At 71.6% G+C, this 230686-nt stretch carries 170 protein-coding genes, 1 tRNA gene and 2 pseudogenes; 82 read left to right on the plus strand and 91 right to left on the minus strand.

Features of this window, described 5'->3' with window-relative positions; translation table 11 throughout:
- Positions 1-1222 precede the first annotated feature (1222 nt).
- From WME82_RS12800 to WME82_RS12810, 3 genes and pseudogenes are all read left to right on the plus strand, one after another.
- Complete coding sequence (locus tag WME82_RS12800; protein ID WP_438043076.1) at positions 1223-3076, plus strand: GMC family oxidoreductase; 1854 nt, start codon at positions 1223-1225, stop codon at positions 3074-3076.
- Between the two features lie 14 nt (positions 3077-3090).
- Positions 3091-4200, plus strand: a pseudogene (locus tag WME82_RS12805) (ferritin-like domain-containing protein); the annotation flags it as partial.
- A 649-nt stretch (positions 4201-4849) separates the two neighbouring features.
- Positions 4850-6856, plus strand: coding sequence for an amylo-alpha-1,6-glucosidase (locus tag WME82_RS12810; protein WP_438043077.1), 2007 nt, complete (start codon positions 4850-4852; stop codon positions 6854-6856).
- Positions 6857-6864: 8 nt separating this feature from the next.
- Here WME82_RS12810 and WME82_RS12815 read toward each other — a convergent pair whose 3' ends face one another.
- The 5 genes from WME82_RS12815 to WME82_RS12835 all read right to left on the minus strand — a co-directional run bounded on the left by WME82_RS12815 (position 6865) and on the right by WME82_RS12835 (position 12486).
- Positions 6865-7746: a hypothetical protein gene (locus tag WME82_RS12815; protein ID WP_438043078.1), complete on the minus strand. Its 882-nt coding sequence runs from the start codon at positions 7744-7746 to the stop codon at positions 6865-6867.
- A gap of 162 nt (positions 7747-7908) precedes the next feature.
- A complete protein-coding gene (locus WME82_RS12820; RefSeq protein WP_438043079.1) occupies positions 7909-9420 on the minus strand; it encodes a pyridoxal phosphate-dependent decarboxylase family protein in 1512 nt (503 codons plus the stop codon).
- 141 nt (positions 9421-9561) lie between these two features.
- The gene (smpB, locus tag WME82_RS12825) at positions 9562-10050 is read right to left on the minus strand and encodes an SsrA-binding protein SmpB (protein ID WP_012234932.1); all 489 of its coding nucleotides are present in this window, start codon (positions 10048-10050) and stop codon (positions 9562-9564) included.
- A gap of 935 nt (positions 10051-10985) precedes the next feature.
- Entirely contained in the window at positions 10986-11828 is an 843-nt protein-coding gene (locus WME82_RS12830; protein ID WP_438043080.1) for a BPTI/Kunitz domain-containing protein, read from the minus strand.
- A 286-nt stretch (positions 11829-12114) separates the two neighbouring features.
- Entirely contained in the window at positions 12115-12486 is a 372-nt protein-coding gene (locus WME82_RS12835) for a cupredoxin domain-containing protein (RefSeq protein ID WP_438043081.1), read from the minus strand.
- A 292-nt stretch (positions 12487-12778) separates the two neighbouring features.
- On the opposite strand from WME82_RS12835, the gene WME82_RS12840 reads away from it, so the two are divergent.
- The gene (locus WME82_RS12840) at positions 12779-13633 is read left to right on the plus strand and encodes a class I SAM-dependent methyltransferase (RefSeq protein ID WP_437915873.1); all 855 of its coding nucleotides are present in this window, start codon (positions 12779-12781) and stop codon (positions 13631-13633) included.
- A gap of 107 nt (positions 13634-13740) precedes the next feature.
- On the opposite strand, the gene WME82_RS12845 is transcribed toward WME82_RS12840, so the two are convergent.
- The 5 genes from WME82_RS12845 to WME82_RS12865 form a co-directional block, all read right to left on the minus strand.
- The gene (locus WME82_RS12845; protein WP_438043082.1) at positions 13741-14319 is read right to left on the minus strand and encodes a hypothetical protein; all 579 of its coding nucleotides are present in this window, start codon (positions 14317-14319) and stop codon (positions 13741-13743) included.
- Positions 14320-14609: 290 nt separating this feature from the next.
- Positions 14610-16142 (minus strand): hypothetical protein, encoded by a 1533-nt coding sequence (locus WME82_RS12850; protein WP_438043083.1) that lies wholly within the window; start codon positions 16140-16142, stop codon positions 14610-14612.
- Between the two features lie 48 nt (positions 16143-16190).
- Positions 16191-17084, minus strand: a complete 894-nt coding sequence (locus WME82_RS12855) for a hypothetical protein (RefSeq protein WP_438043084.1) — start codon at positions 17082-17084, stop codon at positions 16191-16193.
- Positions 17081-17755 (minus strand): RNA polymerase sigma factor, encoded by a 675-nt coding sequence (locus WME82_RS12860; RefSeq protein WP_438043085.1) that lies wholly within the window; start codon positions 17753-17755, stop codon positions 17081-17083. Before WME82_RS12860 ends, WME82_RS12855 begins: the two co-directional genes overlap by 4 nt.
- Complete coding sequence (locus WME82_RS12865) at positions 17752-18732, minus strand: hypothetical protein (protein WP_437745739.1); 981 nt, start codon at positions 18730-18732, stop codon at positions 17752-17754. Before WME82_RS12865 ends, WME82_RS12860 begins: the two co-directional genes overlap by 4 nt.
- 402 nt (positions 18733-19134) lie before the next feature.
- Here WME82_RS12865 and WME82_RS12870 point away from each other — a divergent pair, with 402 nt between their 5' ends.
- The 3 genes from WME82_RS12870 (at position 19135) to WME82_RS12880 (ending at position 23443) form a co-directional block, all read left to right on the plus strand.
- Entirely contained in the window at positions 19135-20034 is a 900-nt protein-coding gene (locus WME82_RS12870; protein WP_438043086.1) for a hypothetical protein, read from the plus strand.
- A gap of 55 nt (positions 20035-20089) precedes the next feature.
- Positions 20090-20791 carry a DUF4336 domain-containing protein gene (locus WME82_RS12875; RefSeq protein ID WP_437915877.1) on the plus strand — a complete coding sequence of 234 codons (702 nt, stop codon included), beginning with the start codon at positions 20090-20092 and terminating at the stop codon, positions 20789-20791.
- Between the two features lie 147 nt (positions 20792-20938).
- Positions 20939-23443 carry a substrate-binding domain-containing protein gene (locus WME82_RS12880; protein WP_438043087.1) on the plus strand — a complete coding sequence of 835 codons (2505 nt, stop codon included), beginning with the start codon at positions 20939-20941 and terminating at the stop codon, positions 23441-23443.
- A gap of 48 nt (positions 23444-23491) precedes the next feature.
- Here the strand turns inward: WME82_RS12880 and WME82_RS12885 are convergent, their stop codons facing one another.
- The 5 genes from WME82_RS12885 to WME82_RS12905 form a co-directional block, all read right to left on the minus strand.
- Positions 23492-24508, minus strand: coding sequence for a sugar-binding protein (locus WME82_RS12885; RefSeq protein ID WP_438043088.1), 1017 nt, complete (start codon positions 24506-24508; stop codon positions 23492-23494).
- Between the two features lie 441 nt (positions 24509-24949).
- Complete coding sequence (locus tag WME82_RS12890; RefSeq protein WP_438043089.1) at positions 24950-26044, minus strand: hypothetical protein; 1095 nt, start codon at positions 26042-26044, stop codon at positions 24950-24952.
- A gap of 198 nt (positions 26045-26242) precedes the next feature.
- Positions 26243-29536, minus strand: a complete 3294-nt coding sequence (locus WME82_RS12895) for a beta-propeller domain-containing protein (protein WP_438043090.1) — start codon at positions 29534-29536, stop codon at positions 26243-26245.
- Positions 29537-30031: 495 nt separating this feature from the next.
- A complete protein-coding gene (locus WME82_RS12900; protein WP_437870884.1) occupies positions 30032-31261 on the minus strand; it encodes an ATP-binding protein in 1230 nt (409 codons plus the stop codon).
- Positions 31262-31385: 124 nt separating this feature from the next.
- Positions 31386-32888 (minus strand): protein kinase domain-containing protein, encoded by a 1503-nt coding sequence (locus WME82_RS12905; RefSeq protein WP_438043091.1) that lies wholly within the window; start codon positions 32886-32888, stop codon positions 31386-31388.
- Positions 32889-33781: 893 nt separating this feature from the next.
- On the opposite strand from WME82_RS12905, the gene WME82_RS12910 reads away from it, so the two are divergent.
- Complete coding sequence (locus tag WME82_RS12910) at positions 33782-34153, plus strand: response regulator (RefSeq protein ID WP_438043092.1); 372 nt, start codon at positions 33782-33784, stop codon at positions 34151-34153.
- On the opposite strand, the gene WME82_RS12915 is transcribed toward WME82_RS12910, so the two are convergent.
- A complete protein-coding gene (locus WME82_RS12915) occupies positions 34122-39617 on the minus strand; it encodes an AAA family ATPase (protein ID WP_438043093.1) in 5496 nt (1831 codons plus the stop codon). The genes WME82_RS12910 and WME82_RS12915 overlap by 32 nt on opposite strands.
- 455 nt (positions 39618-40072) lie before the next feature.
- On the opposite strand from WME82_RS12915, the gene WME82_RS12920 reads away from it, so the two are divergent.
- Positions 40073-40270, plus strand: coding sequence for a hypothetical protein (locus WME82_RS12920; protein ID WP_438043094.1), 198 nt, complete (start codon positions 40073-40075; stop codon positions 40268-40270).
- 76 nt (positions 40271-40346) lie between these two features.
- Here WME82_RS12920 and WME82_RS12925 read toward each other — a convergent pair whose 3' ends face one another.
- The 4 genes from WME82_RS12925 to WME82_RS12940 all read right to left on the minus strand — a co-directional run bounded on the left by WME82_RS12925 (position 40347) and on the right by WME82_RS12940 (position 45922).
- On the minus strand, positions 40347-40739 hold the full coding sequence (locus WME82_RS12925) for a hypothetical protein (protein WP_438043095.1): 393 nt from the start codon (positions 40737-40739) through the stop codon (positions 40347-40349).
- 236 nt (positions 40740-40975) lie between these two features.
- Positions 40976-41479 (minus strand): hypothetical protein, encoded by a 504-nt coding sequence (locus WME82_RS12930; RefSeq protein WP_438043096.1) that lies wholly within the window; start codon positions 41477-41479, stop codon positions 40976-40978.
- An 8-nt stretch (positions 41480-41487) separates the two neighbouring features.
- Positions 41488-45537, minus strand: coding sequence for an RHS repeat-associated core domain-containing protein (locus WME82_RS12935; protein ID WP_438044886.1), 4050 nt, complete (start codon positions 45535-45537; stop codon positions 41488-41490).
- Positions 45497-45922: a hypothetical protein gene (locus WME82_RS12940; protein ID WP_438043097.1), complete on the minus strand. Its 426-nt coding sequence runs from the start codon at positions 45920-45922 to the stop codon at positions 45497-45499. Before WME82_RS12940 ends, WME82_RS12935 begins: the two co-directional genes overlap by 41 nt.
- 462 nt (positions 45923-46384) lie before the next feature.
- Between WME82_RS12940 and WME82_RS12945 the strand changes: the two genes are divergently transcribed.
- From WME82_RS12945 to WME82_RS12955, 3 genes are all read left to right on the plus strand, one after another.
- The gene (locus WME82_RS12945) at positions 46385-47008 is read left to right on the plus strand and encodes a hypothetical protein (protein WP_437740782.1); all 624 of its coding nucleotides are present in this window, start codon (positions 46385-46387) and stop codon (positions 47006-47008) included.
- 119 nt (positions 47009-47127) lie between these two features.
- The gene (locus tag WME82_RS12950) at positions 47128-48483 is read left to right on the plus strand and encodes a DDE-type integrase/transposase/recombinase (protein WP_437740783.1); all 1356 of its coding nucleotides are present in this window, start codon (positions 47128-47130) and stop codon (positions 48481-48483) included.
- Complete coding sequence (locus WME82_RS12955; RefSeq protein ID WP_437740784.1) at positions 48480-49295, plus strand: ExeA family protein; 816 nt, start codon at positions 48480-48482, stop codon at positions 49293-49295. The genes WME82_RS12950 and WME82_RS12955 overlap by 4 nt, the downstream gene beginning before the upstream one ends.
- 978 nt (positions 49296-50273) lie before the next feature.
- On the opposite strand, the gene WME82_RS12960 is transcribed toward WME82_RS12955, so the two are convergent.
- The 5 genes from WME82_RS12960 to WME82_RS12980 form a co-directional block, all read right to left on the minus strand.
- The gene (locus WME82_RS12960) at positions 50274-51386 is read right to left on the minus strand and encodes an IS1 family transposase (protein WP_438043098.1); all 1113 of its coding nucleotides are present in this window, start codon (positions 51384-51386) and stop codon (positions 50274-50276) included.
- A gap of 397 nt (positions 51387-51783) precedes the next feature.
- Complete coding sequence (locus tag WME82_RS12965; protein ID WP_438043099.1) at positions 51784-52317, minus strand: hypothetical protein; 534 nt, start codon at positions 52315-52317, stop codon at positions 51784-51786.
- A gap of 145 nt (positions 52318-52462) precedes the next feature.
- Positions 52463-52705 (minus strand): hypothetical protein, encoded by a 243-nt coding sequence (locus tag WME82_RS12970; RefSeq protein WP_438043100.1) that lies wholly within the window; start codon positions 52703-52705, stop codon positions 52463-52465.
- On the minus strand, positions 52702-53262 hold the full coding sequence (locus WME82_RS12975; RefSeq protein WP_438043101.1) for an RNA polymerase sigma factor: 561 nt from the start codon (positions 53260-53262) through the stop codon (positions 52702-52704). Before WME82_RS12975 ends, WME82_RS12970 begins: the two co-directional genes overlap by 4 nt.
- Positions 53259-53591 carry a transcriptional regulator gene (locus WME82_RS12980; protein ID WP_438043102.1) on the minus strand — a complete coding sequence of 111 codons (333 nt, stop codon included), beginning with the start codon at positions 53589-53591 and terminating at the stop codon, positions 53259-53261. The genes WME82_RS12975 and WME82_RS12980 overlap by 4 nt, the downstream gene beginning before the upstream one ends.
- 509 nt (positions 53592-54100) lie before the next feature.
- Between WME82_RS12980 and WME82_RS12985 the strand changes: the two genes are divergently transcribed.
- The 15 genes from WME82_RS12985 (at position 54101) to WME82_RS13055 (ending at position 69460) form a co-directional block, all read left to right on the plus strand.
- The gene (locus WME82_RS12985; protein ID WP_438043103.1) at positions 54101-56068 is read left to right on the plus strand and encodes a serine/threonine-protein kinase; all 1968 of its coding nucleotides are present in this window, start codon (positions 54101-54103) and stop codon (positions 56066-56068) included.
- Positions 56069-56251: 183 nt separating this feature from the next.
- Positions 56252-56545, plus strand: a complete 294-nt coding sequence (locus WME82_RS12990) for a hypothetical protein (protein ID WP_437329046.1) — start codon at positions 56252-56254, stop codon at positions 56543-56545.
- A complete protein-coding gene (locus WME82_RS12995) occupies positions 56542-57243 on the plus strand; it encodes a sigma-70 family RNA polymerase sigma factor (RefSeq protein WP_438043104.1) in 702 nt (233 codons plus the stop codon). Before WME82_RS12990 ends, WME82_RS12995 begins: the two co-directional genes overlap by 4 nt.
- Before the next feature lie 25 nt (positions 57244-57268).
- Positions 57269-58072 carry a hypothetical protein gene (locus WME82_RS13000; protein ID WP_438043105.1) on the plus strand — a complete coding sequence of 268 codons (804 nt, stop codon included), beginning with the start codon at positions 57269-57271 and terminating at the stop codon, positions 58070-58072.
- Position 58073: 1 nt separating this feature from the next.
- A complete protein-coding gene (locus WME82_RS13005) occupies positions 58074-59210 on the plus strand; it encodes a PEGA domain-containing protein (RefSeq protein WP_438043106.1) in 1137 nt (378 codons plus the stop codon).
- A 31-nt stretch (positions 59211-59241) separates the two neighbouring features.
- Positions 59242-60834, plus strand: a complete 1593-nt coding sequence (locus tag WME82_RS13010) for a hypothetical protein (RefSeq protein WP_438043107.1) — start codon at positions 59242-59244, stop codon at positions 60832-60834.
- A 140-nt stretch (positions 60835-60974) separates the two neighbouring features.
- Entirely contained in the window at positions 60975-61169 is a 195-nt protein-coding gene (locus WME82_RS13015) for a hypothetical protein (RefSeq protein ID WP_438043108.1), read from the plus strand.
- A gap of 227 nt (positions 61170-61396) precedes the next feature.
- Positions 61397-62173 carry a PP2C family protein-serine/threonine phosphatase gene (locus WME82_RS13020; protein WP_438043109.1) on the plus strand — a complete coding sequence of 259 codons (777 nt, stop codon included), beginning with the start codon at positions 61397-61399 and terminating at the stop codon, positions 62171-62173.
- A gap of 1 nt (position 62174) precedes the next feature.
- Complete coding sequence (tssI, locus tag WME82_RS13025) at positions 62175-64856, plus strand: type VI secretion system tip protein TssI/VgrG (RefSeq protein WP_438043110.1); 2682 nt, start codon at positions 62175-62177, stop codon at positions 64854-64856.
- Complete coding sequence (locus tag WME82_RS13030) at positions 64853-65848, plus strand: type VI immunity family protein (protein ID WP_438043111.1); 996 nt, start codon at positions 64853-64855, stop codon at positions 65846-65848. The genes tssI and WME82_RS13030 overlap by 4 nt, the downstream gene beginning before the upstream one ends.
- Positions 65849-66231: 383 nt before the next feature.
- The gene (locus WME82_RS13035; protein ID WP_438043112.1) at positions 66232-66588 is read left to right on the plus strand and encodes a hypothetical protein; all 357 of its coding nucleotides are present in this window, start codon (positions 66232-66234) and stop codon (positions 66586-66588) included.
- Between the two features lie 43 nt (positions 66589-66631).
- The gene (locus tag WME82_RS13040; protein ID WP_438043113.1) at positions 66632-67459 is read left to right on the plus strand and encodes a hypothetical protein; all 828 of its coding nucleotides are present in this window, start codon (positions 66632-66634) and stop codon (positions 67457-67459) included.
- Between the two features lie 324 nt (positions 67460-67783).
- Positions 67784-68140, plus strand: a complete 357-nt coding sequence (locus WME82_RS13045; RefSeq protein ID WP_438043114.1) for a hypothetical protein — start codon at positions 67784-67786, stop codon at positions 68138-68140.
- Between the two features lie 186 nt (positions 68141-68326).
- A complete protein-coding gene (locus tag WME82_RS13050) occupies positions 68327-69103 on the plus strand; it encodes a PP2C family protein-serine/threonine phosphatase (protein ID WP_438043115.1) in 777 nt (258 codons plus the stop codon).
- A 150-nt stretch (positions 69104-69253) separates the two neighbouring features.
- Positions 69254-69460 (plus strand): hypothetical protein, encoded by a 207-nt coding sequence (locus WME82_RS13055; protein ID WP_438043116.1) that lies wholly within the window; start codon positions 69254-69256, stop codon positions 69458-69460.
- 367 nt (positions 69461-69827) lie between these two features.
- On the opposite strand, the gene WME82_RS13060 is transcribed toward WME82_RS13055, so the two are convergent.
- A complete protein-coding gene (locus tag WME82_RS13060) occupies positions 69828-70265 on the minus strand; it encodes a nucleotide triphosphate diphosphatase NUDT15 (RefSeq protein WP_438043117.1) in 438 nt (145 codons plus the stop codon).
- Between the two features lie 178 nt (positions 70266-70443).
- On the opposite strand from WME82_RS13060, the gene WME82_RS13065 reads away from it, so the two are divergent.
- Positions 70444-71166, plus strand: coding sequence for a hypothetical protein (locus WME82_RS13065; RefSeq protein WP_438043118.1), 723 nt, complete (start codon positions 70444-70446; stop codon positions 71164-71166).
- A 118-nt stretch (positions 71167-71284) separates the two neighbouring features.
- Here WME82_RS13065 and WME82_RS13070 read toward each other — a convergent pair whose 3' ends face one another.
- The 4 genes from WME82_RS13070 to WME82_RS13085 all read right to left on the minus strand — a co-directional run bounded on the left by WME82_RS13070 (position 71285) and on the right by WME82_RS13085 (position 74187).
- Positions 71285-72166, minus strand: a complete 882-nt coding sequence (locus WME82_RS13070) for a tRNA1(Val) (adenine(37)-N6)-methyltransferase (RefSeq protein WP_438043119.1) — start codon at positions 72164-72166, stop codon at positions 71285-71287.
- Positions 72167-72238: 72 nt separating this feature from the next.
- Positions 72239-72925: a hypothetical protein gene (locus WME82_RS13075; RefSeq protein WP_438043120.1), complete on the minus strand. Its 687-nt coding sequence runs from the start codon at positions 72923-72925 to the stop codon at positions 72239-72241.
- A 149-nt stretch (positions 72926-73074) separates the two neighbouring features.
- Entirely contained in the window at positions 73075-73998 is a 924-nt protein-coding gene (locus WME82_RS13080; RefSeq protein ID WP_438043121.1) for an SIMPL domain-containing protein, read from the minus strand.
- Between the two features lie 30 nt (positions 73999-74028).
- Positions 74029-74187 (minus strand): hypothetical protein, encoded by a 159-nt coding sequence (locus WME82_RS13085; RefSeq protein WP_438043122.1) that lies wholly within the window; start codon positions 74185-74187, stop codon positions 74029-74031.
- Here WME82_RS13085 and WME82_RS13090 point away from each other — a divergent pair, their 5' ends adjacent.
- Positions 74188-76356: a serine/threonine protein kinase gene (locus WME82_RS13090; protein WP_438043123.1), complete on the plus strand. Its 2169-nt coding sequence runs from the start codon at positions 74188-74190 to the stop codon at positions 76354-76356.
- Positions 76357-76375: 19 nt separating this feature from the next.
- Here the strand turns inward: WME82_RS13090 and WME82_RS13095 are convergent, their stop codons facing one another.
- The 3 genes from WME82_RS13095 to WME82_RS13105 are packed head-to-tail and all read right to left on the minus strand — an operon-like array spanning position 76376 to position 79735.
- Positions 76376-78835: a SpoIIE family protein phosphatase gene (locus WME82_RS13095; protein ID WP_438043124.1), complete on the minus strand. Its 2460-nt coding sequence runs from the start codon at positions 78833-78835 to the stop codon at positions 76376-76378.
- Positions 78836-78852: 17 nt separating this feature from the next.
- Positions 78853-79230, minus strand: coding sequence for a hypothetical protein (locus WME82_RS13100; protein ID WP_012234954.1), 378 nt, complete (start codon positions 79228-79230; stop codon positions 78853-78855).
- Positions 79211-79735, minus strand: coding sequence for a hypothetical protein (locus tag WME82_RS13105; protein ID WP_437745763.1), 525 nt, complete (start codon positions 79733-79735; stop codon positions 79211-79213). The genes WME82_RS13100 and WME82_RS13105 overlap by 20 nt, the downstream gene beginning before the upstream one ends.
- 502 nt (positions 79736-80237) lie before the next feature.
- Between WME82_RS13105 and WME82_RS13110 the strand changes: the two genes are divergently transcribed.
- Positions 80238-83294 (plus strand): PQQ-dependent sugar dehydrogenase, encoded by a 3057-nt coding sequence (locus tag WME82_RS13110; RefSeq protein ID WP_438043125.1) that lies wholly within the window; start codon positions 80238-80240, stop codon positions 83292-83294.
- 21 nt (positions 83295-83315) lie between these two features.
- Here the strand turns inward: WME82_RS13110 and WME82_RS13115 are convergent, their stop codons facing one another.
- The gene (locus WME82_RS13115; protein WP_438043126.1) at positions 83316-87350 is read right to left on the minus strand and encodes a serine/threonine-protein kinase; all 4035 of its coding nucleotides are present in this window, start codon (positions 87348-87350) and stop codon (positions 83316-83318) included.
- A gap of 458 nt (positions 87351-87808) precedes the next feature.
- Between WME82_RS13115 and WME82_RS13120 the strand changes: the two genes are divergently transcribed.
- Complete coding sequence (locus WME82_RS13120; RefSeq protein ID WP_437745766.1) at positions 87809-88228, plus strand: hypothetical protein; 420 nt, start codon at positions 87809-87811, stop codon at positions 88226-88228.
- Between the two features lie 75 nt (positions 88229-88303).
- Here the strand turns inward: WME82_RS13120 and WME82_RS13125 are convergent, their stop codons facing one another.
- Positions 88304-88837, minus strand: a complete 534-nt coding sequence (locus WME82_RS13125) for an N-acetyltransferase family protein (RefSeq protein ID WP_437745767.1) — start codon at positions 88835-88837, stop codon at positions 88304-88306.
- 203 nt (positions 88838-89040) lie between these two features.
- Between WME82_RS13125 and WME82_RS13130 the strand changes: the two genes are divergently transcribed.
- Positions 89041-89481: a CBS domain-containing protein gene (locus WME82_RS13130; RefSeq protein ID WP_437870939.1), complete on the plus strand. Its 441-nt coding sequence runs from the start codon at positions 89041-89043 to the stop codon at positions 89479-89481.
- Between the two features lie 321 nt (positions 89482-89802).
- On the opposite strand, the gene WME82_RS13135 is transcribed toward WME82_RS13130, so the two are convergent.
- The 4 genes from WME82_RS13135 to WME82_RS13150 form a co-directional block, all read right to left on the minus strand.
- A complete protein-coding gene (locus WME82_RS13135) occupies positions 89803-90219 on the minus strand; it encodes a hypothetical protein (RefSeq protein ID WP_438043127.1) in 417 nt (138 codons plus the stop codon).
- A 28-nt stretch (positions 90220-90247) separates the two neighbouring features.
- Entirely contained in the window at positions 90248-91633 is a 1386-nt protein-coding gene (locus WME82_RS13140) for an IS4 family transposase (RefSeq protein WP_438043128.1), read from the minus strand.
- A gap of 12 nt (positions 91634-91645) precedes the next feature.
- On the minus strand, positions 91646-92608 hold the full coding sequence (locus WME82_RS13145) for a tyrosinase family protein (protein WP_438043129.1): 963 nt from the start codon (positions 92606-92608) through the stop codon (positions 91646-91648).
- An 86-nt stretch (positions 92609-92694) separates the two neighbouring features.
- Entirely contained in the window at positions 92695-93219 is a 525-nt protein-coding gene (locus tag WME82_RS13150) for a hypothetical protein (protein WP_438043130.1), read from the minus strand.
- Between the two features lie 375 nt (positions 93220-93594).
- On the opposite strand from WME82_RS13150, the gene WME82_RS13155 reads away from it, so the two are divergent.
- On the plus strand, positions 93595-93741 hold the full coding sequence (locus tag WME82_RS13155) for a hypothetical protein (RefSeq protein ID WP_438043131.1): 147 nt from the start codon (positions 93595-93597) through the stop codon (positions 93739-93741).
- A 90-nt stretch (positions 93742-93831) separates the two neighbouring features.
- Here the strand turns inward: WME82_RS13155 and WME82_RS13160 are convergent, their stop codons facing one another.
- A complete protein-coding gene (locus WME82_RS13160) occupies positions 93832-94479 on the minus strand; it encodes a class I SAM-dependent methyltransferase (protein ID WP_438043132.1) in 648 nt (215 codons plus the stop codon).
- Positions 94480-94514: 35 nt separating this feature from the next.
- Positions 94515-97130 carry an aminopeptidase N gene (gene pepN / locus WME82_RS13165; RefSeq protein ID WP_438043133.1) on the minus strand — a complete coding sequence of 872 codons (2616 nt, stop codon included), beginning with the start codon at positions 97128-97130 and terminating at the stop codon, positions 94515-94517.
- 530 nt (positions 97131-97660) lie between these two features.
- On the opposite strand from pepN, the gene WME82_RS13170 reads away from it, so the two are divergent.
- A complete protein-coding gene (locus WME82_RS13170; protein WP_438043134.1) occupies positions 97661-98500 on the plus strand; it encodes a Uma2 family endonuclease in 840 nt (279 codons plus the stop codon).
- Between the two features lie 49 nt (positions 98501-98549).
- Here WME82_RS13170 and WME82_RS13175 read toward each other — a convergent pair whose 3' ends face one another.
- The 3 genes and pseudogenes from WME82_RS13175 to rarD form a co-directional block, all read right to left on the minus strand.
- Entirely contained in the window at positions 98550-99713 is a 1164-nt protein-coding gene (locus WME82_RS13175; protein ID WP_438043135.1) for a lysylphosphatidylglycerol synthase domain-containing protein, read from the minus strand.
- A 301-nt stretch (positions 99714-100014) separates the two neighbouring features.
- A pseudogene (locus tag WME82_RS13180) lies at positions 100015-100077 on the minus strand (hypothetical protein); the annotation flags it as partial.
- A 185-nt stretch (positions 100078-100262) separates the two neighbouring features.
- Positions 100263-101285 carry an EamA family transporter RarD gene (gene rarD, locus WME82_RS13185; protein ID WP_438043136.1) on the minus strand — a complete coding sequence of 341 codons (1023 nt, stop codon included), beginning with the start codon at positions 101283-101285 and terminating at the stop codon, positions 100263-100265.
- Positions 101286-101525: 240 nt separating this feature from the next.
- Here rarD and WME82_RS13190 point away from each other — a divergent pair, with 240 nt between their 5' ends.
- Positions 101526-101873, plus strand: a complete 348-nt coding sequence (locus WME82_RS13190) for a hypothetical protein (protein WP_437745781.1) — start codon at positions 101526-101528, stop codon at positions 101871-101873.
- Between the two features lie 100 nt (positions 101874-101973).
- Here WME82_RS13190 and WME82_RS13195 read toward each other — a convergent pair whose 3' ends face one another.
- Positions 101974-102342, minus strand: coding sequence for a thioredoxin family protein (locus WME82_RS13195; RefSeq protein WP_438043137.1), 369 nt, complete (start codon positions 102340-102342; stop codon positions 101974-101976).
- 100 nt (positions 102343-102442) lie between these two features.
- On the opposite strand from WME82_RS13195, the gene WME82_RS13200 reads away from it, so the two are divergent.
- The 5 genes from WME82_RS13200 (at position 102443) to WME82_RS13220 (ending at position 106053) form a co-directional block, all read left to right on the plus strand.
- A complete protein-coding gene (locus WME82_RS13200) occupies positions 102443-102979 on the plus strand; it encodes an RNA polymerase sigma factor (protein ID WP_438043138.1) in 537 nt (178 codons plus the stop codon).
- A gap of 90 nt (positions 102980-103069) precedes the next feature.
- The gene (locus WME82_RS13205) at positions 103070-103888 is read left to right on the plus strand and encodes an N-formylglutamate amidohydrolase (protein ID WP_438043139.1); all 819 of its coding nucleotides are present in this window, start codon (positions 103070-103072) and stop codon (positions 103886-103888) included.
- 112 nt (positions 103889-104000) lie between these two features.
- Complete coding sequence (locus WME82_RS13210; protein ID WP_438043140.1) at positions 104001-104615, plus strand: ArsR/SmtB family transcription factor; 615 nt, start codon at positions 104001-104003, stop codon at positions 104613-104615.
- Positions 104606-105424, plus strand: coding sequence for an SRPBCC family protein (locus tag WME82_RS13215; RefSeq protein ID WP_438043141.1), 819 nt, complete (start codon positions 104606-104608; stop codon positions 105422-105424). The genes WME82_RS13210 and WME82_RS13215 overlap by 10 nt, the downstream gene beginning before the upstream one ends.
- Positions 105425-105648: 224 nt before the next feature.
- Complete coding sequence (locus WME82_RS13220) at positions 105649-106053, plus strand: hypothetical protein (RefSeq protein ID WP_438043142.1); 405 nt, start codon at positions 105649-105651, stop codon at positions 106051-106053.
- Positions 106054-106071: 18 nt separating this feature from the next.
- Here WME82_RS13220 and WME82_RS13225 read toward each other — a convergent pair whose 3' ends face one another.
- From WME82_RS13225 to WME82_RS13235, 3 genes are all read right to left on the minus strand, one after another.
- On the minus strand, positions 106072-107055 hold the full coding sequence (locus WME82_RS13225) for an STAS domain-containing protein (protein WP_438043143.1): 984 nt from the start codon (positions 107053-107055) through the stop codon (positions 106072-106074).
- Positions 107056-107061: 6 nt separating this feature from the next.
- The gene (locus tag WME82_RS13230) at positions 107062-108249 is read right to left on the minus strand and encodes an FIST signal transduction protein (RefSeq protein WP_438043144.1); all 1188 of its coding nucleotides are present in this window, start codon (positions 108247-108249) and stop codon (positions 107062-107064) included.
- A gap of 172 nt (positions 108250-108421) precedes the next feature.
- Positions 108422-109981: an SLC13 family permease gene (locus WME82_RS13235; protein WP_438043145.1), complete on the minus strand. Its 1560-nt coding sequence runs from the start codon at positions 109979-109981 to the stop codon at positions 108422-108424.
- Between the two features lie 134 nt (positions 109982-110115).
- Here WME82_RS13235 and arfB point away from each other — a divergent pair, with 134 nt between their 5' ends.
- The gene (gene arfB / locus WME82_RS13240; RefSeq protein WP_437745789.1) at positions 110116-110547 is read left to right on the plus strand and encodes an alternative ribosome rescue aminoacyl-tRNA hydrolase ArfB; all 432 of its coding nucleotides are present in this window, start codon (positions 110116-110118) and stop codon (positions 110545-110547) included.
- 53 nt (positions 110548-110600) lie between these two features.
- Here the strand turns inward: arfB and WME82_RS13245 are convergent, their stop codons facing one another.
- Positions 110601-111542, minus strand: a complete 942-nt coding sequence (locus WME82_RS13245) for a Uma2 family endonuclease (protein ID WP_437745790.1) — start codon at positions 111540-111542, stop codon at positions 110601-110603.
- A gap of 86 nt (positions 111543-111628) precedes the next feature.
- Complete coding sequence (locus tag WME82_RS13250) at positions 111629-112174, minus strand: NUDIX hydrolase (protein WP_438043146.1); 546 nt, start codon at positions 112172-112174, stop codon at positions 111629-111631.
- 97 nt (positions 112175-112271) lie between these two features.
- On the opposite strand from WME82_RS13250, the gene WME82_RS13255 reads away from it, so the two are divergent.
- Positions 112272-113240 (plus strand): hypothetical protein, encoded by a 969-nt coding sequence (locus tag WME82_RS13255; RefSeq protein WP_438043147.1) that lies wholly within the window; start codon positions 112272-112274, stop codon positions 113238-113240.
- A gap of 85 nt (positions 113241-113325) precedes the next feature.
- Here WME82_RS13255 and WME82_RS13260 read toward each other — a convergent pair whose 3' ends face one another.
- The 5 genes from WME82_RS13260 to WME82_RS13280 form a co-directional block, all read right to left on the minus strand.
- The gene (locus tag WME82_RS13260) at positions 113326-114150 is read right to left on the minus strand and encodes a hypothetical protein (RefSeq protein ID WP_437745793.1); all 825 of its coding nucleotides are present in this window, start codon (positions 114148-114150) and stop codon (positions 113326-113328) included.
- A 14-nt stretch (positions 114151-114164) separates the two neighbouring features.
- Positions 114165-115211, minus strand: coding sequence for a nicotinamidase (locus WME82_RS13265; protein WP_438043148.1), 1047 nt, complete (start codon positions 115209-115211; stop codon positions 114165-114167).
- Between the two features lie 54 nt (positions 115212-115265).
- On the minus strand, positions 115266-117227 hold the full coding sequence (locus WME82_RS13270) for a hypothetical protein (protein ID WP_438043149.1): 1962 nt from the start codon (positions 117225-117227) through the stop codon (positions 115266-115268).
- 93 nt (positions 117228-117320) lie between these two features.
- Positions 117321-118151, minus strand: coding sequence for a protein phosphatase 2C domain-containing protein (locus WME82_RS13275; protein ID WP_438044887.1), 831 nt, complete (start codon positions 118149-118151; stop codon positions 117321-117323).
- 528 nt (positions 118152-118679) lie between these two features.
- A complete protein-coding gene (locus WME82_RS13280; RefSeq protein WP_437299385.1) occupies positions 118680-119369 on the minus strand; it encodes an NUDIX hydrolase in 690 nt (229 codons plus the stop codon).
- A gap of 335 nt (positions 119370-119704) precedes the next feature.
- On the opposite strand from WME82_RS13280, the gene WME82_RS13285 reads away from it, so the two are divergent.
- Positions 119705-120580 (plus strand): STAS domain-containing protein, encoded by an 876-nt coding sequence (locus tag WME82_RS13285; RefSeq protein WP_438043150.1) that lies wholly within the window; start codon positions 119705-119707, stop codon positions 120578-120580.
- Between the two features lie 69 nt (positions 120581-120649).
- Here WME82_RS13285 and WME82_RS13290 read toward each other — a convergent pair whose 3' ends face one another.
- Positions 120650-122152 (minus strand): L,D-transpeptidase, encoded by a 1503-nt coding sequence (locus WME82_RS13290; RefSeq protein ID WP_438043151.1) that lies wholly within the window; start codon positions 122150-122152, stop codon positions 120650-120652.
- Between the two features lie 230 nt (positions 122153-122382).
- On the opposite strand from WME82_RS13290, the gene WME82_RS13295 reads away from it, so the two are divergent.
- The 5 genes from WME82_RS13295 (at position 122383) to WME82_RS13315 (ending at position 124685) form a co-directional block, all read left to right on the plus strand.
- A complete protein-coding gene (locus WME82_RS13295) occupies positions 122383-122514 on the plus strand; it encodes a hypothetical protein (protein ID WP_269454239.1) in 132 nt (43 codons plus the stop codon).
- Between the two features lie 49 nt (positions 122515-122563).
- Positions 122564-123070: an RNA polymerase sigma factor gene (locus WME82_RS13300; RefSeq protein WP_437870990.1), complete on the plus strand. Its 507-nt coding sequence runs from the start codon at positions 122564-122566 to the stop codon at positions 123068-123070.
- Entirely contained in the window at positions 123060-123608 is a 549-nt protein-coding gene (locus tag WME82_RS13305) for a hypothetical protein (protein WP_437745800.1), read from the plus strand. The genes WME82_RS13300 and WME82_RS13305 overlap by 11 nt, the downstream gene beginning before the upstream one ends.
- Positions 123609-123780: 172 nt before the next feature.
- On the plus strand, positions 123781-124173 hold the full coding sequence (locus tag WME82_RS13310; RefSeq protein WP_438043152.1) for a DUF2809 domain-containing protein: 393 nt from the start codon (positions 123781-123783) through the stop codon (positions 124171-124173).
- A 95-nt stretch (positions 124174-124268) separates the two neighbouring features.
- Positions 124269-124685: a GFA family protein gene (locus tag WME82_RS13315; RefSeq protein WP_438043153.1), complete on the plus strand. Its 417-nt coding sequence runs from the start codon at positions 124269-124271 to the stop codon at positions 124683-124685.
- A 110-nt stretch (positions 124686-124795) separates the two neighbouring features.
- Here WME82_RS13315 and trxA read toward each other — a convergent pair whose 3' ends face one another.
- The 8 genes from trxA to WME82_RS13355 form a co-directional block, all read right to left on the minus strand.
- Positions 124796-125197 (minus strand): thioredoxin, encoded by a 402-nt coding sequence (trxA, locus tag WME82_RS13320; RefSeq protein WP_437745803.1) that lies wholly within the window; start codon positions 125195-125197, stop codon positions 124796-124798.
- 63 nt (positions 125198-125260) lie between these two features.
- On the minus strand, positions 125261-125707 hold the full coding sequence (locus WME82_RS13325; RefSeq protein WP_437745804.1) for a hypothetical protein: 447 nt from the start codon (positions 125705-125707) through the stop codon (positions 125261-125263).
- Between the two features lie 7 nt (positions 125708-125714).
- Positions 125715-126104, minus strand: coding sequence for a DUF4150 domain-containing protein (locus WME82_RS13330; protein ID WP_437745805.1), 390 nt, complete (start codon positions 126102-126104; stop codon positions 125715-125717).
- Positions 126105-126116: 12 nt separating this feature from the next.
- On the minus strand, positions 126117-126767 hold the full coding sequence (locus tag WME82_RS13335) for a DUF3540 domain-containing protein (protein WP_438043154.1): 651 nt from the start codon (positions 126765-126767) through the stop codon (positions 126117-126119).
- Between the two features lie 33 nt (positions 126768-126800).
- Positions 126801-127844: a pentapeptide repeat-containing protein gene (locus WME82_RS13340; protein ID WP_438043155.1), complete on the minus strand. Its 1044-nt coding sequence runs from the start codon at positions 127842-127844 to the stop codon at positions 126801-126803.
- Complete coding sequence (locus tag WME82_RS13345) at positions 127841-130516, minus strand: DUF2169 domain-containing protein (RefSeq protein WP_438043156.1); 2676 nt, start codon at positions 130514-130516, stop codon at positions 127841-127843. The genes WME82_RS13340 and WME82_RS13345 overlap by 4 nt, the downstream gene beginning before the upstream one ends.
- Positions 130517-130626: 110 nt before the next feature.
- Positions 130627-133050, minus strand: a complete 2424-nt coding sequence (locus WME82_RS13350) for a type VI secretion system Vgr family protein (protein ID WP_438043157.1) — start codon at positions 133048-133050, stop codon at positions 130627-130629.
- 97 nt (positions 133051-133147) lie between these two features.
- Positions 133148-135460: a DUF2169 family type VI secretion system accessory protein gene (locus WME82_RS13355; RefSeq protein WP_438043158.1), complete on the minus strand. Its 2313-nt coding sequence runs from the start codon at positions 135458-135460 to the stop codon at positions 133148-133150.
- Between the two features lie 302 nt (positions 135461-135762).
- Between WME82_RS13355 and WME82_RS13360 the strand changes: the two genes are divergently transcribed.
- Positions 135763-136266, plus strand: a complete 504-nt coding sequence (locus WME82_RS13360) for a hypothetical protein (RefSeq protein WP_438043159.1) — start codon at positions 135763-135765, stop codon at positions 136264-136266.
- 49 nt (positions 136267-136315) lie between these two features.
- Here WME82_RS13360 and WME82_RS13365 read toward each other — a convergent pair whose 3' ends face one another.
- The 3 genes from WME82_RS13365 to WME82_RS13375 all read right to left on the minus strand — a co-directional run bounded on the left by WME82_RS13365 (position 136316) and on the right by WME82_RS13375 (position 139700).
- Complete coding sequence (locus tag WME82_RS13365) at positions 136316-136795, minus strand: hypothetical protein (protein ID WP_438043160.1); 480 nt, start codon at positions 136793-136795, stop codon at positions 136316-136318.
- 228 nt (positions 136796-137023) lie between these two features.
- Entirely contained in the window at positions 137024-137470 is a 447-nt protein-coding gene (locus WME82_RS13370; RefSeq protein WP_438043161.1) for a sigma 54-interacting transcriptional regulator, read from the minus strand.
- Positions 137471-137705: 235 nt separating this feature from the next.
- Entirely contained in the window at positions 137706-139700 is a 1995-nt protein-coding gene (locus WME82_RS13375) for a hypothetical protein (protein WP_438043162.1), read from the minus strand.
- A 31-nt stretch (positions 139701-139731) separates the two neighbouring features.
- On the opposite strand from WME82_RS13375, the gene WME82_RS13380 reads away from it, so the two are divergent.
- On the plus strand, positions 139732-139944 hold the full coding sequence (locus WME82_RS13380; protein ID WP_438043163.1) for a hypothetical protein: 213 nt from the start codon (positions 139732-139734) through the stop codon (positions 139942-139944).
- A 294-nt stretch (positions 139945-140238) separates the two neighbouring features.
- Here the strand turns inward: WME82_RS13380 and WME82_RS13385 are convergent, their stop codons facing one another.
- From WME82_RS13385 to WME82_RS13395, 3 genes are read right to left on the minus strand one after another with little or no spacing between them, the layout of a single operon-like run.
- Positions 140239-140985, minus strand: a complete 747-nt coding sequence (locus WME82_RS13385; RefSeq protein ID WP_438043164.1) for a hypothetical protein — start codon at positions 140983-140985, stop codon at positions 140239-140241.
- Positions 140982-141551: an RNA polymerase sigma factor gene (locus WME82_RS13390; protein WP_438043165.1), complete on the minus strand. Its 570-nt coding sequence runs from the start codon at positions 141549-141551 to the stop codon at positions 140982-140984. Before WME82_RS13390 ends, WME82_RS13385 begins: the two co-directional genes overlap by 4 nt.
- Before the next feature lie 35 nt (positions 141552-141586).
- Complete coding sequence (locus WME82_RS13395) at positions 141587-142678, minus strand: hypothetical protein (protein ID WP_438043166.1); 1092 nt, start codon at positions 142676-142678, stop codon at positions 141587-141589.
- A gap of 229 nt (positions 142679-142907) precedes the next feature.
- Between WME82_RS13395 and WME82_RS13400 the strand changes: the two genes are divergently transcribed.
- Complete coding sequence (locus WME82_RS13400; RefSeq protein WP_438043167.1) at positions 142908-145097, plus strand: substrate-binding domain-containing protein; 2190 nt, start codon at positions 142908-142910, stop codon at positions 145095-145097.
- 1194 nt (positions 145098-146291) lie between these two features.
- On the opposite strand, the gene WME82_RS13405 is transcribed toward WME82_RS13400, so the two are convergent.
- Positions 146292-147506, minus strand: a complete 1215-nt coding sequence (locus WME82_RS13405) for an FAD-dependent monooxygenase (RefSeq protein ID WP_438043168.1) — start codon at positions 147504-147506, stop codon at positions 146292-146294.
- Positions 147507-147597: 91 nt separating this feature from the next.
- Positions 147598-148359, minus strand: a complete 762-nt coding sequence (locus tag WME82_RS13410) for a helix-turn-helix domain-containing protein (protein ID WP_438043169.1) — start codon at positions 148357-148359, stop codon at positions 147598-147600.
- A gap of 993 nt (positions 148360-149352) precedes the next feature.
- Here WME82_RS13410 and WME82_RS13415 point away from each other — a divergent pair.
- Positions 149353-150063, plus strand: a complete 711-nt coding sequence (locus WME82_RS13415; RefSeq protein ID WP_438043170.1) for a hypothetical protein — start codon at positions 149353-149355, stop codon at positions 150061-150063.
- A gap of 102 nt (positions 150064-150165) precedes the next feature.
- Here WME82_RS13415 and WME82_RS13420 read toward each other — a convergent pair whose 3' ends face one another.
- Positions 150166-151473 (minus strand): ammonium transporter, encoded by a 1308-nt coding sequence (locus WME82_RS13420; RefSeq protein ID WP_437745847.1) that lies wholly within the window; start codon positions 151471-151473, stop codon positions 150166-150168.
- A gap of 230 nt (positions 151474-151703) precedes the next feature.
- Positions 151704-153356 carry a 4-alpha-glucanotransferase gene (locus tag WME82_RS13425; RefSeq protein ID WP_438043171.1) on the minus strand — a complete coding sequence of 551 codons (1653 nt, stop codon included), beginning with the start codon at positions 153354-153356 and terminating at the stop codon, positions 151704-151706.
- Positions 153357-153648: 292 nt separating this feature from the next.
- Between WME82_RS13425 and glgX the strand changes: the two genes are divergently transcribed.
- Positions 153649-155988 (plus strand): glycogen debranching protein GlgX, encoded by a 2340-nt coding sequence (gene glgX / locus WME82_RS13430; RefSeq protein ID WP_438043172.1) that lies wholly within the window; start codon positions 153649-153651, stop codon positions 155986-155988.
- Positions 155989-156352: 364 nt separating this feature from the next.
- Here the strand turns inward: glgX and WME82_RS13435 are convergent, their stop codons facing one another.
- Complete coding sequence (locus WME82_RS13435; protein WP_438043173.1) at positions 156353-158542, minus strand: peptidase M19; 2190 nt, start codon at positions 158540-158542, stop codon at positions 156353-156355.
- A 547-nt stretch (positions 158543-159089) separates the two neighbouring features.
- Between WME82_RS13435 and WME82_RS13440 the strand changes: the two genes are divergently transcribed.
- On the plus strand, positions 159090-160550 hold the full coding sequence (locus WME82_RS13440) for a serine/threonine-protein kinase (protein WP_438043174.1): 1461 nt from the start codon (positions 159090-159092) through the stop codon (positions 160548-160550).
- Between the two features lie 112 nt (positions 160551-160662).
- Positions 160663-162390, plus strand: a complete 1728-nt coding sequence (locus WME82_RS13445) for a GAF domain-containing protein (RefSeq protein WP_438043175.1) — start codon at positions 160663-160665, stop codon at positions 162388-162390.
- 180 nt (positions 162391-162570) lie between these two features.
- On the opposite strand, the gene WME82_RS13450 is transcribed toward WME82_RS13445, so the two are convergent.
- Positions 162571-163221 (minus strand): winged helix-turn-helix transcriptional regulator, encoded by a 651-nt coding sequence (locus WME82_RS13450; protein ID WP_438043176.1) that lies wholly within the window; start codon positions 163219-163221, stop codon positions 162571-162573.
- 88 nt (positions 163222-163309) lie between these two features.
- Between WME82_RS13450 and WME82_RS13455 the strand changes: the two genes are divergently transcribed.
- The gene (locus tag WME82_RS13455) at positions 163310-163870 is read left to right on the plus strand and encodes a dihydrofolate reductase family protein (RefSeq protein ID WP_437871046.1); all 561 of its coding nucleotides are present in this window, start codon (positions 163310-163312) and stop codon (positions 163868-163870) included.
- A gap of 306 nt (positions 163871-164176) precedes the next feature.
- On the opposite strand, the gene WME82_RS13460 is transcribed toward WME82_RS13455, so the two are convergent.
- The 7 genes from WME82_RS13460 to WME82_RS13490 form a co-directional block, all read right to left on the minus strand.
- Complete coding sequence (locus WME82_RS13460; RefSeq protein WP_438043177.1) at positions 164177-165361, minus strand: M20 aminoacylase family protein; 1185 nt, start codon at positions 165359-165361, stop codon at positions 164177-164179.
- 10 nt (positions 165362-165371) lie between these two features.
- Positions 165372-167666 carry a lantibiotic dehydratase gene (locus tag WME82_RS13465; RefSeq protein ID WP_438043178.1) on the minus strand — a complete coding sequence of 765 codons (2295 nt, stop codon included), beginning with the start codon at positions 167664-167666 and terminating at the stop codon, positions 165372-165374.
- Positions 167667-167851: 185 nt separating this feature from the next.
- A complete protein-coding gene (locus WME82_RS13470) occupies positions 167852-169129 on the minus strand; it encodes a peptidogalycan biosysnthesis protein (RefSeq protein ID WP_438043179.1) in 1278 nt (425 codons plus the stop codon).
- A gap of 98 nt (positions 169130-169227) precedes the next feature.
- Complete coding sequence (locus WME82_RS13475) at positions 169228-179571, minus strand: amino acid adenylation domain-containing protein (RefSeq protein WP_438043180.1); 10344 nt, start codon at positions 179569-179571, stop codon at positions 169228-169230.
- 110 nt (positions 179572-179681) lie between these two features.
- Complete coding sequence (gene sbnB, locus WME82_RS13480) at positions 179682-180689, minus strand: 2,3-diaminopropionate biosynthesis protein SbnB (protein ID WP_438043181.1); 1008 nt, start codon at positions 180687-180689, stop codon at positions 179682-179684.
- A 185-nt stretch (positions 180690-180874) separates the two neighbouring features.
- Positions 180875-181831, minus strand: coding sequence for a 2,3-diaminopropionate biosynthesis protein SbnA (sbnA, locus tag WME82_RS13485; RefSeq protein ID WP_438043182.1), 957 nt, complete (start codon positions 181829-181831; stop codon positions 180875-180877).
- A 180-nt stretch (positions 181832-182011) separates the two neighbouring features.
- Positions 182012-182986: a Gfo/Idh/MocA family protein gene (locus WME82_RS13490; protein WP_438043183.1), complete on the minus strand. Its 975-nt coding sequence runs from the start codon at positions 182984-182986 to the stop codon at positions 182012-182014.
- A gap of 707 nt (positions 182987-183693) precedes the next feature.
- Between WME82_RS13490 and treY the strand changes: the two genes are divergently transcribed.
- From treY to WME82_RS13535, 9 genes are all read left to right on the plus strand, one after another.
- Complete coding sequence (treY, locus tag WME82_RS13495; protein WP_438043184.1) at positions 183694-186873, plus strand: malto-oligosyltrehalose synthase; 3180 nt, start codon at positions 183694-183696, stop codon at positions 186871-186873.
- Position 186874: 1 nt separating this feature from the next.
- On the plus strand, positions 186875-188719 hold the full coding sequence (gene treZ, locus WME82_RS13500; RefSeq protein WP_438043185.1) for a malto-oligosyltrehalose trehalohydrolase: 1845 nt from the start codon (positions 186875-186877) through the stop codon (positions 188717-188719).
- Positions 188713-189522 carry a tRNA (N6-threonylcarbamoyladenosine(37)-N6)-methyltransferase TrmO gene (gene tsaA / locus WME82_RS13505; RefSeq protein WP_437745861.1) on the plus strand — a complete coding sequence of 270 codons (810 nt, stop codon included), beginning with the start codon at positions 188713-188715 and terminating at the stop codon, positions 189520-189522. The genes treZ and tsaA overlap by 7 nt, the downstream gene beginning before the upstream one ends.
- A 238-nt stretch (positions 189523-189760) precedes the next feature.
- A complete protein-coding gene (locus WME82_RS13510) occupies positions 189761-192157 on the plus strand; it encodes a PAS domain S-box protein (protein WP_438043186.1) in 2397 nt (798 codons plus the stop codon).
- Between the two features lie 114 nt (positions 192158-192271).
- Complete coding sequence (locus tag WME82_RS13515; RefSeq protein ID WP_438043187.1) at positions 192272-195763, plus strand: HAD-IC family P-type ATPase; 3492 nt, start codon at positions 192272-192274, stop codon at positions 195761-195763.
- Positions 195760-196044, plus strand: coding sequence for a hypothetical protein (locus WME82_RS13520; RefSeq protein ID WP_437745864.1), 285 nt, complete (start codon positions 195760-195762; stop codon positions 196042-196044). Before WME82_RS13515 ends, WME82_RS13520 begins: the two co-directional genes overlap by 4 nt.
- A complete protein-coding gene (locus WME82_RS13525) occupies positions 196041-196658 on the plus strand; it encodes an HMA2 domain-containing protein (protein WP_438043188.1) in 618 nt (205 codons plus the stop codon). The genes WME82_RS13520 and WME82_RS13525 overlap by 4 nt, the downstream gene beginning before the upstream one ends.
- 738 nt (positions 196659-197396) lie before the next feature.
- A complete protein-coding gene (locus tag WME82_RS13530; RefSeq protein ID WP_437299446.1) occupies positions 197397-197573 on the plus strand; it encodes a hypothetical protein in 177 nt (58 codons plus the stop codon).
- On the plus strand, positions 197570-198835 hold the full coding sequence (locus WME82_RS13535) for a collagen-like protein (RefSeq protein ID WP_438043189.1): 1266 nt from the start codon (positions 197570-197572) through the stop codon (positions 198833-198835). The genes WME82_RS13530 and WME82_RS13535 overlap by 4 nt, the downstream gene beginning before the upstream one ends.
- A gap of 221 nt (positions 198836-199056) precedes the next feature.
- Here the strand turns inward: WME82_RS13535 and carB are convergent, their stop codons facing one another.
- The 5 genes from carB to WME82_RS13560 form a co-directional block, all read right to left on the minus strand.
- Positions 199057-202329: a carbamoyl-phosphate synthase (glutamine-hydrolyzing) large subunit gene (carB, locus tag WME82_RS13540; protein WP_438043190.1), complete on the minus strand. Its 3273-nt coding sequence runs from the start codon at positions 202327-202329 to the stop codon at positions 199057-199059.
- A 3-nt stretch (positions 202330-202332) separates the two neighbouring features.
- Positions 202333-203499, minus strand: a complete 1167-nt coding sequence (carA, locus tag WME82_RS13545) for a glutamine-hydrolyzing carbamoyl-phosphate synthase small subunit (protein WP_438043191.1) — start codon at positions 203497-203499, stop codon at positions 202333-202335.
- Positions 203500-203856: 357 nt separating this feature from the next.
- Positions 203857-205575, minus strand: a complete 1719-nt coding sequence (locus tag WME82_RS13550; protein ID WP_437871094.1) for a carbamoyltransferase family protein — start codon at positions 205573-205575, stop codon at positions 203857-203859.
- Between the two features lie 162 nt (positions 205576-205737).
- The gene (locus WME82_RS13555) at positions 205738-206955 is read right to left on the minus strand and encodes a molybdopterin molybdotransferase MoeA (RefSeq protein WP_438043192.1); all 1218 of its coding nucleotides are present in this window, start codon (positions 206953-206955) and stop codon (positions 205738-205740) included.
- Positions 206952-207488 (minus strand): MogA/MoaB family molybdenum cofactor biosynthesis protein, encoded by a 537-nt coding sequence (locus WME82_RS13560; RefSeq protein ID WP_437745871.1) that lies wholly within the window; start codon positions 207486-207488, stop codon positions 206952-206954. The genes WME82_RS13555 and WME82_RS13560 overlap by 4 nt, the downstream gene beginning before the upstream one ends.
- Before the next feature lie 256 nt (positions 207489-207744).
- Here WME82_RS13560 and WME82_RS13565 point away from each other — a divergent pair, with 256 nt between their 5' ends.
- From WME82_RS13565 to rodA, 8 genes are all read left to right on the plus strand, one after another.
- Positions 207745-208698, plus strand: coding sequence for a prolipoprotein diacylglyceryl transferase (locus tag WME82_RS13565; RefSeq protein WP_012235037.1), 954 nt, complete (start codon positions 207745-207747; stop codon positions 208696-208698).
- A 507-nt stretch (positions 208699-209205) separates the two neighbouring features.
- Complete coding sequence (locus WME82_RS13570) at positions 209206-210138, plus strand: RNA recognition motif domain-containing protein (protein ID WP_438043193.1); 933 nt, start codon at positions 209206-209208, stop codon at positions 210136-210138.
- A 195-nt stretch (positions 210139-210333) separates the two neighbouring features.
- Complete coding sequence (gene rpmG, locus WME82_RS13575; RefSeq protein WP_012235039.1) at positions 210334-210495, plus strand: 50S ribosomal protein L33; 162 nt, start codon at positions 210334-210336, stop codon at positions 210493-210495.
- A 113-nt stretch (positions 210496-210608) separates the two neighbouring features.
- Positions 210609-211643, plus strand: coding sequence for a rod shape-determining protein (locus WME82_RS13580; RefSeq protein WP_276598056.1), 1035 nt, complete (start codon positions 210609-210611; stop codon positions 211641-211643).
- Between the two features lie 149 nt (positions 211644-211792).
- Positions 211793-212650 (plus strand): rod shape-determining protein MreC, encoded by an 858-nt coding sequence (gene mreC, locus WME82_RS13585; RefSeq protein WP_437535265.1) that lies wholly within the window; start codon positions 211793-211795, stop codon positions 212648-212650.
- A gap of 4 nt (positions 212651-212654) precedes the next feature.
- On the plus strand, positions 212655-213179 hold the full coding sequence (locus WME82_RS13590) for a hypothetical protein (RefSeq protein ID WP_272103239.1): 525 nt from the start codon (positions 212655-212657) through the stop codon (positions 213177-213179).
- Positions 213176-215131, plus strand: a complete 1956-nt coding sequence (gene mrdA / locus WME82_RS13595; protein ID WP_438043194.1) for a penicillin-binding protein 2 — start codon at positions 213176-213178, stop codon at positions 215129-215131. The genes WME82_RS13590 and mrdA overlap by 4 nt, the downstream gene beginning before the upstream one ends.
- A complete protein-coding gene (gene rodA / locus WME82_RS13600) occupies positions 215128-216264 on the plus strand; it encodes a rod shape-determining protein RodA (protein ID WP_438043195.1) in 1137 nt (378 codons plus the stop codon). The genes mrdA and rodA overlap by 4 nt, the downstream gene beginning before the upstream one ends.
- Positions 216265-216300: 36 nt before the next feature.
- Here the strand turns inward: rodA and WME82_RS13605 are convergent, their stop codons facing one another.
- From WME82_RS13605 to WME82_RS13615, 3 genes are all read right to left on the minus strand, one after another.
- Positions 216301-217602, minus strand: a complete 1302-nt coding sequence (locus WME82_RS13605; protein ID WP_438043196.1) for a GTP-binding protein — start codon at positions 217600-217602, stop codon at positions 216301-216303.
- A 129-nt stretch (positions 217603-217731) separates the two neighbouring features.
- Complete coding sequence (locus tag WME82_RS13610; RefSeq protein ID WP_438043197.1) at positions 217732-218433, minus strand: PA14 domain-containing protein; 702 nt, start codon at positions 218431-218433, stop codon at positions 217732-217734.
- Between the two features lie 93 nt (positions 218434-218526).
- Positions 218527-219531 carry a rhomboid family intramembrane serine protease gene (locus tag WME82_RS13615; protein ID WP_437871138.1) on the minus strand — a complete coding sequence of 335 codons (1005 nt, stop codon included), beginning with the start codon at positions 219529-219531 and terminating at the stop codon, positions 218527-218529.
- A gap of 319 nt (positions 219532-219850) precedes the next feature.
- On the opposite strand from WME82_RS13615, the gene WME82_RS13620 reads away from it, so the two are divergent.
- The 9 genes from WME82_RS13620 to WME82_RS13660 all read left to right on the plus strand — a co-directional run bounded on the left by WME82_RS13620 (position 219851) and on the right by WME82_RS13660 (position 230659).
- Positions 219851-220513 (plus strand): RNA polymerase sigma factor, encoded by a 663-nt coding sequence (locus WME82_RS13620; RefSeq protein ID WP_438043198.1) that lies wholly within the window; start codon positions 219851-219853, stop codon positions 220511-220513.
- Positions 220510-221364 carry a hypothetical protein gene (locus tag WME82_RS13625; RefSeq protein ID WP_438043199.1) on the plus strand — a complete coding sequence of 285 codons (855 nt, stop codon included), beginning with the start codon at positions 220510-220512 and terminating at the stop codon, positions 221362-221364. The genes WME82_RS13620 and WME82_RS13625 overlap by 4 nt, the downstream gene beginning before the upstream one ends.
- The gene (locus WME82_RS13630) at positions 221364-221966 is read left to right on the plus strand and encodes a hypothetical protein (protein WP_437745882.1); all 603 of its coding nucleotides are present in this window, start codon (positions 221364-221366) and stop codon (positions 221964-221966) included. Before WME82_RS13625 ends, WME82_RS13630 begins: the two co-directional genes overlap by 1 nt.
- An 84-nt stretch (positions 221967-222050) precedes the next feature.
- Complete coding sequence (locus WME82_RS13635) at positions 222051-223865, plus strand: DnaJ domain-containing protein (protein ID WP_438043200.1); 1815 nt, start codon at positions 222051-222053, stop codon at positions 223863-223865.
- 160 nt (positions 223866-224025) lie between these two features.
- Positions 224026-225855, plus strand: coding sequence for a molecular chaperone DnaK (gene dnaK, locus WME82_RS13640; RefSeq protein WP_272103249.1), 1830 nt, complete (start codon positions 224026-224028; stop codon positions 225853-225855).
- 34 nt (positions 225856-225889) lie between these two features.
- Positions 225890-227224, plus strand: a complete 1335-nt coding sequence (locus WME82_RS13645) for a hypothetical protein (RefSeq protein ID WP_438043201.1) — start codon at positions 225890-225892, stop codon at positions 227222-227224.
- 106 nt (positions 227225-227330) lie between these two features.
- Entirely contained in the window at positions 227331-229358 is a 2028-nt protein-coding gene (locus WME82_RS13650; protein WP_438043202.1) for a M1 family metallopeptidase, read from the plus strand.
- The gene (locus WME82_RS13655; protein ID WP_438043203.1) at positions 229355-230314 is read left to right on the plus strand and encodes a hypothetical protein; all 960 of its coding nucleotides are present in this window, start codon (positions 229355-229357) and stop codon (positions 230312-230314) included. Before WME82_RS13650 ends, WME82_RS13655 begins: the two co-directional genes overlap by 4 nt.
- 272 nt (positions 230315-230586) lie before the next feature.
- A tRNA-Phe gene (locus WME82_RS13660) sits at positions 230587-230659 on the plus strand.
- The last annotated feature ends 27 nt before the right edge of the window (positions 230660-230686 follow it).

The following is a 230686-nucleotide window of genomic DNA, read 5'->3' on the forward strand; positions in this document are numbered from 1 at the left end:
GCCGCAGTAAGGCACGTACCGACGATGAGCCAAGTAGAGGAGCGCGCGGATGGCCGCGGGTTGTCGAGGCGCGGACACCGGGCGGGGCTGCCGTGGTGAACCCGTGCGAGGGCGGGCTCCCGAGCGTCGGCGGCAAGGGCGGTGACGGATGCCCGGCCGCGCGGAGGACGGGCACGACGGCGAGCCGACCCCGACGCCGAACCCCAGCAACTACGGCGAGCGAGGACGCGGGGACGTGGCCGACGTGGGCTGCACGGACGGCGACTACGGGATCTACGGCGCGCGAGGCACGGTCGGCGCCCCCGGCCAGGGCATCGGGCGCATCAGCGAGGCGGGCTGGGAAGCGGACTGGGCCGGCGACGGCGGCGGGGGCACGCCGGGCCAGGGCGGCGGCGGAGGGGGCGGCCGCAGAGGCGGGCTCGGCGTGTGCGGCGTCCAAGGGGGGCGCCGGGGGAGGATCGGACGGGGCCGGCGGCTGCGGCGGACGAGGCGGCAAGAGGGGCGAAAACGGCTACCCGAGCATCGCCATTGTCGCGCTGCACGCCAAGGTGACCCTGCGCGACACCGAGATCGAGGCGTCCGACGGCGGCCAGGGCGGCTACGGCGGCGAGCCCCAGCAAGGCGGACGAGGCGGCCGGGGCGCACCGGGCGGCGTGCTGGAGGACCGCTCGGCCTATTCCTGCGACGGGGGCCCCGGGCGGTGCCGTCCGCGCTGCAGGAGAACTTCACGCCAATTCTCCGCCATCCTTTCAATAGCGTGAATGATCGCCGATGCCGGCCCCACGCCATAGAGCTCGCACAACGCGCTCGAAAGCGACCGGACGACCAGCTCGTTGACGCTCTTCCGACGACCAGTCACACGCGGATCGAAGTCACAACAGAACGCAATTTCCTCGGCGAAATCCTCGACGTGCCGGCCCTCCCCGCCAGCCGCCGTCCCTGCTGGGCATAGCCGCCAAGTCTTCAGAACTCCTCGTTATTGTATCCGCGAGTGGGCCTTGTTGTCCCCTGGCGGAGAGGCGGACTCAACGCGCTGCATCCACGCGCTGGCGCGGTCGTGAACGCCGCGGTGCGCCTGCGTCGTGCGTCGACCCGCTCTCATGACAGCGACAGGAGCGCCGAACCTGGTGTCACGTGACCGATACAATGAAGCGGTTGACAGCGACCGAACTCTTCTGATTTAGGACATCGGGGGGCATCATCCACATGGGGAGGGCGGGACGTGCTGTTGAAAATTGACACGGCGCTGCGGACGGACGCCAGCGCGGTGGCCGCCGATGACGGCTATGATGCCGTGATCGTGGGCACCGGGATCGCCGGCGCGATCGTGGCCAACGAGCTAAGCCGAGCCGGCAAGCGGGTGCTGCTGCTGGAGGCGGGGGCGGGGACGAACCGGTCGATCTCCGGCTATGAGTCCTATCTTGCCAACTTCTTCGCGGCGTCGTCGAAGGACAACCAGTCGCCGTTCCCGGAGAACCCGAACGCGCGGATGCCGCGCAGCCCGGAGCTCCGCAAGCTCCAGGCCGGCGAGACCGACCCGGCTCCCTACGTCGTGCAATCGGGACCCTACGTCACCGATACCAACTACACGCGCGTGTTCGGCGGGACGACCATGCACTGGGAGGCGAAGACCCCCCGCATGCTGCCGGACGACTTCAAGGTCCGCACGCTGTTCGGACAGGGGGTCGACTGGCCGCTGAGCTACGAGGACATCGAGCCCGACTACCAGGTGGCCGAGCGCGAGGTCGGTGTCTCCGCCGACGTCCGGGAGCAGACGTACCTGGGGCTCCGCTTCCCCGAAGGCTACGTGTACCCGATGAAGGGCCTGCCGCTGTCCTACCTGGACCAGAGGGTCGGCAAGGGCATCGACGGCACCGAGGTCAAGCTGCACGACCAGGCATATTCCATCCGGATCCGCGCGTACCCGCAGGCCCGCAACGGAGTTCCCAACCCCGCATACGACGGCGGCAAGGGATACGTGCCGGTGGGCGCCGTCAGCACCCATCAGGTGGAGGAGGGGGAGCGCTGCCAGGGCAACACCAACTGCGTGCCGCTCTGCCCGGTGCAGGCGCGGTATCATTCCGGCAAGACGCTGGCGAAGGCGCTCGAGACAGGGCGGGTCGACCTGATGGTCCAGGCGGTCGCCTCGAAGGTGGTGATCGATCCCGAGAGCGGGCGCGTCACCGCGCTGGAGGTCAAGGTCTACAAGGACCCGCAGTCGTCAGAGCACGAGACGGTGACCGTCAAAGGCAAGATCTTCGTGCTCGCCGCCGGCGCCATCGAGACCCCGCGGCTCCTGCTGGCTTCGGGCGTCCGGAGCAGCAGCGGGCTGATGGGCCGCAACCTGATGGACCACTCCTACCTGCTGAGCTGGGGGCTGATGCCCGAGGTCTGCGGGACCACGCGCGGCACGAGCTGCACCGGCGGCATCATCGACCTGCGCACGGGGCCATTCCGGCGGAGTCAGGCGGCCTTCAGCGTGGACATCCACAACGACGGCTGGGGGTGGGCGACGGGCTCGCCCTTCACGGATCTGGCGGAGCTCGTGGACCAGCACAACCACTTCGGGGACGAGCTGCGCCGCGGGCTCGTCGACCGCATCTCGCGCCAGCTCCTGTTCGCGTTCATGCTCGAGGTGCTGCCGAGCGAGAGCAACCGCGTCACCGTCGATCCGCGCTACACCGACCGCCTCGGCAACATGCGCCCGGTGGTCTCGTTCACGGTGCCGGAGTACACGATGCGCGGCGCCGCGTACGCGCGGCAGTTCGCCAGGACCATGTTCGCGCGCCTGGGCGTCGTGGATTTCTCCCGGTACGACCCCGGCGACTACGGCTATGTCGCCTACGAGGGCGAGGGGTACGCCATCCGGGGGGGCAACCACCTGGCCGGCACGCACATCATGGGATCGGACAAGCGCACTTCGGTCGTCGACACCGACCAGCGCTCCTGGGATCATGAAAACCTCTATCTGGTCGGCGCCGGCAGCATGCCTTCGGTCGGCACCGCCAACGTGACCCTCACCCTCGCCGCGCTCTGCTACCGGAGCACGCGCGCGATGCTCAAGCAGCTCCACTGACGGGAGGTACGCCCATGATCAACTCCAGACGCTCCGAACCTCCCGCGCCGCGGAACAAGATCGAGACCCTCGCCGAGCTGCACCATTACCTGCAGCACGCGCTCCAGCTGGAGCACGCCACGATCCCGCCGTACCTCGTGGCGCTCTACTCGATCAAGCCGGGGACCAACCCGGATGCCGTCCATATCCTGCGCGTGGTGGCGGTCGAGGAGATGCTCCACCTGACCCTCGCGGCGAACCTGCTGAACGCCGTCAAGGGCACGCCCGATCTGACGGCCAAGGGCTTCGTGCCCAGCTACCCCGCCTACCTGCCGGACGGCGAGACCGACTTCCAGGTCCACATCGCCCCCTTCGGCATCGAGGCCATCGAGACCTTCAAGAAGATCGAGCGGCCGAAGAAGGGAGGCGGGCGGCTCGTCCGCCGCGCCGCCCCGGCCGGCGCCACGGTGCTGGGCGTGAACCCCGACGACTGCGAGATGCAGTTCTATAGCATCGGCGAGTTCTACGCCGCCATCGAGGACGGCCTCGTGCGCCTGGAGGCGGAGGCGCAGGCCCGGGGCGAGACGATCTTCGTCGGCGATCGCGGGCGGCAGATCACCCCGGAGTACTACTATTCCGGCGGCGGCGAGCTGCTGCCCGTGATCGATCTGGCCAGCGCGCGCCGGGCCATCACCCTGATCATGGAGCAGGGCGAGGGCACCGAGTCCAGCATCTACGATCGGGAAAAGGAGCTGTCGCACTATTACCGCTTCGAACAGCTCACCCAGGGTCGCTACTACCAGCCGGGTGACCAGCCGGGCCAGCCGACAGGGCCGGCGTTCACCGTCGACTGGAAGGGCGCGTATCCCATCAAGACGGATGTCAAGCTGGCCGAGCTGCCGGCCGGCTCCGAGCTGTATGACATGGCGGTCGCCTTCAACCGCGCTTACGCGAAGTTCCTCGAGACGCTGACGCGGGCCTACAACGGCGAGCCGGCGCTGCTGATGAGCGCCGTGCCGCAGATGTTCGAGTTCCGCAACCTGATCACCCAGCTGATCCGCAACCCGCTGCCGAACAGCGAGTTCACCGCGGCGCCTACCTTCGAGCTCTACCCTGCCGCGGACGCCCCTGCCGCGGTCGCCGGCGCGAGCGCGGCGTCGAGCCGCCTCGATCGATTCCTCGCCTTCTCCGCGGAGGTGACCGCCTTTGCCGTGTTCGACCTGCATGGGACCGGGCAGGCCGAGGCGTATCTGAAGGCCGCCGATGATGTCGTCGGCGCCGCCGTGGTGGACGAGCTGCTCGCCATCCACGGCGGGGCGGGGCAGGGGAGCGACCGCCAGGCGCGTGACGCCTTCCTGCGCCGGGAGATCTTCGGCCACGAGAAGCTCGGGTCGATCGCCCGCAACATCATCAAGATGTGGTATTCCGGCGTCTGGTACGAGCTGCCCACGGCCTGGACCGAGGCCTACGGCCCCGCGCCGAAGGACGTGACGTTCGTTGTCTCGCCGTCCTCGTACGTGGAGGGGCTCCTGTGGACGGCGATCGGCGGTCACCCCGCCGGAGCCAAGCCGCAGGGGTTCGGGTCGTGGGCCGATCCGCCGCGCATCCCGTCCTCCGAGGACACGCCGGCGCGCCGGTCGCTGCCTGTCGTCGGCGAGCGATAGCGCGTTGCGGGGGGCGACGTGGTGTCGGGAGGGATGGGCCGATAGCGAGGCCGATCGAGGGCCCGTCGGCGAGTTCGAGGGTTGCGTCGAGCCGGTTCGGTAGGCGATAGAAGTCCCGGAGGAGGAGCGCATGGTCGGGATGGGGAGGGAGATCTGCGGCGACCTGAGGATCGCCGAAGACCGCGAGTGGCTCGTCACCAACGGCATCGGCGGCTATGGCTCCGGGACCGTGGCCGGCTCGATCACGCGCGGCTACCACGGGCTGCTCGTCGCCGCCCTCCGGCCGCCCGTCGATCGGCGGCTGATGCTCGTCAAGCTCGACGAGACCGTCACCTACCGCGGCGCGGCGTGGGACCTCGCGACCAACCGCTGGGCGAGCGGCGCGGTCGCGCCGAGCGGCTTCGTCAACATCGAGCACTTCGCGCTCGAGGGCTCGATCCCTTGCTGGCGCTACGCCTGCGCCGACGCGCTGCTCGAAAAGCGCGTCTGGATGGAGCACGGCCAGAACACGACCTACGTCGCTTACACCGCGCTCCAGGCGCGCGAGCCGTTGCGCCTCACCGCGCGCGCCATCGCCAACAACCGCGTCTTCCACAACACAGGCACCGTCGCGTGGCCGGCCGAGGTCAGCGCCGCTTCGGGCGGCGTCCGCGTCGTCACGGCCGGCGACGCGCTGCCGCTGTTCCTCAAGCTGGAAGGCGGCGCGGCCACCCCCGCGACGGAGCTCTACCGCGGCTTCGCGCTCCCGGCCGAGACGGCGCGCGGGCTCCTCGACCGCGACGACCACCTCCACGTCGCGACCTTCGAGGCGACCCTCCTGCCCGGCGAGACGGTGGTGTTCCTCGCCGCCGCCGGAGATGACACCACCGCTGTCGATCGGGAGGCCCTCCCGCGCCGCCGCGCGCGCGATCGGGCCCTCCTCTCGGCGTGGAGCGGGGCGCGGCCGTCGGGCGCGGCCGCCGCCCCCGGCTGGGTCTCGCAGCTCGTCCTCGCCGCCGACCAGTTCGTCGTGGACCGCGCGCAGACCCCCGGCGGCAGCCCCGGCAAGAGCGTCATCGCCGGTTATCCTTGGTTCGAGGACTGGGGCCGCGACACGATGATCAGCCTCCCCGGCCTCGCGCTCTCGACGGGACAGGCGAGCATCGCCGCGCCGATCCTCCGGACGTTCGCCGCCTTCGTGGATCAGGGGATGTTGCCCAACCGGTTCCCCGACGGCGCCGCGCACCCCGAATACAACACGATGGACGCCACGCTCTGGTACTTCCAGGCCATCCGCGCCTGTCACGAGGCGACCGGCGACGACGGGCTCCTGCGCGATCTGTTCCCGGTGCTGCGGGGCATCGTCGACTGGCATATCCAGGGCACGCGTTATGGGATCCAGGTTGACCCGGGCGATGGCCTGCTCCGCGGCGGGCAGGATGGCGTCCAGCTCACCTGGATGGATGCCAAGGTCGGCGATCGCGTGATCACGCCGCGCATCGGCAAGCCGGTCGAGATCAACGCCCTCTGGTACAACGCGCTGCGGGCGATGGTCGCCTTCGCCGCCCGCCTCGGAGAGCCCGCCGAGCCGTATCAGGGGATGGCGGCGAGGGCCCTCGCGTCCTTCGAGCGCTTCTGGAACGCCGCCGCGGGCTACTGCTACGATGTCCTCGACGGGCCCGCCGGCGCCGAGGCGGCGCTCCGGCCGAACCAGATCTTCGCCGTGTCGCTCCCCGAGAGCCTGCTCTCCCCCGAGCGACAGCGCGCCGTTGTCGACGCGTGTGCGCGGGCGCTCCTGACCTCGTATGGGCTGCGCTCGCTCGCCCCGTCGGATCCGGCGTATCAGGGGTTCTACGGCGGCGATCAGGAGCGCCGCGACGCCGCTTACCACCAGGGCATGGTGTGGGCCTGGCTCATCGGCCCGTTCGTCGAGGCGCACCTCCGTGTTTATGGCGATCCCGACGCAGCCCGCCGGCTGCTCGCGCCGATGGGCGACCACATCAACACCGCCGGCCTCGGCTCGATCAGCGAGATCTTCGATGGTGACGTCCCCTTCGCGCCGCGCGGCTGCATCGCTCAGGCGTGGAGCGTCGCCGAGGTGCTCCGCGCCTTCACGCTCCTCGACCAGGCGGCGTCGCCCGGATCTCTATCGCCGTGAGATCCTGATCAGTCACCCTTGCAGACGTCGGCGCAGGTGCCCGTCGCATCACTGCACGCGAAGGACGCGCAGTCCGAATCGGCGGAGCAGGGCGCGCCGGCGGCGCCGAGCGGCGCGCACGAATCGCCCTCGCACGCCGTGCCGGCCGCGCAGTCTTCGTCCGAAGCGCATGGACCGCCCGCCTGCTCGCGCGCCTGGCACGTCCCTTCTTGACTACAGCGAAGCTCTTCTTGGCAGTCGAGGCTTCCTTTGCACGGCTCCCCCATGGCGAGCCGTGGCGCGCACGTCCCCGCGTCGGGCGGTGAGGGCTGGTCGCACCGGAGCGCCTCGTCGCAGTCGAACCTCGACGAGCATGGCTCTCCGGCCGCTGCCCTCGCTTTGCACGCCGACGTCGACTGCCCGCTCGCGTCGACGGTGCGCACGCAGCGGTCCCGGGCGCAGTCCCAGTCGTTGCCGCACGTCCCGCCCTCGGGCACGGAGCCGTCCCACGCATCGCGGCAGGACGGCGTGAACTCGGCGTTCACCCCCAGAAGCACGCCCAGTACTTCAATTTCGGCACAGGGGGCGGCGTCCACCTCGGCGAGGCACGCCTCCGCCTTCTCCGGGACGAAGGTGCCCTTCACCTCGCCTCCGCTGCTGACGGCGACGAGGATCGCCTCGAGCTGCGAGGCGCACGCGTCGGCGGAGCTCGCGTCCAGGCCATGCGCGGCCCGGGTCGCCGCGTCGCAGCACGTGAATGTGCGGTCGCAGAGGGCCTTTGCATAGCTGGAGAGGAAATCGCTGCCTGTCCGCGCCCGCGCCTCGTCATCCCCGCATCCGGGCACGGCGGACATCGCGGCGGCGACGGCCGATAGGAGCGTCGCGAGCAAGACAGATCGATGCTTGTGCATGAAGAACCTCCTTGGCCCGATCGTAAAGGGATCGCCGGAGCCAGGCCAGCGTGAGTGCCATGACAAGCTTCGGAATCTTCTCGCCGGTGGGTGTCGAGATGGTTGGCTGTTACACGAGACCGAGCTGAGCCAGCGCCGGGCGAGCGCGTCTGTTGCGCCCCTTCAGTCGTCGTCCGCTCCTCCGCGCTGATCGCCCCCCCGCGCGGGCGAAAGCGGCCCGTCGCGGAGCTCTTCCAGCACCTCGGCGAGGCTCGACGCGACGTCGGCGAGCGCCGCGTTCACCCGGTCCGCGTGCGTCCTGAAGCTCAGGATGCACATCCGCAGCAGGAACCGCCCCCCGGCCACCACCCCCGTGAGCAGCACCCGCTGCTTCGCGTTCACCCGCGCGAGGAGGCGCCGGTTCAGCGCGTCGAGCGCCGGCCCGTCGTCGACGCCGGGCGGGCGCGCCCTGAAGGCGAGCAGCGACAGCTCGGGCTCCGCCACGACCTCGAGCTGCGCCATCTGCCGGAGCGCGTCGGCCGCGCCGCGCGCGAGCGTGAGCTTCTCGTCGAGCTCGGCCCGGAAGACGGAGGCCCCGTGCATCTTCAGCGGCAGCCACACCCGCAGCCCGCGCGCGTCGCGCGACAGCTCGGGGCTGACCGCGCAGAAATCCACGAGATCGTCCTCTGACTGCATCGGCGGCATGTACGACGCCGAGAGCGCGTGCGCGCGCCGCAGCGCCTCGCGATCGCGCACCGCGAGGCAGCCTGTCCCGTACGGCAAGAAGAGGCTCTTGTGCGGGTCCAGCGTCACCGAATCGGCGCGCTCGATCCCCCGCATCGCCGCGCGCCCTCGCTCGGTGAGCGCGAAGAAGCCGCCGTACGCCGCGTCGACGTGCAGCCAGAGGCGCTCGGCCTCGGCGAGGCCGGCGAGGGCGGGCAGATCGTCGATCGCGCCGGTGCCCGTCGTGCCCGCGGAGGCCACGAGCAGGAAAGGCGAGAGGCCGCGCGCCCGGTCGCGCGCAACCGCCTCCGCCGCCGCGTCGGTCCGCATGCGAAAGCGCCCGTCCACCGGGATCTCGCGCACGGCCTCCGGCGGAAAGCCGGCGAGGAGCGCGGCCTTCGTCACCGAGTGGTGCGCTTCCTCCGAGGCATAGAGGGTCCCTCGCAGGAAGTCCGGCGGGAGGCGCTCGCGGCGCGCGGTGATCACCGCGACGAGGTTCGCGAGCGAGCCGCCCGTCGTGAGGATCCCCCCGGAGCCCTCGGGCAGGCCGAGCATGGCGCAGAACCAGGCGATCACGTTCGCCTCGATCTGCACGAGCAGGGGGGCGGCCTGGAAGACGCCCACATACCTGTTCACCGCGTCCGCGATCAGATCGGCCACGGCCGCGTGAAAGAGCCCGCCGCCCGGGATGTACCCCATGTAACCGGGGGACGCCGTGTTCAGGCTCATCGGGATGAGCTTGCCGAAGAGCTTCCGGAGGAGCTTTTCATAAGGCACGCCGCGCTCCGGCAGCGGCTCGCGGAGCGAGCGCGCGACCCGCTTGCCTCCCCGCGTCGCGTGCATCGGCTGCTCCGGCAGGCTCTCGATGTGCTGTACGATGCGGTCCATCGCGAGCTCGACCATCTCGCGCATGGCGTCGCCCGGCAGCTCGAGCGGGTGGGGGCCTGACGGCGGGCGTTTCGGGCGGGCCAAGGCGCGCCATCCTACGTCATCGCGCGCTCCACGGCGGGCGGCGTTCGGGCGAAGATGTCCGGCGAGACGAGCCGGCTCGTCAGGAGGGCAACGGCCTGCGATCGACGCCCGAGCTGGGTCCTCCGCGAGCTCGCCGGAGCGTCACGCGCGTCCGTACCCTCGTTGTCCATGAACCACCACGGCGCGCATCTCGCGCTCGGCGTCTTGCTCCTTGATGGTCTCGCGCTTGTCGTGGCTCTTCTTCCCCCTCGCCAGCGCGATCTCGACCTTGGCCAGACCGCTCTTGAAGTAGAGCCGGGTGGCGACGGCGGTCATCCCCTCGCGGGCGATCGACAGGTCGATGCGCTCGATCTCGCGCCGGTGGAGGAGGAGCTTGCGCGCGCCCTTCGGCACGTGGCCGAAGGCGGCGCTGGCCATCGCGGCGATGCTCACGCCGTGCAAGAACACCTCGCCCCGGAGGACCGTGCAGAACGAGTCGGTCAGGTCGGCCTTGCCGGCGCGAAGCATCTTCACCTCGCTCCCTTTCAGGACGATCCCCGCCTCGAAGCGGTCGCCGAGGTCGTAATTGAAGCCTGCGCGCTTGTTGCGCGCGATGAGGGTCTCGCCAGGCCTGGCCTTTTCCTTCGGCACGAGGGCATCTTAACACGACACCGCCCGCGCCCCGGCGATCACGGAGCCGCGCACGCCACCCTGCGCGGCTGCCTCGAACAGCGCTGCGCGCACCGGAGCGCCCCCATTTCGCCGGCCCCTGTCAATCGCAGCGGCAGTAGAGGCACCCAGGGTGGTGCGGACCGGTTCCGCAATATCCAGCCCACCCGGTATTGCTGCACGTGCAGGGGTCATGAGGGCGGAGACAGTTGTCCAGCTTGCACGACTGGTCTGGCGCTTCGAACGGTGAATCAACGCTCGGGGTGTCCGCCGATGCGCCGTTCGCCGGAGCTTGGGCGGATGCCAGGTTGTTCGCCGCCGGCTCCTCCATGTGTGCTGCGCGGCCCGCGGCGCCCATCCCTATCGAGGAGAGAAGCGCCACAATTGAGATGATCCATCGATTGTTCATGGTCAAATCTCCTGCGCACGGCGTTTGTCGCTCATCGGTGCGCGCGATGGGAAACGTCGATAAATGCCGCATTTCTGCGACGAGCGCGCCTCGTCGACGCTTAGCAAATTGAGCGATGGCTCCCTGGCCGCAAGTGACCGCGCGAGCGCGGAGGGGGTCCGAGCGCGGATCGAGAGGGCAAAAGGGCTCCGCCGGGAAGACAGGGAGGAACCACGCGGACCATTTGTCGCAAATTGGCGATGCCACAGCGCAACCTCAGCGTCGCTCGCTTCCTCATTCGCGCAAAGCGAGGTGATCACGCCCGGCTCGGGCAGCTCGATGTCGAAGTTCAGAGCCGGCCGCCGAGCGCCGCGCCAGCGCCCTGGCACCAAGCGCCACGGCTCCCCGCTGAGCGTTCACCGACGACTTCCGCCTAGGGCATCGCAGCTCGGTCTCGCTGGCCAGCGCTCCGATCAGCCCCCGAAGAGCGCCTTTGCCTGCTCTCCCAGCACGTCCTCGCCCTTCGGGCTCAGGGCGCCTCGGAGAGCCGCGGCGTACACCTGCCCTCCGAGCACACCGCCGTCATTCCTTCCGGATACACGGGCGCGCAGGGAGGGCACGCGACGATCTCTTCGGGGCAAACGAGGGCGCCGAGATCCCCGCTCTGGTTGAGGGCGACGATGCCTTTCCCGTCGCACGACTCGCAGCACCCGACGCCGTCGCGCAGGGCGCAGTCCGCGTCTTTCGTGCATTCCGTCAGCGGGGATTCGCGCACGTCGACGACGACGCAGCGCCCGCTCTCGCATGTGGCGGCGAAGTACTGGGAGGTGCTCTCGGCCTCGCCGACCTCCGGGCATCGCTCGCACTGCGTGTCCCCGCACCCGCTGGCATTCCAGAAATCCGACACCGCGTCGCGGTGGAGGGCGACGAACGCGCTGGCGTCGACCGGGTCGCAGGAGGCGCAGCAGCGCGGCGGCGCGAGGACGCAATCGCCCGGCGCCGAGCACGCATCCATGTCCGTGGTGGTGCCCTGACAGGTCTCCAGGCACGCCGCGAGCGACTCGAAGCGGTTCGCGTTGCCCTCGCAGCCACCATAGGTGAACGGAACACACTCGCCGGTGCTGGGATCGTGCCAGTAGCTCGGGATCACCGCGTCGCAGGGGCCGGTCTCCTGCGGCAGCGTGCAACGGTCCGGCGATTCGCCGCCGGCGCCGCTGCTCGCGGCCGAGCCGCCGCCGCTGCCAGCGACCGAGCTGCTGGAGCCGCCGCCGCTGCCCGCGACCGGGCCCCCGCCGCCCGGGCCCCCGCCGCCCGATCCGCCGTCGTTCCCCGCGCCGCTGCAGGCCGCCGCGAGCATGAGAGAAGTGAGCAAGCCCAGGCCGAGGGACAAGCGCCGGTACATTCCAAGGACATCGCAATCGGCGCGCCGTCGGTCACCTGAGCATAAGACAATCGATCGTAGGAGTTGCATCCGGAGTCGATGGCATGTCAGGCGGTGGTGTGCCAGGCGACGCTGCGCGCCGTGACGACGTGATCGAGGTGTGGCGCGCCCCTCTCCGGAGCGCCGCCTACGTGGAGGTACCGTGTCCCACCTGTCGGCCGATCCGCCAGCCGGAGGGCTCGTTCGCGGTGAGCCAGAGATCGCTTCCCTCTGCTGCTCACTTCCTCGGCGCGACGGCGATGGTGCCCTTGATCATCCCCATGCCGCACTGGAATTGGAGCTCCCCTGCCTTCAGCTCGGGGAGGTCGATGGTCACCGGCTGTCCGGTCGGCAGCTCCTTGCGGATACCGAGGCTCGGGAAGACGACCTCCTTGGTGCAGCCGCCGCTGTCGTGGCGGACGAGCCTGAGCTGCAGCCGCTCCCCCTCGACCGCGGCGATCTTGTCGGGCACGAAGGCGCCGTGGACCATGATCTCGACCACGCGAGGGGCCTTCTGTGGCTCGGCGCTCGCGGGCTGAGAGCAGCCGAGCGCGGAGGCGACCGAGGTGATGCCCAGCGCGATCGAGAAGATTGCGTGCGTGACCTTCATGAGAAGCTCCTTTCAGGTGCCGCGGGAAGACGCGCGGGTCTCCGTCGCATTACAGTCGAGCGTGGGAGATCGGCTCGCCTGCCGGGACCGGCGACGTGCACCCCCGCGCCGCCTGAGCGCCTGCAGCGCCCCGGGCTCGTGGCTCACGAACGTCAGGTCACGAGCGGGGGCGGGGCGTAATGGCGGACCGGGGGGCGCGTCTGCTCGGCTCCGAGCCGGTTCCAAGGAACGCGGACCGGCCGCGAGGAGCGCACGCCGCGCGCGCTCCGACCCTCCAGATCCAGGGGACGCCATGACCCAGCTCGATCCCGACAAAGCACGCACCGCTGTCACGTACTCCGCCGCCGCGGATCACTTCGACGATCCGCCGCTCGCCTTCTGGGCCCGCATCGGGGAGCGCACCGTCGAGCGCGCCCGCCTGGAGCCCGGCCACCGCGTCCTCGACGTCTGCTCTGGCACCGGCGCGTCCGCCATCCCCGCGGCCCGGGCCGTCGGGCCCACGGGCTCCGTGCTCGCCGTGGATCTCGCCGAGCCATTGCTCGACCGCGGGCGCGCCAAGGCCCGCGCGCTGGGGCTATCGAACGTCGACTTCCGCTGCGCCGACGTGGAGGCGCTCGACCCGCCGCCCGGAAGCTTCGACGCCGTCATCTGCGTCTTTGGCATCTTCTTCATGCCTGACATGCCTGCCGCCGTGCGCCGGCTCTGGGGATGGCTGAAGCCCGGCGGCACGCTCGCCATCACCACATGGGGCGAACGCGTGCTCGAGCCCGGCAATACCGCGTTCTGGGACGCGATCCGGGCCCACCGCCCCGACGTCTACAAGACATTCCGGCCGTGGGAGCGCATCGACACCCCGGGCGCCCTCCGCGCCATGCTCGCGGAGGCCGGTGTTGCGGCCTGCGCCGTCGACGCCGAGCGCTCCAGCCAGGCCCTCGACTCGCCAGACGACTGGTGGATCATCGCCCTCGGGTCGGGCTACCGCGGCACGATCGACAAGCTCGATCCCGGCGCGCAGGAGGCCGTCAAGCGCGACACCCTCGCCCCGCTCCGCGAGCGCAACGCCCTCACCGCCGAGACCAACGCGCTGTACGCGATCGCCACGAAGCACCCTGGGCGTGGAGGGCCGCCTGCCCCGGTCGCCCAGTGAGCCCGGCAGCTTCTCGACGCCCGCCGGCACGGCTGACCTCGAGGGGGGCTGGGTGAGCAAGCGGCGGAGGGGGGGCCAAGCGCCCGCCCGCGGGCCGACGAATGGAATCACGGCGCTGCGACGTCGAGCTTCGTCACGATATTTCCGCCCCGGTTGGCCGAATTCGCGGCGCTGGCGTCTTGCCCGACAATGGCGACGTTTCCTTCAGGATCCACGGCGAGGCCATGCACTCTGCTGAACTCGGGGCTGAGGATGTGGGACCACGAAATATGCCCATCCCTGTCGAGCCGCACGACGAACTGCCGCTCAGCTCCGTCCTCTGCGCCGAGCGCCGTGCCGTCGGCGTCCAGGGTACCGGTGACGCTGCCCGCAACGATGGTGTTCCCGAGAGCGTAACAATTCGCGCCAACCAGCGGTCCGCCGCCGAAATCAAAGTCGCAGTGCGCGTTCCCGGCGAGGAACACGCTTCCGTCTCCATCCACCGCGATGCCAGCAAGGCCTTCCTGGGAGGCCGAGGCTGATCCATCATGGAGAGGAGCGTTCCAACTCTTCCACCAGAGATCGTTTCCCGAGGCGTCCAACCGCGCGAGTTCGAACCGCGCGAGTTTGCCCGTTCCCGTTCCGGGATCGCGGCTGTCCGAGTCGTCGGCCGCGAGCACAATTTGCCCTGAAGCGTCGACGGCCATGCTGCCGCCTACTCGCCAGTTGCCGAGCGCCGCCTTCAGGCCGAGCGCGTGAGCGGCACGCCCGTTCTACGTACCGAGGGCAGCGGCCGCTCGTAGGTTTCGCAGGAAAAGAGGGGGCCGATATAGATGAGGCAGAGGGCCAGCGTGCGAGATTTGCGTCACGGAATTCCGCAGCAGGTCCGACGCGTCGCTGGCGTCGAGGCAGACGCCGCAGGCTCGGCGCCCTGCCCTGGTTGCGGCGTGCAGCTTGCACTCACCGACAGCGCCGCCACCGGGGCCGAAGCATGGAATCACGGCGCCGCGACGTTGAGCTTCATGACGACATTTCCGGCCCCGAAGTGCGCATTCACGGCATCGACGTCTTGCCCCACAACGGCGACATTCCCTTCAGGATCCACGGCGAGCCCCAGCACGTCGATGACCTCGGAACCGAGGATTTGGACCCATGAAATATGCCCCTCGCTGTCGAACCGCATGACGAACGGCCGGGAATCTCCGTCTGGGCCGCCCGGCATGCCGTCGGCCTCCAGGCCCCCGCTGCCGACGCTGCCCGAAACGAAGGTGTTCCCGAGAGCGTCGACACCGAAGCTCACGGCGAAAGGAAAGTCGCCCCTGATGACTTGGCTCCAGAGGTGGGCTCCATCAGCGTCGAATTTCGCCACGAAGGGACTGTCGTTTGAACAATCCGTGCCATGCAGGGGTCCGCCGCCGAAATCAAAGTCGCATTGCGCGTTCCCGGCGAGGAACACGCTTCCGTCTCCGTCCACCGCGACGCCAGTAAGGCTGCGGTGGTAGCCCCAGGGTGCTCCACCCGCGAAAGGAGCGGCAAATTCCTTCCTCCAGAGTCGGTTTCCCGAGGCGTCCAACCGCGAGAGTCCGAGCCGCGTGTGTCTAGTTTGTCCGTCATCGAGGTACGAGTCGTCGGTCGCAATCACGATTTGCCCTGAGGCGTCGACGGCCAGGGTGCCGCCTGGCATGTACCTGCCGTCTGCGTACTTGCTCCAGACAAAATGTCCCATCGCATCGAACTTCGCCACGTAGGCCTTCGTCGGGTCCTCGGCAGCATCGGTTGGCGCCGTGAGCGGACCTCCCCCGAGATCGAGGAATTCGGCGAAATTTCCCGTGAACACCACGCCGCCCGTCGTCGGATCGACCGCGATGGATCGGATATCCCAATCTGTGTCATACGCGGCGTTGAGGTGCACGCTCCAGAGGGGATTGCCGGCGCTGTCGAGCTTGGCCAGGAACTTGGCGGCCCGGGGCGAGGTCATCGTCGCACCCTCGAGATCCATGGTTTGTGAGAAACTGCCTACGAGGAACATGTTGCAGTCCGCGTCGAAAACGATGTGCTCGCCGGCCTGCGGATTCGAATCATCGCCGAAGAGCTTGCTGAGGGTGTGGTTGCCCGCGGCATCGTACTTTGCCAAGAGGGCGTCGTCGGTTCCCCCGGACCGGAGCACGCCGCCGCCCATGTCGACGTCCGACGTCGTGTATCCTGTCATGCCGAGGTTGCCGGATGGATCAAAAGCGATGTCCGTGATCGCCAGCGGAAAGGTGCCGCTCGTCGCCGGCCAGTCGTCCAGGCTGAAGGGACGGGAAGCCACCGCCGCGCTGCACCTGCCCGACGAGCCGCCCGCGCCGCCGGAACCCGACGAGCCGCCCGCGCCGCCGGCGCCGCCCGCGCCCGCGCCATCGGGGTCGAGCGGCTGCTGGCCGGGGTCGAGATCACCGATCGGCACGCGATCGATGACGCACCCAAACGTGGTGGCTGAGAGAGCGACCGGGAACCACAACAAGGAGAGTGCTAGCCGCGAAAGTCGCATGATCGAGAATCCTCCACTGAGCGGCGATCTCTCTGCCCGCGCCTTTGATCACGGAATCGTATTTGAACAGCGACCCACCTTGATCATGCGCGGCGCCTGAGCGGAGCGCGGGCTCCGCGCGACGAAGGCGCACGCCTGCGACGCGGCTTCTGCGACGTGCCCTCCGGCCACGAGGGCGTCGACGCGGAGGACGTCGCGCTCGATGGCGAGGCTACCTCCTGGAAAGCGCGCCGCGTGCTCGGCGGTGAGGCGAAGGGCGAGCGGCGCGTCCCCCCGCGTGAGGGCCGCTCGCGCGGCGTCGATGAGCCGGAGCTCGTCCGATAGAACGGAGGTGGGTGTCGCAGGGGACTGCGCTACCTCCGCACTGCGGGGTTCTCGTGGAAGGGGGTCGATGGCGGGGGCGGCCGTCGCCGCAGGAACGGATGAGGGGACCTGGCGCGCGAGCCCGATCGCCTGGGGCGCGGGCGCCACGTTCTTGGTCGACGCCGCTGCGCGCGGGGCGGGCTCGGCGGCAGGGGCGGCAGCGGGCTCTGCCTTCGCAGGCAGGGCGGGCTCCTCCTGCGTGGCCTCCTGCGTGGATGAAGCGGCTGCCGGCGCCACCCCGTCGATCTCCGCCGCGCGAGGCGAGCGCATGGGGGCTGCGGGCGCGACGGCGTCCGCGTGATGGGTCGCCGCCACGTACGCGCCCCCGAGCACGAGGGCGACGGACGTGACGCCGATAGACGCGACGACCACCGCCTTCAGGCCGAGCGCGTGAGCGGCCTGCGCCGCGATCCCCCCGCTCGCCTTGGCCGCACCGACGCCGAGCTTCGTCGTTGCGACCGCGGTCGCGGTCCCCGCCGCGGCGGCCGCGAGGGCCTTCGCGCGGAGCGAGGAAGGCGCCTTCGCCGTCCTCCCGGCGCGCAGCAGCGCGCGGTCGAAGTCGTCGTACGAGTCGCTCACGGCCGCCTCCCGCCGCTCACCGGCAGACCCCTCTTCAATCGCTCCGTCGCTCGCTTCCACGCCTCACGGGCGCGGCGGAGTCGTGACGCCACGGTCCCTGGCGGCAAGTCCAGCAGATGAGCGATGTCCTCCATCGTCTCTTCTTCGATCTCATGGAGCACGAACACCGCGCGAAGCTGGTCGTCCAGCGCGTCGAGCGACGCGTCCAGCAGCCTGCGCGCGCGCGCGTCGTCGAGGCGGCTGTCCGGCTGCTCGCCCGCCGGCGCGGAGGGCTCTCCCTTGAGCTCTTCGTGACGTGCTCGCCGGGTTCGCTCGCGCCGGACCATGTGAACCACGACCGAGACGAGGTACGAGCGCTCTTTGCCGGGAAGGATCGCGTCGAGGCGCGACGCCGCCACCACGAACGCTTCCTGCGCGATGTCCTCGGCCGCCGCCTCGCCCACGCCCATCCGGCACGCGAACCGCCACAGGAACTCGAGGTGCGACGCGAGCTCTTCGAGGCGCGCCTCGCGCGCGACGTCGGTGGTGGACTCACAGGGGGAACGCGCCTGCGCGTCGACGAGTCCGCCCAGAGGGCGAGCGAGGCGGAAGGCGGTGGAACCGGGGGCGTCGTCGGTGCTGATCACGAGGGGCTCGTCCCAGGCGATCCACGAGGTCCCCGGTTTGATCACGGAAAATACGCCCCGATGGAGAGCGCGGCGTCCAGCCGGACGGCGGGGGCTTTATAGGCCGTCCCGCCGTGCACGTAGTAGAACTCGTCCCGAAGGAGGGGCAGCGCGGGCCCAACCTGCCAATCCATGAAGGACCATGCGCCGAGCAGCGCGCGCATCCGTGCGCCGGCGCCCGCCTCGAGCCACGGGCGCCATCGGCTGTAGACCGCCGGGGCTCCCTCCCCCGAGGCGAGCAACGCGCCCGCATCGAACATCATGTAAGCACTCACGAAGACGTGATCGCCGAGGGATGCGCCGAGCGGCGCCAGCGCGGCACGAGCGGTGAGCCAGGTGAGGCTCACCGACGCTCCCCCTCCGACCACGGTGCGCGGCATCGTCGCCCCCACGCCGAGCTCCGCCCATGGAAAGAACACCCGACCCGATGCGAGCCCGCCCGAGAGCCGCGCGCCTGTCGGCCCTACGTAGAGCGGTGTGGCCACGAGACCGAGCGCCGCATACAGCTTCGTCGCGGGCGTGGTCTCGCGAGCCGTGGCTCGCGACGGTCTCACCGGCGGCGCGGTGTGGGTTGGGCTGCTCTCGCGGGCTGTGCCTTGCGACGGTCTCGCCGGCGGCGTCAGGGAGGGAGGCTCGGCGCGGGAAGCTTCGACCGGGGCCTGCTCGTCCTCGCCGGCCATCGTGACGACCAGCCCGAGCGCCGAGGCGGCTTCCGCGCAGGAGTCTGCCACGATCGTGCGCGCTTCGATGGCGCCGTGAGCGCCTTCTCCGGTGATCACGAGCGTCACCGCGCTCGGCGGCTCCGCTTCGCGCACATGGACCCGGAGCCGTACTGGGGAGTCGGCGTCCACGTGCCCTCCGCGCAGCGCGGCCGCCGCCCGCACCGCGTCGAGCGTCACGCAGTGCTGCTCGTCGAGCTCCACCGCGACCCCGACGTTCGCGGCGTGGGCGGCCTCCGCTCGTATCAGAGCGAGCCATGCCACGACCGCGATCGCGCCCTGGCGGACGGCATGGCCCAGCGCGTGCACTCGACGAGGATCGCTCGACGGGGCGGAGACTTTCTGAGGTTGAGGTGCCACGGGCCGGCAGGATAAGACGAACCGCCCACCGCGCCCCCGCCTACGCCGACCGGCTCGCCAAGGGCCCTCGCCGCCGCCGGCCCGCGCGACCTGCACCTGCTCACCAGCAAGGGCGACCCGTTCCACGACGCGAACGCCGCCCTCGCCTCCGAGCTGAAACCGCGGCGACGGCTGCACGGCCTGCCGCCACCGCCGCTCGCGCAGCTGCGCCGGGCCCTCGTCGGGGAGATTGACTTTCGGATCGCGTTTGGATTTCCTGGCCCCATAGCCGGGCGACACTGTCCCGACCCAGGGGGAGGCGACGTCTTGCCGTACCGCGACAAGCTGGATGCTGCTTCGGGCACGGGGAAGCTGATCACGGTCCGCCGCTACCTCGATCCGGTCGCGGCCCAGATGGACCGCACGCTGCTCTCGGCCAACGGCATCGAGTCCCACGTGTTCGAGGCGGCGAGCTACAACCCGATGCTGAGCGGCGCCGCCGGCGGCACGCAGCTGCAGGTGCGCGAGGGCGATCTCCAGCGCGCGGAGGGGCTGCTCGAGGTCCACCCCGGGGAGGCGGCCAGCAACGACGACGAGGAGGCTGCCGGGGTCCGCTGCCCGCGCTGCGAGCTCCCCTACTGCTTCCACGAGCGCCTGCGCCTCGAGGGCTCGAGCGCCGCCGCCGCGCTCGCGATCCTCGCCGCGCCGCTCATGCTGTTCCTGCCGAGGCGCTGGCACTGCCACAAGTGCGGCCATGTCTGGGACGATCCGAAGGAGGGGCCCGCCGCGATGACGAAGCTCGAGGAGGGCGATCCGCGGCCGGTCTTCCGCCTGCGGCGCGCGCACGCGGGCATGGGCCTGTTCCTCGGCCTGCTCGCGGGCTTCTGCGGGGCGATCCTGGTCGCGGCCGCCCTGCCGCGCGGCGCCGGTGGGGAGCTCGCCTTCGCCGTGCTCGTCGGGGCGCCCTTCGTCGGCTGGGCCGTCGGTCACTGGTGGCAGTACGATCTCTGCTCCGAGCCGGGCTGCCGCACGGCGCTGACGTCCGATCGGAGGGAGTGCCCGCGCTGCGGCGGCGCCATCGCCGGCGTCGTTCGGTCGGCTGACGAGCACCACGCGGCGGCCGCGGATTTCCGGCGCGAGCTCAGCGCGCTGCGGGCGGCGGACCGGGCGCGCGAGGGCGAGAAGAAGAAGAGAAGGAAGAATCGGCCAGCCGGCGCCGCGGGTTGAGGACGAATGGCCCTTGCCCCTCGAACGCCTTGGCCGCTTGGAGGATGTCGCCCGCATGCCTGACAGCGCTCTCACCGCCGTCGTCGATGACACGATCTGGACCCTGGACCGCCCCGTGTGGTTCAGCGGGGTACGGATGCGCGCCCGCACAACGGTCGTACGCCTCGAGGACGGCAGTTTGCTCCTGCACACCCCGGCCCCTCCCACCGATGCGCTGGCAGAGCAGCTACGCGCCCTGGGCCCCGTGCGCTGGCTCTTGGTACCCAACTGCTGGCATCATCTCGGGACACCCGCGGCGGCGGCCCGTTTCCCCGAGGCGCGCGTGGTGGGACCGGCGTCGGCGCGGAGCAGGAACAAGGCGCTGAGACTCCACATGGATATCCACGACGCCAAGTTCGGCGAGCAGGTCCCCGAGCTCGAGGCCTTGCCGCTCCGGGGCGTGCCGTTCTGGGACGAGACAGTGCTCTACCATCGGCCGACGCAAACCCTGCTGGGCGCAGACATCGTCCTTTGCGCCTGCGCCAAGGACCACTGGACTTTGCGTTATGCCGCGCGCCTCACTGGCTTCTACGAGCGGGTGCGCGTTCCTCCCGACGCCAGAAAGAAGATCCCGGACAAGACCGCGGCCGCGCGCTCCATCCGCGCCATGCTGGAGCGACCGGCCCAGCGTCTCATCGTGGGGCATGCCGAGGTCATCGAAGAAGGTTGGCGCGACGGCCTCGCAGGAGCCTGGCGACTGGAGGGCGTGGAGGTGTAAGTCGGGCGGCAACGCTCCGTTAGCGAGCCCACGCGCGGGCGAGCGGCGTCCGAGGCGGCTCGGTCATCCCTTGACAAGGTGCCGTTCGATCACGCCCACTGGTATACGTCCGCGCCGTCATGGGGGTGTTGCGGGGACGTGAGGCGCATGGTCACCGGTCTCGATCTTCATGCAACGCTGCATCGCATCGTGACGGACGCCGTGGGCGCCGTGCCCTCCGCGCAGCGAGCGAGCCTCCTGGCCCGGGACGGGGAGCAGCTGGTCTACAAGGCCTCTGTCGGCCTCGCTGGCGTGCTGGCGAGCCCGCAGGAGGTCGCCGGCGGCGCGGTGCCGGCCACCGTGATCGCGACGCTCTCGACGCTCTCGACGCTCTCGACGCTCTCGACGCTCTCGACGCCTGATTCCGCGGACAGCGCTCGGGTCATGGCGGCCGCCGACTGGTACCGCGAGCACCTGCCGGGCGCGTCGGCGCTGCACCTCGTGCCCGCGGGCGCGGTCGTCCTCCTCACCCCGGTGCACGTGCAGGGACAGACGATCGGCGTGCTCGCCGTCGAGCAGCCGGGCGGGCAGGCGCCTTCCGGCGAGGGCTGGGCGCGGCTCCGCGCGCTGGCCGCGAGCGCCGGCGCGGCGCTGGAGCGGCGAGAGCTCTACAACGACAAGGCGCGGTCGGCCCAGGAGGTGCGCGTGCTCGAGGGGGTGCTGAACGCGGTGGCCGCGCGGACCAGCACGCACGAGCTCGTCGAGATGATCTCGAAAGGCATCAAGAGCGTGCAGCTCGGGCCGCAATGGCGCTCCGTGCACCTCGTCCTGCTGAGCGACGCTCCCTCCGGGGGCGCGCGCGGCGACGCCGCGGCCCGCGAGATCCGCGTCTACCACGTCCCGCACCGATCGCCGCTGGCGTTCTGGAACAACGTGCGTGACGGCGCCCTCATCGCTGGGCGCAGCGTCGGCATCCACGTGGACGTCCGCAACGCCCCCGCCCACAGCGCCGTCGAGCAGCGCGGCATCCTCGAGGACGCCATCGACCGGGGCGTGCACGGTATCGCCGTGGCGCCGATCACCCCGGAGGTCCTCGAGCCGGCGATCCGCCGGGCGGCGCAGGCCGGGGTCCCGGTGGTCACGATCGACACGCCGCCCGCCGAGGGCAGCTGCGCTCAGGCCTATATCGGCACCGACAACGTGGCGGCAGGGCGGCTCGCCGCGGAGATGATGGCCCGGCTGCTCCCGGGCGGGGGCAAGATCGGCGCGCTGACGTTCTGGCTCAGCGCCATGAACAGCCGCGAGCGCGTCGAGGCGTTCCGTGCGGCGGTTTCGGGCACGCGCGCGCCCTTCGACCTGCAGCCGCCGGCAGAGGACCGGTTCGACATCGAGCTCGGGATGCGGATCGCCCGGGAAGCCGTGCAGACCGGAGGAATCGCCGGCGCCTTCGGCGTCTGCGCCGAGAACGGCCTGTCGTGGGGCGCGGCCGCGAGGGCGCTGGGGCGGGCGGGGGAGCTCAAGATCGTCGCCTTCGATCTGCTCACGGACACGCTCGAGATGCTCCGGGAAGGGACCATCCACGCCGTCCTGGTCCAGCGCGAGCACGAGATGGGCTACCGCGCGGTGCGGGTGCTCCACGACATCCTATCGAAGGGCGTCGAGGCGGCCCTGGCCGGGCTGCCCACGCGCGCCGGCTCCGGGGGAGGGTCCGCGCTGCGCTTCATCGACACCGGCATCGACGTCGTGACCATCGAGCGCACGCCCTGGTCGCTCCCCCTCTCCGACTACCTGCCTCTCGACGCGAACCGCAAGGCGGCGAAGCGGAGGGAGCAGCTCCCCTTCGAGAGCCGCGCGAAGGAGCTCCTCCTCGTCACCGTGGACGCGGGGAACGAGGGGTACCGCGAGGAGCGCGCCCCCCTCGACGCGAGGTCGATGGTCGGGCGGGTGCTGAGCACCGCCCGGCCGATCCTCGTCGACACGCACTCGAGCGAGCTCCACGACGCGCCCGATGTCGTCGAGGCGCGCGGGAAGGGGGCGCATACCCTGGTCGGCGTCCCGCTGCTCGCCGGCGGGTCCGCCTTCGGCGCCCTGGTCCTGGAGAGCGGGCGCCGGGCGGCGTGCTCGCTCGACGATCTCACGATGATCGAGCGCATCGTCGACACGATGGCCGTGGCGATCGAGAACGCGCGGCTCGTCCACCGGATCACCGAGCGGACCCATGAGCTCGAGCGCGCGAACCGGCACCAGGAGTCGCTGCTCGACACGATCCGCGAGCTCTCGAGCCCGGTCGTGCCCATCGCGCGGAACATCCTCGTGATGCCGATCGTCGGGACGATGGACGCGCAGCGGTCGGGCCGCTTCATCGAGTCGATGCTGCAGGACATCACCGAGCACCACGCGCGCGTGGTGCTGGTCGACGTCACGGGGATGGCGGTCGTCGACGCCGCGTCGGTGGAGCACCTCCTGCGGGCGGCGCGGGCGGCGCGGCTGCTCGGCGCCGAGGTCGTGCTCGTCGGCGTCACGCCGGCGGCGGCGCGGCTGATGGTGGAGCAGGGGGTGGACCTCGGGAGCGTCATCACCCGCTCGACCCTGGAGCTCGGGTTCGCTTACGCGCTGTCGAAGACCGGCGGCCAGATCGTCTATCGCCGCTCACCGCACCCTCAGCCCTTCTGAGCCGAGCCGATACGGGGCGGCGAGGAGTCGGACCGCCGGGGGACCGGGCTACTTCTTCATCTCGGCGAGCGTGGCCCTGAACTGCGTGACGTTCTCCTTGTTGATCACGTCGACCCCGGTGTCGATCACCTTGCTCGGGGGGATGGCGGCGATGGCCGCGTCGCCCTCGGTCGCGAGGCGGTGGAGCCACTTGCTCCCCAGGTAACCGAACTGGAACGGCTTCTGCACGACGGTGCAGGCGACAGTGCCGTTCTCGATGCCGGCGAGCGTCGCGTCCTCCTCGTCGAACACGGCCGGCTTGACCTTGCCCTTCTTCCCGAGCGCCTCGACGGCGGCGACGATGGCCGGCCCATTGTACGACCAGAGGCCGGTCGCGACGTCGAGGTCCGGGTGGGCGTTGATGATGTCCTCCACGTTCGTGCGCGCCTTGGCGAGGTCGGTGTTGTCCTCGCGCTTGTCGACGAGCTGGATGTTGTGGGGTGTGACCACGTCCTGAATGCCCTTGAGGCGCTGGGCCGCGTTGTCGACAGCGAACATGCCGACGAAGGCGGCCATCTTCCCGCCGTTCGGCAAGAGCTTCACGATCTCGTTGCCGAGCACCTTGCCGGCCTCGTAGTTGTTCGTGCCGATGTAGAGCAGCCGGTTCGATTTCGGGGCGTCGGAGTCGAACGTGATCAGCTTGACCTTCTCCGCGACCTTGTTGAGCACGGTCACCTGATCGTCCGGCGCCAGGACGCTCACGCCGACGGCGTCGTAGCCCTGGCTGGCGAGGCTCTCGAGGATCTGGTTCTGCTCCGTGGGCGTGCTGACCTGCGGCACCTTGAGGTCAACTTGGATCTTGGCCTCTTGCTCGTACTTGTGCACACCGGCGAACGCGATCTTCCAGAAGTCGCTGGATCCGTTCGTCACGAACGCGACCTTGATTACCTTGGCCGTGGCTTCTTTGCCGTTGCTTTTGCTGCTGATCTCGCCCCCACCTCCCTGATCGCAGCCTGCGATCGACGCCATCGACAGCATGGTGAACGCCGCACATGCGAGCTTCCAGAGACCCTTCTGATGCTTCACGGCAGCTCTCCTCGGTTCGTCCGCGCGAAGCGTGCGTCGAGACGACGTCGCTGCTCCGCGACAGCGGTGATGCCCCGGAGCGATGTTAGCGACTCACCTCGCCGATGTCGCGCCTCGCGTGAACGACCCGGGCCGAGCACCGAGCTGACGCGCAGGTTCGTTGGTTCCGGCACGGTGCGAGCGTGTGCGAGACCACCAGATCTGGATAACGAGTGAGGCGAGGCACATTGTGCCTACAAACCAGGTGGATGCTTTTGCGGGCCGTCTGCTCGCGGGGGGATCCGGCCGCGGTGATGCTGAATCGATCGCTTTTGGGATGATTCGCTGTTCCCCGGCAGCGAGCCGACGCGAGCGGCGGGCTCGACGTTCGGCCTGAGCTTGCTCACCTCTCCGGTGCCGCCGGCAGCCCGAGCAGCCGACCGAGCGCCTCGTGAACCGGTGCTAGCCGGAGCGCCCGAACAGGCTCAGCAACCGCCTGAGCAGCCCCGGCTTCGCGGTCGGCGCGCTCGCCGCCGGCGCCGGCGCCGCCTGGTCGCGGCGTGTTGACCTCGGCGCCGCATCGCGGGGCTTCGCCACGGCGGCGTCACGGGGCTTTGCTGCAGCGGGAGGCGCTCCGGGCTCCTCACGGCCGGCCTCCACGCGCTGGTCCGCGGTGGGCTCGGCCGCGCGGCTCGGTGCCTGCTTCGCTGCCTTCTTTTCGGCCCGCGCCTGGACTCTGGCCTTCATTGCCTCCTTGGCGGTGAGCGCGGGCTTCTTCTTCCGCGGGAATGCGGCGCTCGGCGGAGGCACCCACACGGCGTCCCGGCGCGGCTCGGGGGTCGCCGTCGTCTCCGGCGCCGGCGCCACGCCGCGCGTCTCGGCGGGCTGCGGCTGCCGCGACGCCCTGGAGGCGTTGGCCTCTCCCGCGGCGGGCGCGCGCTTCGCCTCGGCGAGCGCGGCGTTGCGCTCCGCCTCGCTCTGCGCGGGGTCCGCGGCGGCGGCAGCACGCTGCTCTCGCGTGGCGGCGCCCGGCGCTGGATGGGCCGCGGGCGCGCGGGTCTGGGTAGCGCCCCCGGCGCCTGTCCGGCCGCGCGGCGTCGCCCCATCCCGCGCCCCCCTGGCCTTGTCCGGCGAGCGGCGCTCGGCCGCGTTGCCGTCGCGCGCCCCGCGCTCGGCCGGGCCGCTGTCGCGTCCTGCGCGCTCCGCCGGTCCGCGCTCGCGCGCTCCACGGTCGGCAGGTCCGCGCTCCGCTGGCCGCGCCGAGCGCCGCGGCGGCAGCTCCTGCGCGGGCGCTGGCGTGCGCGGCCGGCGCATGTCGATGACCCGCGGCGGCCGCGATCGAGCCGGCGCAGCGGCGGCGGGCGCAGCGGCGGCCGGCGCTGCCACGGCGTCTTCCGCGCTCGCTGCGCCCGCCGTCGTGGTCGTCGTCGTGCCGCCGGAAGAGGCCTCAGCGCCCGCCTCCGCCGGCTCTCCGGCGGCTTCCGTCGCGCGATCCTCGATGGGCTCCGGGCTCTCCGGTTGCCCCTCCCCGTTTTCCGCTGTGCTTTGCTCGACCATGGGGCTCCTCCATAGCGTTGTCGGGCGCTCCGCGAAACCGGATCTCACCGCCTCGCACGCGCGGCCTGCGCGGTGCGTGGCGTTCGAAGAGGGAAAAGAGGGATGAGGCGGCCGCGCCGCGCGAAGCTGCGCGCCGTGTGCCATTGCGGCAAGCCGGCCCGGTGCGCTCGGCCCCGGCCGGCTTGCCCAGCGGCCCGGCTACTCGCCCAGGTAGGGGACGAGGTTGACGGTCTCGCGATCGAGCTGGTGAATCCCGAAGCGGCCGGCGGCGAACAGGACCTCCTCGCCGCTGGTCACGAACCTCTCGGGCCAGCCCCAGAGCGGGAAGAACGCCTGTGCCTTCGGCGCCTCGGGCTCCTCGAGGGAGATCGCCAGGGCGCCGCCGGGCACCTCGAAGAGCGCCCGCATGTCGGCCGTGTGGCGCAGCGACGCCCACGAGGCGAGTCGGACGGTGGAGAGCACGTCGAACTCGGGGATCGCGGGGTCCTCGTTCTCGTTCTCCGGCTCGGGCGGCGGCGCCTCACCCGCCGGCGAGAGCGTGGTCAGCTTCTGGTTGGGATCCCAGCCAGCGTACCACCCGTTGCTCGGACGCCAGATCAGGCTGTGGGACAGGACGGGCAGCCCGCGGCCATCGATGGAGATCGCGTTGACCTGGCGGTCCGGGAACTTCTGGTACTCCTGCAGGTACGCGAGCCCCTCGTGCACCTCGAGCCGCGCGATCGCCGTCTCGATGAACTGCTGGCCCCACACCCTGTCGCTCGCGTAGATCGACGCGCCCTGGATCGCGAGCACCTCGCCGGGCACGTTGATCCCCGGATCGAGCGCCGGCTGCGACGGGTTGGTCAGGTCGAGGTGCGTGAGGAAGTACTGCGTGCGCGGGCGCGGATCGTCCGGCGCGCGGCCGCTGATCGAGCGCTTGATGTTGAAGTAGAGCTCCCCGTCGTCGTTGAGGACGTTCACGGTCTCGTTGTCGTCCGGCAGCGCGACGGCCGGCGCCACGGTCGGGTGGTCCGGGTCGGAGAGGTCGACCACGTGGATCTCGATCTGTGCCCAGCTGCGGCGCGGGACGTACTCATAACAATACGTCGACGTGATCCCCACGATGTCGTTCCGGTCGACCTCGACCGGCGTGCAGCTCGTGTCCGCGCCGGGGTGGTCCGTGCACTCGGCGAACCCGCCGTTGCAGTACTCCTCGCCGCCGATGTTGCGGCACGTCCGCTCTCCGGCCATGTACGTGCAGCCTTCCTGCCCGAAGCAGCCCGGATTCTCGACCGAGTTGGTCCGGCACGCCCAGCCGACCCCGAGGTCCTCGGAGTGGCCGATGACGCGCAGGAAGGCGAGGGCGTCGCGCGCGGGGTGCACGGTCGAGAACGAGCTCCCCCCGCCGTAGTAGCCGCCCGTGGCGGGGAGATCGCTCGTGTCGAGCGTGCCCGCCCGCCGCGGCGCGGTCGGGTCGGACAGGTCGATCACCTCGAGGTGGGTCACCTTGCCCACCCAGTTCTCGAAGGTGGTGGTCAGCGACACGAGCAGATCGCCCACCTGATGGAGCTCTGCGTCGGCCGGCAGATCGAAGGTGGCGATCGGCTGCGCGAGCTGGGTGAGCCCGGCGCTCGGCACGACCTCCGCCTTGACCTTCCGGTTCTCGGCGGGGGTCCAGTAGAGATCGTAAGGCATCTTCACGCGGACGCGGTGCTCGCCGAACGCGAAGACCTTCACATAATCCGGGGCGAGATCGAGGTGTCCGAGCTTCTCGGGCGTGTCGAGCTTGTCCTGCGCGTAGAGGGTGAGCTCCTCATCGGAGACGTTCGCGGTGGCGATGTCCTCGGCGCGGAACGTGCGGCGCGCGGGGGTCCCGTGCTCCATCACGCCGCGGCGGGTCAGCGTGGTGTCCGAGAAGGTGAAGATCTGCACGCCGGAGAACGGCCGCCGGGTGTTGTCCACGATCCTGCTCGCGGAGAACGGGAGCAGCACGAGGCCCGTCTCGGGCTCTCCGGTCGCCGCCACGGCGTCCACCGCGTCGTCGAGCACGGTGAACGCGCGGTGATCCCAGTCGGCCTCGGACCAGCTCCAGCCCTGGGCGCCGCCGTCGATCTCGGCGCGCGCCACCAGGGGATCCTGGCTCGTCATATCGGTGATGTCGTAGAGGCTGGCCGCGAGCTGCCGGCCGTTCTGGTCGTTCACGCCGATCCCGATCAGGCGGGTCGCGCCGAGGACCGGGCGGAAGAAGTTGTTCCACCCCGACACGATGAACTCGCTCTCCTCGGTGACGTTCCCGCTCGGATCGATGGAGAAGGCGTGGAAGGGATCCTGGCGCCGGTAGGTGACCGCGAACGCCCTGTCGTCCAGGAAGATGGCGCCGTAGAGCGACTGTTCGGCGCCGAACTCCTCGCTGTCGATCGGCACGATGTTGTCGGGATCGGCCGCGTTCCACGTCTCGAGGTAGCTGGGCGTCCCGTCGGCCCACTGCGGACCGGAGAAGACCCGCAGCATGTTGTCGCGGAAGTCCATGTGGAACTGGGAGCGCACGTAGCTGGCCGTGCTCACGCTGTCGCGCAGCACCATCGACCCGTCGCGGTTCGAGATGTCGATGATCGAGATCTCGCTGGGATCCTGCGACCAGCTGCCGCCGTTGCGCGCCACGAGGAGCACGTCCGCCTCCGCGTGGATGGCGGTCACGGTGTCGCCGAGCTCGATCTCGCTGCGCGGGGCGAGCGCGTCGGCGCCGACGTCGAAGCTCCGGACGAGGGTCTTGTTGACCCACTGGAACTGCCCGGGGTTGATCTCCTCGAGCTCCGAGCCGTTCGAGGCGATGTAGAGCGAGCTCGCGCTCTCGCCGCGCGCGAGGCGGCTCGTCATGATGGCGCCCGTGACCGGGTATTGCGACAAGAGCTTCGGCGCGGCGCGGTCGGCGATGTCGATGAACAGCACGGTCCCGCCGGTCCGCCGCTCCACGGTGAGGCCGTCGGCCTTGAGCTGATAGCCGGCCCAGTCGTTCAGGAGCACGACCGCGCGGTCGCCGACGACGTACATCTCGACCGGGGTGCCGGCGATCTGCATCTGGCCGAGGAACTTCGGGTCCGACGGGTCCTGGATGTCGATGACCTGCAGGCCGCGGAAGGTGTTGAGGTTGAGGATCTGCCCGCCGCCGAGGACGCGGTAGATGTCGCCTTCCTCGAGCTCGCGGCTCTCTTCCTCTTCCTCCTCCTCTTCTTCCTCCTCTTCTTCCTCCTCGCCGAGGTACCCCTCGGTGAACGGATCATCGGCCGACACGAAGTCGGTGGGCCCCTCCGGGGTCTCAGGCTCCTCGGGCTCCTCGGGCTCCTCGGGCTCTTCCTTGGGAGGATCCGGCTCCTCCTCCTCGGGCGGAGGGTTCTCGTTCTCTTCTTCGGGTGGGGTCTGCTCCTGGGGCTCGGGCTTGTTGTCGTCGCTCCCGCATCCCTGTCCGAGCAGCAAGAGCAGCGCGGCCATCACGCTGGCCTGCGCTGACAGCACACCTCTGAATAACGCTCTTCTCTTCGCCACAGCTACTCCTCCCTGGCACCTCGCATGAGGTGCGGAGACTGCGCACATCGATGTGTCCTACACGGTTCAACGTGGTCGGAACGTCGCGATCCGAGGGCGGCGGTGCGGCGAGTCTCCGGCGAGCGGTCGAGGGCGCGTCCGGCACGGCGCAGCCCGCGATCGAGCCGATCTTCGCGGCTTCGCGCTACCGCGGACCGTGAGCTTGCATCCAGCGGAGTATCCACCTTCTGGAGTGGCTCCTCAATGTGGAATGCTGTTACGGAACGGCGGCAGAGCGGATTGCTCTGCGTGGCGCAGGATGGGTTCTTGGTGGAGCGGAGCGCCGAAAGCTCACAGTTGGCGGCGTCTGCCCACACGACGGTTCGGACAGCGCTGGTTGCCGTCGGCTCTTGCCGGTCTGCGGGGCGCTCGACGCCTTCTATCGTGACGTCGAGCGGCGCGGGGCCCGCGCTCGTCGCGCGCCGGTCACGCGGCCTCTTCCTTCTCCTCCGCCCGCGCCACCGGCAGCGCCACGAAGAACGTCGACCCCTTCGAGACCACGCTCTCCACCCAGATCCGCCCGCCATGGCCCTCGACGACCCGCTGCGCGATCGCCAGCCCGAGGCCCGTCGAGCGCTCCCCCCCGGTGCTGACCGTCCTCGCCCGCCCGAACGGCCGGAAGAGCTTCCCGAGGTCCTCCGCCGCGATCCCGGGCCCCTCGTCCTTCACCGACAGGAGCACCTCGGCCCCCCCGCCGGCGTCCTCCCCCCGGCCGCCGTGGACCCGGACGCGGATGGTCGTGCCCGGAGGCGCGTAGTGGATGGCGTTGCTGATGAGGTTGTTGAGCACCTGCTCCAGCTTGTGGACGTCGACCTCGACCCGCGGGACGCCCTCGTCGCTCTCGACGACGAGCTTCATGTTCTTCTGCCCCGCCAGCACCATGTTGAGCGCGACGTTCGACTCGACGAGCTGGACGATATCCGTGCTCTTCCTGTCGAGGTTCAGCTTGCCGAGCTCGATCATCGACACGTCGAGCAGATCGTTGATGAGCGAGAGCATGAATTTGCTCGAGCTCCTGATCATGTTGACGATCTCGACGCCGCCCTCTTTGAGCAGCGACGACGGCTCCCCGCGCCGGTGGCTCATCAGCATGAAATCGCTGTAGCCCAGGATGACGCCGAGCGGGTTCCTGAGGTCGTGGGCCGCCATGCCGACGAAGCGGTTCTTCTCCTCGTTCAGCCGGACCAGCTCCGCGTTCTTCGCCGCGAGCTCCTCGTGCATCTGGACGAGCTGCCGGTTGCTCTCCTCCAGCGTGTCGGCGTACTGCTTGAGCTTGAGCTGGCACCTCTTGTGCTCGATCGCATAGCGGATCGTGCGCTCGAGGTTTTGCGCGTCGAACCTCCCCTTCACCAGGTAATCCGCGACGCCCGCGCTCATCGCGGCCATGTCGATCTCCTCGTCGCCGACCCCCGTCAGCATGATGATGGGGATCGCGCAGCCGAGGTGGTTGGCCTCACGCACGACGTCGAGGCCCGTCCGGGCGTCGAGCCGGAAGTCGAGGAGGCACACGTCGTAGCCGCCGGCGCGCAGCGCCTGGATCGCCTCGTCCGAGCTGCTCAGCCACGTCACGTCGTACCGGGTGCGGGGAACGTCGCGGAGGAGCCGCCGTGTGACGAGGTGGTCGACCTCGTCGTCATCCACAAGAAGGACCTTCATCGCGCTGTCGTTCATCGGGAGCCTCGACCACGCCGGACATCGGCGCTCTCCCGCCGGCAAGCTTCGCGCCACGCCGCCTGCTCCACCCCCGCCGCGGCGGAGGCCCGGGTCTTCGCCCCGCCCCTCATGGCCGGCGCTTCTGCTCTTCGGCGACGCCCACGAGCGCGCGCGCCAGGGTGATGAGCTGCCCCGCGTCGAACGGCTTGACGAGGAACGCCGACGCGCCGAGGCGCGACAGGCACTGCCAGTCGGCCGCGCCCCCGGTCCCGGTCGCCACGATGATCGGGAAATCCCCTTGTGGGAGCTTGCGCACCGCCGCCGTGAGCGCGATGCCGTCCAGCCCGGGCATGTCGAGGTCGAACACGCCGAGCGACGGGCGGTTCGCCTCGATGGCCAAAAGCGCCGCGGCGCCGTCGGGCGCTGTCTCGATGGCCGCGCCGGGCAGCGCCTCCGCGAGGACGCTGGCGAGGAAGCTGCGGAACGACGGGCTGTCGTCGGCGACCACGACGCGCGTCGTGCGCGCGTACGCCGGCAGGGCGCCGCGCGCGTCGAGCAGCGCCTCGCGCAGCGCCTCCGCGCTCGCCGTGCGCTGGTCGGGCTCCTTGGCCAGCGCCGCGAGCACCGGCGCGTCGAACGACGGCGGCAGATCAGGGCAGATCTCGCTCGGCGGGATCGGGGGCTGATACGCGTGCTGCATCACCAGATCCACCGTGCTCGTGCTCTGGAACGGCAGGCGGCCGGCGAGCAGGTAGTACGCGACCACCCCGAGGGCGTAGACGTCGATGCGCGGCAGCAGCGCGGGATCGAGCTGCCGGCCCAGCGCCACCTCCGGCGCCAGGTACGCCGGGGTGCCGGAGAAGGCGAGCTCGACCCGATCGCCGCGGGGGATCCGCTTCGCGAGCCCGAGATCGGCCACCACGACGCGGAGGGCCTGGCCGACGAGGATGTTGCTCGGCTTGACGTCGCGGTGGGCGATGCCCGAGGTGTGGATCGCCGAGACGCCGAGGCAGGCCTGGTCAAGGACGCTCAGCGCCTCGTCGAGGCCGAGCCGGCCCCCCTTGCTGTGGACATGCGTGTCGAGCGTGACCCCAGGCACGTACTGCATGACGAAATACGGCGCGTTTTCGTACTCGCCGAACGCATAGATCTCGACGACGTTCGGGTGGTGGACGCGCGCCATCGCCCGCGCCTCCGCCAGCAGGCGGGCCTGCATCTGCGCGTTGTCGAGCTGCTCCGGCCGGAGCAGCTTGATGGCGACGTCCCGCTGGAGCTGCTCGTCGCGCGCCAGGAGGATGACGCCCATGGCCCCCTCTCCGAGGCGACCGACGATGCGGTAGACCCCTCCGAGCAACGTGCCCTCGGGCGGCACCTGAACCGAGCTGCCTCCCTCGTGCAGGCTCGAGCGCGCCGCGGCCTGCCAGAGGTCCTCGTCGCTCAGCGTGGAGCCGTCGCCGTTCCGCTCGGCCGGCGGCTCCGCCCGCGCGGGGGGACGGTCGCGCACCACGGTGTCGACGCCCTGCAGCGTATCCGCGACGTCGGGCGCGAGCGGCGCGGGGGGATCGCCGCCGTTCGCGCTTCCAGAGCTGAAGCCGGGCGAGCCGTCCGCCGCGTCTGCCATGGTGCGCATGATACGTGTCCTGCGCATGCCTATCAACGGAGAGCGACACGCGCTCCAGCTGCGAAGCGCGGTGCACGCGGCGATCTGACGGCGTCTCGCGGGCGCGTCACGGTCGGGCGGGATGTCGCAGCTGTGGCAGGATGCCACGCTGCGCGGCGAGCGTGGCTTTGCGCCGCGCTCGCCGGCCGGCCAGGCCGTCGCGCGCTCAGAACCGCTGGTGCGCCTTCGCGTGCGCGGGGCCTGGGGAGCCCGTCCCGGGCGCGCGGCGGCGCGGCGCGGGGCACGGGCGCCGATCCGCATTCATACCAGAGCTATTGAACTGGGGTCAATCATGCCGCGGCGAGGCGCGGCGCCGCGCGGGGGGCCAGCCGGGCGGCTGGCTCACGCTGCTCGGGGCACGCCGAAGGAGCGATGGCCTTGACGCGTGTCGCCGGCCTCGATTGTTTCAGCCGTCCAGCGGCGATCCCTCTCGTCAATCCATGGCGAGCTTCGCCTTTTCCCCGTCGAGCATAGCGACGGGCGAGCCAGCAGGGCGGCGGGGTCGTCACGATCACCTCGGTCGTGGGCTTGCAGGCAGAGCCAGGCCGCATGCCTGCCGTCGGACCTGCCTGTCGGCGGAAAGGCGGTTGCCGACGGAGTAACCGTCCGGCGATGAGGGGTTTTCTGAAGGCCGACGTGAATCGGAATGGCTATACTCGAATGGCCACGAGGATGCTCTCGGTCGAGTCCGTCTGTGCCGGCGCGCCAGGAGCGAGGAACGGCTGTACAGTACAGTATAGGAAATGAGCGTTGATGGCTAACGGCTGACGGATCGATATTGAAGAGAGCTCGACGGAGTCATCGGGCTCCCGCGCTGAGTGAACGGAAAGGTGGCCTGAGCCCTATCGGTCACTCTGGGGGCCATGGAGATCGAGGTGACGATGAATATTCTCGTTGCGGAAGATGACGACGACCTGCGCGAGCTCGTGGCAATGACGCTCTCGGTGGAGGGATTCGATGTGCAGACAGCGCGGCACGGACAAGAGGCTCTGGAGAGGATAGGTGAACACATGCCCGACCTCATCCTGCTCGACATGAAGATGCCGGTCATGGACGGTCGGGCCTTCGCGCGGGAGTTTCAGAACCGATACGGCCGGTCGGTGCCCATCATGGTCCTGACCGCGGCCGAGCACGCCGCCCTTCGAGCCCAGGAGATCGGCGCCGCAGGGTGGATCGCGAAGCCCTTTCACTGCGACCAGCTGGTCAGGATGGTGCGGTCGCACCTTCACATGTAAGGGGCAGGCGGACGTGGAACGTGCTGCCACGGCCTTCCTCACTCTCGAACCACATCTCGCCTCCGTGGCGCACCACGATCGCGCGCGACAGGTACAGCCCCGTCCCCATCCCTCCGTAATCGTGGGGCGTATCGGTGTGGGCGCGATGGAAGCGCTCGAAGATCCGCGCCCGCTTCTCCACGGGGATCCCCACCCCCTGATCGCGCACGGACACCAGGGCGTCGAGCGCGTCCGCCATCCGCACGTCCAGCTCCACCTCGCCGCCGTCCGGTGAGTACCGCAGGGCGTTGTCGAGCAGGTGCGCCACGACCCGCTCCAAGAGCTCGCGGTCCCCTTGGAGCACCACGGGCTCGGCGCAGGTGACCCGGATGCGGCGCGACCGCGCCCCCTGCTCCAGGCGCGCCGCCATGCGGTCGACCAGCTCCCCGAGATCCACGCGCTCGAGCACCAGATCCAGCCGGCCGAGCTGGACTTGCGAAAGGAACAGCAGATCGGCCACGATCCGCTCGATTCGGTCGGCGCCCCGCAGCAGCCCGTCCAGGATCCGGCGCTGACCCGGCGGCAGCTCCGTCGCCGTGCGCAAGAGCATCTCGGCATAGCCCATGATCACCGTCACGGGCGTCTTGAGCTCGTGCGCGGCCACGCGGAGAAACTGGTCCTTGAGCCGGTCGAGCTCCACGAGCTCGGTGACGTCCCGCACGACCGCCACCGCGCCCACCACCTGCCCCTCCGCATCGCGCATGGGCGACGCGCTCGTGTGCACGTAGCGGGTCCGCTCCGCGCCGGGGAGCGAGATCGTCCCCTCATCCAGGGCCACCGTTTCGCCGCCGAGCGCGCGCACGAGCGGCGTTTGCTCCGCTTCGTAGGGCGTCCCGTTCGGGCGGTCGAAGCGGAGCCGCCGCACCAGGTCCGCGATGGGCCCGCGCGCCTCGTCCGGGCTCGCGAGCCCTGCGAGGCGCGCCGCCGCATGGTTGGCCAGGGTGACGCGCCCGTTCCGGTCGACGACGAAGACGCTGTCGACCATGTTGTCGAGCACCGCTTTGATCTCCATCTGGCTCCGTTCGAGGTCGGCGTAGAGCATGGCATTGTCGAGCGAAATGGCCGTCTGCGCGCCGAGCAGCTCGAGCACCCGGATCGTGCCGGCCGTGAACGCCCCCGTCGCGACGTTGTTCTCCAGGTAGACCAGGCCGCTCAGGCGCGCCTGCCGCACGATGGGGAGGCACAGCAGCGAGTGCGGCCGTCTCCGGGTGAGGTGCTCGTCCGAAGCGAACCGCGTCGCCACGGCGGCCTCGTCCAGGATGACGGGCTCACGCGTCCGCGCGACGTAGTGGAGGATCGACATCGGGAACGCCGCCGCCGACGCCGGGACGCCCTTGTGGCTCGCGACGCGGATCTCCGTCCCGTCGGTCGTGGCCTCGGCGTAGACGGCGAGCTCGCCGTCGCGGACGAGGATCAGCGCCCCTCTCTGCCCGCCCGCCTGCTGGAGCACGATCTGCAGCAGCGTCTCGCTGAGCTTCGGCAAGAGGATCTCGGACGAGATGCTCTGCAAGGCTTTGACAACCGAGAACAGGTCGAGCTGCTCGGGCGCGGCCACGAACGTGGCGGTGAGCGCGGCCGATGGTCGCTCGACGAGCTCGGGGTAGCATCGGTCGAGGCTCTGGACTTTGCCGTCGGCGCCCCAGCGGACATAGCAGGAGCGGGCCTCGCGCAAGTAGGTGTCGGCGAAGCGCGCGAACCCTCGCGCCCGGTAAAACCGAGATGCGAGCTCGTAGGCGAGCGCTTCAACGTGGACGAAGCCGCTGTCGCGCGCCGAGTGGACGGCCTCTTCATAGAAGCGCATGGCGTCGAGGTCCCGGCCCTCGATGCGGGCGACCTCGGCTGATACCAGGGCGTAGCGGGTCCGGAAGTTCTCGGGGCAGTTGTCGGCCCAGAGCTCCAGCTTCTGCAATTGCTTCTCGAGCGTCTGCGCGAACTGCCGCTGCTGCTCGGCAGGGGCCTGCGCATAGAGCGCCGTCAGCGTGAGCGCGTGGTAGAAGTGATGCATCGCCTCGATCGCCATGGATGCCACCTGGTGCAGCATCGACGTGGCGCTGGTCGCGAACTCCAGCGCTTCGGCATAGCGTTCATGGGTGAATGTCGCGATCTGCTTCATGACGTGGTAGTATGTAACTCCAAGGCCGAAGCCCGCCTTCTTGAGGGCCGCGATACAGCTCTCCTCGTCGAAGGTGTCGTCGCTGAAGCTCGTGGGCGCCTGCGTCGCTCCCCTCAGGCTCGCTGCAAACTGCTCTTCGAGCCGGAGGACATGGTACACCACGTCATTGTGGGTCTGCCGGGCGAACGCGATGTGCTTCCGCGCGACATCGATGACATGAACGAGCGGCTCTCCGCTCTCCAGGACGAGCCATGTCATGTTGTAGGTCAAGTAGCCGGCAAAGACGAGATCTCCGATGTCGAGGCAAGCGAGGAAGGCCTGCTCCATGAGCGGGAGGCTCGCCGCGAAGCGCCCGCACCAGACCCTGATGACGCTTGCATTCTGGAAGAGCAGCTTCCCTTTCAGTTTTGCCGTGGCGCTCTTGAATTTTTCATTCAGCCTGAGCGCCATCTCGGAGAACTGAAGCGCGCGCGGGATGTCGCGGTAGAACGAGACCAGCACCATGCCGTAATTGCTATAGATGAAGGAGGACTCTTCGGCGTGCCCGCGCTGCAGGGAGACGCTCACCCCCTTGGCGGTGAGCAGGACCCAGAGCGCTGGTCGCGAGGTGTACACGATGGGGAACGACTCGGCGATCAGGCCGATGAGCGCCCGCGCGCTCTCGTCGGTGGCTACAGGCGCGTCGACGAGGTCGGCGATGGGGCGCCCCTGCAGGTTGATCGAGACCTGCCGGATCTCGGCCTCCGCGGCCATCCGGATCTCCTCGTCGGACTCCGGGAGCATCACCCCGTAGAGCTGCAGGGCCTGGATCATGACCGCCACGGCGTCGCGGTGCCGTCCGGCGATCTGGTAGAGCCGCAGGCGCGATCGGTACGCCCTGGATCGGTCGGGCCTGGAGCGGGCGTTCTGGAGAATCAGGTCGAACAGCTCGTCGGCCTGCTGGAAGCGGCCGACGAGGTACTCGCATTCGGCGAGCTCCAGGTGGAGCGTGAACGCATCCTCGTTCCGTGCGCTCCAGGCGTCCGGCGGCAGCAGGGATGTCGCCTGGGCCAGGTAGCTGCGAGCCGACGCGTAGGCCACCGAGGCTTTTGCCTTGGTCCCCGCCAGGAAGTTGAGCCGGCAGAGCGCCTCCTTCTCGCGCGGATCGGTGAGGAGGTGGGCGCCGTGATTGAGCTGGTTTGCGACGTCGAAGACCCGCTCTGCGATCCCCTGCTCTGGCAACCGAGACAAGAGGAGCCGGCCGAGCTGAAGGTGCATCTCGGCGCGCAGCTCCTCCGGGATGAGCGAATAGGCCGCTTCCTGGATGCGGTCGTGGAGGAACTTGTATGTGCTGTCCACGCGGATGACGAGGCCCGCGCGGACGGCCTCCCAGAGGTCCGCGTGCACGTCGTGCTCCACACTGGCGCGAACCATCGCCAGGAGGGCGACCTCGGCGGTATTTCCCAGACAGGCGAGCTGCTTCAGCGCTTCCTGGGTCTTCGCGGGCAGCCGCCTGAGCTTGCCGACCATCAGGTCGACCACGTTGTCGGTGTAGCCCTTTTCGCGGATCTTCGCGACGTCCCACCGAAAGGCTTCGGTGCGCTCGTCGAACTCGATCAGGCGCTCTTCATGGAGCGAGAGGAGGAACTGAATGGCGAAGAAGGGGTTGCCGGCCGTCTTCTCGTAGGCGAGCTCGGAGAGCTGCGCGCCGTCTTCGAGGCGGCAGCGGAGCGCCTCGCCGACGAACGCGGCGAGGTGCTCGCGCGGTATCGGGCCGAGCACGATGTCCGAGACGCGCGCGCCGTCTCTCCGCACCTCGTCCAACGTCACCAGGAGCGGGTGGGTGGGGGACACCTCGTTGTCGCGGTAGGCGCCGATGATGAGGAGATAGCGCATCTCAGGGTGGGCCAAGAGGTCCTTGAGCAGCCCGAGGCTGGCCGCATCGACCCACTGGAGATCGTCGAGAAAGAGCGCGAGGGGGTGCTCCTTCTGGGCGAACACCCCGATGAAGTGCCGGAGCACCATGCGGAAGCGGTTCTGCGCCTCGGTCGGCGGCAGCTCGGGGACCGGCGGTTGCCGTCCGACGATCAGCTCGACCTGCGGGATCACCTCCACGATGAGCTGGGCGTTGACCCCGAGGACGTCGAGCAGCTGCCGTCTCCACGCCGCGATCCGCTCCTCGCTCTCGGCAAGGAGCTCGATCGCGAGCTCCTGGAAGGCCTGGACGAGCGTGGCGTAGGGGATATCGCGCTTGTATTGATCGAACTTGCCCGAAAGGAAGAAGGCCCGCTCCCGGATGATCGGCTTGTGCAGCTCATGGACGAGCGCGCTCTTGCCGATCCCGGGATATCCGGAGATGAGCAGGAGCTCCGGCGTCCCCGTGGCGACCACGCGGCCGAAGGCCTGCAGCAAGGTGGCGACCTCCGCCTCTCTGCCATAGAGCTTCTGCGGGATCTGGAGCCGGCCTGTCGTGTCTCGCTCGCCCAGCGCGAACGGCTCCACCCGCCCGCTCGCGCTCCACTCTGCGAGGCACCTCTCCAGGTCGCGCTGGAGGCCGCGAGCGCTCTGGTAGCGATGCTCGGGCATCTTGGAGAGGAGCTTCAGGGTGATGCGCGAGATCGTCTCGGGCACCTCGGGGACGAGCTCCGACGGCGACGTGGGGACGCGGGCCACGTGGCAATGGACCCATTCGACCGGGTCGCGCGCCTCGAAGGGGAGCCTGCCGGTGAGCATTTGATTGAACGTCACGCCGAGCGAGTAGAGATCGGTGCGGTTGTCGATGGCCCGGCTCGTCCGACCTGTCTGCTCCGGCGATAGATAGGGCAAGGAGCCCTCGATGAGCCGGGGGGGCTGCGCGCGCTGCTGCTCGCGGGGGAGGCGGGACGCGAACCCGAAGTCGGCGATCTTGACCTCGCCGGAGGCGGGGTTGACGAGGATGTTGCCGGGTTTCAGGTCCTTGTGGATGATGTCCTGCTGGTGAACGTCCGCGACCGCCGCCGCGATGCGGATCGCGAGGGGGAGGAAGCGCTCGATCCCCATGGGCGTCCCGAGCAGGTGATCGAGGGACTGGCCGCCGAAGTCCTCCAGGATGAGGGCCGGCATGCCCTGGTACGTCTCGAGGGCGAGCGGCTTGATGACGGCCCGGGCGTCGAGCAGCTGTCCGAGCTCATACTCGTGCTTCAGCCGCTCGCGGTCCTTCGGGCGGCTGCGCCGCGGATCGAGCACCTTGAGGATTACCGGGCAGCGATCGGCGCTCCTGACCGCACGATAGACGACGGCTCTGCCATCCAGGGAGAGAGGCATGGTGATCGTGTACGGGGAGGCGAGGGGCATGGAGGGGGTTCCTGAAGCGCGACACGCTCGGCGAGGACGATGAGGCCGCGTGCGCGGTGCTCCACGGGGCTCGGGCATCGTCGGCCGGGCCGCCGAGCCGGACCGAGAACGTGATTGAGCGCATCACGCGGGCTCGAATCCATACCAGCCGGCCTCAGCGCCCCGTGCCGGCAGGATCCTGTGAAGGCGTGACGGACCGTGATGCCATGCGCTCTCGACATGAGTGTGGATCTTGTGCCTCACGTCGCAGGCGTCATGAGTCTGCGTTCCAAAAAAGGAAATGCAGCCAACCAGGCGAGGCGGGTCCGGCCATGCTTGCCCGGACGGCGAGCCCACACCCCGCCCATACGCCCCGCTATCCGAATCCGGCGTCGCGATCGGCCATGGCGGAGCTGCAACAGGGTGAACGCGCGCGCCCGCCTGTCCGCGGCCTCGCTCGGGCCCGGGGCGGCGCCGTGCTCCCTCACGCCGAGGGCGGCGAGGAGCTCGGGCCCGAGCTCGCCGGCGCGCCTCACCTCTGCCTCCTCGAGGAGCTGCTTCAGCCCGTTCTGAGCTCCTCCGCTGGACAGCCACGCCAGGTGCGCATACCAGGCGGCGAGCGCGTAGGTCTCCAGCGGATCGACCAGCCCGACGGGGGGCAGGGCATTCAATGATGGAGTGCTCAGCCGGGAGCTGCTTACACCGACGATTCGGCCACGCAGTGCGCCGTCGTCGTGAGCGAGGCATGGCTCACTCCGCTCCAGGCACGCCTGCGAAGCGACGGCCCTGATGCGTGTCGCCGGCCTCGATCTCTTCGGCCGTCCAGAAGCGATCGCCCTCATCGTCTATGGCGACTCCGCCAAATTGACGAAGAATGGAGACAGCGAATTCCGCGGCCTCGCGCTCCGCCGAGTGATTGCGGGACACGTCGACGCAGACTCCATGCGGCCGCTCGCCATCAAAATGGGCGAGCAACGATCGCATCGTGTCGGGCTCCAGATCATCGCAAAGATCCTCCGCGAGCTCGATGTAGAGGGCCCTCTTGGCTGGGCTCGGGTAGATCCATTGAGCGGTGCCAGGCGTGCGCTGCGCCATCGAGTCGAGCCATGTCGACAGCTCGATCGCTGACGTCCGGGAGAACACGTAGAATGATCTCACGCTGCCCTTCCTCCTCCCAGGGGGATCTGGCGCAGTTGCATCGAGGACCTCGCCCCCGGCGCTATCCTGCCGGTGGTGCAAGGGCGGCGCGGCGTGGAGCAGCTCCTGGTGGAGATCGCCCGCTACTACGCACTTGGAAACCCGCCTGAGCCGCCTTGGCTTATTCACAAATTTTTTCTGCGGAGTCGTAACGTGCGTTCAGGGAGAGTTCGTTCCAGTGTTCATGAATTTTCGGCGGACCAGAAGATGCCACAGCGCGCGGGCGACACCGCGAGCACGCCAGCCTCACGATCGGTAAAGAACAGGCTGCGATTGAGATGATCAAAGTATTTGTGACGTGCTATCGACGTTGAGACGTTTCCATTGACCAAGAAGACCGTCCCCTCGCCAAACTGACCAAGCCATGTCGTCGCCAGTTCGGTGGCCACATCACGAGGCATCTGGCGGCCAGACATGACGACCTCGAACTCCGCCACGGTCATGCAGACATCCTCTGCAATGCTGCGAGACGTCTGGCAAAAGTACGAGAGCTGCTCTGTCTGCAACTGCAGGAAGGTTGCGTACTCGCAGGCGACGACATGAGCATCAAAATTTGCCTCGGTCGCCACTCGGTCATGCACGGAAACGTGAATGGCCTGCCAACGTCGAGGATGAACACGGGGCGCGAGAATTGCTTTGGCTGTCTCGAACTCGGCATTCAGCATGTAGAGCGCGCTCATCGTCATAGGCCCGATCATTTGGGGTAGGATGTCTGTATATGTATCCGATCTCCCGCTCCGGGGAGCCGGTATACTCTCGCGAACGTCTCTGCGGATGGTTGCTGTCGTGGCCCAGTGCCACCTGGCGAGGCAACACGCGCCTTTGACTGAGTCGGAGCGGTTATGTTGACCGCTGTCAGGCCGGGGTTGGAGTCCAGCTGCGCCAGCGCCGCTTGCCCCTGGGGTGAATTGAGGGCGTCGAATGTCGCTCGCGCTTGTTGCGCACAGGTGCGGTAGCCTGACCGGTTCGCAACGTCGGCATTAGCGCGAGCTTGCAGGCCAGCGTCGCTAATGCTTCCATGTAGGCCCTGTGCATGGCCTGGAGGCTTGCCGACTCCGGGGCTGCGCCCCTCGCTTTCCGCAAGGATTCGCCGTATCTCAGCACGGCTATAGTGTCGCGCAAAGATTAAGCCCAGTGGATCGAGCCAAACAATAGGATTCGTCGCGTAGAGGAACGCGTGAATCCCGCCGTCGAGTCCTATCGGATCCGCGCTGATGAACCTCCCCGCGTCCGGGTCGTAGTACCGGAACCGGTTGTAGCAAAGCCCCGTCTCCGGGTCCTCGTACTGCCCCTGGAACCTGATCGGCGTCGAGGTCCTCGCCCCCGGCGCCGCGTCCGTCCGCCCCCACGCCTCGCGCCGGAGCTCGCAGGCCACCTCGCCGCGCTCGTCGACGAGCCGCTCCGGTGTCCCGATCGGGTCGTTGACGTAGTGGAACCACCCGCCGCCGTCGCGGTGCGCGACGGGCGCGAACCCGTCGTCCTCGAAGCAGTAGGTCTTGAGCTCCACCACCGGATCGCCCTCAGCTCGCGCCCGGCGGGAGATCTCGTGGACGAGAACGTCGCCGTCCCAGACGAACCGCGTCACCGAGCGCGGCCTGAAGGCTTGTAGCGAGCTCGCCGGCGCCTTGCCCACCCGCTTCTCGACCCGCCGGCCGAACGGATCGTACCGGAACTCGACCCGCTCGCCCTCCGGCGTGGTCACGCTCTCCAGGAGGCCGGCGACGCTCCACGTGTAGCTCCAGGCCTGCCGCGCACCGGTCTCGGGGTCCTCCACCCACTTCTCCGCGAGCCGCCCCTCGGCATCCCACCGGTAGAGCGTGTTCCCCTTGCGGGCGAGCCGGTTGCCGCGCCCGTACTCCCTCGGCGCTGCGTCCTGGCCGGCCTCATGGCTATTCCCCGCTGGGTCATAGCGGAACACCTCGGCGCGCGTTTGCTCCGGCATGCGCGCGAGCAGCTGGCCGACAGGGTCGTACCGATACGACGTCCACCCCCGCCGCTGCTCCCACGAGGCGCCGAGCTCGCCCACGGGATCATAGCGATACGCCATGTCCACCGTGACGTTCTCCGGCCGCGGCCCGACCCACGCCGGCTCTCCAGGCCGCACGTGCACCTCGCGAGACAGGCCCACGGCGCGCCGCCGCTCGAGCCGGCCCAGGAGGTCATAAGCGCTCTCGACGCGCCCGCCGCCCGGCAGCGCCCGCGCGACCTCTCGCCCGAGCACGTCGCTCGCGTGGTCGACGACGACACGCCCGTCGAGCACCGTCCGCCGCCGCGCGCCGAACAGCCCCCGCTCGACCGCCTCGCTGTGCCCGAGCGACGTCTTGCGCAGGACGCGCTCGCCCTCCCGGTCATAGGCGCTCTCGACCCGGTGCTCCACGCCGTCGACGATCTGGATCTCCCGCACCACCCGTCCAGCCGCGTCGCGGTCGAGCCGGATCTCGCCCCCCGGCCACGTCACGCCGATCAGCGCGCCGAGCTCGTCGTATTCCAGGCGTTCTGCCGAGCCGCCCTCGTGCTCCCGGCGGATCGGCCTGCCAGCGAGGTCGTACTCGATGAGCACCTGATCCCGCTCGCCATGCCGCCGTCGGATCAGGTCGCCCGCCGCGTCGTAGTTGTCGCTGATCGTCCGCCCGTCGAACGTGACCTCCTCGAGCACCTTGCCGCTGCCATCGCGCCGGAGCGTGTGGACCTCGCCCTTCTCGTTGCGCACCTCGACCAGCTCGCCTTCGGGGTTGTAGCCGAGGCGCACCTCGTGGCCGTTCGCGTCGCGGCGCAGACAGAGCTTGTGGTAGCCACCCCAGACCAAGGAGGTGACGCCGCCGTTCGCGTCGACGATCTCGGTCACGTGCTGCTCGCCGTCGCAGGCATATCGCGTCATGGCGCCGGTCGGGTCGATCACCGCGACGAGGTCGCCCCGCGCCGACCACCGGTACCGCGTCTCCGCGCCGAAGGGGTCGATCTCGGCGGTACGCCGGCCGAGCCGGTCGTGCCGGAAGCGCCACGTCGCGCCGCTGGCCAGCGTCACCTCGGCGCAGTTGCTGTGCGCGTCGTAGGAGAACGCCGTGCGCTCGCCGTTCGGTGAGATCTCCTCGACCATGAGCCCCCGTGCGTCGTAGCGGCGGCAGGTCGCCGCGCCCGTGGGGTCGGCGTACAGCGCGACGTTTCCCCGCGCGTCGCGCTCGAACCGGTGGATGCCGCCCGCCGCGTCGACGATCTCGACCGGCAGGTCGTTCGCGTCGCGCTTGATCGCCGTGACGTGCCCGAGCGGGCCCGTATACCGGACGACGCTCCCCCGATCATTGCGTTCGAACACCTCGGTTCCGCCGCGCTCGTTGCGCCGGGAGGTCATCCAGCCGTCCTCGCGGTAGGTCGCCGCCACCACCGCGCCGCCGATCACCTGCTTGTCCAGCGTGCCGTGCTCGTTGCCGTGGAAGCGCCGCGCCTGGCTGAAGTCGACGACCTCGGTGAAGCCGATATCCGAGTAATTGACCTTGCAGTGGTGAATCCCCTTCCACCGCGTCTCCTGATCGTAAAGGTACTTCGGCCGCTCCCCGGCCAGGCTCGGATCCACCCGGCCGCCGTAGTCGCCCCAGGCCTCGACGCCGCGGCGCTGGCTGTCATAGACGAAGCGCCACGTAAGCCCGTTGCGGTCGGTGTCCTCGACGAGCAGATGCCCCTCGTTATAAGCATGTCGCCACCCATGGCCGTCCGCGTCGGTCGCCGCCACGAGGTCGCCGCCGCGATCACGGGTCAACGTGCCCAGCGCGAGCCACTCGCCGCCTCCCTCGTTGACCTGCACCTCGATCGTGGTGATCCGCAGCTCGCCCGAGCTCCTGTCACGGAGCCGTAGCCGCCGCCCGGCGCTGTCCGTCACCTCGACCAGCCGGCCATCCTTCTCGTCATAAGCCAGCGCGATGCGGTTGCCGTTGCGGTCCTCCACCCCCGTGAGCCGCGCGCTCCGGCCGCCGTCCTGCACGCACGCGAACCGCCGCTTCACCCCGTCGCCGACGTCGAGCAGCCACCCCTCCTCGTCACGCCGCAGCCGGTAACCCCACTTGCCGAGCACCTCCTCGCCCTCGGCGGGCTTCGGCAGGTCCACCGCCGTGCCCAGCCCGGTCCACACCCTGACCCGATGGCTCCGCACCTCGAGCTCCCAGCCCAGGCTGTGACCCCAGCCGTGACCGAGCCCGGCGTCGCGATCCGCCATTGTGGAGCTGTACGAGCGCTCCCAGACGAGCGGCAGCGGTCCCGGCAGCGTACAGATGGGGATCCCGTGCGTGAAGACCCGGCCGGTCACGACATCGATCGGGTGCGAGACCGTGCCGCACTCCGGATACCTGTTCGGATCCGGCGCGCTCTTGCCTCCACCGCCCGCGCTGCTGCCCCCGCCGGCCCCGCCAGCGCCCTGGCCGCCGCCCCCGTCGCCGCCGCCAGGACCGCCGCTGCCGCCGCCCCGCCGCCTCCTCCCAGGATGAAGACGCCGGGGTTCATGCCGGGGATTGCCGGGATGTTGGGCACGGGCGCAGTGCGGGCCATGGCGGTAGAGGTATCCGCGCCTCCAGGGCGCTTCAATCGCGTTTCGCGTCAGGGGGCACGCGAACTGGAGGCATGGTCCAATATCGTGGCCCGCGTCGTCGAGCGCAGACGGAGGCTCGCCGCTCGGCGGCGCAGGAGCGACGGGAGCGCGGAGCGGCGGTGGTGGCTCAGCCGGGCGGCGCAGCGGGCGGCGCCGGAGCCGCCGTATCGGGCGGCGCGGGCGCGGCCGTGCCGGGCTGCGCCGGCGGTGCCGCGTCCGTGTCGCTCGACGACGCCCCGCGACCGCCGCGACCCTTGTAGAGGGACGGCGCGATCGCCTCGACGTCGTCCTCTTTCCAGCGGAGATAGGTGACGGCGCGGCGGGTCTGGTCGTACGCGTCCACGAACAGGGTGAACGCGCGCGCCCGCCTGTCCGCGGCCTCGCTCGGGCCCGGGGCGCCGTGCTCCCTCACGCCGAGGGCGGCGAGGAGCTCAGGCCCGAGCTCGCCGGCGCGCCTCACCTCTGCCTCGGTCGCGGCGGTCTTCCCTGCGATCTCGGGCCAGCTGCCGCTGAACAGCGCCGAGAGCGCGACGAGGTCGTTGGCCGTGTCCATGTGGCCGTTCCCCGTCCGGATGTCCGCGACCGTCTCGGCGTCGACCAGGTATTACCGCGCCCTCTCATCGATGCGGCAGCGCACCGCATCGAGCGTGCTGCTTGATGGTGAGGGGTTCTGCCCAACGAGGCTGGCCATCAAGGAGGATGCTCGCTCCGCGTACGCAGCCCGGGACGACGACTCCGGAGCGCCGCGACACACGACGCATTACCTCCGGCCTCTCAAGATTCTCATCTCCGTTCCCTCTGAGCACGGTTGCGTCGGTTCAAACAAGCCCTTCCCTCGCGGGCGCCCGACTTCCGTCCATCGGTCAAAAATTACCACCCCTCGTCGCTCCCACGCCCGCCTCACGACGGGTTAGGCCGACCGCAGGAGCGGAGCAGCGGCGCGGTGCCGGCCACAAAATAGGCGACGAGGAGACCTGATCTTGGCGGACAGCCTCCTCGTCGTGCTCCGGTTCTTGTGCCCAGGAATCGAAGCGGTCGCAGTGTTATCCAGAGCGCCATCGACATCAAGCGCTGGCAGCAGCAGCCGCCCACGGTCGTCGAAGCGCGGCCTGCGCGTTGCCCCGTCTGCGGCGCTGCGAGCTGTCCGCTGGGCGGCGCCATCCGGCTCCAAGGCCACGGCAGGCGCGAGCGGCAGGTCTGGGGCCCCACCAGCCCGGACCAACGCCCCGAGGTGCTCTCGGTGACAGCTCGCCGCTACCGCTGCCTCAGTTGCCGCGCTGTGCTGCTCGTCGTTCCTCGCGGAGTGCTCGGCCTTCGCGTATACAGCGCCGCCGCGATCGGCTTCGCCCTCGCGCTCTGGGGCCTGGCGCTCGCGACGGCGGCCGAGGTCCGTCGGCGCGTGGGCCCAGCGAAGATCCTCGGCGACAGCGCCGTCGCCGGCTGGGCCACGCTGCGTCGGTGGGCGCGCGACGTCGCGCAGCGACGTCTGTTTTCGGACGCCCCCGACCCAGGCCCGTCCGCCTCGCTCCGAAAGAGGGCAGCCGCCGTCGCGACATCGCTCGCGGCAACCGCGGACCCGACGACCCGGGCGCTGCCGATCGAGCAGCGCGCCTTCTTCGGCGCCGCGCATGCGGCGTGAGGGCCTTTGCCCCCGAGGAGCCCCGATCGTACAGCCCACCTGAGAGGATCCCTGCCAAAAACGCCGCCGATCCCGGACAAGGACCGCGCGCCAGCAAGGCGCAGAAAGGACCTGTCCGAATGGCCCTCGGCCCCGCCGACCACGCCGAGACCGTCGCGATCTATCGCGCCACGGTCATCGGCCCTCTCATGCACCGCGTACTCACTCACGGCCAGCTCGCCGCAGCGCTGCGTGCGCTGAGCGAGCAGCGGTTTCGACCGCCGGGCGCGCACAGCACCCGCACCTACTCGGTGCCCACGCTCGAGCGCTGGCTGTACGCGTATCGCTCCGCTGGCCTCGACGGCCTGCGCCCACAGCCACGCAGCGATCGCGGCTTCGCGCAGGACCTGTCGGAGGAGCTGCGTACGCTGCTGCTCGACATTCGGCGCGAGCATCCCGACGCCTCGGTGCCGCTCATCCTCAAGACGCTTGTGGACGAGGGGCGACTCGAAGCCACCCAGATCTCCGAGCCCACCGTACGGCGACTGTACGCGGCGCACGGCCTTCGCCGCCGCGCCGCGCGCGCCGAGGGAGAGCCGAAGACGCGGCTGCGCTGGCAAGCCGAGCGCCCCGGCGCGCTCTGGCACGGCGATGTCTGCCACGTGACCGGCTGCACCGTCGGCGGCAAAGCCATGCCGCTCCGCATCCACGGGCTGCTCGACGACGCCTCTCGTTACGTCGTGGCCCTCGAGGCGCACACGACCGAGAAGGAGGTCGACATGCTCGCCATGACCGTCGACGCCCTGCGCCGCCACGGCAAGCCCGACGCGCTCTATCTCGACAACGGCTCCACCTACCGCGGCGACATCCTCAAAACCGCGTGCGCGCGGCTCGGCATCACGCTCCTGCACGCAAAGCCGTACGACCCAGAGGCGCGTGGCAAGATGGAGCGTTTCTGGCGCACGCTGCGCGAAGGGTGCCTTACCTATCTCGGCGCCTTGGCGTCGCTCGTGGACATCAACACGACGCTCCGCGCCTTCCTCGACAGGCGTTACCACCCGGCGCCGCACGGGGGCCTGCTCGGCCAGACCCCGGCGAAGGTCTACGCGGCCCGCCCCGCCGCCGAGGGCGGCGTCGACGAAAGGGCGCTGCGCGTCGCGCTCACCGAGCGCACCCGGCGCCGCGTCTCGGGCGACAACATCGTCTCTGTCGACGGCGTCGCCTGGCAGCTCGATCAAGGCTACCTCGCCGGCCAGATCGTCTCCGTCGCCCGATGCTTCGTCGCGCCCGACGAGCCGCCGTGGGTCGAGCACGAGGGCAAGCGCTTGGTGCTGCATCCGGTCGACCCGCAGCGCAACGCGCGCCGAAAGCGGCTGCCGTGCGGCGGGCCTGCGGTGAACAAGCCGACTCGCCCCGTGGACTTCAACCCCGCGCGGACGCTCGGCCGCTCGATAGGCACTGGCGCTGACACGAGCGAGCGCGGAGGAGAGACGTGAGCGAGTCCTACGTCCGCTTCTTCACCCTCTCCGCCGCACCCTTCTCCAAGGAGATCCAGGACGGCGAGCTGTGGCTGCCGCCCTCGAAGGAGCAGCTCGTCGAGGAGGTGTGCGAGGCCGTGCACGAGCACGCCCAAGTGCTGCTGGTCGGCGAGCCCGGTGCCGGCAAGACGTGTGTGCTACGGGCCGTGCGTCATCGATTGCCGCAGGCCGGCTTCCGGCTGACCTACTGCCACAACGCCACGCTGGGCCGCCGCGACTTCTATCGCCAGCTCTGCCATGCCCTCGGCCTCAACCCCGCTGCGACCGCGGCGGCCGTATTCTACGCTGTCAGCGCGCATATCGAGACCCTCGGCCGCGAGCGCATCCACCCGGTTTTCCTGCTGGACGAAGCGCACCTGCTCCACCAAGACACGCTCGATCATCTCCACATCTTGCTCAACTACGAATGGGACAGCCGCGCCCTGTTGTCGCTGATCCTGGTAGGGCTCTCTGACCTCCAAGACCGGCTTGAGCTGCGCAAAAACCGCTCGCTATATTCCCGCATCGAGCGGCGTCTGTCCATTGGTGCGATGGTCCCCGACGATACCGGAGAGTACGTGCGGCTCCGGATGAGCCGTGCCGGCGCCGATCGCGACGTCTTCACCGCGGACGCTCTGACGCTGCTCCACGAGGCGGCTGGCTCGAGCCTGCGCGAGATCGACCGCATGGCCACCGCCGCGCTGCGCGAGGCGGCGCGACGGAAGAAGAAACTCGTCGAGCGTGACGTGATGGCGCGCATCGTCGGCGACCTGGGGACGGACGGCAGCTGACGCTGACCCACACGACGGGCGCCACCTCGGCGCTGGTAAAGGGACACCTCGCCGGCGCCGACGGCCACCAACCATGATGGCCATTGCGAGCTGCCCTGCGGCGCGCGTCCGAGCGATGGCCATCGCTCTCCTTGACCGCAACCGTGCACGCCCGCGATGGCCATCAAGCAGCTTGCTCGGCGGACCATCAGCCAGCCTGAGCGTCAACACCAGGCCGCGGCGGGCCAGGGCCTCCGCGTCGCCGAGGAGGTTCGCGCGCAGCGGCACCGCCTCCTCGAGGAGCTGCTTCAGCCCGTTCTGAGCTCCTCCGCTGGATAGCCACGCCAGGTGCGCATACCAGGCGGCGAGCGCGTAGGTCTCCAGCCGATCGACCAGCCCGACATCGTGTGTCGGCAGCCGCTCGGCGATGAGGGGACGCAGCGCGAGCAGGCCGGGCAACACCCCGAGCACCTGGGAGACCGCGCGTGGGATATCGATGTTGATCGGGAGGAGCGCGTCACGCTCCAGCGCATCCATCTCGGGAGCGACCTTGTCGAACGCCGCCGCCGCCTGGGGAGGTGTCGCGGGTCTCTTGGGAGCTGGCTTTTTCTTGAGCGGAGCAGAAGGCTTGGCCATGAGGGGAACACCTCTCGTTGATGTCCGACGCGGAGAGGCGGAGAGCACCCCGTTGTGCTCTTGGTTCCCCGCACTGGATTCGATAAGAACGCCCGGCGCGCGCCGGGCGTTCAGCCTGGGATAATCATCCTGGTCAGGCCGTCAACGTCGCTGGCTTGCTCTCCTGAGCAGCCTTCCCTCCCACCCAGCTCGGGTATCGATGTCCCGGAGGCAGCCAGCTGCCTTCCCGGGGCCGGGATCGATGCGCCGGAGGCACCCAGCTGCCTCCCCGGGGCCGGGATCGATGCGCCGGAGGCAGCCAGCTGCCTCCCCGAGGCGGGTATCGGGTGGTGGCCCTCTTTGGGGTCTCCACAAAACTGGCCTTCATTCGGGCGGAGGCTCGGGGAAGAGGGAGAGCTGCACCGGGTCCCTCGACTTCGGTCGCCAGGACAGGAGATCCAACTGCGGCGAGCCGGCCGGAGGTGCGTCTTGAGCGGGCGTAACCGGTGCGGAGGGTGGCGGGTCCGGCTGGACGGTCGGACGGCGGAGTGCGGGCGTAGGTGCGGTGACGAGCCGCAGGAAGCCACGGCCGCCTGGCAACGCCCTGGCAGGCGCATCAGGCTGCCGGTGCTCCAAGGGCTGCCGCTGGGGCTTCTCCCCGGGCGGCTCGGTCAGGATGGCGTCGAGGAGTTCCTCCAGGCTCCACACGTGCCCGGTGAGACCCGCCTCCATGGCTGGGGTCACGCGGAGCGTGCGCACCGTCCAGCACAGGTTGAAGTAGGTGTAGTGCAGGGCCACGGCGGCACGGTGGTGCTCGGGGCTCTTGCTGAAGGCGTACGAGAGCCGACGCATGCGGCCGAGCAGATGGCGCGTGGTGCCGTTCAGTCGCTCCACGTACGCCGTCGAAGCCTTCTTGGGGTCCGGCGTGCCGAACACGGTGTGCTTCGTGATGAACGGGTCGCGCGGTGGCTCGTAGCGGTGGTCCGGTCCGCGGTAGGAGCCCGTGCGGTAGTTTTTGACAGTCTGCATGTAGTCGACGCTGAGCCCGAAGTGCGCCGCTACAGCGGCGATGTACGGCGCAAAGCCGTCCGTGGTGATCTGCGGCATCACCAGGAGTCGAGCCCGAAGGTCGGCGATGAAGGCGCTGCACGTGTCCATGTCGCGCTTGCCTACGCGCCAGGCGATGACGAGGCGCGAGGCGGTGTCCAAGGCCGTGAAGGAGTACGTCTCGCCGATGCCGGGCGCATCGGCGCCCGTCACCCGGGCCTGCTTCTTTCCGACGTAGGAGAACACCTCGTCGGCCTGGACCAGTTCGCATCGGAGCCCACGCACAAGCCGGTCGTGGAGCCGCTGCGCTCCTGCGCCGAGTGCAAGGCCGAAGCGGCCGATCGCCCCTCGGCTGACGTCGGTCATCCGGTTCACCGCGCGCTCGCTGTTGCCGTCCACCAAGGCCGCGAGCACACGCAGGCGTTTCTCCGCCGGGAGCACGTTCGCCACGGGACCCTTGCCTTTCCCCGGCGGAGGGCCCACGATCCGGTCTGCCAGGACGTCGGACGGGTCGCACCGCTCGGCTTCTGCCGCCTCGCTTCCAGTTCGCACCTGGGAGCGGGGCGTTTTCGTCTAAGGTCCTCTGATTATAGCGCTTTTGCCGCGGGAAACCGCTGGCAAGGACGCAGAAGAGGGGGCGCTAGGACAGCGGCTGTCATAGCCGAGGTGGCGCGATGAGCGATCCCTACGTGATCGAGGCGTACAAGGCCGCTCTTGATGTAATAGCAGCGTCTCCGTCTCTTCGTATGGTGAGAAGAGAGACAACTTCAGTGGACGCGGCCAATCTCCTTATTGATGCACTTCTCGGCAAGCGTCGCGACGACTCGCCCGATAGAAGCGCTGGCGACTAAGCGCGGGTTGGCAACGAGTTCAGAAGACGGAGAAAGGCTTCTTCCGTGGCTCGCGCGATGTCATCCGCAGCAGATGCGGAATTTGCATCAATCGAGCACACGAGTTCAACGGATCCAACGATCCCAAGACGCGCGTCGGTGGCCACGTATACGCCGATACTGGTCGCAGACTCATCTGCGACCAGGAACCGAACGGCCATCCACTGAGCATCACCACGAGGGACGCCATCGTGTCTGCGCGGCGTAAAGGAAATGGTGCCAAGACTAATGAGCTTCTGCTGCCCCAGGTTGACCTCATTCGCGACACTTGTCGCAGATGCCTCCAGAGACGCGCTCTTGAACATGCGCTCGTGTCCCTTGAGCACATCGGTGATATGGTCGCGAGCAGACTTGAGGGCTGGGCTCAATTCTACGGCCAGCACTCGTTCTGGTGTGAGTATCCTAGCATTGCTCATCGCTAGGCCATCGATCGTCGGCGCCTGCATGGCCTTCTCTATGATCTGTGCAGCCGCGCTTTTGTCGTCGTCCATGTCTGCTCCTTCCTTCGGAGCGGGATGGACTACAGCAAAAGCGCCATGCGGCGTAACCTGCCATACGCCCAGTTGCACATGTTCAGGACGCGGCTGTGGTGGGATGAGGGAGAGTCGGGCGAGACGGCGGCGGGAAGATGCGGGGCTACTTGCGGAGGAAGTGCCGCTCCAGCACGTCGAGCACGCGCAGGGCGCCGACGAGTTCCGCGAAGGCTTCGCGGTCGGCGCGGGTCTTGGCGGTCATGTGGAGGTCCATGACGGCGGCCCAGAGCTCGGCGCGGTTCCAGGGCACCACGCCGGGGTAGGCGTCGAAGATGCTCAGCTGCTCCACGATGAAGGTGAGGTCCTCCTCGGTGAGGACGCGGCGCTTCTCGGCTCGGTCGCTCATCGCCGCCACCTCTTGAGCCGCAGGGCCAGCGCCTCACGAGCGATGCGGAGCCTGGACGCCGCCGTGTGCGGGTTCATGCGGCGCCGTCGGGCGTATGCGGCGAGGCTCTCCGGGTCGTCCACGGAGAGCAGCGCGTCCCGCTGCCAGGGCGGCAGGCTGGCCATGGCGTCGAGCACCTCACGCGCCTCGATCTGGGCGTGCATGTCGATGCCGACGGGTTCACGCAGCAACCCGAGGGGGCTCGGATGGATCACGGCATGACGCACGTACGCGCTGTGGATGTAGTGCGAGGCGAGGCGCCAGGCGATGCCGTGGAGCCACTTCCGGAGCGCGTCCCTGGGCTTGTCCTTCGGATCGGGCCGGTACATCCCACGGCGGACGGCGTTCCAGGCGTTGAGCAACACCTCGGCCTCCACGTCGCGGCGGTCGCGTCGCGGGATGCCGGCGAGCGTCGCCAGGACGATGCCGCGCTCCGCGAGGATCGCCTCCATCGTCGGCTTCTTCCTGGGATGTCGTGCGGCAGGCGGGCGTCCGGCCCCCTTCCGCGGGTGCTTCACCCGGACCTCCCGCAGGTTGGGCAACGGTCAGCGGCGACGGGCCGACCGAGCAGGCGCTCGATGGTGGTTCCAGCGGCACGCGCGGCGCGCATGGCGGTGCCGGGCGACCCGGCGAACTGGCCCGAGGCGATCGCGCGGATCGAACGGGTCGGCATGCCCATCACCTCGGCAAGGCATGCCCATGTGCCGTACGCGGCGCGCAGGTTCTTCAGCGCCGCCCGGAGGCGCTTGCGCTCGGGTTCGGTGAGGGAACGGGTGACGAATGGGCGGCGCCGTGTGGGTACACGTCCGCCTTGCCCGCACTCTGGCGGGATCAGGTATAGCTGCACTGTCGGACTCCGTGGAAGCGGGGTTCGGCCACGCAGCCCGGTCGGTTGGCGCCGACGCGGGCTGCACTTCTTCCGGCCGAACTTAGCCGCTCACGCGACGGTCGGAGTCAAACAGGGCCAGTCTTCTTCAAAGAAGGCCACCACCGGGTATCGATGTCCCGGAGGCAGCCAGCTGCCTCCCCGGGCTCGGGATCGATGTCCCGGAGGCAGCCAGCTGCCTCCCCGGGGCCGGGATCGATGCGCCGGAGGCACCCAGCTGCCTCCCCGGGTTCGGGATCGGTGCGCCGGAGGCACCCCGAGGCCCATGGCCGCCCACGCCACGCCTGTGCCCGATGCCCGAACGCCCTGGAGCGCTGCCTCGGAGCCTCGCGCGGGCTCTCCGCGGCGTGAGCACCTCGCGAACCGTTTCCGGATAACCAGGCATGAAAGCGACGCGGGACCGTGGGAGGGCACGGCTCGCGGCGCCGGGCGGTCCTGGCGGCGTCCGGCGCGGGGCGCGGAGGGAGACGGTGAAGCGGAGGTCACGGGACAAGGACGACGAGGCGCGCGGGGGTGAGGCGCCCCCGGGCGTGGCCGGCCGGAGCCGTCCCCCGCTCCTCGCGCCGGGCACCTGGTTCCAGCGGCGCTTCCGCGTCGACCGGCTCCTCGGCCAGGGCGGCATGGGGGCGGTGTATGCCGTCAAGGACAAGGGGCAGACGTGGGCGCTCAAGATCGTGCGATCCGAGTTCCTCGACGACCCGGGCCAGCGCCGCAGGCTGCTACGGGAAGGAGAGGTGCTCGCGCGGATGCGGCACCCGAACGTGGTCCAGGTCCACGAGGTCGGCCTCGCCGACGATCTCACCGCCTGGTACCGGATGGAGCTGCTCGACGGCGTGACGCTCCGCGAGGAGCTCCGCCGGCGAGGGGCGCTCTCTCTTCCGCTCGCGTGCGCCACCGTGCGCGCCGCGGCGCTCGGCGCCGGCCACCTGCACGCGTTCGGCGGCGTCCACCGCGACATCAAGCCGGAGAACCTCTTCATCCTGCGCGAGCCGCGCGACGTGAAGCTCCTCGACTTCGGGCTCGCGCGGCTCAGCGGCACCCCGGACACGCTCGACGCGCAGACCCACGGCTCGCCGCTCTTCATGGCGCCCGAGCAGATCCGGGACGAGGTGCCGACGCCGGCGACCGACGTGTACGCGCTCGGCCTCATCGCCTACGAGGCCATCGCCGGGTTCCACCCGTTCGGCGATGCCCGCGCCGCCGGCCGGATCGACGCCCTGTTCGCCAGGCATCTCAACGACGTCCCGCCGCCGCTGTCGCGGATAGGCGTGCCGGAGCCGATCTCGGAGGTGATCGCGCGGGCGATCGCCAAGGTCCCGCGCGAGCGGCACCGGGACGGGGTGGCGTTCGCCGAGACGCTGTGGGGCGCGTTCCTCGCCACCCGCGGCGCGCCGAGCGCGCGCGACACCCACCCGGGCGAGCCCGAGATGTCCGAGGTCCTGCGGTGGGGCAACGAGAAGGTCGCCGCGACCACGGGGCCCTCGGCGGCGGAGCGACCTCGGGGGCGCGTCGAGGGGGCCGCCGTGGCGGCGGCCGCTCCGTCGGGACCGCCGGGCGGAGCGGGGCCGCGCGACCCGCTGGACGGAGGCCATCCAGCGGGCGGCGATGCCGACCCGGGCCAGGCGGGCGTCGGGTGGGCCATGACCGAGCGCCTGCCGGAGCGCTTGCGCGACCCCAGCTGCGTGGCCGCGCTCGCGCAGCGAGCGCCGGACCCGCCGCCGGAGCAGGCCGCGGCGGCGTGGGTCCCGGTGGAGAACACCGTGCCGCTCGCGCGCGCGGCGACGGGCGCCGGGACGCTTCGCGCCGGCGCGGGGCCGGCGGCCGAGGGCTCCCGCGCGGGCGCGGCGCTGCCTGCCGGGAGCTCTCGCGCCGGAGCGGGGCGGGCCGCCGCCGCGGCGGGGCCGGTGGTAGCGCGCCCGGAGGCGCCGAGCGCGCGCGGCGCGGCCGGAGCGCGGCCGCGGGCGTGGGTCACCCTGCGCACGGCGGCGATCGGGCTCTCTCTGGGGGCGCTGGTGAGCCTGCTCCTCCTCGACGTCATCCTCCGGCTCCAGGGCGCCCCGCCGGCGGTGCCGGCGCAGGTGGCCTCGGCGCCGGCGCCGGCGCCGCCGCCCGCGAGCGCCGCGGTGGCCGCGGGATCCGAGCCGCCCGCGGCCACGAGCGCCGCGGAGGCAGCGAGCGCCGGCCGTCCCCGCCGGGGCCTCCTCCGCGAGCGCGAGCGCGAGCGCCGAGGAGCCCCCGGTGGCAGGCGCCGCCGGAGCTCAGGGGAGCGAACGAGGGATGGCCACGGCGCCGGCGCCCGTCGCCGCGATGCCGGGTTCCGCCGCCGCAATGCCAGCGCCAGCCACCTCGACGATCGGTCCGGCCGTCGCGCCGGCCGCGGCGCCGCCTGCCGCCAAGCCGAGGCGGCGGCGCGTCGTTCGAGACCCCCATTTCTATGACGAGTTCCTGGAGTAGCGGCCTGGCCGAGCGCCGACGCCGGCCGGGGAACGCCGCGAGCGAGGCCCCCCGGCCGGGCGTTCATGAGCGATCCCGAGAGGCTCGGCGGATAACTGGAAGAGAGGCCGGGACGGCGCGTCCCGGCGGGGAGGCGGCCCGCGGGGCGGTCTCGAGAGAGGCTCACGATGAAGACGACGTCGCGCGAATTCGATCCCGTGCTGGTGGAGGCGGTGGAGCGCGCGCTCGCGCCGTACCGGGGCAAGCTGTCCCCGGAGCTGATCGAGCACATGCGCGAGGAGGCGCTGGCGCTCATGTCGGCGCACCCCTATCCGGTCGCGCTGCTCCGGGCCCTGCAGCAGCGGCCCCCGCCCGACGAGAGCCACGAGCTCGCGCGGGACGGCGCGCCTGCCGCGGCGGATGGCGCGGAGCGCGGCGATCCTCGGGGCAAGGGGCGGCGCCGCGCCGCGAGCAAGCGATGAGCCGGAGCGGCACGGCGCCTCCTGGGGGACCGCTGACCCCGGAGCAGCAGGCGCTGGTGGCGGAGGCGATCGGCCTGGTCCGAGCCAGGGTGGCGGTGTATGCGCCGCACGTGCGGCCCGAGCAGCAGGAGGAGCTCCTCGCGTACGCGTACACCGGGGCGGTGATGGCGGCGTCTCGATTCGACCCGGCGCACGGGGTCCGCTTCACCACCTATGCGTATGCATTCATCGACGGCGAGATCCGCGACGGTCTCCACCGGGAGCGGCAGCACCGCCGGCTGCACCGCGCGGCGAGCTGGGCGGCGCGCTCGTTCGTCGCGGAGACCTCCGATCGGTTCGACGTGGCCTGGGACGACGAGGCGACGAACGGCGGCCGGCTCGCGAGGTACGCGAGGCACCTCGTCAAGGCGATGGTCCTCGGCGTGGTCGAGGCGGGGGACACCCTCGACGACACGGCGGTGGACACCGAGGATCGGCGCCGGGCGATCGAGATCGTCCGCGGCGCTTACGACACCCTGGGCGAGGAGGATCGCCGGCTGTACGCGCTGCGCTACGTGGAGGGGCTGCCGATGCACGCCGTGGCGTCGGGGCTCGGCGTGTCGCTGTCCACGGCGAGGCGCCGCCACGACGCGCTGCTCGACCGCATGGCGGCGGCGCTCCTCGAGGGCGGCGTGACGGAGATGCCGCCGCGCGAATGAGCGCAGGGCGAGGGAAGCGATGCGTATGGACGACCCGAAGCGGCCGGTGGTGAAGCCCGGCGACGACCCCAGGCTCGACAGGATGATCGAGGACCTCCGGCACGACGGGCAGGGCGGCGATCCGTTCTATCCGGTCGCGCGGCGGTGGTTCGGCAGGGCGCCGCGCAAGGCGGCCCGGCCCGCGGCGGCCGCGGCGATCGCGGCGAGCGGGGAGGGGAGCGGCGGTGGCGCGGCGGCGCTGGCGCCATCGCGCGCGGCCGCGGGCCCGCCGCGCGGGCGGCTGCGGGGCGCGGCGCTTCTGCTCGCGGCCATCGTGGCCGTCGGCGGCGCGATCGCGCTGTGGTCGGCGGCGCGCGGGCCGCGCGGCGGTGCGCCTGCGTCGGGGCCGGCGCCGGACCGAGAGCCGTCCGCGGGCGCGGCGGCCGGCGCGCAGCCGGCGCCGCGGCAGACTGCGGCGAGCAGCGCGCCGAGCGCCGCCGCCGCTGCGATCGAGCCGATGGCCGCGGGGTCGGGGTCCGCGCCGAGGGCGGCGGGGAGCGAGGGGACCGAGCGGCGCGCGAGCGGCGAGGCGCCTGGCCCGTCGAGCGCGCCCGCGGTTGGCAGCGAGGGCAGAGGGCGCGGCGCGAGCGGCAGCGCGCCTGCGCCGTCGAGCGCGCCTGCGCCCGCGGCTCCGGCGCCCCCGAAGCGAACGGCGGACGCCGCCGCGCCTCGGCCGCCGGGCCATGTCGCCGTGCCCCAGGCCGCGCCCGCCGGAGTAAGCTCCGCGCCCGCAGGGGCGCCGCAGGACAGCAGCGCGGGCGCGGGTTCCTTGCCACCGGAGGTGTTCTGAGATGAAGGCGAGAGCGAGGAGAGCCCGCGCGGCGGGCTGGCTGGTGCTGGTCGCGGGCGCTGTGGTCGCGGCACCGCCGGCAGCGCGCGCGCAGGGAGCGCCGGCGGGGGCGCAGCCGGCGACGGCGAGCGCGCAGGGAGCGCCGGCGGGGGCGCAGCCAGCGATGGCGAGCGCGGACGCGGCGCAGGCCTCCCGCGACGCGGACGCGGCGTTCGCGCGGGGCAAGGAGCTGTACCGGCACGGGAAGCTCGACGCCGCGTACGAGGCGTACCGGACGGCGTGGTCGCTGAAGCAGAGCTACGACATCGCGGCGAACCTCGCGAACACGGAGCTCCAGCGCGGGATGAAGGTGGAGGCGGCGGAGCACCTCGCGTTCTGTCTGCGGAGCTTCCCGGCCACCGGCAACTCGGCGCAGCACGAGCAGATCCGGGCGCAATTCCGTGCCGTGCGCAAGGAGGTGGGGTCGATCGTCGTCCAGGCGAACGTGGAAGGGGCAGCGGTCTCCTTCGACGGGGCCGCGGTGGGGCGTACGCCGTTCCGGCACGAGGTGTTCGTGAAGCCGGGGTCGATCGTCGTGGAGGCGCGGCTTGCTGGGCACGAGCCGTCGCGGGTGACGCTGGACGTCCCCGCGGGGGAGACGAACACCGCGAACCTCGTCTTGCTGCCGCCGCGGGAGCCGCCCGCGCCGCCGGCGCCGCTGGTGCCGCGCGCCGAGGCCCCGGCACCGATCCCAGCGCCGGCCGGGGGCGACACGGGCGCGCCGCGCCCGGAGGTGCTGATCGCGGGCGGGGCGGTCGCGGGCGCGGGCGTGATCGCGGGGGTGGTGTTCACCGTGCTGGCGAACGCGAACGCCAGCGACGCGGAAGAGCAGCGAAGCCTGCTGCGCCAAGAGGGCGGCTTGGATGCGTGTAAGGCTCGCGGGGCACCTGCGCGATGCACGGAGCTGAAGGACGCCGTTGGGGCTCGCTACGACTTCAGCAATGCGGCGTTCTGGAGCTTCGTCGGTGCGGGGACGGTCGGGATCGGAACACTCGTCTATGGCCTCATCTCGCGCTCCCCGGTGAACGAGCGGCGCGTTCATGTAACGCCTCTCGTCGGGTCGAACGGCCTCGGGATTGGAGTACGCGGTGGCTTCTGAGCAGGGCGTAGGGGATCGGGGAGAGAGAAGCATGCGTCGGACTGCTCGCTATGTCTTGGCGCTCATTCTCGGGGTGATGATCGTGGGTAGCCAGCCGCTGGGATGCTTCCCGTATGCGATGCCGGACGACTGCACGCTCACGCTCGTGTGCGACGTAAGCAGCGGTGAGGGCGGCGGCGATGGCAGCGACGCCGCGTGCGAGGCGGATCCGACCGAGCACGCGAGCACCGTGACAGAGGAGTGTGCGGTGTTCGCGAGCGCAGGCGCTGAGCCTGGTGGGGATGGAACGAAGGCGAGGCCGTACGCGTCGCTGACGGAAGCGGTCGCTAACGCGAACGGCAAGCGGGTGCTTGCGTGCGCGAGCGGAGCGTTCGCGGAGAGCGTGACCATCGGCGCCGAGGTCGACGTGATCGGCGGCTTCGACTGTGCGGCGGATTGGACGTGGAGTGCCGAGGCACGCAGCGCGATCGAGGCGCCCGCGGACGAGATCGCGCTGGTGCTGTCGGAGGGTGCGAGCGGGGCGAAGGTGCGGAGCTTCGCGATCCGTGCGGCGAACGCGACGCAGGTGGGCGGGTCGTCGATCGGCGTCGTGGTGGCGGACGTGGAAGCGGAGCTCGCGGAGGTGGAGGTGACCGCCGGCGATGGGATGGACGGGGCCAAGGGGGCGACGCCGAGCGAGGCGCCGGTGGCGGGGGCGAGCGCGGAGGCCGGGAGCGCGTCGAACGCGTGCGTTGCGGACAACGCGGTGCTGGGCGGGGCCGGAGCGGTGACGAGCTGCGAGGACGGCGAGACGGTCGGCGGGAGCGGCGGGCCGGGCGGGATCATCGGAGCGAACGAGGGCAACGGGCAGGCGGGCGGGGATGGCGGGCCGGTGCCGGAGGAGAATCCGACAGGCAAAGGCCTCGGCGGCGTGGGGGAAACGGCGAGCCAGGATTGCGAGCGAGGGAACGATGGCAAGAGCGGCACCGCCGGTCCTGCCGGCGTCGGAGGGACGGGAGCGACGCTTGCGCTGAAGGGCCTGAGCGGCGGCGACGGCGCTCCCGGTTCAACGGGCGGCCGTGGTCAAGGCGGCGGTGGAGGCGGGGGAGCAAAGGCGGGGCTGTTCTGCCAGGTCGGACCGGACACCGTTGACGGCGTCGGGGCCAGCGGCGGAGGCGGCGGAGCCGGGGGCTGCGGAGGCAAGGGAGGCGGGGGCGGGCAGGCGGGCGGATCGAGCATCGGGATCGTGAGCCTGGGCAACCGCCTGAAGCTGACCGGGGTGACGGTCGCGGTGGGTAAGGCCGGTAACGGCGGCGCCGGAGTAGCGGGGCAAAGTGGAGCGGCTGGAGGCAATGGTGCCGTCGGCGGGACGGCTTCGGGGACGGCGCCCAGCAAAGCCGGCTGCGACGGCGGAAAGGGTGGTGCAGGCGGTCCAGGTGGCGCCGGAGGTGGCGGCCGGGGCGGCTATGCCGTAGGCGTTGCGTATGCGGTGACGCCAAGCGAAGCGCCGGCGGTGGACTTCACCGCCGGCACATCTGGCGCCGGCGGCAACGCCGGTCCTGGCGGAGCCCCGGAAAACGCCGGCGTGCCAGGGAGCGAAGGGAGCTGCTGGGACTTCGCAGGTCAGGCGTCGTGCGGAGGATGACGCGATGGCATCGCCGAAGGAGCTGTCCCCGGGGCTCGATCCGGTCTGGTGCTCGGACACGCCGGAGGCGAGAGAGGAGCAGATGCGGATGCTGGCAGGCGCGCGGCTCGCTGCTGTTTCGGATAGTGCGAGGCGAGGACGTGCGGAAGGAGCTCGCGCAGATCGAGGCGGAAGCGGAAGCGATGGAGGCCATGGAGCAAGAGGTCGCCGGGGTATGGATGAGCGCGGCGATGGTGGAGCGCGGAGCCGAGAAGCGCTGGTCGCGGATCGGCGCGGCGGTCTTGGCGCTGGCGGTCCTGTGCGGCGCGGTGATCGCGCTCGTGTGGCTGCGCTGACGCAGCGAAGCAGCGGCGCCGTGACGCAGCGGTGCCGCTGCAGCGAAGCAGCGGCGCCACAACGCGGCGGAGCCGCTGCTTCGCGGCGCCGCGCGGTTGACGAAGTAGCAACGTAGCGAGCAGGCCGCGCGCGGCGCGGCCTCACCAACCAGGGAAACGCGCGCCGTGGAGCGCGGCGCGCCTTTGGCTCGGCTCGTCTTGTCGACGAGCGTGCGAGGAGGACGATCGTGTATCCACAGCTCGCCATCGAGGCGGCGGCGCATTCGGACGTGGGCCGGCGGCGTAGTCACAACGAGGACAGCTTCGCGGCGCTGCCATGCCTGGGGCTTTTCATGGTGGCCGACGGCCTGGGGGGCAACGCGGGCGGCGAGGTGGCGTCGCGGATGGCCATCGAGGTGGTCAAGAGCTGCTTCGACGTGGCCGAGGATCTGGAGGAGACGTGGCCGTACGGCACGGGGAGCGCGCACGACCGGGACGAGGTGCGGCTGATCCTCAGCGTCCGGCGCGCGAACCGGGCGATCTACGAGGCGAGCCGGCGGAAGGAGGAGACGCGCGGGATGGCGACGACCTTCGCGGGGGTGCTGCTCGGGGCGGGGATGGCATACATCGCGCACGTGGGCGACTCGCGGGTCTACCGGATGCGCGAGGGGAAGCTGGAGCGGCTGACTCGGGATCACACGCTGCTGGAGGAGCTGCTGAGCGAGGGCGAAGGCGCGCTCGCGGCGCTGGAGGCGCTGAGCGGCCGAGCGGACGCGGTGACGCGGGCGCTGGGGTGCGACAAGAGCGTGGAGATCGAGTCGCGGGTGGAGGCGACGAAGCCGGGCGACGTGTTCCTCGTGTGCTCGGACGGGCTGTGGGGTCCTGTGCCGGAGGCGCGGATCGAGGGGGTGCTGGGGAGGCACAGGGACCTGAGCCTTGCGGCGAGCCTGCTTGTCGACATCGCGAACGAGCACGGGGGGCCGGACAACGTGACGTGTGTGCTGGCGCGGCTCGGAGGCGGGTGACGTGCGCGGCGACGAGGCGTTTCGGCTGGAGCTGTCGCTCGCGTGCGGTGAGGTGTTGCGCGTCGAGCGGGTGGCGATCCGCGAGGGCGTGTCGTCGCTCTTCGCGGTGGAGGTGGAGGCGGTATCGCCGGAGCCGTGCGTCGATCTCGAGGGGATCGTCGGCCAGCCGGCGGCACTGCGGATCGAGGCCGGCGAGGGGAGCGGGCTCTTCGGCGAGCGGGTGTGGTCCGGGGTGTGCAGCCAGATCCGCCAGGTACACGCGCTCGACCTGCGCGGGGGCGAACTCGGCGTTTCGACGTATGCGCTGACGATGGTGCCGGCGCTGTGGCGGATGGGCCTGCGCACCGACCACCGGATCTACCAGCACCTGTCGGTGCCCGAGATCGGGAGCGCGATGCTCGAAATGTGGGGGCTGGAGGCGGCGTGGCGGATCGACGCGGCCGAGCACCCGCGGCTTCCGTACAAGGTGCAGTACGGGGAGACCGATCTCGATTTCTTCCAGCGCCTGCTGGAGGAGGCGGGGATCGCGTACGCGCTGCTCGACGATGGGGAGCGCTCGCGGCTTGTGCTGTCCGACGCGCCGCGCCAGAGCGCGCCGCGGCGGGAAGCGTCGCTCCCATACGTCGACCAGCCGCTCGACGTGCGCGCGCACGCCTGGGTGACGCAGGTCGCGATGGAGCGGCACGCGCGCACGGGCGCGATCGTGATGCGCGATCACGATTTCGTACGCCCGACCTGGGCGCTGATCGGGCAGGCGCGGAGCGCCGCCTGCGGCGACGCGCGGACCGAGCGGTATCGGTACCAGCCGGGCGCCTGCGTCATCGAGCGCGACGGCGCGGCGTCGCACGACGACCGGCACGCGGCGAGGCTCGCGGCGCATGCCTTGGAAGCCGAGCATACAGGGGCGTGCTCGATTTCGTTTCGTACCAACGCGCTCGACGTGCGACCCGGCACGATTTTTTTCGTGGAGGGGCACCCGCGGGCGGAGCTCGACCCGCGGGTGGGGCTGCTGGCGACGTCGCTGTGGATCGAGGGCCGTGTGCGCGGCGGCTGGTCGGTGAGCGGGACGGCGGTGCCGGCGTCGGCGCCGTACCGGCCGGCGCGGCGCACGCCGAAGCCGGTCGTGCACGGGATGCAGAGCGGGGTAGTGGTCGGTCCTCCCGGCGAGGAGATCCACACCGACGCCCACGGCCGGGTGCGGGTGCAATTTCCGTGGGACCGGCTCGGCGGGCACGACGAGCACAGCTCGTGCTGGCTGCGCGTGGGCCAGGGCTGGGCGGGCGCGGGCTACGGGCTCTTCGCGCTGCCGCGCGTGGGGCAGGAGGTGCTGGTCGCCTTCTTGGCGGGCGACCCCGACCAGCCGGTGGTCGTGGGGCGACTCTCCAACGCCCTCAACCCGGTGCCGCTGAAGCTCCCAGAGGAGCGGACGCAAAGCCTGTGGCGCAGTGCGTCGTCGCCCGGCGGCGGAGGCTTCAATGAGCTGCGCTTCGAGGACCGCAAAGGAGCAGAGCTGGTGTTGCTGCGGGCCGAGCGGCAGTTGCGCACGGAGGTGGGGCGCGATGAGGCGCTGGTGGTCGGGGGGAGCCGCGCGAAGAACGTCGGCGGGAACGAGAGCGCGCGGACCGAGGGGCGCGCGGTGGCGTATGTGGGCAAAGACGCACACGTTACGGTCGAGGGGGAGCTGCGGGAGCGGGTAGGTGGCGCAAAGTCGCTGACGGTGGGAGGCGATCGGCACGAGCGGGTCGGCGGGATGGCGGTGCTGGAGGCGGGCGGCGCGATCCACCTGAAGGCCGGCGGGGCGATCGTGATCGAGGCGAGCGACGTGACGTTACGCGGCCCCGGGGGATTCGTCCGGATCGACGCGAGCGGGGTGTCGATCGACGGCGGCGCTGTGAAGATCCAGCAGGGCGGCGCGCCCGGCGGGGCGCCGGCGGCGCGGCCGGCGCTGCCGCTCTTGCCTGCGGGTGATCCAGTGAGGGCGGATCCTGTGAGGCTGCCGCTGCTGGGCTTTGCGGGCGGGTTGCCGCCGATGCAAGCCGGGGGTCTCGGCGGTGGGGGCGGGCCGCTCACGCCGGAGGAGGGGGCGGTGTGCGGCTTCATCTGCCGGTGCAAGGAGGAGAAGCTGCGGCAGCGGTGCGTGACCCAGCACATCCGGGCGCTCGAGGACGCATCTGCGCACACGAGCCCGTTCAAGGCCGAGGTGCCTTACGACATGAGCAAGGATCCACCTGAACCCATCATGAGCAAGAACGACCCGCGGCGAGCGACGCGGAGCAGCCCGGCGGGGAGCAGGATACCGGACGTGGTGGTGGTCAAGGACGGCACGAAGCCGCCGACTCAGGACAACATCAAGGAGGTGATCGAGATCAAGTTTCCTCCAGACGAGCTCGACGACGATCACCGAAGGGAATATTCCGAAATCGCCGGCAAGGCGACGTTCAAAGAGCTTGGACCCGATCGGTGTGGCTGTCCGCGCCAGAAGCCGCAGCCGCAACCGCAGCCGCAGGAGATGACGGCCGGTGACGTGGCGGAAGTGGCAGCGCTGACGTTGCTCGTGATCGCACTGGTGCTGGATGACGCCGTGCCAGGGGCGCAGGCCGATGATGTGGCGATTCCGCCCGCGGTTGCCCGGATCCTCAGCAAGCTCGCGCCGCTCCTCGGCGGCCCTGTGGTTGTTCCATGATGGAGGAGATGATGTCGGACGAAACGAACGAGATGATGGCGGTGCTCGATGAGCATCTAAGGGTCAAGGACGACGAGGGGCGCACAGTCCTCCAGGTCGCGCTCCTGGCGACCGTGTATTTCGAGGATGCGTACAAGACGGAGGTGCGCGAGGCGGTGGTCTCGTGCTGCGAGGACTACTTCCGGCGGTGCGGCCACCGGCTTCGCTGGGCGCGGCACCCAGAAAAGCGGCTGATGGAGCCGTACGGCAAGGGAAAGGCGTCGAACCCTCGCGCGTGGCTCTTGGGATTCGGGGAAGACGAGAGCTTTTCGCTCATCTATCACGGCGCGGAGTACGAGCGCGGCGCGAGCTCCTTCCTCGTGCACGCGCTGGGCGGCGAGAAGCGGCCCTTTGTCGATTTGGGATTCTTTCGGGCTGCATTCCCGCTGCTCTGGTTTGCGGATTCGGCGGAGTCGTTTCCGGAGGTGATGCTCGAGATGTGCCGGAAACTGAAGCCGTCGAGCGGTTATGGAGGCATCGGTGTGGTCGAGTCCCCTGATAGCTCGATTAGTAGCCTGTGTGAGCCCGTTGTTTACGATTGGGCCCAGAAGTTTCCCGGGCTGGAGGCGGATTATCCGATATCGCATTCCATCTGGCTGCGTAAAGGTAGAGGCGGTAATGGTGGCATCAAGGGGGTCAACTGGCTCACGGTGCTGGGGGAGCGGTGGGTCGAAGAGATGGGAGGGGCAGACAAGATCGAGGCTGACTTGCACGCGTTGGATGAGAGGTTTATTGCCCGCCGGTTCGACGGAGGGGTGATGATTCAAGCAGGAGCCCGCCCGCAGCTAGGTAACGCGGAGCGCAATGTCTGGCCGGAGCTGTACGTCAAGCTGTCGAAGTACCTGAAGCCGATCCGCATCACGGAGCACCGGCCCTTCCAGTATGGAGGTCCGGGCCTTCGCTTCGATCTGGAGCGGAGTGAAGCATGGCTCCGCCGATTCGACGACCGCTGAGCGCGAAGGAGAGAACGAGATGAGGAGCACGGGCAAGCAACGTTTGATTCTCTCGGGCACAACGCGAGGTGCCGGCGACGTGCGAACCCCTCCCGTCCGGCGCGGCGCGCCGGACTTGGGAGGGGCCGGCGGCGCGCAGGCGCGAAGCGCCGAGCACCGACGGGGGGTGGGCATCGGTCTTTTCTGCTGCATTCTCTCCGCGGGGCACGAGCCGTCGCGCGTCACGCTGGACGTCCCCGCGGGGGAGACGAACACCGCGAACCTCGTGTTGCTGCCGCCGCGGGAGCAGCCCGCGCCGCCGGCGCCGCTGACGCCGCGCGCCGAGGCCCCGGCGCCAGCGCTGCGCGGGGGGGGGGGCGGACGATGGCGGGCCGCGCCCGGAGGTGCTGATCGCGGGCGGGGCGGTCGCGGGCGCAGGCCTGGTCGCGGGGGTGGTCCTGACGGTGCTCGCGATCGGACGGGACGGCGACGCGGACACGCAGCGCGAGGCGCTCGTACGCGACGACGGACCGGCGGCGTGCGCGTCGGATTCGCCGAGGTGCGCGGCGCTGCGCGACGAGCTGGAGGGCGCGGCGGATCTGAAGAACGCCGCGCTGTGGACCTTCGTGGGCGCGGGGGCCGTGGGGCTCGCGACCGGGGCGTACGCGCTCTGGGCTCCCAGGGCGCCGCGCCCGGCGGTCATGGCGGCGCCCGTCGTGACGGCCGGCGGCGGCGCGCTCGTGATCCGGGGGGCGTGGTGAAGGACGGGGGAGGAAGAGCGGGATCGCGGGGCCGGCGGACGCGGTGGCGCTGACGATCGGCGAGGGCGCGGACGGGGCGCTGGTGGAAGGGTTCGCGATCCGTGCGGCGAACGCGACGCAGGCGGGCGGGTCGTCGATCGGGGTGGTGGTGGCGGACGTCGAGGCGGCGCTCGCGCAGGTGGAGGTGACCGCGGGCGACGGGAAGGACGGGGCCCGAGGGACGACGCCGAGCGAGGCGCCGGTGGCCGGGGCGAGCGCGGAGGCGGGGAGCGCGTCGGACGCGTGCGTTGCGGACAACGCGGTGCTGGGCGGTGCCGGAGCGGTGACGAGCTGCGAGGACGGCGAGACGGCCGGGGGGAGCGGCGGGCCGGGAGGCATCACGGCGACGGACGAGGGCAACGGGCAGGTTGGGACGGATGGCGGGCCGGTGCCGGAGGAGAATCCATTCGGCGATGGCCTGGGCGGCGTAGGACAGACCGACCTGTCGGATCCCAACGGGCGATGCAGACCAGGAAATGATGGACGGGACGGCACCGGCGGTCCTGCCGGCGCCGGAGGGACTGGCGCGACGCTTGCGCTGAAGGGCCTGAGCGGCGGCGACGGCGCTCCCGGTTCAACCGGCGGCCGTGGTCAAGGCGGAGGTGGAGGCGGCGGAGCGAAGGCGGGGCTGTTCTGCCAGGTCGGACCAGACACCGTCGACGGCGTCGGGGCCAGCGGCGGAGGCGGCGGGGCCGGGGGCTGTGGAGGCAAGGGAGGCGGAGGCGGGCAGGCGGGCGGATCGAGCGTGGGGATCGTGAGCCTGGGCAACCGCCTGAAGCTGACCGGGGTGACGATCGCGGTGGGAAGGCCGGCAACGGAGGCGCCGGGGTAGCGGGGCAAAATGGAGCCGCTGGAGGCAATGGCGCCGCTGGCGGGACGGCATCGACGACGCCGCCCAGCAAAGCCGGCTGCGACGGCGGAAAGGGTGGTGCAGGCGGTCCAGGTGGTGCTGGCGGTGGCGGCCGGGGCGGCTATGCCGTAGGCGTTGCGTATGCGGTGACGCCAAGCGAAGCGCCGGCGGTGGACTTCACGGCCGGCACACCCGGCGCCGGCGGCAAGGCCGGACCCGGAGGCGCCCCGGAAAACGCCGGCGCGCCAGGGAGCGAAGGGAGCTGCTGGGACTTCGCAGGTCAGTCGTCGTGCGGAGGATGACGCGATGGCATCGCCGAAGAAGCCGCCGGAGGGGCCGCCCCCGGGGCTCGATCCGGTTTGGTACTCGGACACGCCGGAGGCGAGAGAGGAGCAGCTCCGGATCCTGAAGAGCGCACGGGCGCGAGGCTCGCTGCTGTTTCGGATAGCGCGGGGCGAGGACGTGCGGAAGGAGCTCGCTCAGATCGAGGCCCAGGTGGGGGCGATGGAGGCCCTTGAGCAAGAGGTTGCCGGGGTATGGATGAGCGCGGCGATGGTGGAGGGCGGAGCCGAGAAGCGCTGGTCGGGCGCGCGGATCGGCGCGGTGGTCTTGGCGCTGGCGGTCCTGTGCGGCGCGGTGATCGCGCTCGCGTGGCTGTGCTGACGCAGCGAAGCAGCGGCGCCGCGACGCAGCGGTGCGCTGCTTCGTGGCGCCGCGCCGTGACGAAGTAGCAATGTAGCGAACAGGCCGCATAACGCGGCCTGATCACACCCAGGGAAATGCGCGCCGCCGTGTGCGGCGCGCCATGGCTCGGCTCGTCTTGTCGACGAGCGTGCGAGGAGGACGATCGTGTATCCACAGCTCGCCATCGAGGCGGCGGCGCAATCGGACGTGGGGCGGCGGCGGAGCCACAACGAGGACAGCTTCGCGGCGCTGCCGTGCGTGGGGCTGTTCATGGTGGCCGACGGCCTGGGCGGCAACGCGGGCGGCGAGGTGGCGTCGCGGATGGCCATCGAGGTGGTCAAGAGCTGCTTCGACGTGGCCGAGGATCTCGAGGAGACGTGGCCGTACGGCACGGGGAGCGCGCACGACCGGGACGAGGTGCGGCTGATCCTCAGCATCCGACGCGCGAACCGGGCGATCTACGAGGCGAGCCGGAGGAAGGAGGAGACGCGCGGGATGGCGACGACCTTCGCGGGGGTGCTGCTCGGGGCGGGGATGGCGTACATCGCGCACGTGGGCGACTCGCGCGTGTACCGGATGCGCGAGGGGAAGCTGGAGCGGCTGACGCGGGATCACACGCTGCTGGAGGAGCTGCTGAGCGAGGGCGAAGGCGCGCTCGCGGCGCTGGAGGCGCTGAGCGGTCGAGCGGACGCGGTGACGCGGGCGCTGGGGTGCGACAAGAGCGTGGAGATCGAGTCGCGGGTGGAGGCGACGAAGCCGGGCGACGTGTTCCTCGTGTGCTCGGACGGGCTGTGGGGCCCTGTGCCGGAGGCGCGGATCGAGGGGGTGCTGGGGAGGCACCGGGACCTGAGCCTTGCGGCGAGGCTGCTTGTCGACATCGCCAACGAGCATGGCGGACCGGACAACGTGACGTGTGTGCTGGCGCGGCTCGGAGGCGGGTGACGTGCGCGGCGATGGTGTGCATGGCGGTGATGCGCTGCAGATCGATCTGTCGCTCGCGTGCGGCGAGCGGCTGCGCGTCGAGCGGGTGGTGATCCGCGAGGCGGTCTCATCGCTCTTCACGGTGGAGGTGGAGGCGGTGTCGCCGGAGCCGTGCGTCGACCTGGAAGCGATCGCGGGGCAGCCGAGGGCGACGTGGTGGTGGTCAAGGACGGTACGAAGCCGCCCACGCGCGACAACATCAAGGAGGTAATCGAGATCAAGCTCCCTCCGGATGAGCTCGAACGAGAGCAACGGAAGACATACTCCGGCGTTGTGGTCATCGTCTCCGCTGGGCCCTTCACCCAGAGAAGCGGCTGATGGAGCCGCGGGGCAAGGGAAAAGGGGTCGAATCCTCGCGCATGGCTCTTGGGATTCGGTGAAGATGAGAGTTTTTCGCTCATCTACCACGGAGCGGAGTACGACCGAGGCGCGAGCGCCTTCTACGCCAATCACAGAGCACCGGCCGTTCCATGATGGCGGCCCCGGTCTTCGCTTCGATCTGGAGCGGAGTGAAGCATGGCTCCGCCGCTTCGACGACCGCCGACCACAGGTGGACGAGCGCGCTGACAACACACGGAGGCGAGATCGTGATGAGTCCCACGGCCAAGCCGTCGTCGCGCCTCTCCAGGACGAGGCCACGCACCGTCGCGGGGCGGCGCCGTCCTGCGCGCGCATGAGGCCGGGATCAGGGATTGTAGCGGCGGCCGCTGCGGTAGCTCGCGATGGCCAGCTCCACCGGGCGGAACAGCGGGGTGGGCAGCGCGTCGAGCGGGTACCAGCCCCAGCCGGCGATCTTGTGGGGCTCGCGCTCCTCGGGCTCGCCGTCGAACTCCTCCGCGAGGAGCTGGATGTCCACATAGTGCTTGCCGTAGGCGAGGATGTTGCTGAGGCACAGGAAGGAGAGCTTCCTGACGACAAGGCCGCTCTCCTCGCGCACCTCGCGGACGGCGCAGTCCTCGAACGACTCGCCGAGCTCGAGGTGGCCGCCGCACCACGAGTAGCTGCCGTCGCCGTGGCTCCCGCGGCGCCGCGCGAGCAGCACGCGCCCGTCGCGCACCAGCATCACGCCCACACCCACCAGCGGTCGCTCCGCGGCGTTCCCTCCGACGATCGCCTCTCCCAAGGACACCTCCCCGCACGCGACGCCGTCGTGCGTGGAGCGCCCTCTAGCACGGCGCGCAGCGGCGCCGCTCGGGAGGCGTCGGGTCGACCCGCCGCGCCCGCTGCGCCAGCCGCGCCGCCCGCGCGGCGCACGGAGCCACCTCGCGCACGTGCAAGCGCCGGTACCGATTGACTTTTCAGTGAACACGCGTACCGTGCCAGGCGCGATGGATGCGTCCTTGCCCTGGGAGCTGAACCCCGTCCTCCAGCAGAGCCGGCTCGTCCTCCTGGCGCAGACGGCCGTCGATGTCCGCAACAAGGCGTTCAGCGAGGCGAACCGCGACGAGGGCGACACCAGCTGGGGCATCGGCTGCAAGGCGCACGAGCGGTTCGGTCATTCCCTCTGCAAGCTGGCAGAGAGCGGAAAACACCCCTGGCTGTCCGTCCATCGAGACGGGCTGTACTTCATGCCGCACATCGAGGGCGTCGCCGTGCGCGTGTACCGCGGTCCGGCCGACAAACCCTCGCAGCGGCACCTCGAGGCCGCGCGCAGCGAGCACGGTCGCCGCTCGGAGTCGCGACAGATGGCCTTCTCGTTCATGGGGCAGGAAACCGAGCCGGATGGTCCGTGGTTCTGGATGATGGCCGTGGAGACGGACGTCGAGGGGAGGGCGCTCCGTGCCGTGTTCTTCCAGGCCAACGAGGCCGGCGGGACCCGACACGCATGGGAGGCCCCGGTCGAGACGGTGTCCGCCGAGCCTGCGCCTGCGCCTGTACCCGAGCCCGGAGACAAGCCGGCGCGCCCGGCGCGACCGCGCACGGCACAGGGCCAGCAAGCGAAGGATGCGCTCCTGTCACGCGACGGACGGCCGCTGCTCCGCGCGCAGACCATGACCCTTCCGCTCGTGTCACAGCCGAGCTGACGGCCGGCGAACGAGGCGGATCCGCCGGCAAGGAGGCTGTCCTATCGCGGAGTGCAGGTTCGTGCGCTCCGCGACAAGGCGGTGAGCCCCCGCCGACACACCCGCGCAGGAGCCCGGGTCATACCGGCATTCCCATCGTCCGGCGGAGCGCGTCGAACTCCTCGGTGAAGCGCCCGTTCCCGCCCCGCAACACGAGCGGCGGCTCGTCATGGCACGACGCCACGGCCTCGGCGTGGCGCAGGGCATAGACCGAGAACAAGGCCGCCTTGCCCTCCTTGGGCATGACGTCGCGCCACGCCTCGAGCGCGAGCCCGGCCGCCGCCGCCGCCGCCTCGACGCGAGGCCGCTGCCACGCCGCCGCGCAGGCCACGAACGGCGCGCCGGGAGCGAGCAGCCGCGCGGCCGCGAGGCAGTAGTCCTCCACGCCGCCGCGGTGCTCGAAGCGGCACGGCCCGCACTGGACCCGATAGGACTCGATGCCGGTGCCGACCGGCAGGTACGGCGGCGTCCCCGTCACGAGCTCCGCAGGCGCGAGCCCGTCGAGCACCGCCGGATCGCGCAGGTCCCCCCACCGGACCTCGCCGCGCGCGTCGACGCCGTTCCACGCGACCGAGCGCCCCGCCATCGAGGCGCTCACCTCCTGCGCCTCCACGCCCGCGCAGCGCGCGTCCGGGAAGCGCCACGCGGTGAACAGGAGCACCGTGCCGATGCCGCAGCCGAGGTCGACCGTGCGGCGCGGGGGCGTGCTCGCGACCCGCTCGGCCGCGAACCAGGCGGTCACGAGGTCGTCGGCCGACCAGCGGTGCCCGTCGAGCCGCTGCAGGATCCGGAAATCACCCGAGAGATAGCAGAGGTCCTCGCCGGGGCCGGGCCAGATCTCCGGGCGATCCGGCGTCGCCGGCGGCGGCCCAGGGGCGATCCACCCGGGCGGCCGGCGCGCAGGGCGCACGATCCCGCCGCGCGGCGCGAGAGAGGGCTGGACATCAGGGGGAGCGATCATCGACCCCCATGTACCACGCCCCCGCGGCGCCAGGGGCGCGCGCGATCCCTGCGAGCGCGCGGCCCCGCGGCGTCAGTGGTTCTTGCAGCCATCCTCGAGCGAGGGATCATCGCAGAAGAGGCACGGGGTGGTCTCGCAATCCAGCGGAGGGCATGACTTGGGGCAGGTCGGCTCGTTCGGATTGCAGTGGATGATCTGCCAGGTGAGCGAACTCACGTCGTCCGGGTCGGCCGCGCAACTGCACTTGTTGAAGGCGTGCGATGCAATCATGGTGATCGTGTGGCACTCCTTCTCCGGCGTCACCCCCTCTGCCGGGATTGGCGTCGTGAGATCCCACGTGAGCTCGAAGGGGCGCTGTCCGCCAGCCATGGTCCCGGCTGGGAACACTCGTGGGAACGTGACCCTCCGGAACGGGAGCGGGAACGGGGTATCTTCACTGCTGCGCCGCCCATAATCGATGTACAGGACGCCCTGCAGAGGGATGCCGTTGTCCTCGGACAGCACCGTCGCGCCGAAATTCTTGAAGCTGTCCTGTTGCTCGACGATGTACACGGGTACGTGCTGGGGAGGGAAGACCGCCGTGAGCACCGGCGCGGTCTGCTCGGGATGCTCGTACGTCGGCGGCTCGATCACGAGGCAGCCCGTGGTCGAGGCGGCGAGCGCTGCCGCTGCGAACGAGCGAGCGAGCGCGGCGGAGCAGCGCGGGCGCGCCGCGAGGACGGCGGCGCGGCGAAGGGAAGGGCGGGACGGAGCGATCATGGTGCGCTGTGCAGGGGCCGATGGGGGGTGGGGTCCGTGCTGGGTGCTGGGACTTTACCCACTGGGGCGACGCGCGGTGGATCTAGCTGGAATCCGACCGCCGCCGCGCGGGCAGGCGCGCCCGCGGCCCCGCCCTCCGCGCCGCGGCGTCACTTGCGCGGGCTCGCCGGCGCGCTCTCCAGCGCGTAGACGACCTTCACCTGCGTGCCGAACGGGACCTCGCCGGACGACACGGGCGTGCCCATGTCCGCGGAGTACCCGCCGGAGGCGAGCGCGGGGCGGGGGGCGTAGATCGGGCCGTGCTCGACGACCTCGCTGATCGAGACGACGCGGCCGAGCGAGACGCCCTGGAGCCTGGCGAGCGCCCCGGCGCGAGCCCGCGCGTCCGCGATCGCCTTCTCCCGCGCGCGCGCCTCGAGCGGGTCGGTCTCGTCGAGGCCGAACGAGACGCCCCAGACGTTGTTTGCGCCGGCGGCCACGGCGGCGTCGAGCACCGCCCCGACCTGATCGAGGTTGCGGATGACGACCATCACCGTGTTGCTCACCTGATAAACGTGCGACGGCGGAGGCGGCGCTGCCGGCGCCAGGTCGGCGGGCGGCGGCTTCGGCGCCGGCGGCTGAGGCGCCTTCGGTCCGCGCCCCGCGGGAGCCGCGGGCGCCGCGGCCGGGGCCGCCGGCGCCGGCGCGACCGCCGGGGCGGGCTGCGCGTAGCCCATGGCCATCCAGGGCGGCACGTCGGGCTGCCGCACGAGCTGGATGGAGTAGTTGCTGGTCTGGATATCCTTCTCGGCCAGGCCGGCGTTCTTGAGCGCGGCGAGGATCTCGGTCATGCGCGCTGCGGCGAGCTTCGTCGCCTCGTGCACCGTCGGCGCCATCACCTCGATGCCCATCTGGGCCCGGGCGATGTCAGGCCTCGCGCTGACGTCGCCGCGGCCGACGACCGTGATGGTGTTGACCTCCGGAGCGGCGGCCACGGGCGGCGTCGCCTGCGCCGCGCACGCGGCGAGCAGCGGTGTGACGGAAAGCATGAGCCCGGCGAGGTACGCGCGGGACAGGGAGCGCTGGTTCTTCATGCCCGTGCAACGCGCGCCGCCCAGGCCGGCTTACAGGGGGGCGCGCCCCTCGGCGCTCGCCGCCGCGAGCAGACCGACGGGCCGCTTCCCGAGCCGCTCCGGCGGCGCGCCGGCGATGCCCGAGGCGGCGGCGTTGCTCCCCCTCGGCAAGTTGTTCCACGCCGCGCCGGGTGCGCTATGGTCGTTCACGTGCTCACAATACCCAGCGATGAAGAGGCCCTCGGAGGTCTGCAGGGTGCCACGATCGCCAGCGACCTCTCGCCAAGCATCGGCTACCGGATCGTGTCGCGCGCCGGCTCCGGGACGATGTTCGTCTCGTTCTACGCGGTCCGCACCGCGCCCGAAGGCGAGACGCCCGTGGTCGTCAAGATCCTCCGGCCGTCGCTCTTCAGGCAGATGGGTCCGTCAGCGGCCGTCATCGTGAAGAAAGAGGCGGTGTCCCTCGGCCGCCTCAACGAGCAGGTCCCTCCGACGCCCTTCGTGGTCCGGCTCATCGACACCGGCACGTTCGAGGTCCGCCGCGGCACGAAGGCGCTCAATCTCCCCTGGATCACCATCGAGTACGTGCATGGCGGCGTCCAGGGCGTGACGCTCCGGCAGCGGGTCCAGGGGACCATCCAGGCCACGGGCCACGCGTTCGATCCGGCGCGCGCGACGCGCGCCATCGAGTGCATCGCGAGCGGGCTGTCGGCCGTGCACGACGTCGGCGTCGTCCACCGGCAGCTCACGCCGGAGAGCATCCTCTGCTGCGGCTCCGGCGACGACGAGCTGTTCAAGATCAGCGACTTCGGCATGGCGCGGCCGCGCGGCATCCGCGAGACGATCATGGCCGGCGTCGTGGGCAACGCCGGGGTCGCGCCGCCGGAGATGCTGTCCGCCGATCCGAGCACGATCGGCCCGTGGACCGACATCTTCAACCTCGCGTCCGTCATCTTCTTCCTGCTGACGGGCGAGGAGTACATCATCGCGGAGTCGCAGGCGCAGGCGCTCATGGCCGCCATGGCGCGCACGCGCCGGAGCATCGTCGAGACGCGGTGGCTCCACCCGGCGCTGCGCGGCAACGACCAGGCGTGCAAGTCGATCGACTTCGCGCTCCGCTGGGCGTCCACCGGCGAGGCGCAGGAGCGCCTCCAGGAGGCGGTGGCCGTGGCCGCGATGCTCTCGCCGTACCTCCGCCCCGCGTCGCCGATCTCCGCGCTGGAGCAGCGGATCGTGGCGAGCGCGGGGGAGCAGCGCGTGCGCGCCGCGGAGGAGGTCGGTCCGATGACCGTCCCGTCCACGCACCTGAAGGCGCCGGTCCTGCTCAGGGGGGAGCTCGGCCAGACGCTGCTGTCGCCGCGAAACGCCAAGGCCGCCGAGCGCCCGAGCCAGGACCGCCCGATCGAGGCCGAGATCATCAGCGCGCCCCCGCGCGCCTCGCGGGAGCCCGCGCCGCGCCTGTCGGCGGTCGTCGAGCGCTGGACGTGGAGCGTGCTCCACCACCCGAGCCTCGATTCGGTCATCCGGAGCGTGGCCTGGGACGGCTATGGCCGGTGCCTCGCGGCGGCCACGGGGGGGCTGCTCTTCTGGAACGGGACGAGCTGGAGCGAGGCGTCGTCCGGCGGCCTCCCGAGCCCGCAGGGCGTGCGCTTCGTGCACCGGATCGGGCCCGGCCGGTGGCTCATCGGCGGCGACGCCTCGACGCTCGCGGTGTACACGACGGGCGGCGTGACGGGCGTCTTCCAGCTGCCGGGAGAGCCGCAGAGCCACGTCGCGCTGAGCGGCGACCTCGAGGACATGGGCATCCTCGTCTCGACGACGCCGAACGATCCGCGGCCGCTCCTCCACGCGTTCATCGCCAAGCGCTGGCTGCGGCCGATGCCGGCCGACGGCGTCGCGCTGCTCGCCGCGGTCGCGCGCGTCGAGGACGAGCGGTGGCTGGTCGTCGGCCGGTCGACCAAGGGCGAGGGGCTGGTCGCGCTCTACGCGCCGCTCGACTGGCACCTGGAGCGCATCCCGGCGCCGCCGGCGCGGGCGTTCGTCGCGTGCGCCGGGCGGCCCGATCTCGGCGTGGGCATCGCCGTCGGCGCGGAGGGCAGCGTCGTCTGGCGGTACGGGCAGAGCGTCTTCACGGAGATCATCGAGCCGCGGCGCGCCCTGTCGGCCGCGACGATCGACGCGGAGGGGCGCGCCTGGGCGGGCAGCGCAGGGCGCATCTGGGTGCGGCGCGGCGGCATCCCGCCCATGGCCGGGGTGTGGGAGTGCGTCTGGGAGAACGACGCGTGGGTCGGCCCGGTCGTGTCGCTGTTCGTCGACGGCGAGGTGGTCGTCGCCATCACCGCGGACGGGGGCATCGTCGAGGGCCGCGTCACCGGCTGACGAGCCCGGTGAGCCGCCATCACCGCGGCGCGCGGTACCTGCCCACGACGATCGTGATGTCGTCGTCCGGGCTCGGGCACCAGCTGTCGACCTCCCGCAGGATCCGGTCGCGGATGTCGTCGACCGGCGCGTCCTGGGCGGCCTCGACGGTGGCGCAGAGCCGCGAGAGCCCGAACTGCTCCCGGTGCGCGTTGCGGGCCTCCGTCACCCCGTCGCTGTAGAGCACGAGCAGGTCGCCGTCCTCGAGGAGGAGCTCGGCGTCCGTGGTCAACGCGTCGATGGACGGCAGGACGCCGACCCACACGCCGGAGCTCGGGATGCACTCGCTCCTCCCCGTCCTCGCGCGGCACACGATGATGTCGTCGTGCGCGCCCGCGAACGTCACCCGCCCGCCGCGCTCGTAGCGCAGCAGCAGCAGGGTCGCGTGCTCGTCGCGCTTCAACCGGTCGCGGATGTTGTCGTAGATCGCCCGGTTGAGCGCCGAGACGACCTCGCCCGGGCGGGCGCCCGGATCCCTGCGCGTCATGGCGGCGACCATGCTCTGGATCATCAACATGACGAGGCCCGCCACGAGCCCGTGCCCCGCCACGTCGCCGATCCCGAGCCACCCGCCGTCCCGCGTGGGGAGCACGTCGTAGTAGTCGCCGCCGACCTCCGCGGCCGGCCGCATCATCGCGGAGAGATCGAGCCCCTCCACATGCAGGTGCGCCGGGACGAGCGTGGTCTGGATGTGCTTCGCGACGAGGGTCTCCTGGTGGACCCTCTCCTGCTCCAGCCGCTCGCGTACCTCCACGTGCCGGACGATCTCCCGGTGCATCGACACCGCCTTCATCGCAGAGCCGATCTGGAGGCGCGCCGCGTCGTAGACCATCTCGTTCGCGCCGCCGTTGACGAGCGCGATGCCGTAGTGCTCCGTCTCGCCGAACGTGAGCGGCATCGCGACGACGCTCCAGCGCTCCGACGAGCTCAGGAATCCGGGCGGCGCGAGGCACGAGGACGCGAAGCTCGCGGGCGGCGGCTCCACCTCGCGGCTGTTCTCCATCAGAAACAGCGACTGCAGGGTGGCGCGCTCGGGATCGTCGAAGAGCGATATGGCGACGTGCGTGAGATCCAGCTTCGGCAGCTCCGCCGCGAGCGTGCGCCGGAGGGTGGGCATGCCGAGGCAGGTCGAGAAGAACATGCCGGTCCAGCTGAGGTTGACCGACGCGCGCTCCAGGTACAGCCGCTTCTCGCCCTCGGCGCGGACGGAGGCGTGGCTGATCAGGATGCGGCACGTGTGCCAGAGCCGCTCGAGGCGGTCCTCGGAGGCGCCGCCGGGCGCCCGGCCGATCTTCGCGCGGAGCAGCGTGATCGCGCCCTGGAACTGGTCGAGGGCGACGCCCTCGCGCCCCGCCGCGTCGAGGAGGTCCTGGAGCGCCGTCAGGAAGCGGCCCTCCCGCCCGCTCAGCTCCTCCTCGAGCGCGGAGAGCAGCTCTCGGGGCCAGGCCCCACGCGACGCCGCCGGGACGGTCACGCACCGCGCGAGCGCGCGCTCCAGCGGCTCCTGCTGCGCGGCGATGGAGAGCGGCTCGCGGCGCGGAGGCGCCCCGGTCGCGCGCGGGAGGGCGGCGTAGTAGCCGCAGCCGCACGACTCGCGCCGCGTGAGCTCGACGGGAAGGAGGCTGCACTCCGGCACACGCTCGCCGCGGAGCTGGCGCACGACCGTCTCGACGGCGAGCGCCCCGAGGTCCTTGATCGGATGGCGGACGGTCGTCAACGACGGCCTGGTGACGCGCGAGACGGCGACGTCATCGAACCCGCACACGAGGACGTCGCCAGGGACGTCGATGCCGTGCGCCTTCAGCGTGTCCATCGCGCCGAGGGCCATGTTGTCGTTGCCGGCGACGACGGCATCGAACTCGACCCTGCGCCCGAGGAGCTCGCGCATCGCGCGGCGGCCGCCGTCGATCAGAAAATCGCCGTACACGAAGAGGCGCTCGTCATAGGGGAGCGCGCGCGCCGCGAGGGCCCTCCGGTACGCCGCGGCGCGCAGCTTCGCCTCCTCGTTGTTGGCCGGCCCGCTGATGTAGGCGACGCGCTTGCACGCGTGGTCGTCGAGCACGTGCGCGACCGCCGCCTCCCCCCCGACCGCGTTGTCGACGATGACGCTCGGGACGCCGTCCAGCGCGAGCCCCACGCTGCACACGGGCAAGGGCGCGAGCGATCGGCAGAACTCGTGCGCTCCCTCGGGGCCGACGTGGTTCGTGAGCGCCGACGACATGATCACCGCCCCATCGACCGTCGTCGCGCCGATGAGCGAATAGATCCCGCCCCGGGCGTCCAGCGTGTAGTCCTGGCGGGCGCGCGTCTCGCCGAAGGCCACGATGAGGTTGACGTCGTGCGCCTCGGCCGCGCGCTCGACCCCGAAGCGCGCCTCGGACTGGTACTCGCCGCAAAGGTAGTCGGTCAGGAGGGCGATCGTGTGGCGCTTCGCCGCCATGATCTATCGCTCCCCGTTCACTTGTCGTGGATGGAGACGAGGCCGGGGGACATGCGCTCCAGGGCCGCCAGGCTCCGCCGCTGCCACCCGAGCCTCGCGTCCGTGACGAACCGGATCTTGCAGCTGGGGCCCTGGCCGGTGACGCCGGAGATGAAGGCGATGAACGCCTTCAGGCAGCTGGAGTTCAGGAAGTACAGCGCGCGTATGTCGAACTCGACGGCTGCGAGCGAGAGGCGCCGGACCTCGTGCTGGACCTCCTTGCAATAGGCGCCGAGCGGCGCGGCCGCCGCCATGTCGCCCGTCCCGGTGAGCTTGATACTCAGGCGATCGCCGAGCAGCGCCGGCTCGATGCCGAAGCTGTCCGTGGTGATGCGATCAACCCTTAGGCTGTCCATTCATCCTCCACCGCTCGAGCGGCGCGTGCGCGATGATCGTGAGCTCGTTGCCCTCGATCTTGTAGTCGACGTCGAGCCCTCCCTCGGCGCGGACGCGCGCGAGGCCGAGGCCGGAGACGCCCTCGACCATCGCTGTCTCCGTGATGAGGTCGTCGTAGTGCTTCAGCGGGTCGCTCGCGGTCTTCAGGTCGAGCAGCCGCTTCTCGACCTCTCGCAGCCGCTCCGGCGACGCCTCGTTGCGCGCGCGGATCTTCATGATGTGCGACGTCTCGTCCTCCTCCAGCGCGAGCTCGAGGCTGACGCGAGGGCCGGTGGAGTATTTGGTGATGTTCTCGGCGAGCTCGTGCGCGGCCATGTAGAACCGCGAGCTCACATTCGCGTCGTCCAGCACGGCGCCGCAGAAGCTGGACACCAGCCGCAGCACCGCCGTCGCCAGACGCTCGCTCGGAAAGAAGGTGATGCAGAGGAATAGCGAGGCGCTCTGCGTCGGTTCGGGGGATGACACAATCTGTTATGTTACGCCGCCCTCGCGCAGGATCCAACCACTAGTTCCGCGGGCCGCGCGGCTTCTCGTTTGGCTCTCGTTTGGCTCTCGTTTCGCTCTCGTGAGAGCGCGGGCGAGCGCTGAACGGAGAGGGCACCCGGAGCGAGCTCCGCCTCCGCCTCCGCCATCGAGCTTCCGATGTGATGCGGTCCTCACCTCGGAATGTGGTGCGCTTCGCAGTTCGCGTGACGGCGCGCTTTGCTCCAGGGCATAACGCGACGCGTCGCCCGCGGCGGAGTGGCATGCTCGTTGATGACGAACGTGGCGTCCATCGGTGCCCAGGTGTGTCCATGGATCCGGTGCGGCCACCGCGCGCCTCGCGCACATACGCCTTCACCTGAGGGAAACATCCGGCCGGGCGACCCAGCAAGGAGGGTATTGCTGTATGGAACAACGATGCTTCTCGCTCGGGCCGCCCTGGCCACTCGGGCCGTCGCGCCGCCGCCTACATCGCTTGGCGGCGATGACGGGCGTCCCTTTTCTCGTGATGCGCGGCGTCCTGGCCGGCGCCGCCGCGGCGGCGGCGATCGGCTGCAGCACCGCGCCCGGGACGGAGGGCGAGCTCGGGCGCCCCGCCGGCGCGAGTCACGGTGTCGGAGAGGGCGATTCGGCGGCGCTCGGAGCGGCCTCGGCGGCGCTGTCGAGCGATGGTGCGGTGTGCGTCACCATCCAGCGTGGAACTCTCGGCACGGTGAGAGATGCGACACTGTGGCAAAACGCTCCGAGGTGGAACGACTCCGCATCTCCGAACCTCTCGACGGGGTGGGCCGCGGGCGCCGGCCGCCGCCGGTCTGTCGTGCACTTCGGGCTCTCTCCCGTGCCCGTCGGCGCGACGGTCCTCGCTGCCTCGCTGGTCTTCCATCAGACGTACGCGGTGGAGAGCAGCGCTGTGAGCGTGCACCGCGTCACGGTCCCGTGGGACGAGCGCACCGTCACCTGGTGGAGCATCGGGGACAGCGGCTTTGAAGGCGAGAGCGCGGCGACCCTCGCGGCCGAGGCCGGCGTCGGCGCCCGCGCGACGGACGTGTCGGCGCTCGTGCAGTCGTGGGCGCTCGGGACGGCGCGGAACGACGGCGTGCTGCTCGACGAGGAGCGCGCGCACACGACGTCCCTGAGGAGCAGCGAGATCGGCAGCACGCAGGAGCGCCCGAGGCTCGACGTCTGTTACGTGACCTGCTCGGACGGGGTGATGAACGGCCTCGAGGTGGGCCTCGACTGCGGAGGGCCGCGCTGCGCTCCCTGCGCGGGCCCGGCGGCGGCCGCGTCGAGCGCCGCCGCGTCGAGCTCGACCGGCGCGTCGGGCGCTGCGGGTGATCCCTGCGCCGAGGCGGCCGCGCTGCCGCCCGATCCGCTGCCGCCCGCGCGGCTCTCCGAGACCGGGCTCTACGCCGACATCACGACGCGATCGCGGGCAGCGGGCACGCGCGAGTTTCGTCCTGCTTACGAGCTCTGGTCGGACGGGGCGGCGAAGCGGCGCTTCGTGTACCTGCCGCCCTGCTCCACGGTCGACACGAGCGACATGGATCACTGGTCGCTGCCGGTGGGCGCGCGCTTCTGGAAGGAGCTCCGCGCGGAGGGCGTGGCCGTGGAGACGCGGTTCATCCACCGTTTCGGGCCGGGCATCGACGACTGGCTGTTCGCCGCGTACGCGTGGGATCCGGCGAGGAACGACGCGTTCCTCGTCGAGGCGGGCGTCGAGGACGCGCGCGGGACCGCGCACGACATCCCGCGGACTGCGGAATGCTGGGAGTGCCACGGAAAGCTCCCGGAGCGCGTCCTCGGCTTCAGCGCGCTGCAGCTGAGCCACGATGGACCGGGCGAGACGATGGCGTCCCTGAGCGACGCCGGGTGGCTCACCGTCCCGATGCGGGGAGGGGTGCGCCCGCCGGGCGACGCCCGGGCGGCCGCGGCGCTCGGCTATCTCCATGCGAACTGCGGCAATTGCCACAACAGCACCGGCGTCGCGACCCTGCGGACACGCCTCCTCGCGGCGAACACCACGGTGGAGAGCACCGATACCTACACGACCGGCGTGGGCGTGACACCCAGCTTCTGGGAGCCTGGCGCGCTCTACCGGATCACGCCGGGAGATCCCGAGTCGAGCGCCGTCGTGCGGCGGATGGATCACCGCGGCTCCAGGGCGCAGATGCCCCCGATCGCGTCGGACGCCGCCGACGCGGCGGGCCTCGCGGCTGTCCGCTCCTGGATCGAGGGCCTCGGGCCGCCGCCCGAGGCAGGGAGCGGCGGCGGCAGCGGGGGCGGCGCCGCAGGCGGCGCGAGCGTTGGCGCCAGCAGCACGAGCGCGAGCTCCGGCAGCGGTACCAGCGGCAGCGACGGCTCCGGCAGCGTCGGCTCCAGCGCCGGCAGCGGCAGCGTCGGCTCCGGGGCCGCGTGCGCCGGGGTGCCGCGCCTGAAGCTCACGCAGGTCGCGGCCGGCCTGGCGACGCCCGTCTTCCTCGCGAGCGCGCCGGGCGACCGATCGAGGATGTTCGTCCTCGAAAAGGACGGCGTCGTCCGCCTGATCAAGGACGGTGTCCTCCGGTCCACCCCGTTCCTCGATCTCCGCGGCGGGACATCGTGCCCGCCCTCGCCGCCGGCGAGCGCGAACCCGCTCGTGTGCGCGCCCGGCCCGACCGCGGAGGGCGGGCTGCTCGGGATGGCGTTTCACCCGGGCTACGCGGACAACGGCAGGTTCTGGCTCTTCTACACCGCCGCGCCCAGGGGCAACGTCACGATCGCCGAGTTCCGCCGCTCGGCCTCGAACCCCGATGTCGCCGACACGTCGGCGGGGAGCGTGCCTGTCCGGACGCTCCTCGACGCGAGGCACGGCGGCTGGAATCACGCGGGCGGCACGCTCGCGTTCGGCCCCGACGGCTACCTCTACGCGTCGGTCGGCGACGCGGCCGTCACGCCGTATTCGGCCTCTCCGGCGAAGGATCTCTCGTCTCCGCTCGGCAAGATCCTGCGGATCGACGTGGACAGCGGGCTCGGCCCGCCAGGCAACCTCTCCGGCCCGGGCGTGAACCCGCTCGTCTGGGACTACGGCCTACGCAATCCGTGGCGCATCAGCTTCGACCGGGGCACGGGGGATCTCTACATCGCCGACGTGGGACAGAACGCCTGGGAGGAGCTCGACATCGAGCCGGCGCGCGCCGGGCGGCGCGATTACGGGTGGCCGGCGATGGAGGGCGACCACTGCGTCGCCGCCGGGTGCTCCCGCGTCGGCGTCGCGCCCGCCGTGGAGCACAGCCACTCGAGCGGAGAGGGCGGCTCGATCACCGGCGGCTACGTCTATCGCGGCTCGGCGATTCCGTGCCTCCAGGGAAGGTACGTTTACGGCGACTACGGGACGCACCGCTTCTGGACGCTGCGGTGGGACGGCTCGAGGGTGCGGGATCACGTCGAGATCACGGCGGACCTCGAGTCGCGCCTGCCCGCGGCCTCGTTCGGCGAGGATGCCGCGGGCGAGCTCTATGTCGTCATGCTGACCGGCGAGGTGCTCCGCGTCGATCCGAGGTGAAGGCCCAGCGCCCCGGCGGCGCTATCCCGCGAGCTGCCCGTCGCCCGCCCGGAGCTTCGCGAAGCGCGGGCGCCAGGCCCGGCTCTGGGCGAGCAGCGGCGCGGTGCGCGCGAGGAGCAGCGCCAGATCCTCGGGGCGGCCGGCGTCGAGCAGGGCGCGCGCTCGCCAGTAGAGGAGCTCGATCCGCTGATCGGCGCTTAGGCTGCCGCTCAGCTCGCCCGGCGGCTCCCCCTCCTCGCGCGCCGTCGCCCGCGTGCGCGTGCTCTCCATGCCGGACCTCGGGTCCTTCACGGCGAGCTGCATGACGCCGAGGAGGGCCTGGGCATACGGCGGCAGATCCGCGACCGCCCCCTGCGCCCTGAGCCACCGGAGCTGCCGGCTCGCGTCCGCGTGCTCGTCGCGCATCGCGTGGATCCGCGCGAGCAGGAGCGCGCTCCTGTAGGCCGGCCTGTCCTTGAGCTGCTCGTCGAGCGAGCGCGCCTGCCGCACCAGGGGCAGCGCCTCGTCCTCGTGCCCCCAGAGGTAGAGCAGCTCCGCGAGCTTGATCGTCGCGTCGCGCTCCGCCAGGGCGCTCGCCTCCTCGCGGGCCAGCTGGACCGCGCGCCGGAGGTCCGCCATCGCGCGATCCGGGGCGTCGAGCGCCGGCCAGAGCTCAGCGCGGCGGACGAGCGCCGCGCAGAGGTGGCTCCGGTCGCCGCGCTCCTCGCAGCTGCGCACGGCGTCGTCGAAGCGCCGCTCCGCCTCCTCGAGCTGGCCGGACCGCGCGAGCACGCAGGCCAGCAGCGTGAGCCCGGTCACGTGCGTGTCGTGATCGGCCTCGCGGACGCGCTCCACGCCGTGCGTGAGCCGCTCGAGGGCGTCGTCCAGGTTGCCCTTGCGGAACGCCGAGCGGCCGGCCGCGACCTCGAAGCGCGCGGCGAGCGCGGCGTCGGCGCGGCCCTCGCGGGCGTCGAGCAGCGGGATCACCTCCTCGACGCGCGCCGCCGACTCCTCCCAGGCGCCCGCCCAGTCGAGCGCGGTCGCCTCCTCGAGCAGCGCCTCCGCGATCATCCGCGGGTCCTTCATCGTCCGGGCAAGCGCCCCCGCGGAGCGGAGATCGTCGAGCGCCTCGCCGGTGCGCAGGACGCGGTAGCGCACGCGCGCGCGGCCGAGGAGCGCGAGGTACCGCTGGCGCTGATCGTCGCCGTCGGCCCAGAGGAGCGCGGACGCGTAGTGGCCCTCCGCCACCGCGTTGTTGTGCCGGTCGCGCTGGAGATCGCCGAGGAGCAGGTACGCGTGCGCCGCGCGCGCGCGCGCCCCGGCGGCCGCGGCGTGGCGCGCGATCGGCTCGAGCAGATCCGGCGCCCTCGGCCGGGCCTCGGCCATGAGCTCCCAGACGGCGAGCGCGTGCCGGTGCATCGCCGCGCGCTGGTCCTCCGCGAGCAGCGCGTAGATGGCCTCCTGCAAGAGCGCGCTCCGGAAGGCGTAGCTGGCGCCGCCGCAGAGGGCGCCCTCGCCGTGCGCGGCGCCGTGCGCGCCGCGGGGGACGAGGAGCCCCCGCGCCACGAGCGCGCGAAGCGCGCTCGTGACGTCGATGCGCGCGCTCGGGGCGTCGACGCGGTCGACGCTCGCCGCCGCGTCCTCGTGTTCGAGCGCGCGTTGCACGCTCGCCGCCACGTCCTCCGAGAGCTCGAAGCCGAGCACCGCGCAGAGCCTCGCGCACGCGGCGAGCTCCGGCGGGAGCGCCTCCAGCTGCCCCGCGGCGAACCACTGCCACGCGGGCGACGGCGGGAGCCTCTCCAGCTCGGCGGTCGCGAGCTGGTGGCCGCTCGATCTCGCCCGCAGCCGCACGAGGCCCGCGCGCTTGATCGCCCGGGTAAGCTCCACGAGGGCGCGGGGGTTGTAGCCGGCCCACGCGCAGATGCGCCGGAGCATCGCGCTCGGCGGAGGCTCCGCGGGCCGGAGGAGCTCCGCGCAGAGCAGGAGCCCCGCGGCGTCGTCGAGCGGCGGGAGCGCGACGTGATCGCGCGCGTGGCCGCGGGCGCTCAGCGCGTGGCGCCGCGGCGTCGGCGAGCAGCGCGCCGGGGCGCCGGCGAGCAGCACCCAGAGCGAGACCGACGCCTCGCGCCGCGTCGCGAGGTCGAGCGCGTCGAGCGTGGCGCTGTCGGCGAGGTGCGCGTCGTCGACGATCACGACGACGGGCCGCTCCATCGCCCTCCGGCGGAGCCCCTCGGCGAGCGCCCGGATCACGCTCCCGCGGCGCGGCGGCGGCCGGCCTGCGGAGCCGCCCGGCCAGCCGAGGATCGCGGCCACGGCGGGCCACACCTCGCAGCCGAGCGGCTCTCCGAGCCGCTCGACGCAGAACGCGCGCGGGTCGCCCGGCGCCGCGAGGGCGCCGTCCCTCGCGCCGAGCACCTCGGCGAGCAAGGCGGCCGCGGTCCGGCCGTGGCCGCCCCCGGGGCGCGCGGCGAGCTCCGGCTCGGCGCGCAGCGAGATCACGAGCGCGCCCGGGTGCGCGCGCCGGCTGCTCTCGGCGATCTCCTCGGCGAGGCGCGACTTGCCGGCGCCGCGCTCGCCGATCAGCGCGCAGAGGCCGGGCCCGAGGCCCGCGAGCGCGCGCTCGCGGCTCTCCTCGGCGGCGCTCTGGGCCTCGCCGCGCCCGACGAGCGGCGGCGCGGCGCGCGCGGCGCCGCGATGGCCCGAGGGCGGGGGCGCGTCCGGGGCGAAGAAGTAGCGGCCGTCCTCGCTCGCCGCGGCGACGTCGAACCCGGCATGGGCGGTGACGAGCTCGGCGCTGAGCGCGATGCCGCGCCACGCATCCGAGGGGAGCCACGACTCGGGCCGCTCCACGGCGATGCCGGCGGCGTGGACGCCCTCGGCGTCGCGGCGGAGCTTCAACGGCGCGATGTGGATCGCGAGGGGCGCGCCGACCGAAGCGACGATCTCCCGCCCCGCGAGGAGCGCGCGCTCCGCGGCCGCCTCTTTCGGGCCGGGGAAGATCGCGACGAAGCGGTAGCCGCGCTGCCGCGCGAGGTGCCCGTCGTGGCGGGCCACGGCGGCGCGGACCTCGGCCTCGGCGCCGCGGGCCTCCAGGGCGAGCACCACCGTGTCGTGCCGGTCCGTGGAGCCGGTGGCGGCGTCGTCTCTCGTGGTCGCCGCGGCGCCGCCGGTCAGGGCGAGCGCCTCGGCGCCCGCCGACGCGAGCGCGGCCCGGAGGCCCGCGGCGTCGGCCGGGCGGCGCGCGCGCTCCTTGGCGAGGCAGGCGAGGACGAGGGCCTCGATGGACGGCGGGACCGGGGCGATCTCGCTCGGCCTGGTGGGGAGCCGGCCGAGGTGTCCCTGCGCGACGTCCGCGGGATCGCCCGCGAACGGAGGGCGCAGCGTGAGCAGCTCGAAGAGGAGCGCGCCGAAGGCGTAGAGGTCCGCGCGCGCGTCGAGCGGCTCGCCCCGGAGCCGCTCGGGCGACGCGACCTCCGGCGTCCCGAGCATGGCGCCCAGCGTGGTGAGCGCGCTGTCCGCCGGGTGGCAGACGACGCCGCGCTCGCGCTGCGTGAGGCCGAAGTCGAGGAGCCGCACGCCGCCGTCGGGCTCGAGGAAGACGTTCTCGGGCGCGAGATCCAGGTGGACCAGGCCGCGCTCGTGCACCACCTGGAGGCAGCTCAGCACGCCGAGCGCGACGTCGAGGGCGGAGCGCAGGTCGGGCGCGGCGGGCATTCCCTCGAGGTGGGCCGCCAGCGTCTCGCCGCGGAGCCGCTCCATCGCGATGTACGCGCGGCCGTCCTCGAGCACGCCGTTCTGGAACAGGCGCGGCGAGGCCGGGGGACCGAGCTGCTCGAGCGCCCACGCCTCGCTGCGGAACCGCTCGCGCCCGAGCAGCGAGTGGGCCCTGCTGATCTTGAGCACGGCGGGAGCGCCGTCCTCCGCCCGCGTCGCGGCCCAGAGGACCGAGAAGGCGCCCGCCGCGAGCGGCGGGCCGACGAGGAAGCCCGCGACGGACGGCGGCGTCTCGGCGTCGAGATCGACAGGCGGTGGGCGGGACGGCGCCGTGGCTCCGTCCGTCGGGCAGGAGGTGAGCACTGCGAGTCGGCGATGGCAGGAAGGGCAACGCGGCAAGAAGACCTCGGATGACCTCGGGTGGGGCCCGGCGCGATCCGTGACCGATATTACCGGTTATGCGGGTTGTCACGAGCAGGAAAACCGCATTACGCGACACTGCCTTATGCCCATGGCGAAAGTGCGTGCTCGGTCTGCTCGGTCTGCTCGGTCTGTTCGGTCACCCGCGACATCGTGGGTGTCGCGTCGACACCGGAGGACAGCGGCGGCGTCCCTCGCGCTGCGCGAGAGGGACCGCGGCTGTTGTCCTCCGAGCAGCCGGGCGAGCGATCGACAGGGGTGAATCTCGGTCGAACACCCACCTTCGGAGAGGCGGGGTCGGTCTTCGCGCGGCTGTGGCGCACGGACGCCGGCGGGGCTCGGCTGAGCCGCGCCGGTCCGCGAGCTGTGGTGTATGCTGTTCCGAGCGGTCGGAGGGCTGGATGATCCATCGACAGACGGGCGAGATCGAGCTCACATCCGGGCTTCGCATCGGGCCCTCGTACTCGGAAGCGCAGTTCTTGTCGTCGCCGCTCGCGCGGATGGCCAACGCCCTGAGCCAGTCGCAGCCGTGGAGCGGATACCGGACGTCGCGCCAGCGCATCGGCTTCCGGACCTTCCGCATCACGCTGCACTTCTGCAGCGGCAAGATCGCGTGGGTCGAGCTGTTCGAGGTGGGCGCCGAGTCGAAGGCGTTCTGGAACGACTGGTCCGAGAAGGAGGAGGCGGAGCGCAAGGCCAGCCACGACGCCTGGCTGGTGTCGATCCTCGGCGCGCCGCCGTACGAGTATCCCTGGGGAAAGATCACCTCCCAGTACGACCCGCGGGGCGGTTACAGCAGCATCGTCGTGCGGTTCGGCTAGCGTGCCGGGCGCTGGGGCTCGATGCCGGCGCTGGGTGCACGGGCCGGCGCCGCCCTCGGCGTGGGATGCGGGGCGCTACAGCGCTCGCCGGTAGCGGATCTCCGGGAGGCTGCCGGCGCCGACCCGCGCCCACCGCCGCGCGCCGTCGCGGCTGAAGCCGGAGAGCTCGTAGAAGCGGCGCGCGCGGGTGTTCCCCTCGAGGACCCAGATCGTCATGGTCCTGTGGCGGCGCCGGGCCAGGTCGGCCTGCGCCGTGTCGAGCAGCGCGGCGCCGAGCCCGCGCCCCCACGCGGCGGGCAGGAGGTAGATCGTGTAGAGCTCGCCGACGTCACCCGGGTCGTCGTCGTCGCGCGTCGGTCCGGCGCTCGCGAAGCCGAGCCCGGCGCCCTCGGCGCAGAGCACCCAGGTCCGCGTCCCGGTCGCGGCGTCGCGGCTCAGGATGTGCCGCCAGCTCACCTCGCGCGCCGGCACGGAGAGGGTGTTGAGATCGGCCGCCGGCACCAGGCCGAGGTAGGCCGCCTGCCAGGAGTCGACCTCGATGCGCGCGATGGCGGCCGCGTCGGCCGGCTGCGCCCGGCGGATGACCGCCCCTGTGATCCGCTCTGACATGGTGTCTCGCACCCCAGGTTGGCCGGCGCCGCGGCGCACCGCCATGACGCCGCCTGCCGCGCTCGCCGGCCGGCGGCGCGATCAAGCGGTGCCCGACGCCGCATTCATCATGATGCTCCATCCCTCGCCCGCGATGGTCCCCTAAGGTCCTTTTGTGCGCGGTGACGCTGCCGAGCGCTGCAACGGAACCGAAGGAGGGAACCATGCTGTGCAAGGAGATCATGAAGCAAGACATCCAGAGCGTCCTGGCCGACGACACCATCCAGACGGCCGCGTGCAAGATGCGCGACGCGAACATCGGCTTCCTTCCTGTCTGCGACAGCGCCGGGAGGGTGCTCGGGGCGCTGACGGACCGCGACCTCGCCATCCGGGTGCTGGCTCACAACCGGCCGCTGAACACGAAGGCGGGCGACGTCATGACGCGCGGGGTGGTCGCGTGCCGGCCCGACGACGACGTGCAGCGAGCGGAGCAGCTGATGGGGCAGCACCACAAGTCGCGCGTCCTGTGCACCGAGGCGGACGGCCGCCTGGTCGGCATCATCAGCCTGTCGGATATCGCGCAGAGCGAGGACGACAGGCACACAGCGCAGACCATCCGCCGGGTGACCGAGCGGGAGGCGGTGCAGCACGAGAGCACGCGATAGCTCGCCGGGCGCTCGCCTGAGCGCCGCGGCGGCGCGCGGCGCGGGCGACGAACCTGCGGCGTTCGCCCGCGCTCCGCGCCATCGCCCGCCGCGGCGGCCGCTCGCGCCGCGGCGCCGCCGGCGCGCCTCGCGGCGCCTTTCCCCCGCTCTGCCTGCCCGCCCCGGGTCAAGACTTCCGGCGGGCGGCCAGAGCAGCGCCATCGTCCAGCCTCGAGCGCGCCCTCACCGTCGCGCCGCGGGCGGGCTATCGCCGACGCAGGGGCACCGCGGATTGACGCAGGCCCAGGCGCCTATCCTCACCACGCGCGCCGGCGCCGGCCGTCAGCCGCGGACCTTGAGAACGGTCTTCAAGCCGGCAGGCAGCACCGACCCGCGATGGTGAACCTTCACGGTGAAGATGGCGCGATCGACCTCGTCCTCCGGCATGTTTTTCAGGGAGAAGTGGGCGATGACCTCCAGGTGAGCGCGGCAGTTCGCGCAGCTGCTCACGCTATAGCGGCTCAAGACAGAGTGATAGCCCAGGCAGTATTCCTTGGTCTTGCCGCCGTCGTCCGGGACGGTCGCGTGCGCCGTCAGCAGGAACGACCCCTGGAACAGGGCGCGATCGATGCCCCTGACCATGAGCTTCCTGGCGCTGAACCCGGGCTCTACCGCCGCCGCGCTGGGCTGGTCATCGATCGATAGATCGTCGAATGAGCCCGGTCCATACGTGTAGCCGAGCTGGTTCTCGATGTCCACGCAGGCCGTGCTGACGTCTCAGGATTGATCATATTTTCCCCACCTCCCTCGCAGCGCTCCAGCCCTGGACGAGGGTGAGGAGCTGCTCGTAGCCACGGCCCAAGGTCTGCCAGCCGGGCTCGCCGTTTCGCCGGAGGTGTCCGCCGAGCCCGGCGATTGCCAGGAAGGCATCGCGGGCCGTGGCGTTCTCGGGCAGGGGCTTGCGCGCGAAGACCCGCAGCACCTCGAGCTGGGTAGGCGTGAGCACGGCGGTCGCGGGCTGCTCCGGAGCGCGCCGAGCCTCGCTGCGCAGCAGCAATAGCTGCCAGGCGATGGGCGCGAAGAGCGCCAGCACGTTGCGCAAGCCGTGCAGGTCCTCGATCTGGCGCTTCTCGTAGGCGCATCCGGTCTTCAGGGCCTTGAAGAACTCCTCCACCATCCAGCGCGCCCGGTACCAGTCGACCAGCTGCGTCAGCTGCTCGACGGACTCGACCGACTCGCTCGTGAGCAGCACCCACTCGACCGGCGCTTCGCCCGGCGGCGGCTCGATCTCCCAGACGCGTACGACCCGCAACGAGAGCGTCGCAGGCAGCTCGCGCGGCTGGGATCTCGGTCGCCGCAGCGTCACGCGCGTGCTTCCAAGGGCGAGCTTGGCCAAGCGTCCTGCGCGCGGAGGATGCAGCCGTTTCTGTTGAGGGCTGCGATTGCCCGCCGGCCGCGGCGAAAGCTCTACCTCGCGTACGGCCACCGCTTGAACATGCGCGAGCGCCTGCTCGAGCTTGGCCTCCTCTCCGAGGGCGTCAGCCTCGACGAGGCGATTGTGCGCGAGCCGAATCACGAACCGATGCCGGGCGCTCAACAGCTGCGCGAACAGGCCGTAGTCGTCGCCTTCGCGGTCCATGACATGCACCACATCGTGCGGAGCAGCGCCCAAGGCCGCGACTCGCTCCACCTGCTCTCCCCAGCGGTCGTGCTCGTTGTCCGTCGTGCCGTCGTCGCGCACGTGCGTGCTCAGATCGAGCACGCCGAGCGGGCGGCGCGTTCCATCGCCGCTGACCGCCAGCGTGAAGTGGGCGAAGAACGTCTGCCCCGAGGAGCGCAGCCGTCCGAGCCCCTGCCGCTGGCCGTCCGAGCGGAAGGAGAGGGTCGTGGTGTCATGGATGGCGAGCACGACCGGCTCGGCCTCCATGCGCGCGAGGGTGGCGCGCACATGCGGCGCCAGAATCGCCGCGGGCGTGACGGCGTCGTTGCCGAAGAAACGGTACGCCGCCTCCAGCTCGCTGTCGGACAGCAGCGAGGGGAAGCTCTTGTCCGGCGCCTGCGCCAGCTTCTGCACCAGCTTGGTCTGGCGCTTCGAAAGCCGCGCATCGCCGAAGTGCGCGTCGCTCATCTCCTCGGCGAGTGCCGCTGCGTGCTCTGCTGCAGGTGAACCCATCCGCAGCTTTGATCACGTCGCCCAGCACACATCAAGCGAGATGTGTAGGATCCTGAGGCTGACGTAGGGCTTGCTCGTGCGCGGGTTCTTGAACGGCTTGAGCGCGGTTCCGTCGAGGGTCAGCTGAGTGCCGGGCGGGACGCCGGGGGTCGGCCCTTGCAGGTCATTCGAGCTGGTGCCCGGGTAGTCTGTCATGTCGTCGGAGACTTCGAGCGTCGTGGTTTGGCCATGCAGCTTCTGCCAGAGCCAGAACATGCGGTCGATGTTGCAGTGGTGAAAAAAGAAGATCGGATCGAAGGAGGACGTGTTGTTCTCTCCCATGTCCCCGTTCGAGCCGCTGACCAGCCCCATGCTGCCAGCAGCTATCTGCGGCGCGTCGAACCCGCCGACGGCCAGGTGGAGGTCGTTGTGGGGCTCCTCCACCGACACCACCATGGGCTGATCGGGGGGGATATCCGCGTTCCAGGCGGCCGCCGAGGTCGTGTTGGAGAAGACCGCGTAGTTCGGCGCGAATAGACACGCCCTGTACGACGCGTAGAGGTTGGCGCCCTCGGGAGGAGGTGGGTCCGTGGGCTCGGGGCCGTTCAGCCAAGCCATGATGTTGTTATTGAGCAGCGTGTCGTTCGTGTTCTGGTCGGGATACTTCTGGTTGTGGGCGTACGTCAGTTCGGAGTCCCCGAAGTTGCCCACCAGCCCCGAGAGCGGGTACCGCACCGTCGTGTAGCCGGCCCGCTTGTAGTACGGGTGCGCCTCGTCGGCGTTTGCGTTCTGGTCCCCCCAGTAGTTGTCGGAGACCGAGATGGGCAGGGTGAACGACCGCAGCGGGTCCCCCAAGGCGAAGAACGAGTTCCATTCATGTGGGTCGAGCCGCTGGATGCCCCTCCAGGCATAGAGCACGTCTTCAAGGGGTCTCGTGTTGCCCTCCGCGTATTCTTGCTGGAGGACATAGAGGGACCGCCGTATCCCTGGGGTCATGTCAGCGCGTTTCCTTTTCGTCTGTCAGAGCGAGCCTGACCTGTACGGTCTCAGGGCGGCGCGGGGCTCTCCGCGCGCTCCGTGCTTCACGGCGGCGAGGGCAGCGACGAGCCCTGCGCTCCCTTCGCCGCACGGTCTTGCGAGGGGGACGGCCCCGTCCTCCGGGAGGCGAGGCGTACGCTCCAGAGCGAGGCGCCGATGAGGAGCAAAGCGCCCGCGCAGAGGAGAGGCGGCGCGTCGAGCACGAACTTGCCCCCGAGCAGGGCCGACGCGCCCGCGAGGCCTGCAAGCATGGGGCGGTAGTCCTGGCTCGCCAGCGCGCGCTGCACGAGCGCGCCGAGCGCGAAGGCGAGCAGCCCTGCGCCGAGCGGCAGCCCCCATGCGTCGCGCAGCCAGGCGCTGGCGCCCAGCGAGCCCAGGATCCCGAGATAGGCCGCCACGCACAACGGGCACTTCGGGAGCAGCACCAGCGCGATGGCGGGTAAGAGCGGGAGGTGCCGGCCGGCGCGCTTGGCCAGCGTGGAGACGCCGGCCGAGCGCGGCGAAGGAGCAGCGCACCCGCAGGTGCACCCCGGGGGCGAGGAGTCCGTGAGGCAGTTCGGTAATCCCAACAATTATCCGGGCCCGCACCCTCCTCTCAAGTACGGGAGAGGAGACGACCCCAGCACCTACACCAACCAGAGCAGGGACACTCCCGTGACTGTGTACTTCAACGAGGAGGTCCTCATCTACGTCCAGGACTCGAACTCCAACATCGGTGTGGCTCGCGCCCCGGTGGGGTTCGTCGCGATGAGCTGGGATCAAAGCCCGATTAACCTCGGTGACCTCACCGGCGGGATGCGGTCATCGGAGACATCAGCTTCCGGGACACTCGCGTCAATTCGTATGGTTGCGACTATGTCGCCGGTTCGAACTCTCCGTGGGCGCCGGAGAATGACAACACCAGTTACCTGGTCACACGCCATGACGCCAGCCTGACTTCGCCGGTGAAGCGCAACCCGTACATCCTTGTTCCGGCGCTCGCCACTCCGGGCACGCTCCAGTACGGCCTCGAGTTCTATTGCGCGATCGGCGGAGAATATATCGGTAACTACTGGTTCGACCCCTCGATCACGATCGCAGCACCGCAGTGACCACGGGCGCCGGCGTCCACGGTTCGCCGCCGCGGAGCAGCCCCGCCAGGGATCGCTGGCGCACGGAACTGGCCTGGTCGACCGACGAGCTCAGCCGATCGCCTCGGCCGTGAGTAGGCGCGTCCTCCGGCCCGAGGCGAGCGTGAGGTGCTGTCCCCAGCTGGTCTGGTGCGGCATGTCCCCCTCGACGAGCTCGCTCGCCCGGATCTCGAAGCCCGCCGCGCGGTAGGCGGGGCGCAGCGTGTCATCGACCCACGCGTCCGAGAGCTCGGGGAGCCCGAGCCGCGCCGCGTAGGGCCGGTCGTCGAAGACGCTCTGGTTGAGCAGCGCGATGAGCTCCCCGCCCGGTCGGACGAGCCGGCGCAGCGCCTCGAGCACCGGCGCCTCGGGCAGCACGAGGGCCGAGAGCAGCGAGGCCCAGGGGAAATTGAGGGTGAGGGTGTGGGCGAGCCCGGTGAGCTCCTCGGGCAGCGCCTGCACGGACGCGACGACGAAGAGCGCGTTCGGCCGGCCGCCCCGGGTGACCTTGCGGCTGGCGCGCCATGACACCTCGCGCATCCGCTCCCCCGCGGGGTCGATGCCGATGCAGTACGTGTCGGCGTGGGCGCCGGCCGAGCGGTACACGAAGCGGCCGTCGCCTGTGCCGACGTCGATGAGGACACGGGCGTGGCCGGCGAGCTTCGCCTCGAGGTCCGCGCGCGTCCACGTGTGGGACGTCTTCCCGAGCTGCACGATCATCGTCGCCTCGAGCGCCGCTCTCCCTGGTTCCTCGCTCAGCCGGGGGTGTCCCCGCCCCCCGGGCGGTGCCCCTCGGCGCTCGCAGCCGCCAGCTCCCGGCAGGCGAGCGCCCGCACGAGGTCGTCGCTCGCCTCGCGGAGCATCCGGACCAGCATCGGCAGCCGCGGCGCCGCCGGTGCGCCGTCCGGGGCCCGCCCGAGCGCCGCGGTCCGCGCCTCCGCGCGGGCGACGAGGTCCCGATCGACGCGGTACGAGGGGAACAGATGCGTGAAATACGCGGACGCGAGCTCGTGCGTCCGCGTCTCGAAGACCTGCTGCACCCGCTCGAAGAACGCCTGCGCGTACGGCTCGAGCAGCGCGCGCTGGAACGACCAGTTGAAGCCCGACATCGCCGCGCTGGTGAGGTGCAGCGAGCCGTACCCGTCCTCGTGGAAGCGCGCCCACGCCGCGGCCTTCACCGCCGGATCCGGGCGCGCCGTCTCGGCGCGCAGCGCGGCGCGCTGGCCGCGGTCCGACGGGTCGCGCTCGCGCTCGGCCGCGAGCCGCTCCTCCGCGCCCTTCATGCCGCGCGCGATCCACTTCACGGCGACCGTCCAGCGCATCTCCTGGTCGATCGCGAGGCCGTCCACCTCGATCTCGCCGTCCACGAGGCGCGCGGCCAGCGCGAGATCCGGCGCGGAGTACGCCGCGTTGAAGAGCGCCCGCGCCCACACGATCTGCGCGTCGCCGCGGGGGGCCGACCGCAGGGCCGCGAGGGCGAGGCCGGTGAACGCGCTCGCCTCGGCCTCGCGCAGGGGATCCGGCACGTAGCGCGCGAGCGCCGTCACCGCGTTCGTGAGCACCGGGTCGACGAGCGAGAGGTCCGGCTCGGCGGGCAGCTTGTCCCTCACCAGCGCGAGGTACGCGGGGGAGGCGAGCTTCTGGTCGCGCACCATGCTCCAGAGCGACGACCAGAGCAGCTGGCGCAGGAGCGGATCGTCCACGCGGCCCATGTGCTCGCGCACGAACGCGAGCGAGGCCGGGTCGAGCGCGATCTTCGCGAACGTGAGGTCGTTGTGGTTGGGGAACACGAGGAGCGGCGCCCGCTGCCCCCGCGCGGCGGCGACCTCGGTCGCCGCGCCGTCGATCTCCGCGGGCACCGAGTCGACGACGAGCGCGCCGTCCTCCTCGCGCGCGAGCGCGACGTCGATGCGGTGCGGCCGGAGGGTCGGGTAGTCGGCGGGCGCCGTCTGCAGGACGCGGAGCCGGCCGATGCGGTCGCCCTCGGGCTCCCACTCGGCCGTCAGCGTGTTGAGGGACGCCTGCTCGAGCCAGAGGCGCGACCACGCGCCGAGGTCGCGGCCGGAGCCCTCCTCCAGCGCGGACAGGAACTCGCGCAGCGTCGCGTTGCCGTACTGGTAGCGCTTGAAGTACCGGCGCATCCCCTCGCGGAAGGCAGGGAGGCCGATCGCCGCGACGAGCTGCTTCATCGCGGCGGCGCCCTTGCCGTACGTGATGCCATCGAAGTTCAGGAACGTGTGCTCCGTGTCGGCGAGCTCCCCGGCGATGGGGTGCGTCGTCACGAGCTGGTCCTGCCGGTAGGCCCAGCTCTTCATGACGTTGAACGCCTTCCACACGGCCGGCTGGAACCGGGTCGCCTGTTCCATCGCGAGGAAGGCCATGTACGTGGCGAAGCTCTCGTTCAGCCAGAGATCGTTCCACCACCGCATGGTCACGAGGTTGCCGAACCACATGTGGGCCATCTCGTGGAGGAGCACCTCCGCGCGCGTGAGGCGCTGGTGGTCCGTCGGCGGGTCCCGGAAGATCATGCGCTCGCTGTGGGTCACGGCGCCGACGTTCTCCATGGCGCCGGCGTTGAACTCCGGGACGAAGACCTGATCGTACTTGGTGAAGGGGTAGGGGTAGTCGAAGAACTCCGGGTAGAAGTCGAAGCCCTGCTTCGTGATCGCGAAGAGCTCCTCGGCGTCGAGGTGCCTCGCGAGCGACCTGCGGCAGTAGAGGCCGAGGGGGATGCCGCGGTGCTCGTCGCGGACGCCGCTGTACGGGCCGGCGATCAGCGCGAAGATGTACGTGCTGAACCGGGTCGTCTCCTCGAACACCCGCGTCGTGCGCCCGAGGCCCGCGCCGAACGTGCGGGTGACGCGGGCGTTGCCGATGACCTCCCAGTCCTCGGGCGCGGTGACGGAGAGCCGGTAGCTCGCCTTGATGTCCGGCTGATCGAAGCAGGGGAACACGCGGTGCGCGCTGAACGGCTCGAGGTCCGAGTAGAGATAGTCCTCGCCGTCCTCCGGGTCGCGGAAGTGATGGAAGCCGTCGCCCGTGTGATCGTAGTCGTTCTCGTAGACGACGCGCACGCGCGTCTCCGGGTCGAGCAGCTTCCCCGGGAGGAGGATGCGGCAGTCGGACCACGCGGGCTCGACCTCGACGCCGTTGATCTCGAGCCGCTCGATGCGCCGGCCGCGGAAGTCGATGAAGGTGTCGCCGCGGCCGCGGACGTCGAAGTAGGCGATCGCCTCGCCGCGGTAGCCGCGGGCGCCGCGCGAGAGGTCGAGGGAGAGCTCGTAGCGCGCGTTGCCGATGCGCGCGGCGCGCTCCTCGGCCTCCTTCTGGGTGAGCACGTCCCGTCCAGGGCCGCCCGTCGTCTCCGTCATGACTGCACACCGTAGGACGAACCGCCGGAGGGTGGCCAGCGATCTGCCGCGGTCGCGGTCGCTGCGCCGTCGGGCGACCGCCGCGCCGCGCGTCCGGCTGCCGCTGCCGCGTGGCCGCAAGGCGCACGAGCAGGCGCCTGCCAGGCGGCCGGGCGAGGGAGCGGACGACCGGGCAAGTGAGCCGTCCTGCACGGGCGACACACCGGGGTCCGGACCCCTCTCGAAAACGCTGGGTCGAGCGATTTTCGGGGCAAATTTGTGCCGGAGAACGCGTTTTCGGCGAAATTCTGTGCCAACAACCCAGCATTCACCCTCCTCGTTGTGCCAGAAGGGGGTGCCGCGCCCCTCCGGACCGCAGAGCAGAGCGCGCGCGGGGTGCCGGATCCCCCCGGGCGTAAAGAAGCGCGAGCGGGGGAGCGCAGCGCGGCTCGGCGTGGCCTGGAAGCGTCCCTTGGCCTGGAGCTCCCCTGAGGGGTCGATGCCGTGCGTGTGCCGTGGTTCCGCCTGCGCGGGCTCGCTATGCTCGGATCATGCAGCGCGCGCCGACGTCCTGGGTGATCGACCCCGACGATCCGCGGGCCCCTCCGCAGGAGCTCTGGGACCGCATGACGCCGGAGGAGCGCCAGCGCGTCCTCGACACGCTCCCGTCGGAGTTCGAGATCTCCGAGGCGTGCCCTCCCGAGGGCGACTTCCACTTCAACCCGAAGGTGGCGGCCAGGGACGCGCTGGGCGGGTACTTCCAGCGCATCGGCCGGCGCGTGTACCTCGCATGCGAGCTGCCGGTGTACTACCCGGCCGAGCGGATGTTCGCTCCCGACGTCATCGCGGTGCTCGACGTCGAGGTGAAGGAGCGCGCCCACTGGTCGGTGAGCGCCGAGGGCAAGGGGATCGACTTCGCGCTGGAGATCCTCTGGCGCGGGAAGAGCAAGAAGGACCTCGAGGACAACGTCACCCGCTACGCGTCGCTGGGCATCTCCGAGTACTTCGTCTTCGACCGCAGGCGAAGGCGGCTGCGCGGCTTCCGGCTCGCCGAGGGCAGCGCGCGGTACCAGCCGATCGTCCCGCAGGAGGGCCGGCTCGCGAGCACGGTGCTCGATCTCGACCTGAGCCTGGAGGGAGACCGGCTGCGCTTCTTCCACGGGCTGGCGCCGCTGCCGGAGACGCACGAGCTGCTCGCCCGGCTCGGCTCGATGGTGGGCGACCTCGAGGCGCGCATCGAGGAGACCGAGACGAGCCTCGACGAAGAGCGGCGCCGCCTCGACGAAGAGCGGCGCCGCCTCGATGCGGAGCGGCTGCGCGCCGACGAGGCCGAGCGGCGGCTGGCCGAGGCCCTGGCGGAGCTGGAGCGCATCAAGCGCGAGCGCGGCTGAGCGCACGCCGGAGGCGTGAGCGACTCCCCTGGTCCCAGCCGAGCTCGGCTCAGGGCGCCGGAGGGCTGCGGCGCCACACGAGCGCGACGGCGATCCCCGCGAGCGCGAAGGCCGCCTGGAGGAGGTGGACGAGCAGCGAGATCGCGACGGCGGAGCTCGCGGTGAGGCCGAGCAGCGAGGCGGCGAGCGTGAACGCCCCGTCGGTGGCGCCGATCTGGCCCGGGATGAGGTCGCCGGCGGCCGTGCCGGCGGCGCCCACGCCGTACGCGGCGAGCGCGCGGAGGGGGCCGCTCTCGGCGCCGACGACGGCGAGCAGCAGGCCGTACTGCACCGCCTGGAGCGCGCGGCCCGCGAGGCAGGCGGCGAACGGCCAGGCCGGGACGGGCGGGCGCTCGAGGACGGCCTCCTGGAAGGCGGTGGCGAGCTGGCCGGCGCGGGCGAACCGCCGGGTGATCCACGCCGAGGCGGCGCGCTGCCGCGCGGCGAAGGCGACGCCGAGGCCGCTCGCGACCAGGACGGCGGCGTGCGCGAGCACGCCGAGGGCGAGCGGAGAGGCGCCGCCGATGTGGAAGAGGGCGATGGCCGCGAGGAGCGACAGCGGGGCCGAGGACAGGAGCGCGAGCGACTGGTTCGCCGTGGCGATCGCGGCCGCGCGCGCGGCGCCGACGTGGGGGGAGAGCAGCGCGGCCTTGACCGCCTCGCCCGCGGGGCGGCCGGCCGGCATCAGCGTGATGACAGGGTAGGTGACGACGTGGATGCGAAGGAGCTCCGCGGCCGGGACGCGCCGCGGCGCGCAGAGCACGCCGGTCGCGAGCGCCTCGCACCCGATGCGCGCCGCCTCCAGCGCGATCAGGAAAGGCACGAACGGCGCGGCGCGGGTCACCGCGGCGAGCATTTCCGCCGCGCCGACGTGGCGGATTAGCGCGGCCAGCGCGGCCAGGCCGAGGCCGCCGAGCGCCGCGTGGAGCAGGGCCTTTCGCCGCGCGCGGCGGGCGGCGGGCGCGTCCGGGGCGGCGGGCGGAGCGGCCGGGACGCGCGCCTCGCCGCCGGGCGCGGGACTGGAATCGCTGCCGGCGCATTCCGCTGCCGCTCGGGCCGGAGGCAAGGGAGCCATGGGAAGGGGATGTGCTGCGAGGAGCGTGCCGGCGCCGTGTGGGTGCGGCGTGCGCACGCGGCGGTGAGCTGCCTCGCGGAGCGCACGCGCCATGGGCATGCAGCGCGCGCACGCGGCGGTGAGGCTTCGAGCTTCTCGGCGAGCAGGAGCTCACGTGGGGACACCTACGGACGAGCAACGGTGAGCGCCCCGGTGCTCGCGGGCGCGGCCGCTCACGCCGGATCGAGCGGGGCGTGGAGCCGCGTGCCGGGTACGACGATGCCCCGCGGTCGCCGGGGGTCAGCGCGCCGTAGCGCTCGCGGAACACCGGCGGCAGCGGCCGCGCCCCGGGCGGAGCGAGCCAGAGGCGGAGCAGGTGCCGCTTGCGATCCGGGTCGGGCCAGTCCTCGAAGGCCGTGCGATCGTGGAGCAGCGTGGGGTTGTGCACGAGCTGGATGTCGCCCGGGCGGAGCTCCATGGTCATGTGGAGCGCGGGGTCGTTGGCGAGGGCATCGAACAGGTCGAGCGCCTCGATCTACCGCGCGCTGAGCGGCGGGACGTCGGGAAAGCGGCGGGCCGACTCGATATACTGCCGCTGGTAGATGCCGGTGCGGTCTCTTCGGAGCTCATTCGGCGGTTCAATTTCCTCCTGCCTCGCCTCCGGCGCGCTCAGGACGCGGTCGTCCTCCCCGAACGGCGCGCGCGAAGCACGGCGTCGACGCTGAACACCGCGAGCCCCGTCCAGATGCAGGCGAAGCTCACGGCCTGGGCCGTGGTGAACGGCTCGTCATAGACCAGCACGGCCAGCAGGAACTGGCCGCTCGGCGCGAGGTACTGGAGGAAGCCGACGGTGGTCAGCGACAGGCGGCGCGCCGCGTTCGTGAACCAGACGAGCGGCAGGGCCGTGATGATGCCCGTCGCGGCGAGGAGGAGGTGGGTCCGCAGATCGGTGCGGCCCGCGGCGCCGGCGCCCTCGACGTGGAGGGCGGCCAGGTAGGCCGCGCCGAGCGGGGCGATGAACGACGTCTCCAGGGTGGAGCCGGGGAGCGAGCCGACGGCGGCGACCTTCCGCAGCAGGCCGTACACCCCGAACGTGCTCGCCAGGCCCAGGGCGATCCAGGGGATCGAGCCGGCGCGCACCGCCAGGTACACGACGCCCGAGGCGGCGAGGCCGAGCGCGAGCCACTGGGCGGGCCGCAGCCGCTCGCGCAGGAAGAGCATGCCGAGGAGCACGCTGAGCAGCGGGTTGATGAAGTAGCCGAGGCTGGCGTCGAGCACGCGCCCCACCGCGACGGCGTAGATGAAGAGGACCCAGTTCGCCGACACGAGCGCGCCGGTCACCGCCATCGCCGCGACGACGCGCCGGTCGCGCAGGGCAGCGCCGAGCGCGCGGCCCTGCCCTGTGGCCAGCGTGAGCGCCACGAACGAGAGCAGGCTCCACACGGTGCGATGGGCCAGGAGCTCGACCGCGCCGACATGACGGAGCTGCTTCCAGAAGACGGGGACGACGCCCCAGGAGCTGTAGGCCGCGATCCCGTAGGCGACGCCCCACGCGGCCTCCTGGCGGCTGTCGCGAGCATCTTCGGGCGTGCGCATCGGGGTCGTGCTTCCTCGGCGGCGTCGATCGACGCCGCCCGCCGCCCGGCGCCGCTGCTGCGAGGCGCCGCTCGCGTTCGATCGGACGGCGAACATGGCGAACCTGCTCGGCCATTTCAAGCCCTGCCTGAGAGCGCCGGGCTCGCAGGCTCGCCGCGAGGCCGCATGGCATCCGCGTTGCTGGGTGCGGGGCGCGGCGCTGGAGTCCGCAGCGAGCACAGCGAGGTAGGTATGCGAAGTGTCTACGCTCTGGCAGGGCTATGTGCAGCGATGGTGGTCGCGTGCACGGAAAATACGACCGGCGAGACGGAGCCAGGAGGCGCACAGCCTGAAGACATGGGGTTCGTGACCGTCCAGTGGTCCATCGAGGACAAGACCGACGCCGCTCAGTGCAAGGCGCGCGGCGCGACCGCGGTCGAGCTGGTCCTCATCAACACGAAGAACAACGAGGTCACGCGGCAGGTGGTCCCTTGCGAGCGGTTCGACGCGAGCGTGCAGCTCGTCGCCGACGACTATGTCGGGACGCTCTCGCTCGTCGACGACAACGGCAGGCCGGTCAGCGACCCGCAGGCGGTGGGGCCGTTCGATGTCTCCGGGGACGAGTCGACGACCCGCAAGGTCAGCTTCCCCGCCGCCGAGAGGCAGCGCGGTACGCACCGGCAGCCCGAAAGGCCACGGCGGTAAGCCACAGGCGGATCGCGCCGGGCGCGCCCGAGCCCCTTCACGCGCCGATCGCGGGCCGATCGCGGCCGCCTGCCCGCGGAGGCGCGCGATCGAGCCGCCCTCACGGCGAGGGCGCTCGGTCCCTCCCCGCACCGCCGGGGAGCCCGCCCCCTTCGATCAGCCGGAGGAGCTTGTCCTTCGTGGTCAGCCCCACGTGACGAGCCACCTCCTTGCCCCCGGCGAACGCGACGACGGTCGGGAACGCGCGGATGCCGAGGCGGCGGGCGATCGCCGGGCACCGATCGCCGTCGACCGCCACCACCTTCAGGCGCCCTGCGCCTTCCTCCGCCAGCTTGTGCAGGATGGGCGCGAGCGCGCGGCACGGCGGGCACCACTGCGCGGTGAGCTCGACGAGGACGGGCACCCCGGCCTCCAGCACCTCGGCGTCGAAGCTCGCCTCGTCGATCTCGCGGACAGGATTCATGGACATGGCGTGAACCTCCATGCCCTGGCAGGTCTCGAGGGCGGCATCCATTACAGCCCTCGCCCGTTGTAATGTGGGCGCGGCTCGACACCTGACCTCCTGGACCATGGGCGCCATCAAGGACGTGGACGATCTCCTCAACCATGTGTCGCACCTTGTGCGCTCCGAGCGTTCGGCGCTCGCGGCGCTGGCGCGCGCGGAGGGGGTGACACCAGAAGATGCGGTCGACTGCGTGCAGGAGGGCCTCTGCACGCTGCTCACGCTCGCGCAGCGGGGCGCCCTCCCGGAGGACGTCGGCGCGTGGGGGGGCGTGCTCGCCGGGACGGTGCGGAACGCCGCGCGCAACCGGCGCCGCCGTCACTTCCGCGCCCGGCCGCACGACGACGTGGACGCGCACCCGGAGGCCGCGGGGGACGTCCCGGCGACCGACGAGGCGATCGCGCGCGCCGAGGAGCACGTCCGCCTGCGCGCGTGCGTCGAGGAGCTCTGCGAGATCCAGAAGGCCGTCGTGACGCTGCGCATGCTCGAGGAGCAACCCGGAGAGGACGTGGCGCGCGCGCTGGGCATCTCGGCCGGCCACGTCGCGGTGCTCCTGCACCGGGCGAAGCTCGCGCTGCGCGCGTGCATGACGTCGCCGCACTGAGCCAGCGCGCCGCGCGTGCTGCCGCGCGCCCTCGCGAGAGCGCGCGCGGCGCGGGCGCGCCGGTGTCTGCTATGTCTTGGGCGAGACGTCATGAGCCCTCCTTCTCCAGCCTTGCGCATCCTCGCGCCCGATGAGCCGCCCGCGTTCGAGGTGGTGAACCCCGAGGGCCGCTCCAGCGCGGTCCTGCTCTGCGACCACGCGTCCAACGCGGTTCCGAGGAGCCTCCCCGAGCTGGGCAGGCAGCACGAGGCGCTCCGCGAGCACACCGGCTGGGACATCGGCGCGGCGCCCCTCTCGCGCCGCCTGTCCGCGCTCCTCGACGCGCCGCTCGTGCTCTCCGGCTACTCGCGGCTCGTCATCGACTGCAACCGGCCGCTGGGCTCGCCGACGTCCATCCCCGAGATCAGCTGCGGCGTGCCCATCCCCGGCAACGCCATCGACGCCGCGGAGGCCCGCGCGCGGGCTGACGCGTGCTTCTGGCCCTACCACCGCGCGATCACCGCGCTCCTCGACGCGCGGCGGGACCGCCGGAAGCGCACGGCGATCCTCAGCGTCCACAGCTTCACGCCCGCGATGCCCGGCCAGGACCGGCCGTGGCACGCGGCCGTCCTCTACGGGCGCGACCGCAGGCTCGCCGCGCCGTTCCTCGAGGCGCTGCGGCGCGAGCCCGGGCTCTGCGTCGGCGACAACGAGCCCTACCGCGTGACCGAGGGCGGCGACTACGGGATCCCCACGCACGGCGAGGCCCGCGGCCTGCCCTGCGTGCTCCTCGAGATCCGCCAGGACGGCCTGCTGAGCGACGAGGGCGTGGAGGCCTGGGCCCAGCGCCTCGCGGCGAGCTACCGGGCCATCGAGGCAAGCGGCGTCGACCTGAACGCCCTCTCCCCGGACGGCGCCGCCGGTCGGTGACGAAGGCGGGGCTCGGGGCCCGACGGCGCGGGTATCGGGCCCCTCGCCGTGGCGGGGAAAGTACGGCCTGCGGTCATTGACAAAAAAAATTGTCAATGATACCCACGGCGGTGTGCTCGACGTCGACGTCATCGAGGATCCGGCCGCGGCAGCGGCAGCGCTCGAGCCTGTCAGGAGCCGGCTGCTCTCGGAGCTCTCGGCGCCCGCGTCCGCCGCGACGCTGGCCACGCGCCTCGGGATCGCGCGCCAGAAGATCAACTACCACCTGCGCGCCCTCGAGGCGCACGGGCTCGTGCGCATGGCCGGGACGCGCAAATGGGGTGGGCTGACGGAGCGCCTGCTGGTCGCGAGCGCGGCTTCCTACGTCGTGTCGCCCGGCGCGCTCGGGCCTGTCGCCGTGGATCCGGAGCGCGCCTCGGACCGCCTCTCCGCGACCTACCTCATCGCCCTGGGCGCGCGCGTCGTGCGCGAGGTCAGCGAGCTCCTGCGGCGCTCGCGGGAGGCCGACAAGCGCCTCGCGTCGCTGTCGATCGACGCCGAGGTCCGCTTCCGATCTCCGGCGGAGCGCGCCGCCTTCACCGGCGAGCTCACCCGCGCGGTGACGGCGCTCGTCGCGCGCTACCACGACGACGAGGCGCCAGGCGGGCGATCGCACCGCCTGGTGATCGTCGCTCACCCCACACCCACACCGAACGAAGCACCACGAAAGGAGTCATCATGCCCGTGAGAAAAGACGCGTCCGGCCGTCGCAGCGTCGAGGCCGAAGTCGAGGTCCCCGGCAGCCCCGAAGAGGTGTGGCGCGCCATCGCGACCGGTCCCGGGATCTCGTCGTGGTTCGTGCCGAGCGAGCTCGAGGAGCGCGAAGGCGGCACGACCGTCTCTCACTTCGGCCCGGGCACGAGCATGGATTCGGTCGCGACCATCACGGCCTGGGAGCCGCCTCGCCGGTTCACCGCCGAGGCTCCGGAGGACATGGGACCCGGCGGCCCCAAGGTCGCCACGGAGTGGATCGTGGAGGCGCGGTCCGGCGGGACGTGCGTCGTGCGCGTGGTGCACAGCTGGTTCGCGAGCACCGACGACTGGGACAACCAGTTCGAGGGTCACATGCACGGCTGGGCGGCCTTCTTCCGCATCCTTCGGCTCTATCTGGCCCATTTCCGTGGGCAGCCCTGCGCGGCGTTCCAGCTGATGGGCGCCGGATCCGAGCCCAGAGCCGCGACATGGGGCGCGCTCATCGGCCCGCTCGGGCTCGCTTCCGCCGCGGAGGGCCAGCGGGTGAGCTCCGCCGCCGGCGTGCCGCCGTTCGCCGGGGTGGTCGAGCGCGTCGGCCCGAGCGAGCACCCGGAGCTGCTCCTCCGGCTCGAGGAGCCGGCGCCGGGCATCGCCCACCTGTTCGCCCTTCCCATGGCCGGGCAGATCTTCCTGCCGATCCGGCTGTACCTGTACGGCGACCGGGCGCCCGCCGCGGCGGCGCGCGACGAGCCCGCGTGGCAAGCGTGGATGGCCGAGCGCTTTCCTGTGCGCGCGCCCGGCTGACCCTCCGAGGCACCTTGTCTCACGTGTGACGGCCTGACGCAGGCGAGCCTCCGCCGGGGGCGGCGGAGAGCGTCACTCCGGGACGGCGCACATCGCTGCGAACAGCTCGATTCCCATCGGTTTCCGGCAAAGGCTCGGGGCGGCACCGTTCGTGTATCGCCAGGCTCATGGCAGCGCTCGGCCCTCGCGCCGGCGCTCGTTCAACGGAGTCGATGGAGGTACCGATGAACCATGCAGTCAATCCGAGGTGGTGGGATGATCACAAGACGTCCGGCTGGGACCGCGTGAAGGAGGCGCTGCGCCGCGACTGGGAGCAGACCAAGGCGGACTTCACCAGCACCAAGGGGCAGGAGCTCAACCAGGACGTCGGCGATACGGTGAAGCAGGCGCTCGGCAAGCAGCCGATCCCGCCGCGCTACGCCCCGAACACCGACTGGGACCAGGTCGAGCCGGGGCTGCGCTACGGCTGGGGCGCGGCGAGCCATTACAACGATCACACCGACTGGGACGATCGGGTCGAGAGCAAGCTCAAGGAGGAGTGGAACGACCTCAAGAGCGGGCGCACCTGGGACGAGGCGAAGAGCGCCGTGCGGCGCGGGTGGGATTCGGCGCGGCGCAAGGTCTCCTGAGCCGCGTCCTCGACCGGATCACCGCCTCGACGGCGGGAGCAGCTCCCTCAGCGCGTCGTGCAGGCGGCGGTACGTCACGACGTCGCCCCGCGCCACGCCCTCCCGCACGAGATCCCGGGCGACGTCCGGGCCGATGCCGGCGAGCACGCAGGTGCTGCCGAGCAGCCGCACCGCCGTCGCCACGCGCAGGAAGAGCGCGAGCGCGCTCGCCTCCATCCGGTCGAGCCCGGTGACATCGATGACCACGGCGCGCGCCCTCCTGGCCGTCACGGCGGCGAGGAGCCGCTCCATGAGGAGCGCGCACCGCTCCTCGTCGACGAAGCCGATCACGGGGACGCAGAGGATCCGGCTCCAGACCTCGAGGATGGGCATGGATAGCGCCCGGATCGCGGCGCGCTGGTGCTCGATGAGCGTCAGCTTCTCGGTGATCTCCCGCTCGTACGCGAGGTCGCGCGCCCGCGCGAGCTCCTCCTCGGCGCGGGCGCGCGCGAGCGCCTGCGCCGCCGCGGGCAGGAGGCGGCGCACGAGGCTGACGTGGCGCGCGTCGAAGAAGGCGCGGTCCGGATGGACGAGCACGAGCAGCGACCGCAGGGGGCCGGCGTGGAGCGGCGCGTGGAGCGCGGAGCCGTAGCGCGCGAGCACGGGCTCCGGCTGGCGCTGCCACTCGGCGAGCTGGCGGAGGTCGAAGCTGGCGACCGGCCGGCCCTCGAGCGCGCGCGAGAACGCGGGCCCGGCCTCCCATTCGGTCGCCGAGAGGCCCGGATCGGTCGCGACGAGGGCGCGGCCGTCCGCCCCCTCATCGAACGCGATCACGAGCCCGGCGGAGGCCCCGAGCCGCTGCGCGGTCGCCTCGACGACGCGCGCCAGCGTCTCCGTGAAGCTGCCCGGCTCCGTGAAGCGCAGGAGCACCTCCGCCAGCCCTTCGGCCTCCAGCCGGAGCGCTCGCTCCTCCTCATGCGCGCGCCGAAGCTCGGCGATCGTCTCGTGGGCAGCCTCGTCCATCACAGCTCAGTCTCCGAGCAGGACGACGCTGATGGAGAGGTTCGCGTGCCGGTTCTTGCCCCGGGTGAAGCACCCCTGCTCGCCGAAGGTGAACCTGCCGAGGAAGGGCGTCTCCCCGAGCGACGCGGCCACCCCCTGCACGACGCGATCGAGCTCGCCGCGCACGGCGAGCATGCACCCCGCGCAGAAGATCACGAGCGCGCCCCGCGCGCGGAAGGAGGGCGGCGCGGCCCCCAGCGCGGCGTCGACCACGGAGCGGACCCGGCCGATCACGCTCTCGCGCGATCCCTGCATGAGCACGAGCTCGTCGCCCTCGTTGATGTTGGCGCCGAGCGTCATGGAGTTGTCCTCCTGCACGGTGTCCGGGTGGATGAGCAAGAACTGGGGGACCTTGCCGATCCAGCCCGAGGGCCGCCCGAGGGGGTGGAGCGCCGTGTGCTCCAGGATCGTCCCGCCGCCGAGCTGCGCGGAGATCAGGCCTTCGGTCCAGCGGTTGTAGACCTCTGCGGCCGGGAGCCCGTCGATCTCGGGCAGGCGCCTGCCCTCGGCGCGGGTCACGCGACAGCGGTGCTCGGTGGGGGCATAGCCGCTGCTGAACGCATAGGAGATCTCCCCGGACGGGTAGAGGGCGGTCAGCAGCGCCGCGCCCTCGTGGGCCAGCCCGCGCTCCATCTGCGATTGCCTGCCGACGATGGAGTCCGCCGCGGTGGAGCCGCCGAACACGGGCACGTTGGGGCCCACGACGTCCTCGATGCCGAGCAGGACGTCCTCCTCCGCGCCGGTCTGCACGCTGAGCCAGAGCAGGGCCGGGAGCTCGCCGGAGCGCCCGGCGTCCTCGATCGCGCGCGCCGCGGCGCGCGCGCCGGCGGCCCGCGGGGCGCCGTCGATCCGCTCGGCCGCGACGCCATAGGCGCCCTGCGCGTCGGCGACCCCGAGCAGGGCGAGGCCGGGGCCGGGGGCGCCATGAACGCCGGCGGCGGTCATGACCGACTGGCACGAGCTCGATCCGTGGACGCGAACCGACGGCGGCAGCACCGCGGTGGCGCGCGCGAGCTCGTCGACGTCATAGGAGGCCGTGTAGCTCAGGAAGACGTGATCTGGCTCCGCGCCGAGGCCCGCGCGCAGCGCCGACATGGCCTCGGCGAACGCGGCGCTCGCCCCCGCAGCGGTCGACGACGACGTGGCGATCTTCATCCCCGCGGCCCTCCCGTGCCCGCGGTCCGTGCCGCCGGCGCCGGCGCGCTCCACAGGCCGTCTGTCGCGTTCATGACCTTTTCCTTCATCGGCGTTCTTTCCGCTTGCGAGGCGCCCGGTGATCCCCTGCGCCGGCGCTTATACACAAAACCGCACCACGCCGCCCCTGCGCTCAGCCGCCGATAAAGTGCCGCGCGTAGCCGTACACGTAGACCGGGATGATCGCGGCGGCAGCCACGTTGAGCAGGAAGCCTGTCCGGATCATCACCGGGAGCCGCACGTACCCGCTGCCGAACACGATGGCGTTGGGCGGCGTGCCCGCCGGCAGCATGAAGTCGCAGGACGCGGCGATCGTGGCCGCGAACAGCACGCCGAGGTCCTGCGGGAGCACGTTGAGCGCCACGTTCACCGTGGCGGTGTTCGATGCCAGCGCCGACAGGGCGATCGTGCCGGCGCTGGCGAGCCCGAGCTGCGCGAGCAGCGGCGCCTCGGCGACGACCGCGAGCTTCGCGGCCATCCACGCCGAGAGCCCGCCGCCCTCGATGCCGGCCGCCATCGCGAAGCTGCCGCCGAGCAAGGCGAGCGTGCCCCAGGGCATCCTGCGCACGGAGGCGAGCGAGAGGGCGCGCAGGGCGAGCAGGCCGAGCGCCGCCAGGACGGCCACGGTCGCCTCGTAGTGCTTGCCCTGCACCTTGAAGCCGGCCGCGGCGCCCGAGCCGAGCGCGGCGCCCAGGCCCCTGAGCGCGGCCTGGAGGGGGGGCGCGAGCGCGGCGCGCAGCGGATCGCCGAGGATCCAGAGCGCGCTGGCCGCCGCGAAGATGGCGGCGACGGTCTTCTCGCCGCGGCTCATCGGGCCCATGGCCGCGAGTTCGCGGTCGATCGCGTCGCGCGCACGGCCGGGGCCGAGCCCGTCCCGCTTGCCCACGCGCCACAGGGCGAGCCAGAGCAGCGGGACGAAGAGGACAACGAACGGCAGGGCGATCGCCATGTACCGCAGAAAACCGAGATCGTGGCCGAGCTTGTCGGCGAGGAAGCCGCAGAAGATGGAGTTCGTCCCGGTGCCGATCTTCGTGCCGATCCCGCCGACGTTGGAGGCGTAGGCCACCGCCAGCATGATGGCCGTCCCGTAGTGCGTGAGCCTGCGCCCCCCGGCGGCCGACTCCAGCTGCGCGAGCAGGGCGAGCCCGATAGGGACCATCATCACGGCGGTCGCTGTGTTGGAGATCCAGAGCGAGATGGAGCTCGTCGCGACCAGCATGCCGAGCAGGAGGCGCTTCGGGTCCGTGCCGACGGCCCGCATGATGTGGAGCGCCACCCGGCGGTGAAGGCTCCACTGCTCCATGGCGGCCCCGATCGCCATGCCGCCGAGGAAGAGGAAGATGTATGCGTCGACGAACGGCGCGGCGGCGCGGGCCGCGTCGCCCGCGAGCCCGCGGCCGAAGACGCCGAGCAGCGGGAAGAGCACGAGCGGCAAGCAGGCGGTGAGCGCGACGGGGAGCACCTCGAAGAGCCACCACAGCGCCATCCACGCCGCGACCGCGGCCGCGTACGCAGGGCGGTGGCCGTAACCAGGGACGGCGTGGAGCCCGCTCGGGACGAGCGCGATCGCGAGGGCGGCGGCCGGACCGGAGGCGACGCCGAGGCAGCGAAGCAGGCGGAGCCGCGCAGGCGGCGGGCGGCTTCGGTGAGGGGCGCCCGGCGGCGCGGCGGCGTGATCAGGGGGGCCCTGCATGGCGACTCTATCGCACACGCGCTCCTCGCCGGCAGGCCGCGCCCTGCGCGCAGCGCGGCGGGCGCGGCGCGCGCGTGCTAGGCGTCAGCCGCTCCGCGCGGCGCTCGCGCCGCCCGCAGGGCAGGAGAGCCGCCGTGTCCGATCCCCTCGTCGTCAACGATGCGCTGACCGCCCCGGCCGCGCTCCTCAGCTGGAGCGCCGTTCGCGCGTCGGGGCCCGGCGGTCAGAACGTCAACAAGGTCGCCTCCAAGGTGGAGCTGCGCTTCGACTTCGGCGCGTGGCCGGAGCTCGCCGACGACGCCAAGGCGAGGCTGCGCGAGCTGGCGCGCGGCCGGCTCGACGCCGAGGGGCGGCTGTTCATCGTGAGCCAGCTGACTCGCGACCAGCTGCGCAACCTGGACGACGCGCGCGAGAAGCTGCGCGCGCTGATCCTGCGCGCGCTCGAGGTGCCGGTGAAGCGAAGGCCGACGCGGCCGACGCGTGCGTCGAAGGCGCGGCGGCTCGACGAGAAGCGGCGCACGGGCGAGAAGAAGCACGTGCGCCGCGGCGGGGGCGATCACGAGTAACGGGGCGCGGGGGGAGGGCGTCCAGCGCGCGCCCGCGCCGCGGCGGTCCTCGCTCAGCGCTTGCGCCGGGAGCCGGCGACGACCTGGGCGGCGGTCGTCGCGGTCGCCGCGCGCTTGATCCATCGCCGTAGCTTGCCCAGATCCTCGCAGCCGGCGATCGCGCGGGCCACGTCGGCCGGCGTGGCAACCCCGCGCGACTCCAGCACCGTGAGGATGGCCTCCTGCGCCATCCTGATCTCGCCGCGGGCCTCGCCGCGCGCTTCACCGCGGGCCTCGCCGCGCGCTTCACCGCGGGCCTCGCCGCGCGCTTCACCGCGGGCCTCGCCGCGCGCCTCGCCTTCCGCGAGCGCTGCCTCGAGCGCGGGCACGCGCTTGTCGAGCAGCGCGCGCGCCACGGCGTCGTCCGAGGACGCGGCCTCGAGGAGCGCCTGGATCGGCAGCGGGCGCACGAGGCAGGGATCCTCGATGACCGCATCCTTCGGCAGCGGGCGCCAGCCGTCGGTCTCGCGCGACCACTCCATCACCCGGCGCTGCTTCACCAGGATGCAGAACACCCGCCGCACGCCGCGAGCGATCAGCAGGCGCGCCTTGGTGGTCGGAACGGCGAGGGCCTGCTTGTCGCTGACCTCGAACGCCAGCTCCTCCAGCCGCCGCCGGCCCGCGCGGTCGGGCTTCTGCGCGAAGACGCTGGCGTCGGCCGCATAGTCGCTGCCGAGATCGGTCCGGGTCAGCATGTCCACGGCGCCCCGGTAGCCCTCGGCGACGTGGGCGCCGAGGACGTAGGTCAGATCGAAATGCTGCGTCGCGTGCGGCGGATCGGCCGGGGCGGCGTAGACCTCGACGCCGTGGAGGTACTCCACCCGCGTCTCGGGCGGCGCCAGCCGGTCGTCCACGTGCGGCACGTGCGGGCGCGCCCTGCCGGCCGGAGGCGCGTGGACCGTGCGACCGGAGGCGCCGGCACCGGGAGCGAGGAGGACGTGATCGTGCCTGCGCATGAGCTCCATCCTAGCGCGGCCAGCGACCGGAGGGCATCGCGGCGCGGGCGTCCGCGCGCCTCCGCCGCGCTGCCGCGTGGCGAGGCTCAGGCGCTCGCTCTCAGACAGCCCAGCTCGTAAAGCCCCATCCACCCGACCTCCGGGTCGGTGCATGCGCCCTCCCTCAGCTGCTCCACGAAGTCCTCGATCGGCTTCTCTACCACGTCGATGAACTCCGTCTCATCCAGCGCTTGCGCCCTGTCGCGCGCGCAGTCCACGGCCAGGAACGCGTGTCGTTCGATGGTCGAGTAAGCGCACTCCAGCGGGCGGCCGAGCGGCACGAGCCGCCCGGCGACATACCCCGTCTCCTCGAGGAGCTCGCGCGCCGCCGCCGCCTCCGGGGCCTCGCCAGGCTCGACGCCGCCGCCTGGGAGCTCGTCGAGGATCCGATCGGGCCCCGGCCTGTACTGGCGCGCCAGGATCACCCTCTTCTCGCGAGAGATGGCGAGGACGCAGACGACTCGCCCCTCTTTCTTGAGCGAGAACGTGCGGACCTGCCCGTCCGGGAGCTCGAAGGTGACGTCCTCGATCCTCCGCCACGGCGAGTGCTGGACCACGCGCCGCTCCAATGCTTTCCACCGTAGGACCGTCATGATCAACCCACATCGTCCGCCCGGGCGGCGCGCCCGGTCAAGACATTGGCGCCGCCGGTCAAGGACGGGACGCGCGCTCGGTCTCATGCTCTCTTGCATGACCTACCTCATCCCGAGCCAAGAACAGGCGCACGCGGGTCTGCGTGCCATCAAGGTCGTCCTTACCTCGGCCGGCCCCCTCGACGGGTCGCGGCGCGACGCGATCGCCGCGGTGCAACGGCACCTCCTTCACACCGACCTCGACATCGACGCGCTCGCCCCGATAGCGCCCGAGGAGCTCGCGCGCGCCGTCGAGGATCCCGCGCTGCGCGAGCAGCTCATCAACGGTCTCTGCGCGATGACCCTGTGCGGCGAGCGCGTCGACGAGCGCGAGCTGCTCGAGGTCGAGCGCTTCGCCGCGGCGCTCGGGGCGCGGCCGCACGCGGTCCGCCAGCTCCACCACCTCCACGAGCAGCGGCTGCTCCTCCTGCGCATCGACATCAGCCGGAGCTCGCTGCTCGGCAAGAACGTGCGGCGCATGCTCGATGAGGGCGGCCTTTATGGGCTCGCCAGGAACGTCGCGAGCTTCGCGGGCATCCTGGAGAACGAGCCAGTCGCCGCGCGCTACCGCTCGCTCGAGGCGTACAGAGAGGGCACCCTCGGCAAGGCGCTCTTCACCTTCTATCGAGAGAACGGCTTCTCGTTCCCCGGCGAGAAGCGCGGCGTGCCCGAGGGCGTGCTCACGCACGACCTGAGCCACATCCTCGCCGGTTACGGCACGGATCTGCGCGGAGAGGCGATGACGATCGCCTTTCAGGCGGGGTATCGCCGCGAGAACCCGTTCGGCATCCTCGTGTTCCTGCTGGTGCAGCTCCAGCAGGGCGTCCAGCTCACCGTGCTGGCGCCGTCGCAGCAGGGGATGCTCGCGACGCCCGGGCTCGCCGACGAGCTCGTGCGATCGTTCGTTCGCGGAACGAAGATGAGCATCGACCTGATGGACGACTGGGACTTCTGGTCCGACATGGCGGTGGATCTCGACGAGCTGCGCCGCCGCTACGGCGTCGTCCCCTGGGAGGCCGCGGCCTGATCCGGGTCCTCCGCCGAAGCAGCCGAGAGGTGTGGAGGGCTCGCCGCCGCGCCGGGAGGCGCGCGGCGAGCCGGGGGCGCGCGCTTCACCCGCCGAAGCCGCCCGCGACCGTCTTCGAGAACGACGCGCCGCCCTGGCTGGCGCGCACCGCCGACTGGGAGAACAGCGCGAACGCCTTGCGGATGTCCGCCGCGTCGCTCTTCGGCGTCAGGATCCAGCGGTCCTCGATCCCCATGTCGCGGAAGACGGCGCGGAAATCGGTGTTCCCGTCGTCGATGCCGATCGCCGCCACGATGTGGGCCTCGGCCCGCCGCATGTCACGGACGAGGGCGCACACGTCCCTGGCCTTGGCCCACGTCGAGCCCGCGTCGGCGCCGTCCGAGATGATCAGCGTGACGGTGCGCGCCGGGACGCCGCTCAGCGCGAACTCCTGCGCCTTCGCGATCACCGTTCCGAGCAAGACCACCGTCTGGTCGTAGAGGGGCGTGCCGAGCATGGGATCGTAGTTCTTCGTGTCCATCTTCACGGCCTGGGCGATAGGGCAGTACGGATACAGCACCGCCCCGTTCAGGTAACGGTTGTGCGCCAGGATCGAGTCGCGCTGCCTGGAGTCGGAGAGGGCGCCCACCACGAGGTTGTGCCCGTCCCTCACCGACGGGGCGTTGCCGGCGAATTTGATGGATCCCGAGTCGTCGGGCATCACCGTGACCAGCACCACCTCCGACGACGCCACGTCGTCCACCTGCACGCCGAAGCCGGCCTGGATCTGCGCGCCCAGGTCGGTGATGTGCAGCGCCTGCATCGCCTCGGGCGAGAGCGCGCCGTCGTCCCGCGCTGCCTCGAAGAGCTGCTCGATGTCGAGCGAGCCATCGCGGCTGGTTCCGCTGTTGTTCTCCTTGTTCTTGCTCATCGGATCCTCCACGGTCATGCGCCCAGGCACGGAATCGGGTCGGTGCTCTTCACGAGGTTCATCCCGGCGGCGGCGAAGCGGGCGAGCGCCTTGTCCGCCTCGGCGGTGAAATCGACGGCGAAGCCCCCCTTGCCGTCGGGCACGGTGACCGGCGACATGCAGTCGGTCATCACGTAGATCTTCTTGGCGAGCGCGCGGTCGGTGAGCGCGATCTCCGTCAAGATGTCCTCGATCGAGCTGCGGACGCAGTGGCTCGCGGCCTGGCCGGCGATGATCACCGCGTCGGCGTGGAGCAGCGTCCTCAGGAAGCCCGTGCTCCGCTGCGCGAGCGGCTGGCCGTCGTGCCGCGTCAGCACCTCGGGCTGCATCACCGAGTAGTTCTCGGTGAGCGGGTTGCCGCCCTTGACCTCGACCCACGACTGCACCCCGCGCGCGAACGCGTGGAACATCCGCGCCTCGTGCACGACGCCCGCGAGCGCGTGGCCGTCGCTCCCGAGGATGCAGTGCGGCGGCCACAGGTAGAGCTTGTATTTCCCTGCCTTCTCGAGCTCCTCGCAGTAATACCGGACCTGCTTCATGAGCCACGGGTAGCTCCCGCCGCAAAGCCACTTCGCCACTGCGGGGTTCGGCCGCACCTCCCCCGCGTCGATCTGCGCCGTCGTGATCTCGCGGTGCGCGGTCAGCGGGCGGTCCTCGCGATCCACCCAGAAGGCCGGGAAGAAGATCTGGTAAGCGAAGTGGGTGTCCATCGTGACCGTGACGTTCGTGATCGACGCGAGGTTCCTGTAGATGAACTCGGCGATGCGGCGGCTGTCGTCGACCGCGCCCGTGCCGCTCCTGCCGGCGACGTAGAGCGAGCCCTGCGGGAAGCAGAAGTCCTTCTGCACGTCGATGAGCAGGAGGTGGACGTTCTGCGCGTCCGCGGCCGACGGCTTCACGCCATGCGCCTTCCGCCACGCGGCGGCGGCGCCGTGCAGCGCCTCTTCATTGGGGTGAAAGCCCCACCGCTCGGCGTTCTTGGCGTCATAGAAGGCGGGCAGGGGGAGCTCTGTCGATTTCATGGTCTCTCTCCTCTCGATCGGCCCGCGAGCGCGGACCGTCAGCTCAGCGTGGATTCATGAGATACGAAGCAAGGTGATCGCCTGTGCGTCGACGACGAACAGGCCCTCTGGGCCGACGAGCAGCCGGGAAGCCTGGGTGACGAACGGCTCGGTGCCGGGGAACTGCCGCGTCTCGACGAGCGCGCCCCCGCGGACCTCGACGCGGACGACGCCGCTGTCGGTCGCCGAGAGCAGGAACCCGGAAGCCGCGCACTTGCCGGTCAGCGCGCCGAGCCACGAGCCGCCTTCCCCGTCGCCGTCGGCGACCGCCTCGACCGCGCCGTCCTCGCGCACGACGACGCACCGGTGCACGGTCCGGCCGGCTTGCTCGGCGGCGAGGAACAGCCATGCGCGCCCGGCGCGGGAGCGCCCGCGGCCGTCGTTCGGGCGCCCGCGGCCTTCGTCGGACCGCGAGCTCGGGCCGGCGTCGAAGACGCAGGTCGCCGCGGTGAGCTTGCCGCCCGGGAAAGGCAGCTTGACCGTGTCCTTGAGGCCGGGCCGATCGGCGTCGAAGACGAACGCTATCGAGACGTTCCCGGCGCGGTAGAAGCCGAGCCCGAAGCTCTGGCCCACCCAGAACAGCGTTTGCCCGGCGAGCACCTCGCCCATCGGCACGGCGTCCGCCTCGCCCGAGAGCGCGGCGGCGCCCGGCCTCCCGCTGCGCAGGAGCTGCCCGCCGCGCGTCCAGTAGCGGGCGCGCGCGTTGACGTCGAAGATGGGCCTCGTCCCGACGCAGTCCACCTGGATCCGCTCGGGCGCGGCCCCCGGCGAGAGCACCACGAGATCGCCGCCCCGGCCGATCAACGTGGCGCTCCCGTGCACCGCGAAGCGAGTCGCGGGGTGCGGCGCGCCGGACATCACGACGGACCGGTCCTCCCGCAGGAAGCGGCCGCCCTCGTTCACGAGGTAGGAGAGCCCGCCCGGGCCGAGGGCCGCGGCCAGGATCACCCCGCGCGTGCTCAGGATCCGCGTCGCCAGCACCTCGCCGTGGACGACCGTCGACTCCTTCACGGCGGCCGGCGCGGCGCCCGCGCAGGCCGGGCAGGCAGGGCGCGCGTGCTCGACGCCGCACGAAGGGCACCTCGTCCAGGCGAGCGCGTCGAGCAGCCGGCGCGGGAACACGCCGCGCCGGTCCTCGACGAAGACGCGGTAGAGCGCGTCCAGGAGATCGTCCGGCAGGACGCGGTACGGGATGGCCGGCTTCGGATACCGCACCTCGCGGTCGAACACGGTGATGCGGCGGAGCGGCCTCGCGCTCTCGGGCACCCGCGCCGACGCGGACCGCGGCCGGAAGACGCCGCCATAAGGCCCCACGCAGAGCAGGCTCTGCATGACCATCACGGCGAACGCGTACCAGTCGGAGTCCTGCGAATACGGCCTCGACAGGAGCGGCCGGGGGAGCGAAGGGTCGCAGAGCAGCGGATCCACGAAGCGCTCGGTGAACACCTGGCAGAGGTACGGGCCGAACTGGAAGCTGTCGGCGTCGATGACGAACACCTCGCCGCCGGCGACGAGCACGTTGAGATCGTTGAAGTCGCCGATCACGACGCCCCGGTCGTGGATCGCCGCGACCGCCCGGTGGAGCCGCGCGAGCACCTCGGAGACCGCGGCCGACGAGAGCCCGCCGTGGCGCATCGACGGCTCGCCGTAGCGCAGGAGCGGCTCCGCGCCGCGCACGAGGCGCATGGCGTAGCCCACGACGCGCTTCCTGGTCCTGTCGGTCGCGAGCTCGAGGGGCGCGATCACCTGGTCGGGCAGCGCCGGCGGGAACGCGCGCAGCTTGTCCTGGTGGCGCTCGATGCGCACCTCGGCGGCGCGCTGCTCGGCGTCCTGCCCGGCGTAATCCGGGTGATCGGGCGTCTTCCAGACCTTGAGCGCGCGGCCGTCTCCGAGGTCGAACACGTCCGCCTCCCCGCCTTTGCCGATCGAGGCCCGAGGGTCGAGCCGAACCCGCTTTGAACCAAGAACCACGTCCACTGTCGCCTCCTCCGGACGCAATCAAGCGCAATCGAGCGCAGACGCCCTGTCGTTTCCCTCCGCGACTCCTGCGCCTCCGCGCAGGGCCGCCCCTCAATCGCAGGCGCCCTGCGCCCTCCGCACGACGACCACCGTCGTGTCGTCGCGGAGCAGCCCGCCTTCGCGCTCCATCCGCTCTTCCTTCCACACGGGCCGCGTCACCGATCGGTTGATGAGCGCGAGCCGACGCCTCACCGCGTCGGGGTTCCGGAAATATCGGTCATCTTCCCAGAACCTCGACAGCGGGCCGACCTCGCCGCCCCCCGGGATCTGCCGTGACGACGACTCCAGCAGATCGATCGCGCCGTCGGTCCCGAGCAGGGCAGTCCGGAGCGCGCTCGACGGGAAGGCGCGGTGCACGGTGAAGCGCGGCGCCTCGCCGCCGGGCGGCCGATCGAGCAGGCCATACGCGAGGTACGGGGGCTCGTCCCTCGGGAAGGGGCCGAGCCGCAGGAGCTCGTCGCCGAGCGCGATGAGGCCGTCGCCGAGGGAAAACGCGCACGCGCTGTCGCCGGAGATCGCGAGGCCGACCACGGTGAAGAGGAAGAAGGTCGACACGACCTCGGTGAAGCTGCCGCCCATCCCGGCGGCCACGTCGCGGAGCGGCGCGAGCGCCCCGCGCCGCACCTCTTCCCACGTCGCGGGCGAATCGATGTCTCCGCCGCGCCGGAGCGCGCCGAGCACCTGCTCGGTCACGATCCGCGCCCCGAGCGCCGCGCCCACCTCGCTGCGCGCGCCGCTGCCGCAGCCGTCGCAGACCACCGCGGCGAGAGAGCCGCCCTCGGCCCGGAAGGCATAGGCGTCCTGGTTGGGCCGCCCCGCGACGAGGTGATCGGTCCCGGTCACCGTCCCTCCGGCGACCTCGAAGGCCGAGCCCCCTCCCATGTCAGCCAAGAAAGCGACCTCGCGAAGCATGGAGTTCCCTTCTGCGCCCGGCGAGGGCGCGCTGCGGCCGGACCCGGGCAGACGGAGGCCGGGGCGCGCAGTCTTCCCGGCGCCGGAGCTCCACCGTCCGCTCGGCGGTCAACGCCGACCGTCAGCGCCCGCACCCGGCGAGCACCCGATCGTTCGTGTATACTACACACCAAGCTTAGTGTTCGTGGTACACATTGTCAACCCGGGCGCTGGCGAGCCGGCCGCCCTCCTCGGGTGGAGCGCGCTCCGCGACGGACGCGCGAGCGCCCCCGGGCGCCGCGCGCTGGCGCCCGGGGGCGTAAGATTCGCGACGTCCAGTGGGCCCGCGACGGGAGAGGGGCGAGTCGATGAAGCGGCGGTGGGCGTTCGTTGCGGTCGTGACCCTGGTTCCTCCGAGCCTCGCATGCCTGCGATCTCGTCCGGTAGGCGCTCGGTCCGCCCCGGAGCAGGGGCGAGGAGGGATCGGACGCACGAGGGCCGCCGGGCTGCGGCAGGCGGCTAGATCTCGAAGCTGAAGCCGTCCTTCTCGAGCCGCTCGTACTTCCGACGGTCGAACCGGTAGAGCCGCGCCGCGCGGTGCGCGACGTCCTGCTCGACCTCGTCGAGCTCCACGAGCAGCCCGGTGCCGAGCGCCTTCTTCCGGAAATTGCGCTTGTCGAGCGGGCGCTCGAGGATCGCCTCGTAGAGGCGCTGGAGCTGCGACAGCGTGAACTTCGGCGGCAGGAGCTCGAACCCGATCGGCCGGTATCGCACCTTGCCCTTGAGCCGCTCCAGCGCGACCGGGAGGATCTCGTCGTGATCGAAGGCGAGCGCCGGGGTGTCGTCCACCGCGAACCACGCCGCCTCGCGCGCGTCGGTCGCGGCCTTGACCCGGTGATCCCCGAGCTTCACCAGCGCGTAGTACGCCACCGAGACCACGCGCTCGCGCGGGTCCCGCCCGAGGGCGCCGAACGTGTAGAGCTGCTCCAGGAACACCCCCGAGAGCCCCGTCTCCTCCGCGAGCTCCCGCCGCGCGGCGTCGTCGAGCGCCTCGTCGACGCGCACGAAGCCGCCCGGGAGCGCCCACCGGCCGCGGAACGGATCGAGCTCCCGCCGGATGAGGAGGACCTTGAGGTCCTCCTCATCGAGGCCGAACACGACACAATCCACCGTCAGCGCCGGCCGCGGGTGCTCGTAGGAGACGGACATTCAACCCTCCGTGTAATCTGTACACGAATCTTGGTGTCGATCGGACACCACGTCAACCAGCGCCGCGGAGCTCGGCTCCTCGGCTCCTCGGCGCGAGGGCGGGCGCGCGGAGCGGAGGCCCGCGCCCATCGCGCATCGCGCATCGCCCATCGCGCATCGCCCATCCGTGCCCCCCTTCCCACAGCCACAGCCGAAGCGTCGTGTGCCGGCGGATCGACCGGAGACGCGGCCTCGACAATGCGGTGCGATGTTGTCCGCATGACCGGCCAAGCGAAACGTCATCGACGGGCTGACGACCACTCGACGGCCAGCGCGCGTGCGCGTAGAAGGCTCCCATGAAGGGAGATGCGGAGTCGAGCACGGCGGGGGCGGATACGCGGGAGGAGCTCGAGGCGAAGCTCCGTGAGGCGCAGCTGCTTCTCCGCGCCATCCTCGACCATGTTCCGATCACCGTGTGCAGGTACGACCGCACGGGCGTCTTCACGTTTCACGACGGCAAGGGGCTCGAGGCCGTCGGCGCGAAGCCGGGGCAGTTCCTCGGAGCGAACGTGCTCGATCTCTTCGCGAACGACCCGGAGACGCTGGAGACCAACAGGCAGGCCCTCGCGGGCAAAGCCGCGTACAACGTCTACGAGGCGTACGGCGCCGCCTGGGAGTCATGGCACGTCCCCGTGCGCGACAGCAGCGGGGAGCCCGACGGCATGATCACCCTCAGCCTGGACGGCTCTGCGGCGAAGCGGCGCGAGCAGGAGCTCCGGGCGAAGATCGAGCTCATCGAGGCGCAGCAGGAGGTCATCCGCGATCTCTCGACGCCCATCATCGAGGTCTGGGACAAGGTGCTGACCCTCCCCATGGTGGGCGTTGTGGACAGCCTGAGGATCTCCGAGGCGATGGACAACCTGCTCTCGGCGATCGTGAGCAAGGACGCGCGGTACGCGATCCTCGATCTCACCGGCGTCGACGCGGTCGACACGCGGACGGCCGGGTACCTCATCGAGATGATCAAGGCCATCCGGCTCCTCGGCGCGGAGGGGATCATCACGGGGATCCGGGCGAACGTGGCGCAGACGATGATCGCGCTCGGACTCGACCTCTCCGGCGTCACGACCGTCGGCAACCTCCGCGCCGGACTCAAGCTCTGCATGCGGCGCATGGCCGCGGCGGGCGAGGGGGGCGAGCGCGCCGAGGCGGCCAGCGCGCCGGCGAAATAGCGGCTTCCGGCAGGCGCGCGCGCGGCGCGGGCGCGCTCCCGCTCGCGCACCCCCGCGCCGGGCGGCGGCTCAGCGATGGATCACGACGCGCGTGGACGGGTCGTCGCGCGTGGCCTGGACCGCGTACCACTCATCGGGCACGGCGGGCTCGGTCCAGTGGAAGAGCCATTTCGCGTCGACCGGCGAGAGGTTCACGCACCCGCCGCTCTGCCCCTCGCCCCAGCGGTCGTGCCAGTAGGCCGCGTGAAGTAGGTACTTGCTGAAGAAGTGCTGGCTCCACGGCACCTCCGCCTCGATCCAGTCGTCCGCGTCGACGTGGGGCGTGATGAGCGTCTTCGTCACCCATTTGCGGCCGATGCTGTACTGGCCGAGCGGGGTCGTCGAAGGCGGCACGAACGGCTCGGCCTTCTCCGGCTCCTCGGCCCCGTTGCGCCCGGCCGAGATCAGCGTCGCGAACACGGGGCGGTCGTCCTCGTAGGCGATGAGCCAGCCGTCGAGGGCGGCGATCTCGACCCACGTGTTCCTGCGCCCGTCCGCCGGCGCCGAGGGCGGCTCGCCGCCGAGCTGGATCGGGCGGCCCCACGGGTTCCGCGCCTTCCGCGGCCGGACGACAACCGCGTCTCGCTCGAGCACCCAGTGCCCGTCGTCCCGGGTCTCGAGATACATCAGCTCGCCGACCCGCTTCGATCGGCCCGTCAGCCCGACCCGGGCGAGGCGCTCCCACACCGCGTCCGTCTTCGCGGGCGGGCCTCCCTCCGTGAGGCGGTACTTCGGGCGCGCCTTGCGGCGAAAGAAGGCCATCGGCAGGCGCGCCTCGGCGCCGAGGTACACCCCCTCGAAGGTGGCGGGCTCGTAGGGCTTGACCTTGTCCTTCGGTATGAACGTCAGATCCGATGCCCAGAGCCATGTCGTCCCGCCGGCCTCGACCTCCTCGGTCCAGGCGACCGACGAGCGCGGGCGGACCTGCATGTGCCGCAGATCGTGGAGCCCCTCGGGCCACGCCGGCGCGTCGATGCCGTCCACGCGGAGGAGGCGCTTGAGGCCGAGCGACTCGCCGTAGCGGTACGGGAGCGGCAGATCGGCGCGCGGGGCATGGGGGATCAGCGCCTGGCGCACGGGATCGGCGGTGTCCAGGGTGGCGCGCTCGCCGTCGACGCACACGTAACCGCGCGGCTCCACCGCGTAGAACGCCGGGCAGCCGCCGGCGCCGCGGATGGGCTCGACGCTCTTCAGGCGGACCGAGCCGCCGATCGAGAGCATGCCGATCCACTGGGCCTTGGGCCGCGGCGCGGACCGGATCCACACCTCGCGGCCCTTGGAGTACACGCGCGCGGATCGCGCCCGCGCCGCCTCCACCTCCGGGATCGGCGCGGCCGGGGCCGAGGCGGCCAGCGCCGCCGGCGGCGGCTCCGGCGCGCTGGAGCGCGCGGAGGGCGCGCTGGAGGGCGAGGGCTCCGCGACCGCCACGCCCGCGCTCCCGGCCGCGTCTGCGCGCGAGCCGGCGTCTTGCCGCGACGGCGTGCACCCGAGCCAGAGGGCGCCGAGGGCAGCGAACCACGAGCGGCCAGACATAGGCACGAGACCCTAGCACGTCGAGCCCGGCCGGCGGAACGACGCGCCAGGCTGGACGAAGGCGCCTGCGCCGCGAGCGGAGCGGAGATCGTCGCTCGTGCGGCGATCTGCGGCGATGGTGCCTGGCCGCCGGATTTCGATCGCCGGGGGTGTCACGCTCGGCCCGCTCGCGCCTAGAGCCGAGGAAGGCCGGCGAGGACAGCCGGCCAGAGAAGACAAGGAGAGATCCCATGCGTCGTTGGCTCAAGGTGACCCTGATCGCGGCCGTCCTCGGAATCCCGGCGGTGGCCTATGCTGGGACGCAGCTCACGGGCGGCTGTCCGTGCGCGGATTGCCCGTGTCCGGACTGCCCCTGCGGCTGAGCACCCAGCGCCCTTGGAACCGCGCGCGCGATCGCTGCTCAACGCGTCGATGAGACGCCTCGCCGACGGCGATCGCGCGGCGTTCGAGCCTGTCTATGCCGCCCTCTGGCCGGCGATCGGCGCGTTCTGCCGCCGCATGCTCGGGGGCGGCGCGGACGCGGAGGACGCGGCCCAGCAGGCGCTGCTCAAGGTGTTCGACCGCGCCAGCTCGTTCGATCCCGACGGGGACGCGCTGACCTGGGCGCTCGCCATCGCGACGTGGGAGTGCCGCACGACGCGGCGGCGGCGGTCCCGGTCGAGGGAGGCGCCGGACGAGCATGTCCCGTCGATCGCGGCCGACGTGCCCACGCCGGAAGAGGCGGCGATCGCCCGGGATCTGGACGACGCGGCGCGCGAGGTGCTCGGCACGCTGGCCGAGGCGGATCGCGACACGCTGAGGGCGACCCTGCTGGAGGTCGATCGCGATCCGTCGGTGTCGAGCGCGGCGCTGCGCAAGCGCCGCGAGCGCGCGTTTGCGCGCCTGCGGGAGGCGTGGAGGAGGATCTATGGAACGTGAGGCGCTTGCGGGCCTGAGCCTGAAGGAGAGGGCCTATCGCGCGTACGAGCGGGGGAGGGCGAGGAGGGCCGCCTGGGCAGCGGCGCCGACGATCGCCGTGGCGCTCGTGGCGGCGCTGATGAGCGACCGTCCGGTCACCACCGCGATCCTCGGCGCGGCGCTCTACGTCGCGGCGGCGCTGCTCTCGTGGCGCGGGCAGCAGCTCGGGCGAGGCGTGCTCCCGGGCGTCGCCGCGGGCCTCGTGCCCTTCGCAGCGGCGCACGCGGCGCGCATTTACGGTCACCTGTGCACCCCGGAAGGGTGCGTATCCATCTGCGTCCCTGCCTGCCTGGCGGGCGGGGTCGCCGCCGGCGTGCTGCTCTCGCGGGTGCTGCGCCGGTCGGAGCGGCTCGGGGCGTCCTGGGCCTCGGCGTGCGGCGTCGCCGCCCTGACGGGCGCGCTCGGCTGCGCCTGCGTCGGCTTCGGCGGCGTGGTCGCCCTCGCGGCGGGGCTGCTCACCGGCACCGCGCCGCTAGCGCTCCGCCCCGCGCGCGGCTAGAGCGACGGTCACCCGCTTCGGATACGGGCCCACCTCGACGTTTTCGGTGCTCAGCGCACCGGAGTGCGCCTGCGCGCCGAAAACGCCGATCTGGGCCCGTCTCCTGTGCGGGAGACCGCCGCTCTGCTCTGCATGGTGCAGAGGTGGGCGGAAACCGCTGTAGGCTCTCCGCATGGCGGAAGCCGCTCGCAAGCGCCTCGCGCTGGCCCTCCTGATCGTCGCGGTCATTCCAGCCGGCATGATCACCCGGTTCCACGGCGGCCCAGCCTGGCTGCGCAACAGCGCCGGCGCGGTGCTCTATGAGGTCGTGTGGATCGCCGCGGCGCAGATCGTGTGGATCTCCGCGCGCACGCACCGGCTTTCGCTCGCGGTCTTCGCCGCGACGTGTGGGATCGAGCTGCTCCAGCTGAGCCAGGCCCCGTGGCTGTGGGCCGCGCGCAGCACCACCCCGGGGCGGCTCCTGCTCGGCGCGAACGGCGGCTTCGATCCGGCGGACTTCGCGCTGTATGGCCTCGGATGCGTCCTGGGTTATGGGCTCTGCCGGCCGCTCCGGGCCTCCGCATGAGGCCCGCGCAGCGCCGAGGCGCGCGCCGGTTGCGGCAAACGCCGCGAGGGGCCAGGCTGGCGATCGCGAGATCCAGGAACCAGGAGGCGACGGCCATGTCCGAGGCTCACCACAACGGCGGCTGTTTGTGCGGCGCGATCCGCTACCGAGCGCGCGGCGCGCCGGCGAGCGTCAATGTCTGCTACTGCAGCCAGTGCCGGCGCCAGACCGGCGCGCCGATGCCGGCGTTCGCGTCCTTTTCTGACGAGCAGTTCGAGCTGCTCTCCGGCGCGCCCGCGACCTATCGCTCATCGAGCTCCGCGGTCCGCCAGTTCTGCGCGACCTGCGGATCGTCGCTGTTCTGGCGCCGTGACGGGGCGCGGGAACTCGACATCTTCCTCGGCACGATGGACCGACCCGGCGACGTGCCTCCGCCTAGCTTCCAGCTCTGGACCGTGCACCGCGTGCCCTGGCTGCCCGCCATCCAGGGGGCCACCGACTATCGCGGGGACAAGGCCGGCAGCCAGAGCTGACCCGACGTCGCCGAGCGGACGGCTGTCGGCGGTCATGAGCAGCCGAGCCGCGGCTCACCCGCGCTGGCAGGGCGCCCCGCCGGAGGGCCGCCCTGCGGGCCGCGCGCTCCTCAGGGGCCTTCGCCGGCGCTGTCTCCGCCGGCGGCCTCCTTCGCTTCCTCCTCGGCGATCTTCGCCCGCACCTCGTCCATGTCGAGCGAGCGCACCTTCTCGATCACCTGATCGAGCGCCGAAGCGGGCAGCGAGCCCGCCTCCGCGAACAGGAGGACCTTCTCGCGGAAGATGAAGAGCGTCGGGATCGAGCGGATGTTGAAGGCCTGCGCCAGGTCCTTCTGGTCGTCCGTGTTGATCTTCCCGAACACGATGTCCGCGTGCTTCTCGGAGGCCTTCTCGAAGACGGGCCCGAAGACCCGGCAGGGGCCGCACCAGGGCGCCCACCAGTCGACGAGGACGATGCCGTTCGACTCGACCGTCTTCTCGAAATTCTCCGCGCTGAGCTCGATGGTACTCATCCGCGGAGCATACCCCCGAGACCCGCCCTTGTCGCCGAGCGAGCGGCCAGGCCCCGCCGGCGCTCAGGGCGCGTTGCAGACCATGATGTGCTCGATCGCCTCGACGAGGAGCTGCTCGACGCGCTCGGGCCCGACGTCGGCGGCGCGGGCGAACCGCTCCAGATCGAACGGCGTGGGGTTGACCTCGAGGTAGGCGAGGATCTGGAGCGGGTGGCCGGCCCAGCGGATGACGCAGAAGCCGACCACGTTGCGGCTGGCCCTGGCCTCGCGCAGGCCGAGGGCGAGCTCGACGCTCGGCGTGTCGTGCCCCTCGTCGAGCACGATGCGCGGCGCGTGCCCCGCCTTGCGGAGCTCGGCGGCGAACTCCTCCATCTGAGGGCGGAGCAGGCGCTCGCGCAGGTCGTCGAACTCGCGGAGGAAATCCGCCTCCGCGGGGGCGCGCGCCTCCTCGAGGCGCCGCGCATAGCGGGCCGCGAGGCGCTCGATGCGGAGCCGGTTGTGCTCTTTCAAGGGCCGCCTACGGCGCGAGAAGGAGCACCTTGAGCTGGCTCGGGACGATGCTGACCCCGGGCGCGTTGACGGAGTTCTGCATCGTGACGCTCGTCATCCGCGTGGCCGGCGCGCCGCCGACGAGCACGGTGAAGGCCGCCGTGACGTGCCGCGAGGGGCCCATCACCGTGTGCGAGACGACGCCCGTCTCCAGGCCGGCGTTGTCGCCGTTCGTCAGCGGCACCTGGGTCGTCATGTTGTGCGCCGGCGTGCACATGAACAGGACGTTGTAGACCGCCGGCACCCCCATGGGCTGCGCCGCCAGGTTGGGGTAGGGCACCGGCAGGTGCGCCGGCGGCGTGAGGCACACGTCGGGTCCGCCCAGGGCCATGCCTCCCATCTGCGTGTTCGCGAACATCTGTGCCTCCCGTCAGCCGAGGTGGATCTGCCCGCCGTCGATCTTGGTCAGCTCGCCGCTCGAGACGAGCGTCGCCTGCGCCTTGATGTTCACCGCGGCCTTCGCGGTGACCTCGTAGTACTGCGCCCGCACCTGCTCCGACTCGGCGATGAACCGGTACGCCCGGTCGAGCCGCTGCACCCAGCGCTCCGCGATCGACTCGACCGACCGCGCGACCGTCTTCACGCGGTCCACCTGCGCGACGAGCCGCTCGCCCACGTACGTCATCGCCCCGACCGCGAGCGACCCCTCGCTCGCCGCGACGCGCACCTTGCCCGCGGCCACCGCGGCCTCGGCCGGCGTCACGAGGCGCACGCCCTCGGCCGCGGCCACCGTGACGCGGCCGCGCGGGGCGCTCACCTCGAGGTCCCCCTCGGCCACGAGGCGCGTCGGCGCGCCGCCCTCGCGGTCGAGCACCGCGAGCACGTGGCACCCCGCGTCGTGCAGCGCGACGAGCACCCGGTCGCCGAGCGCCGGCTCGACAAGGCAGCTCACCGCGCGCTTCGCCGCGTAGTCGCCCGACCCGACGCGCACCTGGAACGACCCGTCCGTCGCTCCGATCACCGCGCCGACCTCCTGGATCGCGAAGGTCTCCACCCGCTGTCTGGCCAGATTGTCTCGCATCGTGTCTCTCCTGCTGTCGGGAGGGGCATCCCCTCAGGGCGTCCAGCGCTCGGCTTCGAGCAGCTCCGGGTCGTCGCCGAGCGCGGCGGACCGGCTCGTGAAGGTCGCGCCCGCGTCGCGCGTCTGGTGGAAGCGGGCGCGGAAGAGCTTCGCGCCGGAAAGATCCGCCTTCTCGACGCTCGCGTGCGAGAAATCGGCGTACGTGAGGTCCGCGTCGCGGAAGCTCGCCGTCGGGCACGCCGCCCGCTGGAAGATGGCCTGGTAGAGGTCGGCGCCGGCGAGGTCCGCGGCCTCGAGGTCGGCCTCGGAGAAGATCGCCTGCCGCGCCTTGAGGCCTGCGGCCGACACGCCGGCGAGCCGCGCGCCGAGGAACAGGCCGCGCTCGGCGTCCGCGCCGTCGAGCTTCGCCGCGGTGAGGTCCGCGCCCTTGAAATTCGCCTGGACGAGCCGGGCCCCACGCAGGTCGCACCCCGCGAGATCGGCGTCGGTGAGCTGCGAGAGGGTCAGGTCCATGCCCGACAGGTCCTGCCCGCGGAGGCGGGCGCCGACCAGCACCGCGAGGTGGAGCGTCGCGCCGCGCAGGCTCGCGGTCGACAGATCCGCCTTGATGAGGCAGGCCTGCTTGAGCTGCGCCCCGTCGAGCGCGAGGCGCGCGGCCTCGGTCTCCACGAGCGAGAACCGGTCCAGGTTGGCCTCGCGGAAGCTCGCCTCGTCGGCGCGCCCCTTGACCATGCTCCCGATCGTGAGGTTCACGCGGTCGAAGCTGGCCCGCGAGGCGTCGCACTCGGCGAAGCTCCCGGCCACGAGATCGCCGCCGTCGAGGCGCGCGTGGAGGAGCGCGCACCGGCTCCACACGGCGTGGCGGGCCCGCGCCCCGGACAGGTCCGCGCCGGAGAGATCGCACCCGTTGAACATGGACTCGCTGAGCTTCGCGTCCTTCAGCCTGGCGCCGCGGAAGCTCGTCTTCTCGAACACGACGCCCGACAGGTCGAGCCCCGATAGATCGAGCCCCGACAGGTCCTCCCCGGCGATGACCTCGCCCTCGTCGACCTTCGCGAGCAGCTCTTCGCGCGTCACTTGCTCTGCCCCGTGAACACGACGTTCTTGATGTGCGCGTCGGAGAAGGTGGTCCGCTCATCACCCTTGGCGTCGAGCAGGTTGGCGCGGAAGAGGTTCGTGTTGTCGAGGCGGGCGCCCGGCACCTTCGCCTTCTGGAGCATGGCGTCCATGAGGTTCGCTCCGGTCAGATCCGCCTCGGCCAGGTCCGAACGCATGAAGCGCGCGCCCTTGCCCGAGAGCTGCGCGAGGCGCGCCCTCCGGAGGTTCGCCTCGCTGAAGTCCGCGCCGTCCGCCGAGGCGCCCTCGAAGATCGCGCCCTCCAGATCGACCCCGCGGAGGTTCGCCCGCGCGAGCTCGGCGCCGGAGAAGTCCGCGCCCGGCAGCGCGGAGGCGGAGACGACGCGCAGGGCCGCGGCCCTTGCCTTCCGGAACGAGGCCTTCTCGCCCTTGAAGTCGACGAGGGCCGCGTCCTCGAGCTCGGCCTCGCCGAAGTCCGCGCCCGCCCCCGTGCACTGGAAGAACGTCGCCTTGCGCAGGCTCGCGCCGGCGAAGCGCGCGCCCGTCAGGTCGAGCTGGAAGAAGAGGACGTCGTCCGCCGCGGCGCCGCTGAAGTCGGCGCCCGCGACCCTGGCCTCCAGGAAGTCGGCCCCGGCGAGGTCGGCGCCCGAGAGCCGCGCCTCCTCGAGCCACGCCTTGTGGAGCACCGCCTCGCGGAGGTCGACCCCGTCGAAGCTCGCGCGCGAGGCGCGCGCCTCGCCGAGGTTCGCCCCGCGCAGCGTGGCCTTCCCGAGCCGCGCGCCCTCGAGCTTCGCGCGCGTGAGCACCGCGCCGGTCAGATCGGCCCCGCTCAGATCACACGCCGAGAGATCCGCGCCCTCGAGGAGCGCCTCGCGGAGATCGGCGCCCGCGAGGCGGAGCTCGCGCAGATCGGCGCCCGTCAGATCGCGCCGCGCGAGCGACTCGCCGGCGGCGAGCGCCCGCTCGACCTCGGCGCGCAGCTCGGACCGCTTCCCCTCGGGCGCCGGATCCGCCGGCGGGTGGAAGTGAGCGAAGGCGCGGTACGCGAAGAGGACGTTCTCCTCGGCCTTGCGGAGGCCCGCGGCGAACGCCGGGTCCGCGAGCTTCGCCTCGAGGTCCTCCATCGGCGCGCCCGCCGTGCGCCCCACCTCCGCGAGCTCGCGCAGGCGGGCCAGCTCCTCGTCGGCGCTGAATTTCGGCGGGCCGCCGCCCTCGCGCTTGCCCTTCGCGACCGCCTCGTCGAAGTCGAGCCCCTGCTCGGCGCAGAGCTCGCGCGCCTCCTCCTCGGCGGCCTTGCGCTGCTCCTCGGCGTCCTTCTGGAGCGCCGCGCCCTCGCGCTCCATCCGCTCGGCGTAGTCCGCGAGCTCGTCCGGCCTCGGCTCCTCCGGGAGCTTGATCTCCCGCGGGAGCTTCTCGTCCGGGTTCATCCCGAGCACGAGCAAGGTGAGCCGCGCCTGGTCGAGCTCGCGCTGCGCTCGCGAGATCGACCGCCGCTCCATCGCCCGCTCGCGCCGGATGAGCTCGTCCATGTCGCTGATCGCCTCGTCCGGGAACGACGGGGCGTCGGGGTCGGGCTCCGGGAGGAGCTCCTGCTCGCGCAGCGCGTGGAGGTGCCCCTTCTCCTTGTCGAGCCGCCGCTCCAGCGCGCCGCGGTAGTGCTCGATCGGCCTCGGCGCGTCGGCCCGCTCGAGGCCGGCGAGCAGCAGGCGCACGTCCGCGGCGTCGTCCTCGGCGACGGGGACGACGCCGCGGAAGATGGCGACGCCGCGCTCGATGTTGGGAAACAGGAGCACCGTCTCCAGGCGCGTCGCGACCTCCCGGAGGGGCTCCTCGCCGTCGGTCACCGTCTCGCCCGCCTCGCCCCGCTGCCGCACGAAGCACCGGGCGCGGAGCCTCGGGGCGTGGGTCTCGATGAGCGGCCGCGCCGGGTGCAGGTTCTTCAGGCGGATGGCCTCGCCGCCCTCGAGAACCTCGGGCAGCCGCTGATCCTCCGGGGCGACCTGGAAGTACTCGGGGTCGAGATCCCGGGCGAAGCCGGGAAAGTCGTTCTGGAGCCACTCGCCGCCGTACGTGCCGAGCTTGGCCACCCGCGACGCGAGCGTGGGGTCGAGGGCCCCGAAGCCCGCGGGCGGCGGCCTGTCGCCCGGCGACATGAGGAGATGTCGCGGGTCTTCGAGGTGGGGCAGGTAATGCGCCTTGACCCCTTCTTCCTCGATGGGCCCGAGCCCCATCCCCTTCGGGTTCAGCGCGTAATCCGGTCCTCCGAAGGCGTTTTCCCAGGTGAGCGGCATCTCGGTGATCGGCTCTGGCTCCGTCGGCGCGCCGAGGTGCCATCGCCGCTTGCCGACGACGGCGACGGACTTGTCGACGAGGGGCTTGTCGACCGGGCCGACCTGCAGGCCCGCCGCGAACGCCGGCCGGGGCTCGCCTCCCGGCGAGAACGCCTTGCCGAAGACGAGGACCTCGCCGCGCGGCTTGGGCATGCCCTCGTCGAGGAGGCCGTCCTTGCCGAGCGCGGGCATCACCCGCTGCCACATCGAGACCTCGGGCAGCGGGATCTCGGGGGCGTCGAGCGGGAAGAACACGAGGAGCCCGATGCTCAGGTGATGATTGCGCCGGACGGTGAGCACGCGCTGGAGGACGGAGAGGCGGAGAGGCTTGATGACACGCATGGAGTTCGAATGACCGGTTGTGGCGGGGGGGCGCCTCGCGCGCGCCCTGGTGTGGCCGAGGCCGATGTCTCTCCGGAGCGGCGACCGCGAGCGCGCGGCGCGCCTCGCCGCTAGCTGACCACGAAGATGCCGTGTTTCCTGATCTCGGCCGCGACGCTCTCCAGGGTGAAGCTCCCGTTCTTGAGCTCGACGGTCTTCGTCGTGAACTTCGGACCCTGGATGGTCAGCTCCGGGCCGTTCTTCACGGACACCGTCGCGCCGAGCTTGAACTCCACGGCGCTGCTGAGGTTGAACGAGAGCTTCTGGCCCATGACGAGCTCCTGGGTCCTGCTGCACGAGAGCGACTGCTTGCTCCCCACCGTGAGCTCCTGCGCGTTCGTCACCTTGAGCTCCGTCGTGTTCGCCAGCTTGATGTCGAGCGAGCGGGAGACGTTGATCGACGTGAAGTTGCCGACCTTCACGTCGAGCGATTTGCCGGCGGTCACCGACGTGGCGTTCGTGAGCTTGAAATCGCTCGTGGCGCCGACCACGATCGAGCGGAACGCGCCCAGCTTGGCGTCGAGCGAGCCGCCCACCACGGTCGACGAGCTGGCCCCGAACACGTGGGCTCGCGCGCTCCCCAGCGTGGTGACGCTGTAGTCGCCGGTCCTCTCGACGTGGTGATTGGCCTTGAGGATCTCCTTCTTGTCGCCCTCGGCCTCGAGCCACAGCTTGCCCTTCGCCGAGATCTCGACGTCGTTCCCGAGGGCCTTGACGACGACCTTGCCCGTGGTCGAGGTGATCGACACATCCCCCTTGGCCGTCTCGGTGAGGGTGCCTGCGACGGCCGTCGTCATGATGTTGCCCGCTGTCGCGGTCGTCGTGATGTGGCCCGAGTCGGCCGTCGTCGTGATGTCGTTCTCGACATGGCTCGTCCAGCTCGCGCCCACCTCGAAATCCATGTTCTGCCCGGCGTCGAGCAGGATCCTGCCATCGGTCTTGCCGATGAACTCGTGCCCCTTGTTGGGCGACCCCATGCGCAGGTACGTGTTCGAGTGCGGCGTCGAGAGCGTGATGCGCTGCGCTCCGGCCTGGTCCTCGAGCTCGAGGCGGTTCCTGCCGCCGGTCTGGATGACGTTCTTCGTGTGGTTGCCGCTCGTCACCGGGCTCGGCGTGAGCACGTTGGGCACGACGCCGGAGATCACGGGCCGATCCGGGTCGCCGCCGAGGAAGCTCAGCACGACCTCGGTCCCCCGCCGCAGCGGGAAATGGAACCCTTCGACGCCGCCGCCGTGCGGCTGCATCATGCGCACGTACGTGGACCCGCTGCCGTCGCGCGGGCTCGCCTCGTCGAACTTGAGCTTCACCAGGTAGCGCCCGTGCTCGTCGATCTGCGCGTACTCGCTCGACGCGGAGCCGTCGACCGAGCCGTTCTCGTAACCGTAGATGCGCGGCCACGCCGTCCGCGACTCCGCGCGGAACTGCGTCGCCGCCGGGATGGCCGAGACCTCGACGACATAGACCTCCTCGTGCGCGAGCCCGGCGAGCTCCGCGAAGTCGCTGTGCCCGGCGGACTGGTTGCCGTGGTGGCGCAGCTCGACAGCGAGGTACTTCGCGTTGAACCGCGCGCGCGGGTGGTCCTCGAGCTCGAACGTGTACCCCGAGCGCAGGTGGAGCCGCGCGCCGGCGGCCTGGTAGACCGCCTCCCGGGCGAGGTACTCCTCGGCGCGCAGCTGGGCCAGCCGCTTGCCGGCGTCGGCGCTGAAGAAGCGCTCGCCGTGGAGGCTGATCTCCCCGGTGCCGTACTGGGACACCGGGGCCGCGCCGGCGAGGGGGAACTGCGGCCGGACATAGTCGTAGTCCTTGAGCTTCACCCGCGACGGCAGCGCCCCGTGCTGGCAGGAGAAGGTGCGGAACGAGGCGGAGGCGCTGCGGTCCTCGCCGGTCTGCGGGTGGTAGCGGACCGGCGCGCCGAGCACCTCGGCCGGGTAGCTCTTGTCGTCGCAGAGGATGAGCTTCTCTCCGTCCTCGGTGTGTTCGAAATAATAAAATATCCCCTCCCGCTCCATCCAGCGCGAGATGAAATCGAAGTCGCTCTCGCGGTACTGGCAGATGTGCTCCTCGGCCTCGTAGCTGCCGAGGTTGAGCTCGACATCGCCGCCCGTGATGCCGTTCTCCTCGAGAACGAGCTTGATCACGTCGGGCACGCTCTTCTTCGTGAAGATGCGGCTGTGCTTCGACAGGGTGAGCCCCCAGAGCCGCGGCACCAGCACCGCGCGCAGCAGCGCGCGCCCGCCGAACTCGTGCAGGAGATCGACGCCGGCGAGCACGCCGGCGAACACGTAGGGCGGGATCGTGTCGTCCTGCCGGTCGATCGAGAGCCGCGCCTTGGCCCCGACCATCTCCGCAAAGTCCGTGTCATCGTCGCCTTCGCTCGGGATGGACAGGAAGATCTCGAACCTGTACGGGCGCGAGATCGCCTCCACGCCGCGAAATCCGACGACGCGCGCCGGGCCCTCCAGGATGCTCGAAGAGAAGTTGATGAGGTCGCTCATGGTGGTGTCTCTTCCTGGCGCGAGGAGGTGAATCAATCCGCCTTGACCATCCCGAGGCGGCCCGTCCTGTGGAGTTAGACAAAAGAGAGCCTGGGCGTCAACCCTGTGAAGAAACGTTGATGTCCTCTTCGGGCGCGGGCGGTGGGATCTCGACGATGTCGCGCAAGATCGCGCCGCTCGACTTCGCGTTTGCGAGCCTGACGCCGTAGAGGTTGGCGCCCGCGAGATCCGCTTCGCGCAGATCGGCGCCATCGACGTTGGCGCAGGGGAGCCTCGCTTCCTTGAGCTTCGCCGCGCGGAGGATGGCGCCGGCGAGGTTGGCGTTCGCGAAGCTCGATCGCGAGATGTCCGCCTTGCTCCCGTTGACGTCGGTGAGGCTCGCCCGGTCGAAGACCGCCTCGAGCAGGCGCGCCTGCCGCAGGTCGGCGCCGTCGAGCGCGGCGCCGTCGAAGCGCGCGTGCGAGCCTCTGGCCGAGGTGAGGTCCGCGCTCGTGAGGATCGCCGACGAGAGCGCCGCGCGGTCGAGCGTGGCGCGGGAGAGATCGGCGCGCGTCAGGTCGGCCGCCTGGAAGCTCGCGTCGGTGAGATCCGCGCCGCTCAGGTTCGCCCGGGCGAGGCGCGCGGACGCGAAGTTGCACCGGGCGAGCCCCGCGCCGGCGAGGTTGACGCGCTCGAGCGAGGCGCCGCTCCAGTCGATCCCCTCGAGATCGGCGCCCGCGAGATCGAGGTCGTAGAGCGGCTGGCCGCTCCTCAGGCGGGCGAGCACCGCCGCGCGCAGGCCGCGAGCCTCCGGCTCCGGCTCCGGCTCGGGCGACGCGGCGGCCGGAGGAGGCGCCAGCTCCGGAGGAGGCGCCAGCTCCGCGACGGCGGCGGCCTCTTCGGGTGCGGTTGGCGGCGGCTGCGTGTGCGGGGGTGGCGGGGGCGGGTCGACCGCGGGAGGCGGGTCGACCGCGGAGGGCGGGTCGACCACGGGGGGCAGGTCGACCACGAGGGTCGCCTCGTCGAGCCCGCCGAGCGGGGGCTGCACGCGCGCCGGCGGCTCGGGCGGAGAGGCCTCGGGCCCGGCATGGGCGAAGGGCATCGCAAACGGCACCGACCCCGGGGGAGGCGCCGCGCGCGGCGGCGGCTCCGGCGCCGGCAGGAAGGGCAGGGGAGGCGGCGCGAGCAGCGGCGCGACCTGCTGCGTGACGACGCTCCAGTGCGCCTCCTGAGGCCGCGAGGAGGGCAGGGGAGGCGGCGCGAGCAGCGGCGCGACCTGCTGCGTGACGACGCTCCAGTGCGCCTCCTGGGGCCGCGAGCAGGGCAGGGGAGGCGGCGCGAGCAGCGGCGTGACCCGCTGCGTGACGGCGCTCCAGTGCCCCGCCGGGAGCGCCGTCCCCCAGGCGGCGGGCGCGCCTTCCGGCGCCGCGACGGGCGCCGCGACGGCGAGAGCGCCCTCCGCCGCCGGGGGCCACGGGACGGGGCGCCCTGCCATCTCGACGCCGGCGACCACCCGCATCCGCGCCGGCTCGTCGCCCGGCAGCAGCGCGACGTTCCCGCGAAAGATCAGCCAGCAGAGCAGGCGGTCCGCGTCGATGGTCAGCGTGTCGGCGACGAGCTCGATCGGCTGCCCGTGGTCGTCGCCTCCAGGCCCGAGCCGGTGGAGCCGCGCGAGCCCGCGGGCCGAAGGCAGGCAGGACTGGATCCGCGGGCAGTGCGGGTGCAGCCCCTCCAGGAGGATCCACTCGTCGCCGCGGAGGAACTCGAGCTGCTGGTCCGCGGGGGCGGCGACGAAATAGCGGAAGTCGAAGCTGCCCCCGAGCTCCGGAGCCGTAAGATCGGGCGCCTGATCCCGCGCGAGGAAGGCTCTCCTCGGGGCCCAGTGCCCCGCGACCGGCCCGACCCCCGCGGGCCTCGTGGGATCGGCCGGATCGACGATGTTCGGGAGCGCCGTCCCGGCGCCGACGCCCACCGGGTTCGCGTCGATGTGGGGGCCGCCGTAAGCGCGCTCGTACGCGAGCGGCATGAGGCCGAACGGACGCGGATCCGGGGCCTCTCGCGTGCGGTCGCCGTAGATGTGGAGCACCTTGTCGAGGACCCAGCGATCCTCGCGGAAGAGCGCGACCCGCACCGAGAGCGCCGTGGCGGTCGTCCCCGCCGGCGCGGCCGCGTGCCCGCGCACGAGGACCCCCGCGTACGGCAGGTAAGGGGCTGTCTCGCACGCCTCCTCCAGGCTGCCCCAGCCGTCTCGGAGCCGATCGGCGCGGATCAGGCCCGACGGGGCGGCGAGCTCGGCGCTCGTGTCGTGGACGAGGGCAAACGTGGCCTTGACCACGACCGTGAGCCGCTCTGCGCCCTGCGCGCGCCACAGGACGGCCCCGCAGGAGGCCGGTGTCAGGGCGACGACGGAGACAGGCCAGGACGATTGCACGGGCGTGAGCTCGACTGGCCCGCGCGCCTTCACCGCCGCGGAGGGCTCTCAGGCAACGGACGATACGCGGCGCGTCGCTCGGGCGCAAGCGCGGGAGTCGGCGGTGACGACCCCTCGTGTCGAGTCTCCTCACTCGACCATGTCGCTGTGAAGATCTCCCGGCGAGCGACGCGTCGGGCGTGCTCGCTGGTGCGGTGCAAGGACACGAGTGCTCCGCCACCGACGGAGAGCCCCGCGTCACGGCGCCGGGCGGGCGCCGTGCTACACCATCGGCGAAGCTCACCGTCGAAGGAGCGCCCGCCATGACCGATGCGTCTGTTCAAGCCCTCGCCGATGCGATGGATCTCGGATCGTTGCTGCAGGAAATCCGGGATCGACATGGCGAGTTCGATCTCCTCGCCCACTGGAAGCAGGGCGAGTTCCACCACGACGTGGTCCTCCGGGTGCACCGCTTCGCGCCGCTGCCGGCGCCGGTGCTCGTCGTGAGCACGAACTGCAACGGCGGCGTAAAGGAAGTGCTCTGCTTCGGCGACGTCCCGGAGCGTTATGCCCTCTGGCACCATCGCTGCCCCGGGGTGCCGGAGTTCTCTGGCGAGCTGCCGTCCATCGCCGCGCAGGCGCGGACGTCGCACTACTTCGATCCGTGCGAGCTGCTCGCGTCCGACGCGCGCAGCGAGCTGCGCCCCGAGTTCCGCGAGCGCGACGTGGGCGGAGGATGGCGCCCGCGGTGCGGACAGGCCGGCTCGCCGTTCGACGCCGAGCCCCGAGGAGCGCGCGGGTCAGCGCCAGGGGAGACGTGCTCGTGATGTGCCAGTGATCCCCGCCGCGCGAGGCCTCTCCGGCGGGCGAGCTCGCTCAGCGGCGCCTTTCGCCCATCGCGCCGCGCCCCGTGGCGCGGGCCGCGCAGAAGGCCGCGTCCAGCCGCCAGGCCGCGCGCGACGCCTCGCCCGCCGTCGCGCCGCGCGCGCCCGCGGCCGCGGCGATCGCCTTTCTGAAGTGCGCGCCGGCCCTGCGGCGCTCGATCGCGACGAGCGCCAGGCAGAGCGCGACGAGCAGCACGTCGCGGGCGCTCGGCTCCGGCAGCGTCCACGCGAGCCAGCCGGTGGCGATCGCGAGCATCGCGGTACAGAGCTCCCAGGACGCGGCGCGCTCGGTGCCCTCCGACTCCGCCGTGGCGGCCAGCGCGCGCGTCACGCTGGGTGGCGGCTCGAGCTCCCCTCCGGAGAGCTCCGGCGCCCCTGCGCCGGGATTAACGGTCGCGCCGGCGCTCGCCGCGGGGCGCGCCAGGGTCGCTGCGACTGCGTTCGTTGCCGCACCGGGATGGATTGAGCTCATACAAACACCCTCCTCGCCTTGCCGTCCGGCCCTGCACGATCCCCAGGCTCGCACGTTGCGCGCCAACATGAAAAGAGCGACCCGACGTGCTCGGCGAGTCTGGAGCACGCATCGCGTGCGCATCTGTTGTGCAGGACACGCAATCGGTGCATCTGTTGTGCAGAACACGCAATCGGCCCGTGCCGCTCGAGGTTTGCTCGCGCCGGGGGCGCAGGGGGGCTTGTCGCTCTATATCGCACCTTCGTTGGTCTGGCGCGAGGCGCGGGCTCTCTTGGCGGGGCGGAGGGACGCGGCGGCGTCCATCAGGGCAGGGAGATCGGGCTTCCTGGTGAGCGCCTTCGGGGACGCCCCCTGCTCGTGGCCGAAGAGCTCGCTCTCCGCGAGCGCGGGCGACAGCGCCGCGCAGCTCACGGCGAGGAAGGGCCGGCCGCGGCGCGCGCTGAGCTCGTGCACGTGCCGCGCGATGATCTCCTTGCCGGTGCCGATCTCGCCGGTGATGACCGCGGGCGCGTCGCCGGCTGCGACCTGCCTCGCGCGGCGGAGCAGCTCTTGCGATCTGGGGTCCTCGAAGAGGAGCGCCTTGGCGCGCTCCGTCGGCGCCGCGATGCGGGCCGCGAGCGCCGAGGTCTTCGAGCGCGCAGAGACACTTCCGGTGATGATGGCAATGCCTGACATGAGCGCAGCATACCAAGGCCCGAGAGTTGTGTCTACTATAACGGATGATTCATCCGCCGGGGCGGATCGTGCTGCCGCGGGGGGTCGGCCCGGGGGAGGGGCCGTGTGTGGGCGCGCGTGGGAGGATCGGTATCCGAGCGCAAGAGAACAAGAGAAGAAGAGGGCGCCGGTGGGGGGCCGGCGCCCTCTTCATGAGCGAACGCTCGCTCTCGCGATCACGAGCGCTCGCTCGCGGTCAGTTCTCGAACCGTACGTTGTCGAGGTAGTACGGACCTGAGTTGCTTGTCACGTTGAGGTTGAACTGCAGCTTCACGTCGCTGGCCCCTGCGTTCAGCGCGTTCTTGGTGGCCGTCGGCAGCTGGGCGAACTGGATCCTCACGAACTGGCCCCGGGGGAGCGGGGTGAGCGGGACGTTGCCGGCCCACTGGTTGTGGATGCCGGCCGAAGGGATCGAGATCAGCACTTCGATGTTCCCGACCCAGCTCGGGTTCGGCTGGACGGGAGACACGAAGAGATCGAGCGTGATCTTGTTGCCCACCGGCGCGAGGTTCGCCGCGCTGAAGCTCGGGCTGACGATCTCGTTGAACGAGGAGGGCGTATTCACCTGGAGCGACGAGATGCCCTCCACGACCCGGCCCGAGTGGAGCGACAGCTGGGCCTGCGCCGACGTCCACGCGCCCGGCTTCTCGAACCCGAGGATCGGGTCGTTGAGGAGGAACTCCGCCATCACGTTCTTCCGGAACGGGATGAACACGCCCGTGAGGGCCTCCGAGATCTTGAAGCGCTGCCCGCCCGGCTCGTCCGGATCGGCCTCCAGCTGCTCGGAGGTCTGCGTGAACGGCCTCAGCTTCGCCAGCGTCGCGGTCGTGCCGAGATCGAGCTCGACGGTCGGGGAGCCCGTGGCGTCGCCGATCGGCTCATGGCACCCGCTGCACGACAGGGAGAACGCGCGCCCCACGACCTGATCCGGGGTGAGCGCGCTGCCCATCGCGGTGAGCTTGCTCTGGATGCTGGTCCTGAGGGCCGAGGGCCCGGCCCCGAGCGTCGCGAAGTAGTTGTTCTGGAGGCCGATCATCTGGCTCTCTCCGGCGTTCATCGTCGTCGGATAGCTCGGCTCCAGGGCGAAGCGGTTGATGTCGTCGGCCGCGGCGAGCCGCTCCACGAGGCCCGGGAACGACGTGCTCCTGAAGGCGACGGCGCGCGCGTCGGTCGAGGCAGGATCGAAGAGCGGCGCGGCCGGGTTGTCCTTCACGAACGACGGGGTCACGACCAGCGTGGCGCTGCTCCCCGAGCCGCTGTGAAGGAGCCTGAACTCCCGCAGGTTCCACGTGGTGAAGGGCTCGGGCGGATCGCCGTCGACCTCGGGGGCGAAGAGGAACTCGTTGGTCCGGATCTGGCCGCCGTACGGCCCCGCGTTCTGGCCGTAGTGATCGATGTGGAGGACGGGCTCGAACCCCCCGGGCAGGCCGTCGAAATAGAAGGCGAGCAGCTCGTCCCGCCGCGTCTCGAGGCTCTTCGCCGGATCCGACAGGTGGTACCAGAAGTCGACGACCGGGCGGCACCCTTCCCGGCCAAGGCTCGGCGTCGGGTTGGGCAGCCGGCCCTCGAAGATGATGAAGTTGCGCATCTGGAACGCGCTCTCCGGGATGCCCGAGCGCCTGGCGAAGACGACGCGGTACTCACCGCAGTTGGCGCCGTCCGGCGGGGCGAGGTCGAAGCGGTTCGCCAGGGTCGTGGCGACGTACGCGTTCGGGGCTTCCTCGTCGGCGAAAGGATCCCTGTCGGCCTCCTCGCCCACGACGCGGGGGCAGTCGATCGGCCACCCGTTGATGGACCCGGCCGAGCCGGGGATCACCACGTCATCGCAGTGCGGGCCGAGGCCGATCCCGTCCGCGGCCTTCCGGTTCGTGTCCATGAACTGCCGGAAGAGCTGGAGGGGCGTCAGGCTGACGCCCGCCTGATCGATGAGCTGCTGGAGCACGTCCTTCAGCTTGAAGGCGCCGAGGATGTCGGTGTTCGTGACGACGAGCGACCTCCGCTCGTTGATGGGGAAAGGAAGCGAGAGCGCCTGGCCGGCCTCCGCGATCTCCCCCTCGGCGAGATCGGCCGGAGCGCCGTCCGTGGGCCCGAGATCCGCGCAAGAAACCGGCAGTATCGCGAGCGCGGCCAGCGCGGCGCGCCGCGCCCCCTGCCACGCGCCGGGGGAGGCAGGAACAGAATGAGAGCGCACCGGACTGCTCGAACTCGATAGCTTCGACGACATGAAACCTCCTGAAATGACCCCGAAGAACGGCGGAGCCGCGCGAGAGCACGAGGTGCGCGCTCGCGGATGGACGGGGCGGCCCGAGGAGGACGACCGCCGGCGAGCGCCCGCGTCGGTCCGCAAAGAGACGACGCCCGGCGCGCGCCGCATGAGCGACGTGCCTCGCCGAGGCCAGCGCTGCCACGGCAGCCTGGCCTCATCGAGCCGCTGAATCCACCGTTCTGCGATGAAACGCCCCGGCGCCGCCGCCTCTCGGCGCGGCCGCCCGTGAACGCGGACCGTATGTTAATGCTGTTTACGTACAGGGCAAGCGATATGAACGCTCGTGTTTGTACTCGCGTTAATTTTTCGCGGTCCGTGCGAGCGTCGTTTTCATGTCCATTTCATGTCGTCCGGACGAGCGTCGATGTCGTCGCCGCCGGCACAGGCGAGGAGATCCCGCTCGTGTGGTCGAACGTGGTGTGGAGTTTGCTGTTTGCTGGCGGAGCCGCGGTCGTGGAGGCAATCACCGAGCCGCGCCGACGATCCGGCGCAGCGGCTCGGCGAAGGAGCTCGATGGATACCGCGCGAAGAACGCCGCCGCGCGCGCCCGCGCCTCGTCGGCGCGTCCGAGGCGCACCAGCGCGCGGATCGCGATGAACTCCCGCTCTTCCGCGAGCCGCCCCTTCGGGAACTCGGCCTGGTGCCTCTCCAGCGCGGCGAGGGCGGCCTCCGGATCCTGCGCGAGCGCCGCTCTGGACGCGTCGACGAGGTTGGACTCCCGGACCAGGTCGTCGCCGTCCGCCGCGGCGCTCGCCTCCGGCGCTGGCGCGGCCGGTCGGGGGCTCCGCGGCGCCTCGCGGCGGAGGGCGGAGGGGGTCGGGCGCGGCGCCTCGGCCGACGGCGCTTCGGCCGCCGGCGACCCGGCCGCCACGCGGCCTTCCGCGCGGGAGAGCAGCCGCTCCAGCGGCAGATCGGTGAGCACCGGAGGCGGCGCGATCGGCGCGGCGGCGCTCGGGGCCTCGCCCAGGACGGCGTGGAGCCCTGCCCCGCCCGCCCCGATGCCCGCCGCGAGGAAGATCCCCTTGATCCATGCCGGCATCGTCGCGCCGGCGGCCGCGCCCGCGGCCGTCTCGAGCGGCGCCACCCGGGCCGCGGTGCGCGCGAGCTCGGCGGAGGTCATCTGCCGGATCGGCGCGGCGGCGCGGAGCAGCTCGCGTGCGCCGGGCGGGGCGCCTCCTCCTTCCTGGTTCCATCGCTTCGGATCGCTCATCTGGCCCCCCTGCGCGCGCTCTCGGCCTCGGACTTCTTCAGGAGCGTCGCGAACTCCTTCCGCGCCGCGTGGAGCCGCGAGTAGACGGTCCCCACGGGGACGCCGACGAGGCGCGCGATCTCGTCGCACGGCATCTCTTCGATCTCGAACATGACGAACACGGCCCGGCGATCGAGATCCATGGCCTCGAGGATGCCCTCGAGCTGCAGGCGCGCCTCGCGGCTGGAGGTGATCTCTTCCGGGCCGCGCGCGGAGTCCGGCACATCGTCCACCACCTCGCCGAGCCGCTCGCGGCGCGTGTGGGCGCGGCGGCGGTGAGACGAGGCGACGCGGCGGCAGATGGCGAAGAGCCAGGTCGTGATCGGGCAGGCCCAGTCGAAGGACGGGAGCCGCTGCTGGACGACGACGAAGACGTCCTGGAAGGCGTCCTCCAGGTCAGGGTGCTGGATGCCGAACCGCTGGAGGGTCGCCCAGACGAAGTTGCCGTGCTCGGCGTGCAGTGCGACGAGGCTCCGCGGCGGCTGCTTGGCGTCGCGCAGGACGTCGGCTCGTAAGCACTGCTCCACGGAAAACTGAATGCCGGCAGCCCGGGGATCCTTCATCAAAATGTGAGGCCGACCCCTCCGAACACCGCGGCGGCGAGCGCGGCCTGCTCCAGACCCGTCGGCAGCCCGCCCTCGAGCTGGAAATCGTACCGTGTCACTGGAACGAAGAGATCGATGCCTGTCTCGAGCCGCAGCGGCCCGATGACACGGACGCCGAGCCGCGTGCCGGCCCCGAGGCTGAGCCACGCGCGGGAGCCGACGTCGGTCGGCAGGATCGTCGGGGGGACGTCGTCGTCCCCGTGGATGACGGCGTAGATGGCGCCCGCCACGGCCCGGCCGCAGAGCCCGAAGGCGACCGAGCGGCTCCGGACCATTTCAAAGCACGCGCCGAGCCAGCCCGCCGTGAGCCCGAAGGCGAACGTCCGCTGGGTCGCGTGCTGCTCCGGGAGCCACAGCGCGCCCGTCTCGAGCGTCCACCGCGGCAGGATCGACCACTCGCCCGACAAGGCGACGCCGAACCCGGGCGAGGGGACGATGCCCGTGGAAGCGAACCCGCGCCAGGAGATCGAGAGCCGGGGCGGCGGCGGGCCCTCGGCCGGGGGCGGCGTGGTCTGGGCCTGCGCCGGCCAGGGGAACGGCGGCTCCGGCGCCCGCTCCGCCGCCGAAGGGCGCGCTGGCGGCGGCGGGGGACGCGGCGCCTCGGGGGCCTGCGGGGGGCGCGGCGCCTCGGCGGTCGGGGGGGCGAGGCCGGCCTCGGGATCGGTCGCGAGCAGGATGTGCACCGCCGCAGCGGCCACGATCCCGTCGCAGCTTTGCCGGTCGTCGGAGAGCTCGCGGACCGTCGGCGGGGCGCCGTCGCACAGCTCCGTCCGGATCGTGGCCGACCAGGCCCCGGGCTGCCCCTGCACCACGGCCTCGATCGAGGCGGCCTTGCCCGTCGTGACGAGCTCCCGCCCGAGCCGCCGCGAGATCTCGGCGCGGAACCGGGACGCCGACGGGCACCGCCCCTCCGCGCCCGCGAGGCGCACCCACGACACGTCCGCGGCCGCGCGATCGCACTCCGCCCGCGCGCGCGGCACGCCGGTGAGCGCGAGCGCCGCGCAGGCGCCCAGCGCCGAGACGAGCGCACGTGCGGCCGGCGCGCTCACCGTCCGCTCCCTTCCTCTCGCCCGAACGATCCCTCTGCGGGGAAAGAGGCGGGCTCGTACGGCGGGCGCGCCATGACGGCGAGAAGGGTTCGAGCGATGGCCAAACGGATCGGCGATGCTGTACACCCGGACGATTCGCGAGTCACAGGAATTTCTGGCGGGTGGCGGTGAACGCCGTCGGTGAGCGAGACGGAGATCCGGTATTCATCCATTCGCGAGCCCGCAGCCCATGCACTCCCGCCCGACCACCATCGGCGTCCTCACGCCCTTCCTCGACGGTTTCTATTTCACCTCGGTCCTCAGGGGGATCCATCAGGCGGCGCAGGAGCGAGGCCATCGTGTCTTGGTGGTACGCGGCACACCAGCGTACGTCCAGGCCCCCTCGCTCGCCCGAGATCAGGTGGACGGGTGGATCGTCGTGCTCGCCACGGATGGCATCGAGCTCCTCGCGCAGGCGGGTGTCCCGCTCGTCACGGTCAGCTCCTGCGCCCCCGAGGCGGGCTGTCCGACGGTCATGCCGGACAACCGCGAGGGCGTCCGGAGCGCGGTGCGCCACCTGATCGAGCATGGACACCGGCGCATCGCGTTCGTCGGTTGCATGGATCAGGACGACATCCGCGCGCGCTTCGACGGTTACATGGAGACGCTCATCGAGAGCGGGATCCCCTTCGATCCCGGCCTCGTCTTCGACGCCGACAACAACTGGCACTCCGGCGGCCAGCGCGCCGCAGAGGCGCTCATCACGCGCAGGGGAGAGCTCACGGCCGCGGTCGTCGCCACGGACAAGAACGCGCTCGGGATGATGTCGGCCCTCCAGGCCGCCGGATACCGCATCCCCGACGATCTGGCGATCATCGGCTTCGACGACATCACCGATGCGCAGTGGTCGACCCCTCCGCTGACGACCGTGCGCCAGCGCTTCGACGCCCTCGGAGCGCTCGCGTACGAGCTCGTGCTGGCGCGGCTCGCAGGCCAGGTCGTGCCGTCCGGGCCCGTGCTCGCGCCGACCACGTTCGTCAGGCGGCGGACGTGCGGGTGCGACCCGCTCCGTGGCTTGCTCCACCGGAAGGGCGCGGCGCCCGACGACGACCTCGGCGCCATCGAACGGCAGATGGTCGAGCTGCTCCTCCGCCTGCCGCTCCCGCCCGAGACGCCCCCGACGGCCGTTTGGCCCGGCGTCGCCGCCGTGATCGCTGGATATACCGCGGCGCTCGAGGGCGCCGCGCCCCCGCCCGCGGCCGAGATCGACGAGGCCTGTCAGCAGGCCGTCCGCCTCACGCCTGACGTGGAGAGCCTCATGGGGATCGTCCGCCTCCTCGGCCGGTCCGGAAAGCGACGCCGCGCGCGCCTGGACAGGGAAGCAGCGGAGCCCGCGGAGGAGCGAGCCGAGGGGTTCCAGGAGCGGCTGCGCCTCTCGCTCATGCTGGCTCGCGTCGAGACCGAGCGGCAGTTCGTCGACGAGCTCGGGGCGCTCACGCGGTCCGATCATGAGGTGAGCCTCGCGCTGCTCGGCGGCACCCAGGAAGACTCGCGCTCGCTCTCCTGGCTCGACTCGACCGCCGCCGTCTGGGGCTGCCTCGCGCTCTGGGAAGACCCGGCGACCCGCGCGCGCCTCGTCATCGCCGGCGCCTACAGCCGCGATGGCAGCCCGACTCCCTCGCTCGGCGCCGTCTGCGCGCGGGAGGATTTCCCGCCCGCCGAGCGCTTGCCAGCGTCGACCGCCGGCGGCCCGTTCATGGTGACGCTCCTGCCGATCCGCACGCTCCGCCACGACTGGGGGGTCCTCGCGATCGTCGGCCCGAGCTCGATCGAGGTCGCCGGCGACGAGGGCACCATCTCCATCTGGGGGGCGCTCCTCGGCGCCGCCCTCGAGCGGGACGCGCTCGTGCAGTCGCTCTCCGAGCAGCACGCGAGCCTCCAGGAGGCCTATCAGCGCGAGCGCACCCTCTCGGCCGCGGTGCGCGAGCTCGGCTGCCCGCTCCTCCCGCTCATGCCCGGTGTGCTGCTCGTCCCGCTCGTCGGCGAGCTCGATGGAGATCGCGCCCGGCACATGCTCGAGCGGGTGGTCGAGGGGGTGGGCCGACACGGGGCGCGCTGCGTGCTGCTCGATATCACGGGCGTCCCGAGCATCGACGCCCAGGTGGCCCACGCGCTCGGGCAGACGCAGCGCGCGGCCTCCCTGCTCGGCGCCCGCGTCCGCCTCGTCGGCGTGCGCCCCGAGCTCGCGATGCGCCTCGTCGCCCTCGATATCCGCCTCGGCGATCTGTCCAGCCACCAGTCGCTGGCGTCGGCGCTCGAGGACCTCGTGTCGACCGAGGTCCCCTCGCTCCGCACGAGACGGAATGACGCGGCGGAAGCGACGCCGCGTTCGTCGCGCAACGCGATCTCGGATACGAGGCGTCGCGGAGGATCGGAGTGACGCTCCGCGCGTCGCGCTGAGCGCGCGCAGCGCAGTGGACCCCCCACCCACTGCGCGCCGCCCGCGCTGGTCTCGTGTGGCGCTGAGCACGTCTCGAACGTGCATGTCGTCTCCCACGGCTGGACGGCGAGGCGAGCAAGGTGCTGCGCGCGGCGAGCGTGCTCGGCGACGTCTTCTGCAAGGGAGAAACAATTTCTACACGCAAAAACAATGCTGAGGAGTTCCGAGTAGTTGGCGGCTGTGCCCGGCGTGGGACGGCGGCTAGCGGGCGGACGCCGTCGAGGCTGCACGCGGGCCATCGAGGCGCGCCCGTACGGTCCTGGCGGTCGTGGGTCGTCAAGGGCGCGGCTTCGGATCGCTGCGCCTGGGGCACGCGCTCGGGGCTGCGGTCGTTCACCATCCAGCAGCTCAACGAGGAGGAACTCGGCGCGGCCGGTGTCGAGTACATGGCGCCGGAGCCGATCGGCGTGGTCCCTCGCCGCGGCGCGGGCCTTGGTCGGCGTGCCGCTCGACGCCTAGCCGGCGTAGAGAGCCCTGTGCACGAACTCGGGGCCGCGGTCGTCCACTTGGGCGCGCTCAGGGCCGTCGCAGATGTCGAGATAAACGTCGGCCAGCTCGGTGCAGTGGCTCTCCACCTGGCCGAGCGCAGGAGCGACGCTGGCAAAGGGCGAGCGTGGCCCCGTCGCCCATCTGGCCGAGTACAGGAGAGGCGCCGGCGACGAGGCGCGGGCGCGAGCTCGGCTCCTCTCCGCCGCTGCGGTCGTAGAGGTCGAAGCGCATGCCGTGCAGCACGGTGCGGCCGCCATAGTCAAGCGAAATAGTCGTGGCGCGGCGGATTTGCGGGCGAGGACCGTTCGTCAACCCATCTGGTTGACGAACACATCCAACTACTGAACAGCCCCCCTACCGGGATAGACCCCTAGTGCCGCGCCTCGGTTTTGACGATCCGTTTCGCCCGGCTCGTGCGTCTGGGGGGGCGTGAGCGAAGAACGAAAGCAGCCGAGGGCCAGGTTCAGGGGGCTCCAGCTCAGCCAGGAGGACCAGCAGGCACTGCGCCGACGCGAGAGGGAGGGCCCGCTCGGCATGCTGGTCGCACGGCGGATCCAGGCCATCGAGATCCCGCGGTATCGGCGGGGGCACTACGATCGGCGTTGTCGCTGGAGGTGGCGACGACCACACGCGAGACAGAGGGACCTACTGCGCGACGATGTCGCGCATCTTCAGCTGGTCATTGATGGTCAGTCGTCGGAAGATCGGGCGCGTGACGGGCGAGCTGGCGAGGCGGACGAACGCCGCGCGCAGGATCCGCTGAGCTTCCCCGGACGGTGTGAAGAGCGCCCTCATTCTCAGCCCGTCGGCCTGCAGGCTCGTGATGAACGGGCGCAGCTTCTCCTCCCAGGCGACGAGCGCGCGTCCCACGTCGTCAGGGTACTTCTCCAGCATGTTGCCCAGAAGCTCACTCCCGGCCATGCCGGTCGAAGCGCCCATCCCTGAATACAGCGTCAAGCACCACGCAGCGTCGCCGACCAGCACGACCCGCCCCTTGTGCCAGCGATTCATGCGAACCTGATTGACCGAGTCGAACAGGTACTCGTCTGCGGCCGCGAAATCGTCGAGGAGCTGCCTCAGCACGGGCCCTTCCGGTTCTGGTCCGTAAGCCTTGCGCAGCGACTCGATGGGGGTCCTCCGGAACTGCGCATCGATGTCGTCCACGCGGTAGGAGAAGAGCACGCCTGGGTTGTGGTCCGCGAAGGGGAATACCCACGCCGACCGCCCGGTCTCGGCAAGGACCAGCCCATCATGCAGGTGATAGCCGCGGACGGGTTCGCTCAGGATGGCCGCCCCGATCATGTAATTTAGCGGGTAGAGGAAATCTTCGTGCGGGCCGAAGACGAGCTTCCGGACGGTCGAGCGCATTCCGTCAGCCCCCACCACGAGGTCGAAGTGTTCGGTCACGGTCTCGCCGGTCTTCGTGTGGGTCGTCGTGACATCGACGCCGCGATCTCCTGGATCCATCCCCGTGGGGACTGTCGAGAAGCGGATCTCCACCTGCTCCGGCAGCGCGTTGAACAACGCATTCTCGACGTCGCCGCGCAGCAGCATGCGCGGCTCGCCGGGCACGTCGGCGAAGGTCATGCCCTTGCGACGACGATTGGCCCGGTCGACCTCGTACGTCTTGGCTTGTGGGTGCTTGCGGTTGCCCATGGCCTCGAGCACGCCGAGCCGCTTGGAGGACGCCTGGCCCGTGCCGAAGAGGACAATGAAGTAGCCGCCTTTGCGGCGCTCAGGGGCCCGCTCGATGATCACGGGCTCCCAGCCGGCCCTGTGCAGCCGCAGGGCCGTGGCGATGCCGGCGATGCCAAGTCCAACGATCAAAACGCGGCGCCCGTGGGTTGCTGAAGTCGTCATGATGCTTTGACTCTAGCCATCGACGGCGCACGTCGGCAGAGCGTGGCTTGGGGCGGAAATCGGCCTGGATTGGGGTCGGATGGCGGGGCCTTCAAGCCCCGGGGCGGCGGCGCTGATCGCGAAAGGCCCGGGGGGTTATCCCTTGAGCGCGCCGGAAGGTGCGAATGAAATGGGTGACGTCGGCGTAGCCAACCTGGTCTGCGATGCTCTCGATGCTCGCGTCCGTCTCCAGGAGCCGCCGCCGGGCCTCGGCTATGCGATGCTCGCGCAGCCAGTCCCCTACCGTCAGCCCTGTCTCCCGGCGGATGGCGTTGGCCAGGTGCGAAGGCGTGCGCCCGACCGCCGACGCGACGTCCTGAAGCGAGAGGGGCTCCAGACAGTGCGCCTCGATGAACCTGAGCGCATCTTGCACGAGCCCGCTGAGCATGGGCGACGCCAGAGGCGCGTGCTCCGAAAGCTCGCGGATGAGCTCCGTGTTCAGGATGGTAAACAATGCGAGCGCGGCGTTGTCCGCGCCCCACTGGGCCTCTCGCAGCTCGGTATCCATCTCGGCCACCAGGCGCTCGATTCGCTGCCGCCGGGGCTCTCCGGGTTGCAGCCGGAGCAGTCCCCGGAGAAAGAGGCTGCGCACCGGCGCGTCCTTCGCATCGCCTCGGATTCGTGGTCGTCCCGGCAGCCGCTCCGGAGTGCTCAGCAGCGTCGGATCAAAGCCCACGATCCATCCCTCCAGGTCGCCGACATCGAGGGGCTGATGCTCCACGCCCGCGGGGATGAGGTGGATATCCCCGGCATGAAGATTGACCTGCTCCAGATGACGGCCTCGCCCCCTTCCCGCCGTCAGCACGAAAACCATGAAGAAGGTCGAGACGAGCGGTCCGGGCGGCAGCGTGGGCCGCCTTTGTCGTGGGACGCGAACGACACACAATGGCAAGCCCCCGGCGCCGAACCCGTCCAGCGTGAGAACGCGGGGAGGGGGGTGCTGAGGCGTGCGACGCATAGCCTGCATGCATAGCATACTCCGGGATGCGACGCCTGCGCGTGCTCGGCATGGCCTGAGCGTCAGTAAGCCGATGCGAGCGCTGCTCGGCGCAAGTCAGTACGTTTGGCCCCGCAGGCTGTGGAGCGAAAGCGGCCCCCTCGATGCATGGATAAGTTGCTGATACAGCGTCGCTTTTCCAGGAGGGATGCGGATCGCGTAAGGTTCTATAGGATGATCACTCCGGAGAGAACGCGCAAGGGAAGGGGAGGGCAGGGACGGCGAACGAGACAGAGGAAGAGCTCCGCATGGCGGTGGCACTGAATAAGTGACTGCGAGGCCTACGTGCCGTCCTAGCAGATAGCGCGGCCGCGGCGTCGAGGTCCTCAAGCACGAACTCGGGGGCGGCCGCGGCGCCGAGGAGGACGCCGGCGAGCTCGGGGGTCGTCGAATCCATGGCCGGGCGCGGAGCGGCCGCGAAGGTCGAGGGCCAGATCGGGCGCTGATGACTGGACACTGGTGCTCAGTGCCGCGTGCTCGGGTCCGTCGCCGTCCAGCCGGCCGAGATCGGCCACGTCGCCGGTGAGGTCCGCGAGCGCGGGCCGGTGCCGCGGCCTAGCTGAGCGCGGAGCGGCCGCGGGGGCGAGGTGGACGCCCGAGCGCTCGGGCTCGGGGTCGTCGGTGTCCACGGAAGCGGGGCAGGACCAATGACGGGCGTCGCTGCCTCGGTCGCCAGCGGCGGACGTCATGGCGGGCGAGCTGACGCGCCGCGGGCGCCAAGCAGCGGCCGGCGGGCGGCCCGCTCTGCCGGACCGCCGCGCCCTGGCGCGCAGGCACGCCGGCGTATGGTAAAAATGTCCTGTGCCTTCCATGAACCCGGTGCGTTCCCCTCGGCTCCACTCCGTCTCGGCGGGATTGCGGAGATGGCTTCCCCGGGCGCTGGCCGGCGCGTGCTGCGCCTGGGCGATGGGCTGCGCGGAGAGCGCGCCCTCCTCGACGGCTCCGGCGGCGCGGGTCGCCTCGACGGCGCGGGCCGCTGCGCCGGCGCCCGCCGCGAGCGCCGCGCCCGCCGGCACGCCGCCGGCGTCTCCGCCGGCAGAGGGGGAGCGACCTGGCGATGCGCCGGCGCGCGAGCGCTGGGTCGGTACGCTGACGCTGACGAAGGGCTCGCAGCCCCTCATCGCCGGGAGGATCCTGTCGCGCGAGGACGCCGAGCGCTGGCTCGGCCCCGAGTGGCGCGCGCTGACCGGGCAGCGCGTCCGCGTGCTGGCGGTGCTGCGGGACCACGTCTGCGAGCCGCACGCTCAATGCATGATCGGGGGGATCATCCCGCTGCTGGAGCAGGTCGCGTCCGTCGAGCTGTGCAGCAGCGCGGGCTCCTCCGGCGGGGCGGCGGTCGTCGATTGCGCGCCGTCGCCCGCCCAGAAGGAGCGCTGCCAGGACGAGTGCCGCACGTTGAGCGAGGACTGCGGTCGGCGCGCTGACGGCGACCGCGGAGGGCTGCGCCGCTGCGGGTGCGCCAAGGTCACGTGCGAGCACGGCTGCGAGGAGACCGGCGAGCCCGCGTTCACGTGCAGGTGACCGCTCCCTGCCGGGAAGGGCAGGGGGCCAAGGAGACAAAACAACGAAGGCCGCCTGGCACCCGCCAGGCGGCCTCCGCGAGCGAGCCTCTGCTGCGCTGGATCAGGCGCTCTCGCGCACGAGGACGGGTGCCGCCGCCGGCCTGGGGCTCGGGGGCACGCTCTCGGCGGCGTGGGCGCCGCCCTCGCCGAGCGAGTAGGCCTCCTCGCCGTGGAGGACGCCGTCGAGGCCCTCGTCTTCCGTTTCCTCGTCGACGCGGAAGCCCATCACCGCGCTGATCCCCTTCACGAGCACGAAGGTGACCACCGCCGCGTAAGCCGCCGCGACCGCGGCCGCGATCGCCTGCTCGGTGAGCAGCGCCGAGTTGCCCTTGATGAGGCCATCCTGGCCGGCCGAATTCCACACCTTGGAGGCGAACACGCCGGTGAGCAGCGCGCCGAGCAGCCCGCCGACGCCGTGGATGCCGAACGCATCCAGGCTGTCGTCATAACCCAGCTTGCCCTTCAGCATCACGGCGCCGTAACACACAGCGCCCGCCGCGAGCCCGATCGCGACAGACGCCATCGGGCCGACGAAGCCCGCCGCCGGGGTGATGGCGACGAGGCCCGCGACGAGCCCCGACGCCACGCCGAGGAGCGACGGCTTGCCGAAGCGCACGGCCTCGATCAGGGCCCACGCGAGCGCCGCGATCGCCGCGGCGATGTGCGTGTTCACGAACGCCACGGAGGCGAGCCCGTTCGCGGCGAGCGAGGAGCCGCCGTTGAAGCCGAACCAGCCGAACCACAGGAGGCCGGCGCCGAGCAGCGTCATGGTGAGGTTGTGCGGCACGATCTTGCGCGTCGGGTACCCCTTGCGCTTGCCGATCGCGATCGCGATCACGAGCGCGCTCGCGCCCGAGGCCAGGTGAACGACGGTGCCGCCGGCGAAGTCGAGCGCGCCGCGCGCGAGGAGCCACCCGCCCGGGTTCCAGACCCAGTGGCAGATCGGGCTGTAGACAAGGAGCGACCAGAGCAGCGTGAACACCACATACGACGAGAACTTGATGCGCTCCGCATAGGCGCCCGAGATCAGCGCCGGCGTGATGATGGCGAACATCATCTGGAACGCCATGAACAGGAGGTGAGGCACCGTCGTCCCGGCGCGCGGCTCGGTGCCAACGCCGTTCAGGAACGCGTAGTCGAAGCCGCCAATGAACCCGCCCTTGGATTCAGCGAACGCCATCGAGTACCCGAGCGTCACCCACGCCAGGGTCACGATCCCCATGGCGAAAAAGCTGTGCATGAATGTGCTGAGCGTGTTCTTCGTTCGGACCATGCCCCCGTAAAACAGGGCCAGCGCTGGCGTCATCAGCAGAACCATTGCCGACGAGACCAGGAGCCAGGTGGTGTCCGAGGCGTTGATTTCGTTCACTGGTGGCCTCCTCGACGGCGACACTAAGAGAAGGCAGTTTTCCGGAATGTTTCGTCGGCATATACTTCGCGACAGCACGAAACATACCGCGACGACGCAGCGAGTCAGCGCGCGGGCGCCTCCGCGGTCAGCGCGCTGGCCGACTCGCTCCTACAGCCGGTCGATGGATTTGCAGTGAGACTATATCGCCGGTGGGCCCGAGGGGGCGTGAGACGGCGGGAGATGACGCGTTATCCGCGCCCGCTGGCCTCGATGCTCTCGCGCACCCGATCGAGCGCGGCCCGCACCTCGGGATCCCGATCGAGCGCAGCGGGCGGCGCCGGCAGCCGGAGCGACCAGTTCTGCGGCCCCACGGTCCCCGGGACGTTGATCCGATCGCGCGTGGCGAGCACGTCCTGGAGGAGCAGCAGCACGAGCTCGCTCTTCGAGCCGAGGATCAGGTCGAGCAGCGCGCGGTGGGTCTCCTTCGTGAACTCCCGGCCGAGCTCCTGGCGGCGCGGCGCCAGCTGCGGCAGATCGAGGACCCCGGCGCGCTCCCGGTCGTCCCGCGACTCCCACCACACCACCACCGAGTCGGTGTCGTGCGTCCCGAAGCAGGCCACCGAGAGCGCCGGATACTGCGACGGATCCTTGAACACGACGTCGTCCTTCTCCCAGATCAGCACCTTGTAGCCCGGCACCCCGAGCTCCGTGAGCGACTCCCGGACCCACCCCGGCACCGCGCCGAGATCCTCCGCCACGAGCTGCGCCCCGGTCTCCGCCGCCCCCGCCAGCATCGCCCCCACGACCCGATTGCCGTGCTCGCGCTGCTCCGGCTCCTCCGCTGGATCGAAGGTCGCCCTGGGCCGCTCGCCCCCCTGGCCCTGGCTCCCTTGCTCCGGGAAGATGTACGTCCGGTAGAAGCCGACCAGGTGATCGATCCGGAACCGGTCGTAGAGCAGCCCCGTGTAGCGGCAGCGCCGCCTGAGCCACGCGAAGTCGTTCTCGCGCATCCGGGCCCAGAAGTACGGCGGGAGCCCCCACCGCTGCCCCTCCGTGTCGAACTGGTCGGGCGGCGCGCCGACCGTCATGTCGTGCCGGAACTCGCCCTGGTGCGCCCACACGTCGGCGCTGTCGCGCGACACCATGAACGGGAGATCCCCCATGATCTCCACGCCCTTGCCCCGGAGATCCGCGCGCGCCGCCTCCCACTGCGCGTGCGCGAGCCACTGGACGTACTCGTAATAGAGGATGTCCCGCGCGCGCTCGCGACGCAGCGCCTCGAGCGCCTCCGGCCTGCGCTCGCGGATCGCCTCGGGCCAGTCCCACCACGCCCTGCCCTCGAAGGCGTCCTTGAACGCGCGGAACTGCGCGTAGTCGGGCAGCCAGTCCGACTGCCGCTTCACGAACTCGCCGAGCTCGGCCGCGCGCGGCGTCTGCTTCGCGTGGTGCTCGCGCTCGAACACGTCGAAGGCGAAGCGCAGCGCCCGCCCCTTCACGCGGCGCACGAGATCGTAGTCGACGCGCGCGCTGCTCCGCGCGCGATCGAGCGCCCCGAGGTCGTCGCCGAGCGCCTCGCCGAGGCGCTCCGCCGGGAGCTCGGGTACGGCGGACAGCGAGATGAACATCGGATCGATGCCGAACGCGGAGAGCGCCATGTACGGCGACGTCTCGCCCCCCGACACCTCGCCGAGCGGCAAGAGCTGCACGAGGCGCAGGCCAGCGGCGCGCATCCACGCGGCGAACTCGGGGAGATCGCCGATCTCGCCGATGCCCCACGAGCGATCGCTGCGCAGGGAGAAGAGCGGCACCGTCACGCCGGCGATGCGGCGGCGCGCGCGGGAACCGGGACCGGAAGGGGACGATGAGCTCTGGGACTGATTTTCAGCAGAGGGGGAAGACATGGGCGTTTTTCGCTTGGCTCCAGGCGTTCGGGGGCGAAGTCTATCCCGGGTCGCGCCGCCCTGGATGCTCCTTCTGCGACCGTGCGGTAGCGCCGCCGTCGAGGCCGCGGCCGCGGCCGCTGCCGAGCTCGCGAGGAGGGCCGCGACATCGCGCGCGGCGCGAGGGCGGGCCCGCCGAGCGGCCGAACGGCGGGCGATTCCGGGGGCGGCGACCGAAAAATCAGGCCGCGCGCGCTTGTGTCTCGACAGCGGCGCCGATCTCGCGAATAGGGCGGCTTCACAGGTTTTTCAGATGACCAGACGCATATGGCCCGGCACGCCCACCCCACTCGGCGCCGTCTTTGACGGCGAAGGGGTCAACTTCACGCTGTTCTCGCAGTCCGCCACCAAGGTCGAGCTCTGCCTCTTCGAGGCCGTCGACGATGTCGTGGAGCGCGAGCGCATCGAGCTCCCCGAGCGGACGGCCCACATCTTCCATGGCTACGTGCCGGGGCTCAAGCCCGGCCAGCTTTACGGCTACCGGGTGCACGGGCCCTACGACCCGCGCTCCGGGCAGCGCTTCAACCCGGCGAAGCTCCTCGTCGATCCCTACGCGTACGCGCTCTCCAGCGAGCCGAACTGGAAGGCGCCGCTCTTCGCCTACGACCGCGGGGGGCACCCCGAGCGCGGCGAGGGCGGCGCTGGCCGGCCCAAGGAGGCGGGCCGGGACGGCGCGGCGCCCGAGAAGGGCGAGGGCGGGCGCGGGGGCAAGACGGCGAGCGATCGCCGCGCCGCCGAGGCGCGCGGGAAGGACTCCACGCCGCCGCCCCCGCCGGCCCCGCTCGACGACCTGGAGATCTGCCACCGCGACAGCGCCTGGGGCGCGCCGAAGTCCGTCGTCGTCGACCACCGCTTCGCGTGGGACGGCGACCGGCCGCCGGCGACGCGCTGGCAGGACACGATCATCTACGAGGTCCACGTCAAGGGCTTCACCCAGCGGCACCCGGGCATCCCGAAGGAGCTGCGCGGCACCTACGCCGGGCTCGCCTCCGAGGCGGCGATCGCCCACTTCAAGAAGCTCGGCGTGACGGCGATCGAGCTGCTCCCCGTGCACGAGATGGCGAGCGAGCGCGAGATCTGGGAGCGCGGCCTCGTCAACTACTGGGGCTACAACACGCTCGCGTACCTCGCGCCCGCGGGCCGCTACTCGTCGAGCGGGCGGCTCGGCCAGCAGGTGACCGAGTTCAAGGCGATGGTGAAGGCGCTCCACGCCGCCGGCATCGAGGTGATCCTCGACGTCGTGTACAACCATACAGCGGAGGGGAACCACCTCGGCCCGACGCTCTCCCTGAAGGGGATCGACAACTGGACCTACTACCGGCTCGTGCCGCACAACCCGCGCTACTACATGGACTTCACGGGCTGCGGGAACACGGTGAACACGCGTCATTACCAGACGCTCCAGCTGGTGATGGACAGCCTGCGGTACTGGGTGACCGAGATGCACGTCGACGGCTTCCGCTTCGATCTCGCGTCGGCCCTCGCCCGCGGTCACCATGACTTCGACCGCCTGAGCTCGTTCTTCGACATCATCCATCAGGATCCCGTCCTCTCGCGCACGAAGCTCATCTCGGAGCCGTGGGACGTGGGCGAGGGCGGCTATCAGGTCGGCAACTTCCCGGTCCTCTGGACGGAGTGGAACGACCGTTACCGCGACTCGGTGCGCCGCTTCTGGAAAGGGGATCTGCTGGCGGCCGACCTCGGCTATCGGCTCACCGGGTCGAGCGATCTGTACGCGTCCAGCGGGCGCCGCCCTTACGCGAGCATCAATTTCGTGACGGCGCACGACGGCTTCACGCTGAACGATCTCGTCTCGTACAACGAGAAGCACAACGAGGCGAACGGCGAGGGCAACCGGGACGGCACGAACAACAACCACAGCTACAACCACGGCGTCGAGGGCCCCTCCAGCGACCCCGCGGTCGTCGAGCTGCGCGAGCGCCAGAAGCGCAACCTCCTCGCGACGCTCCTCCTCTCGCAGGGCGTGCCGATGATCAACGCCGGCGACGAGATCGGAAAGACGCAGCTCGGCAACAACAACGCCTACTGCCAGGACAACGAGCTCTCCTGGCACGACTGGGACCTCGACGAGCGGCGGAAGCAGCTCTTCGAGTTCACCTGCCGCCTCATCGCCCTGCGCCGCAGCCAGCCCGTGCTGCGCCGGCGGATGTTCTTCTCGGGCGGTTACGTGCACGGGAGCGGGCTCAAGGACATCGTGTGGTTCCGCCCCGACGGCGCCGAGATGACGCCGGAGGACTGGACCCACCCGAACGCCCGGGCGGTCGGCTACCTGCTCGGGGGCGACGCCCTCTCGGCGCTCGGTCCGCGCGCCGAGCCGATCTCCGGCGACACGCTGCTCGTGCTCATCAACGCGAACCACTCGCCGCTGGAGTTCGTGCTGCCCGCGATCGAGTTCGGCGAGCGGTGGGAGGTGCTCATCGACACCCGCACCGCCGGGGAGCCGGCGCGCACGGTGCCCGCGAGGGCAGGGGGAGAGCGCTACCTGCTCGTCGACCGGTCCGTGGCGGTGCTGCGGCTCCTGGAGCGCAAGGAGAAGAAGAAGGTCAAGCGGGTGAAGGCGCAGCGGGCGTAGCTGTCCCGACGCCGTTGACCCAGGCCCGCGCTCCGCGCGGGCGCTCTCCCGCCACGTTCCCGCCCACGTCGATACCCTGTCACGCGGCGCACGGCGCGCCGCGCTGGCCCCTTCCAGTCCACGGATCCGGTGGAGCTCGTCCACAGCCATATCGCGCGGAGGCCCCTCCCTCCGCACGATGTCTCGCCCGAGAGTCCGCGCGTCGGGTCATGGTGATGCCCCTCATCGGGACCGTGGCGTTTGCGCTCCGCCGCCTGGGTCAGAGTCGGCTGCTGTAGCCAGCCGGAAGCATCTCCTCGAATTTCCTTCTTTTTCTTCGCCAAAATGCCAACGAAATGAGGGGATTTGTCAGGGAGCCACCCGGTCAGCGGGCGAGCGTGCGCTCCCACATCTGCAGATAGGCCTCGGCGGAGCTGTAGAGCGCGGTCAACGCAGCTTCGCCGCCCTCGAGGCGGACCTCCTCGACCCAGTCTGCGACCATGCCGTAGTGCGCCATGCCGTCGACGTCCGTGTCGTAGACGCGCTCGCCGCTCACCTGGCGATCGAAGGTCACGGGGGCAATCCCGGCGAACTGCGGTCCCCAGCCCGGTCCCTGGAACAGGGTGAAGGGATAACTCACCGGCGTCGCGCCCCCGCCTCGCGGGCCGGCCTGGGGGCCTAGCCCGTTCATGTCGGCGCCATAGCCCATCCCGAAATAATAGGCGTCGCTCCTGAGCGGGGTGAGCTTGTCGAGCGTCTCCTTGAACTCCTCGCCGTTCCCCTTGTACGGATAGATCAGCCCTCCGAGCGCCATGATGCGGCGCGCCTGATCCATGGTGAGGCCGCCGTGGCCGCCGTGCGTCGAGACGAGCGGGTACACCGGCGCCTGCTGCTCGGCGAGCGCGATCACCTCGGCCTTGTTGGAGAGCTCGAGATGGTCGACCTCGATGATGATCCGCTTCTCCATCATCCTCTGGATCGCGTAGCGGCCGAGCGCGGTCAGCCCGCGCGCGTTGCACTGCTTCCTGCCCTGCGGATAGAGCGGGAGCGCGCCGCCCGCTTGCGCTACCAGCGCTCCGGTCAAGGGATCGCCGCCCACGCCCGGGGGGATCGAGATCTGCAGATTCGCCCCGGCATCGTAGAAGTAATCCTGCTCCGGGCAATCGTAGGTCTGCCAGAACCGGCCGGTGTCGACCTTGTTGCCGAGGTTGAGCGCGAGGTCGTTGAAGATGCCGTTGCCGCCGAGCGCGTTGTCGAACTCGTGGACCGGGAACATCTGGCGGACGCCGGCGGCATGGAGCCGATCGAGCTGCGCGTCGATGCTGGCCTCGTTGCATCCGGAGACGCCGTTCTGGACGTCGCAGTTGAAGAGGTGGGAGATCTCGATGCCCAGCACCACGGCCATCTTGCCGTCGCTTATCACCTGGCGCGCCTCGGCGGGGCTCTCCACGAGCCGGAACCAGCCCCGGCCTGGGCCGCCTTCCTGCGCGTCGATGTACGCCTCGAGGTCGCGCATGAACCGCGCCTGATCCATCGCGCTGTCCATCTCGTTGCAGTTCTGGAGCGGCCTGCCCGAGGCGACGCGCTGGAGCGTACACAGCGTCTCGTTCTCGACCAGGTTGTTGACCATGATCCGCTGGCCGGCACGCCACGCGCGTTCCATCCATTTGTAGTACATTCCCTCGTGGGTGAGCGAGCGCGCCGCCGGCCAGTCCACGAACGTGGGCCAGCCGCGGGTGTCGTGCAGGGACACGGGGATCTCGCCAAGGAAATTGCCGACCACGTCCTTGATGCCGCCGGGCCCGTGCGACACGGCGCAGTCGCCGAGCGCGCGGAGGACGCCGAAGCGGTGGAAGGGCAAGCCGTGATGCGCGCCGCCTAAGAAGCTCGTGGCGCTCACGTGGGCGTGCACGTCCGCGAAGCCGAGCACGGGCCCGGCGACGCCGCTGCCCCTGAACGGCGCGCCGGCGCTGCTCGTCGTGATCTCCGGGAACGCCGCGCAGCCGCTCGTGGCCTCGAAGGTGAACCTCGCCGCCTCGCCGGCGCTCGCCGCGTCGACCAGCACGAGGCGGCCGTCCACAGGATGGACGGCCAGCGCCCTCGCGGAGGCGGCAGAGACCACCATGAAGCGACCGGCAGCGTCGGTGTCGACCGTCCAGTCTGCAGCCTCGGTGGGCGCAGAGACGGTCGCGACGCCAAGGAGGCCGCCGAGGGTGAGGAGGCTGCCGGCCGCGAGGAAGGATGCCTCCTTGTTGTAAATGAGGTACTTGCCGAGCGCCGTCGGCTTCATGAAGAACGGATCGGCGCTGCCGAGGGTCGCGGCGCGCGCGCCGTAGCCGCCGAGACCCCTGGCGACGTAGGCATTCCTTGCCACCGACCTGAGCGCGTAACATCCGTTGGCGAGGTCGTAACGTGGGGTGGGGAGGAGGCCGAGCGCGAGCGCGCTGCTGCCGTCGCCCGCGGCGCGTGGCGCGTCGATCAATGCGGCGGAACCCGGGTCATTGCAGCCCGCGAGCACCGGGAAGATGGACAGGGCGGCCAGCAAGCGGATTCCGGCGCTCGATCGCATCGCCATCGTGATCTCCAGGAGGGTTGGAGCTGCGTCTGCACGCGGATGCGTGCTCCGCCGCTGCTCGCAGACGGCGATGATATCATGTCATCGGTGACGTGCTCTTCGAACCCGTCGTCGCCACGCGAATCCGTGTCGCGCAACCGGTGTCGCGCAACGGGTGTCGTGCGGTGCATCCGGTGTCGTGTCGCGGCCTGGACGCGCACATCGGCGGCGGACCGGGGGGCATGAGGGGGCGCCGCGGCGTCGGTGTGGCGTGCGGCGTCCGGCGGCCCGCGTCCTCGGCGCCAGCCATCAACAAGTACAGCAGCGCTGCGCCTCGCCGCGCTGCCGCGTGCGTCTTCAGGTGCACGTGCGCGAGGAGGGCGGGGTGTTCGTCGTTCAAAGGCATCCGCATTCGCGATACGCTGAGGGCATGTCGTCGCCTCTCTCCTCAGGTCGTTGTCCCATGGACGCATCGACCGGTCCGGGAAACGGTGGCGGCACGAAGATCACCGGCGTGCTGCAGCCGCCCTCTCTGGGGCGACCGCCCGATTCCTCGGTAAGAGACGCCGTGCGCGACGCCACAACGCTGGGCGGGCAGCCCGCGCCGCTCGATCTTCCTCCTCCGAGCGGCGCAGGGCGGGACGCGGCGCGCGCCGCGCTCCTTCCGGGCCGCGTCGTGGCCGGGCGGTACCGGCTCGTGCATCCGCTCGGCCAGGGCGCGATGGGCGAGGTGTGGTGCGCGCACGACAGCGTCCGGCGCTTCGAGGTCGCGCTCAAGTTCCTCGTGCTCCCGCGCCAGAACCTGGCCATCGACGCGATGGAGCGCTTCCGCTTCGAGGCGCAGGTCGCCGCCCAGCTCGGGCGGAAGACCGATTTCATCGTCACGGTGCACGACGCCGGTGAGGATTCCGAGGCGGGCCCGTACCTCGTCATGGAGTGCGTGCGCGGCCGGTCCCTCCGGCAGCTGATCCACGAGCGAGGGCCGGTGCCCGCGGCCGAGCTGGCCGCGCTCCTCCGTCAGATCGGAGAGGCCCTCTCGGTGGCGCACGGCCTCGGGATCGTGCACCGCGACATCAAGCCGTCGAATATCCTGCTCCGCGAGGGGCGCGACGGGCGCCTGCGCGCCAAGGTCGCCGACTTCGGGATCGCCAAGTGGATCCGCCAGGATCTGGCGGCCGATTTCCCCCGCCAGACCGCGGAGGGCGTGGTGCTGGGCACGCCGGGATACCTCAGCCCGGAGCACACGTGCGACGGGCACGCGGACCCGCAGCTCGACATGTGGGCCCTCGCGGTGGTCGCGCACGTGGCGCTCACCGGCCAGCAGCCCTTCGCCGGCCGCACCATCGCCGATGTGCTCTCCTCCATCCTCGCAAGCGCGCGCCCCCCGCTGTCGACGCTTTGCCCCGGCGCGCCGCCGGCGCTGGAGACGTGGTTCGCGCGCGCCTTCGCGCTGGATCCGGCGGAGCGATTCCCCTCCATCGGGCCGATGATCTCCGCCTTCGTGGCCGCGGTCGGCCCGTCGGCTGCGCCGATCCCGCCGGCTCCCGCCGCGCCGGGTCGACGGAGCAGGCTGCACCTCGCGGCGGCTGGCCTCGTCGTGGCGCTCGGGCTGGGGCTTTCGCTCACCACCGCGCTGCCCTCGCAGCGCCTGGAGGCCGCCGCCGAGCTGCGGGTGATCAGCGGCGAGGTGCTCGCCGCCGCCCGCGGCGCTCTCGTGGCGCAAGCGCCCGCGGCACCCCAGGCGGGCGCGACCTCGACGGTTCCCGCGGCCGGGCCCGCGACGACAGCGCCGTCCCCCGTCCCGCAGCCTCCGGAGCCCGCGCCGCTGCCAGCCGCGGCGCCTACCGTCCCGACGCCTCCGGCGTCCACGCCGCGGTCAGCCGCGGCGCGCGCCGTCCCGACGTCTCCGGCGCCCGCGCCGCAGCCAGCCGCGGTGCGCGCCGTTCGTGCGCCCGGCGCGCCGGCGAGCACCGGCAAAGCGCCCTCGCGGAAGCGAGAGGCAGGCAAACAGAAGAGCGCGATCTTCTGAGCGTCATGCGCGTAACAGATCCTTCGCCACGCGAGTCCAGCGGCCAGGGCCCCGAAGGAAGCCTTCGCCCGCGGCTTCGAGCGGGCGAGGCGCGGTATAGTCCGCGTCGGATATGAGCCTCCCGTCGCGTCCTCCCGAAGCCATCCTGCGCGCCGATGGGGACCCCGACGACCCTGTGAAGTGCCGGGGCCTCGACAGCGACAGCGAGGAGCAAAAGCGGGCCCACGCGCGGATCGCCGGCGAGCAGCGCCTCCTGGAGATGCTCGCCCGCGGCGAGCCCATGTCCGCCGTCCTCGAGGGCGTCGTCCGCCTCGTGGAAGGCGCCGCGAGCGGGCTGCACGCCTCGATCCTCCTGCTCGACGAGGACGGGCGGACATTGCGGCACGCCGCGGCGGTGACCTTGCCGCGGAGCTACACCGAGGTCATCGACGGCGCTGCGATCGGCCCCGAGGCGTTCTCGTGCGGCACGGCGGTGTGGCGACGGGAGCGGGTGGTCATCGCCGACATCGAGACGGATCCGCTCGGGGCTCTCTTCCGGGCGCAGGCGCTGGCTCACGGCCTTCGCGCCTGCTGGTCGGTGCCCATGCTGTCGTCCGACGGCCGGGCGCTCGGCGCGTTCGGCATCTACGCGACGGAGCCGCGGACGCCGACGACGGCCGACCTCGAGCTGCTCGAGCGGTGCGCGCACGTCACGAGCATCGCGATCGAGCGCAGCCAGGCGGAGGAGGCGCTCCGGCGCAGCGAGGCCTACCGCGCCGAGGCGGAGCGCCTCAGCCGCACCGGGAGCTTCGGTTATGACATCGAGCGCCGGGAGTTCACCCTGTCCGACGGCACCTGCGAGATCATCGGCTTCCCGCGGAAGCCACGACCCACGCTGGCGCAGCTGGCCAGCCGCATCCACCCGGGCGACCGCGAGCGGGTCGCGGACATCGTGCGGCAGGCGCTGCGCGACGGCGCCACCTTCGACTGCGAGCACCGCCTCGTGATGGACGACGGGTCGGTGAAGCTGGTCCGCGTCCTCGGCGGGATGCGCGTCGCCGCCTCCGGGAGGATCGAGCTCGTCGGCGCCGCGACGGACATCACGGCGAGCAGGCGCGCGGCCGACGAGCTGCAGCAAGCGCAGGCGGCCCTCATGCACGTCACGCGCGTCACGACCCTCGGCGAGCTCGCGGCCTCCATCGCCCACGAGGTCAACCAGCCGCTCGCGGCGATCGTCGCGGACGCGAACGCCGCGCTGAACTGGCTCGCAGCCGATCCGCCCGACCTCGGGAACGTGCGCGCGTCGCTCAACGCGATCGTCGGCGACGGCGAGCGCGCAGGCCAGGTGCTCCTGCGGATCCGCTCGCTGCTGTCACGATCGGCGCCCGATCACCGCCTGTGCAGCCTCAACGACGTCATCCGCGAGGTCGTCCCGCTCGTGGCCCCGGAGCTCGGGCGTCACGGCATCTCCGTCCGGCAGGCGCTGCTCCACGATCTGCCGCAGGTGCCGGGCGATCCCGTGCTGCTGCAGCAGGTGGTCCTGAACCTGCTGCTCAACGCGGGCGAGGCCTCGAAGGACGTGCCGCCGGCGCGGCGCCGCGTGGTGGTGAGCTCGCTCGTCGAGCGGCGATCGAGCGGGTCCTTCGTGCTCGTCGCGGTCGAGGACGCCGGCGTCGGGTTCGGCGGCGGGAACGACAAAGCGCGCCTGTTCGACGCGTTCTACACAACCAAGGAGAACGGGCTCGGCATGGGCCTGTCGATCAGCCGCTCGATCATCGAGCGGCACGGCGGCAAGCTGTGGGCGAGCGAGAACGAGACCTTCGGGGTGACGTTCCGGTTCGCGATCGAGGTGCCGGCATGAGCGTGGAGGCGTCCGTGGGCCGGCCACGGGCCGCACCACGAGCACCCGGAAGCCATGGCCCAGCACATCGCGGCGTTCGTGCGCAGCACGTCGTGACCGACGACCGCGGAGAGCGCCGCGGCGTCCGCGGGGCGATCTCCGCCGGGTCCTCCGGCGCGCCGTGATCGCCGGGCCGGCCCGTCATCCAGCGGGCGCGCGGCCCGGGGTCGACCGCGGCCGAGCGAAGAGGCGGAAGAACGTTCGGGCCAGGCGCCTGTCGCCCTGGAGCTCGACCGGCGCATCGGCGAGCTTCTGGTCCCCGAAGACGACCGCCCGCAGCGTGGCCGGGTCGGTCGCGATCACGGCGTCCGGCGCGCGCGGAGCGCCCCGCGCGATGGTGATGGTCGCGCGATCGACCTCGATCGAGAACCGCTCTTCGCCGAGCCGGAGCTCGTAGGTCGCGCGGAGGTCAGCTGCCTCGCCCGCGACGAACGTCGCCTCGAGCGCGATCATCAGCGCGTCGACGCTCAGGGCGCCCGCGGGCCGGACGGGCGATCGCGCGCCCCAGCGGCCGAGCTGCACGAGCAGCGGATGGATCTCGCGGCCCCAGTCCGTGAGCTCGTACGTCGGCGCGCCGACCTTGTGCCGCCGCACGACGCCGCCGCCCTCGAGCTCGCGGAGCCGCTGCGACAGCACGTTGGGGCTCGCGCCGGCAAGGCCGTCGCGGAGATCCGTGAACCGCTTCGGACCGAGCAGGAGCTCGCGCACGATGAGGAGCGCCCACCGCTCGCCGACGAGATCGAGCGCTCGCGCGATGCCGCAGGGATCCCCGTAGCTTCTCAGACCGGTCATGGCGGCCGCATCCTACAGCACTTGCGAAGGAGGACAAAATGGTCCTAAACTAGGACTGACAGGCGACGCGGACATCAGGAGGAACAGCATGCGCAAGCTCACCGTCTTCAACCAGATCTCGCTGGACGGTTATTTCTCGGACGGCCACGGCGACATGAGCTGGGCACACAAAGGGGACGCGGAGTGGGGCGCGTTCGCCGCGGAGAACGCGCGCGGCGGGGGCGAGCTCGTCTTTGGCCGGGTCACCTACGAGCTCATGGCGAGCTTCTGGCCCACCCCCGCGGCGCTGGAGCGGGCTCCCGCCGTCGCCGAGCGGATGAACAGCCTGCCGAAGGTCGTCTTCTCGAGGACCCTCGACAGGGCGTCGTGGAACAACACGAGGCTCATCAAGGGCGATCTCGCGGAGGAGGTGCGCAAGCTGAAGGCGGAGCCCGGGCCGAACATGGTCGTCATGGGGAGCGGCAGCATCGTCGCCCAGCTGACCGACGCGCGTCTTGTCGACGAGTACCAGCTCGTGGTGAACGGGATCGTCCTCGGCAGCGGAAGGACGCTGTTCGAGGGGGTCAAGGAGAGGGCGAACCTCCGATTGAAGAAGACGCGCAGCTTCAGCAACGGGAATGTCGTGCTCTGGTACGATGCGACGGAGTGACAGCTCCTCGCGGCGGCGCATCGTCGCGAACACTTGCGGCGATCGCGCCATCACAATGCCCGCCAGGGTACGCGACGCGACATCAACTCACCTGTCAGGATGGACCGCAATCCAGTCTACGGAGGGCCGCTGCGGCGTCAGCCTCCGTCGAGGGTGGAGGCGCCGCCGCTCGTCGCGCCCTGGATATCGCGCGTGGCGGCGGACCGGTGCCCGAAGTCGGCACGTGTCATGTCGGAGCGCTCGTGCTGGACGACGGCGCGGCGTTCGGGGACCGCGCGCGCAAAGGCACCACCGTCGAGTCGACGCTCACGGCGAGGCGAGGGCCACCTTCGACAGCGTCTGCTCGACGAGCGTCACCCAGTAGCTCGCGCCGATGGGCAGGATCTCGTCGTTGAAGTCGTAACCAGGGTTGTGCAGCATGCGGCTCTCGCCGGTGGCGCCGTTGCCGAGCCAGACATAGGCGCCGGGCCTCTCGCGCAGCATGAACGCGAAGTCCTCGGCGCCCATCGTGGGTTGAATGTCGGTGAGCACCCTGTCACCGCCGATCACCTGCGTCATCGCCGCGATCGCCATGGCGACCTCCCTCGGTGTGTTGATGATGGGCGGGTAGCGGCGCTCGTACCGCACCGTGACCTTGCAGCCATGAGCGGCGGCGATGCCATCGCAGACGCGGCGCATGGCGCCCTCGACGTGCGCCTGCACCTCGGGCTTGAGCGCCCGCGCCGAGCCGCGCAGCGTGACCTCGTCCGGGAGCACGTTCCACGTGTCGCCGGCGTGGAACTGCGTGACGCTGACCACCGCCGCGTCGACCGGGCTCACGCCGCGGCTCACGATCCCCTGCAGCGCCTGCACGAGCGCGCTCCCCGCGACGATCGCATCGACGCCGTGGTGAGGCATCCCCGCGTGGGCGCCGCGGCCCGTGATCTTGATCTCGAAGATATCGAAGCTCGCCATCATGATCCCGGGCATCACGGCGAACTGGCCGGTGGGAATGCCAGGCCAGTTGTGCATGCCGAAGACGGCCTCCACCGGGAACTTCTCGAACAGGCCATCTTCGACCATCACGCGGCCGCCCCCCTCGTTCTCCTCGGCGGGCTGGAAGATGAAGTGGACGGTGCCGTCAAAGGCCCTCGTCTCGGCGAGGTGCCTGGCGGCGCCGAGGAGCATCGTCGTGTGCCCGTCGTGGCCGCAGGCGTGCATCCTCCCTTCGTTCCGCGAGCGATGGGCAAACGCATTCGCCTCGTGGACATGCAGCGCGTCCATGTCCGCCCGGAGCCCGATGGCGCGGCGGCCCGACCCGGCCCTCAGCGTGCCCACGACGCCGGTCTTCGCGAGGCCGCGGTGGACCTCCACGCCGAAGGACGAGAGCTTCTCCGCCACGAAGTCCGAGGTGCGGGCCTCCTCGAACGCGGTCTCGGGGTGGGCGTGGAGGTCACGGCGCCACGCGGTCATTTCAGCGTGGAGGGCGTCGATTCGAGGGATGGTGGGCATGGCGAAGGTCCTAGAGCCCCTTGGCGTCGAAGGTGACGAGGCGGAGCTCGCATGTATACCGCTCGCCGTCCGCGTCCGTCAGCCAGAGCTCATCGATGCACGGCAGCATCTCGGAGACGCTCACCTTCGCCGACGCGTCCAGCTCGCCGGCGCGCCGGAGGATCTTGGCGATGGTGTCCACGAAGATCGGGCTGTCGAGGTCCGCGTAGTACGGCTTGGCCTCGAAGGGCGACTTGAGGAAGATGAACCGCGGCAGCCCGTGCGCGCGCTTCCAGCGCCGCGCCGCGAGCCAGCGAGCGAGCGGCTCCTCCTCGCGCGCGAAGGTCACCTGCGACGCGACGAAGCGCCAGCGCTCTCGCGCGACCACGAGATCGCCGATCTTGAGCCGTGGCGTGTGGTCCTCGGCCGGCAGGACGTCCAGGGCGTTGGTGACCATCGACGAGAGCATCATGCCCATGAAATCGAGGAGGCCGCCGCGGTAGCCGCCGCCCCGCGCGTGGACCTCGAGCGCCCCGTCCTGGTCCACCACGACGAGGTCCGCCACGCGCAGCGTCCGCGCCCGAGGCGCGGGGGAAGGCTCCCGCGAGAACGCATAACGGAAGTCCCCGGAGCCCAGGGCGATCTCGTTGATGCGCTGGCACCATTGCGCCTTTGGCAGCACGGGGATGACGCTCGGGGCCGGGTTGTCGAGCTCCCAGAGATCGATGAGCTCGCGCATCGACGGGTGCTGGAAAGCGAAGCAGGACGCCGTCAGCGTGTGCGTCAGGTGCATCTCGCCCATGACCAGCTCGCACTCCCCCCGGCGCAGGGCCTCCACGTCCTTTGCCGCGATCATCAGATCCGGGCACATATAACGAGCCCTCGACCAGCCCGGGCGCGGCACGTCGAACGCGCGCTGCACGTCCGGCAGCAGCGCGGCCGGATCCCGCTCGACGGACCGCGCGCCGGCCGGCACGTCGAGGATCTCGGCCCAGCGGCGCTGCAGCTCGTGCTGCACCTGCCCGACCCACTCCGGCATGCCGCGCATGTCTCGCATCCACGGCTCGATCTCCGCGAGCGCCTTGTGGAACACCGTGAGCTCGACCGGGCCGCCGCCCTGCTGCGCCGAGAGCCGCTCGAACAGGTCCCGCAGCACCCCGAGGTAACGGCGCCCGACCTCGTAGGTCACCCAGCGGCCGCTGAGCAGCAGGAGCGACAGCGGCGGAGCGAGCTTCTGGAGCAGCGGAGCGCCGATCTCCAGGTCCAGGTCGCGCCTGCAATCCTCGTAGACGAGCGTGCGCGCCGCGTACATTTCTCCATCGGAGCGCGTCGTGGCCGCGCCGGTCAGGCGGTGGAACGTGTCCTCCAGGCGCGTCATGGCGGCGTCGAGCGCTCGGGAGTCGCCGGCCGCGGCGGCGACCTCGTCGCGCGCCCGCTCGATCTCGTCGAGGGGCATGAGCGCGCGCTCGAGGAGCGCCAGATCCTCGATCCCCGCGAGCGCGCGCCGCAGCGCCTCTTCCGGCGACAGCTGGAGCGCGACCTCGAAGTCCCAGGCGATGACGCTCATCGCGCACGCCCTGTCCAGGATCTCGAACACCTCCGCTTCACCGCTGAGCCCGAGCGACGGATCGCTGGCGAGCCGCCGCGCGAGCGCCCTCGCGGTCGTCACGCCGTCGCAGCCCTCCAGGACCGCAGCCTGCGCCGGCGTGAGCGGCATGGCCCCGACGGACGGCACCTGCAGAGCGCCCCCATCGACGCGGATGTAGGGGAGCAGCCGGGGCGCCGCGAACGGCCTGAGCTCCGGGTCCGAGCTCAACAGCGACGCGATCGCGTCGATGGCCCAGCTCTCGAAGTAGACCTTCCGCGCGGCGAGCAGGCCTGGCCCGGGCCGGGCGGCAATCGCCTCGGGGCCGAGGCCGATCCGGCACCAGCCGATGGGCCCGAAGAAGCCGATGGAGTCGTTCTTGACGCAGTAGCGTTGCAGGTAGGAGGCGACCAGTGCCTCTCTCTGCCGCGTCTTCTTGTCCCGGTGGCCGGGCGGCTTGCGCAGGAGGCCGTCGAGCCCCGTGTGCAGGGCGCGTCGGTTCTGCCAGACCACCGCCTCGCGGAACCGGTCATCCTGCACCGCCGCGCGCAGCGCCTCGCTGACGCGCGCGGTCTCCACCTCGAACGAGCGCTGCAGATCCGCGTGGAGCACGCTCTTCGCCGGGGCGGCCCCTTCGGCGTCGAGCGCCCTGTCGAGCAGGGCGGCGGTCAAGGGGGCCGCGAGCGAGAGGATGGTTTGCGCCGCGAACCCCGCGCCGCGAACACACGCGAAAGGCCACAACCCGAACGGTCCTCCGCCCAGCGGCACCAGGTGGCTCGACGCGCCGCCTTCAACGTCTTGCTCGGACGGGCGGCGCGCCTGGCCCTCAATGTCTAAAGCAGGCGCTTCGGCGGCGAGTTTCATCGTGACAGACATGATTTCTCATCCGTGGCATGGAGCCTGGTGCGGGCGACGCCGCGCGTGTCTCACGCGTCGCCCGCGGCCTCCGGGGATCCCGTCTCCGGGGTGCTCGGCGGGGCGACGACCTTGGTCATCTCGGCATGACTTATCTGCGAGAACAGGGACAGGTAAGGCATGAGGAGCGCTCGTGACCACGAGGAGGGGAACCACATGTAGCTGTACAGGGGGTGACCCACCGCGCCGCGGCGTCGCTTCGTCTTCCACGTCCCGCCGCTGAGCCATATCCGCCTGGCGCCGAGCGCCACGGCGCGCTTGATCGGCTCGTAGAAGACGAGGCTGAAATACAGCAGCGAGTCGTCCAGCCCCTGATCCTCGGTGCGGCCCACGCGGTAGACCCAGAGGTCGTCCCCCTTGTGGAGGATCGAGGCGAAGCCGACGACGGTGGAGCCGTTGCGCGCCACGATCGCCTCCGCCCTCGGGCCGAGGTGGCGCTCGAGCCGAGCCCAGAACGATTCCGGGTGACGGAAGTGCTCCTCTCCGTATTTCGAGTACGTCGTCTCGTAGAGGCGCTCGAGATCGCCGCCCAGGGAGCCAAAATTCGGCGTCACGGTGAACTGGACACCGGCCTCGCCGACCTTCCTCATGTCGCGCCGGAAGGACTTTCGCTCCTTGCTCTGGAAGCGCGCGAGGTAGTCGTCGAAGGCCTTGAACTCGGTGTCCAGCCGGTTGTCATAGACGAGGAAGACCTCCTCGAACCCGCTCCCACGCAGCGATCTCCTGAGCTCGGCGCGCTCGGCGTCGACGCCATAGAAGCAGAGCGGCAGCCGCTCTCTGCGCGCCTCCTCCTTGAGCGCGTCGAGCACCGCGCTGTGCACCTCCTGCACCGCCGCCGGATCGACAGGCGCCACGGCGATGCCCCCACGGTAGCTGAGCGGGCTCGCGGCGAGCACCCACCCGTCGATCCCCGAGCGGGCCGCCCGCGCGAACGCCCGGTAGGCGTTGACCGCCCGGACGACCCACTGGCTCCAGCGCGCGCTCTCGGGGTTCATCCTGACGAGCTCGTCCTGCCAGGAGACGAAGAAGAACTTCTCCAGCGAATAATGATAGTAGATCGAGCGACTGCGCGTGACGAGGAACGGGCAAACGGCGATGAGGCGGGTCCCCTCGCGCACCAGCACATAACGCAGGGACAGCTCCCCCCGGACGAGCGGCGCCAGATCCAGCGCGTCGAGCATCCGCAGCCAACGGCGATCGAGGAACACGTCGGCGTCCGCCGTGACGTTGTCGAGCTCCGCGTCGTCCACGGAGTCGAGGGATGTGCAGATGGTCGTCGTCAATCTCACCGATGGCGTTCCTTTCGTTGCACCCGAGCGCCGCGAAGAGGCGCGCCGGCCCTGCGCGGGGCCGGCATGGGGCCGGTCCGTGCCCGGCGCCGGCCCGCTCAGGGCGCCTCGCGCCGGGCCCGCTCGATGAGCGCGCGGAGCTTCCGGGCGACAGGCTCGACGCCGGGCGCCTGCAGGATCGAATAGTGGTCGCCCCGCACGCGCTCGACCTCGACGCCCGAGGGCGCCAGCCGCCGCCAGGCGTCCACCGCGTCCGGCGACGAAGCCCGCCCGTCGATGGCCTGGAAGACCGTGATCGCCCCGCCGTACGGTCCGGGGTCATAGCGATGGAGCGCCTTCATGTTGCTCACGAAGACACGGCGCAGCGCCGGCAGCGCCTCCTCGGGGGGCGGGCTGCCGCCGGCGACCCGGGCCAGATCGTGGTCGAACAGGGCGTGAAGGAGGTGATCCGTGTCCGCAGGCGGCGCCCCGGGCCGGATGCCCTCGACCTGCGCGTCGATGAGCGCGAGCACCTCCACGCGCTGCTCGCTGCGCTCGAGCTGCCGCGCCATCTCGAACGCGACGACGCCTCCCATCGACCAGCCGCCGAGCAGGTAAGGCCCCGACGGCTGCACCGACCGCACAGCGCTCACGTAGAGCGCCGCCATCTCCTCCACGCTGGCCGGCGGCGCCTGGGCCCCGTCCAGCCCCGGGGACTGCAGCCCGTAGAACGGCTGCTCCGCGCCGAGCTGCCGCGCGAGCTCGCGGTAACACAGGACGTTACCCCCCACGGGGTGGACGCAGAAGAACGGCCGCCGCTCGGCGCCGGGCGTGATCGTCACGAGCGGCGAGCTCGGATCGAGGCGCCGCTCATCGCGGAGGAGCGCGGCGAGGCGCTCCACCGTCCCCCCCTGGAACAGCGCCGCGAGCGGCAGCCGCTGGCCGATGCGCGCCTGGATCTCCGCCATGAGCCGCACGGCCAGGAGCGAGTGGCCGCCGAGATCGAAGAAGTCGTCCCGGACGCCCACGCGCTCCGCGCCCAGCACCGCGGCCCAGATCGCCGCGAGATCTCGCTCCAGCGCGTCCCTCGGCGCGACGAAGCTCTCCGCCGCGCCGCTCCGGTCGGGCGGCGGGAGCGCCTTGCGATCGACCTTGCCGTTCGCGTTGAGCGGCAGCGCGTCGAGCAGCATGACGAACGCGGGCACCATGTACTCGGGCAGGAGCTCCCTTGCGTGCTCCTTCAGCAGGGCGGCGGAGCTCGGCGCGCCCGCGGCCGGCACCACGTACGCCACGAGCTGCTTGTCCCCTGGCCGATCCTCCCTGGCCACGACGACCGCCTCGGCCACGCCGGGATGCCGCTTGAGCGCCGACTCGATCTCGGCAAGCTCGATCCTGAAACCCCTCACCTTGACCTGGTGGTCCAGCCGGCCGAGGAACTGGAGCTCACCGCTCGGCAGGTACCGCGCGAGGTCGCCGGTCTTGTACATGCGGGCCCCGGGCAGGGGGGAGAACGGATCGGGCAGGAACACGTCGGCCGTACGCCGGGGATCCCGCAGGTAGCCGCGCCCCACGCCGACACCGCCAACGAACAGCTCGCCAGGAACCCCGATCGGCGCGGGCTGACCCCGCCGATCGAGGAGGTAGAGGCGCATGTTCGCGACCGAGCGCCCGATGGGGACGTGCGCCGCGGTGGGCACCTCCCGCACGCGGTGATGCGTCACGTCGTCGGAGCACTCGGTGGGACCGTACGCGTTGAGGAGCGGGATCCCTGGATAGGCGTCGATCCACTGCGCGCACAGCTCCGGCGGCAGCGCCTCTCCGGTGGCCACCATCCACCGGAGCCCCGCCAGCTGCGGCGCGCGCGCCATCGACCGCGCCTCCGCCAGCACCGCGCGAAGCATGGAAGGGACCAGCTCCACGATCGAGATGCCATGCTCCTCGATCGCGGCGAGCAGCCGGGCGGGATCCCGGACGACCTCCTCTCCCAGGATGTGAACGCGACCACCGAGGAGGAGCGCGACGAGGAACTGCCAGACCGAGATGTCGAAGCACTGAGAGGCGGTCTCCGCGACGCAGTCCTCCGCGGTGAGCTCGAGATCTTGCACCTTCGCGAAGAGGTGGTTGAGCATGCCGCGGTGCTCGACCATCGCCCCCTTGGGAGCTCCCGTCGAGCCCGACGTGTAGATGACATAGGCGAGGTTCGACGGGCGAGCGTGGGGCAGCGGAGCTCGCGCTATCTCGGCGCCCGGCGTGAGCGCCTCCTCGAGGTGAATGACCTGCGGCGCGGCCGCCATCCCCTCCAGGGCGCGCCGCAGCGCGGCCTCGAGCGGCCCTGAGACGAGCACGCGCCGCGCGCCGCTGCTCTCCAGCACCTGGGCGATCCTGTGAGGCGGGTGGAACGGATCGAGCGGCAGGTAGGCGCTCCCGGCCTTCCACACGCCGAGCATCCCGCCGAGGAAGTCGAGGCCGCGATCCGCGAGCAGCGCGATCACCTCGTCCGGCCCCGCGCCGTGACGCACGAGCGCGCGGGCGAGGGCGTCCGCGCGCTCGTCGAGGGCCCGGTAGCTCAACGAGGCGCCGCCCTCGCCCACCGCGGCGATCGCGCCCGGCGTCCGCTCCACCTGGGCCTCGAAGAGCGTCGTGAAGCACTCCTCCTCGGGGAACGGCATCTCGGTGCGGGTCCAGTCGTCGAGGAGGGTCCGCCGCTCGTCGGCGGGCAAGAGCGGCAGCGACGAGATCGGGCGGGTCGGGTCGCGCACGATCCCCTCGAGCAGCTGCTCGAGGTGCGCCGCCATCCGGGCGATCGTGGGCGGATCGAAGAGATCGGCGTTGTACTCGATGTGCCCCCCGAGCTGCTGATCCGCCTCCGTCAGCGCCAGGGTCAGGTCGAACATCGCTGTTCCGGTGAAGACCTCCTCGGTCTCCAGCGCCTCGGCCCGCGAGGCGCCGGTGGGATCCTGCAGGATGAACATGACCTGGAAGAGGGGGGCGTGGGCGCGGCTCCGCGCCGGGTTCAGCTCCTCCACCAGCTTGTCGAACGGCAGATCTTGATGCGCGTACGCCTCCAGCGCTGTCCGGTGCACCCGCTTGAGCAGATCGAGGAAGCTCGGATCGCCGGAGAGGTCCACGCGCAGCGCGACGGTGTTGAGGAAGAAGCCGATGAGCCCGTCGAGCTCCTGCCTGCTCCGCCCGGCCACGGGGGAGCCCACGACGATGTCCTGCTGCCCCGAATAGCGGTGGAGCAGCACCTGGAAGGCCGCAAGGAGCGTCATGAACAGCGTCACCGCCTCGCGCCGGCTGAGCGCCTTGAGCGCCTCGGTCATCGCCGTGGAGACGCGGATCGCGTGCCGCCCGCCGCGGTAGCTCAGCACCGGCGGCCGCGGGCGGTCGGACGGCAGCTCGAGCACCGCGGGGACGCCGGCGAGCGCCTGTTTCCAGTAGGAGAGCTGCGCCGCGAGCGACTCCTCGCTCAGCCACTGCCGCTGGCTCACGGCGAAGTCGGCGTACTGGATCGGCAGCTCGGGCAGGGGAGAGGGCCGGCCGCTGGAGAACGCCTGGTAGAGCGCCGTGATCTCGCGGGCGAGCACCCCGAGCGACCAGCCGTCCGTGATGATGTGGTGGAGCGCCACGACCAGCACGTCCTCGGCGTCGCGGAGGCGCAGCAGCTCGACGCGCAGGAGCGGCCCCTCGTCCAGATCGAACGGCTCGAGCGCCAGCCGGAGGTGCCGCTCGCGGGCCGCGTCCATCCGCGCGTCCGGCCGCAAGCCCCGCAGATCGGTGACCGGCACCGGGACCTTCGCCGGCGGGGCGATGCGCTGGACCGGCCGCCCGTCGACGCTCGGGAAGCTCGTGCGCAGGATCTCGTGCCTCCTCGACAGCTCGGTCACGCTGCGCTCGAGGGCGGCCGGGTCGATGGCCGACGAGAAGCGCACGCTCCACGCCACGTTCTGCGCGACGCTCTCGGGGCTCAGCTGGTGCAGGAACCACATGCGCTCCTGCGCGAGCGAGAGGGGGAGCGGCCCCGCTCGCTCGACGCGCCGGAGCGGCAGGAGCTCGGCGGCGCCGGCGCTCGCCTCGATGTGCCGGGCGATCGCCGCCACGGTGGGCGACTGGAAGATGAGCCCGAGCGGCAGATCGACGCCGAAGGCGCTCCTCAGCCGGGCCACCACCTGGGTCGCGAGGAGCGAGTGCCCGCCGAGCGCGAAGAAGTCGTCCTCGACGCCCACCCCGGGTACGCCGAGCGCCTCGGCCCAGATCTGCGCGACGCGGCCCTCGACCTCGGTGCGCGGCGCGACGAAGGTCGAGCTGGCCATCGCGTGCTCCCCCGAGGGCCGCGGGAGCGCCTTGCGATCGATCTTGCCGTTCGCCGTGAGCGGGAGCGAGCTCAGCGCCACGACGACCGACGGGACCATGTAGTCCGGCAGCCGATCGCGCACGAAACGCTTGATCTCCGCCTCGTCCACGGACCGCTCCGGCGCGGGAACGACGTAGGCCACGAGCCGCCGGTCCCCAGGGGTGTCCTCGCGGACCGAGACCACCGCGAGCGCGACCGCCTCGTGCTGCGCGAGCATCGCCTCGATCTCGCCGAGCTCGATGCGGAAGCCCCGCAGCTTGACCTGGTGGTCCGTGCGGCCGAGGAACTCGACGGTGCCGTCCGGCAGCCATCGCACCCGATCCCCCGTCCGGTACATGCGCGCCCCCGCGTCGCCGGAGAAAGGATCCGGCAGGAACCGCTCCGCGGTCAGCGCCGGGCGTGACAGGTAACCTCGCGTGACGCCCTCGCCGCCGATGTACAGCTCCCCCTGCACACCGACAGGCACCAGCTGGAGGTGGCGATCGCAGATGTACAGCGCTGTGTTGTCGATGGGCCGCCCGATGGACGCCCACCCCGTCCCGGCCGCCCGCTCGACGAGGTGCGTGGAGGACCAGATCGTCGTCTCCGTGGGGCCGTACATGTTGAGCAGCGCGCCAGGGAACGTCTTGCGGATCTCCTCGACGAGATCGAAAGGCAGCGGCTCACCGCCGAGGAGCAGCGCGCGCAGGCTGGACAGGGCAGCTGGCGCCGAGGGCTCCAGCATCATGCCGCGCAGCAGCGACGGCGTGCACTGGAGGTAATCCACCTGATAACGCTCGATCTGCCGCGGCGCCGAGGTGTCCTCCAGGCTCCGCCGGTCCTCTCGCTCGCTCAGGCGCTTCAGCTCGTCGAGGTACGGCAGGCTCGCCAGCACGGCGTCGGGTTCGACGCCGAAGTCGATGAGGCAGCCGATCTCGTCGACCCCGATCTCCTTGAGCTGGGCGACCCGCTCCAGGCAGTCGCTCGGCGTCCCGAACAGGCCGCTCGTCTCGACGTACCTCTCGAAGGCGTGGGAGACGAGCATGTCGAGGTCCTCCTCGCGGACAGCGCTGTCCAGATCGATGCCCAGGCTGCGGCCGAGCCCCCTCATCAGATCGGCCGAGCTGCGCAGGTAGCTGCGGAACGGCGCGCTGATCCGGGCGCGCACCAGATCGGCGTCCCGCTCGACGAAGGTGTGGAGCATGAGCGTGACGTGCCCCTCGCCCTCGTGCCCCGCGCGGCGGCGCGCCTCGCGGTAGATCGCGATCCGCTCCGCGAGATCATCGATGCTCTGGCCGAGCAGGTGCGTGAGGATGTTCATCCCGCCCCGGCCCGCCGCCTCGAAGGTCTCCGGGTTGCCCGCCGCCGTCAGCCAGACGGGCAGCTCGCGCTGCACCGGCTGCGGCCGGATCTGGATCTCCGTCGGTGTCCCCGCGCCGTCCGGGAACGTCAGCCGCTCGCCGCGCCAGAGCCTGCGGACAGCGTCGATGCCTTCCAGCATGATCCGCTTCCGGTCCGCGTACCGCTCCGGGGCCAGGACGAAGTCGCGCGCGTGCCAGCCTGACGCGAAGGAGACGCCGACGCGGCCGCGCGAGATGTTGTCGAGGAGCGCCCACTCCTCCGCGATCCTGACCGGGTGGTGCAGCGGGAGGACGACGCTGCCGGCGCGGATCGCGACCCGCTCCGTCATGGCCGCTATCGCCGCGCCGACGACCGATGGATTGGGGTACAGACCGCCGAACGCGTGGAAGTGGCGCTCGGGCGTCCACACGGCCATGAAGCCGTGGCGGTCCGCGAACCTGGCTCCTTCCCAGAGGAGCCGATACCGGTCGCCGCCGCCCTGGTCGGCGTCATCGGCGAAGTAGAAGAGGCTGAAGCCGAGCGGACGGCGCGCGCCGGGGCGGCCCTTCGCCTGCCGCCGCGGCGCCCGGTGCCGCTGCTCGCCCTGGAGGACCACCGTCAGGCCGCGTGTGAGCGTCCACAGGAGCTCCAGCACGGAGATATCGAAGGAGATGCTCGTGACCGCGAGCCAGCGCGCCCCCGGAGCGACGGGAGCGACTGGCCCGAGCGCTCGATCCATCGCGCTGAAGAAGTTCGCGACGCTCCGGTGGGGCACGACGACGCCCTTGGGCTTCCCCGTCGAGCCCGACGTGTAGATGACGTACGCGGCGTTGCCCGGGCGTGCGCCGGCCGCGGGCGGCGCGCCCGCCTCCGGCCGGCCCTGGCCCCTGCCGAGCATCACCGCGCGCGCCTTCGAGCCCGCGAGCCGCGTCGTGAGGTGCTCTTCGGTCACGACCACCGGCGCGCCGGCGTCGTCGAGCATGTAGCCGATGCGGTCCGAGGGGTACGAGGGATCGAGCGGCAGGTACGCGCCGCCCGCCTTCAGGACGCCGAGCAGCCCCACGAGCATGTCGATCGACCGCTCCGCGCACAGGCCCACGATCACCTCGGGCCCGACGCCGAGCGATCGCAGCTCGCCCGCGAGCGCGCCCGCCCGCGCGTCGAGCTCGCGGTACGTGATCTCTTCGCCCTCGAAGACGCACGCGGTCGCGTCCGGCGTCCGGCGGACCTGGGCGCTGAATTGCTCATGAATGCACGCGTCGGTCCACGCCGCGCGCGTCGCGTTCCAGCCCGACGTGACGAGCCGCAGCTCGTCCTCGTCCATCACGGTGGCCTCGGACAGGCGGCGATCGGGGCTCGACGCCGCCGACAGCAGCAGCGCGCCGAGGCGCGAGGCCATCCGGGCGATCGACGCGCCGTCGAAGAGATCGGCGCTGTACTCGAAGTACCCCTCGAACCCGTCCTCGCCGCTCCTCAGGGAGAGGGTGAGGTCCACCATCGAGGTGCCCGGATCGATCTCGGCCGGGCGCGCCTCGAGCCCCGGCAGCGCCGGGAGATCGACCTCCCGGTCCGGGAGCAAGATCAACATCGCCTGGAACAGCGGCGAGAAGCTCTGGCTGCGCGTCGGCCGCAGGTGCTCGACGACCCGCTCGAAGGGCACGTCCTGGTCCGCGTAGGCCTCGACCGCGACGTCGCGCACCTGCGAGAGCAGCTCCCGGAAGGTCCGGGCGCGGGACAGATCGACCCGCAGGACGACGGTGTTCGTGAACATGCCGAACAGCCCGCTCAGCTCCGGCGGGCGGCCGGCGACGGCGGAGCCGACGCACACGTCCTCCTGGCCCGAGCAGCGCCCCAGCAAGAGCGCGAAGCCGGCGAGCAGCGCCATGTACGGGGTGACGCCCTCCTGCCGGCAGATCGCCTCCAGGGCCTCGCGGAGAGCGCGGGGGAAGCGCACCGGCAACCTCGCGCCCCGGTAGGTCTGCGCCGCGGGTCGAGGGCGGTCCGTCGGCAGCTCGAGCAGCTCTGGCGCGCCGGCCAGCCTCGCGCCCCAGCGCGTGAGCTGATCCGCGGCGACGCCGCCGTCGAGGCGCTCGTGCTTCCAGAGGACGTAGTCGGCGTACCCCAGCGGCAGATCCGCGAGCCCGGGCGGAAGCCCTCGCGAGAAGGCCCCGTAAAGCGCCGACAGCTCCCGGGCGAGGACCCCGAAGGACCAGCCGTCCGCCACGAGGTGGTGGGCCACGACGAGGAGCACGTGCCGCCGCGGCTCGATGCGCAGGAGCGTGGCGCGCGCGAGCGGGCCGCGCGCGAGCTGGAACGGGCGCCGCGCCTCCTCGCGCGACCGCCGCTGCGCCTCGACCTCCCGGGCGGACAGGGGCAGGCCCGTCAGGTCCACGATCGCGAGCGGCAGCGCCCCCTCCGCCGCGATCACCTGGACCGGCTTCCCGTCTCGCTCCTCGATGCTCGCGCGCAGCGGCTCGTGGCGGCGCGCGATCGCGTCGAGCGCGCGCTGCAGCGCCGCCACGTCGAGCTCGCCGGAGAGATCCACGGCGACAGGGATGTTGTAGACGGGGTTGTCGGGATCGAGCTGCACCAGGAACCACAGGCGCTGCTGCACGGGCGCGAGCGGCAGCGGGCCCGGCGCTCGGTGGGACGTAAGCGCGGCCGTCAGCGCGGGCGTCAGCCCTCCGGCCGGCCGCGCCGCCGCCGCGCGCTGCGCGGCCACGTGCCGCGCGAGCGCGTCCGGGCTCGGACCCCGCAGGAGCACCTCGAGCGGCACCGGCGCGCCGAGCTCCTGCTCGAGGCTCGAGGACAGCTCGACAGCGCGCAGCGAATCCAGGCCGTAGCGGGTGATCGGCGCCTCCGGATCGAGCCCGCCCGCGGGCCCGCCGAGCGCCCTCGCGAGGTAACCGCAGAGCCACGAGCGCAGCTCCTCCACGGTCGCCGCGTCGCCTCGGGGCGCCGCGCGCGGCGGCGCCGGCTGGATCGCGGGCGCCGCGGCTGCGTCCGCGTCCAGGCGCGCGCCGCTCCTCACCTCGTCGGCGCGCCAGAGCAGCTCGGTCTGGAGCTCTCCGCCGAGGAACGCCGCGCGGCACGCGTGTCGCTGGATCTTGCCGCTGGAGGTCTTGGGAATGCTGCCCGGCGGGAGGAGCGCCACCGCATGCGGCTGCAGGTCGTGCTCCATGGCCAGCCGCTCCCGGATCGCCCCGATCGCCGCCTCGCAGGCCGAGAGGCGCGCGCGCAGGTCTCGCTCCTTCCGGACGTCGATCTCCAGCGCGAGGGCGAGCCGCTCCTCGCCGTCGACCTCCACCGCGAACGCCGCCGAGCACCCCGACCGGATCGCCGGGTGGCTCTGCTCGACGGTGAGCTCGATGTCCTGCGGGTAGTGGTTGCGGCCGCGGAGGATGATCAGGTCCTTGCGCCGCCCTGTGACGAAGAGCTCCCCGTTCTTCAGGAAGCCCAGGTCGCCCGTGCGGAGGAACTCGCCCGGCTCGCCGGTCGCGAGCCGCGCGCGGAAGGTGCCCTTCGTCTCCTCGGCGCGACCCCAGTAGCCCTGGGCCACGCTGGGACCACGGAGCCAGATCTCGCCCACGTGCCCAGCGGGGCAGGCGGTGAGCGCCTCGGGGTGCACGACGACGAGCTCCTGGTCCGGCAGCGAGCGGCCGCAGCCGACGAGCAGCCGCGCCCCCGCCTCACCGGCGGCCGCCTCCTCGGCGCGCCCCTGCTCCAGCGCCGCCGCGCTCGAGGCGCCCATGATGGGCCCGTCGCCCGCTTTCCCGCCGGAGACGATCAGCGTCCCCTCCGCGAGCCCGTAGCAGGGATAGAAGGCCGCCTTCCTGAACCCGCACGGCCCGAAGGCCGCCGCGAACCGATCGAGGGTCTCCGGCCGCACCGGCTCCGCGCCGCAGAAGGCGACCTCCCACGAGCGCAGATCGAGCGAGCGCCGATCCTCGGGCGAGCTCTTGCGAACGCACAGCTCGAAGGCGAAGTTCGGGCCGCCGCTGATGGTGGCTCCTTCCTCCGAGATGGCCTGCAGCCACCGCAAGGGGTGCCGCAGGAACGTCAGCGGGGACATCAGCGCCACGTTGAACCCGTGATACAGCGGCTCGAGGATGCCGCCGATGAGCCCCATATCGTGGTAGGGCGGCAGCCATATCACCCCTGTGCTGCCCCGGTGCGCGCCGAAGCACCGTGAGATGCTCTCCAGGTTGTGCAGCAGGTTGCGGTGGCTCAGCATCACCCCCTTCGGGGTGCCCGTGGATCCCGACGTGTACTGGAGGAAAGCGAGCGACGCCGGGCCGAGCGCCGGCGGCCGAAAGGCGCCCTGGCCCTCCGCCGGCAGCTCGTCGGTCGCGACCCAGCGCGCCGCGCCGAGCTCCGGCGCGCGCTCGAACAGGTGCACGGCCATCGACGTGATCGCGCCCGTGGAGAGCACGAGCCCGGCCCGCGCGTCCTTCAGGATGGCGCTCAGCCGCGGCAGCGTCCGCTCGATGCGCGCCGGATCCGGCGGGTACGCCGGCACGGCGACGAGCCCCGCATAGACGCAGCCGAAGAAGGCGACGATGTACTCGAGCCCAGGCTCGTAGAGCAGGATCGCCCGCTCTCCGGGCTCCGCGACCTGGCGGAGCGCGGAGGCGACCTGGCGGGCGCGGCGGGCGAGGTCGGCGTAGCTCATGCGAGCCACGATCTTCCCGCTGTCGTCGCGGAAGCTGTATCCGCACGTCTCGGCGCTCCGCGCCTCGAGCAGATCGATCAGTGTGGCGTACCGCGGTTGCTGTTCGAGCGTCGTCATCTACAAGCTACCTCTGTTACAGACGGCATGGTCACGCCGGCGACATCGAGCTTCCTGATCGCCGCCGCCACCGGACGGACGCGCCACGCGAGGCGCGCGGTTCACTTGCCTCAGCGCGCCATCTCGAAGAAAAAGTCGTCGACAACGACGCGCTGGCCTCGCGCGCTCGCGACGTCGTAGACCCATCGGCCGACCGCGAGGTCGAGCACCCCGAGCCCGAAGGGCGAGAAGATCGCCGGCTTGTCGCGGCCGATCCGGCGCTCGCCGCGCATGAGCTGGGCGAGGGTCCCGGTCACGAAGCTCCGGCCGCCGCTCAGCCTCTCCGCGAGGTGCGGCGACGTGTTCGCCTTCATCACGTGCTCGACGTCATCCACGATGTTGTAGGACCCGAGCAGGATCTCCGGCGCGAGATCGCGGAGAGAGATGTTGAGCACCAGCGGGTTGTGCGCGAACAGCGCCGGATCCAGGATGTAGGGCTCGCCCGCGACCGTGGCGAGGACGATGAGATCGCTGCCCGTGATCGCGGCCTCGAAGCTTGAAACGCAGTCGATCGCGCCGTGGCGACCCGGCTTGCACACCTGGGTCGCGAACCGCTGCGACTCCGCCTTGTCCAGATCGTGCAGCAGCACCGACCCGATCTCCCAGCCGAGCGCGAGGAGGAAGTCGTAGATGTACCTCGCGATGAGGCCATTGCCGATGATGCTCAGCCTGCTCACCGCGCGCTTGCCGCCGTTCATCCACTCGGCCGCCAGCGCCGCCGAGCCGGCCGTGCGGGCGGCGGAGATGATCGAGCTCTCGAGGCAGGCGAAGGGGTAGCCCGTCTCGTAGCTGTTCAGGAGGAGCGCCGCCGAGGCCCGCGGGATCCCCCGGCGAATGTTGTCGGGGTAGCTCGCGATCCACTTGATGCCCGAGACGCCGACGTCTCCCCCGAGGAACGCGGGCAGCGCGATGATGCGATTCTTCGGCTGCTCCGGGAACCGCAGGAAATAGCTGTCCGGGTTCACCGTCTGCCCGTCCTCGTGCATCAGGTAGGCGCTCTTGACGCGCTCCACGCAGGCGGGGATGTCGGCATGGATGATCTCGTGGATCACCTTGCCTGTAATGATCGAGAAATCCATTCTGATGCGATCTCCGTTGTCTCACGCTGGCCCCGAGCCTGGCGTCGCTCCTCCGAGGCAGCGCGATCGCCGGTCAGAGACATGGGTTGAAAGGTGGTGGTCGGCCGCCCGGGCTCCGCGCTGCCTCGCTCGCCACGAGGCGCGGCAGGAGATCCCCTTGGACCAGATCCTCCGGAATGCGTTCCCTAGGCGCCGAGCCTGGACGCCCAGGCGTCATTGAAGATGGTGTCCGCGTACGAGATGCCGCGGTCAGCGCAGACGAACAGCACCGATGGGGGGCTCGTGGAGCGCATCCTCGGGAGGAGCTTCTTCACCGCGGCGTAGCACGAGCCGGACGAGCCCCCGACGAGCAGCCCATGCCGCGTGAGGAGCTCGCGGCAGGCGCGCACGGTCTCGACCTCCGAGACGAGGACGACGTCGTCGATCTTCGCCTCGTCGACCAGCTTGGATCGGACGCTGGCGCCGATGCCGGCGATGTGCCGCGGCCCTGGAGCGCCCCCGAAGATGACCGAGCCCTGCGCGTCGACGGCGATGATACGTGCGTTCGGGAACGCCTCCTTCACCCGCCGGGAAATACCGGCGATCGTCGCTCCTGTGCTCACGCCCACGAAGACGTAGTGAAGCTCGGAGAAGGCCCGGCAGATCTCCTCGCCCGTGAAGCGGTAGTGGGCCCCGACAGCGTCCATGTTGCCGTACTGGTTGGTCCAGTACGAATCGGGGATGCTCTCCCGCAGCTCCCGGAGCTTCTGGAGCCGCGCCTTCAAGAAGCCGCCCATGTCGTCCGGCTCGGTCACCTTGACGACGTTCGGGCAGAGCCTTCGCAAGAGGGACTCGTAGGCCTCCGTGGTGTTCGGATCGATCACCGGGATGAACTCGAGGCCGAGCTGGCGCGCGTAGAACGCGAGCGCGACGGCGAAGTTCCCCGAGGAGGACTCGATGAGGACGGTCTTGTCGTGGATCTCACCCCGCTTGATCGCCTGGTGCAGGATCCAGAGCGCGGGACGATCCTTCAAGCTCCCTACCGGGTTGTGCCCCTCGATCTTGGCGAAGAGCTTGACCCCATCGCACTCGAGGGGGAGCACGGTCGTTTCTCGAAGGGTCCCCAGGAGCGAGGTGACCTTCGTCAAGAGTTTTTCAGCCATGGGAGACCACTCTCGTGAGCTAACGTGAAGTCCATTCCACGGGGCGACCTGAGCGAGCTCCGTTCCGCTGGCTGAACGGGCGGCGAATGACTGTATTTGACGGTGATTGACGGAGACTGACGGTAACTGACGGTGACCGATGAAAACTGATCGCGATTGACGGCGAGGGACGGCTTCGAATTACAGGCCCGTCGCCCCACCAGCGAGGAGGCGCTCGATACAGCTCTGGACCGAGAGCGCTTCACGCAAGCTGGCGAGGGCGTGCGAGCCGCCCTGCATCATCGCCGCGAGATGGTCGAGCAGCGCCGTCCGGTTGCGCGCGAGGGCCTGCTCCGGCGTTGCGGGGCAGAGATCGACCCATCTCGCACCGTCCTGGATCTCGGCGTTGTACCAGTGGTGGGTGCGGCCCGCCCCACGCTCGCCGATCAGGGTGAAGGCGTTGAAGTCGTCCTCTTCTCCGCCCACGCAGGCGCTCACCTCGAGGGGAATCGCCCCCGCGGTCAACCGGGCCTGAATCGCTGTTTCCGACCCGATGCCGTCCGCCGGGAAATCGACGCGCGAGCGCTCGACGCGCAGCGCCCCGAGCAGGCGCTGCGCCAGGAACACGAAATGCGACAGCACCTCGCGGACAAAGCCGCCCTCCTGCCGGCCGGCGAGCCAGCCGCTGGCGGGCTGCCACGGTCGGGGCCACACCCGAAACGAGGCGTCGATGCGCGCCTGCCGCACCTCGCCGATGCGCCCGGCGCGCAGCGCGTCCCCGAGCGCCTGCACCGGCGGCGAGACGGCGAAGCCGAAGTTGACGGCGGCGCGCACGCCGGCCCGCTCGAGCCGATCCACGGTCGCCGCCGCAGCTTCGACGTCGACCGCGAGCGGCTTCTCGCACAGGATGGCCTTGCCCGCCCCTGCGGCGAGGCGCAGGTGCTCGAGGTGGGTCGCCGGCGGCGAGGCGATGTAGATAAGTTCAACCGGAGCAGCGACCACCTCCTCGGCGGTCCTCCGCCGGCAAGCCCGGTCGAACGCCTCGATGCGCTGAGTCGCCTCGGCGGATGGGTCCCACGCAGCGACGACCTGGAAATCAGGGCGCTGCGCGAGGAGGCGAGCGATCCGCTCGCCGATCGTGCCGAAGCCGATGATTCCAATGCCGATCTTGCGCATACTCAGCCGTCCATCCTGAATTTCGACGGACGCCGGTGGGGTATACTACGGAGCCGCCTCACAAAGCAAGCGTGACCCACGCGTCTTCGATCCTCGCGTCCCGTCATGCCGCACGATGAATGTCATGTGAACGTCATGCGGGGTGCGCCGCGCATCCGCATCGTCCGGTTCGGGTGGAACGACGCGTTGCCAGAATGCCTGGCTGGCACCGGCGATGATCGGGAATGCAACAGGAAGCCGAACGCTCCAGAGGTCAGGAACCACGCAGACGAGCGCGCGGCGGGGACCTCCCTCCTACGTACATTGAAATTTACGTTCTCTGCTCGTGTCGGCGCGCCTGTTCGCAGATGCCTTTGATGTGCGAGCGCGCTCTTCGCAGGAAAGCTTCTCTCGAGTCGAACGTGCGAAACTCGCAGCAGGGCAACCTGAACGGCGCTTTGCAGGCTCTTCGCGGCGCGTCGTTTCGACGACGGCTGAGCCCGGCGTGCCTTCGATAACGGCTGAGCCCGTCACCCGTCCTCCGCAGCTGCGCATGACCCCGGCGTGGTCCATGGCGCCAGCCTCATCGCTGCTGCGTTCCCCGTAGGCGCATCAGGCCATTCCTTCGTGCCGCACGCCGAAACGACAGGAGCCGCGCGAGCTGCGCAGATCCGCGGATGCTCATCGCTTCGTTCGCAGTAGATTCTGCCGCCGGAGGCAACCGAGGGATGACCGGAACGTCGGACGAACAGCAGACGGGCGGCCATGCGGACGGCGCTGGCCTGCAGGTGATGGCAGCGCGGCTCGCCGGCGCGGCGTGCGAGGGCGTGGCGCCGCGGCTGCCGCGCGCCACCTACCGCGTGCAGCTCAACAAGGACTTTACCTTCGAGCAGGCGCGGCGCGCCGTCGCCTACCTCGACGCCCTCGGCGTCAGCGATCTCTACTCGTCGCCCTTCTTCAAGGCGCGGCCAGAGAGCATGCACGGCTACGACCTCGTCGACCACAACGCGCTCAACCCCGAGATCGGCGAGCGCGCCGACCTCGACCGGCTCACCGGCGAGCTCGCGTCGCGCGGCATGGGCCTCCTGCTCGACTTCGTCCCCAACCACATGGGCATCGGCACCTCCGACAACGCCTGGTGGAACGACGTCCTCCAGAACGGCCCGAGCTCGCTCTACGCGCCGTTCTTCGACATCGACTGGGCGCCGCTCAAGACGGAGCTCAGGCACAAGGTGCTGCTCCCCGTGCTCGGCGACCACTTCGGGCGCGTGCTCGAGCGCGGCGAGCTCAAGATCGAGTTCGACAACGGCGCGTTCGTCCTGCGGTACTTCGATCACGTCTTCCCGGTGAACCCGCGGACGTACAGCATGATCATCGGGCCGCTCGTGCCCGGGCTCGTCGCCGCGCTCGGCGAGGAGAACGACGCGCTCCTCGAGCTGCAGAGCATCCTGACCGGGCTCCGCAACATGCCGCCGCGGACCGAGACGCAGCGGGCCAAGGTGATCGAGCGGCGTCGGGAGAAGGAGATCCTCAGGCGGCGGCTCGCGTCGCTCGTCGCGGACTCGCCCGACATCGCGGCGGCGGTGGCCGAGGGCGTCCTGCGCATCAACGGCAAGGTGGGCGATCCGCGGAGCTTCGACCCGATCGAGGCGCTGCTCGAGGAGCAGGCCTACCGCCTCAGCTTCTGGCGCACCGCCGCCGAGGAGATCAACTACCGCCGGTTCTTCGACATCAACGACCTCGCCGCGATCCGGATGGAGCACCGGCCGGTGTTCGCCGAGGCGCACCGCCTCGTCTTCGAGCTCTGCGAGCGGGGTCAGGTCACGGGGCTGCGCATCGACCACCCCGACGGCCTCTGGGACCCGATCGGCTACTTCGACGAGCTGCAGCAGGGCTACCTGATCGAGCGCTGCCGGCGACGCTTCCTCGCCGAGGCCTCGGACGAGCCCGAGCAGAAGAGCTTCCTCGACCCGCGCCGCCGCCCCGAAGCCCGCTTCGCCCGGCTGGAGCCGGCCCTCCGCGCGGTCCTCTCGGAGCGCGCCGCGCGCGGCTCGCTGAACACGCCGCTCTACGTCGTCGTCGAGAAGATCCTCGCGCGCGGCGAGACGCTGCCCGAGGCCTGGCCCGTCCACGGGACGAGCGGCTACGACTTCACCGGGTCGGTGGGCGACCTCTTCGTCGACGCCTCGAGCGAGGGGCAGATGACCGCGATCTACGAGCGGTTCATCGGCGAGCACATGCCGTTCGAGGCGCTCGTCTACGAGAAGAAGAAGGTGATCCTCCGGACGGCCCTGGCGAGCGAGCTCAACGTGCTCACCCACGCCCTGAACCGGCTCACCGAGCGCGACCGCCGCTTCCGCGACTTCACCCTGGGCTCGCTCAACGAGGCGCTGCGCGAGGTCATCGCGTGCTTCCCGGTCTACCGCACCTACATCAACGATCGGACGCCGGCGATCTCCGATCACGACCGCGTCGCCATCGGCCGCGCCGTCGCCCTCGCGCGCCGGCAGAACCCGACGATGGAGGGCTCCATCTTCACGTTCGTGCGCTCGGTCCTCATGCTCGACGGCACGGATCTCTTCCCTGACGAGGACCGGCACCTCTTCTGCGACTTCGTGATGAAGTTCCAGCAGCTCACCGGGCCGGTGATGGCCAAGGGGCTCGAGGACACGTCGTTCTACATCTACAACCGGCTCGTGTCGCTGAACGAGGTCGGGGGCGAGCCCGAGCGCTACGGATCGAGCGTCCTCGCGTTCCACCGCGGCAACGTGCAGCGGCACAGGGCGTGGCCGTACTCGATGCTCGCGACGTCGACACACGACACGAAGCGGAGCGAGGACGTGCGGGCGCGCATCAGCGTGCTCTCGGAGCTGCCGTCGGCCTGGGAGGAGGCGCTCCACCGCGCCGCCGCCGCCGCCGCGCCGCTCAAGGCCGAGATCGAGGGCCGCCTGGCGCCGGACAGCAACGAGGAGTACCTCTTCTACCAGACCCTCCTCGGCAGCCTGCCGATCGAGCCGCTGCTCGGCGCTGCCGGCGACCCGCGCGCGCCCGAGGGCGACGCGCTCTCGGCGTACGCCGACCGCCTCGTGGACTACATGCGCAAGGCCACGAAGGAGGCGAAGGTCAACACGTCCTGGATCGACGCGCAGCCCGAGTACGACGCCGCCGTCGAGGCGTTCGTCCGCAAGGCGCTCTCGTCCGCGGAGGTCGTGGGCGCGCTCCTGCCGCTCGCGCGCGTGGTCGCGTACCACGGCATGTGGGGCTCGCTCTCGCAGACGCTCCTGAAGCTCACGTCGCCGGGCGTGCCCGACATCTACCAGGGCAACGAGGTGTGGGACTTCAGCCTCGTCGACCCGGACAACCGCCGCCCGGTCGACTACGCCGTGCGCGAGCGGGCGCTCGCGGAGATCCGCGCGCGCTTTCGGTCGAGCGGCGGGGGCCGCGCGCTCGCGCGCGAGCTCTGCGCCGAGGCGCGCGACGGCCGCGTCAAGCTGTTCGTCACGCACGTCGCGCTCGATCTGCGCCGGCGCCACCCGGCGCTCTTCGGGGCCGACGGGGACTACGCGCCGCGCGCCGTGATCGGCGAGCGCGAGGCCCACGTCGTCTCCTTCGCGCGCCGCGCGCCGGACGGGCGCTCGATCGTCGTCGTCGCGCCCCGGTTCAGCGCGCGGCTGCTCGGCGGCGCCTGCTCCCCGCCGATCGGCGCGGCGTGGGCCGGCACCTCGGTCGACGTGGAGCCCGGCCTCTACACGGATCTCTTCACCGGCGCCGAGCTCGAGGCGTCGCCGTCCGCCGCTCCGCCGCGCGACGCGGCCGAGCCGGGCGACGGCGCGTCGCTCCCGCTCGACCGGGTGCTCTCCGATTTCCCCGTCGCCCTGCTCCTGAGGGCGGCGCAGCGAGGCCAGTGACATGAAGGCGAAGCGCACGATGGGCGCGTGGCTCGAGGGCGGCGCGGTCCGCTTCCGCGTCTGGGCGCCCGACCACGATCGGATCGAGATCGTCACCTACGGGGCCGACGGCCAGGAGGTCACGGGCGCGCTGCCTGCGGCCCCGACCGGCGGCGGCTACTTCGAGGCGACGGCGCCGGGCCTCGGGGCCGGCGCGCTCTACAAGGTGCGGATCGACGGCGAGGGGCCGTTCCCGGACCCGTACTCCCGCGCGCAGCCGCTCGGGGTCCACGGCCCGTCGGCGGTCTTTGACCCCTCGTTCCCGTGGACCGACGCGGGGTGGCGGGGCGTCGCGCTCGAGGATCTCGTCCTCTACGAGGTCCACGTCGGCGCGGCGACCCCGGAGGGCACGTTCGACGCGCTCATCGGGCGGCTCGCCGAGCTCAGGGAGCTCGGGATCACGGCGATCGAGCTCATGCCGGTCGCGAGCTTCCCGGGCGAGCGCGGGTGGGGGTACGACGGGGTGGACCTCTTCGCGCCGCTCGCGGCCTACGGCGGCCCGGCGGGCCTGCGCCGCCTGGTCGACGCGGCCCACGCCGTGGGGATCGGCGTGATCCTCGACTGCGTCTACAACCACTTCGGCCCCGACGGGAACTACCTCCGCGCCTACGCGGGGCGCTACTTCACCGATCGGCACGAGACGCCCTGGGGCGACGCGGTGAACTACGACGGCGCGGGCGCCGAGCAGGTCCGCGCGCTCGTCCTCGAGAACGTCGAGATGTGGATCCGCGACTTCCACATCGACGGCCTCCGCCTCGACGCGACCCACGCGATCGTCGACGACTCCGAGCCCCACATCCTCCGGGAGATCGGCGAGCGCGCGCGGGCGGCCGGCGAGGGGCGGCGCGTCCTCGTGATCGCCGAGGACAGCCACAACGACGCGCGCCTCGTGACGCCGGTCGAGCAGGGCGGGTACGGCCTCGACGCGGTGTGGTCCGACGACTTCCACCACGAGCTGCGCGTCCTGTTCGCCGGGGATCGCGACGGCTACTTCGAGGATCACACGGGCACCGCGGAGGACATCGCGGCGACGATCCGCAAGGGGTGGCTCTACGAGGGGCAGATCTCGAAGCACACGGGCAAGCCGCGGGGCACGCCCGCGGATCCGGTGCCGCCGCCGCGCTTCGTCCACTGCATCCAGAACCACGATCAGATCGGCAACCGCGCCGTCGGCGATCGGCTCGGGGACAAGGTGAGCCCGGCGGCCTTCCGGACGATGTCGGCGCTGCTCCTGCTCACGCCGTACACGCCGCTCCTGTTCATGGGCCAGGAGTGGAACGCGCGGACGCCGTTCCAGTACTTCACCGATCACGAGGCCGAGCTCGGCCGGCTCGTGACCGAGGGCCGCCGGCGCGAGTTCCAGTACTTCGCGGCGTTCGCGGGCGCGGAGGTGCCTGATCCGCAGGATCCGCGGACGTTCCAGCGCTCGAAGCTCGACCACGCCGAGCGGCAGCGGCCCGAGCACGCCGGCGTGCTCGCGTGGTACCGCGAGCTCCTCCGCCTCCGCGCCTCGCACCCCGCGCTGCGCAGCCGCGCGCGCGGCGCCTTCTCGGCCGACGCGCTCTCGCCGGACGCGATCTGCATCGAGCGCCGCGGCGGCGGGGCCGCCGTGATCGCGCTCTGCGCGCTCCGGGGCGCGCTCTCGCTCGACCTCGGCCGCCCCGAGGCGCGGGCGCTCGCGTTCAGCGAGGAGCCGCGGTTCGGCGGCGCGGCGCGGCGGCCCCCGATCGAGCGCGGCTGGGTGGAGCTCGAGGGGCCGGCGGTCCTGATCGTCGAGGTGCCCGACGCCTCCGGGGCGCGATGCTGAAGCCCGTCACGTTCACGCCCATCGGCGTGGTGCGCACGCCGTTCTCCGACAAGGTGAGCGCGCCGCGGCAGCCCCACGCGGCGGGCAGCGCGGAGGGGACCATCGAGCTCGTGCCCGGCCTCGGGCTGGAGCACGCGCTCTCGGACATCGAGGGGTGGGACTACCTCTGGGTGGTCTTCTGGTTCCACCTCAACGAGGGATGGCGCCCGAAGGTGCTGCCCCCGCGGAGCGCCGGCAAGCGGCGCGGCGTGCTGTCGACGCGGTCGCCGCACCGCCCGAACCCCATCGGCCTCAGCGCGGTGAGGCTCCTCGCGGTGGACGGGCTCACCCTGCGCGTCGGCGGCGTGGACATGATCGACGGCACGCCGGTGCTCGATCTCAAGCCCTACGTGCCGTACGCGGACGCCCACCCGCACGCGCGCACCGGCTGGCTCACGCCGCTCGCGGAGGAGCCGGGCGGGGGGGCGCCGGTCGACCCCGAGCCCGGCTTCGAGGTCGCGTGGGGCGCGCGCGCCGCCGAGCAGGCCGCGTGGATCGAGGAGGCGCACGGCTTCGCGCTGCGGGAGCGCGTGGACCGGGTGCTCGCGCTCGGCCCGCAGCCGCACCCCTACCGCCGGATCCGCGCCGACGGGGACGCGATGCGCCTCGCCGTGACGTCGTGGCGGGTGCGGTTCAGGGCCGAGGGGCGGCGGATCGACGTGCTGTCGGTGGCGACGGGCTACCGCGAGAAGGAGCTCGTCGGCGGCGAGGGCCCCGATCTCGAGGCGCACCGGCGGTTCGTGGAGCGGTTCGGCCGCGGCTAGCGGCGCGGCTAGCGGCCGGCGATCGACCAGCGCGCCGCCTGCTCGCGCTCGCCAGGTACGCGCAGATCGCCTGGTATTCCTCGGATCTCGCGTGACGATTCACGCTCGCGCCGCTTGCGGCATCCGCTCGAGGCGGACAAATGCTGAGTGTGTTCATCGGGTACATCTGGCCTGGCTTTCGAGCCGACGCGCTCGACGGAGATGCCTGCTGACGGTGCGGTCGGAGCGTTGCTGCGGGTTGGCTGACCAGGCGGTGCGCCCCCTCCTCTGCGCCCCCTCGCCGGTCCCGCACGCAGCCTTGCCGGCGGACGGCCTCAGCGGCAGGGGGCAGGCCGCGGGGGAGCTGCAGCTGAAGGCGGCCCTCCTGGATCGGCTCGGCGACGCGGCCCTCGCGTGGGAGCTCGGCGGTGCAAGCGCCATCGTGTACTTCGGCGCCGGGGCGGAGCAGCTCTACGGCTTCCCGGCGCGCGACGCCCTCGGGCGGTCGAGCCACGATCTCCTGCGCACCGCCCTGCCGGCGCCGCTCGCGCAGATCGAGGCGGCGCTCCTGCGCGACGGCCTCTGGGACGGCGAGATCCGGCGCACGACCCGCGACGGCCGGGAGATCCTCGTCGAGAGCCGCCTGCGGCTCGTGGAAGGGGCGGAGCGCCGGCGGATTGTCCTGGAGACCGGGCGCGAGATCACCGCCCAGCGGCGCGCCGAGGAGGCCCTGCGCGACAGCGAGGCGCGCTTCCGCAACATGGCCGATCACGCGCCCGTCATGATCTGGGTCACGGGCGCCGACGGCGGCTGCACGTACGCGAGCCGGGGCTGGCTGGACTTCTCGGGCCAGACCGAGGCGGCCGCCCTGGGCTTCGGCTGGATCGAGGCGGTGCACCCCGAGGACCGCTCGGCGGCCATGGAGGCGTTCCTGCGGGCCAACGAGCGGCGCGAGGACTACAGGATCGATTTCCGCGTGCGCCGCCGCGACGGCGTGTACCGCTGGTGCATCGACTCGGCCGCTCCGCGGCTCGGCCCGGGCGGCGAGTTCCTCGGCTATGTCGGCTCGATCATCGACATCACCGAGCGCAAGGAGGCGGAGCTCCAGCTGCAGGAGCGGGAGGAGGGGCTGCGCCGCGCCATCATGGCGACCTCGTTTCCCATCATGATCTACGCCGAGGACGGGCACGTCGTCTGCGTCAACAGCGCGTGGACGGACATCAGCGGCTACACCCGCGAGCAGATCCCCACGGTGATGGCGTGGCTCGACAGGGCGTACGGGGCGAGGAGCGCTGCCATCCACGCCCGTGTGGCGTCCCTGTTCGACATGGATGAGGCCTCAGGCGAGAACGAGCTCACCCTCACCACGGCGAGCGGCGCCGAGCGCACGTGGGTCTTCAGCTCCGCTCGGCTGGGGAGGGACGCGGCAGGCCGGCGGCTCCTGGTCACCATCGCCTACGACATCACCGAGCGGAAGCGGGCCGCCGACGCCTGGGAGGCGACGCTGAGGGAGGCGGACCAGCGCAAAGATGCTTTCCTGGCGATGCTGGCGCACGAGCTGCGCAATCCGCTCGGGCCCATCCGCAATGCGGTGGAGATCCTGCGGAGCACCGGGATCGAGCAGCCGTCGCTCCTGCGGGCGTGCGGCGTGATCGAGCGGCAGGTCGCGCACATGGCCCGGCTGGTGGACGACCTCCTCGACGTGTCCCGCGTGGCGCGCGGGAGGATTCAGCTGAGGAAGGAGCGCTGCGACCTGCCCCGGCTGCTCCGGCAGACCGCGGAGGACTACCGCAGCACGCTGGAAGCGAGCGGCCTGGAGCTCCGGCTGGATCTGCCGATCGAGCCGCTCTGGGTCTCCGGCGATCCCACGCGCCTGTCGCAGGCGGTCAGCAACGTGCTGCACAACGCCAACAAGTTCACCGACGCCGGCGGTCGGGTGACGGTCGCGCTGTCGGCGACGCCGGACGGCTCCGCCGTGATCCGCGTCCGCGACACCGGCATCGGCGCGGAGCCGGCGACGCTGGCGCGCATGTTCGAGCCGTTCAGCCAGGCCGAGCGCAGCCTGGACCGCAACCGGGGTGGGCTCGGCCTGGGGCTGGCGCTCGTAAAGGGTCTTGTCGAACTCCACGGCGGCACGGCGTCGGCCGAGAGCGCGGGCGTCGGCCACGGGACGGAGATCGTCCTCCGCCTGCCGCTCGCGCGCGGGCCCGAGGCGTCCCCGGAGCGCGCCGCGCCGCCGCCGCGCGTCGACTCGAGCTCGGCGGGCGCCGCGAGGTCGCTGCGCGTCCTGATCATCGAGGACAACGAGGACGCCGCGGAGATGCTGCAGGCGCTCCTCGCGATGAACGGCCATCAGGTCGAGGTGGCCCTGTCCGGGGCCGCGGGGGTGGAAGCGGCCCGCTCGTTCCGGCCGGAGGTCATCCTGTGCGACATCGGCCTCCCCGGCGGGATGGATGGCTGCGGCGTGGCGCGGACCTTGAAGGCCTTGGAGGAGAGCGCGGACGTCGCCCCGTCACTGATGATCGCGCTGACGGGTTACGGCCAGGAGCGGGATCAGCGCCGGGTGCGCGAGGCCGGCTTCGATATGCACTTCGTCAAGCCGATCGATCCGGGCTCGCTGCAGAGCCTCCTGGCCTCCGTGGCGACGCGGGCCTGACGGCGACGAGGGCGCTGGCGCGCCGCCGCGCCGGCCCGGCGGCTCGATGTGGCTCGCTCGCACACAGGCGCTGGCTCAACCTTTGAAAAGGCCTCCGCCTCAGCGCGGAGGATCATGGAGCGTCGGGGCACGGGCTGGATCGATCTTCGTGGCGGGCGCAGGGGCGGCGGCGCGCGGCGGCGCGCTCGCGCAGATCGCACGCCTGCGCGCGATCTGCACGGGCCTGCCGGGATCGCGCGGGTGCGCGCGGAGGTGGCCGGCCTCTTCGGAGACGCTGCGCGCGCTGCGCGCATCGAGCGCGACCTCGCGGCGATCCCCGGCGTCGTGTCCGCGCGGGCGAGCGCGCGCACCGGGCGGGTGCTCGTGCGCGTGGGGGAGGACGCGGCCGACGAGGCCGCGCTCGTGCTCGGCGCCCACGCCGTGCCAGGCGCCCCGCCGCCGCCGTCCGCGCGCCGCGCCGTGCGGGCCATGGCCGAGGGCGTGGGCGCGCTCGTGCGCGCGGCGCGCCGCTGCGCGCGCCCCCGCGAGGGCGCGGCGGGCGAGGACGAGCGCCGCGCGTGGCACGCGCGGGCCTGGGGGAGCCAGGTCGCGCCGGCCGGGCAGGGTGGAGGCGCGCCGGCCGGGCAGGGTGGAGGCGCGCCGGCCGGGCAGGGTGGAGGCGCGCCGGCCGGGCAGGGTGAGGGCGCGCCGGCCGGGCAGGGTGAGGGCGCGCCGGCCGGGCAGGGCGGAGGCGAGCGCGCCCGCCGCGTCGACGTGGCGCTCTGCGCCCACGCGGAGGACGCGGGCGAGGTCGCCCGCGCGCTCGGCGTCGATCCGCGCGAGGGGCTCCCCGCCGCCGAGGCGCGCCGCCGCCTCCGCGCGGTCGGCCCGAACGAGCTCGCCGGCGTCGCGACCCGCTCGTCGATCGAGATCCTCGCCGGGCAGGTCTTCACGGTGCCCACGGCGATGCTCCTCGGCGCGGCGGGCGTGTCGCTCGCGCTCGGCGACATGATCGACGCAGGCGCCGTCCTCCTCGTCGTCGGCGCGAACGCCGCGATCGGCACGTACACGGAGTCGCGCGCCGAGGAGCTCCTGCACGCGTGGGGCGACCTCCGCGTCGGGTGGGCGCGCGTCGTGCGCGACGGGCGCGAGCAGCGGCTCGCCGCGTCGGAGATCGTGCCGGGCGACGTGCTCGCGCTGCGCGCGGGCGAGCCGGTCGCGGCGGACGCGCGCGTCCTGACCTCGCGCGCCCTCGCCGCCGACGAGAGCACGCTGACCGGCGAGAGCGAGCCCGCCGAGAAGTGCGCCGCGAGGGTCGACGGCGGCGCGCCGCTCGCCGAGCGCCGCGGCATGGTGTACGCGGGCACCACCATCGCCTCGGGCGAGGGGGCGGCGGTGGTCGTCGCGACAGGCCGGTGGACCGCGCTCGGGGACATCCAGCGCGCGCTCTCCCGCGAGTCCGAGCGCACCCCGCCGCTCGAGCAGGAGCTCGCCTGGATCGGCCGGCGCCTCGCGACCTTCGCGCTCGCGAGCTCGTCGGCGGTGATGGTCGTCGGCCTCGCGCGTCGGAGGCCGCTCCGCGCGCTCCTGCGGAGCGCCGTCGCGCTCGGCGTCGCCGCCATCCCCGAGGGGTTCCCCACCGTGGGCACCACGGCGCTCGCGCTCGCGAGCCGCCGCCTGCGCGGCTCCGGCATCGTGATCCGCCGCCTCGCCGCGGCCGAGACGCTCGGCGCGGTGAGCGTCGTCTGCGCCGACAAGACCGGCACGCTCACCGAGAACCGGATGCAGGTGGCCGAGATCTTCCTCCCCGGCGAGGGCGCGCTGCGGGTGGAGCGCGCCGCGCGCCGCGGCGGCGGCGCGGGGCCCGCGCGCGGGATCGCGCTGATCGGCGAGGACGGGCGCGAGGTCGACGCCGCCGCCCCGCGCGTGCACGCGCTCGCGCGCATCGCCGCCCTCAACGCCGACGTCGAGCTGAGCGAGGCGGGCAAGGTCGTCCAGGGCAGCGGCACCGAGCGCGCCCTCGTGGAGTTCGCGCTCGCCGCCGGCTACCCCGTGTCGGCGCGGCGCCTCGCGGCGCGGCGCGTGAGCGAGGCGCGGCGCTCGGCCGAGCGCGCGTTCATGGTGACGGTCCACGACCACCCGGAGCTCGGGCACATCGAGCTCGTGAAGGGCGCCCCCGAGCAGGTCGTCGCGCGCTGCGACGCGCCGCCCCGGCGCGAGGGGGCCGGCGACGAGCGCGGCGAGGTGCTCCGGCACAACGACGCGATGGCCTCGCGGGGGCTGCGCGTGCTCGCGCTCGCGTGGCGGCAGAACGGCCGGCCGGACAACGACGCTCCGCTCGAGTTCGCCGGCCTCGTCGGCCTCCGCGACCCGCCGCGCCCCGGCGTGCGGGAGGCGCTCGAGGCCCTCTCCGGCGCCGGCATCCGCACCCTGATGCTCACGGGCGACCAGGAGCGGACCGCGCGCGCGATCGGCGTCGAGCTCGGCATCCCGCCGGACGCCGTGCACAGCCGGGTCACCCCGGAGGCCAAGCTCGACATCGTGCGGGCGCTCCAGCAGGGCGGCGCGATCGTGGCGATGACGGGCGACGGCGTGAACGACGGACCCGCGCTCAAGGCGGCCGACGTCGGCGTGGCCATGGGCAAGCGCGGCACGGACATCGCGCGGGCCGTGGCCGACGTGGTCCTCGCCGAGGACGATCTGCCGAGCCTCACCGAGGCGGTCCGCGAGGGGCGGCGGCTGCACGACAACGTCCGCCGGGCGATCGCCTACTTCGTCGCGACGAACGCGAGCGAGGTCCTCACGATGCTGGTGGGCGCCCTCTGCGGCGCCTCGCCGCTCACGCCGCTGCAGCTGCTCTGGATCAACCTGCTCACCGACGTGGCGCCGGCGCTCGCGCTCGCGCTCGAGCCGGCCGAGGCCGGCGTCATGCGGCGCCCCCCGCGCGACCCTGCGGCGCGGCTGCTCGGCGCGGCCGATCTCCGCGCGCTGGGCGTGGACGCGGCCGCGATGTCCGGCGCGTCGCTGTCGGCGTACGCGCTCGGCGGCCGGGCCACCGCGGGGACGAGGGCGTTCACGGCGCTGGTGACCGCGCAGCTGCTCCACATCCTGGCCTGCCGCGCCGGCGCCGGGGAGGGCGCCGCGGCGGACGCGCTCCGCCGGGACAGCCCGCACGTGGCCCGCGCGCTCGCCGCCACGTCCGCGCTCCAGGCGCTCGCGCTCGGCTCCAGGTCCCTGGGCCGCCTGCTGGGGGCGCAGCGCCTCCGCGCCGGGGAGCTCGCGCTCGCCGTGGCCGTGGGCGCGCTGCCCGCGCTGCTCCGCGGTCCTCTGGGGCGCTCCGCGAGCGCTGGCCGCGAGATCGTGATCGTCAACGGCAGGCGCGCGGAATCGGAATTGAAATCGGAGTCGGAATCGGAGCCGGAATCGGAGTCGGAATCGGAATCGGAGTCGGGCTCGGCGTCAGGAGCGGAATCGGACGCGTCAGCAGAAGCGGAAGCAGCAGACGCGAGAGCGGAAGCGGAAACGGACCAGGGCGCAGGCGAGGATGCGGGGGCGGCCGCGAGACGCAAGCAAGGCGTGCGCGCCGCGCGCGTCGCCGGGCTGCGCAAGGGAGACATGGCATCATGAAGTTCCATCCACCGTCGTTCGCCCTGGGGGTCGGCACGGCCGTCCTCCTGATGGGCAAGAAGCAGCACCTCCGGCCGGTGGTCGTCGAGATCGCGGCGCTCGGGCTCCACCTGGGCAGGCTGGGCCTCGGCTTGCTCGAGCGCCAGCGGGAGCACGTCGAGGATCTCTTCGCCGAGGTCGCCGAGCGGGTGCGCCAGAAGGCGGCGGGCGGGGCGCGCGGCGAGCGGGCTGCGCGCAAGAGCAACGGCGCCTCGGAGCTCCACGGCGAGCCGTCGTCATGACGTCGCCGGCGGTCCTCGTCGTCCACGCCCTGGAGCGGCGCGTCCGCCTGCGCGCGCCGGCGCTGGCCGGCCATCGTCGGGTGTGCGAGCGGATCGCGGAGCAGCTCGCGGCCGATCCCGCCTGCGAGGTCGTCTCGATCCGTCCGATGACGGGCTCGGTGATCGTCGAGCGCTCCGAGGGCGGGCTCGATCCGGAGCGGCTCCGCGCCCGGCTCGCCGGGCTGGTCGACGGGGCGCGCGAGGATGACGGCCACCCGCTCGGCGCGCCGCGGCCCGAGGGGCATCCTGGTCCGACGCGCGTCGCCCGCGCGGTCGCGCACGCCTTTGCCGGGATCAACGCCGATGTGCGCGAGGCGATGGATTACCGCGCGGATCTTGGCACCATCTTGCCGGTCGTCTTCGCGGCGGCGGGGCTCGCCGAGGTCGGGGCGACGCGCAGGCTGCCTGTGCCGGCCTGGTTCAACCTGCTCTGGTGGTCGCTCCGGTGGTTCATGACGTTCAACCCCGGGGCGATCTCGGAGGAGCTGAACAGCAGCGGCGGCGGGGCGCAGGGCCAGCCGGGCGTCGCGGGCGAGGGGCCTGGCGAGGCGGGCCCCGTGTGCGACGATCTCTAGAGCGACGGTCACCCGCTTCGGATACGGGCCCACCTCGGCGTTTTCGGTGCTCAGCGCACCGGAAGTGCGCTTGCGCGCCGAAAACGCCGATCTGGGCCCGTCTCCTGTGCGGGTGTCCGCCGCTCTGCACGTGGCAGAGGTGGGCGGAAAACGCTGCAGAGAGGCATTTCCGCTCCGCGGACGCACCGCCGGTCGGGGCGCTCCGGGCGCGGTCGAAGGTGGGCCCGTCGCTTCGGCGCGCGGGGGCAGCGCTCGGCGGAGCTGCTACCGCGCGCTCGCGCGGAGGGCAGGAGAGCGTGGGATGAGGGCATTCCGCCGGCGGGGCCAGGATTCTCGGCGTTCAGCTCGCCTCGGACATCGCCTTGCGATCGCGGCGTGAGCGTGTCGGCGCACTTTCGAGCCCGTGGCGCCGCCTGTCGACCCCGACGTAAAGCGGCGATGTATCACAATGGCTCGGGAATAGATTGAACCTTGGTGGCCGGGCGCGTACCTTCCTGGTCCGGATCGTAAGCCCCGGAAGCAGAGGGGAACACGTTGATGGCGCGACTGCAATTCCCGGTGTGGCTAGGCCTGACTGTTGCATCGCTCGCCGTGTCTCCGGGCTGTAGCTGTGGCAGTCCCGACGTGTCCGTGGCTGGGGCCGGGTCGGGGGGTGAGGGTCTCGGGGGGGCCGGCGGGGCTGGTGCAGGCGATCCTGTGGCTTCGGCGGGCGGGGGTGGCGCAGGTGGGCGTCCCGAGGTGGGGGATCGGGGCATCGCCGCGGGCGAGATGGTCAGCGCGGGGAAGGTCGTGAGGAGCCCGAGCTATCGCATGGTCTTCACGCTCGGTCAGCCGACGCAGAATCAGGGAAAGACGACCTCACCGAGTTACCGCGTGCAGGGCGGTCTGGTCGGGGCGAACGGGAGCGTGCCATGAACGGGATGGGACGGCGTGTCCTCGCGATGGGTGTTCTTCTCGCCGCCTCCGTCGGCCTCGTGCGCGGCGCGGCCGCCGCCGTGCCGATGCAGATCTCGCATCAAGGGCGGCTCTTCACGGCCAACGGCGAGCCGGTCAATGACGTCCTCTCGGTGACGTTCGCCATCTACGCCGCCGAGGACGACGACGAGCCGCTCTGGAGCGAGGTGATCGCGCTCTCGTTCGACGAAGGCTTTTTCTCCACCGTGCTCGACTTCACCGAGGAGCAATCCGCGAAGGTCTTCGACGGCTCGGTTCGCTACATCGGAATCACGGTCGGGGACGATCAGGAGATGGAGCCTCGCGCTTCGATCGGGAGCGTCCCGTATGCGATGGTCGCGAACAACGCTGTTGGTGAGATCACGCCGAAGCTGGTGAAGATCGGCGGCAGGGTCGTCATCGACGAGAGCGGCAACTGGGTGGGCAACTCGAGCGGTATCGCGGGGCCGATGGGACCGACGGGTCCGACAGGGCCCCAGGGACCGATGGGGCCGGAGGGACCGACAGGGCCCCAGGGGCCAAAGGGGCCTGAGGGGCCGACGGGGCCCGTGGGCGCGACAGGACCCGAGGGGCCGGCGGGGCCGGCTGGCGTGCCCGGCGAGAGGGGACCGATGGGGCCCGAGGGGCCAATGGGGCCCCAGGGGCCGATGGGGCCCGAGGGGCCAATGGGGCCCGAGGGGCCGATGGGGCCCGAGGGGCCGATGGGACCCGAGGGACCGATGGGACCCGAGGGACCGATGGGACCCGAGGGGCCGATCGGGCCAGTGGGCGCAACAGGGCCTCAGGGGCCGACGGGTGTGGTCGCGACGATCGCGATCGCGGGCAACATGGCTCCCCTTATTGAGGGTGGCAGCGCCGCCTATGTCTTCGTCGGCCCCCCGGGGTCGGTGACCATCACCGGCAGCCAGCGCGTGACCGGATCAGCCTCTGCGCCGCTCGGCCTGCAGCCGTCCCGCGCTGCATTCGTCGCCCCGCTCGGCCTCTGTTATCAGCGGCGCGGCGGCACCGGCGATATCGTCAACTTCTTCGGCGGCACCTTCGCGAGCCACTACTTCACGCCGACCCGCACAACCTACTCGGTCTCTGCCACGACGGTGCTGCCAGAGGGCGAATGGAATGTCGGCATGTGCGTCCGCAATGAGGGGACCAGCGCGATCCAGGGATCGACCACGTCGACCGGCAACGGCATGGTGAACGGCTGGTTCATCGTCACGAACGACTGAGGGCGAGCCTGCCGTCCGGGTTCGTGAGCCCGCCTCCGCTCCCATGAAGTCGGCAGGCCCCGTGCGGGGGTGTCCGTCGCGGGGCGCGGAGAGGGCCGGTGTTGGTTCTGCTGTCGGGAGGGCAGCCGGCCCCGCGCGGGGGTGTCCGTCGCGGGGCCGGGCGGCTCGGCACAACCTCCCGAGCCACCCGGAGCCTCTCCTCGCCGCGTCGGCGTCTCAGATCACCTGAGCGCCACCGGGCTCCGCGCGAGGTACTCGTCGTAGGACAGGGTCCGCAGATCCTCGATCCTCTTCGCGCGCATCGCCCCGATGACCGCCCGCGCGAGCTGGAGGTCCGTGAGGAGCGGGATGTTCGCGTCGACCGCGCGCCGCCGGATCAGGTAGCCGTCCGGACGGCCGAGCTGGTCGTACTCGCGGGGGATGTTGATCACGAGATCCACCTTCCCCTGCTCGATGGCGCTCATCGCCGTCTCCCCCTCGTCGGGCTGCTTCGCGAGGCTCGTGCACGCGAGCCCGAGCGCCCGGAGCGCCTCGGCCGTGCCCGGCGTCGCGAAGATGGGGAGCTTCAGGTGCTCGGCGATGACGCGGGCCTCGTCGGCGAACCAGTACTTGTCCTCGAGCGGCCCGAGCGACAGCAGCACGCCCTTCTTGGGGAACCTGAAGCCGGTCGCGAGCAGCGAGTGCAGGAGCGCCTCGTGCATGTCGTCGCCGAAGCAGCCGACCTCGCCGGTGCTCGCCATTTCGACGCCGAGCATCGGATCGGCCCCCACGAGGCGCGAGAACGAGAACATCGGCGCCTTCACTCCGACGTAATCGAGGTCGAGCCCGCGGTTCTCGACCGGCTGCGACACGCCGAGCATCCTGCGCATCGCCTCCCTGACGAAGTTGTTCCCCGTGACCTTCGACACGAAGGGGAAGCTCCGCGACGCGCGCAGGTTGCACTCGATCACCTTGACCGTGTTGTGCTTGGCCAAGAACTGCATGTTGAACGGCCCGGTGATCGAGAGCGACCGCGCCACCTGCTGGGCGATCTGCTTGATCCTGCGGATCGTCGCGATGTAGAGCGACTGCGGGGGCAGGACGAGCGTCGCGTCGCCGCTGTGGACGCCGGCGTTCTCGATGTGCTCGCTGATCGCCCAGAGGATGATCTCCCCGCGATCGGCGACCGCGTCGATCTCCACCTCGCGGGCGTGGGTCTCGAACTTGGACACGACAACGGGGTAGGTGGGGGAGACGGCCTTGGCCCGGGCGAGGATGCGATCGAGCTCGTTGGGCTCGTGCGCCACGCTCATGGCCGCGCCGCTCAGCACGTAGCTCGGCCGCACGAGGACGGGGAAGCCGCCGAGCTTGTTCACGATCTCGCCCGCCTGGCCCGCGTCGACGACGTGCGCCCAGCGCGGCTGGTCGATCCCCAGCCGGTCGAGCAGATCGCTGAACTTCTTCCGGTCCTCGGCGGTGTCGATGCTCCCCGGGCTCGTGCCGAGGATACGCGCCCCCGCCTCGTGCAGCCGGAGCGCCAGGTTGTTCGGGACCTGCCCGCCCATGCTGACCACGATGCCGTAGGGCTGCTCCCGCTCGTAGATGTCGAGCACCGTCTCGAAGCTGATCTCGTCGAAGACCAGCTTGTCGCACGTGTCGTAATCGGTGCTGACCGTCTCCGGGTTGTAGTTCAGCATCATGGTCTCGTAGCCGAGCTCCGAGGCCGCGCGGATCGCGTTGACGCAGCACCAGTCGAACTCGACGCTCGAGCCGATGCGGTAGGCGCCGGAGCCGAGCACCATGATCTTCTTCCGCCAGGACGGCGCGACGTCCGTGGCCGACGCGTGGTAGCTCGAATAGAGGTAGTTCGTCTCGGCGGGGAACTCGGCCGCGAGCGTGTCGATCTGCGCGAGGTGCGGCACGATGCCGTGCCGCTTCCTGGCCTCCCGGATCGAGCCCCGCGGCGCGCCGGTCAGCGTGCCGATCATCCGGTCGCTGAAGCCGAGCTGCTTCGCCTCCCGGAGGGTCGCCTCCTCGAGCGCCGGCTCCTGCGCGGCCGCGGTCTTGTCGGCCTGCGCGGGGACGGCGACCTTGAGCGTCTTCAGGTCCCGGTGCATCCGGACGATCGGCTCGATCTGGTTCAAGAACCACCGGTCGATCTTGGTCAGGTTGTGGATCTCGTCGACCGACATCCCCTCCTGGAGCGCGCGGGCCACGGCGAAGATCCGGAGCGGCGTCGCGTTCTGCAGCTCGTCGCGGAGGTCCTTGAAGGTGAACGCGTCGGGGTCGAGCCCCTTCACCCCGATGTCGAGCATGCGGAGCGCCTTCTGGATGACCTCGGGGAACGTCCTGCCGATGGCCATGACCTCGCCGACGCTCTTCATCTCGCTGCCGATCCGCATCGACGCGCCGCGGAACTTGCCGAGGTCCCAGCGCGGGACCTTGCAGACGAGGTAGTCGAGCGCCGGCTCGAAGAACGCGGTCGTCCTGCGGGTGATCGCGTTGGCGATCTCCGGCATGGTGTAGCCGACGGCGATCTTCGCGGCGACGTAGGCGAGCGGGTAGCCCGTCGCCTTGCTGGCGAGGGCGCTCGACCGGGAGAGGCGCGCGTTCACCTCGATGACCCGGTAATCGGCGCTGTGCGGGTCGAGCGCGTACTGGATGTTGCACTCGCCCACGATGCCGAGGTGGCGGATCGTCTTCAGCGCGACCGAGCGGAGGAGCTGGTACTCCTCGTCGTTCAGCGTCTGCGACGGGGCGACGACGATCGACTCCCCGGTATGGATCCCCATCGGGTCGAGGTTCTCCATGTTGCAGACGGTGATGCAGTTGTCGCGCCCGTCGCGGACGACCTCGTACTCGATCTCCTTCCAGCCGCGGAGGCACTCCTCGACGAGCACCTGGGGCACGCCGCCGGCGAAGCCGCGGCGCACGGCGTCCTCGAGGTCGCGCTCGCTCTCGACGATGCCGCTGCCCTTGCCGCCGAGCGCGTAGCCGCCGCGGAGCATCACGGGGAACCCGATCTCGCGCGCCGCCGCCATGGCCTCGGCCGCCGAGCGGCAGGCGCGGCTGCGGGCGGTCTTCACGCCGATCTCGTCGAGGCGCTCGATGAAGAGCCGCCGGTCCTCGGTGTCGCGGATCGCCTTGATCGGCGTGCCGAGCACCCGCACGCCGTACTTGTCGAGGATGCCCGAGTCGTGGAGCTCGAGCCCGCAGTTGAGCGCCGTCTGCCCGCCGAAGGAGAGGGCGATCGCGTCGACCTCCTCCTTGACGATGATCCGCTCGACGAACTCCGGGGTGACCGCGCAGAGGTGGATGCGGTCTGCGAGCCCCTCGCTCGTCTGGATGGTGGCGATGTTGGGGTTCACGAGGACGGTGGCGATCCCCTCCTCCTTGAGGGCCTTGATCGCCTGCGACCCCGAGTAGTCGAACTCGCCGGCCTGACCGATCTGGAGCGCGCCGGAGCCGAGCACGAGGACGCGCCGGGGTTTCTTGGGGAGATACGCGCCGTACATGGCTCAGCTCCTTCCTGCGGTGGGGGTGGCGCGGGGATCCGCGGCAGCGGTCCCCGCGGTCTTGAGTCGCGAATCGGAGGACCCCTTCATCGCGCCGCAGAGGCGGAGGAAGTCGTCGAACAGGTAGCCTGCGTCCTCGGGCCCGGGCGTCGCCTCGGGGTGGAACTGGACGCTGAAGAAGGGGCGGAGCCGCGAGCGGATGCCCTCGTTGGTGCCGTCGTTGATGTTGACGAACCAGGGCTCCCACTCGGCGGGCAGCGACTCGTGCTTCACCGCGTACCCGTGGTTCTGGCTCGTGACGTAACAGCGGCGGCTCAGGAGGTCCTGCACCGGCTGGTTCACGCCGCGATGGCCGTACGGCAGCTTGAAGGTGTCGCCGCCGGCGGCCAGCGCGAGGATCTGGTTGCCGAGGCAGATGCCGAAGATCGGCTTCGTGTAGGTCCCGAGCAGGCCGCGCACCGCGGCGACCAGCTGGCCGAGGTCCTTGGGGTCGCCAGGGCCGTTGCCGATGAGGACGCCGTCGGCGCTCTCGGCGAGCTCGGCGATGGGCGCGTGGTAGGGGGCGCGGATGACGGTGACCCCGCGCCGCAGGAGCGAGCGGACGATGTTGTCCTTCGCGCCCGCGTCGATGAGGAGCACCTTCAGGGGGCCGCCCTCGTACGTGACGGGCTCGCGGGGCGAAACGAGGCGGAACACCTCCTCGCGCATGTCCACGGCCTCGGCCGAGCGCTTCACCCGCTCCAGGTCCATCTCGGCCGGGAACAGCCAGCCCTTCATCGTCCCGACCTCCCGGAGCCGCCGCGTCAGCGTGCGCGTGTCGATCCCCGTGATCGCCGGGATGCCCTCGCTGGCGAGCCAGGCGCCGAGCGAGCGGACCGCGGCGTGGTGGCTGTAGCGCTCCACGTAGCTCTGGACCACGAGCCCCTGCAGCTGGATGCGGTCGGCCTCGTAGGGCCCGTCGACGCTGCCTGCTTTGCGCGGCGCGGGCACGCCGTAGCTGCCCACGAGCGGGTACGTGATCGTCAGGATCTGGCCTCTGTACGAGGGATCCGTGAGCGTCTCGACGTACCCCGTCATGCCGGTGTTGAAGACGACCTCGCCGCTCACCGCGCGCGGGGCGCCGAAGCACCGGCCCGTCATGGTCGTGCCGTCTTCGAGTACGAGCTTCATCCGATTCGCATCCATCCTCTTTGACCGCCTGGGCCGCCGCGGCGCGGACCCTTACGCAGGGGGGGCCGTGAGCGCATGCAGCGCCGTGGGCCCATGGGGTACCAGGTCCGCGCGCACGCCGCGCGGCGGGCCGGCATCATGCTCGAGGCAAGGCGTCCAAGCACCCCCGGTCGTCGGAACCGGTTGCTCCGGCGCTCCGTCGAGGTGGGGCAGGGCGCCCGGCGTCCCGTTCTTCCACATGCCGGGGACGCCCATTTGCCGTCCCCTCGCTCCACGTCAACCACGAACTTTCGGCCGGGCCTCCACGGCCGCTTCCGGCGGGCTTTTCGCGGCCTACCAGGAGCGCGCGCGGTCTGCCTAGAGGGCCGGCGCGCGCTCCAGGTAGGCCCGCTCGAGCACGAGCACGTCCATCTTGGTCCGGAGGAAGCAGTCGAGCGCTTCCTTTGGGGTGCAAACGATCGGCTCGCTCGCGTTGAAGGAGGTGTTCAGGAGGACGGGCGTGCCAGTCTGCCGGCCGAACTCGCTGAGGAGCGCGTGGTAACGCGGGTTCTCCTGGGCGGTCACCGTCTGGAGGCGCCCCGTGCCGTCGACGTGGGTCACGGCGGGGATCTCGGCGCGGCGCTCGGGCTTGATCTTGTAGACCTTGACCATGAACGGGTCCGGCGAGGTCTGCTCGAAGTAGTCGCCGACGCGCTCGAGGGGCAGCGCCGGCGCGAAGGGGCGGAACATCTCGCGGCGCTTGATCCGCTCGTTCATCGCGTCCTTGATGTCCGGCCGCCGCGGGTCGCAGAGGATGCTGCGGTTGCCGAGCGCGCGCGGGCCGTACTCCATCCTCCCCTGGAACCAGCCGACCACCTTGCCCTCGCTGATCGCCCTGGCGACGCGGGGGATCAGGTCCTCGTCGGGGAGGGTCTCGAACGCGACCTGCTCCTTCCGGAGCAGCTCGTCGATGGTCTCCTGCGAGAAGGCCGGGCCGAAGTAGCTGTGCGTCTGGTGGAAGCCGCGCGGGTTGTCGAGCTTGTGGTGGTGGACGTAGAGCGCCGCCCCGAACGACGTGCCCGCGTCGCCGGCCGCTGGCTGGATGAAGACGTCGTCGAACAGCCCCTTCGGCCGGATCTTCCCCGCAGCCACGCTGTTGTAGGCGCAGCCGCCCGCGAGGGCGAGGCGCGGCGAGCCGGTGAGGTGCTTCGCCGTCGCGAGCAGCTCGAAGTAGACCTCCTCGAACGCCGCCTGCGTCGAGGCGGCGACGGCCATGAAGCGATCTTCCATCCGGCTCTTCGGGCTGCGGGCGGGGCCGAGCAGGTCGATCAGGCGCTCGGAGTGGATGGGGCCGTAGCGGGGCTCGCCCTCCCAGGTCATCGCGATGCCCTTCGTGTGGTGCTGGAAGTACTCTAGCCCGAGCTCGAACGCCCCGTCCTTGACGCGCACCACCTGCCGGAGCTTGTCGAGCAGATCCGGCTGGCCGTAGGCCGACAGCCCCATGACCTTGTACTCGTCGCCGAACTTGGGGAACCCGAGGTACTGCGTCAGGCCCGAGTAGAACAGCCCGAGCGAGTGGGGGAAGCCGACGTGCCGGAGGATCTCCAGCTTGTTGCCGCGGCCGCGCGCCCACATCGTGCTGACGAAGTCGCCGAAGGCGTCGATGGACAGGACCGCCGCCTCGTCGAAGCCCGAGGGGAAGAACGCGGAGGCGAGGTGCGCGCGGTGGTGCTCGACGTTGTGCGACGCGGCGCGGATGCGCTTCGGGTCGACGCCGAGCGCGGCGCCGAGGTGCACCTTCGGGTCGCTCGCGCCGAGCGAGCCCTTGAGGAGCCCCGCCGGTGAGCGCCGCGTCAGCGCGTAGAGGAGCTTGTCGCCGAGGTGCGCCCTCGTGTCGCGGCTGATCGCGATGTGATCGATGTCCTCGACCCGCGCGCCCGCGGCGCCGAGGCAGTACTCGACCGCCAGCCGCGGGAAGCCCGCGCAGTGCTTGATCCTGCTGAACCGCTCCTCCTCCGCCGCCGCCACGAGCTGGCCGTCGACGAGCAGGGCGGCCGACGCATCGCCGTGGTAGGCGTTGATCCCGAGGATGAGCATCGCTCCGCCATCTTCCGGTGCCCCCGCGCGAGGGTCAAGGTGAGCCCTCCGCCCGAGCGCGGTGGGATCGAGCGTGGGTTCGTGACGTAAATTCGCCGGCCGCGTGGCAATGCTGCGCGCTGGAGGCAATGCCTCGCGCTGTGGGCAATGCGCAGCGCGCGGTCAGATCTCCGCGAGGCGGATGGCCTCGAGGCGATCGCCCTCGTCGATGCGCTCCCGATCGGCCGGCACGAGGACGAGCGCGTCGGCCTCGGCGAAGCTCGTGACGGCGCCCGACGCCTGGTTCGCGGCGATGCGGGCGACGAGCTCGCCGCTCGAGGCGTCGAGGCGGGTGCGGAGGAACTCGGCGCGACCGGTCTGGCGCCTGAGCGCGCTGTCCGCGCGGACGATCACGCGGGGCGGCCGCGGCGCCGCGTCGCCCTGGAGCGCGCGGAGCAGCGGCACGCCGAAGAGGACGAACGTGAGCGAGGCCGAGGCCGGATTGCCTGGCAGCCCGAGCACGTGGACGACGCCCCACCGCGAGAGCTCGGCGCGCCCCACCGCGAGCGGCTTGCCCGGCTTGATGGCGACGCGCCAGAAATCGAGCGACACGCCGGCTGCCTCGAGCGCGGGGCGGACGATGTCGTGGTCGCCGACGCTCACGCCGCCGACGGTCACCACGAGATCGGACCCGCGCAGCGCCGTCGACACCGCCTCGGCGGCGCGCGCCGCGTCGTCCGGGACGAACGGCGCGATGCGGACCGCAGCGCCCGCCGCGCGCGCGGTCGCGGCGATGAAGTAGCTGTTCGACTCCGGGATCGTGCCCGCGGGGCCGGGCGAGCCGGGCGCGCGCAGCTCGTCGCCGGAGCACATCACCGTGACCACGGGGCGGCGCGCGACGAGGACGCTCGGGCGATCGAGCGCGGCCGCGAGCGCGACCTTCCCCGGGGTGAGCCGCGCTCCTCTGCGCAGCGGGAGGGCGCCCTCCGCGAGGTCCGCGCCCCGGCGGCGCACCCAGGCGCCCGCCCGCGGCGCTTCCTGCAGGGTGATCTCGTCGCCGCTGCGCACGGCGTCCTCCTGCGGCGCGATCGTGTCGGCGCCGGGCGGCAGCCGCGCGCCGGTGAAGATCCGACACGCCGTGCCCGGGTGGAGCGCCGGCAGCGGGCGGCCGGCCGCGCTCTCGCCGCGGACGGGCAGCCTGAAGGGCCCGCTGCCCGCGAGGTCGGCCGAGGCGATGGCGTAGCCGTCCATCGCGCTGTAATCGAAGGCGGGCATCGCGTCGGCGGCCGCGATGTCCTCGGCAAGCACGCGCCCTGCCGCGTCGTCGAGCGGCACCCGCTCGGGGCCGACCGGGGCAGCGGTCGCGAGCAGCCGATCGAGCGCCTCTTCGAAGGGGATCATCCGCGCTGCTCCTCGCCCTGCACGGGCTGCGGGTGCCGGTGGTGGTGTCCGCCCTTGCCGGACGCCAGCGTGACCGCGTGGGCAAGGACGGGGCCGATGATCTGCGTGACGGCGAGCTCCACCGCCTTCGGGCTGCCGGGCAGCGCGATCACCACGAGCCCTCGCGCGACGCCCGCCGCGGCGCGCGACAGAATGGCGTTCGGCCCGATCGCGTCCCAGCTCAGGCGCCGGAATGCCTCGCCGAAGCCGTCGAGCGTCTTCTCGAAGAGCGGCGCGAGCGCCTCGAGGGTCCGGTCGCGCGGGGCGATCCCGGTCCCGCCTGTGGTGACGACCGCGTCGGCCGAGCCTGCGTCCGCGATCTGAACGATCGCCGCTCGCAGCAGCTCGGGCTCCTCGCGGATGACGGCGTGGGAGGTCACGGAGAAGCCGGCGCGCTTCAGGAGCTCGCCGAGGAGCTGTCCGCCCTCGTCATCGTCGAGGGTGCGGGTGTCACTGAGCGTCAGCGTGGCGACGCGCACGGGGGAGCGGCTCATGCGGCAGGTTTACGCCTGTCCCCCGCGGTTGGCGAACTCTTGACGACACCGGCGCGGCGTCGCGGCGGACTTCGCGCGGGCGCGGTGGCCTCGTGGCGCGGCGGCGCGGTGGCTCGACCGGGCGAAGGCGGCCTCGCTGCGTCCCTGGCGCCCGCGCCGCGCTCAGCGCGCCCCCGCCGCGCGTGGCGCGGCCTTGTCGCTCCGACGTCATCGACGGCGGATGGCTTTCGCCTCGTCGCTGCGCTAGGGGAGCGACGTGTCAGGCCCTCTGATCCCTTACATCGAGCTCCCCGAGATCCCGCTCGCTTTCCTGGAGCACATCCCGCTCGTGGGGCAGCTCATCGATCCGGCGAAGCCGCCCTCGATCAAGCCGTTCGGCACGCTGGTGGCGCTCGGCGTCTACATCGGCGCCGTCGTCGCCACGCGGCACGCGCGCGAGCGGCGCCTCGACGAGAAGAAGATGAGCGAGTTCATCTTCTGGGTCGTGGCGGCCGGGTTCATCGGTGGGCACGTCCTCGACGCGATCTTCTATCACCCGCAGCGGGTCGCCCGAGATCCTCTCTACCTCTTCGCGCTCTGGGACGGCCTGTCGAGCTTCGGCGGCTTCACCGGCGCGCTGATCGGCGCCTTCGCGTGGCGCTTCTATCGCCGCGAGCGGATCATGCCCTACTGCGAGGTCGTCAACAGCGCGTTTCCGCTCGCGTGGGTGTTCGGGCGCGCGGGCTGCGCGTCGGTCCACGATCATCCGGGCCGTATTTCCGACGCATGGTTCGCGGTCCAATACCCGCTCGGGACGGGACACGTCGGCCGGTTCGATCTCGGCCTATATGAGTGTGTGCTCGCGATCCCGCTCGCGATCGCGTTCGCGGTGCTCTGGCGCCGGAACCCCCATCGTCCGCTCGGCTTCTACACCGGGATCATGTGCACCGCGTACGCTCCGGTGCGGTTCGCGCTCGATTTCCTGCGCGAGCGGGAGGGCACGGTCGTCGGCGGCGATCCGCGTTATGCCGGTCTCACTCCCGCGCAGTGGGCATGCTTCGGTCTGTTCGCGGTGGGGCTCTATTTCCTGCGCATGGCGGCGCGCGGCGAACCGTCGAGCGCCGGGGCGAGCCCGCTGGACGGCGCTTCGCGCGTCGCGGACGACGATCCGTCCGACGAGGACGATGAGGCCGAGGCGCCTCGGGCCTCCCGCGCCCGGGCCGAGAGGTGATCCCGCACCTGGGCACCTTGGACCGGTCGTTTCGGGTTTCGGGCAGATCCACGCCGCGCGATGCGCTCATCCGCTGGGCGGCGCTGGACCGCTCGGCCCTCCCGAGCGCCGGGTTTCCCGAGCGCCGGTCTGGCGACGCCCGCCTGTGACGGAGCGCGCTCTGCGGGGTCCCTGGTCGCCTGGACCGGCGCCCCGGTCCTCCGGACCGGCGCTCGCCTGAGGGGCGAAGGCGCGGAGGGGCCCGGGACGGCTCCTTCCGGGCCTTCATTTGGCTCGCCCGCCCGTGGCGGGTCCCTTGACGCGCCAGGGGCGCCAGATATCGTGGGGTGGAGTTTGCACCAGAGGGTCGGCCCGCCGACCTTCGCTCGATTGAGCTCGGTCGCTCCTTCCGCCGACGGAGGAGCGACCGAGGCGCACTCGCAAAAGGCTCCGCGTCATCGACATCGATCACGGAGCGAGTGGACCAAATAAGAGGGAACGCAGGGGCCAACCCCAGGTTTTTCTACAATGGCTGAAGATTCGCGTAAGTTGTTCGTGGCGGGCTTGCCCGACTCCATCACCGAAGACGTTTTGCGGCAGCTCTTCGAGGCCACCGGCGGCAACGTCGTCGAGGTCAGTCTTCCGAAAGATCGCGCGACGGGTCGTCCGCGCGGGTTCGGCTTCGTCACACTCTCGACGACCGGCGAAGCCAACGCCGCGCGCGAGTCGCTCGACGGTTCATTTCAGGGCGGCAAGTCCATCTCGGTCCGCCCCTTCCAGGCCGAGCCGCCGCGGCGCGAGGGGCGCCCGATGGGCCCCGGCGGTGGCCCCGGCGGCGGTCCAGGTGGCCCTGGCGGCGGTGGCGGTATGGGCGGCGGCGGCCTGGCTGCAGCGCCCGATCGCACCCTCTACGTTGGCAATCTCCCCTACGACGCGAGCGTCGAGGAAGTCGAGGGGCTCATCGGCTCGACCGGCGCCGGTCCCGTGGTGCGGGTCCACCTCCCCATGGATCCTGACGGTCGCAAGCGCGGGTTCGGCTTCGTGACGATGGCGAGCGCCGAGGCGGCGCGCGCCGCGATCGATGCCCTGCGCGGTGTGGACGTGCGCGGTCGACGGCTCGTCGTCAACCTCGCTCACCCGAAGGGGGAGCGGCCGGCGCGCGAGGACCGTCCGGGCGGCTTCGGCGGCGGTGGCGGCGGCTTCGGCGGTGGTGGCGGCGGCTTCGCGGGTGGCGGCGGCGGCGGCGGCTTCGCCGGCGGCGGCTTCGCCGGCGGTGGTGGTGGTGGTGGTGGTGCTCCTCCGCCGCCTGCGCGCAAGACGTTCGATGATCGCCGGCGGCGCGGCGCTCACGACGGAGACGGGCCTCCCGGGGCCGGTGGCGGCGCTGGTGGTGGCGGCCGGCGCAGCAACAACAAGAACTGGGATCGCGGCCGCACCGGTGACGACTGGGACGACGAATGAGCGCTCCCGGTTGACAACTGCATTGTTTCTCGTAGGGTAGCGCCCTCCAGACGGGCGGTCGGGCGTCGCTGATCCGGCACACGTCCTCTGGTGCTCCCCGCCGGTTGCGGTGCTAGCGCTTCCCGTGCTGCCCGTGCCTAGGTTCAACCAGGGCCGCCTGTGGAAACAGGTCGGCCCTGTCTTCGGAGACCTCCGATGCGCGACATCATCAAGCTGACGTGCGGCAACTGTGGCCGCGCGAACTACCACACGACGAAGAACAAGCGGACGATGACGGACAAGTTCGTCATCAAGAAGTTCTGCCCGACCGAGCGCAAGCACACCGAGCACAAAGAAGGCAAGATCTCGAAGGGCTAGGCCACGCTGCACCGCTGGCCGCTGCCGCCGGACCCGCGCAAGCGGGCGTCTGGTCGGGCTGCTGCGTCCTCCGCGGTGCTCGGCTTAACCTTTTTCCTTTCTAGGGCGAAGCGATGATCTTCGACTGGCTCTACGGCCTGTTCTCGAACGATCTCGCGATCGATCTCGGCACCGCAACCACCCTCATCTACGTGAAGGGCAAGGGGATCGTGTCATGCGAGCCCTCGGTGGTCGCCGTCCAGCGCGATGCTCGCGGCGGTAAGAAGGTGCTCGCCGTCGGCCGCGAGGCGAAGGAGATGCTCGGTCGCACCCCCGGCAACATCCAGGCGGTGCGACCGCTGCGCGACGGCGTCATCGCCGACTTCGAGATCACCGAGGCGATGCTCCGGTACTTCATCGCGCGCGCACACAACCGCCGCACGCTCGTCAAGCCGCGCATCATCATCTGCGTCCCGTTCGGCATCACCGAGGTCGAGAAGCGGGCGGTGAAGGAGAGCGCCGAGGGCGCTGGCGCGCGCGAGGTCTACCTCATCGAAGAGCCCATGGCGGCCGCGATCGGCGCCGGGCTGCCGATCACCGAGCCGAGCGGCAACATGGTCGTCGACATCGGCGGCGGCACGACCGAGGTCGCCGTGATCTCCCTCGCCGGCATCGTCTACTCGCAGAGCGTCCGCGTCGGCGGCGACAAGATGGACGAGTCGATCATGGCCTACATGAAGCGCAAGTACAACATGGCCATCGGCGAGCAGACCGCGGAGCGCATCAAGATCACGATCGGCAACGCGTACCCGCTCGAGCAGCAGCTCACGATGGAGGTCAAGGGGCGCGACATGGTCGCGGGCATCCCCAAGACGGTCGTCGTCAACTCCGACGAGATCCGCGACTCGCTGAGCGAGCCGACGAACGCCATCGTGGACGCCGTTCTCATCGCGCTGGAGCGCACGCCGCCCGAGCTGGCGGCCGACATCGTCGACAAGGGCATCGTGCTCACCGGCGGCGGCTCGCTCCTCAAGAACCTCGACGTGCTCCTCCGCGAGGAGACGGGGTTGCCCGTGATGGTGTGCGATGACCCGATCAGCGCCGTGGTGCTCGGCAGCGGCAAGGCGCTGGATCACCTCGAGCTCTTGAAAGAGGTCACGATCAGCTGAGGGTCGTCTTCGTGTCCCGCCCGTGAGCACGCCGGCGGGGATGTTTGCGGCGCGCGGCGAGCCGCCCCGCGCCGGGGTGGGCGCCGCGCGCGGCGTCGAGAGGGGTGGCCTCGCGGGGCGCCTCGTACTACCTGGGTCCGGGAGCCACGGTGAACCTCAAACGCTACCGCGACTTCGTGATCGTGCTGTTGGCGCTCGCGGTGCCGTTCTGGTTCCTGCGCGCCAGCATGCGCGACCCCAAGCAGAACACGGGGGCCGACCGGATCATCATCAGCATCGCGGCGCCGATCCAGTACGCGGCCGCGACGCTGGCGCGCGGGATCTCGAACCTCTGGGGCGACTACATCTACCTGGTCGACGTCAAGGAAGACAACGCCAGGCAGGCCTCGCAGATCGCCCGCCTCCGAGAGCGGGTGCGGAAGCTCGAGGCGCTCGAGGAAGAGAACCGCCGCCTGCGCAGGCTGCTCGACCTGCGCCAGAGCCTCCGGACCGACGTGGTGAGCGCCCAGGTCGTCGGTAAGAGCACCAACGATTTCTTCCGGGTGGTTCGCGTCACGCTCGATCGCGAGGCGCGGGACATCGGCTCCAACTTGCCGGTCCTCTCCGCGGACGGCGTCGTCGGCACAACGCTGAAGAGCGCCGGCGACACGGTCGACGTGCGGCTCGTCGTCGACGGGGGCAGCGGCGTCGACGTGGTGGTCGAGCGCACCGGCGCGCGCGGCTTCGTCCGCGGCACGGGCGACGAGAGCAAGTACTCCTGCAGCGTCGAGTACGTGCAGCGCACCGACGAGATCGAGGTCGGCGATCTGCTCGTGACGAGCGGCGTCGGCCGGCGCTTCCCGAAGGGGATCCCGGTCGGGACCGTGACGCAGGTCGTCCGTCGCGACTTCGGCATCTACCAGCAGGTGTACGTCGCGCCGGCGGTCGATTTCTCCCGGCTGGAGGAGGTGCTCATCGTGACGACGACGCCTCCGGAGGAGACGCCCCCCCAGGCGCAGCGGAGGTGACGCGATGAGAAACTCCGCGTTCCTGGCGATGGGGGCCGCCCTGCTGATCCTTCAGTCGAACCTGTTCCGGCTCATCGGCAAGCTGAACATCCCGGGCTCCACGCCGAGCCTGCTCCTGCCGCTCGTCGTGTTCATGGGGGTGCACGAGTACTCGATCGCGCGGGGCGCCGCGCTCGCGTTCCTGCTCGGGTACCTGCTCGATCTCTTCACCGGCGCGCCGGTCGGCCTGTTCACCTTCATCACCGTCGCGACCTTCGTCGTCTCGCGGGCGGCCGGCGTGCGGCTCGCCGCGCAGACGCTCCTCACGAAGATCGCGCTGGCCTTCGTCTTCGGCCTCGTCGAGGGGGTGCTCATCGTGATCCTCACCGCCATCTTCGGGGGCGACGCGGCGCGCACCCGCGCGCTCGCCCGGCTCGTCGCGCCGCACGCGGTCTCGACGGCGCTGTTCGCGCCGTTCGTCTTCCGGCTGGCCGAGCGCGTGCACCAGGCGACGATCAACGTCCCGCGGCCAGGGGAGAGCCCGCGGTGAGCCTGCTCGTCCAGCGCTCCGACGTGAGCGAGTTCCGCCGGCGCTTCCGGTGGATCGCGCTCGGCATGGTCGTCGGATTCATGGTGCTGCTCGGGCGCCTGTTCTATCTGCAGATCCTCGAGGTCGACGAGAACAAGGCCATCGCTCGCGAGAACATCGTTCGGCGCGTGACGCTCGCGACCACGCGCGGGATCATCCGGGACAAGAACGGCAAGGTGCTCGCGGCGAGCCGGCCGTCCTACAACGTCTACGTCGTCCCGCGGCGCCTCGACATGGAGACGATCTGGCCGAAGCTCGTCGAGTACCTCGGCATCGGGATCGAGGAGCGCGCCCGGCTGGAGGCGCTGATCACCTCGATCCGCGCCGACGAGGGCCCGCGAAAGAACCAGCAGATCCTGCTCAAAGAGGACATCTCGCGCGACGCCGTGGCGACCTTGGCGACGCACGACGCCGAGCTGCCGGGGGTCGACGTGGTGCCCGTCCCGGTGCGCTACTACCCGTACGAGGAGGTCGGCTCGCACGTCCTCGGCTACATGGCCGAGGTGGACGCCGAGCGGCTCGCGTCGCTCCGCAGCGTCGGGTACATCGAGGGCGATCGCATCGGCGTCACCGGCATCGAGCGCGCCTGGGAGAGCTACCTGCGCGGCACGCGCGGCTGGGAGAAGGTGCTCGTCGACGCCAAGGGGCGGCGCAGGACGGGCGGCGACGGGATCATCGAGGAGCCGCGGCGGGTGGACCCGATCCCCGGCCGCGATCTCCGGCTGACGCTCGACGCCGACATCCAGAAGGCGATCGACAAGGCGATGCGCGGCGAGCTCGCCGGCGGCGTCGCGGTCATCGACGTGCGCACCGGGCGGATCCTCGGGCTGTACTCGAAGCCCGGCTACAACCCGAACGCGCTCTCCGGCGGCTCGGGGAAGCAGGTCATCCGCGACGCGTTCCGGAGGCTCTACTCGGATCCGCTGAAGCCCGCGCTCGACAAGACGCTGTCCGGGGCGTACCCGCCCGGCTCGACGTTCAAGCCGTTCACCGCGCTGGCGGCGCTCGAGAAGGGGCTCATCGATCCCCGCCAGTCCTCGCGGTGCCGGGGCGCGCTGACGTTCGGCAAGCGTACCTTCCGGTGCACGCACGTGCACGGGCCGGTCGCGATGCAGCAGGCGATCGCCGAGTCGTGCAACGTCTACTTCTACCGGCTCGCGGCGGAGTACGGCGTCGGCATGGACGTCATCGCGGAGATGGGCCAGCGCTACGGGCTCGGCGCGCGGACGGGGCTCGGTATCAACGCCGAGGCGGGGGGCAGGATGCCCACCCGGGCGTGGATGACGCTCCGGAACAAGGGCCAGTTCCGGCTCGGGTTCGGCCTCAACGCGGCGATCGGCCAGGGCGCGACGACGGTCACGGTGCTCCAGCTCGCGCTCGCGTACGCGGCGCTCGCGAACGGCGGCACGCTGTACCAGCCGCAGATCGTGCGGGCCGTCGAGACGAGCGCCGGTACGGTCGTCCAGGAGTTCACGCCGCGCGTGCGCCGCCAGATCGACATCCGGCCGGAGAACCTCTCCCTCGTGCACCGGGCGATGGTCGCCGGCGTGAACGAGGAGGGCGGCACGGCGTTCAAGGCGCGCGTCGCGGGCGTGGAGATGGCGGGCAAGACGGGGACCGCGCAGGTCTCGCACCGGCTCACCCGCGGCGTCGAGGCCGAGCGGGTCTGGTACTTCAACCGCGAGCACGCCTGGTTCGCCGGCTACGCGCCGGCGCGCTCGCCCGAGGTCGCCGTGGTCGTGCTCGTCGAGCACGGCGGCACGGGCGGCAAGCACGCGGCGCCGGTCGCCTTCGAGGTCGTCCGCGCGTACCAGGAGCTCGCGAAGGAGCGCCGCGGCGGCGCGAACGAGGGGCCGCGCGCGGGCAAGAGCAGCGCGGGCCGCGCGCCCGCCGCGTCGGGGCGCACGCCATGATCCGGGGTGACTCTCTCTCTTCGCGCGATCGCGATCATTTCGACTGGCCGCTCTTCATCGCCGCGGTGGCCATCGCGGTGCTCGGCGTCGTCAACCTCTACAGCGCGACGAGCGTCTACTCCGGCGCGCGCGCGGAGCTCTACATCAGCCAGGTGTACTGGCTGTTCATGGGCGGCATCATCGGCGGCGTGCTGATCGCGCTCGACTACCGGCACCTCGAGCGCCTCGGCTACGTGCTCTACACGTTCGGCGTCTTCTCGCTGGCGCTCGTCTTCGTGCTCGCGCGCGACGTGCGCGGCTCCGCCCGGTGGATCGAGTTCGGCGCGTTCCGGTTCCAGCCCAGCGAGTTCATGAAGGTGTTCCTGGTCATCGCGCTGGCGAAGTTCCTGCACGACGATCCGCGCAACGAGGGCCGCACCCTCCGCGATCTGGCGATCCCGGCGGCGCTGACGGCGGTCCCTGCGCTCCTCGTGCTCAAGCAGCCCGATCTCGGGACGGCGACCATCCTCGTGTTCGTGTTCCTGACGATCGCGGCGGTCACGCGCGTGCGGTGGAGGAGCGCCGCGCTGTTCGTCGTGTCCATCGCGATCGCGATCCCGATCATCTGGGAGTACGTGCTGCTCGACTACCAGCGCGCGCGCGTGCTCGTGTTCCTCCACCCCGAGGAGGACCTCCTGCACCGCGGCTGGCACGCCCACCATTCGCGCGTGGCGATCGGCAACGGCGGGCTGTTCGGCAACGGGTACCTCCGGGGCACGCAGAACCAATTCCTCTTCCTGCCGGATCAGTTCTCCGACTTCCCGTTCCCTGTCTTCGCCGAGGAGTGGGGGTTCGTCGGGGGCGTGGTGCTCGTGTGCCTCTATGCGTTCCTGGTCGTGTGGGGGATCCGCATCGCGTCGATGGCGAAGGACCGCTTCGGCGCGGTGCTCGGCGTCGGCTGCGCGGCGATCATCTTCTGGCACGCGGTCATCAACCTCGGCATGACCTCGGGCGTTCTGCCGGTCGTCGGCGTCGGGCTGCCTCTGTTCTCGTACGGCGGATCGAGCGTGACCACGGTGATGGTGGCGATCTCGCTGCTCATGAGCGTGTCGATGCGCCGCTACTCCGGCGTCGCCTCGCTCGATCGGCTGTGACGGCGCGGCGGGCGTGCTCCCGCCGTAGGGACCGCGTCAAATCGCGCTTTCTGCGAGCCGCGCCTCGATGGCGAACGCGAAGGCCTTGAGCGCGTCGCGCTCGGTGATCTCGCCGCCAGCGCGCGCTCTGCGGACCACGGCGCGAAAGCCGAGGTAGCGGCGCCCGTCCAGGCCGAGCAGCGCCGGCACCGTCGCTGGATCGCGCGCCGTGCCGATCGAGCCCGCGAGCTCCGTCGCTTTGTCGAAGATCCCCGCGACGAGCGCGTCGCAGCGCTCGAGCGCGACGGCATACCGCTCCGCGGCGATCGTCGCCTCGATCTCCGCGATCGCCTCCCGCTCGGCGGCCGGCCAGAGCGCGACGAACGAGAGGCCCGGCTGGGCGAGGTGCCTCGTCGCCGCGGACGGGCCGTCCGCGCGCGCGGTCGCCGGGGCGTCCGCCTGCGCGACCAGCCTCCGGGCGGCGAGCCGCAGCGACGACGGGAGCCCGCGGCTCACCGGATCCCTGACGCCGGCGCTGCGCGGATCGAGCTCGCCGCCAGGTGACGCGGTCACGCCGGGCGCCGCCGCGCCCTCGCTCGGATCGCCGATCGTCGAGTCCGGTGGCATCGTCGACCACGGCTTGCTGGGCGGCGCGAGCCGCGAGATCACCGCGTCGAGCGGCGCCGACGGCGGCGGTGACGCGTCGCGCAGGGCGGTGGCGAGCCCGCCCTCGATCGCGTCGAACCCGCCCAGCCCGCTCCCCATCGCGTCGGGCAGGCGGCTCTCGAAGGCGCGCAGGACCGCGGCGCTGATCTCCTCGAGCCCCTCGTAGAGCCCGAGCCCCGTCTTCGCCGACGTGGCCAGCGAGAAGACGCGGGACGGGTTCAACATCGCGTCGAGCTCCGAGAGCGGCAGCAAACCGGGCAAATCGCGCTTGTTGTGCTGGAAAATGTGCGGGACGTGCTCCAGCGCCCGCCCCTGCTCGGCGAGGTTCTCGCGCAGGTTCTCCATGCTCTCCATGTTGGCGTCGGCGCGAACGGCCTGCGAATCGCTGACGAACACGATGCCGTCGGCGCCCGTGAGCACCAGCTTTCGGGTCGCGTTGAAGTAGACCTGCCCTGGCACCGTGAAGAGCTGGAGCCTCACGTTCATCCCGCGCAGCTGCGGGAGCCGGACCGGCAAGAAGTCGAAGTAGAGCGTTCGATCGACCGGCGTCGCGAGGGAGACGAGCTTGCCGCGGTACTCGGGCTTTGCCGTGGCGTGCAAGTACTCCAGCGTGGTCGTCTTGCCGCCGAGGCCGGGCCCGTAATAGACGATCTTGAAGACGAGCTCGCGCGACAGTGGGTTCACCGACGCCATGGGCGGCGGCGACGATACACGAAAAGGCGAACGAGAGCGCCGGGGCGTGCGCGGGCGCATGAAAACCAGGCGCGCACCCGCGTGCCCGCCAGGGCGGGGCACCGGAGGTGCGGCCGGCGCGGCGCGCCGTCAGCGGAGGCCGACGAGCGGCTCGAACTTGTCCTTCTGGCCGATCTGGAGCAGGAGCGCGACCTGGCCCCGCTGCGCCTGGAAGTAATCGAGCCGCAGCCGGTGCGTCCCCTCCGTGAGGCGGGCCTCGCCGTCCACGGTCTTCGCGCTGTGGACTCCGTCGTTCGCGACCACGCGCTTGTCGTCGATGTAGAGGACCGCGCCGTCGTCCGAGGTGAGCCTGAGCTGGAACACGCCTTCCTGGGGCGCCTTGAACTCGCCCTCGAACCGGATCGCGAACCACTCGTTCTGCGCGAGCGCGCCTGGGAAGCCGCCGGAGAAGTCCTGCGACTTCACCTCGAACTTGTCCGTGTACAGCACCGCGAACGGCACGAGCCCGTCGAAGGTCGGGAGCTTCTGGGTGTTCTCGGGGATCACGTACGCGAGCCCCCGGAAGGCGCCGCCCTCCCCGTTGCCGAACGCGTTCGGGGCGGTGATGCGCGGCGCGTTGTTCGTGGGCAGGCGCCACTTCGGGGTCCTGCGCCGCTCGGGCTCCGGGTCGGGCTTGGCCGGCTTGCGCGACCGGGCGGCCTTCTTGGCGGGCGGCGGGGGCGGCGGCGAGGCCTCTGCCGGCGTATTGCCGCTCTGGATGGTGACATGGCAGCCGCTGAGGAGAGACGCGGCAAGCACGCACGAGGCGATGTGCGACGAGGTTCGGACCATGACGTCTCCTGAGAGGGAACGGACGGATTGGCCCGTCCCCACGTGAATGCGAGGATGGCGCTTAGACGTTCGAGCCGTGCGCCGCAATCAGCGTCACGTCGCGTCAGGGGCCCCCGGCACGAGCGAGCCCGCCGGTCGAGCCCCGAGCGCCTCGAGCGCGTCCTCGGGAAACCCCTTGGCTTGGCCGTGCAGCACGGGCCCGGGCGCCTCCTGCCGCGCGTTCCCGTCGAGCGATTCCGCGGCGCGCCAGACCGACGAGCGCTGGGCGAGCGCGAGCGCGGCGAGGCAGGCGAGCACGCTGGCGAGCGCGCCGGCGTTCATCACGCCCTCGTACCGGCCCCGCGCGGGGCCCGCGTAGCTCAGCCCGAGCAGCGCGCCGCTCACGAGGCCCCCGATGTGCGCGGCGTTGTTGATGCGGATTCCCGTGCTCGACGCGTTCACGACGAAGCCGAAGAGGACGATGTAGAACACGGCCTGGAGCGCGAGGTCCTTCCATCGCGGGTCGCGGCGGCGGAGCAGCCAGCCGAGCAGGAGGCCCATCACGCCGAACACGGCGCCGCTCGCGCCCGCGGTGCACACGACCTCGGGCTGCACGAAGAGGTTCCATGCGGCGCTCGCGCCGAAGCCGAACAGGCCCGTGAGCACGTACGCGATCGCGAACCGCGCCGAGCCGACGGCGGGCTCGGCGGCGCGGGCGAGCATGCCGAGCGTCACCATGTTCATGCCGAAGTGGAGGACGCCCATGTGGACGAAGACCGCGGAGAGCAGCCGGAACGGCTCGAAGGGCACGCCGGGCGCGAGGAGGAGGGCGCCGAAGCGGAGATAGCTCGACGTGTCCCACGCCGAGAGGAGGCCGAGATCGCGGGAGTGCGCGGCCATCAGCTGGCCGACGAACACAAACGCCGTGAGCCCGCCCAGGATCTTGGTCGCGAGCAGGCTTCGCCCGTCGAGGCGTCCTCGGGTGGGCGCGGCGTGGGCAGGAGGCGCGAGGAGCGGCGCGCCGCAGCGGATGCAGCGGCTGAAGTCGCCGCCGTTGAGGGCGCCGCAGCGCGCGCAGTGCAGCGAGCGCCTCCTTTCGCCGGACGGCCCCGCCGTCACAGGGCGGTCCCGAAGCGCTGCCCGGCGCTTGGGCGTGGGGGGGACCTGAACGCTGTATCGAGGGTCACCTGGGCTCCTTTCACGCCGGACGCTCGGCGTGGAGGCCGGCACAATGTGGCGGCTCCTGGCCGTAAGGTCCACGGGTTTGGGCCGTTGTCGAGGGGTGAATGCCGTGGCCCTCCCGCGCTCGGTTCCGCCTGTCGCTGGCGAGCCGCCGCGCGCCCTCCTCGCGGGGGGCGCGCGGCGGCTCGCCGGCGGCGCGCAGGCGCTCCTGGACCGCGGGGCGCGCCGACCCGAGAGGGGCGCGAGGCGGACACCGGTGCGCTCCGTTCTGCGTCCGGGTATCGTCGCCGCTGTGACGGCGGTGGCAGCAGCGAGGCCCGATCTCGAGGCGGAGCGCCTGCTGTGCGAGCGCGCGGCGCAGGGCGATCGCCTCGCGCTCGGGCAGCTGCTCCGCAAGTACGGGCCAGCGCTGTACCGCGCGGTGCTGTTGCCCCGCCTCGGCTCCGACGCGGCCGCGCAGGACGCTCTGGCCGAGACGTACGCGCGCGTGATCGAGCGGTTCTACCAGTTCCAGTGGCAGAGCTGCGGCATCTATCCCTGGCTCCGCGTCATCGCGCTGCGCATCGCGCTCGACATGCTCCGCGCGCGCCGCCGCGAGGCGCTCTTCGAGCCCGAGGATCTCCAGCGCGAGATCGACGCCGCGGAGACCGACCTCACCGCGCGTGGAGAGGCCGAGCTCTGCGAGAAGCGCGATCTCGCGGACGCGCGGGCGCGCGTCGAGGACGCGCTCGGGCGCCTCAACCCCCGTTACGCCGAGGCGATCCGGCTACGGGTGCTCGAGGAGCGGCCTCGCGACGAGGTGGCCCTCGCGCTCGGGGTCAGCGTGGCGACGTTCGATGTCGTCCTGCACCGCGCCATGACCGCGCTGAAGAAGGCGATCGCCGCGCCGCGCGCGGAGCGCGAGGAAGGAGCGCGATGAAGCCGCGGCTGCCCTCGGATCCGCGTTCGCCGCCGACCGGCGACGGGCCCCTGGAGCGCCGCGCCGGCGCGGATCGCGGCCGGCGGCTCGCGCTCGTCGTGCCCGTCGCGGAGCCCGTCGCGCCTGCGTCCGACGACGAGCTGGGCGCGGCGCGCGCGCTCGCGGAGGCGCTCGATCGCGGCGAGGTCCCGCTCGCGGAGGCGCTCAGGGCGGCGGCCCGCCCCGACGGGCTCGACAGGGCGGACCACGAGGCGCTGCTCGCGCGCGCGCTCGGCGACGAGGGCGCGCCGCCGACCAAGGCCGAGCTGCGCGCCGCCGAGCGCCTGCGGGAGGCGCTCGAGCCCCGCGCCGCTGCCGGCGGTGGTCCGGGGCGGGGCGGCGGCTCCGGCGGCGAGGGGGAGCTCGGCTCGCCTGATGCACGCGACGATCTCGCGGAGCTCGCTGTCGCGCTCCGGGCTGCGTGGCGTCCGGCGGCGCTCCCGGAGCTCCCGGGGCGCGCGCTCATCGACCAGGCCCTCCGCGCCTCGCCCGCGCGCGGCCCCCGGCGCATCGCGCCGGTGACGATGGCGGCGCTCTCGACCCTCGCCGCGGCCGCGGCGGCCGTGGCGCTGATCGTCGGCCAGATCAGGGAGGAGCGCGCCTCCGTCGCGCGCGCGCCCGCGGCCGGTGCTCCGGCCGCAGCGCTCGCCGCGCGGCCCCTGCTGATCGAGGCGCGCTCGACCGCCGCGCTCTTCGATCCGGCCGCGCCCTTTCCGCGGGAGGGCGGTCAGACGGAGCGGATCGATCGCATCGCCGCCGCGCGCGCGTCCGATCTGCGCCAGAACCGCTACGCGGCGTGGGGGGTGCGCTGATGCGGGGCCCGCACCTCGTCGCCGTCTGCCTGGGGCTCTTCGCGGCGGCGCACCTCGGGTGCGCCCCGGGCGACGAGCGGGCGCGCGCTGCCGGGGGCCCGGGCGATCCGGGGTGCGCGTGCGCCCCGGCCCAGGTCGTCGATCCCACGCTCCTCGCCTTCCTCTCGAGGGCGCGCGCGGCGCACCATGCCGCCGACGTCGCGCTCGGCGCGGGCGATCGCGCCGCTGCGCTCCGCGCCCTGGAGGGGATCATCGCCGCGCCGAGGCCGCCGGGGGCGCCGCCGGAGGTCGCCGAGGTGACGGCGGACACCTACGCCCGGCTGGCGGAGCTCCGGAGCGAGGCCGGCGAGTTCGACGCCGCGGCGCGCGACATCGACGCGGGCCTCCGGTTGGCGCCGGCGCCTTCTCATTATCAAGGCCACCTCTACGAGGTCGCGGGCGTGGTCGAGGAGCGCCGCGCGAAGGCGCTCGAAGCGAAGGGGGATCGCGAGGCGGCGACGCAGGCCCGCGCGCGGGCGGTCGGGCTGCTGGAGCGGGCGATCTCGATCCAGGACCAGGTGATCACCGAGGCCCTGACGGGCCCCGGGGAAAAGCCGCGCTGAAGGGCGCGCTCGCCGAGGTCTGCAATTGCGACGGGCGCGCGTTCGTCGTTAGACTCGAGCGGGAGGGGGCCGCCGCTCGACCCGATGACGTTCCGTGTTCCAAGGCCGAAGCCCGGGTACGATCTCAAATCGCTCCCGCTGAAACCCGCGGAGGCGTTCCTCCTGTCCCGCATCGACGGCGTCCTGACGGATCGGGATCTGTCCTTGATCACGGGAATGTCGCACGGCGATACCGTCGAGGCGCTACGCCGCTTGCGCGACCTCGGCGCGATCCTCCTGGATGGGGAGCCCTCCGGACAGCCTCCGCCGCGGGACGCCGCGCGGCGCGCGGCCGCGGTGGATCCGGAGAAGACGATGCCGTCCGGGTCCGAGGCCGTCCCGCTCGGCCGGGACGCGCTTCAGCAGATGGAGTCCCTGCCGCTCTACGATCCCGCCGAGCTCGACGAGCCGGTCGAGCTCGCCTCCGACCGGAAACGGCGGATCCTCGACCTCTACTACCGTCTCGAGGATCTCAGCTATTACGCGCTGCTCGGCGTCGCGGATCAGGCGGACAAGAAGCAGATCAAGAGCGCCTACTACCAGCTCGCGCCGGAGTTCCATCCGGACACCTACTTCCGGAAGCAGCTCGGCTCCTACAAGCCGAAGATCGAGGCCATCTTCACGCGCATCACGCTGGCGCACGACACGCTGACGTCGAAGCAGCGGCGCGCCGAGTACGACGCGTACCTCGAGCAGACCCACAAGAACCGGACGATGGCGGCGCTGATCGAGCAGACGCCGCGCGACATCGCCACGATAACTACCGCCGTCGACGCCACGGTGCGCGCCGCGTTCGCCGATCCGCGCGACATGGGCGCGTCGCCCGGGCGTTATTCCTCCGAGCGCGCGCCCGCGGAGCAGGGCGCGTCCGCTGTGTCCTCCGGTGCCGCCGCGCCGGTTCAGCCGTCGCCGGCGCAGCCGCGCGCAGGAGGAGGCTCGCCCGACAACGGAGGCGCGCCGGCGCGGAGCGCAGCGCCGGCCACGCCTGTCGCGCCTGCCCCCACCGCCAAGGATCGGCGTGAGACGTTCGCGCGCAAGCTCACCGGAGGCTTGCGGCGCGCTCCGCCGGGGGCGCCCTCTGCGTCGGCGGCCGCTGCGTCCGGGGCAGCTGCAACGCCGGCCGCGGTGACCGCCGCGCCTCGGGCGGCCACCCCGCCGGCCGTGGCGACCGCTGCGCCTGGAACGGCCGTCGTGCCAGCTGTGGCGGCAGGCGCCCCTGCGGCGCCTCCGAAGATCCCTTCCGGCGTGCGTTCGCCGGAGTCGATACGGGCGGTCGAGGCGCTCAAGGCGCGTTACGAGAACGCCCGCAACGAGGCGCTCCGGAGCCAGATCGCGCGGTACTCCGACGTGGCTCGGGCCGCGCTCGAGCGGAGCGAGTTCGCGAGCGCGGCCAACGCGTACCGGATCGCCGCGTCGCTGGCTCCGGAGGACGCAGAGCTCCAGAGGGCGTCGGCCGAGGTGGAGCGCCTCGCGGCGGTGGCGCTGGCGGACGGGTACCTCAAGCAGGCCGAGTACGAGGCACAGACCGGCCGGTGGGTCGAGGCGGCGCTGAGCTACGTGAAGGTGTGCAACGGTCGCCCGGACGACGCCGGCGCGCACGAGCGGGTCGCGCACGCGACGCTCCAGGCCGGGGAGAGCTCGCGGCGGGCGGTGGAGTTTGCGCGGCGGGCGGTGGAGCTCGTGCCCGCCTCCGTGGAGTACCGGATCACGCTCGCGCTGTCGTACGCGGCCGCGGGGCTCGCGAAGAGCGCGGCCGGCGAGCTCGAACGCGCCGCCGAGCTCGCAGGGAACGATGGTAGGCTGCGCGGTCTCGTCGCGCAGGCGCGCGAGCAGGCCAAACAGCAGGGGAAGCAAGTCTAGCGCCGGCCCTTACAGAAGGCGCGTCGGCCTCGGGCAGGCCCGGGGCGGCGCCTTCCGCATGGCCGGCGCACGATTGGCCCGCTCGGCTCCGCGAAACGGTCTAGCATCGTGGCCTCAGCGGCCGTTCGGGCCGAAGATCACAAGAGGAGCAGCGGCATCGATGGAGCGTGTCATCGGCATTGACCTTGGCACCACGAACTCGTGCGTTGCCATCGTCGAGGAGGGCGTCCCGACCGTCATCCCGAATCGCGGTGGGTACAAGACGACGCCGTCCATGGTCGCGATCACCGAGGCCGGCAAGCGGCTCTGCGGGCACATCGCGAAGCGGCAGGCGATCACCAACGCCGAGAACACGGTCTACGCCGCGAAGCGGCTGATCGGCCGGAAGTGGTCGTCCCCGCAGGTGAAGAACGCGATCCTGACCGCCTCGTACAAGATCGTCGAGGGGCCGCACGGCGACGTCCGCATCCAGCTGCGCGACAAGACGTACTCGGTCCCCGAGATCAGCGCGATGGTCCTCCAGGAGATGAAGCTGTTCGCCGAGGACTACCTCAACGAACCGGTCTCGAAGGCGGTCATCACGGTCCCCGCCTACTTCAACGACAACCAGCGGCAGGCGACGAAGGACGCGGGCCAGATCGCGGGGCTCGACGTCATCCGCATCGTCAACGAGCCGACGGCTGCAGCGCTCGCGTACGGGTTCGGCAAGAACGTCGAGAAGACGATCGCCGTCTTCGACCTCGGCGGCGGCACGTTCGACATCTCCGTGCTCGAGATCGGCGCGGGCGGGGTCTTCAAGGTCATCGCCACGGCGGGGGACACGTTCCTCGGCGGCGAGGACTTCGACGCGCGCGTCATCGACTGGCTTGTGCAGGGCTTCAAGGAGCAGCACGACGTCGATCTGCGGCAGGACCGGATGGCGCTCCAGCGGCTCAAGGACGCGGCCGAGAAGGCGAAGTGCGAGCTGTCCAGCGTCCTGGAGACCGAGATCAACCTGCCGTTCATCATCTCGAGCGCGCGGAACGAGGCGCTGCACCTCCAGCGGACGCTCTCGCGGGCCACGCTGCAGGAGCTGTGCGAGGATCTCGTCGAGCGGTGCATCGAGATCTGCAGCCAGACGCTCGAGGATGCGCGGCTCGACCGCGACGAGATCGAGGACGTCGTGCTCGTCGGCGGCATGACGCGCATGCCGAGGGTGCAGGAGGCCGTCCGCGACTTCTTCGAGCGTGAGCCGTGCAAGGGGGTGCACCCCGACGAGGTGGTCGCGCTCGGCGCGGCGGTGCAGGGCGCCGCGCTCGTGGACGAGACGAAGCAGATGATCCTGCTCGACGTCACGCCGCACGCGCTCGGCATCATGACGTTCGGGTCGAACTTCGAGGAGCTCATCCCGCAGAACACCACGGTGCCCACGAGCCGGTCGAAGATCTTCACGACGAGCCGCGACAACCAGACCGCCGTGAAAATCCTTGTCATGCAAGGGGAGCACCAGAAGGCGACGGACAACGAGCTGCTCGGCGAGTTCATCCTCACCGGCCTGCGCCGCGCGCCGAAGGGGCAGGTCGAGATCGAGGTCACGTTCGAGATCAACAGCGACGGCATCGTCTCGGTGAGCGCGAAGGATCTGGAGACGGGCCAGCAGCAGTCGATCCAGGTCACCGCGTCGAGCGGCCTCACGAAGGAGGAGGTCGGCGAGATGATGGAGGCGGCGAAGGAGTACCTCGTCGATCGCCGCGCGAGCGACCAGTTCGAGGGCGTCCGACAGGAGGCCGAGAAGCTCATCGCCGAGATCGAGCGGATGTTCCCGCAGGTCGAGCAGATCGTGGCGTCCAGCGACTTCGGCCGCGACGCCATCGGCAAGGCGCGCGGGATCGTGGACCGCTCGCGTCAGGCCATCGGCCGGCGCGACGCGGCCGCGGTCAAGGAGCAGATGGAGGCGCTCTCGCGCACCCACCGGATGTTCAAGGGTGTCGTAGCCAGGCCACAGGGGTGAGGGGTGGCCGCGATGAGGGAAGACGATGCGGTCGGTGCCGCCTGACTCCAAGACCCTGGACTCCTCCTGGGGGCTCGACGAGGTGGACGAGCTCGAGGACACCCAACCGGTCGCCTCGAAGGAGCTCCTCGCGCTCGCCGCGCTCGCCCGCGAGGAGAAGGGCTCACCCCGCATGGAAACCCCGCCCGCCGGCACGCCTCTGCAGCCGGACGGCGAGGGCAAGATCACGCTCCCGCCGCCGATCCCGGTCAGCGACTACGTGGCAAAGATGATGACCCGCCGCTCTCACTCGAGCTCCGAGATCACCGCCCAGCGGCAGCGCCCTCCGGAGGCCTTTCCACCGGAGGGGTACCCGCCCGTCCCGCCGCCGCGCCGGACGATCCCCTGGGAGCCGCCGCCCGGCTCCTCGTTCTCGGGCAAACACGGCGCTCCCGGCCGAGAGACCGCGAGGCTCGGCCTGGAGTGCGACGAGCCCGGGGTCCCGTCGCGGCCCGGCGGGCGGATGGGGTTCGGATCGCTCGACGCCGAGCGCGACTTCGGGTCGGAGCTCGACGACGAGCTCCTGCGCGAGCCGAGCTCGTCGTACCCGCGCAGCTTTGGCGAGATCGACGTCTTCGGTGGTCCGCCGGTCGATGCGCGGGACGTCCATGTCCCCCCGGCGGCGAAGGGGCGCGTCCCTCGTCCGGACGACGGCGGGCCGCTGGGCATCGATTTTCGCCTCGATCTCGGGTTCGAGGAGCCGGGCCCTCCGATGGACGAGCCGCCGATCACGCCGCCGCCCGGCACGCTCCGTTACGGCCTGCTCGTGGAGGACGACGAGCCCGCGTTCCGCGGCGGGACGGGGGCGCTCGCCGGTTCGACCTCGTACAGGGTATCGGGCGAGGCGCAGGGCGCGGCGCGCGCTCCGCGCCGATCCGAGACCGAGCGCGCGCCTGCGGCCGTCGCGACGGTCGACAAGGGGGTTCATTCACGCGCAACCGAGCCCCACCTGAGCGCCCAGGGGCCGCGGGAGCAGATGCAGCACCGGTTCGATCAGGGCGATTTCGGCGGCGCGCTCATCCTCGCGGAGGGCCTGCTCGAGGAGAACCCGAAGGACTGGATGGCGCGGCAGTACGCGGACAGCTGCGTCGAGATGCTCCGGCAGATGTACCAGTCGCGCCTCGGAGACGGCTCGCGGGTGTTGCGGCTCGCGGTGTCGCCGGATCAGCTCCGCTCGCTGAACCTCGATCACCGCGCGGGCTTCCTGCTCTCGTGCATCGACGGCTACAGCTCGATCGACGAGATCCTCGACGTGTCGGGCATGCAGTCGCTCGAGGCCTTGCGGCTCCTGTACGAGCTCGTGCAGGAGGGGATCGTCTGCAGCGTCTAGGCGCCGGCCTCGCCTGACGTCGCGGCGCCGCCTCATCGTTCCGAGCGGACCGCCGCGTCCCCAGACCCGCCTTTCCGCGATGCCGCAAGCTCGCTAGGTTGCACCGGTGCGCACGGCTCTCCAGGCCGCTCTCGGTCTCCTCCTCGCGCTGCTCGCCGGCCGCATGGGCGCGTCGCTGCTCTCGACGGTCCAGCCGATCGAGCCCGACGCTCCGGCGCGGCGGTCGCCGGCCGCCCCCTCCGGCGCGAGCGCCGCGCCGGCGCTGGCAGCTCCGGCGCCCGCGTCTCCGCCGGACGCGGAGCTCGCGGCCCACGCCGATCCGATCGCGAGCTACACGCTGCGCGCGAGCCTCGATCCGGCGCAGCACACGATGCACGGCGAGGGCACGCTGGTCTGGCGGAACACGTCGCGCGAGCCGCAGCGCGAGCTGTTCGTCCACCTCTACCTGAACGCCTTCAAGGACCCGCGCACCGTGTTCCTCCGCTCGTCCATCAACGGCTTTCGCGGTAGCGAAATACTGTATGATTACGGTCATATCCAGGTGGCCCGCTTCGCGGTTCGCGAGATGGAGGGCGCGGACGTCTGGCCCCGCGGGAAGCCCACGACGCCCGGCGATCCCGACGACGCGACCGACATCCGGGTGGAGCTGCCGCGGGCCGTGGCGCCGGGCGAGGCGATCACGATCGATCTCGCGTGGGACGCGGACCTCCCGTCGCTCGCGCTCAGGACGGGTCACCACGGGAGCTTCCACATGGTGGGGCAGTGGTTCCCGAAGATCGCGCGCCTCGAGCCCGACGGGCGCTGGGCGCACTTCCCTTACCACCGGCTCTCGGAGTTCTACGCCGACTTCGGGGCGTACGACGTGACGGTCGACGTCCCGGAGCGCTTCGTGGTCGGGGCGACCGGCCGGCTCGTGGAGGAGCGGCGGGCCGACGGGCGAGCGATCCGCCGGTTCGTGCAGGAGGACGTGCACGAATTCGCCTTCGCCGCGTGGGACCGCTTTCGCGAGCTGCGCGCCACGACCGGCGACGGCGTCGCGATCCGGTGCCTCTTCCCCGAAGGGAGCGAGCGCGAGGCGGCGCTGGAGATCGACCTGGTCCGGTTCGGCCTCGAGCGCTTCGGCGCGGCGTTCGGCCGCTACCCGTACGGCACGCTCACGATCGTGCACCCGCCGGAGGGCGCCGAGGAGGCGGGCGGCATGGAGTATCCGACGCTCATCACGACCGGCGGCAGCTGGCTCTGGCCCGCCGTGGGCGTGCGTCTCGTCGAGGCGGTCACGGTGCACGAGCTCGCGCACCAGTGGTTCTACGGCCTCGTCGCGACGAACGAGCACCGCTACCCGTTCCTCGACGAGGGCCTCACCACCTACGCGGAAGCGGACGCGCTGCGCGCGCGCTACGGCGACGGCTCGTGGGCGCGCCTGCTTGGGCTCGAGATCGACCTCCGCGCGCAGTACCGCGCCGACGCGCTCACGTCGGGCCACAACGGCGCCGTCGCCCAGCCGGCCGCGGGCTTCGTCGACGGAAAGGACTACCTCGGGCTCGTGTACGGGAGGCCCGCTGTGCTCCTCGCGACCCTCGCCGGCGTGTACGGCGAGGACCTCGTGCGGCAAGCCGTCGGCCGCTACGCGCGCGAGAACCGGTTCCGGCACCCCGGCCCAGAGGCGCTGCTCGACGCGGTGCGGCGGGCGGTGGGCGACGAGGCGGCCGAGGCTCTCCGAGCCGGGCTCTTCGAGCGCGCGTGGGTCGACTACACCGTCGAGGCGTTCGACGCATGGCCTGCGGACGGCGCGGCGCCCGCGCCGGGCGAGGCCGGGATCGAGGCGGCGGGCTACCGCGGCCGCGCCGTCGTGCGGCGCCGCGGCTCGCTCGTGCTCCCCGTCGACGTCGCGCTGCACGGCGAGGACGGGAGCGTGCAGCGGGCGCGGTGGGGTGCGCGTGAGAGCACCGCCGCGATCCCTTACGCCGGCGCCTCGCCGCTCGCCGCGGTGGTGATCGACCCCGACCACCGGGTGCTGCTCGACGAGGACCTCGCGAACAACGCGCGCCGATCGCGCCCCGACCTCCTCGCGCCCGGCGTGCTCTCGCGCGCGAGCTTCGCCGTGGGGCTCGCGCTCACGCTCCTCGGGCCATGAGCGCGCCGGCGGAGCGGGGCGCGAGCGATCCGGGCTCGCAGGGGGCCGCGGTGGCCGAGCCAGGGTGCGCGCGGCGCGCGGCGGGGCGCCCCGCCGCGCACGAGCGGCCAGCCGCGGTCGCGCTGTACTTCGGCTACCGGGCGCTCGCCTCGCTCGTGGTCGCGGCGCCGCTGTCCGTCTTCGTGGCCCAGATCGTCGGCGAATACCCGCGCGGCGACGCGATCCTCTTCGACCCCGGCGGCCTGATGCTCAGCGAGCTCGCGCGTCTCTCGGTGCACGCCGCCGCTGCCCTCGCCACGCAGCTCAGCCTGGGCACCCTGCTGGCCGCCGCGCTCGGGCTGCTCCCGCTCGCGGTGCTACTCGCCGCGCTGAGCCAGAAGGGACCGCTCTCCGCGCAGGACCTGGGAGGCCGGGCGGCGCGCGCCCTGGGCCCGCTCGCGCTGCTCTGGGGCGTCGCGCTTGCGGCGCAGGTCGCCGCAGCGGCGCTCATCCTGCTCCCCGGGACGAAGCTCTGCGCGGAGCTCCCGATCCTGCCGCGCGGCCGCGACCTTGCGGCGATCGCCGTCGCCGTAGTCGCGCTGGTACCGGTCGCGGCCATCGCCCTTCTCCACGATCTCGCGCGGGTCGCCGTGCTCGGCGAGCAGCGGGGCTTCTACACCGCCGTCTCCAGAGGGCTCGACGCGCTGCGTGGTGCTCCGCTCGCGGCCGTCTGGGCCTGTGCGTCCCGGGGCGCCCTCGCGGTCGTCGCGCTCGCCGGCGGGGCGTTGGGCATGCACCTCGCCGGGGTCAGCACTGGCCCGCGCGTCGCGGCCGCGCTCGCCGCGCAGCTCGCGGCGTTCGCCGCCGCGGCCTACCTGCGCGCCTCGTGGCTCGCGGCCGCCTTCCGGCTGCTCGATCGCTCCGCGCCCTGGCACGAGCGCGACCAGCACATCGCGCCCGACGACGCGGCCGGGTGATCGCTCCGCTCCGCGCCCACGGCAGGCGGGAGCCCGCGGGGAGGGGCGTCCAGCGGGCGGGGCCCCGCGCGAGAGCGAGCCGAGGGCGACGCGCGGAGGGTGAAACGGGGGGGAGCGAAACCCGGTGCGTCCCCGGCTTCTGCGCGGGTAGGCAAGACAGCAGGCAGGCAAGCGCGGAGCGCGCCGAAGAATTCCTTGACATTCGGCTACATCCGCGTAACGTAGCCCGCCCGTGACCGACGCTTCCAGCGTAAGCGCGGGGCCCGCAGCAAGCCCAGGTAGCTCAGTTGGTAGAGCAGAGGATTGAAAATCCTCGTGTGGGCGGTTCGATTCCGTCCCTGGGCACTACCGTTCTCTTGCTTCGACCGGCGA

Origin of the sequence: Sorangium sp. So ce128 (assembly GCF_051525245.1) — a bacterium.
In the GTDB taxonomy this organism is placed as follows: Bacteria; Myxococcota_A; Polyangia; order Polyangiales; family Polyangiaceae; genus Sorangium; species Sorangium cellulosum_B.

Bases quoted from the DNA above. Each gene is read 5' to 3' on its own strand.
- WME82_RS12810 (WP_438043077.1), top strand. From the start codon at position 4,850: ATGGTCGGGATGGGGAGGGAGATCTGCGGCGACCTGAGGATCGCCGAA.
- WME82_RS12815 (WP_438043078.1), bottom strand. From the start codon at position 7,746: ATGCACAAGCATCGATCTGTCTTGCTCGCGACGCTCCTATCGGCCGTC.
- WME82_RS12835 (WP_438043081.1), bottom strand. From the start codon at position 12,486: ATGAAGGTCACGCACGCAATCTTCTCGATCGCGCTGGGCATCACCTCG.
- WME82_RS12840 (WP_437915873.1), top strand. From the start codon at position 12,779: ATGACCCAGCTCGATCCCGACAAAGCACGCACCGCTGTCACGTACTCC.
- WME82_RS12845 (WP_438043082.1), bottom strand. From the start codon at position 14,319: ATGGCCGTCGACGCTTCAGGGCAAATTGTGCTCGCGGCCGACGACTCG.
- WME82_RS12850 (WP_438043083.1), bottom strand. From the start codon at position 16,142: ATGCGACTTTCGCGGCTAGCACTCTCCTTGTTGTGGTTCCCGGTCGCT.
- WME82_RS12875 (WP_437915877.1), top strand. From the start codon at position 20,090: ATGCCTGACAGCGCTCTCACCGCCGTCGTCGATGACACGATCTGGACC.
- WME82_RS12880 (WP_438043087.1), top strand. From the start codon at position 20,939: ATGGTCACCGGTCTCGATCTTCATGCAACGCTGCATCGCATCGTGACG.
- WME82_RS12890 (WP_438043089.1), bottom strand. From the start codon at position 26,044: ATGGTCGAGCAAAGCACAGCGGAAAACGGGGAGGGGCAACCGGAGAGC.
- WME82_RS12900 (WP_437870884.1), bottom strand. From the start codon at position 31,261: ATGAAGGTCCTTCTTGTGGATGACGACGAGGTCGACCACCTCGTCACA.
- WME82_RS12905 (WP_438043091.1), bottom strand. From the start codon at position 32,888: ATGCGCACCATGGCAGACGCGGCGGACGGCTCGCCCGGCTTCAGCTCT.
- WME82_RS12910 (WP_438043092.1), top strand. From the start codon at position 33,782: ATGGAGATCGAGGTGACGATGAATATTCTCGTTGCGGAAGATGACGAC.
- WME82_RS12915 (WP_438043093.1), bottom strand. From the start codon at position 39,617: ATGCCCCTCGCCTCCCCGTACACGATCACCATGCCTCTCTCCCTGGAT.
- WME82_RS12930 (WP_438043096.1), bottom strand. From the start codon at position 41,479: ATGACGATGAGCGCGCTCTACATGCTGAATGCCGAGTTCGAGACAGCC.
- WME82_RS12940 (WP_438043097.1), bottom strand. From the start codon at position 45,922: ATGGACACGGCCAACGACCTCGTCGCGCTCTCGGCGCTGTTCAGCGGC.
- WME82_RS12950 (WP_437740783.1), top strand. From the start codon at position 47,128: ATGGCCCTCGGCCCCGCCGACCACGCCGAGACCGTCGCGATCTATCGC.
- WME82_RS12965 (WP_438043099.1), bottom strand. From the start codon at position 52,317: ATGGACGACGACAAAAGCGCGGCTGCACAGATCATAGAGAAGGCCATG.
- WME82_RS12970 (WP_438043100.1), bottom strand. From the start codon at position 52,705: ATGAGCGACCGAGCCGAGAAGCGCCGCGTCCTCACCGAGGAGGACCTC.
- WME82_RS12990 (WP_437329046.1), top strand. From the start codon at position 56,252: ATGAAGACGACGTCGCGCGAATTCGATCCCGTGCTGGTGGAGGCGGTG.
- WME82_RS12995 (WP_438043104.1), top strand. From the start codon at position 56,542: ATGAGCCGGAGCGGCACGGCGCCTCCTGGGGGACCGCTGACCCCGGAG.
- WME82_RS13000 (WP_438043105.1), top strand. From the start codon at position 57,269: ATGGACGACCCGAAGCGGCCGGTGGTGAAGCCCGGCGACGACCCCAGG.
- WME82_RS13005 (WP_438043106.1), top strand. From the start codon at position 58,074: ATGAAGGCGAGAGCGAGGAGAGCCCGCGCGGCGGGCTGGCTGGTGCTG.
- WME82_RS13010 (WP_438043107.1), top strand. From the start codon at position 59,242: ATGCGTCGGACTGCTCGCTATGTCTTGGCGCTCATTCTCGGGGTGATG.
- WME82_RS13030 (WP_438043111.1), top strand. From the start codon at position 64,853: ATGATGGAGGAGATGATGTCGGACGAAACGAACGAGATGATGGCGGTG.
- WME82_RS13045 (WP_438043114.1), top strand. From the start codon at position 67,784: ATGGCATCGCCGAAGAAGCCGCCGGAGGGGCCGCCCCCGGGGCTCGAT.
- WME82_RS13070 (WP_438043119.1), bottom strand. From the start codon at position 72,166: ATGATCGCTCCCCCTGATGTCCAGCCCTCTCTCGCGCCGCGCGGCGGG.
- WME82_RS13075 (WP_438043120.1), bottom strand. From the start codon at position 72,925: ATGATCGCTCCGTCCCGCCCTTCCCTTCGCCGCGCCGCCGTCCTCGCG.
- WME82_RS13080 (WP_438043121.1), bottom strand. From the start codon at position 73,998: ATGAAGAACCAGCGCTCCCTGTCCCGCGCGTACCTCGCCGGGCTCATG.
- WME82_RS13095 (WP_438043124.1), bottom strand. From the start codon at position 78,835: ATGGCGGCGAAGCGCCACACGATCGCCCTCCTGACCGACTACCTTTGC.
- WME82_RS13100 (WP_012234954.1), bottom strand. From the start codon at position 79,230: ATGGACAGCCTAAGGGTTGATCGCATCACCACGGACAGCTTCGGCATC.
- WME82_RS13110 (WP_438043125.1), top strand. From the start codon at position 80,238: ATGACGGGCGTCCCTTTTCTCGTGATGCGCGGCGTCCTGGCCGGCGCC.
- WME82_RS13120 (WP_437745766.1), top strand. From the start codon at position 87,809: ATGATCCATCGACAGACGGGCGAGATCGAGCTCACATCCGGGCTTCGC.
- WME82_RS13125 (WP_437745767.1), bottom strand. From the start codon at position 88,837: ATGTCAGAGCGGATCACAGGGGCGGTCATCCGCCGGGCGCAGCCGGCC.
- WME82_RS13130 (WP_437870939.1), top strand. From the start codon at position 89,041: ATGCTGTGCAAGGAGATCATGAAGCAAGACATCCAGAGCGTCCTGGCC.
- WME82_RS13140 (WP_438043128.1), bottom strand. From the start codon at position 91,633: ATGGGTTCACCTGCAGCAGAGCACGCAGCGGCACTCGCCGAGGAGATG.
- WME82_RS13145 (WP_438043129.1), bottom strand. From the start codon at position 92,608: ATGACCCCAGGGATACGGCGGTCCCTCTATGTCCTCCAGCAAGAATAC.
- WME82_RS13160 (WP_438043132.1), bottom strand. From the start codon at position 94,479: ATGATCGTGCAGCTCGGGAAGACGTCCCACACGTGGACGCGCGCGGAC.
- pepN (WP_438043133.1), bottom strand. From the start codon at position 97,130: ATGACGGAGACGACGGGCGGCCCTGGACGGGACGTGCTCACCCAGAAG.
- WME82_RS13170 (WP_438043134.1), top strand. From the start codon at position 97,661: ATGCAGCGCGCGCCGACGTCCTGGGTGATCGACCCCGACGATCCGCGG.
- WME82_RS13175 (WP_438043135.1), bottom strand. From the start codon at position 99,713: ATGCCCATGGCGCGTGCGCTCCGCGAGGCAGCTCACCGCCGCGTGCGC.
- rarD (WP_438043136.1), bottom strand. From the start codon at position 101,285: ATGTTCGCCGTCCGATCGAACGCGAGCGGCGCCTCGCAGCAGCGGCGC.
- WME82_RS13190 (WP_437745781.1), top strand. From the start codon at position 101,526: ATGGGGTTCGTGACCGTCCAGTGGTCCATCGAGGACAAGACCGACGCC.
- WME82_RS13195 (WP_438043137.1), bottom strand. From the start codon at position 102,342: ATGTCCATGAATCCTGTCCGCGAGATCGACGAGGCGAGCTTCGACGCC.
- WME82_RS13200 (WP_438043138.1), top strand. From the start codon at position 102,443: ATGGGCGCCATCAAGGACGTGGACGATCTCCTCAACCATGTGTCGCAC.
- WME82_RS13205 (WP_438043139.1), top strand. From the start codon at position 103,070: ATGAGCCCTCCTTCTCCAGCCTTGCGCATCCTCGCGCCCGATGAGCCG.
- WME82_RS13215 (WP_438043141.1), top strand. From the start codon at position 104,606: ATGCCCGTGAGAAAAGACGCGTCCGGCCGTCGCAGCGTCGAGGCCGAA.
- WME82_RS13220 (WP_438043142.1), top strand. From the start codon at position 105,649: ATGAACCATGCAGTCAATCCGAGGTGGTGGGATGATCACAAGACGTCC.
- WME82_RS13225 (WP_438043143.1), bottom strand. From the start codon at position 107,055: ATGGACGAGGCTGCCCACGAGACGATCGCCGAGCTTCGGCGCGCGCAT.
- WME82_RS13230 (WP_438043144.1), bottom strand. From the start codon at position 108,249: ATGAAGATCGCCACGTCGTCGTCGACCGCTGCGGGGGCGAGCGCCGCG.
- WME82_RS13235 (WP_438043145.1), bottom strand. From the start codon at position 109,981: ATGCAGGGCCCCCCTGATCACGCCGCCGCGCCGCCGGGCGCCCCTCAC.
- WME82_RS13245 (WP_437745790.1), bottom strand. From the start codon at position 111,542: ATGCGCAGGCACGATCACGTCCTCCTCGCTCCCGGTGCCGGCGCCTCC.
- WME82_RS13250 (WP_438043146.1), bottom strand. From the start codon at position 112,174: ATGACGGTCCTACGGTGGAAAGCATTGGAGCGGCGCGTGGTCCAGCAC.
- WME82_RS13255 (WP_438043147.1), top strand. From the start codon at position 112,272: ATGACCTACCTCATCCCGAGCCAAGAACAGGCGCACGCGGGTCTGCGT.
- WME82_RS13260 (WP_437745793.1), bottom strand. From the start codon at position 114,150: ATGAGCAAGAACAAGGAGAACAACAGCGGAACCAGCCGCGATGGCTCG.
- WME82_RS13265 (WP_438043148.1), bottom strand. From the start codon at position 115,211: ATGAAATCGACAGAGCTCCCCCTGCCCGCCTTCTATGACGCCAAGAAC.
- WME82_RS13275 (WP_438044887.1), bottom strand. From the start codon at position 118,151: ATGGGAGGGGGCTCGGCCTTCGAGGTCGCCGGAGGGACGGTGACCGGG.
- WME82_RS13280 (WP_437299385.1), bottom strand. From the start codon at position 119,369: ATGTCCGTCTCCTACGAGCACCCGCGGCCGGCGCTGACGGTGGATTGT.
- WME82_RS13285 (WP_438043150.1), top strand. From the start codon at position 119,705: ATGAAGGGAGATGCGGAGTCGAGCACGGCGGGGGCGGATACGCGGGAG.
- WME82_RS13290 (WP_438043151.1), bottom strand. From the start codon at position 122,152: ATGTCTGGCCGCTCGTGGTTCGCTGCCCTCGGCGCCCTCTGGCTCGGG.
- WME82_RS13295 (WP_269454239.1), top strand. From the start codon at position 122,383: ATGCGTCGTTGGCTCAAGGTGACCCTGATCGCGGCCGTCCTCGGAATC.
- WME82_RS13300 (WP_437870990.1), top strand. From the start codon at position 122,564: ATGAGACGCCTCGCCGACGGCGATCGCGCGGCGTTCGAGCCTGTCTAT.
- WME82_RS13305 (WP_437745800.1), top strand. From the start codon at position 123,060: ATGGAACGTGAGGCGCTTGCGGGCCTGAGCCTGAAGGAGAGGGCCTAT.
- WME82_RS13310 (WP_438043152.1), top strand. From the start codon at position 123,781: ATGGCGGAAGCCGCTCGCAAGCGCCTCGCGCTGGCCCTCCTGATCGTC.
- WME82_RS13315 (WP_438043153.1), top strand. From the start codon at position 124,269: ATGTCCGAGGCTCACCACAACGGCGGCTGTTTGTGCGGCGCGATCCGC.
- trxA (WP_437745803.1), bottom strand. From the start codon at position 125,197: ATGAGTACCATCGAGCTCAGCGCGGAGAATTTCGAGAAGACGGTCGAG.
- WME82_RS13330 (WP_437745805.1), bottom strand. From the start codon at position 126,104: ATGTTCGCGAACACGCAGATGGGAGGCATGGCCCTGGGCGGACCCGAC.
- WME82_RS13335 (WP_438043154.1), bottom strand. From the start codon at position 126,767: ATGCGAGACAATCTGGCCAGACAGCGGGTGGAGACCTTCGCGATCCAG.
- WME82_RS13345 (WP_438043156.1), bottom strand. From the start codon at position 130,516: ATGCGTGTCATCAAGCCTCTCCGCCTCTCCGTCCTCCAGCGCGTGCTC.
- WME82_RS13350 (WP_438043157.1), bottom strand. From the start codon at position 133,050: ATGAGCGACCTCATCAACTTCTCTTCGAGCATCCTGGAGGGCCCGGCG.
- WME82_RS13360 (WP_438043159.1), top strand. From the start codon at position 135,763: ATGACCGATGCGTCTGTTCAAGCCCTCGCCGATGCGATGGATCTCGGA.
- WME82_RS13365 (WP_438043160.1), bottom strand. From the start codon at position 136,795: ATGAGCTCAATCCATCCCGGTGCGGCAACGAACGCAGTCGCAGCGACC.
- WME82_RS13370 (WP_438043161.1), bottom strand. From the start codon at position 137,470: ATGTCAGGCATTGCCATCATCACCGGAAGTGTCTCTGCGCGCTCGAAG.
- WME82_RS13380 (WP_438043163.1), top strand. From the start codon at position 139,732: ATGAAACCTCCTGAAATGACCCCGAAGAACGGCGGAGCCGCGCGAGAG.
- WME82_RS13385 (WP_438043164.1), bottom strand. From the start codon at position 140,985: ATGAGCGATCCGAAGCGATGGAACCAGGAAGGAGGAGGCGCCCCGCCC.
- WME82_RS13400 (WP_438043167.1), top strand. From the start codon at position 142,908: ATGCACTCCCGCCCGACCACCATCGGCGTCCTCACGCCCTTCCTCGAC.
- WME82_RS13405 (WP_438043168.1), bottom strand. From the start codon at position 147,506: ATGACGACTTCAGCAACCCACGGGCGCCGCGTTTTGATCGTTGGACTT.
- WME82_RS13410 (WP_438043169.1), bottom strand. From the start codon at position 148,359: ATGGTTTTCGTGCTGACGGCGGGAAGGGGGCGAGGCCGTCATCTGGAG.
- WME82_RS13415 (WP_438043170.1), top strand. From the start codon at position 149,353: ATGAACCCGGTGCGTTCCCCTCGGCTCCACTCCGTCTCGGCGGGATTG.
- WME82_RS13425 (WP_438043171.1), bottom strand. From the start codon at position 153,356: ATGTCTTCCCCCTCTGCTGAAAATCAGTCCCAGAGCTCATCGTCCCCT.
- glgX (WP_438043172.1), top strand. From the start codon at position 153,649: ATGACCAGACGCATATGGCCCGGCACGCCCACCCCACTCGGCGCCGTC.
- WME82_RS13435 (WP_438043173.1), bottom strand. From the start codon at position 158,542: ATGGCGATGCGATCGAGCGCCGGAATCCGCTTGCTGGCCGCCCTGTCC.
- WME82_RS13445 (WP_438043175.1), top strand. From the start codon at position 160,663: ATGAGCCTCCCGTCGCGTCCTCCCGAAGCCATCCTGCGCGCCGATGGG.
- WME82_RS13450 (WP_438043176.1), bottom strand. From the start codon at position 163,221: ATGACCGGTCTGAGAAGCTACGGGGATCCCTGCGGCATCGCGCGAGCG.
- WME82_RS13455 (WP_437871046.1), top strand. From the start codon at position 163,310: ATGCGCAAGCTCACCGTCTTCAACCAGATCTCGCTGGACGGTTATTTC.
- WME82_RS13460 (WP_438043177.1), bottom strand. From the start codon at position 165,361: ATGCCCACCATCCCTCGAATCGACGCCCTCCACGCTGAAATGACCGCG.
- WME82_RS13475 (WP_438043180.1), bottom strand. From the start codon at position 179,571: ATGACGACGCTCGAACAGCAACCGCGGTACGCCACACTGATCGATCTG.
- sbnB (WP_438043181.1), bottom strand. From the start codon at position 180,689: ATGGATTTCTCGATCATTACAGGCAAGGTGATCCACGAGATCATCCAT.
- sbnA (WP_438043182.1), bottom strand. From the start codon at position 181,831: ATGGCTGAAAAACTCTTGACGAAGGTCACCTCGCTCCTGGGGACCCTT.
- WME82_RS13490 (WP_438043183.1), bottom strand. From the start codon at position 182,986: ATGCGCAAGATCGGCATTGGAATCATCGGCTTCGGCACGATCGGCGAG.
- treY (WP_438043184.1), top strand. From the start codon at position 183,694: ATGACCGGAACGTCGGACGAACAGCAGACGGGCGGCCATGCGGACGGC.
- treZ (WP_438043185.1), top strand. From the start codon at position 186,875: ATGAAGGCGAAGCGCACGATGGGCGCGTGGCTCGAGGGCGGCGCGGTC.
- tsaA (WP_437745861.1), top strand. From the start codon at position 188,713: ATGCTGAAGCCCGTCACGTTCACGCCCATCGGCGTGGTGCGCACGCCG.
- WME82_RS13515 (WP_438043187.1), top strand. From the start codon at position 192,272: ATGGAGCGTCGGGGCACGGGCTGGATCGATCTTCGTGGCGGGCGCAGG.
- WME82_RS13520 (WP_437745864.1), top strand. From the start codon at position 195,760: ATGAAGTTCCATCCACCGTCGTTCGCCCTGGGGGTCGGCACGGCCGTC.
- WME82_RS13525 (WP_438043188.1), top strand. From the start codon at position 196,041: ATGACGTCGCCGGCGGTCCTCGTCGTCCACGCCCTGGAGCGGCGCGTC.
- WME82_RS13535 (WP_438043189.1), top strand. From the start codon at position 197,570: ATGAACGGGATGGGACGGCGTGTCCTCGCGATGGGTGTTCTTCTCGCC.
- carB (WP_438043190.1), bottom strand. From the start codon at position 202,329: ATGTACGGCGCGTATCTCCCCAAGAAACCCCGGCGCGTCCTCGTGCTC.
- carA (WP_438043191.1), bottom strand. From the start codon at position 203,499: ATGAAGCTCGTACTCGAAGACGGCACGACCATGACGGGCCGGTGCTTC.
- WME82_RS13550 (WP_437871094.1), bottom strand. From the start codon at position 205,575: ATGCTCATCCTCGGGATCAACGCCTACCACGGCGATGCGTCGGCCGCC.
- WME82_RS13555 (WP_438043192.1), bottom strand. From the start codon at position 206,955: ATGATCCCCTTCGAAGAGGCGCTCGATCGGCTGCTCGCGACCGCTGCC.
- WME82_RS13560 (WP_437745871.1), bottom strand. From the start codon at position 207,488: ATGAGCCGCTCCCCCGTGCGCGTCGCCACGCTGACGCTCAGTGACACC.
- WME82_RS13570 (WP_438043193.1), top strand. From the start codon at position 209,206: ATGGCTGAAGATTCGCGTAAGTTGTTCGTGGCGGGCTTGCCCGACTCC.
- rpmG (WP_012235039.1), top strand. From the start codon at position 210,334: ATGCGCGACATCATCAAGCTGACGTGCGGCAACTGTGGCCGCGCGAAC.
- WME82_RS13580 (WP_276598056.1), top strand. From the start codon at position 210,609: ATGATCTTCGACTGGCTCTACGGCCTGTTCTCGAACGATCTCGCGATC.
- WME82_RS13590 (WP_272103239.1), top strand. From the start codon at position 212,655: ATGAGAAACTCCGCGTTCCTGGCGATGGGGGCCGCCCTGCTGATCCTT.
- rodA (WP_438043195.1), top strand. From the start codon at position 215,128: ATGATCCGGGGTGACTCTCTCTCTTCGCGCGATCGCGATCATTTCGAC.
- WME82_RS13605 (WP_438043196.1), bottom strand. From the start codon at position 217,602: ATGGCGTCGGTGAACCCACTGTCGCGCGAGCTCGTCTTCAAGATCGTC.
- WME82_RS13610 (WP_438043197.1), bottom strand. From the start codon at position 218,433: ATGGTCCGAACCTCGTCGCACATCGCCTCGTGCGTGCTTGCCGCGTCT.
- WME82_RS13625 (WP_438043199.1), top strand. From the start codon at position 220,510: ATGAAGCCGCGGCTGCCCTCGGATCCGCGTTCGCCGCCGACCGGCGAC.
- WME82_RS13630 (WP_437745882.1), top strand. From the start codon at position 221,364: ATGCGGGGCCCGCACCTCGTCGCCGTCTGCCTGGGGCTCTTCGCGGCG.
- WME82_RS13635 (WP_438043200.1), top strand. From the start codon at position 222,051: ATGACGTTCCGTGTTCCAAGGCCGAAGCCCGGGTACGATCTCAAATCG.
- dnaK (WP_272103249.1), top strand. From the start codon at position 224,026: ATGGAGCGTGTCATCGGCATTGACCTTGGCACCACGAACTCGTGCGTT.
- WME82_RS13655 (WP_438043203.1), top strand. From the start codon at position 229,355: ATGAGCGCGCCGGCGGAGCGGGGCGCGAGCGATCCGGGCTCGCAGGGG.